A 230,686-nucleotide genomic window follows, 5' to 3' on the forward strand; every position below is an offset into this window, starting at 1 on the left:
TCCACTCGGTATTATCCTAACCGAAGAAGCAATCATCACAACATGCTTAGAGAAGTTGCCTCTTTTGGATATTTTTATCAATCGTCGCTTACGTAACTTCTATACCTTTATGAGGTCACGCTTTATTTTTCAAATCCTCTACCGTAATGCCGAGCTATATCTGACAGCTTTGCGTTCCATTGATCGCAAAAGCGAACAGATTGAAAGTCAGCTTCACCAATCTACACGAAATGAAGAATTGATTGAACTTATGGAATTGGAAAAAACTATCGTCTACTTCAAGGCCTCTCTCAAAACAAATGAACGTGTGATTAAGAAATTGACCAGCGCAACCAGCAATATCAAAAAATATCTAGAAGATGAAGACTTACTAGAGGATACCTTGATTGAGACTCAGCAGGCTATTGAGATGGCAGATATATATGGTAACATTCTACGTGGTATGACAGATACCTTTGCTTCCATCATTTCTAACAACCAGAACAATATCATGAAGACTCTGGCTTTAGTGACTGTTGTCATGTCTATTCCTACCATGATTTTCTCGGCTTATGGAATGAACTTTAAAAATAACGACATCCCCCTCAATGGCGAGCCCCATGCCTTTTGGATTATCATGTTTATCGCTTTCGCTATCAGTGGCTCTCTCACTGTTTACCTCATGCATAAAAAATTATTTTAATTATTAGAAGGAAAGCTTATGTCACAAATATCTTTAGACAAACTCAGCAAAAAAAACCAAGAATTTATCCGCGTTGCAACCCATCAGCTCATTGAAGCTGGTAAATCTGACGAAGAAATCAAAAATCTTTTAGAAGAGATTATTCCTAATATCCTTGAAAACCAAGCCAAAGGCATTACTGCCCGAGGACTTTACGGCGCTCCTTCTACTTGGGTACATCAACTGACAGCCGCAGAACAAAAAGCTGCCGAAAATCCTGCACAAAACGAAGACCCACGTCTTATGATTTTAGATTCTGCACTTTTAATTTTGGGCTTATTATCGATCTTCCAAGGAGCAGTAAACTACTTCTCAAAAACAGCGAATCCATATGGTTTTACAACTCTAATCTTAGGAAGCTTAGCTGGTGGGGTTGTCTTCTACACTCTCTATCACTATGTTTACCGTTACTACGAGCCAGATCAAGCATATGGGACAAAACCTCCTTTTTGGAAATCTGCCCTGGTTATGGGAGGATCTGTCATACTTTGGCTAGTGGCTTTCACAGTGAGCGCCTTCTTACCAAGCTTCTTAAATCCACAACTTCCAAATCTTCTTGTGATTCTAATCGGAGGCCTGACTCTCGCTGGTCGCTGGTACCTTAAGAAAACATTTCACATCAAAAGCGCCATGGTCAATCCAAGACGCTACTAATCATTAAAAATCCTAAGCTGACTTGCTTAGGATTTTTTATTTTCTTTTTTTCGAAAAATAAAGTACTAGGTCATCACAATTTTCACAAGGAGCATATGGGGCAAGGGGTTCATTGTTAAACCAAAGTCCCGAACCATCTGGAATATAGCCTCTTTTAACATACAAGCGCTGTGCCGGCCCATATCCCTTATGTAATCCCACTCCCAAGGTTACCACATCTGAATATTTCAGGGCTTCTTGCTCTGCTTTTTCGATTAGAGCCGTGCCAATCCCCTGCCTTTGAAAGCTTTCAAAAACATTAAAATCAGTTAACTCAGGATAAAGGCCTGCAAAAGGACCGTGATTTGCTAATGGAATGACTGTTATATAACCTGCCAGAAATCTGCCAACAAGAGCCACCAAAACTTGGCGTTCTCCTACCTCTTGCTCATGAAAATATTTGTGCAGAATATCTTTTCGCTCAGGCCATCCCTGCTCAACAAAGGCATTTGATAATCCTTCAATATCCTCAAAAAGCATCTTTCTGACGATTCGCTCTTCACTCATATTAGACTCCTTATAACAGATTCTCATCTCATTTTAACACTTTAAAGAAAAATAAAAAACCCTGCAAAAAGCAGGGAATCAAATTAGTCTTCGTTTACGAAAGGCATCAAAGCCATTACGCGAGCGCGTTTGATAGCTGTTGTTACTTTACGTTGGTTTTTAGCTGAAGTTCCTGTTACACGACGAGGAAGGATTTTCCCACGTTCTGAAACGAAACGGCTAAGAAGCTCAGTATCTTTGTAATCAACATATTCAATTTTGTTCGCTGCGATGTAATCAACTTTTTTACGGCGTTTGAATCCGCCACGACGTTGTTGAGCCATGTGTTTTCTCCTTTATATTATAGTTCTAGTTTGTCCAATTAGAATGGCAGATCATCATCTGATATGTCCATTGGGTTTGAATTCCCAAATGGATTCTCATCACGAGAAAAGTTTGGTACTTGGTTAGACGAATCGACACCACCAAAGTTTGATGTCGTATTACCACCAAAGTTATTTGGAGCATACCCACCAGATTGGCCTTCACGACTCGCGCGACTTTCCAATAGTTGGAAATTGTCTGCAACCACCTCAGTAACATAGACACGCTGACCTTGCTGATTTTCGTAATTACGGGTCTGGATACGGCCTGTAATTCCAACTAGAGCTCCTTTTTTAGCCCAATTAGCAAGATTTTCAGCTTGCTGACGCCAGATAACAACATTAACAAAATCTGCTTCTCTTTCACCATTATGGTTTTTGAAATTACGATTAACAGCTAATGTAAACGTAGCAACTGCCTGATTTTGTGGAGTATAGCGAAGTTCAGCATCGCGGGTCATACGACCTACAAGTACAACGTTATTTATCATGAATCTACCTTCTTAATTAAGCGTCAAGTTTGACGATCATGTGGCGAAGAATGTCAGCGTTGATTTTTGAAAGACGGTCAAACTCTTTAAGAGCTGCATCATCGTTTGCTTCAACGTTAACGATATGGTAAAGACCTTCACGGAAATCTTTGATTTCATATGCAAGGCGACGTTTTTCCCAATCTTTTGATTCAACAACAGTCGCACCGTTGTCAGTCAAGATAGAGTCAAAGCGTGCTACCAAAGCGTTTTTAGCTTCTTCTTCAATGTTTGGACGAATAATATAAAGAATTTCGTATTTAGCCATTGATTTTTCCTCCTTTTGGTCTAATGACCCCATGCCTTTGCAAGGGGTAAGTGAGGTTTTCTCACAAATAACTATTATACTAGATTTTTCTCAAAATAGCAAGAAAATTCGTCCAAACTTTCAAACTTATTTGCCATCAATTTTCTCAACTATTTGACGACCTAAAGCCTTTCCGCTATAATAGGACTATGTTTGACCGATACTAACAAAGGGGATTATTTATGGCGGATATAGAAAAAGTACAGGAGACAATTTATCAACTACTACAACTATTAGGAGAAAATCCAGACCGTGAAGGCTTGCTAGACACACCTAAACGAGTGGCAAAAATGTATCAAGAAGTATTCTCCGGCTTGAATCAAGATCCAAAAGATGAATTTACCGCTGTTTTTTCTGAAGGGCATGAGGAAGTTGTCTTAGTTAAAGATATTCCATTTCATTCCATGTGTGAGCACCATCTCCTACCCTTTTATGGTGTTGCTCACGTTGCCTACCTGCCAAGCAAAGGCAAAGTAACAGGCCTGAGCAAGCTAGCTCGAGCTGTTGAAGTCGCTAGCAAACGACCACAGTTACAAGAACGTCTTACTGCTCAAATCGCTACAGCATTAGATGAAGCATTAGCTCCTAAAGGAGTATTTGTCATGGTGGAGGCTGAGCATATGTGTATGACCATTCGAGGAATTAAAAAGCCTGGGAGTAAAACGGTCACTACTGTTGCTAAAGGGATTTACAAAGAAGATGTCCACCAAAGACAAGAAATCTTATCTATGATTCACCACCACTAATATCCCTCATCATACCCAATCAAAATATTAGAAAGTTACTTATCTATGAAGAAAAAAACGATCTTTTTCCTATTTTTAGCACTCGTCTGTATCGGTATCGAATACGAAACTAAGACTTACACGTCTGGAGAGTTGCCTGGAAAAGCATACGGTATTGTTGGACTAGCTGCACTTCTGGCTCTGCTTTATATCATTCCAACCATCTTGTTCGTTCTACACTTACGAAAGAAGTGGCAGACGCCTTTTTTAAGCCTATCTATTGCTTTTCTCGGTGGTTTTTTCATTGCTGGATGGACTTCTGCTTTAGCGAATACCTATCTACATGACGGCATTTCAGCCTTATCGATTTCCTTTTTAAGTGATTTAGAGAGCGCTATTGTAGCTCCCCTTGTTGAAGAGCCCCTCAAACTTATTGGTGTCGCTTTTGCACTTTATTTCATTCCAGTAAAAAATTTGAAATCGATCCTACTTTTAGGAGTCGGAGCAGGGCTTGGTTTCCAAATCAGTGAAGATTTTTCCTATATCTTATCAGATATGCAAGAAGGTTTCTCTTTTGCTATTTCAGGAGTTTTAGGACGCACATTTGGTTCTATCGCATCACATTGGCTTTATACTGGCTTAACTGCATTTGGTATTATCTTAATGCTTCGCTATCGTAAAAATCATACTACTACTTTCAGAACAGGATTATTCTACTTCTTGGCTACATTTATCTTACATTTCCTATGGAACTCCCCTCTATCAGCTATCGAAACAGAGGTACCACTTGTTAAACCGATTCTATCGGCCTTAGCCATCTTTATCTTCTTCCAAGCATATCAAACAGCTTCTCGTTTGGATGATGAAACATTAAACTTAACAGCATAATCATAAAACTCCTGAGAACAAATTCTCAGGAGTTTTTATTTTCTAGCGTCCCACTCATCATAAAATTCTTCTAAATACGTTTCTAAAAAACGATGCCGTCCTTCTGCGAGCTCCCTTGCAGCGGTTGTATGCATCCCATCTTTTAGTTTGAGCAATTTTTCGTAAAAATGCATAATAGCAGAGCTTTTCTCATTACGGTATTCTTCTAAAGTCATCGTTTTTCTTGTCTTTAAACCTGGATCATGAATAGGTCGACCTGTATGTCCGGAATACACCATTGCTCGAGCTATACCAATAGCTCCAATCGCATCTAGTCGATCCGCATCTTGGACAATTTTCCCTTCTATACTAGAGACAGTGGCTTCAGATTTTCCACCTTTAAAGGACATCTTTGAAATGATATCCAAAATGTGGTTTCTGTCACTTTCGGAAACCTTGTGCGATATAAGCCACTGTTCAACCTTTTGTAGACCAGCTTTCTCGCTTTCATTTAACTTTCCATCAGCAATGTCATGAAGAAGCGCCGTCAACTCACAAATAAATAGATCCGCACCTTCTTTTTCTGCGATAGCTACAGCGTTATTAGCAACTCGAACGATATGCCACCAATCATGACCACTACTGTCGTCCTTCAATTCTCGATAGACAAAATCGCGCGCCTCTTGTAAAATACGTTTTTTTGTGTCAGACATTCTATTCTCCACCATTACTTTTTGGAGTTTAATCCAATAAGCTCCATTTGCTGCTGAATTTCCTTATAAACCTGATTCCAGTCCTCTGGATTTGAAATATCTAATTGATCCGTACTAATTTTCATTTTGGGACTATAATCATAATGATCATACCAATCCTGATAATGTTTATACAACAACTGGTAATAATCCAACAAGCCATTTTCTTCATTTGGTTGCTCATAAGAACGACCACGTTTTTTAATATTATTCATGATGTGATCAAAACTGCCGTCCAAGTAAATCAATAGGTCTGGCGCTTTCTTCGGCAATCCCTGAATTTCTTCCATCATATTATCTAGTAGCTCAAGATAAATATTATATTCTTGTTCACTGATACTACCCGTCAAGGTATTGATATAAGTAAAAAGTGCGTCCTCATAAATAGAACGATCTAGAATATTGTTATCATCATGATAAGCTTCTTTAATCATCTTAAATCGTTTATTCAAAAAGTAGATTTGCAACGCAAAACCGTATCGTTCTGGGTCTTCATAATATTTATCTAAAATAGGATTTTCTTCTACTGGCTCAAAAAAAGGCTGTGTTCCTAACTCTTCGGCTAAACGATAAGTATAGGTTGTTTTCCCTACACCAATCATACCTGCTAAAATAATCACTATAGCTCCGTACCTCCAAAACTACTTGTTACAAAAACACTATATATTGTATCTTTAAAAAGAATATCATACTATATTTTGTTCGTCAAGACAATTTATCTTATTATAAAAAGACACCTAATCAAAAGACTATCATCGTCTATTGATCAGGCATCTACATTTATTCTTCATGCACTACTGTAAATTTGATATGAGAATAATCTTTCTCCAAATCTTTTCCTAGCATAAAAGCTGTAGCTTCTTTCTTAACTTTCACAAGATCAATGCCTTGATCCTGAGCACCAAAGACACAACCGCAATAACATTGACGGTAAATATCATATTCCTCACACATCTCTACAGAGCGCTTATACCCTTGATTTTTCTTAAAATCACTCGGCAAATAATGAGTCGCATAGACTTTTTGCACCTCAATACCGACACTATTAATGGTCTGAGAATTTTTATGAGGACTAATCGTCAATGCACTTCCAAAGTAATCAAAACCTAGTTCTACCGCTACCTCAGCAGTTTTATCCAAACGATAGTCATAGCAGACTTTACAACGATCGCCACCTTCAGGTTCCTTCTCCAGACCACGCACCTTTTTGAAAAATTCCTGTGGTTCATAAGGCGCCTCTAAATATTGAACATTGTAGCCTGTATTTTCATTAAAATCACTAACGAACTTCTGAGTAACATAAGCTCTACGCTGATATTCTGATTTTGGATGAATATTGGAATTAGCAAAATAAATCGTTACATCAGCAAACTGGCTAAGATATTCCAAAGTATAAGTTGAACATGGGGCACAGCAGGTATGCATTAAAATTGTTGGACGTTTCTGTTCCTTCTCCCAGACCTGAACCATTTTTTGCATAACACGATCATAGTTAATCTTCTGATTGGGATTCATCTTGTTCAAAATTTCTTCTACATCAATCATAAGCCGCTCCTTTAGTTTCTCATTCTATTCTACCATAGAAAACTGACTCAAACAATCTTGATTAAAATGATTCTAGAATAAAAGAGAGTGGGACAGAAATCGGTAATTCGTTAGAATTCGATTTCGTCGTCCCACCTCCGCACAGTTGAGTAGGGCTGTAAAAGCTAATGAAATCAGCGTAATAGAGCCCACTCAACCACTGCGTCTTGCTCGACAATCCAAAGACAATTGAGAGGCTAGGACCTTTATCCCAGCCTCTCACTATCTTGCTGTATTACATCATACCGCCCATCATGCTTGGATCCATGGCTGGAGCTGGGCTAGCTGGTTCTGGTTGATTTGCTACTACTGCTTCGGTAGTCAAGATAAGACTAGCGACAGAAGCGGCATTTTGCAAGGCTGAACGAGTCACCTTGACTGGATCAATGATTCCAGCTTCAATCATGTTAACCCACTCGCCAGTTGCAGCATTAAATCCTGTACCAGCTTCAGAGTTTTTCAGACGGTCAATCACAATTGAGCCTTCATAACCTGCATTCAACGCAATTTGACGAACAGGCTCTTCCAAGGCACGAAGAACGATGTTGCGTCCTGTTGCTTCATCGCCTGTTAGCTCAAGAGCAGCTACTGCACCCAAAACATTCACAAAGGCAGTACCACCACCTGAGACGATACCTTCTTCTACGGCTGCACGAGTGGCGTTGAGAGCATCTTCGATACGAAGCTTCATTTCTTTAAGTTCGGTTTCAGTTGCAGCACCAACTTTGATAACTGCCACACCACCGGACAATTTAGCCAGACGTTCTTGTAACTTTTCACGGTCAAATTCTGATGTAGCACTTTCAATTTGGGATTTGATAACTCCTGTACGATTAGCGATAGCTTCTGGATTTCCAGAACCTTCGACAATCACAGTGCTATCTTTGTCAACTGTAACTTTCGATGCTTGTCCAAGCGCTTCAATCGTTGCATCCTTAAGCTCTAAACCAAGATCTTCCGTGATTACCGTACCTCCTGTCAGGATAGCAATATCTTCCAACATAGCTTTGCGACGATCACCAAAGCCAGGCGCCTTGACAGCTACAACATTAAAGGTTCCACGAATTTTGTTAAGGACCAATGTTGGTAGAGCCTCACCATCTACATCATCTGCAATAATGAGAAGCGGACGACTGCTTTGCAAAATACTTTCCAATAAAGGTAAAATTTCTTGGATGTTAGAGATTTTCTTATCTGTAATTAAGATATAAGGATTATCTAGCTCAGCAACCATTTTTTCATTGTCGGTTACCATGTACTGAGACAAGTAGCCGCGGTCAAACTGCATTCCTTCAACTACATCCAGCTCTGTTTCCATTCCTTTGGACTCTTCGATGGTAATAACACCGTCTTTACCAACTTTTTCCATAGCTTCAGAGATATACTCGCCTACCTTCTCGCTACGAGAAGAAACAGCAGCAACCTGAGCAATAGCTTCTTTGCTAGAAACCGGCACAGAGTTAGACTTCAAAGCTTCAACCGCTGTCGCAACAGCTGCTTCAATTCCACGACGGATGCCGATTGGGTTAGCACCAGCCGTCACATTTTTAATCCCTTCACGGACGATAGCCTGAGTCAAAACAGTTGCTGTTGTTGTTCCGTCACCAGCGATATCATTAGTTTTTGAAGCAACTTCTGACACCAGCTTAGCGCCCATGTTTTCAAAATGGTCTTCCAGTTCGATTTCCTTAGCAATGGTTACACCATCATTTGTGATAAGAGGTGAGCCAAATGATTTTTCCAAAACGACATTACGACCTTTAGGGCCCAAGGTTACCTTGACAGTATCTGCTAGAATATCGACTCCACGAACCATACTGCTTCTTGCATCTGCTGAAAATTTAATATCTTTTGCCATAATATTATTCCTCTTTTCTAATCTTATTCGACAACTGCCAGAATGTTGGCTTCACTAACCAAGAGATAAGCTTCTTCTCCGTCCTTAACCTCTACACCTGCATGGCTTTCAACAAGAACTGTATCTCCAGCTTTGATGGATGGTGATACTAATTCACCACTTAAAGTGCGGATGCCTTGTCCGACTGCGATGACTGTAGCTGTCTTAGTCGCAGCGTGGCTGTTTCCCGCGATAACAAAACCACCAACTTTTTCTTCTTTTTCTTCTACTTTCAAGACCACACGGTCTCCTAATGGTTTTAGCATAATTTTCCTCCAAAGATTAAATTTTAGCACTCTGAACTTTCGAGTGCTAATCTATAGTTATTATTTTATCACTTGGTCAGAATTAGTCAAGAAAAAAATACTCATTCATCTACAAAAATGACAAAAACTGACTGATAAAATTAGCCAGTTTCTTTTAATGATTAGCTTAAAACCAAGGCATCATCGTTTAGCCTATAACCGCTATTTTTATGGAAAAGATCCATCAGCTGGGATACCGTGAGTCTTCTCTTTTCCTCTCCCTTTACGTCCACAACAATCTTGCCCTGAAACAACATAATTAAACGATTTCCATACTCAATTGCATGCTCCATATTATGGGTCACCATTAATGTCGTCAACTTTTGTTCTTCTACGACTTTTCTAGTCAAATTCATTACCATATCGCTCGTTTTAGGATCAAGTGCAGCAGTATGTTCATCCAGCAAGAGAACTTTGGGGCGAACCAAGGTAGCCATAGCCAACGTAAGAGCTTGACGCTGACCTCCCGATAGGAAATTAGCATCTGTCTTCATCCGATTTTCTAATCCTAATCCCAAATGTTTTAACTCCTTTTTGAATAAATCTCGCTCTTCTTCTGTAATAGATCTTTTAAAAAAGCTGCGCTTCTTACCTCGGCGATAAGCAATAGCCATGTTTTCTTCAATGCTCAAATTTGTAGCAGTTCCCATGCGTGGATCTTGAAAGACACGGCTAATATCTTTTGAACGATCTGATACAGAAGCTTTCTTGATAGACTCTCCATCTAAAAGAATATCTCCATCATCAATTTCTACAACGCCTGCAATCGAGTTCATGAGCGTTGACTTTCCAGCTCCATTTCCTCCGATCACGGAGATAAAGTCTCCCTGCTCAATTTCTAGATCTAAGCCACGGAGCACTGGATTTTCATTTATGCTACCTTTTTCAAAGGTCTTATATAGATTGTTTAATGTTAATAAAGCCATTATGCATCACCTCCAGATATTAAGGTCTTATTGGGTTTAATCTTTAATTTATTACGAATTTCTGGCACATAAAGGATAAGAGCTAGAAGAATAGCAGAAGCTAATTTGAGCATCTGAGCATCCACATTCATAGCAAGAATCATAACGAGTACCAAACGATACAAGATGGAGCCCAAAACAATGGACCAGAGACGTTTTCCTAGGGGAAGATATTTTACAATGACCTCTGCCAAGATAATGGAAGCAAGACCATTTACAATCGTTCCTGTGCCCATATTCATATCAGCGTAGCCATTATTTTGTGCCAAAAGCGAGCCCGCCAGAGCGATGAATCCATTTGAAATCATATAACCAAAAATCTTGATGCGATCCACCTTTATACCGTTAGCCTCTCCCATAGCTAGATTATCACCTGTAGCTCTCAAGGCTAATCCAAGCTGAGTATTAAGAAGGAGAATCAGCAAGAAAATAACCAAACTCACAAAACCAATTCCCAATAAAATAACTGTATAAGTTTTAGGCCAATGAAGTAGCTCCATCAATCCACTCACCAATGTTGCCTGACCTGAAAGAGAGACATTAGAGCTTCCTAAAACGAGAAGATTGACAGAGTATAAGGCTGTAAGAGTGATAATCCCCGTCAAAAGGGCTGGAATTTTCATCTTGGTATGAAGGAAACCAGATACTGCACCTGCAATCATTCCTGATACAAATCCAGCAATCGTTGCTAAAAGTGGACTGACTCCTTTGACGATTAGGAGAGCTGTCGTTGCTGCGCCAAGCGGAAAAGATCCCTCAGCAGTCAAATCAGCTATATCTAAGATACGAAACGTTATAAAAACACCAATAGCCATAATAGACCAGAGCAAGCCCTGTGATAAAGCCGAAAGTATAATATCTAAGAAACTATTCGAAGAATGCGCTGAACCTGATTTTTTCATAGTAGAAGCTTTCGAATCATTCGTTTTTTTCGTAGTAGTAGTTTTATTAGTCTGCTTAGCGGACTGGCTAGCTTTTTGTTCTTCAAGAATAGGAGTAATGTCAATATTCAAAGATTTAGCCATTTCTTCATTCACAACAACATTTAAAACTTCTGGCTGTTCGGCAGGAATATCACCAACCTTTTCACCGTTCATAATCCGAATAGCTAGTTTAGCTGTTTGGCGTCCAAGCGCTTCAAAGTCAGCACCGTAGGTAAATAGGACTCCATCATCAACCACATCAACAGCTCCCCCTACTACAGGAACTTTCATTTCTTTCGATAAATCTGTTACCAAATTAATAGCCGATACAATCGTATTATCCGCTGGTATAAACAAGACCTCTGCCTGACTCATCAAGCTTCTAGTTGTATCTTGCACATCATTGGTAGATGAGATTCCTTTGGTTATGGTCTCAATTCCTGCAGCTTTAAAGACTGCTTCAGCCTCTTCCACCTGAACTTCTGAATTACGTTCATTCGTCGTATACATGATTCCGACTTTTTTCAGATTGGGTAGGACTTTTTTTAACAATTCCACCTGCTTTTTAACAGGTGATCGGTCACTCGTCCCTGTCGCTAAACCACCAACATGCTCCATCGAAGCTACCAATTTTGCGGAAACAGGATCCGTAACTGCTGTAAACAAAATTGGAGTTTTGGTAGATAAGTTTGCCAATGCTTGAGCCGCTGGAGTCGCAATACCTAATACAAGATCATTTTTGGATAAGAGCTTTTCAGCGATTGTTTGTAAATTGGACTGTTCCCCTTGCGCATTTTGATAGTCAATCCGAATATTTTTACCATCTGCATAGCCTTGCTCTTCTAGCTCAGCGATAAACCCTTTTCGAGCCCCAGATAGAGCATCATGCTCCACATACTGTAAAATTCCGATACGAACCTGCTCTTTGCTATCGTTTGACGTAGCACATCCGACCAAAGCAAGCATTGCCACCATCAAACTTACAAAAGATATGATTATTTTTTTCATCCCATTCTCCTCTTAAAAATTTTTCAAAAACAAAAAGCCAATTAGACTGTATTCTAATTGACTTTTAAGTATTCATATATACGAAATATCTGTACTTTATATCCAGTCAATTAGAATAGGTATCTAATCAGCTGGACTCAACATAAAATGCTTTAGCTTCTTAGATACAAACGGGGTGACGTTTGTATCCTATCGGCTACAAACGTCTATCTAAAGAAACTAAAGTAAAAGTAGGTATTTAATTTCATTGCCAATGATGACGTCTGTTTAACCATTTTACATCTCCTTGTTTGTGATTGTTTAATACTATACCCTTAATTTTAAACAATGTCAATACTTTTTGTGAAATTTCTGAAAATTTTTGAAACAATACGTTCATTCTTTCCTTGCTTTTAATTGAAAAACAGCTCCTATTCCTAAAAGGGTGAGCTGCTTTCGTGTTGTATAGTTTTAGTTATTAATACTGTTTAATCAAATCAACTGTCGAGCGATCCAAGCGCTTCACCAGTGCTTGTAGGAAAGCTTGTGCTTGCAAGAAGTCATCCATAGCATAAAGCGTCTGATGAGAGTGAATATAGCGTGCGCATACCCCGATGGTCGTAGACGGTACCCCTCCATTTTGTAAATGAGCTGCGCCAGCATCTGTTCCACCTTGGGCACAATAATACTGATATTTTATGCCAGCTTCTTCTGCTGTGGTTAGCAAGAAATCCTTCATATTGGGTAACATAAGGTGACCTGGATCATAAAAACGCAGCAACGTTCCTTCACCAATCGCGCCTTGCCCACCATAGATATCTCCTGCAGGAGAGCAATCAACCGCAAAGAAAAGTTCTGGAGCAAACTTTGTCGTTGAAGCATGTGCACCACGCAAGCCAACCTCTTCTTGGACATTTGCACCAACATAAAGTTCGTTGTCAAGTTTTTGAGCAGATAAAGCCTGTACCAACTCACTAACCATAAGGACACCATAGCGATTATCCCAAGCCTTGGAAATGACATTTTTCCCATTGGCCGTCAGGATCGCAGAGCTATCTGGGACAATAGCATCACCAGGACGGATTCCAAAACTTTCTGCTTCTTCTTTGCTTGAGAAACCACCGTCAAAGACAATATCACTAACTTGTGGCAAGGTTGGAGAGCCACCTGCGCCACGCAAAAAGTGGGGAGGCACTGAACCTGAAATCACAGGAATCTCTTGTCCTTCTCGTGTAAACAGCTTAAAACGCTGGCTACTCACTACAAGAGGATTCCAGCCACCAATTTCCACCACACGAAAAGTTCCATCTGGCTTGATCTCACTAACCATAAAGCCAACTTCATCCATGTGTGCTGCTACTAGTACGCGCGGAGCATTTGCTTCTTCTAAATGCTTGACACCAAAAAGACCACCAAGGCCATCTACTAGCATCTCATCCACATGAGGCGCCATTTTTTCACGCAAGTAGGTCCGTACCGGGCCTTCGTAAGCTGAAATTGCAGGAATCTCTGTTACCTCTTTAATCTTTGAAAACAAATCTGACATATTTACCTTCTTTCTGTCCTTTATTTTATCACTTTTTAGAGAGGATGGATAGGAAAAATAAGTTCAAAATGAAGCAATAATCCTTTTTCACTTTTATCTAAGACAATGACATTCAAACTCCCATTCATCACCTCGGCTAACTGACGAGCAACTGCTAATCCAAGACCAGTTCCCACTTGGTGACGGGAAGAGTCCTTCATGTAAAATTCTTCGAAAAGATAAGGAACATCCTCTTCTTGTAGTGTTTGGCTATTATTTTGGAAAGATATGCAAACTTGCTGTTTCTGAATAGATAGACGGATATTTAAAAAAGTATCTGCATAGCGGCCTGCATTTTGTAAGAGATTATTAAAAATACGCTCTAAACTATTTTCATCTGCCGAAACATAAACTGCGGAGTCCGGAATATCTATATCAACCGATAGCTGCGCCGCCTCCAGAAGCTGGTAATGTCCAAGCAAACTTTCTTTTAAAACACGAGCAAGATCCACTTTTTTCAGATGAATCTGGTAATCTGACGATCGAAGGCGAGCATAGTCATAAAATTGCTCTACTAGAGATTTCATGCTTTCTGCCTTATTTGTCAGAACGGCGAGATTTTTTACCAACTCCTCATCTACAGCTTGCTCTTGCTCATTTGCTTGCATCCACTTCAAGTAACCAACTATCACTGTTAAAGGAGTTCGCAAATCATGACTAATATTTTCAATCTGCTTTTGAAAGCGTAGCTCTCTTTTCTTAGAATAAAGGACATGTTGCTCCACTTGGGCCAGGTAGTGATTTAAAGATATTAGAAAGTCGGCCAAATATTTATCTGGCATAGAAAGTTTCAGTGTCTGAGGCTGTCCCAAACTATCTTCCATCATCTTTAGCTCAGTAGAAAGCCTCTTCAAGCCGGCGGTTAAACTATAGTAGCGGAAGCCAAAGTATACAGCTATGAAAGAGGCAAGTAAAGAAAGAAAATAGAGCATGATCTCTCCTTTAATGATACAAATCAAAAATAAGTTTCTCCCACAATCATTTGATTTGAAGAAGAAAATTGTATTTCAATAAAACTGGTCTTATCGTGAATCTTTTGGTGCCAGAAAAATCAAGGCACCCCCTATCAGAAGCAGACTAATACCAAAACCTGAACTCAACAACTTCAAAATACCGTCAGATCGATTCCAAATAAACTCAAAAATAGGCGTCTGATTCGGATTACTAAAGTCAACACCTCCAAAACGCAAGAAAACAAGAGGCATCCAAGAAGAAATAACTTTCAACAAAGAATTCTGATATCCAAACATCTCTAAAATGGAAGGAATAAGAAGCCATAGACCCGCCCAAGCTAGAACAGTCAGTATTATTTTTTGTGTCCATTCAAGGAAGAAGAGAATGGTAGCTACGCTAGCCATTATCAGAGGTATCAGTAAAGGAAGTTCCCAGATTAACTCAGCTAAGCTAGTAACCTGCGGTTCCGAATCCGGCTTTAGAATTATTGGTACCAATAAGAGATAGACGCTACTCACCCAAACACTAGCAATGAAACTAAAAATAGAAGCGGTGAACCATTTTCCTAATATAATTTTTAAAGGTGAAATCCCAAATGACAAAGTTGGCAACTGCGCTCTTGCCTTGTAACTTTCTTCGTACAAAAAGAGCGTCATACCAGCAGAAAGACCCAAAAACCAAAAGGCTTGATTGGCTAGAGTATTATATGCATCATGAAATTCATTATGATACAATACCAAGTGTAGATTAGGTCTGTTCGGAATCCAGTATAGCATTTCTAATTGAAGAAATGCCAAAACAAGTAGTAAAATAGCCACCAGCCATATGGATTTTTTATGAGATAGTCGATACCATTCACTTTTTATAAAATTTAACATCGTAAAACCTCCACACAAGCTAAGGATAAACTAGCCGATATCTTTCTTCCTCAGATAACTGAAAGCTAGTAGAATAAAACAAACACTCCAGAAAATACCAGCAATCACACATTTAGCAAATCCAGCTCCAGCTCCCCATAAAGTTTGACTATTTTGAGTATTAACAATCGCCTCTGTAGAAAAGAAATTCTGTGGTAACCAATTAGCAAATTCAATTAGCACTTTCCAACGAAAACCTAAGCCAATATTAAGTAAAAAACTTGGTATCAATCCCCAAAACAGTAAAAGACAGATAAAAACTATCGAGGTTTTTTCAAAAAAACTGGAGAAAAAAATTGTTGAAAGGATAGCCGCTACAGCTAGCAAAAAAACAGCTGGAACTTCTATAATAATATCAATCAGTGACACTGGCCCACTATGCTTTAATAAAACAAGAGCACTTCCTATATATACAGATAAGACTGTCAGCATAGACAAAGTAGCTCCAGTGGTCACAACGATTGTCTTCCCAAAAAATATTTTTATAAAAGAAATACCGTAAGCTAGTGGATTTTTCAAAGTGCCTAACTTTTGCTCTCCTTCGTAACATAGCATGGTAAAAAGCATAGCCATAAAAAGAAAAAGCATCGGATTTGCCACTAGATTAGACAAGGAGAAAGACAGAGTATTGTATTGAAAATGTGAATCAGACCCCATCATACATAAAAGAATATTTATAAGCAAACCACTTAGACTCAACACAAAGGTGAACAAATAAATCATTTTACTATGGAAAAGGCGGTAAAACTCACTTTTTATATAATTTCTCATTATTTTCGCCCTTCTTTCAAACTCATATAATAGTCTTCTAGCTTCATTTCTAACGTCCGTAGACTACTAATATAAATCTGATGTTCCGCAGCAAGTTTGCTGTAAAACTCTGGACGATGTCGTGGATGATAAATGACTAATCGCTGATTTGCAAAGACCGTGAATTGCTCATCAGCATCCCTTTGCTCTAAAAGAAATGTATAACTAGCTAAATCAGAAAGCGTCATCTCAATGCTATTAGAACACTTTTGGTGAAGAGCTTCCGCACTAATTGACTCCAATAACTCTCCCTTACTAATAAAAGCATAGTGAGTGGCAATTTGCTGTAGTTCCGATAGAATATGGCTAGAAATTAGAATCGTTATATTTCTTTCTTGATTCAATCGATGGAGCAGCTGACGAAACTCAATAATACCACTCGGATCGAGACCATTGATCGGCTCATCCAGTACTAACACCTGTGGATCGCCTAATAAAGCAATGGCTAAACCCAGACGTTGCTTTTGTCCCAAAGAAAGGGCGCTAGCTTTCTCTTTTCGTTTCTCTGATAGCCCCACCGTCTCTAACAACGTTACTGCTTGCTTATCTTGAGGAATACCTTTTTGAATGGCATAGTAACGCATATTTTGTTCAACAGTCATGTTTGGGAAAAAGACAGGCTTCTCAATTAAAAATCCCATTCGGCTACGAGCTATGGACAATTCCTTTCCGGTTTGCCCCAAGAGAAAGACATTTCCTTTACTAGGGAAATGCTGTCCAGCTAGGATACGAAATAAGGTTGTTTTCCCCGCGCCATTATCTCCTATTAAACCATAGATACTACCTTGAGGAACTGCCAGCGAAATATCACGAAGCGCTTCAAAAGCTCCATAACGCTTACTCAAATGCTCAGTTGCAATGATTGATTTATTCATGGTTTCTCCTTTTATCCTATTTGATAATATCATTGTAACGAATAGGTTTTTAATAAGTCATAAAGAAAAAATAAAGAAGTCGTAAAGATTTAAACTAATTTAAAACCAATCCCATAGATAGTCTGAATAACTTCGTCAGGTAACTGTTCTTTTAATTTCTTACGAATGTTGCTGATGTGAACATTTACTGTATTATTCTCACCATAATAACCGTCCTTCCATACAGCCTGATAAAGTTGCTCACGCGAAAACACCTTATCAGGCTGACTCATCAATAATTGCAAAATATCAAACTCATGAGCGGTTAGTATAACTTCCTTATCATCGACCAACAATTGGCGAGAGTCTGGATAGAGAGTGAGACGTTTATATTCAAGCACAGTTTTTGTTATGTTAACTTGCCCTCTCCTCAAATTGGCCTGCACACGTGCCAGCACCTCCATCGGCTCAAAAGGTTTGGTAATATAATCATCTGCCCCAAGAGAAAAAAGGTAGACTTTATCGCCCAAAAACTTTTAGCAGATAAAATCAGAATAGGGCAGGTAAGCTGATAAACCTGACGAAGTTGATTTAACACCTCTTCTCCCGAAATCCCCGGCAACATTAAATCTAGCAATACAAGATCAACCATTTCTTGTTGAGCCAACAAAAGGGCCTCCGTACCTGAAAAAGCTTGGATAGTTTGATAACCTGCCTGTTTCATCATCTTGGCCAACAGTTGGTTGATATCAGTATCGTCTTCGACAATTAAAATACGAATCATCATCGTCGCCTCCTTGATGTTATTATAAGGAAAAACACAGTAAAAAACAACGAAATATAAGACCAAAGTATTGCAAGTTCGTTTCTTTCCATTTCAAATCAAGGTGTCTTGTTATTTTGTCTATTAGAGAAATTTACTATCCTTGATTTCTATCTTTGTCATTGTTCCTCCTTCTTTTTTGTGTTAAAATATTGTCATGAAAGCTAAAAAAATCATTTTAACAACTGCTGCTCTTTTAGGAGCAGGTGCACTTGCTTTTGGAGCTAGAAAAATAGTACAAGAACAAGAGCAAACTAAAAAACGAGAAGAAATTGTTGAACTCGTTCGTAACTTCTTTGCAAGCCAGGGAAAGATTGCAACAGTCTATGTCCAGCTTTATGAATCAAACAATGATCGTTTGGTAGGAGGAGTCGTTCTAGAAGACGACCGACACTTTACTTTTGTCTATGAAATGGGGCAACTTAGCTACGAGGAGGAAGCATGATTATTCCTGAAAGCATAGAAGAGCTAGCAACTTATATCCACTCAGAAAATAAAGTCGTGTTCTTCTTCACGGCAGATTGGTGTGGAGATTGCCTCTTTATCCAGCCTGCTCTAGCAGATATTGAAGCAGAAAATCCGAGTTTCACCTTTGTCCAAGTAGATCGTGATGCTTATTTAGAGGTAGCAAAAAGCTGGGATATTTATGGAATCCCTAGCTTAGTCGTGCTAGAAAAAGGACAGGAAATCGGTCGCCTGGTCAATCGAAATCGAAAAACGAAAATGGAAATTAATGATTTTTTAGCAACCTTATTATAAAAAATGGAGAGAGAAATGATTTTTACTTATAACAAAGAATTTGTTGGGGATGTTTTGATGGTCATTGTCGCTGACAATGAGGGAGCAAAAGTGACTTTTGAACGCAAAGGAAATGTTACACGTATCTTCCGAGAAGATACACAACAAACGATTGCTTGGAATATTTTTCAAGTATCTGAATACTTAGACATCAACCAAGTTGGTCAAGTGACTCTAACCGACCAAGATGTGGCAAAACTCAATCAAGAGTTACAAAAAGAAGGTTTCGCTGAGGAACTTATCAATGACCATAAACCAAAATTTGTTGTCGGAGAAATTGTTGAAATGGTGGCACATCCAGATAGCGATCATCTCAATATCTGCCAAGTACAAGTTGCTGCAGACAAAACTGTTCAAATCGTTGCTGGCGCTCCTAATGCTCGAGTAGGACTAAAGACCATCGTCGCCCTACCTGGAGCCATGATGCCAAAAGGTAATCTTATCTTCCCTGGTGAGTTGCGTGGTGAAAAAAGCTTCGGTATGATGTGTAGCCCACGTGAGCTACAACTACCAAATGCCCCTCAAAAACGTGGCATTATCGAACTTTCTGATACAGAGACTGTCGGTACCGCTTTTGATCCAGCCAGACATTGGCAGGGATAAAAATATAAAATCGTGAATGGTGAAATCCCTCAATCGTTAGATATTCTATCTAATTTTTTGAGTTGAATACAATTTTTCACGATTTTTTTATTTCTCTTACGAATAAATAGGTAGGAGGAAAATAAATGTACAATAAAGTTATTATCATTGGTCGTTTGACGGCCACACCAGAATTGCATAAAACAAACAACGAAAAGTCAGTTACACGAGCAACTGTAGCCGTAAATCGCCGCTACAAAGATCAAAATGGTGAACGTGAAGCCGACTTTATTAATATCGTTTTTTGGGGCAAACTTGCTGAAACACTGGCTAGTTACGCTAGTAAGGGTAGTCTCATCTCTCTTGATGGAGAATTGCGTACACGTCGATATGAAAAAGATGGCGTCACGCATTATGTCACAGAAGTGCTTGGGCATGGTTTTCAACTTTTAGAAAGTCGTGCCCAACGAGCTATTCGTGAGAATAATACTGGAGCCGACTTGGCAGATCTAGTCCTTGAAGAAGAGGATCTTCCTTTCTAAGTCACTGTATTTCAAGGAAGTAATGTAAACTCTCCTACAGGTGCCGAACCAAAACTACTCAGTTATTTTAAAATTTATACTTCTATAATTAGATTGAAATTCCATAAAACATTAAGCTGCGACACTCTTGTCCAGCTTTTGTACTTCTTCATAAAAATATGCCATATATTCGCTCTTTGTAAAGCATTTTATATTCTTAGTCGCTTCTATTCCCAAAATTTGATTATTTTTGTTATAATGCTTAGCAGAGGTGAAAATATACATGAAAAAAATTGCTTTTGATTCAGAACAATACTTAAACTTACAGCGCGACCATATCTTGGAGCGCATTAATCAATTTGAGGGCAAACTTTACATGGAATTTGGTGGCAAAATGCTGGAAGATTTCCATGCTGCCCGCGTCCTGCCAGGTTATGAGCCGGACAATAAAATCAGACTTCTTAAAGAACTCAAAGACCAAGTAGAGATTGTCATTGCGATTAATGCCAATAACATCGAACACTCTAAAGCACGTGGTGATTTAGGCATTTCCTATGATCAGGAAGTGCTGCGGTTAATCGATACCTTTAACGAGCTGGATATTTTTGTCGGCTCCGTAGTCATCACCCAATATTCTGGTCAGCCAGCCGCTGATCTCTTCCGTAGCCAATTAGAAAAAAATGGTATTGATTCTTACATCCACTACCCAATCAAGGGCTATCCGACTGACATGGATCATATCATCTCACCTGAAGGTATGGGGAAAAATGACTACATCAAGACTAGCCGTAATCTGGTAGTCGTTACAGCACCTGGACCTGGCTCTGGTAAATTGGCTACTTGCTTGTCCAACATGTACCACGACCAAATCAATGGCATCAAATCAGGCTACGCCAAGTTTGAGACTTTCCCTGTTTGGAACCTGCCATTGCATCATCCAGTAAATCTAGCTTACGAGGCAGCAACAGCAGACCTCGATGATGTCAACATGATTGATCCTTTCCACCTGCAAACCTACGGTAAGACTACTGTCAACTACAACCGTGATATTGAAATCTTCCCAGTCCTCAAGCGTATGCTGGAACGTATCCTTGGAAAATCACCTTATGCTTCTCCAACGGATATGGGGGTCAATATGGTCGGTTTTGCTATCGTGGATAACGATGCAGCAATCGAAGCTTCTCAACAAGAAATTATTCGTCGATATTATCAAACCGTCGTTGATTTCAAAGCCGAACGTGTTTCTGAATCAGCTGTTAAAAAAATCGAACTTTTGATGAACGATTTAGGTATCACGCCTCTTGATCGTAAAGTAACCATCGCTGCGCGTGCTAAAGCTGAATTAACAGGAGATCCTGCCCTTGCCCTTGAATTACTAAGTGGTGAAATCGTAACAGGTAAAACATCTGAGCTTTTTGGTCCTACCGCTGCTGTATTGATTAACGCTATTAAAAAGTTAGCCAATATCGCTAAGGAGACCAAGTTGATCGAACCTGAGTATGTCAAACCAATTCAAGGCTTGAAAATCAATCATTTAGGTAGTCGTAACCCTCGTCTACATTCAAATGAAATCTTAATGGCTCTAGCTATCACAGCCATGGAAAATCAGGATGCTGCCCGTGCTATGCAACAACTTGGCAATCTCAAAGGCAGTGAAGTGCATTCTACAGTTACTTTAACCGACGAAGATAAAAATGTTTTACGTAGATTGGGCATCAACGTCACTTTTGATCCTGTTTATCAGTATGACAGACTATATAGAAAATAAAAACAAGCTCTGTTAAAAGCTTGTTGAGAGGAGAGTGGGACAGAAATCGGTAATTCGTTAGAATTCGATTTCGTCGTCCCACCTCCGCACAGTTGAGTAGGGCTGTAAAAGTTGATGAAATCAGCGTAGTAGAGCCCACTCAACCACTGCGTCTTGATCGACAATCCAAAGACAATTGAGAGGCTAGGACTTTTGTCCCAGCCTCTTTTTTGTTAATAACGCTTGGACAGGAGAAGACGCAAGAGATAGTAAAGTCCCAAAACTAGGATAACGGTCAAGGTCAGAAACTGATTGAGACTTAAGATGATTGGGAAAATCATAGATAAAACGCTCAAGCACGCTGCCAGCAGCAAAAGGATATTAAAAAGCAGAGTACGAGTCTTTTCTTCAATCATGCGATTGCGCTCATCAGTCACCTGAATGTAGAGATTCTCAAAATTTTCCTCCCGTCTTAGGGCCAGATTATACCGAATAGTCATCAAAGAAAGCCCCAACAGTATGCCGACCAAGACTCCTTCCTGCTGATCATCCAGAGAATGAAAGTGACTCCAGGCCAGTCCTACCAAGATGATAAAGGTTAAGATACGTCCCACGATAACTTTCCTTTGAAGTTTTTTCCTAAATTCTTGTTTAGTTAATATTTCCATGTCGGCCTCCTATTTTTCATATGCTTGAAACATTTTCAAGATCGCCACAATCAGGAATATTCCCACAAAAGGCAGAATTTCCTTAGGGATAAAATTGGCTTGCAAATGGAGATAAGATAAGCCAACTACCACCAAAATAGCCAATATCCATTTACACAAATAAGTACATTTCATGATTCATCCTCCTCAAAGAGAAACACTTCTTCAATTCTTAAACTGAAAAAGGATGCAATTTTATGAGCCAAAAGGAGCGAAGCATTGTAGCGGCCCTTTTCCAAAGAAATAACCGTTTGTCTCGTAACCTCTAGCTTCTCAGCCAGCTCCTCCTGGCTGAGCTTTTTTCTTTTTCGTAATTCTTGAATTCGATTTTCCAAGGCTGCCTCCTTCTTGAAATGTAAAACAAGCTTTACTTTTCAAATATAGTATAGTCTCCTTTACATCTTTTGTCAAGAAGAACGCGGCAAAAAAAGGACTGAAAATTTAAATATTTCAGTCCTTTTAGCATCTTGATTGATTTCCTTTGTTATTTGCCTTTTAAGGCTACAGTCAACTCAACGCAAGCTCCTCCTTGGTCTGGATTGAACAGGGTCAGACGACCACCATGCAAGAGAGCGACCTGCTTAGAAAAGGCTAAGCCGATACCATGATGGGGATTTTCAGAATTGCGACTTTGGTCACTCTGGTAAAAGAGCTGTTCCGCTCCCCGCAATACCTCCTCTGAAAATGCTGGGCCGTTGTTCCAGATAGTAAAAACCAACTGGTCCTGTTGTAATGATACCGTCAGCTTCACTTCTTTTTGGTCTTGGTCAGCATGTTCAAGCGCATTCAGTAAAATATTGAGCAAAGCCCGCTTGAGATAGTCCAAATGAATGGACAAAATCAGACTAAGATCACAATCTTCTTGAAGGTAGAAACGATAGCTTTCCTGTTTGCTGAACAGTGCCCAGTCGTCCTGTAGAGAAGCCAAAAAGTCCTCCAAGGAGAGCTGACTGAACTGATTAGAATCAATCTGAAAGGTCTTAGCGTAATCAATCAAAGAACCACAATACTCTTCCATCTTGTGACTAGCCTGCAAAATCTCAGTAGTATAGTCTGCAAGTGGTTGGCTCAACTGCGCCAATTCCAAGAGCTCAGCATTCCCCTTAATCACAGTTAGTGGCGTTTTCAAATCGTGCGATGTCGCTGATAGCTGGAGAATCAACTCCTGATTATGCTGCTGCTCTTTTTCTAGAAGACAAGCATTTTCTTGGTGGCTACTCCGCAAATCGCCATAGACCTCTAGCATCTCCTCAATCCGAAATAGTTTGCTTTGATTTTCTTCTAAAAGCTTCTCGCTTGTTAGCATTTTTATTTCCCGATTGATTTTTCGGAGCAATTTTAAAATATGATAAAAAGTAATCAGGAGCAAGCTTCCTGCCCAAAAGAACAAGGTAAAAAGAACTTGCTTGCCACCTTGAGAAAATTCATAGCCTATCAATACAAAAATCAAAACATGAAAAAAGACGATTTTCAAACTGGTTGTCCAGACTAAGCTTTTGAAATTTCGGGTCCTAATTGCCATCTATAGCCTACTCCTCTCACTGTCGCGATTGCTTGTAGCCCTTCTTGTTTGCATTTTTGACGAATCTGATAGACGTACTCTGAGATGGAGCGAAGCTGTGTTTCTGAGCTTTCTGGGTAAAGTAAAGTATGCAAGCGTTCAGCTGAAAAGGTCTGCTTGGGATTGCTAGCTAGTAAATGCAGCAATTTAAACTCTCGCTCTGAGAATTTCAAGACTTTACCAAAACAGGCAATTTCATAGCGCTCTGGATAAAATTGACAAGAAGAAATTTCAGAATAGCGCTCCTCACGTCTTTCCTCCCGCCGAAGATGCGCTCTGACACGCGCCAGCAATTCTTTGGTTCCAAAAGGTTTGACAATATAGTCATCTGCACCACGAAAGAGCCCTTCCACCTTGTCCGCCTCCAACTCCTTAGCCGTCAGAAAGATGATGGGGCACGAAAGATGAGGACGAATGTAGGAACATAGCTCAAAACCATTAACAGGCTCCATCATCACATCCAGAAGAATCAAGTCATATCCGACAAAATCCGTCAGCTCTAGCTCTTCTATCCGATCAAGCGTCATCACGTCATAAGCATCGATCTCTAGGACACTTTTCACCAGCTTTAAAATGCTCCGGTCATCATCAACCACCAAAATACGATACTGTCTCATAATCTCCATTATAGCATACCTCTAGCGAACATCTCGTTTCAAGGTTAAGAATATAGCAGAGCTCCAAACCAAGCCTAACCAGATCAACTGTATTCCCAGCCCAGATAGATCTATTGAATGCTGAAGACCTTCATATTCAAAAAGATTTAGCGTAGCCAGATCGGGCAGGTATTTTGCTTCTTTGATGAAGGTTGCCAATAAACGACTGAGACCAATCAAGAGAGGAAAGAGTACCGACACCGGCACAACCCAAGATTGAAAGAACAAAGCGAGTCCAGCAGCTAACAGAGCCAGAAAAAGATTGCTGAGAAGACCAAAAGAGCTGTAATAGAGGAATTTCCCCAGTAAGGACCAGCTAAAGTCTAGGTCAAATCGAGCCAGCATAACAAAGAAACAGCTACTTATAATGACACTATAGAGAACCAAGAGCAACAAGCTCAAAAATGAGATTTTCCCAGCCAACCAAGCCCTTCTATTTGATACGGTTAGAAAATTCGTTCGCATCCCTGACTTGACAAACTCTTGTGCAAAATAGAGCGAAGTAAAGATAACGACAACAGGCTGTGCCAGATAGAGGGCATGCAAAGCCTCACTCAGAGCCTTTGCCTGGCCAACTGCTGTCTGACTGTAGTCAAGATTCATCAGAAAAAATGGAACAGCTACTAGAGCTACCAAGGCTGCACCAAGAGCAAGATAGTAAGAACGAAACTTAATCCATTCACTTCTAAGCAAAGCTTTTATCATCAGTAGCGTCCTCCTAAATCCGTCTTCAAAAAGCGCAGAGAGGTCGCTCCACCAATGACTAGCAACCATACGCTTAGTATCAAGAGTCCTTGCAAGGGATTATTAGCATATTGAGAAGTCGGCGTTGCAACAAATAACTCTCCTGCGGGCTGTGGCAAATAAGCTCCCCAACTCGTGTGGGTAGCTAGGTAGTTTCCCAAATTATAGATCTGGGGAACAAGAAAGAGTAAGGGAAGCAACATTGTCCGCCCAAGCAATCCCAATAAAAATGACAGGAGACCCAACAATGCAGTAGCTAGTGCCTTCCATAACAGATGACTCCAGGCAGCTTGATTAAGTAAAATTGGATGTAGCCCTTCTTTTCCTAAAGCCAAGTGCATGACAATATAGCTCAAATAAATGGATAACAAGCTAATGATGAGTGAAAACAAACCAAAGGTCAATATTTTACCCACGAGTAGCTTCAAACGGTTATTACAAGCCAATAGACTGGTTCGCAAGCTGTGAGACTGAAATTCCATTGCTCCCATAATTCCAGCTAAAATGACTAAAACCATTCCCCCCATAGATGCGCCATTAAGACCTAGATATTCCAGTGGATCAATAGCTTCTGCCAGACCAGGAACCGTCTCAGGGGTCGCATCTAAACCGATAGACAGATACTGGCGTCCCTCTAGCCAGGATACGGCAGGTACCAATAACAGCATGAAGACCATGCTTACCCTGAAAGCCTTGGTTGATTGGATTTTCAACCACTCTGAATGCAATAAGGACATCGTTTCTTTCATCTTAAACCTCCTCTGTTAAGTCGAAGAAGAGCTCTTCTAAACTATCTGTTCCTTGTAATACATCTTCTAGCGTTCCCTGTTCGATAATTTGCCCATGATGAATCAAGACTACATCGTCTGTTACCATTTGTACCTCAGACAGGATATGAGAGGATAGAAGGACGGTTTTCCCTAAATCAGCCTGCTGGCGAATGAACTTTCTAAACCACTTAATCCCACTTGGATCCAGTCCATTGGTCGGCTCATCTAATATTAGAAACTGGGGATCACCTAGTAAAGCTACTGCCAACCCCAGACGCTGTCCCTCTCCTAGAGATAGGCTTGATAAGAAATCCTTTTTCTTATGAGTGATTCCAGTCATCTCCAATACCTCATCAATCCGAAACTTTGGAATGGCATTACTTGCAGCAATAATATGCAAATGGTCATAAACCTTTCGATTTGGCAGACCACCAATACCGTCAAACGCTGCACCTACCGTTTTGAGCGGATAAATCATTGACTGATAGGTTTGTCCATCAAAAGTCGCAGTCCCAGAGGTCGCTCGATCTAATCCCAAAAGGATCCTCAAAGTCGAGCTTTTCCCTGCACCATTATGCCCTAGAAAAGCCGTAATGCGACCACTCCTAGCTGTAAAAGAAATATCCTTTAAAATTTGCTTGTCTCCATATTTTTTAGAAACACGATCAATTTTTACAATATGTTCCATACTGAACTCCTTTTCTTTATTTGACTTCATTTTACAATGGCAAGTTCAGAAGAAAATCAGACAAGAAAAAAACTTGCCTTAAATGACAAGTTTTTGAGTTTATTTTTCCACTTCACTCCAGAGCTTGCGGATACTTTTTTTCTGAACGGGATCTACAAAATGCGGAGCGATTTCCAACAAAGACTGCAAAACAAACGCTCGCTCAGCCACATAAGGATGCGGAACAATCAAGTCCGGACTGAATATTTCCTGTTTTCCTATGTAAAGAATGTCCAAGTCAATCACACGCGGTCCCCATTTGATCTCCCGCACACGCCCTAAATCTTCTTCAATAGCCAAGAGCGTTTGCATTAATTCCTCAGGATTGAGCCAGGTTTCAACTTCAACAACTTGATTGAGAAACGGATCCTGCTCAACTCCCCCCCAAGGCTCTGTCTCGATACAGCTTGATGCCTGCAAAACTCTTATATTTTGCTCTGCCATTTTTTCTAATGCTGCACTCAAATTCGCTGACTTATCTCCCTGATTGCTACCTAGACCGATAAAAGCGGTATATTTCTCACGCTGCAGGCGAACGGAGCATGTATCCAAAGGGAGAGGAACAGGTGCCCAGGGCTTCTTGACTTCCAAACTGATCTTCCGCACCAAAGGATAGGCCAAGAAGATTCGATCGATTAGCTTATAAGCCAAGGTTTCAATCAGGTCTTCTTTACTTTCCTGACTCCATTTGACCAACTCCTGAGCTAATTCACCATAGTGAACAGAAGCTGTCAAGTCACCTGATTTCGCAGCTCGCGTCATATCATATTCCAAGATAAGGTCTAAGACAAAACGTTGCCCCAACTCTTTTTCAGCTGCAAAAACGCCATGGTAAGCATAGACTTCCAAATCTTTAATCCGTAGCTGATCCATTCATTTCCTCTTTCTTTTTTGAGATATAAGCTCTGACCTGTGCTAGAAAATACAGCGAACCAGTGATCAGAAGCACTTCTTTATCTGTATGTTGCTCCTGTAAATATGTGTCTAGATACTCCTGCCATGCTTGATATGAAAATCCTGTCTGTCTAGCTTGCCTCCTCATATCTGACTCTGATACTGCACGATCATCATCAAAGGATGTCAATGTGACAGATACATCTGCTTGAGTAAACAACTGCAACATCTCATCTAGTGCTTTGGTCCGAATACAGGTAAATAAAACCTGCTTATCATATGAAGAAAAACGCTCTCGAAAAGAATGTAACACAGGCCTTAAGGCATGCGGATTATGAGCTCCATCTAGAAAAATTAACGGAGTATCAGCTATTTTTTCCATTCTTGCTGGCCAAACGATGGCTTTAAGCGCATCATCAATCTCTTCCTTACTCAATAGAGCTAGACCTTTTTGTTTACAATACAAATCACAAATTGTAATCGCTAAGGCTGCATTTTCTACTTGATAATAACCTAAAAGAGGAGTTTGATAAATGTGAAGGGGACGTTGCTCTGTCTGTAGTGAGAACTCCTCACTCATTGTTTCACTTTTTTTCCAGTCAACTTGATAAGCCGATCCGTATAGATAAAGAGGAGCATTCTTATCCTCTGCAATTCGGCAAATGACTTCTAGCGCTTCTGCTTCAATCTTTCCTGTCACAACTGGTACATTGGGCTTTATAATCCCTGCTTTTTGCTCTGCTATTTCCCCAAGAGTTGATCCTAAAAGTGCAACATGGTCCAGGCCAACCGTTGTAATGGCTGTTATATCTGGATGACAAACATTCGTTGAGTCTAAAAGACCACCCATTCCCACTTCTATAATAGCAACATCCACCGCTTGATGAGCAAAATAATCATAAGCCAACGCTGTCATAATCTCAAACTCTGTCACACCTTGCAGAGAGTCATTTTGGCTCTGTTGAGAAAATAGATCTTGGTAAACCTGCAAATGATGATTCAACTCTTGAGTTGAAATGGCTTGACCATCGATAGCAATTTGCTCATTATAAGAAGTAATATAGGGTGATGTAAAGGTCCCTACACGCAATCCTCTAACTCGCAAAAGCTCTCTAAGTGTGGCAATTGTTGAGCCTTTACCATTTGTACCAGCAATATGAATGATCGAAAGCTTTTTATGGGGATTTCCACGAAGAGCTAACAAGGTGTTCATTCTCTCCAGACCAAAGTTCGGTTGTTCCGTTCGATAATGGGCAATCCAACTTAAATCTGGTTTCTCATTTGTCATTTTCATCTTATTTGTACTGCCTCAAAGTTAAATCTTCTGCTCCTTGAGCTAAGCGAATGGCATCGCCAATCTCTGTTGCCATTTTGTGATAAGAAATATCATGCACCCGTAACATCTCTACTCCAAGACTTGCTGCAATACTGGTCAGATGGCTAGAAGCAATATCTCGATTTTGATAGCCCAAATCTGTCTCTGGATCCACCTCAATACCTGCATCTTCTAAGATATTTACCACGAAACGCTTACGTGAAACTCCAAGAAAAATTGGAAAACCTGCTTGATGAATCTCGTGAAGATGCTGTAGCAAAATCAGATTTTCTCGCTTAGTTAAGCCAAATCCAATGCCAGGATCCAGCATAATCTGACTACGCTCAATGCCTGCCTCTTTCGCTTTTGCTAAAGATTTGTCAAGAAAAGCCCACATTAAATCTACAATATCAAAGGTAGCAAAGCGAGTCAATTCTTCTGCTGAAAAAACATCTTGAAAGCCAAACTTAGGAAAAATCGTTGCGCTTGTATGATGAGGTCTAGCCATAACTGGATTAAACATCAGAATAGCACCAGCAGAAGCTTCTGCTACTACTTGAGCCATTTCCTCATCTCCTAGTAATCCTGTAATATCATTAACAATATCTGCACCAGCCTTTAAAGCTGCTTGAGCGACTGATGCCTTCCAAGTGTCCACCGATATTACAATATCACTTTCTTTTCGAATCGCTTCAATAACCGGCACTACCCGCTGAATTTCCTCTTCTACTTCAACATAATGGCTACCCGGTCGAGTTGATTCCCCACCAATATCAAGCATATTGGCACCTTGAGCAATTAGATGGCGCGCCTGAGCTACAGCTGTTTCAATCGTATTATATCTCCCACCATCCGAAAAGGAATCTGGCGTAACATTGATAATCCCGCACAGGCCTGTTTTTCCATCTGGAGTTAGCGATTTTAGATACAATCTATTCTTTGTCATCTCTATTCTCTCATCAAATGTATTTACTTACATTTTATCACATTTTTCATAGAAAAAAGAGAGCAAACCAAGCTTTGAGAAATTTGGTTCGATCTCTCTCGTGTTTTATATTCAAACAAAAAATAGCATAGAGGCATGCTCGTTTGACTGCGCCGCTTTTTACTACATTAAAAATAACATAAGAACAACAGCTATTCCATTTCGTAGCATGTGAGCGAGAATGGACATCTCCAAGCGATCTGTCTTATGAGCCACATAGGCAAACACTGCTCCCATTCCTCCATAAAGAATAAAACTACCAATGTTCGTCGGACCATGGAAAAATCCAAATAGGACCGCACCTACAACATAGCCCACGACCTGATGCTGTGCAAATAGTTTCTTTGGAATCAACCCACGAAAAATAATCTCTTCCATAATGGGAGCCCCGATAACAATGCTGATAACACTGATAATTTTAGGAATCTGCTGCGTAATTTCGGTCACCCTTTCCTGATTTTGAGGAATAATAGGTGCACCTTCCAGCTGCATGACAATCGCTGCTAAAATCCCAATCGCAAAACTCGCAAAATAAGATAACACTAGTAGCTTAACTGATGAGCCATTAAAGAAACTAAAATCAAAAGTAAGCAGATTTTCTTTTTTTGCAACATACAAAAACAAAGAGATGATTAACCCGTAAACAGCAATCACGATCAGTGTATTGAGCAAGGATTGCTTATTATCCATTGATAAAATGACTAGAAACGGAACCTGAGTCAAGACAACTGCAAGCCCAATCATAACAATATATTTTAATTTTTCTAAAAAGAATTTCATCTAATCTCCTATCTGTAAAAAAAGGGCTTATTTTCTAGCCCTTTATTCTTACTTTTTAAAACGTTCTACATCACGCGCAATCACTAGCTCTTCGTCTGTTGGGATAACCAAAACTCTGACTTTTGCATCTGGTGTTGAGATGTCTCCATACTGACCAAAGACGTTTTTTTCTGGATCAATATCACAACCAAACCAAGAGATCCCATTGATTACTAAATCACGAATCGTCACTGAGTTTTCCCCGATACCTGCTGTAAAGATAATCGCGTCTGCACCATTTAAAACAGCCAAGTACTGACCAATGTATTTTTGAATGCGATCAACAAAAATATCGTTAGCTAATTTCGCTTTTTCATCGCCCATCCGCATGGCTTCATGGATATCACGCATATCGCTTGATTTTTCTGAAACCCCTAATAAACCTGACTCACGATTCAAAATGCGACTGATGTCTTCTGGAGTATTGAAATCATCTGTATACTGCATGAGATAAGGAATAATGGCTGGGTCAATATCACCTGTTCGTGTCCCCATCATCACACCACCAAGTGGAGTGAAGCCCATAGAAGTATCAACAGATAAGCCTTTATCAACAGCAGTAATGGATGCTCCATTTCCGATATGACAAGTGATGAGCTTCAATTCTTCAAGTGGTTTTCCTAAAAGTTTTGCAGCTTCATGAGCGACATACTCATGACTAGTACCATGAGCACCGTACTTACGTACCTTATTTTCTGTATAATATTTCGTTGGTAATGGATAGCGATAAGCTTTTTCTGGCATCGTCGTATGGAAGGATGTATCAAAAACAACCACACTTGTAATATCTGGTAGTAACTCTTTAAAAGCACGGATCCCTGCAGCGTTTGCCGGGTTATGAAGCGGTGCTAAGAGAGACAATTCTTCAACTTCCTGAATGACTTCTTCATCCACCAAAGCAGAATCCTTAAAGTACTCACCACCAGCCACGACACGATGTCCAACACCTGTAATTTCATCGTAAGATGCAATGATGTCAAAGCGCATCAAGTCGTCCAACAAAATTTTTACAGCCTGTGTATGGTCTGTAATATCTAGCACTTGCTTTTCTTCACGACCATCAAATTTTACCGTTGAAATAGAATCTTTAAGACCAATCCGCTCAATCAAGCCTTTGGCCAAAACTTTCTCTTCTGGCATTAGGTAGAGCTGCCATTTCAAACTAGAACTTCCTGCATTTATTGCGATTGTTTTAGACATATTTCACCTCGTTTAAGCGTTTTCAGGTTTATTATACCAGAAATTCACTTAATTTTCACTATCTTTACACCATTTTTGAAAAGTTTTACTAAAGCGTATGATTTCTTCATGGTTCTGTAAATCAGACAAAGCATAAACAAATGTTTCCCTATCTGTGGCTTGTTGCTTTTGTAAGACAAAGATCGTCTTAGCTTGAGTTACAGAAGCAAAGAGATTTTCAGGCAAAGTAATCATCGCCACTAGTTGGGCTGAATGCTTGAGCCACTCCTTAAATAAATCACTCTGTGGACTTGTTAAAAGATTATTGGGAGCCAAAAAAATTGCATAACCATCAGCCTTTACATATTTTAGCCCCTTCTCTATCAAAAGATGGTGGGCATAGGTATGTTCTGTCTGACTAGCTAGCTGGTAACGACTAGCAATCTGGTCATCTGGATAGTAACCGATAGGTAAATCACTGATCATTACATCGCTTTCTTTCAAGACTTGCGGACGCACCGCATCTCCTTGAGCAAAATGTGCTTCTGACTTCATTACATCCGCTATACTAGCAGATAAATCTATCAGCAAATCATCGATTTCAATTCCCAAATAATCAATTTGTTTCTGACTATTATTTAAGAGAGTTTCTGCCAGATTTCCCGTTCCGCTACCTAGCTCAAGAACAGTTATTTCAGACGCTTCTATTAATTGATCCATTAGAAATATCAATAAAAAGCCAATTGAATCTGGGGTGAATTGATGGTTAGCTTGTAAAGGCTCCGTTTGCGCTGCCTTCATCAATATAAATTGATAAGCCCGTCGCCACTCTTCCTTACTCAGTTCTAAAGCCTTTAGAGCCTGATTATTTTGCGTAACCTCTGCCAAATCTGTTTGCCCATCCAGATACATTCCATTCTGCTCAATTAGAGCATCATAAAAATTAGTTGACAAACTATTTTGAATCAGTTGGGTATTCTCCAAAAGGAGCGTGTAGGCTTCTTCGATTTTTTCAAAATTCATGATTTCCTCCGCTCCCTATCTTATCAAAATTTAGTCTTTTTTTCCATCATCCCTTACTTCTTGACTGGTCTCTTTCTTTTTTAGCTTTTTACTCTTTGTTTCATCCTCATTTGCCTGGCTTTTAGCATCATTTTTATCCTTGTCCTTTATAGAAAAGTTAAAATCATAAGTCCGATCTGAAACCTCTACTGCAACTAATAGATTTCCATTCTCTTTCTGATAACGGCTTTTCCCTTTGTTAAAAGACAATTCACCACTATCTTTCGTCAGATCATTTTGTGTCAATAGAGCTATAGCATAAGCTGTTTGTCTTTCTTGTAAGAGCAGGAAATTGCGCTGATTTGCAGTTTGGCGATTAAGATAAAACTGTAACAATAAGCTGAACACAGCTGCCATTAGTAAAGCATACATCATCACTCCTGCTTTAATTTTCTTTTTCCACACGATAGATGTACTCTCTTTCTAAGCCGTCTTTAAATTGCAAAACCAAATGAACTATTTTAGACTCTTGATAAATTTGGGCATCTTTTAAACCATAGACCATCGGCTGATAGCCACGTCCTGTAGCATCTGTCTTTCTAAAATCATCGCTTTTAGATTTACCAAAAGCTATTGACTTTCCATCTTGCTTAACATATAACTTATTTTGCTCGACTTTTTCAAAATGACTACGCGATAATTCGACATCTAGCTGGTCTGCAAATAAAAGCCATTCCTTTATCTTGCTTTGTTCTTGATAGCGTATTTCGCTTGCCAATAACTTTGTCATAGCTTGAAATACCAAGAGTCCCCCACTAATAACCATAAGGGCAACAAGTGCTTCTAACAAGGTAAAAGCAGCTATTTTAGCGTTTCTCAACGTGAATCAACTCCTCTCCCTGGTAGAACACTCGAATCTGATCCTTGTTCCGCTGAACCTGAACCTGTATACCATTTAACTGAAGCTGGTCCTGCCCTGTCTGGAGGGCCATCTGAGCCACCCGCAAGACCTCTTCTTTTTGCAAAATCGCTAGCGTTTCTCTGCGAGAATAAGAAATTTGATGAAGTAATAAACTAGCAATAATAGAGAAAATGCCTAAAGCTAACAGTGCTTCTAATAAAATCGTTGCCTTAATTTGTTGTTTTTTAAATTTCCCATTTCCAATATAAAGCTGATAAGTCACTCGTCCTTCCTTGGTTTGAAATTGAATCTTGCTAAGTGAAGAATTCCCCCCTACTTTATCAAATTGAATCTGCTCTTCCTCCAATAACTGAACACTTTTTGGAATCTTTAGCTGAGCATAGCCATTTGAAATTCCCTGTTTTGAAATTTGTAAGACTAGCTTACCCTGAGAAGAGGTACTAAGCTTCTGACTTTCTTGATAAAAATGTTCAAATTCTAAAAAGAATATTTTTGACTGAATTTGCTCAAAAGAGGCTTGAACAGAGGTTGATAAAGCTATCAAGATGAAGCTACTAATCATTAAAACCAAAAGGCTTTCCAATACCGTAAAGGCCTTAATTGGCAACTGCCTGAGTTTCTCTATTGTTTTTTCCATAGTAGGCCTTATAAGAATCTGCTTGCTTTTGACTGATATTTCCAGCAGCAACTAGTTTACTAAGCGTTGCTTGCTCTCCTGTATTTTTAAGCTCATATAACTCTGCTTGGCTCTCTACTACTTTGACAACCGCAGCATTTCCAGTATCTGAAACGGCCTCTTTTTGCTTGGTTAGATTAGGGACAAACAAGAGCATCAAAACACTGATGATCAGAAGCACAATTAACATTTCCACTAAAGTAAAGGCTTTAACGCGTAATTTTTTTAATTTGTTCATAGATGAACCTCCATATTTTGATAAAGGGGCAAAAGCATTGCCGCATACAATAAAACAATCATTAATGCCACAAAAACAAAGACTAAGGGTTGAATCAAGTTCATAGATCTATTGACCCGACTAAAAAATTCCTCCCAGGTCTTAAAGGCATAAATTTCTAATTCACTTCCTAGCTTAGATTTGACTTCCCCATATTCGATGATTAGGGACAATTCCTTTTTGAAAAAAGGATAAGAAGAAATCTTTTGTGAGAATTCCTGACCATTCTGTAAAGCTAAACTTAAGTCTTGGCCAATTTCTTGAAATAGAGCTGATTTCTGGCTCTGCATGATTTGAAAAATTTGACTAAGCTCTAAGCCTTGTCCAATCATATTTCCCCACTCACGTGCGTAATAGGCTGTTAGATAAATCTTTACAAACGATCCGATAAAAGGGATGCGAGCCAAAAGTGAATAGATTACAATTTTTTTCCGACGCTTAAAGGCTAAGTATGTACCACCGACTAAGCCAACCAGAGTCAAGATGCTTATCAAAAAAATACTCGGCAACTGGCTGATAATCTGAGTAGCAAGGTTTTGACTAGTTAACTGAGGCAAAAGATAATTTCTCAACCCCATCATAATCATCACCAAAAAGCCAAGAAGCATCATAGGGTAAGTTGCTACTTCTATTAATTTCTTTTTGACTTTGCTTACATTATCCAAGTATTCCTCGATTTTCAGCAAAGCGAGAGATAGGTTACCATGTAACTCCGCCAACGATAATTGAGTTGACACTGCATGTGAAAATCCCATCCCAGCCATAATCTCTGAAAATGTCTGGCCACTCGCCAAGCCTTGACGCATCTGTTGGACATAGGCTGATTCTAAAAGAGCGCTTCGCCCTAAAAAGTCTACAATCTCTGCTAAGTGAAAACCACTAGAAAACAAATTATTAAATAGCTCGATAATCTTTTTTTGCTTAGCAGTTCCTAATCTTTTCTGCCTGTTCTTGCTCAGGATGGATATGTCCCGCTGCAAGAAGCTGATCAATCTGTTGATTCCAGTTGGTTGGTTTGTGCTCTTGGTAGTTGCTGTTGGCAAAGTCTATCACACCTCCTCCCCCAATCAAGCGCTGGTAACAAACACCCTGTAAAACAATCTTTAGCTCTTCCTCGCTGACACCCAACTCCAACAAGCGCTCATACACACCTGGAATACTTTTAGCATGAATCGTCGAAAAGACTGTAGCTCCTGTCAAGCTAGCTCGAACCACAGCTCTCGCTGTTTCACTATCTCGAATTTCCCCAATAATCAACAAGTCCGGACGGTGGCGCAGGGAAAGTTTAATCAGACTCTCATAGGTCAGACCAATCGTTTCATTCAACTGTAGCTGAAGCATTTCTTCTTGTTTTATTTCAACAGGATCTTCAATGGACATGACCTGTTGACCCTTAAATTTTAGCTGAGCTAATTGATACATGAGAGTGGTTTTACCACTCCCTACTGGTCCCGAAAAAAGATAGAGTCCCCTATCTTTAAATTTTTCTCTCAATTCAGGAAAGTGAGTAAACCAAAATTTTAGCTCTGTCTCTTCATCATGTAAAAGTCGAATAACCAGGCTTTCAAAACCACGATAGTCTCCTACTGTAGATAAGCGAATTGACGTTTCCTTATCATCATAACGATAATCACAGGACCCCAGCTGACTACGACGCTTTTCACCCACATTCATCCCAGCTAAAAACTTAAAATGGCTGATGACAGCTGCTAATTGATCAAATTCATAGGTTTGAATAAAACGCCGCTCATCGCCAATGCGCATATACAGCTCGTAACATCCTTCCTTCGGTACAAAATAGATATCTTGTGCCTGCTCTTTCTTAGCTTGCCGAACAATAGCTTGAGCAATTTCTTGAACCATAAATCCTCCTAAAAAGAAATACAAGACACTTTCACGCCTTGCCTAATTACTTATTCGCAAACAAATCAAAAAAGCCGATAAAAATATCAGCTTTCTTCTTTTTTATCTCTCATTCGGCAAGTACGGTGCTTCTCTATACCAGCTTGCTTAGCATATCCTGGCCGAATTTTACTATTTGGAATCACTTTTTCATTCTCTAGGAGCAGGATAGATCGATATTGTTGCACATAGTCATCACACTCTTCACACCATCTCACATCATCCTCAATCCAAAAAACCGTCATTAAATCACTCCGGCTCTTATATAGTTTAAACTCTTTCTCAAGCTCCAACCATCTAGTTTTATAGAATTTTAGAGCATCATAATAATTCTCAAATTTTTGTTCTTGAACAATATCTTTTTCCCAGCCATCCAAGAACCACCAGGGTTCATAGTCCCCATACATCTCTATTACACAATACATATTTTCTTCCTTTGTACCGTATATTATATAAGAATTCCTTTGAGATTAAAATTATTTTGCTTATTTTTTTGATAAATAAAAATATACACCAGCCACTAACTCTCTGTAAATCATTCTATACACTGATTTTGTATCCAGATTTCTTAGATGTATTTTACTTCTGGATAAAAAGAGGCTGGGACAAAAGTCCTAGCCTCTCAATTGTCTTTGGCTTGTCGAGCAAGACGCAGTGGTTGAGTGGGCTCTACTACGCTGATTTCATCAGCTTTTACAGCCCTACTCAACTGTGCGGAGGTGGGACGATGAAATCGAATTCTAACGAATTACCGATTTCTGTCCCACTCTCACTAATGTTATTCTGTTACAACTGATTCAGTTGTTTCAACTCCTTCAGGGTTCACCACAACCTCATCAATGATTTCAACTTCATTAATGGCCTGTGGTTCTAAGTTACGGTAACGAGCCATACCTGTACCAGCTGGAATAATCTTACCGATGATAACATTTTCCTTAAGGCCAAGGAGATGGTCTTTCTTACCACGGATAGCAGCATCTGTCAGGACACGAGTTGTTTCCTGGAAGGAAGCTGCAGACAAGAAGCTGTTTGTCTCAAGGGAAGCCTTGGTGATTCCCATAAGGACTGGACGAGCTGTCGCAGGTACTCCACCTGAGATAACCACATCACGGTTAGCATCTGTAAAGTCTGTAATATCCATAAGAGTTCCCATGAGAAGATCTGTATCACCTGGATCCATGACACGTACTTTACGGATCATTTGACGAACCATTACTTCGATGTGTTTGTCGCCGATTTCTACCCCTTGGCTGCGGTAAACTTTCTGTACCTCAGCAAGTAGGTAAGTTTCAACGGACAAGACATCACGAACAGCTAGCAAATGCTTAGGCTGGATAGAACCTTCGGTCAAAGCTGCACCACGAGACACTTGGTCACCCACTTCAACTTTCATACGAGCTGTAAATGGCACCACATACTCGCCTTCGCCAGTTTGTCCCTTGACAAAGACCTTCTTGGTACGAGTAGAAGCATCTTCTTCGATGGCTGTAACCTCACCTTTAACTTCAGTGATGACCGCTTCCCCTTTCGGATTACGGGCTTCAAAGATTTCTTGGATACGAGGAAGACCTTGCGTGATATCTGAGCTTGAAGCAACACCACCCGTGTGGAAGGTACGCATGGTCAACTGTGTACCAGGTTCACCGATCGATTGAGCAGCGATTGTTCCGACTGCTTCACCCACTTCAACTGCATCACCAGTTGCCAAGTTGATTCCATAACAGTGACGGCAGACACCGTGACGAGTATTACATGTTAGAACACTGCGAATGGTTACTTCCGTCACGCCAGCATTAACAACTTGACGTGCCATATCCTCTGTTACAAGAACATTAGCAGGAACTAAGACCTCTCCAGTCTCAGGATGTTTGATGGATTTCTTAGTATAGCGACCTACCAAACGCTCTTCAAGAGGTTCGATCATTTCCTTACCATCTGTGATAGAAGTGATAAGAAGTCCACGATCTGTTCCACAGTCATCTTCACGGATGATAACGTCTTGAGCCACGTCAACCAAACGACGTGTCAAGTAACCAGAGTCGGCTGTTTTAAGGGCCGTATCCGTCATACCTTTACGAGCACCGTGAGTTGAGAAGAACATTTCGAGTACTGACAAACCTTCACGGAAGTTAGACAAGATTGGCAATTCCATGATACGTCCATTTGGCGCAGCCATCAAACCACGCATACCAGCAAGTTGTGAGAAGTTTGAGATGTTACCACGTGCTCCGGAATCCATCATCATAACAATTGGATTTTTCGGATCTTGACTAGCCGTTAAACGTTTTTCAAGTTTCTCACGTGCAGCACGCCATTCGTCAGTAACCGCATTGTAGCGTTCATCATCCGTAATCATACCACGGCGGAATTGCTTCGTGATTTGATCTACACGTTGGTGAGATTCTTCGATAATTTCTGCCTTATCTTCTACAACTGGGATATCCGCAATACCAACCGTCAGACCAGCCAATGTAGAATGGTGGTAACCTAAGTCTTTCAAGCGGTCAAGAAGAGCAGATGTTTCTGTTGTACGGAAGCGTTTGAAGATCTCAGCGATGATATTACCAAGATTTTTCTTCTTAAATGGAACATTTAATTCCAGTTCTTGGATCGCTTCTTTGATATCTTTTCCTGGTTCTAAGAAGTATTTATCTGGAACGCCTTCAGTCAAGTTAGCATTGGTTGGCTCTTGCAGATACGGTAATTCCTCAGGCATAATTGCATTAAATAGAATTTTACCGACTGTTGTCATTAAAATCTTATGTTTTTGTGATGCTGTCCATGGTTTTTTGAGACTATCAGTAGCAATACCGACACGAGTATGCAAATGAACGTAGCCATTACGAAGTGCCATAACAGCTTCATCCATATCCTTAAAGACCATTCCTTCGCCTTCACGGCCAGCTTCTTCCATGGTTAGGTAATAGTTACCCAAGACCATATCCTGAGACGGCGTTACAACTGGTTTACCATCTTTAGGGTTCAAGATGTGCTCAGCAGCCAGCATCAAGATGCGTGCTTCAGCCTGTGCTTCTTCAGATAATGGTACGTGGATAGCCATTTGGTCACCATCAAAGTCGGCATTGTAGGCTTCACAGACCAGTGGGTGCAGGCGCAAAGCTTTACCATCAATCAAAACGGGCTCAAAGGCCTGAATTCCCAAACGGTGGAGGGTCGGTGCGCGATTAAGAAGCACTGGGTGTTCTTTAATCACTTCTTCTAAAATATCCCAGATGCGCTCATCTCCACGCTCTACCAGACGTTTAGCTGCTTTTACGTTTTGCACGATGTCACGCGCAACGATTTCACGCATTACAAAAGGTTTGAAGAGCTCGATCGCCATTTCACGTGGCACGCCACATTGGTACATCTTAAGAGTTGGACCAACGGCGATAACGGAACGACCTGAGAAGTCAACCCGTTTACCAAGCAAGTTTTGACGGAAGCGTCCTTGTTTCCCTTTGAGCATGTGACTCAATGATTTAAGCGGACGGCTACCTGGACCTGTAATTGGACGACCACGACGACCGTTATCAATCAAAGCATCCACCGCTTCTTGAAGCATACGCTTCTCATTTTGAACGATGATACCTGGCGCATTCAACTCAAGCAAGCGAGCCAAACGGTTGTTCCGGTTGATAACACGGCGATAGAGATCATTGAGGTCAGAAGCCGCAAAACGACCACCATCCAGCTGAACCATCGGACGCAAATCTGGCGGAATAACCGGCAGGATATTGAGAACCATCCATTCTGGTTTATTGCCAGACTTGTAGAAGGCGTCCAAAACGTCCAAGCGACGAACTGCCTTCACACGTTTTTGACCAGTTGCAGTTTTTAATTCCTCTTTAAGGGCCGTAATTTCAGCTTTTAAGTCCACTTGTTTCAAGAGATCTTGAATAGCCTCAGCCCCCATTTTAGCTACAAACGAACCCGCACCATACTCACGCAAACGCTCACGGTACTCACGTTCCGTCATAATAGACTTGTGCTCAAGCGGTGTATCCTTAGGATCAATCACCACATAAGCTGCAAAGTAGATGACTTCTTCAAGAGCACGAGGACTCATATCCAAAGTAAGTCCCATACGACTTGGAATTCCTTTAAAGTACCAAATATGTGAGACTGGCGCTTTCAATTCGATGTGTCCCATACGTTCACGACGAACTTTGGCACGAGTGACTTCAACACCACAGCGGTCACAAATAATTCCCTTGTAACGAATCCGTTTGTACTTACCACAGGCACATTCCCAGTCCTTAGTTGGACCAAAGATCACTTCATCAAAAAGTCCTTCGCGTTCTGGTTTCAATGTACGGTAATTGATTGTTTCAGGTTTCTTCACTTCCCCATAAGACCATGAACGGACCTTATTGGGAGAAGCTAGGGTGATTTGCATACTTTTAAAACGATTTACATCAACCACTATTTCTTACCTTTCTTCATTTTCTAGTCAGTGTGAAGAATTATTCTTCTGTTCCTTCAGCATCAAAAGCTGCCTTAGCTTCTTGAGCTGCCTTTTCACGTGCTTTTTCAAGGTCATCAACGTGAATCACATCATCATCTTCACCTTCATCTAAGTCACGCAATTCTACTTCATTATCATCTTCATCAAGAACGCGCATGTCCAGACCAAGAGATTGCAATTCTTTAACAAGAACGCGGAAGGATTCTGGCACACCTGGTTTTGGAATTGGTTTTCCTTTGGTAATAGCTTCATAAGCCTTCAGACGTCCATTGACATCATCTGACTTGTAAGTCAAGATTTCTTGGAGAACATTAGAAGCACCATACGCTTCCAAAGCCCAAACTTCCATCTCACCAAAACGTTGTCCACCAAACTGAGCTTTACCTCCAAGTGGCTGTTGGGTAACCATTGAGTATGGACCTACTGAGCGCGCGTGGAGTTTATCATCAACCATGTGGTGGAGCTTGATCATGTACATGACACCAACAGATACACGGTTGTCAAACGGCTCACCGGTACGTCCATCATAGAGAATAGTCTTGGCATCGCTGTCCATACCAGCTTCGCGGACCGTATCCCAGAGGTCTTCTGAGCTTGCTCCATCAAAGACTGGTGTCGCAATATGGATGCCCAAGTTACGTGCTGCCATACCAAGGTGAAGCTCCATAACCTGACCAATGTTCATACGAGATGGTACCCCGAGTGGGTTCAACATGATATCAACTGGTGTTCCATCTGGCAAGTAAGGCATATCTTCCACAGGAACGATACGGGATACAACCCCTTTGTTTCCGTGACGACCGGCCATCTTATCTCCGACCTTAATCTTACGTTTTTGAGCAATGTAGACACGAACCAGCATATTAACACCAGATTGCAACTCATCACCATTTGCACGGGTAAAGATCTTCACATCACGAACCACTCCATCAGCACCATGTGGTACACGCAGAGAAGTATCACGAACTTCACGAGACTTGTCACCAAAGATGGCATGAAGCAGGCGCTCTTCAGCAGAAAGGTCTTTTTCACCCTTCGGAGTGACTTTCCCGACTAGGATGTCTCCTTCCTTGACTTCCGCCCCAATGCGGATAATACCCATTTCATCTAGGTTGCGCAGGGCATCTTCCCCTACGTTTGGAATTTCACGGGTAATTTCTTCTGGGCCAAGCTTGGTGTCACGTGTTTCTGATTCGTATTCTTCCAAGTGAACAGAGGTGTAGACATCGTCTTTGACCAGACGCTCACTCATGATAACCGCATCCTCGAAGTTATAACCTTCCCATGTCATGTAGGCAACGATTGGGTTTTGTCCCAGAGCCATTTCTCCATTTTCCATAGAAGGTCCGTCAGCGATAAAGTCGCCTTTTTCGACAACATCGCCAACTTTTACAAGGGTGCGTTGGTTGTAAGCAGTTCCTGAGTTAGAACGGCGGAATTTTTGAATTTGGTAAACATCAAGAGAACCATCTTCACGGCGGACTTCAACCTTGTCTGCATCCGCATAGGTAACCTTACCATCATGCTGGGCAATGACTGCCGCTCCAGAGTCGTGGGCAGCTTGGTATTCCATACCAGTACCGACATACGGCGCTTTTGGATCAATCAAAGGCACAGCCTGACGCTGCATGTTGGCACCCATGAGGGCACGGTTGGAGTCGTCATTTTCCAAGAAAGGAATACATGCTGTCGCTACAGCAACTACCTGCTTAGGTGATACATCCATATAGTCTACTTGGTCTGATGGGAATTCTTGGTTATTACCTTGGTGGCGTCCCATAACGATAGGCTCCGCAAAACCACCTTCTTCATTAAGCTTAGAATTGGCCTGCGCTACGATAAACTCATCTTCCTCATCAGCTGTCAACCAAACGATTTCGTTGGTTACCACGCCAGCTTCACGATCTACCTTACGGTAAGGCGTTTGAATAAATCCATATTTGTTAAGATGTCCATAAGAAGACAGATTATTGATCAAACCGATGTTTGGTCCTTCAGGCGTTTCAATCGGACACATACGACCATAGTGAGTATAGTGCACGTCCCGCACTTCATAACCAGCGCGGTCACGGGTCAAACCACCAGGTCCTAAGGCAGACAGACGACGCTTGTGAGAAAGTTCAGACAGCGGATTGTGTTGGTCCATGAACTGTGACAACTGTGAAGAACCAAAGAATTCTTTAATAGCTGCAGTCACAGGACGGATGTTGATGATTTGCTGTGGAGTTAGTACTTCGTTATCTTGTACACTCATCCGTTCGCGAACATTACGCTCCATTCGAGAAAGTCCGAGGCGAACCTGGTTAGCCAAAAGCTCACCAACTGCACGAATACGACGGTTCCCCAAGTGGTCAATATCATCCACACGGCCGATACCTTCAGCCAAGTTGAGAAAATAACTCATCTCAGCCAAGATGTCAGCTGGTGTTACAGTCCGAACTTTGTCAGAAGGATTTGCATTACCAATAATAGTCACAACACGGTCTGGATCCGTCGGAGCTACAACTTTGAACTTCTGCAATTCTACAGGCTCTGTCAAGACAGCTGAATCGTTTGGAATATAAGTGATTTTGTTCAAACCATTGTCCAGCTGCTCTGCAATGCTGTCAATGACACTGCGGGTCATAACTGTACCAGCTTCAACCAAGATTTCTCCCGTTTCAGCATCAACAAGTGGCTCAGCAATGGTTTGATTTAGCAAGCGTGTCTTGATGTTGAGCTTCTTATTAATCTTATAACGTCCAACCGCTGCCAAGTCATAACGATGCGGATCAAAGAAACGTGCTACCAAAAGAGAGCGAGAGCTTTCTGCTGTCTTAGGCTCACCCGGACGAAGACGCTCATAAATTTCTTTCAGAGCTTCATCCGTACGAGAGTCCATAGGATTTTTATGAATATCTTTTTCAATGGTATTGCGTACCAAGTCGCTATCGCCAAAAATGTCAAAAATCTCATCATCACCTGAGAAACCAAGCGCACGAACTAAAGTCGTAAACGGAATTTTACGAGTTCGGTCAATACGAGTGTAGGCGATATCTTTTGAGTCTGTTTCCAGCTCTAGCCAAGCTCCACGGTTAGGAATAATAGTTGAACCGTAGCCGACTTTACCATTTTTATCAACTTTATCATTAAAATAGACACCAGGAGAGCGCACCAATTGAGATACGATAATACGCTCACCACCGTTGATGATGAAAGTTCCCATTTCAGTCATGATTGGGAAATCACCAAAGAAGACTTCCTGAGTCTTGATTTCACCAGTTTCCTTGTTAATCAGGCGGAAGGTTACAAAGATCGGCGCTGAATAGCTAGCGTCATGAATGCGCGCTTCTTCCAGCGTATATTTTGGTTCACGGATTTCATATCCTACAAATTCCAATTCCATGGTATCCGTAAAGTTTGAAATAGGAAGTACATCTTCAAAGACTTCCTTCAGACCATGATCCAAAAAATCTTTAAAAGAATCTGTTTGAATCTCAATCAGGTTAGGTAAATCAAGAACTTCCTTAATTCTTGAGAAGCTACGACGGGTACGATGTTTCCCGTATTGAACGTCATGTCCTGCCAAGTTTTTACTCCTTTATGATAAGATACTAAGGGACGATTCGACTTATCGAAATTTCTATAGAAAAGCGAAAGTCTACTGTGCCTTTTAAACACAGAAACTAATCACTTTCTCTAAGAAAGTAGTCCCGAGTTCAAGTGACCAAGATACTCTGGCCGTAAAAAGCGAGGTAAAAATAGGAAATGAGCAAAGTATTCAATGAACACTAGACAATCTATTTCTTACGAAGCTTTAGGCCAAGTTCAATTAAGACGGAGAGCGTTACAAATCGAAAAAATAGGAAAGCAATGCAATATTTAATAAACGCAAAGCAATTTATCTTTTTTCGAGTTTTGGCTCAAGTTTTATTCCACACCTCTAAAGAGGGGTATCTGCCATTTCACAGCATCGTAAAACAGCTACAATTAGTCCTTTTCGGGTAATTTTCAGAATTATTAAAAATTGATTACAAAAAACAATTTTTTCTAAAAATAGGCACAAAAAGAGCAGCTAAATCTGACTTATGAAAGTTTGATTTAACTGCTGTTAGCTTTTTTGGACAATATTTCAAAAAAACAAACGACAAATTATTAATATTATTTTACCCTATTTCGCTTAAAAATGCAAGATTATCAGCGTTATGAAAGCCTTTTTATTTTAATTTGTTCGACTTTGGCTAGAATTTTTATCCCTAGAAGAATCCTCTTGATTTTTATTAGAGTCCTTTTCTTCTTTTTCATTTTTCTTTTCGTTGGACTTTTCTTTGTCTTTGTCTTTCTTCTCAGTCTCTTGGCTGCCTATCATCGAAGCCCATGCCTGCTGTAAATCTCCATCTGTACCGCCGATAGCAAAACGATAAGAAAGTGCTGGAGCTCCATTTTTAGCCCAGTAACTTTTCACAGTCGGACCAGTAACTGTCACGTCACGACCATTTACATTAACACGTCCGCCCTTGGTTCCTGTAGCTTTCAAGACATCCGAACCAATCACACTTGGATCTAGATTAAAACGATCGCCAACACCAAAAACATTTGGATCAGCTTGGTGGATAGCATTCACAAGGTTTGCCATATAACTAGCATTATTATTATATCCTGTTAATGCAGCCATTGAGGTATTATCATCATGACCAATCCATCCGCCCAAAGTCACTTTTGGAGTAGAGAGCATCAGCCACATATCCCCATTAACATTGGTTGTACCTGTTTTCCCAATCCAGTCAGCACTTAACAAGTCACCATTGACTTGTGACAAACGTGACTTGAAGGTTGTAGTTGTTCCAGAGTCTAAAACTCCTCTCATTAAGCTCTGCATAATCGTTGCTGACGCAGGACTATAAACTTGTACAGGCTCTGCTTTATGCTCATAGACAACCTGACCTAAGCGATTCGTGATTTTTTCAATCATATAGCGCTCCTGATAGGCACCGTTATTAGCTAATGTCTGAAAGCCATTGGTATGCTGAGCGACTGATACTTCAATCCCTCCTCCCAATGGTAGGCTTTCAACCGTGTAATCTGAGATAGAATACCCCATTTTATCCATGTAGCCCTTGACATTGACACCTTTTTCGCGCAACAGCTTATAAGTCCAGTAAGCCGGAATATTCCATGACGCATTCAACGCTTCAGGTAGATCGATCATAGCAGTTCCACGACTATCAGCATGCATGATTGGATCACCACTTGAGAAGTTTGTTGGATAATTAGACAATATGCTCGCACTTCCCATTAAGCCTTGATCAATTGCTATTCCATAAGCTAAAATAGGCTTAATCGTCGAACCTGGAGAACGCTCTGTATCAAAAGCATGGTTATTTTGATTCTCTGCATAATTTCGACCACCGATAAATCCTAAAACCGCTCCTGTCTGATTATTAAGCAAGACATTCCCTACTTGTACCTGCCCAGTGCCATCATCTAGGATCTCACCGTAAGTTGCGACCGCATTCTGCATCGCATCGTGAACAGCCTTATTGATCGTTGTTGTGATTGTATAGCCACCTTCACTTAATTCTTTTTTCGCCAACTCTTTATAAGACTTAACAGTCGCCGTATTTTTCAAGTCTTGCTGAGAAACATTATCTCGTTTGATAAGATAATTATACATGGCTTTCTCTGCTTCAGACATAACTGTATAGTATAGGTAGCCACGCGCAACTCGCTCAACAGTACCAGAAGGCAAAAAATCTTTCGTCAAATCATAGTCTTTATATAAATTGTACTCATCCTGGCTCAAAGCGCCCGTACGATACATATTATAGAGAACATCTTTGGCCCTATTAAGTCCATAAGCCATATTTTCCGGTGTCTTAAGGCTACCATTTGAGGCATATGGAGAATATACAATCGGACTTTGCGGCAAGCCTGCTATGAATGCTGCCTGTGGAATCGTCAATTGACTTGCACTAACTCCAAAAATTCCTTGAGCTGCTTCTTCTACGCCTGCAATATTTTGTCCCTTATTATTTCTACCAAAAGGTGACACATTTAGGTACGTCGTAAGAATTTCATCCTTGGTCATATAACGCTCTAAAGCCAGAGCATCAACAATCTCCGTAGCTTTACGTGTAAAGGTTGGTGCATCTCCGACAACCTGTTGCTTGATAATTTGCTGGGTAATTGTCGAGCCGCCGCTGGCAGATCCAATCCCTACTACAGATCCTAAAGTAGCTCGCAAGACTGCTTTAGGCACGACCCCATTATGTGTCATGAAATTCTCATCCTCAGTAGCGATAACAGCTTTTTTAACATTCTCAGAAATAGCAGAACTATCAACCGTCACTCGTATCAAATCACTATCTATGGATGAAATCACACTACCGTCCGCATAGGTCAACTCTGATACAGCTGATATATTTTGCACCTGGCGAATCAAAGCATCCTTTTCAGGTACGGTGACTTTATTAAATAGATTAAGTGCATAACCCGTCGCAACACCAGCTCCAAATAGTCCTCCTAAAAAAAGAAAGACAAAAAGGGCATTTGACAATAGCTTGATGCTACGCAAAGTAATCGCACCAACATCGGCAGGAGACAACGGTTCTCCCTCTTTTGTGTTATGTGGTTTCTTACTTATTCTGCTTAACAAAGTACGAAACTTTTTATTGACTTGTTTCAACATATTCTATCCTCGTAATGCTTATTATATCAAAATCTTTGTACTTGTGACAACAAGAGATCCAATCGCTATTTTTTGTGAAACTTTTTCTCATTTTTTTGCTATTTTATTACACTCTTTTCATGGTTTATGGTAAAATGAGAGAATACATTTAAAACTAAAAAGGAGAGACAGACATGCACATTTTTGATGAGCTAAAAGAACGTGGGTTGATTTTCCAAACAACTGATGAAGAAGCCTTACGACACGCACTAGAAGAAGGTCAGGTCTCTTATTATACTGGATATGATCCAACAGCAGACAGCCTGCATCTTGGACACCTTGTGGCTATCTTGACTAGCCGTCGATTACAGCTAGCTGGACACAAACCTTATGCGCTCGTTGGCGGTGCTACAGGTCTCATTGGCGATCCCTCTTTTAAAGATGCTGAGCGCAGTTTGCAGACAAAAGAGACAGTTGAAGGTTGGGTAAAAAGTATTCAAGGACAGCTCGCCGGATTGCTCGACTTTGAAAATGGTCAAAATAAAGCAGAAATGGTCAACAATTATGACTGGTTCTCAGATATTAGTTTCATTGACTTTCTACGTGATGTTGGAAAATACTTTACAGTCAACTACATGATGAGCAAAGAATCCGTCAAAAAACGGATCGAAACAGGTATTTCCTATACAGAATTTGCATACCAAATCATGCAAGGCTATGACTTTTTCATCTTAAATCAAAAGTTTGGTGTGACTTTGCAAATCGGAGGTTCTGATCAGTGGGGAAATATGACTGCGGGAACGGAATTACTTCGTCGTAAAGCTGATAAAACAGGACATGTTATCACTGTCCCACTCATCACTGACGCTACCGGTAAAAAATTTGGCAAGTCAGAAGGAAATGCCGTTTGGCTTAATGCCGACAAAACAAGTCCTTACGAAATGTATCAATTCTGGATGAATATCATGGATGACGATGCAGTTCGATTCTTGAAGATTTTCACTTTCCTAAGCTTAGATGAAATCGAGACAATTCGTCAACAATTTGAAGCTGCTCCGCATGAACGACTCGCCCAAAAAATCCTAGCACGTGAGGTCGTATCCTTGGTGCATGGTGAAAAAGCCTACCAAGAAGCACTAAACATCACTGAACAACTCTTTGCTGGTAATATTAAAAATTTATCTGTGAAAGAATTAAAACAAGGACTTCGTGGTGTGCCTAATTATCAAGTTAAAGAAGAAGATAGCCTCAACATTGTCGATTTATTAGTCGTTGCAGGCGTTGTAAATTCTAAACGCCAAGCACGCGAAGATGTCCAAAACGGTGCCATCTACTTAAATGGCGATCGTATTCAAGATTTAGACTACACGCTAAGCGATACTGATAAGTTAGAAAACGGGTTAACTGTCATCCGACGTGGTAAGAAGAAATACTTTGTATTAACGTATTAACCCCAAAGGAAACCTGATGATGAATAGGTTTCCTTTTCCATATCAAACAATCATAAGCAGGATTTACATGAAACCAAGACTTGTTCGCTTTGCTACAGCCACTGCCTTCGCCTGCCCTCTCTGTAAAGAATCACTCACCTTACATGAAAATTGCTTTAAATGTGATCATCGTCATTCTTTTGATTTGGCAAAATTTGGCTATATAAACCTAGCTCCCCAAATCAAACAATCTAAAGAATACGATAAAGATAACTTTATTTATCGCCAAAACATTTTAGAATCTGGCTTTTATCAACATATTTTGCAAGAAATAGAACATATTTTACAAGATCTACCAGATAAGCACATCATTTTGGATGCAGGATGTGGCGAGGGTTACTATAGCAGAAAATTACAAAACATTTTCCCTACTAAAAGCTACTATGCTTTCGATATTTCAAAAGACTCTATACTGCTAGCCAGCAAAAATGATACCAGTCACGCTATCAAATGGTTTGTCGGCGACTTGGCTAATCTCCCCATTAAAAATGAAAGTATTGATCTAATTTTAGATATCTTTTCTCCCGCAAATTACCAAGAATTCCAACGAGTTCTAACTGATAACGGATTGTTGATAAAGGTAATCCCAACCAAACAACATGTCAAGGAAATCCGCAATAAAGTTGCCAAGCAACTCACAAATCAAGATTATTCCAACCAAGAAATATTAAAGCATTTTGAAAAATATTTTGATATCCTTGAACAAAGAGAAGTTTGCGCAACCTATTCTATTAATGAGGATCAAAAAGAGGCACTCATTCGTATGACTCCTCTTCTCTTTCATATTAGACACCAAGCTATCGATTGGTCTGACTTAAAAGAAATTACCATTGCGGCAACTATATTAGTCGGAAAAGCAAAAAAGTAGAACGATCCAAATAATCACTTTGTGCCTTCCTACTTCCAAAACTAAGTATTCTGTATGTATAAATCATTTTGAGGCTGGAACTTGTTTGTCCCAGCCTCTTTTTCATATTTAAATCTGATTATTTAAGACGATAATAAAAACTACCTTGCTCTCCAAACGATTGGATTCCAACTCCTGCCCAGAGACGATCACGATTCCTATCTGATGTATCTTTAAAGCTTTCGGTATCTGTCAACTTAACACCACTTGGAATAAATTCTAGTAAAAAACCACCAGTCTCTCCACCGTAAACACCGCCAGAAGCAGTCCCATAATCTGTCAAAGATGCTCCGCCAAATTCATAGGTAGTAGAAACCAAACCTTTTTCATCAAAGGTAAGTTGCTCTCCCTTGTCATTTTGCCATGTTCCTTTAACACTTGAAAAATTGCCATTAGTCAATTCTGTGATATTCATCTTTGTCTCAAGTGTCTGATTAGAAATACTAGAACTTTCAGAGGTTTTACTAGATTCTGAACTCACCGAACTAGTTGAAGCAACAACTTGACTAGAAGTAGAAGAGCTTTCCTGTGTTCCCCCTTTTGTGGAACAGCTAGACAATACCAAACCGCTACCTCCAAATGCTAAGAACAATAGAGTCAATGAAATTATACGTCTCTTCATGTTTTTCCTCCAGGAATCAAGCTCGAATTTTCAAGCTCTCTTTCGTATTTTTGCTATAGACTTTATTGTATCTTTTTTCTATCTTTTTAGCAACTAATCACTGAGAAACACGATAATAGGCTGATGCTGCAACATCTCCAGGCAAACTTTGCCCTGCAAAAATACGGTCTTGATTAGTATCAGAAGTATCGCCTTCTGGTGCGATGGTATTCCCCTTTATCACAAACCATATAGCATAGCCTGTATAACCTGATTGGACATTGACTATCAGATTACCTGCAGCATCATAATTAAAAGAAGTGATATTGTCAGTATCGTTTACCAGGCCTTTTTCATTGAAAATAATTTTTTCGCCTGCTGCATTTTGCCAGACTCCTTTTACACTGCTATAATTCCCATGCGTCATAGCATTGAAATCGAAACTTGTTGATCGTGTTTTAGTTTGCTCTTTTCCCTCAGCTTGATCGCTAGGTTTTCCAGTTTCAGTTGCATTATCATCTGATGTCGAAACAGTCTCCTTGCTACTTGTCGTAGTAGTACTTGAATCCTGCTTTGATGAACTCTTCATAGAGACACTAGAGGAAGCCTGTGAAGATTTTGAAATAGTTTTATGATTCATGGGAGCAGATAGTTTGAAATAAACAATCACACTAATTCCTATGATAAATAATAGACTAACAATGCCCAACAGCCATTTCTTGTTCATATCAATTCCCCTCAGCTCTTATTTCACTTTTATTGTAATAAAATTGTAACATAAAGTCAATATATTTTACAAAAATATTACAAAAACATCAGATAATCGATTTGAGTTTCACTAAGTACTATTATTGAACAGCTAACACCTTATAAATCGTTTTAGCTAAAGCTGCTTCATAATCAGATACACTATAAAGTTTATCCGTTGTCACTTGAGCTATCTGCTTTTCTAAGTCCACAACCACATCTGACACTCCCTCCATAGATAGGAAATGCTGGGTGACGTGTTTGACACAGTTTTGACAAGATAAGTTTTCTAATTGGACATTTTGTTTCATAGATTCATTCCTCCGTATATTTCTTCATTTTAAAGCGTCCTAGACGCAGAGCATTGACGACAACTGATACTGAGCTCAAGCTCATGGCCAGACCAGCCAGCATCGGATTGAGCAAGGGACCGCCAAAAAGATGCAATAGGCCCATTGCAATCGGGATGCCTAGTGTATTGTAGGCAAAGGCCCAGAAAAGATTTTCCTTGATATTACGAATGGTCGCCTGGCTAAGCTTGACGGCCTTGACTACATCCTGCAAATCACTATGCATGAGCACTACATCTGCTGACTCAATAGCCACATCAGCGCCAGAGCCAATGGCAATTCCCACATCTGCCTGGACCAGAGCTGGTGCATCATTGATACCGTCCCCTACCATAGCCAGTTTTTTCCCAGCTTCCTGTAAGTTCTTGATAGCAGTGGACTTACCATCTGGCAATACACCTGCGATGACTTTTTGGATGCCAGCTTTTTGGGCAATAGCTGTCGCTGTTTCCTCACGATCCCCTGTCAGCATGATGACTTCTAGTCCCATAGACTGGAGCTCCTGCACCGCCTTCAGACTGCTAGACTTCATCTCATCGGCTACCGCTAGAATACCCGCTAGCTGTCCATCTATTGCGACAAACATAGCTGTCTTCCCTTCCTTGGACAGCTCTAACAACTGTTCTTGAAAGGCACTGCTGTCGATGTTCTTTTCTTTCATCAAGCTTTCATTTCCGACCAGAAGATGCTTACCTTCAACCTGAGCAGCCAACCCTCGGCCAACAATAGCCTCAAAATGACTGACAGGTAGCAAGTCAAGTCCCTCCTCTTCAGCAGCTTCCAAGATAGCCTGAGCCAAGGGATGCTCGGAATGCTGCTCAGCACTGGCTATTAGCTGCAACAAGTCAGACCGATTCAAATCCCCTAAGGGTAGCAGATCTGTCAGACTAGGCTTACCAACCGTAATTGTCCCCGTCTTATCAAGAACTATGGTGTCCAGCTGATAAGCAGCTTCCAAAGCTTGTCCAGACTTAATCAGAATTCCATTTTCGGCCCCTTTGCCAGTCCCAACCATAATAGCTGTTGGAGTGGCTAAACCTAGCGCACAAGGACAGGCAATGACCAAAACTGCGATAAAGATTGACAGAGAAAAGCTAAGACTCTCACCAGCCAGAAAATACCAGCCAAGAGCGGACAAAGTAGCCAAGCTTAGCACAATCGGGACAAAATAAAGCGAAATCTTATCGGCCAAAGCCGCTATCGGTGCCTTAGACCCCTGTGCTTCCTCCACCAATCTAACAATCTGGGCTAAGGTCGTATCCGAACCAACCCTAGTTGCTTGATAGTCAATACTACCATTTTGATTGATCGTTGCACTGGTAATGGTGTCGCCGACCTTCTTTTCAATCGGGACACTTTCACCAGTCATCATGGACTCATCCACAAAGGTCTGTCCCTCTGTCACAAGGCCATCTACCGGCATACGCTCTCCTGGCTTGATACGGATAATGTCTCCAACTCGGATATCATTCGTATCAATGGTCACAGCCTCACCATAGCGAATCACTGTCGCCTGACTAGGCACTAACTCAAGTAGAGACTGAATGGCTTGAGATGTTCTCCCCTTAGCTGAACTTTCCAGATATTTACCCAGAAGAACCAAGGTAATAATCACTGCAACAGACTCAAAATAAAGTTGATGAACAAAGGGATGATAACCTAGAAAAACCTGACTGACAGAGTAGAGACTATAGAAAAATGCTGCACTAGTCCCCACCGCAATCAAACTATCCATATTAGGATGGCGCTTGATAAGATTGCGAAATCCTCTCTGATAAAAGCCACGACCAATCCACACAGGAGGTAGAGTCAAAAGCAGTTGTGACAGAACGAAAACCAAGGGATGCGCCATATGGTTCAAGAAGCTGGGCGAAGGAAGACCAATCATACTTCCCATAGAAATATAAAGTAAGGGCAGTGTCGTAACCAAAAGAATCAGTAGTTCTTGTTTCTTTTTTCGCAATTCCTGCGCTTTAATTGCAACCTCTTCGTTCACATCGGACGGTCTATCTTTTCCTTTTTCTTCAGCCTGATAACCGGCCTCGGCTACAGCATCCAGCACTTGCTGACTATCAAATCCCTCCTTAGGGACTAAACTGAGACGTTCTGTTGCCAGGTTAACATTCACATCTTCGACAGTCTCTAAATCTTTGACCGCCATCTCCACCGTCATGGCACAAGCCGCACAAGTCATACCTGAAAGCTTGTATTCTTTTTTTCCATCACAATTTCCTCATCTGTGACCACAACGACACTGTCCTTGTGAGCAGTGGCACTCAATTTCTAGCGGGGCAGAAACTCTTTTTTATCAATGGCCTGACCAAGCAACTGCAAATCCCCCTGACTGAACTGGCTTCTCTCAACCATCGAAATCAACAGTTCTCCATGCTTGGTGTTACAGATATTGTCAAAGAGAGCCTGTAAAGTACTTTCCAGATGGTCTGCTTCTAAAATCCTCGCATCATAGTAAAACTTGCCCTCTATTTTTTCCATAGCGATAAATTCTTTGGCTTTGAGTCGATTCAACAGTGTTTTGATCGTAGCAGGCTTCCACGAGAAGTCTGCTTCCAAACGCGCCACAATCTCTGTACTCCGACTATGAGGATAAGCCCACAACACACGCATGACTTGCCATTCAGCTTGGCTAATATTTTGCTGTTCCATTGTTTAACACTTCCTTATTATTTACATTTGTAATTCAATACTTTATTAGTTTACATTTGTAATCGTAATTTGTCAAGTATTTTTATCGCTACTTTTCAAAACGTAAAAAAGAAGGCGGGATAATCCCGTCTTCTCAAGTTTATTCATATTAGTGCGCCAACATTTCTTGGGCAATTTCTTGACCAGTCAATTTACTTGGATAGTAAGTCGGCCAATTTTCCAACTCATTAAAGAGTACTTCCTGACTCTCACCACCATAGAAGATATGGAAATGAGCTGCCTTGGTTGGTGCAATATTATGATCGCTAAACTGAACATATTTGTACTGACCAGCATCTTTATCTGTCGCTTCAAACATAAATCGTACTCCACGATTTCCCTTAGAGTAGGTCAGAGTATGCTTACCAACGTATTTATAAGTATATTTCTTGGATTTTCCATTTACAACAAATTCCATTGTTTTGTCTGTGATATTGATATTGGATACATCTGTCTTGTAGCCTTTATCATAGTAGTCCTTGTATTCAGCTGCTGTCATTTTTCCAGTCAGCTTCGCTTTATAGTCAAAGACTTGGTCCAAGGTCCCATCTTTCAGATAAGGGTAAACAGACTGCCACTCGCCAGCATAATCTGACAAGGTCCGATCCTTGACGGCACTATCTTCAAAGTAGCCATTTTGAACAGTCTTAGTATCCTCTTCTTTCTCGGTTGCAATCTCTGCTCCCTCTTGGTCTGTCGTTTTCTTAAGAGCTTTTAGATTAGCCTGCATGATTGAAATATAGTTTGCCCCATCCTTGGTTTGTTCTTCAGTCAAGCTTTCCAGCGGATTCAAGACATCTAATTCTACTCCTGTTTCCTTAGCCAAAGTGGAAGCCAATGCTTGAGAAGCATTCTCTTCAAAGTAGATATACTTGATTTTATTTTTCTTGATGTACTCAGTCAATTCAGCCAAGCGTGAAGCCGATGGCTCACTGTCTGGTGAAAGCCCAGAAATTGGGACCTGCTTCAAACCATAGTCCAATGCCAGATAGTTAAAGGCAGCGTGTTGAGTAACAAAGCTCTTTTGCTTGGCGTTAGCTAAACCAGCTTCATATTCTTTGTCCAAAGCTTCCAGCTTCTTGATATAAGCTGCAGCATTTTTCTCAAAAGCAGCTTTCTTTTCAGGATAAGCTTTGTTCAAGCTATCTCGGATGTGCTCCACCATTTGAATAGCCCGCTTTGGAGACAGCCAAACATGGGGATCATATTCATGATGGTGTCCCTCTTCCCCATGATCATGGTCTTCTTCCTCTTCTCCTCCAGGAAGTAAGAGCATCTTTCCAGTCGCCTTGATTACTGTTTCCTTCTTATTCTTCAATGTCTTGAGCAAATCTGGGACCCAAGTCTCCATATTTTCATTTTCATAGACAAAGGCATCTGCATCCTGAATCGTCGCAACTGCTTTTGCAGAAGGTTCATAATCATGTGGCTCTGTTCCAGCACCAATTAGAAGTTCAACATTGGCTTCATCCCCAGCCACCTGCTTGGTAAACTCATAAACAGGATAAAAAGTCGTGACAATATTGAGCTTGCCATCTGCTTTTTTCTGATTAGAACAAGCGACTAAGAAAATACTCAGTATACCTGCTAATAGTAAGCTAATTTTTTTCATTTTCTACTCCTATTTCACAAATTTTTTGATCAAATTGACCAGTAAAAACAAACTGACGAAAATAATTGTTATACTAGCACTAGCTGGCGTCTCTGCATAGTATGAAATATACAATCCAGCAAGCATACCAAAGAAGCCAATGGCATTTGCTAGCAAAATAACCGATTTAAAGTTTTTCCCAATCCGCAGAGCAATACTGGCCGGTAAGACCATAATGGTCGAAACCAGCAAAGCTCCCGCAGCCGGAATCATGAGAGCGATCGCAACACCCGTCACGATATTAAAGAGAATAGACATGGTCCGTACCGGTAGCCCATCCACGAAAGCCGTATCCTCATCAAAGGTCAAGATGTACATCGGTCGAATAAAGAGGAAGGTCAAGACGAGTACCACAGCAGCAATGACAAACAGAGAAATCACCTGCTCCGTACTAATCGTCACAATTGAGCCAAATAGATACTGATCCAGACTCATCGAGCTAGAACTCTTGCCCTTACTCATAACAATCAAGGAAATAGCTAAGCCCGTAGACATGAGAATGGCTGTCCCGATTTCCATGAAATTCTTATAAATAGTCCGCAAGTACTCTAAAAAGATTGCCGCTATAACGACCATAATCACCGTTGTGAGAGTCGGTGACAAGCCAAGAACCAAGCCAAAAGCAACACCTGCTAGTGAAACGTGGCTAAGTGTATCACTCATAAGACTCTGTCGACGTAAAATTAAGAAGGTCCCTAATACTGGAGAGAAAAGGCTCATGGCGATAACAGCCAAAAAGGCTCGTTGCATAAAATCATAAGAAAATAGATTAAGCATGACTCACCTCCTGTCCATTGTCGCTTTCATGTACATTGAAACAGCGCCAAGGTGAATCCTGATTCCGAACCAAATGAATATTACGGTCAGCATATTTACGAACTTCTTCTGGATCATGCGTAATCATCAGAACTGCTTTCCCATGCTTATGAGCACTATGGTGCATGAGCTTGTAAAACTCATCTTTACTGCCTGCATCCATCCCTGTTGTCGGCTCATCTAGGACAAAAATATCCGGATCCGAAGCAAACATCCGAGCAATCACAGCTCTCTGCTTTTGCCCGCCAGAAAGAGAACCAATCCGCTTGTCCCGATGTTCCCACATCCCTACAGATTCAAGACTTACCTTGATGTGTTCCTCATCGTGCTCATTCAAACGACGAAACCAGCCTTTACGCGGATAACGACCTGATTTGACGAACTCATATACCGTACTAGGAAAACCTGCATTAAAACTAGCAATCTGCTGAGGTAGATAAGCAATCCGCAGCTTCTTTCCTTGAGCATTTGTCTTAGAAATCTTAACCTCCCCATTCTTAGGTCGTAAAATTCCCAAACTAGCCTTGATAAGTGTCGTCTTAGCAGCACCATTCTCCCCTGTCAGCGTAACAAACTCTCCACTATCCAAAAAATAATGAATATGCTCCAAAACAGGTTCTTTATCATAGTAGAAAGATAAATTTTCCACTGTTATATATCTCATTTCCCAATTTCTCCCACTAAGGCCTCCAAAAATTTTTCAATCGCTTGCTGTTCATCTTGAGAAAATCTATCCAATAAACTTTGATAAGTTTCCAAGGTATGAACATGGTGATGCTCATGTTCATCAGCAATTGGCTGTGCTAATTCAGTTAAGCGATAAAAAGTTACTCTAGCATCCTTCTTATCTTTAAAAGTCTCCAACATCCCTTGATTTATTAATGACTTAACAGCCTTCGTCACAGCGGCCTGACTTACATTCAATTTTTTAGCTAAATCAGAGTTGGTCAACATCTCCTCAGCTAACAACATCAAAATATGCTCTTGCGTATTGGTTAAAGCAACATTACTAGTGCATGAACCAACGAGAATCTCATGTTGATTCTCAGCCTTCAAAATAATCTCATTTAAAAAAGAATCAATTTTATAAGCTAACTGTGACATGATTTCCCTCCTCTTTTTACTTAACTGGTTAATGTTTCACTGGTTAATTATAACACAATTAAAAAAAGAATCAAATGAAAAGTTCAAACTAGAATCAAAAAATTAATACAAACTGAATCATTTACTTTAAAATCAACAAAATAAGCACTATAAGCTCAACCAAATTTGAACAATACCGACAGCGAAGTCACATCGGAACGTCCGTGAGGATACTGGATTTTAAGTCCTATTCTTGCTAAGTAGCACCATGTTGATTTAATAGACTTTTAGAACATTTGGTTTCGACTTTTTCATAGCAAGTCATTTGTCTATTTTAAATAATAACCTCTATACAAATCAGACAATGAGGAAGTAGGGCACACTAAATCAAACGTAATTTAATAAATTTTTTGTACTAAAAAAGGACTTAGCACTTTGCAATACAGAACTAAACCCTTTACTTAAATTAGTTGTCCAACATAATGCAATTATGACAAAATCAATCTTTTCTTAGTTCAATGACTTGATCATATCGACTTTCATTATCAATATGGTGAGCAATTTCTAACACCATCATCGGTAGTGAGAAAATCAAGTCTCGGACCATCTGGCTATTTTCTGCGTCAAGAGCTGCGGTTACCTCATCTGCTAATAAAATATCCTTTTTACGAAGAAGGAAGCGGGCTAGTTCAATCCGGACTCGTTGTCCGCCTGAAATATTTTCTCCGTTATTAGTGATGACAAAATCAAGCCCATCAGTTAGTTCATGGTCGAGTTTGACTTGCCTTAAAACAGTCTCTAATTCTTGATCTGAAAACTCTTGTCCCAAACTGAGATTGTAGCGAATAGCATCATTAAATAGGAAAGGATGCTGGCTGATAATACCTACCTGACGAACAAAGTGACTTGTTTTAACTCCATCCCTTGTTCGACAAGTAATCATTCCGGCATCCGGCTTTTCTTCTCCTGTGATCATTCGAAAGAGGGTTGATTTTCCACAGCCACTTGGCCCTTTGATAAGGACTTTCTCGCCTTGTCGAATAGATAGATTGAGATCGCAAATAATCTCTCTACCCTTATAAGATTTACTTAAATGAGAAATTTCCAAATTTTCTACTTGGAAGATTGAATAATTGCTCGATTCACTATCATCTACTTGGTTTAAAATTCCAAAAATCTTATCTGCTGTTGTTTTGGCTCCTTGCACTTCCGCCACATCATACATGATCTTTTGGATAGGTCCCACCAGCTGAGCGGCGGCAATATACATAGCAACTAGACTTGGAACTGAAACATGATGACCATGCATAGCAAGGAAGAATCCTAATACCAAAGGTAGCACTTGGCTAAGAAACACCATAAAACCATTACAGAAGAAAACAATATTATGGGTAAAAACAAACTTTTGAATAGCCCGTTGATAACGAAAATTGATATTCCAGACACGCTGAGAATTTTCGGATAAGGCCTGATTCATCCGCAAGGTCTGAGCACCTCGAATACTATCAGAGATTTGATTATGAACAGCTGTTCTTCCCTGAGACATTTCATTCCCTGAATTCTTCAGCTTATTATTCATCAAAAATTGCGGAATGGGACGTAAAATCGTAAAGAAAACAAAAATAGAACCCAATAAAACATTTTGAGCAATGATATAAATCGCAGTAATCAGCGCACCAAATCCCCAACATAAAATGGACATATAGCGGTCAAAAAAGTTATCGCCCAAAAATTCCATATCCTGTGTCAGCATGGTAATCTTTTCATCTTCACCATATTCTCTGTCTTCTATCAACTTCTCAAACAGTGCCGTCCGAATATTCATGTGAATCTCACGTCGAAAGACATTATTTGCATGATTACAAAATAACATCAGACTATACAAGACAAAATAGACTGAAAAACCAAAGAGGGCGAATTTCCAAATTGAAGAATAGGTTAGACTATTTTGATCTATGGATAATGCTTTAGCAACAATCAAGGGTTGCCCCAATGCGAGCCCCCCATTTGCCAGCGCTCCAATAATAGTTAGGTATTTTGTTTTTTTATCAAGATATTTAAAGATATGAATCATAAAGCACCCCTCAGAAATAGCCTCTCTATAATTAAAAAACATCAGTTGCAATTATTTACTACAATATCGGATTTTCTATTATCTCCTTCCCTAACTGTAACTGAATCACGTTTATACACATTGCATACCGTACTAATTGGATATTAAACCCCTTGTTCTTTGTGAAATATTTTACATAATCATTATACAACCATAGATAAGTTTTAGTCAATAAATATTGAAAGAATTTAACCTGTAAATAAAAAAGAGTCGCATTGTAAAATGAAGTGTAAAAAAAAAGATAAGTTCGTCTGATATACTAAAGTCGACAAACAAAGTATAAAGGAAAGATGAGCATGCCCACTAACTATTCTACCGCAAAACAGTCCTATCACCACCTTTCTGAAGTAGAAGGCGAGAAAATTGAAGCTTATGTCTCAGAAGGGTTGAAACCAGCTGAAATTGTGAGGATTTTGGGTAGAACTTTCTCGTGAGCTCAAATGTGGAACTGTTAAATAAGTCAAACTGGTCAATGGAAAAAAGTTTACTATGAATGGTATTTCTCAGAAACCTCTCAAATTCGGTATTCTAGGGACGGAAAAGGGATTTTATTATCTGAAGCTTGAGAAAGTGTCAGAAGCTTTCTTATCTTATTGCCATTTACTAAAGCGATGAAGGCTAAACCTAGAATCCATAGTATAGATATCCATTTCGAACATGCTTACTCATTCTACGAGCTCGGAACCAATGAGAACTTTAACGGCTTGCTCAGAGAATTTGTGCCTAAAGGTATATCACTACATGAACTAACTCAAAAAGAATACTCAAGCCATCAATAATAGACTAAGAAGAATACACAACTATACTATCAATCTGATAAAAAACTGTTTGAGCTAGTTCAAACAGCATAAGAACTACTGACTTACTCAGATGGATACTTTGTTGCACTCAACTTAACAAGTGGGGAAGTCAAAAAAGAGTATGGTACGCGGTAGAAGTTTTTAGAATGGACAATTCCAATATTCATGAAGAGAAACAGAGTCGAGAATAGAACGAAAAAAGACTGAACCATTTTTTTGCTCAGTCTTGACATATGATTCCTGATGATCCTGATCTTCCATCTCTAACTCTATATTGCTTTCTTGTTCTAGCGCTAAGTGCATAAGGTTGATCAATGTATATACAAACCTTATCACGGTTATATTCTGTAATTAAATCTGAAGCTGGTCGACATTCAAGTTGTACCTATTTTAATCGCAAAACTACCTTCTGAATAATACCGAGTAATTCATTCCAATACTTAACCGCAGGAGCTTCTCTCGCACGTTCACATCACGCTTCCAGCCAGATGTTTCAAAATTACGGAAATCATGAGAAATCACATAATGAAAAAGCGACAAAAACATCATTAGAAGGGCTCTTATGGAAAAATTACATTTTATCACAAACCTACTGGGAATTAAAGACTAGAACATCACTATCTTGATGCTGGAACGCGTAAAGAAATTATTACTAGGCTTAATTATCCTGCGTCTAAACTCCTTTACTGCACGGGACAAGTGATTAAATTTAACCTCCCGAAAGAATCAAAAATAACTTCCCTAGAATGTTTGGCCTCATTGGAGATCCTATTTCTTGTGTAAATCCTATCTTTCTAACTGTTTTTAATATATTTTTAAAAGATAAGGACAAGATCATGAATGCACTGTAACTGCCCTACTCAAATGCAAAACTAGAAATTACTAACAACCTCATCAAAGTCATCAAGAGAAATGCTTTTGGCTTCCGGAAATTTGAAAACTCTAAAACTAAAATCCTCATTGCTTTGAACATCAAAAAAGAGAGAACCAATTTGGTCCTCCCCAGCTTATAGCATTTCATTAACTCACTACAGTTGATAAAGAGTCCTTTTCTTCAATCTGAAATATGTTTATTCTAGCGTTTTTTACCATTAGCATCAACATAGTATTGGCCAATCCATTTGTTCATCGCCATTATCCCATTTCTTTCAAGATAATAGTCACCAATCCACTCATTCCTTGCATATTTACCATCGGCCTTCAAATAGAAATAACCATTATATTTCTTATCAAAAATCCACTCTTTTTGCGCTCTGATTCCGTTAGCCTTCAGATAATAATCGCCACTCCACTCATTCCTTGCATATTTACCATCTGTCTTCAAATAGAAATAACCATTATATTTCTTGTCAAAAATCCACTCTTTTTGCGCTCTGATTCCATTAGCTTTCAGATAATAATCGCCACTCCACTCATTTCTTGCATATTTACCATCTGTCTTCAAATAGAAATAACTATTATATTTCTTGTCAAAAATCCACTCTTTTTGGGCCATTTGGCCACCTTGTTTTAGATAGTAATCTCCATGCCATTGGTTTTCAATGTACTCACCTTTTGCATTTAGATAAAACCAACTGCCATATTTTTTATCAAAGAGCCACTTAGATTTGACTAACTCACCATTTGCATCATAATAGTTTTTACCAACCCATTTGTCTCGGTGAATAGGAGTCGGATTGCGTTTAATACTATTTCCTTTTTCCACAACAGTAAAAGTAGCATCAGTAAGATCAAAAATAATTTTATCAAGGGTAAAAAAGTATTTTTCTACTGTATAAGTACCAATAGGTAAATCCCAAGTAGGTACATGGAAAATATAATTTCCGTTACTATCTAAAGTAGCCGCTGAAATATCTCTTGAAAAAGAAGATTGTGTGTTTTTTAAGCTTAGTATAGAGAGCCCCCTTCTTTTGTATGGTGTAACAGTGTAAGTCAGCATATCACCTCGCTTAATCTGACTATGATCGGCAAACACTCCCACTTGTGTGTTCGCAGCCATCCTTGGCTGAACCATTTTCTCAGGCTTGGTGCCATTGACAGTGACAACTGTCCGCTTGTCCAAGGGATACAGGATTTCCCTATCTATAGTAATAGATTTGCCAGCTTTATCTTCATATTCAATATTTTTCAAGTAATAGACAGCCGCATCTTCCGAAACGGTATAATAAATGATAGCATTCCCATTGTCATCAAAATGCTTAGGATATGAAGAAAGGAGCGTTTCTACAGCCCCATTCATAAGACGTAGGTACCTAATCCCACTAATATTCTTATCTGCAATCTTTAACGTATATTTAACAATATCCCCTTTTTTAACATTTCTTTTATTAACCGCAACATCCACTTTTTGGCCGGTATTTATTACTGGATTTTGTTCTATTTCACGACTAGCGCCCTTATTTAACACACCAACTCGTTGATCAAGCAAGTCCCGTCTTGTAAGTTTGACTGACTCGTTATTTATGTCGTAAAAATACAAGGAATACGGTCTCCAATCCCCTGCATTCGAACCAACAAAAATGACTTCAAAAGTTCTATTATTAATTTTTTTGATATTTGCTTTTGAAGAAACTTCATCAACCGCACCTGTATGAGCATCGAATGCTTGTGCTGAAGTTAAACGAGACATCTCTGTCTTCGTCTTTATTGTGTAAACGACATTACCAAACTTGTTCATGCCGGTAATAGATTCTATATATTTAATCGCCTTCTTTGTTCGTGTAACAACTTCAGATGGCTTAGTTTTTGTATCAGAAGAAGAGCCCGGATTAAACTGTCTATCAGCTTCTATCATAGAAGCTTTTCTTCTAATACTAACCCCTTTCTCTACAATACGAACACTTGCATCACTCAATTCAAAATCTTCATCCTTTGTTCGCCAACCAATCTCAGGAGAATCAATCGTATAGGTCCCAGTAGGAAGATCTGCTGTAGAAATATGAAATAGTGGATTGCCGTTGCTATCAACACTTGTTTGACTAAATCTTTTTTTCAAACCTGACTGGCTGTTTTTTAGATGCAAGAAATAAGAAACTTCACCCTTATTAACTTTGGCTGTGTAGATGATGGGGGTGCCTCTCAGAGCCTGAATATAGTTTACATAGTATCCAATTTTCTTAGTCCCGAGTTTTGGTTCAACAGTCGGCTCAGGCTTGGCACCACCGATAGCAAATGAGGTCTTATTATCTTGGTATGAAAAGTTGGGGTATTTAACACTTTGAGTTTCCCCTCCTTTCTTATACCATATTCCATGCAATCGATAATTTCCATGATCTAATTTGGTTGTATCTACTTTATAGTAAATGACTGTATTCCCATTATCATCTAGAGAACGAGTTCCATAGCCGGGTGTATAGCTATGAATCTTCCCAGTTCGATCATTTATTAGTTCGATCGTAAAAACATCTGAATAAGTTTCTCCCGCAACCTTTATGGTGTATTTAATAATATCAGTATTAATTGCAGAGCTTTTATTCATTGCAACGATAATCTGTTTTCCATTTTTTAGAGTAAGATTTTGATCTACTTCTCTTGTTGCACCTTTGATCAATATGCTAACTCTTTGATCTAACAAATCTTTTCTATTTAATTTTACAATTCCATCCTCCGTAGCCAATTGCATAGAAAATGGACGCCAATCCCCTTTTAAGGGAGATAACAATCGAGCTTCAAAGGTTCGGTTATTAATTTTTTCAATAGATTTTGATTCATGAATATCACCTGTAGAAGCATTAAAGGCCTCAAAAGAAAGCTCGGTAACATCTTCCTTAGTACGGATAGTATAAACAGCGTTATTATATTTATATTCTCCTTTAATGGACTCAATATATTGTTTAGATTTTTCTGTACGAGGCACTGCAGTCGCTGTTGTTCCAACTGATCGAAGCGCTCGAACTTTTGGCTTTTCCTCAGAAATGGTAGCTTCTAAATGTTTTTTACTATCAGTTGTCACAGCCGAAGAATCTGAAACTTGTTCTTCTATTTTTTATGTTCATTCACTTCATCAGAAGCTGGACTACTTTCTGCTTGAACTGATGTTTTTTCTAGAGTAGCCGCTTCACCACTCTGCGCAACCTTCGACTCATTATTAGATATACTGTCTTCAACAGTTGAGTTTGTTGTCGTTGAAAAAATCAATTCACTATTTCCCATAGATGTAATCTGAACTTCATCTGCCCATACTTTTTGAGCCAAGAAAGTACTGCAGAGAAGTATACTTGTAATGCTGACACCTGAAATTACCAATAATTTTCTATTCATAACAAAGTGGACCTCCGATAATTTCTTAAAAAGAATTGTCGCAATATTAGCTTTATTCTTGTAGTTTTAATTTTGAGAATCATATATCTACTCATATAACCATAACTTATAGCTATAAAAATTATGTTAACAATACTTAAAAAATTATATAATATGTTTAGTGCAAACTAACCTCTTCTTGGGGAGACATAAATATTTTATGCTACAGTATGAAATTTTATGCGTTTTGCTTAAGATATGCAACAATAAAAAATCAAATAATTATAACTGTTTGTTTTGAAACAAAGAAATTATCAAAAGAAGTTTTTGCACTAGGAAATAGTTCCCCGCTAGTATTGTCATTAATCTTTAATTGATTAACACCTACATCTTGCAATTGTTTTTTAGGGACTTCTACACTAGCAATATAGTCGCCCGCTACGATTGGTAGACTGGCTTTAGAATTCCCGTTGGAGAATGTTTGAGCTACAGTGTTGAAGTTATCTAGTTTATTGTAAAAAGATGCTAACGCAGTATGAGTAAAATCGGGATTAATAATGCTTTGATAGTGACCAATTTGCCCGTGGCTTTGTCCATTTTTAGCGCGAATAAAGTCAGCTTTTTCTGAATAAAATTGTTCAATCCCCATTAAGATCCCATTTGAATGGTTCCAAGCAAGGTTCTCTCCATAGCTTGTTCCGAGGTTCATATTATCTATTGGCTTCCCTTGAGCAATTGCCTCTGCTAAACGCTTCTGATCTTCTTTCATTTTTTGTTCTTGAAATTCTTTTAATGCTCGAGTATCAAAAGTACTTTTTCCATTTGGTCTGCTGTGGCTCATGAATATACTTGCTTCAACAGCCCTGAGTTGAGAGTTTTGTTCAAGACCTGTTGACCATTGGAGAGGAACATACCGATTAACCAGTCCCTCCCTATAAGCCTCTCTGCGAATCTCATTTAATCTATTGAGAATTTTCTCTTGACCTTCATTATAGAAGTTACCATATACTCCAACATAAACATTTCCTGTATTCGGATTAGAATATTCTTTTGAAGTTATTTTGATGGCATTAGAGTCGGAGAAATTCTTTATCCACTTACCATCATTACCTACATAGTATTTACCAATCCATTTATTGGTTGCCATTTTCCCATCTGCTTCAAGATAATAATCCCCTTGCCAAGTATTTCTAGCATATTTTCCGTCTGTCTTTAGATAAAAATAACTGCTGTATTTTTTATCAAAAATCCACTCTTTTTTCGCCATGGCGCCATTAGATTTTAGATAATAGTCCCCCCTCCATTCATTTCTCGCATAGACTCCATTTTCTTTAAGATAAAAATAACTATTATATTTTTTGTCAAAAATCCACTCTTTTTTCGCCATCGTTCCGTTAGCTTTGAGATAATAGTCGCCTTTCCATTCATTTTTAGTATATTCTCCATTTATTTTCAGATAGAAATAACTATTAATATTTTTGTCAAAAATCCACTCATTCTTAGCCATATAACCACCGCTTTTGAGGTAGTAATTCCCTTGCCACTTGTTTTCCACATACCTCCCTTCTTTATCAAGATAAAACCAGCTATTATATTGCTTATCAAAAATCCATTTAGATTTTACCATCTCGCCATTGGCATCGTAATAATTTCTGCCAACCCATCTTGAATAACCAGCAGTTTGGACAGGTACAGAAGATGTTGATTGTGAAAGACCTGTTTTCATCATATTTATCTCAGGAACGGTGGTATTTTGAAAAGAATTAAAAAAAGACTTAGTTGAAAAAGTTGTTTTAGAAGTAGGGACAATCATTTCTTCCTTCTTGTTAGAAACTTCAACTATTTTATAATCTTGCGAATCGCCTAACAAATTACTCTCTCTCTCCTGAACGGTGCCATCAGAAAGTGAAGTAATTGAAACAGAATCATTTTTTGAAGGAGTCTCATTTACCTTTACTTCCTGTGTAGTATTGTCAGAGAAAGACTTAGTTGAAAGCGTCCCATCTGTCGAAATCGCCTCATTTACCTCTTCTTTTTGTACAGTATTATCAGAAAGTAGCATAATTGAAAAAGACTCATCTGTTGAAATAGTCTCGTCCGCCTTTACTCTCTGTATAAAAGACATACTACAAAACAGTACGCTCACAATACTAACACTTGAGATGATAAAAGATTTTTTATTCATAATAAATTGAACCTCCAATAGTTTGTTGAAAAGAATTGTTACAAAGTTAGCTTTTGTTAATCTTTTAAGAAAACAGCTGAAAAAGAGTCTATTTTTTTTAATATCATTATTTAGATTATAATAGTATTCCTCTTTCAAGATAATTTTTGACCTTCATATTTATTGTCATATAAACTGAGCATTATACATGTGTACTAAATATACTTTTCTATCAACGCAGAAAAGACAAGAATCTCGTCAATTCCCTTACTATCTCGGAAAAGACTCTACATTTATTGTAAATTAAAAAAACGAGAAATCAACTAAATCCCGCCTTTTTAAAGTTTTTGTTCGCCTTTTAATTAGGCTTATGTTTCAATGCCTTGTATAAATATTGTAAATCTTCTAAGCTGTCTATTTCATAAACAGCATTTGCTGGGATATCTTGACGTATGATTTTCAACTTTGACAGTTGCTCTAAAACAATATTATCCCAGTATATTTCGCCATAATTTCCTTTTTCAAATCGCTTCTCAATCGCCTGCTGCAATAATTGACCATCCTCAGTATTCCAGTAGGATACGCCACATAAAATTGAACCTTCTCCATCTTCAATAGTTATATCAGTAACAACTTGATTTTTATCCGTATGAAGAACCCATTCTTGTTTAAAATGTGTCTTATAGGCAGAAAAATAAGTAGAATTCTCCAGATGATTTAATAAAAAATTATCATTAAAATAATTATCAGCATCAATAACATATGTATCTGCTAAATAATGCCTTGCAAGAAACATCGTATAGAAATTATTGTAAATATTATACTTATCGTTATATATAAGCGTCACTTGATATTTTTTTTTAAAAACTCAAATTTTTCTGCTAGATACCCCGTAATAACAATAATTTCTTCTACACCTCTCTCCCGTAAAAATCGGATCTGCCTTTCAATTAATGTTTCTTCCTCGATTTTAATCAATGATTTAGGAGTGTTTAAGGTGATAGGCTGAAGTCGCGTTCCCATACCAGCAGCTAAGATAATAGCTCTCATAATAACCTGCTTTCTATATTTATCTTATTTTCTTGAAATCAAAAAGGTCCCAATCACAATCATTATGCTACATACAATTAATTTAGTATCCCAATGTCCTTTGAGTAAGAAAATACTAAAAATAATAGCCCAAACAGAATAGGTCACATTCATTCCAGTTGCTTTTACGGGACCAATTGTGTCAATTGCTTGATAATAATACAAATAAGATGCTGTGCCAATCAGCGCTAGAACCACAATAATTAAAACAATGGGGCGGCTTATAACATTATAAATGTTAAACCAGCCGTGTCCGCTACAAATAATAAGAGCTAAATAAGCGATGCTGGAAGTAAACTGACGGATAAGTAATGCTTCATTAGGCTTAATAAGGTCATCTTTCATCCCATAAGCACAAATAACACTCTCTGCAGCCCAGCCGCTTGCACAAATACAAGCAGCTACAAATCCCCAAACCACTTGATTCTGTGGAGATTGTAGCTGCGAATATCCTAGAATAATGATAGCCAAAACAGATAACAGCAAGCCCAACCATCCCTTTAGAGTTAAATAATCTTTTAGAAAGAGGCTTCCTAATGTTGCAGCAACAACAGGATATAAGGCAGAAATACTAGCTGTATAACCTGCTCCGATTGTATCAATAGCAAATAGATATGCCTGCATACCAATTGGTCCTCCAAATAATGCGGCAAGTACGATAACTCCAGCGCTTCTTGTATAAATTTTTGATAAAGTAATTCGCAAATCACCTGTGATAATTTGCATCAATATTAGCCATAGTGTTGAAAAGAAATCATGAAAAAAAGCTAATAGTAATGAAGCAATAACAAGGCGTTTATCAATCAAGGAAAAGGGGACTGCCAGAAGAACCCAACCATTTATAGCTGTATCTGCCCCCCATAATACTCCCGATAATAAGCCGCTAAAAAGGCCTTTATAATAAGATTTCATAATCAGTTCCTCTTATTTCTTGGTATGCAGCCATATTTTGTTTGGCTCGCTCTAAACGATCTCTGCCATAAGTACCAAAATTGTCCCCTCTACTTTCTTTAAAAATCGTCCAAATGGTCCAGACAAAGTCAGAGCAAATTTTATAAGCAAGCATTTTCAATTCCAAAAAAGGAGGGTAGCTTTCTTCAAAGCGGTAATAAGTTTCTAATAAACGTTGTTCTTGCTCTTTTGAAAAATTACATTCAATACTATGATCAGCTAGATCCCAAACAGGATCATTCATTCCAGAATATTCCCAATCTATTAAAAAAAAGGTCCCTTGATTGTTTTTTACAAAATTCTCAGGTACAGTATCAATGTGACAAGGCTTTCTCTCAACACCCATTTTGATTAAATCTTTCTCTAAAGAGAAAACCAGCGGACGCAAAGTTTGGTAACCCTCATAATAAGCCGCACCTACTTCATTTGCAAGCTGTTCATATTTTTCAATTTCTCGAAAAACGTTAAATTCGTTGGCAAATTCTAAACCAGAAGTATGGAGTTTTCGTAAAAAATTAGTTGTGAATTCCATATTTTTGGGATAAGCAGCAGTAACTGAATTAAGAGTTTCTGCTTTTTCTATAAATTGACTAATTTTTGCCCCTGTAGTAGCATCAAAATAGAGTGTTTCAACATTGAGTCCCAAAATTTGAGCAATCGTGCTATTTTCTTTTTCTAATGCGCGATTAATAAAACGCTCCGTTCCATTCCCAGGCATACGAATAATAAAAGAACTCCCGCCGAAAACAACCTTATAATTCTTATTTGTCATGCCACCAGCGCTTTCAAGTAGCTCAATATCTTCATCTTGAATATTCAGATTCTTTTTAATGAATGTGCGTACGGATTCTAATTCTAATTGTTTTTCTTTTTGAATAATACGCGGGTATATTATTTCAGTGATAGACTTTATCTGTGCCTTTTCATCAACCTCCCCCCAAAGGAAATCATCTACCCAAACATATCCTAGACGATAATCTCTGGCAACATCCATCATAATATACTCATAATTGACAAACAGATTTTCATTTGTAGAAAAAATTTCCAACATTTTTTGAAAAAAAGGAAATGAAATTTTAGATAAACCAATAATTTCACCATCAATACGATTAAATTGGTGAATGTCTTTGCTCATTTTATAAATATAACCATCATGGATTTCCACCATGGCTTCATCATAAGTTTCACGAACGCTAGTGATTAAGACACTGCTACTGTCTTCAGATAGAATAAGCTGCTTTAGTCCACGTTCTTCAAAGAGTAAATCACCTTCTATGAGTAAAAAATCACCTTTTATCCAAGGTTTTGCAGTTGCTAAAGATGCCATTGTTCCTGTATGCTTATATTGCTCGTTTACAACAATATGTACTTGAGGATACTGAATTTCAATCGGTGCAAGTAATTCTTTAGCAAATCCCGTAACAAGAATAATATTAGTAATATCAGCTGAAATCAGTAGCTGAATGCTTCGCTCCAAGATCGTTGTTTCATTATCTAATTTGAGTAAGCCTACAGGTATTTCAATTTGTCTGGCTTCCCCAGCTAGTAAAACAACAGCACTAGTAGGCTTTTTCTTATCATCGCTCAACAAAATCTTTTTTTGTTGTTCTTCTTTCAAAGAATCCACAAGGAGCTGTAATCCTGCTTCCGTTAAATGGTAAGAATTTTTCTGGCTCTTTTCAATGACTAAATAGTTCTCTGCTTCTAATAGTTTAATGATATTATTAATCTTCCCTAAAGAAAGCTTAGTTTTTTCAGCAATTTCTCTTTGTGATAAATATCTATTTTGATTAAATTCATATAAGACCGCCAGAATATCATGCATATATTTTACTCCTTTAGTTCATTTTTTGAACAAAAATATTGTACACAATTTTCTCAGCTTTGTCAATGACGATATGTTGATAGAATTTTCAGGTATTACCTCAATATAATAAACTTTAGAGCATATTTCACATCCATTTGTCATTTGATGTCGAACCGCTTATTGTGATTATAATTTTTATGGATCTTTTTTGATTTTTCTATCTGAAGAAGTCCGATTTTAATCGCTAAAATAATGGAAATCAGTAAAAATAGCTTGAATTTCAGATTTAAGTTCTTTATCAACCCTACCCAGTTGTTTCAGCTGATAATAGTAAGTTGAGCGAGCTAAACGTGCCGTTTCAAGAAGTAAATCTAGTAGAAATCCTCCTGAAACCATTTCTCTAACTGTCTCTGCCTTTCTCGCTGTAAGGCTTCGTCCCTTTCCTCTAACTTTTTTAAGTAGACCACCTCGGTACGTAGACGCTTATTCACCTCTTGAAGCCGCTCTAGTTCTGTCATTTCTTCTAGTTTTTTCTTTGGTTTACGTCCCACTTTAGCTGGCCTCCCTCTTGTTTTCTCAACAATAGTATACCCGTTTTTCTTGTATAGTGCTAGCCAATTAGGAAGAATCTCACAATTTGGGAGAGCATATTCGAGAGAAACTCTATCTTAAGAACGGCCTTCACGTAGGACTTTTTCAATGATTTCTTGTTTTAATTTTGGAGAATAGTATCGATTCTTTTCTTTTTTGTGATTTCTATTCCTCATGTAGCTAAGATTAGAAATGTTTATCCCAAATTTATTTGAGAGTTGATTTGAGCAATATCCTTGTTTTCTTAGTTCGTAGATCTGAACTTTATCCTCATAAGTTAATTTCATAATAAAACACCCCAAAAGTTAGACAGAAAAAATCTAACTTTTGGGGTGCAGGTCAGTGTCTCCAGTCTTTTTCTATTTATCAATCTCTTCTGAATAAATCTCTGGTATAAACTTTTTCTCTAACATCATCCAAAAATGAATCAAATCGGTTAGCAATAATGACTCGACTTTGCTCTTTGAATACCTGTAGATTATTGACAATTTTATTCCCAAAGAAAGTAACTCCATCTTCAAGCGTTGGTTCATAAATTATAATCGTCGCTCCTCTCGCCCTCAAACGTTTCATAACGCCCTGGATAGAAGATTGTCTGAAATTATCCGAATCGCTCTTCATCGTCAAACGATAAACACCTATAATAACTTCATTTTCCTTCGTAGGATCATAGGAATCATTTTCTGTATATGACCCAGCAAGTTCCAAAATCCTCTCAGCAATATAATCTTTTCTAGTTCGATTGCTTTTCACTATAGCGGTCATCATATCCTGTGGCACATCAGAATAGTTAGCCAACAGTTGCTTGGTATCTTTAGGAAGACAGTACCCTCCATATCCAAAAGATGGATTATTATAATGGGTACCTATCCGCGGATCGAGTCCAATACCATTAATAATCGCTTGAGTATCTAGTCCTTTTATTTCAGAATAGGTATCTAACTCATTAAAGTATGACACTCGTAAAGCGAGATAAGTATTAGCAAATAACTTAACCGCCTCAGCCTCTGTAAATCCCATATAAAGCGTGTCAATATCTTCCTTTAAAGCGCCTTCTTGAAGTAAACCAGCAAATTTCTCTGCTGCAACTACTAAGCGCTCATCATCCAAGTCTGTTCCCAAAATAATTCGGCTTGGATAAAGATTGTCATACAAGGCTTTTGATTCACGCAAAAATTCAGGACTAAACAAAATATTCTGGCTTTGAAACTTTTCACGTACAGATTCTGTATAGCCAACCGGAACCGTGCTTTTAATGACCATAATAGCTTGTGGATTACAGCTCAGCACTTGCTCAATGACCGACTCTACAGCAGAGGTATCAAAAAAGTTCTTCTTTGGATCATAATTAGTCGGTGCAGCAATCACAACAAAATCTGCCGTTTGATAAGCATATATGCCATCCAAAGTCGCTGTCAAATTTAGCTCTTTTTCTGCTAAATAACGCTCAATATACTCATCTTGAATCGGAGATTTTCTTTGATTAATCGCTTCTACTTTCTCAGGTAAGATATCTACCGCTACAACCTCATGGTGTTGTGCTAATAATACAGCAATAGATAAACCTACGTATCCTGTACCTGCTACTGCTATTCTCATGTTATTTTCCTTTAAATTCTCTTAAACTCAAAACACTTGTTATGCCATTTCAATCAAATAAATTGAAAAAATTTTTTATCTTACTTGCTATTCTCAATAAAATATTAGATATGCAATGAGACAGCTAAAATGCGATGTTAAAATTTCCATATTATATTTTCAACAACTCTCCATTTTAAAATACTTTAAGATTACATGGAATTACGATCTAGTCTTATTTATTATTTTTAGTTCTACAGGATTAACTACAGTACTTCCCGCTGGAACATCATGCAAAATCATAGCTCCTGCTCCTATCTTAGAATTAGCTCCGATTTCTACATTCCCTAGAATAAATGCGTGAGCCCCTATAAAGCAATTCTCATGTATAATAATTCGATCATCGGCATTTTTAATTCCCAATGTTACATGGTGTTGTATCGTTACATTATCTTCAATTATAGCATTGCTGCTTACTACAGTCCCTAAGCCTCGATGCTCAAAAGTTACATTTTCTCCAATTTTGGCTTTACGTGGACACTCAAAACCATATAAAACCCTAAGCAGGAAAACACCACCTTTAAATTTTCTACTCCAATTATAGATGAAATAAAATAATCTCATAAGCGCCTCTTTTCTGTATAGTAAATACACCCAAACATATTTATTTAGAATTTGCGTCATCCCAACAACCCTACTTTTGTTCGTGCATATCCTTATTTTTTATAAGCTTTAAAATAATGGTGACCCACCCTATCCTTTTCAGGAGGTAAAGTCATATAATCTCCATATTCATGTTTCAGGATTTTATCAAATTCCTTTGGAATTCTAAACTCATATTTCTCAAAAGGAACTAATATCGTCTCATCAAACCATTCACGAGGGAAGATATCTTTTTCTCCCCACGATAGCCAAATGACACAGCCAATAAATTTACTGTTGTTATAATCTTTAATACGAGCTAATTTCTCTAATTGATTTTGAAAATAGTCTTTTCCAATCAGTTTTGAGAACAGATAAAATGGATATTTGATGCACTTCCTAAAAACTGATGTGGTCGTTTCAATTGCGAAATATTTCCTAGTCGCTTGGTAGCAAAATGAGGATAATCGATCGCCTTTCATTCCAAATGAAATAGCTTCTTGCTTCGTATCTCCCAGACCATCATAAGGATAGATATCAATAAAGATGCCTAGCCCAAATGGTTCTTCATTTTCCATCTCAATACTATATCGCTGATCACTAATTCTAGTAATCATGTATGGATAATCTGGACACTCTTCACGATTAAATACTTTTAGGTGGGGATAATCAGCTAAATTTTCTTTTAGATATTGCAAAAGGGCATCGTAATCTGGACGCGGCATCATAATATCTACATCATCATCCCAAGGAATATAACCTTTGTGCCTTACTGCTCCAATCAAAGTCCCATAAATCAAAGCATAACGGAAATGTTGTTTTTCACAAATATTAGCGATTATGTGTAAAATTTCCAACGATACTTCTTGCATCTCTCGAGTAGTTAATTCTTTCATTTTGCTTCTTTCCTATAAAATCTCAATAACATTCTATTCTTGATAATAATTCTAAATCAGTGATGATTATCAAAATAGTTTTTTATAATAAGTGTTTGGTATTCTTGATTTTTCCTCTTCAAATTTATAAGTTAACTTGTGAAACGGTGTTTGGTTAACAATAGCCCGATAAATTTTCTCATCATATTCCTCAAACAGACGCAATTGTAAAATATGAGGAGTAGAGTTATTAAAGGGAATCACTTTATTCCAGCACTCAGGAAACTCTTCAATTGCTAATTGGAAGAAGTGATGAAAAATAAAATAATCAATGGCGCTATTATGTTTTCTCCAATAATCATAAAGCAAATCTTTTGTCATATTCAAGAGAGGATGGTTAGAATAGCTAGCAGTAATGAACCAATTAGAGATTGCTAAGACTTGACCATCTAGACCGGGTTTTAAATTTTGAAAAAGAAACAAATCAGAATCAAACATATATGAAGGAATGTCTGAACTCGAACAAAACACTGTCCCATCAATCCATGTACCTCCATATTTAGTAAGCAATTCTAACCTTAGTAAATCTGAAAAGTGCGCATTTGAAATAGACCCCTGCCTTGCTTTTTGTTTGATATAGTTTGGGAAAGTTATATATTGGTGATAATTTTCGTCTGTTAAAACTATAATTTCTCTATCTGAGAGATGTTCCTGCATCGATGCAATACACTTCTTAACTATATGAGGTGCAGAATCTAAACCTTGGAACCAGCAAATCCATACTTTATTTGAAGCTTCTTCATGCTGCTGATTATAGTTGAGTAGATACTGTTTCTCTTGCTCTAATTTTTTAATGGTCTTTTTATATTTTCTTCTCAATCTAGAAAGGATTACTTTGCTATTATTTAAACGAACAATCTCCAATGATTTTTTTGAAAAACCAACCAAAGGGAGAAGGACTAGCGTTCTAAAAAGTACCCTTGATTTAACTAGGTCTTTTAGAATATCTCTACCTTTTGTCTTTATCAATTTTGCAAAAACACTCATAAAACAATTCCTTTCCACAATGAAGATCAACAACCTTTTCTAGCAAGCAAAAATATTAACAGCTTCTTGTAAAATAGATTTTTCTCAGTAAGCACTTGGGCTATTCCTATTTTTTCCTAAAACTATTTTTAATTTTGTCTTCATCAAAATTCTCTCACATACGAATAGTGAGATTATTGCAGCTACAAAAGTAAAGAACAAAACCAATTGTGAAGACAGGCCTAATTTATTAAAAATTGCTTTATAAACATTTATAAATACTTCATTTAAGCAGAGATAAACGATAGAACCTTCTCCTATCTGTTTTACTAGCTTTATCACAAGTGTTTGATTCAAAAAACTATTGCTTAATTTGTACGCAAATACAATTACAGTCGTTCCAAATAGGAAAGCACTGAAAATAAACAGAAAAATATTGTGAAAAGTTCCTGTACGCATACTAACCAAGCCGTTGGTCAATATTAATGGTACAGCTAAGCAGCAAAGCAAAAGCAAAGACCAGCTATATTTATCAGATAAAAACTGTAAATAATGTTTTAATAGATAGCCATAAAAATAGAACAGCAGACCTATACTTGAAATTCCAAAAGCCCAAGGTAAAAAACCTTTATAATGAACCTCCATAAAGAAGCCAAACACCACAAAAGCCATCACTTGAATGGTAATTACATACAATTTTTTATTTTTCTGATGAATAGTTGCAAAGAGGAGACTACACCACAATAATGATGGCAAAAACCATAATGCACCTGCAATAGGCATATTATTCGTATTGTCCCATATAGCAGCAACTAATGGCTTTATAGCATGATTGAATGTTTTGGGTTTTAATTCTATAAACCACAAGATATAAGCTGGCACAAAGAAAACAGCATAAGGAATTAAAAATTTTTGAAATTTCCTTTTAACAGAAGTGAATGTTAATGGATTATTCTCCGATTTCACTAACAAGCCTGACAAAATAAAAAATAAGGGCATATGAAAAGAATAAATCAAAATCATTGGGATTTTGTCCACTGGGATGTGACCTAAAATCATTAAAATGATACCAAAGCCTTTGCAAATATCTATATAATCTAATCTAAAGGTTTGATTTTTTGTAGAAATATCACTCACTTCCATTAACAGTCCTCTTAACTTTTTAAAAATCTTTTCCTTACCTTTTCAATAAGGTTCCTAATATACTGGTTTTGAGTTTTCTGAAAATAACACAAGGAACAAACAGAGTAAACAACAGCCCCAATGCTAATCTGCACCAATAAGCTAACTGCTCTATTTGGGATATATTCTCCTACCACAAAAACAATAGTTGCCATAAACAAACCAAAAGTACAGAATAGGAGCGTTTTTGAAATATATTGCTTAATATCTAACTGTTTTCTAACATAGAATGCCTGAACAGCACATACAGTAAATTCTGCAACAGCAGTTCCTATAGCAGCTCCTAATGCTGCAAATTTGCTAATTAATAGAGCATTTGTTATTAAATTAATCACCGCTCCTGCAAAAATAGAAATAATATAGGGCACATCCAATCTCTTGGGAATCAGATATTGCATCCTAATAATATTAGCGAAAGCCACAAAGATAATAGATATCGATAGAGTCTGAATGAGACTGCCTGAAGCTATGAACTCATCCCCCCAGAATATAACCGCAAAATTATGAGCAACTGCAAATATTCCAAAAGACATGGCGCTGGTAAGCCACATTATGAATTCCATGGAAAGACCTATATAGTGTCTCTCGCGTTCCGTATCTCCTTTAATGGCAAGATTAGACATTTTCGGAAGCATTACAGTCCCAAAAGAAGCTATTATACTAATTGGAATGTTGATTGCACGTTCAGCATTTTCAAAGAAACCAACTTGTACTTTTGTAGTCAGCATTCCCAACATAATCTTATCCATATACTTATACAAACTAACTGCTATTGCTGGAATAAACAGGGTCAGTAATGGTGTAATGTGATTCTGCATACCTTTCCATGTCACAAGTTTAAAATTGACATATTGCTTGATATATGGCCATAAGATAAGTTGACTAATTAGGGAACCTGCAGCCATAATGAGGCAATACAGCCATGTATCCTGAGGTTGCTGAACAAAAATAAAAACACTTACTGTAGTTACAACCTTGATAATTAAATTAATTGTCACTGTCAGTTTAAATTTTTCTAATCCAAAAAAGAACCAACTGACATCAAAGAATGATGCCAATACCCATATCCCTTGGATAAAAGCTGGTAGAAAATCTTCTTTTACAAAAAAAGAAAATAAACATAATAAGCCACAACAGCAACAAAGGCGATAACACAATGAACTGATAATAACTCTGAAAATGTTTTAGTTAATTTTTGTTTATTATCACGAACCCCCGCTATTACTCGATTACCGTGATTAGCAATTCCAAGTAACGCGACTAATGAAAAATAGTAGGCAATAGCATAAGTATAAGAGTAAACTCCTATCCCCTTTGCTCCTAAAACACGAGCTACGTACGGGGAAGTAACCAAAGGAAGGATAATGTTTGCAACTTGATATATACTTTGGTAGGCAAAATTTTTCTTAACACTCGCCATTAATTAGTTATTTCCTTTCAATGTCTAGTAGCTTGCAGTATAAATGATAAATTTCCTTTGCATTTTTGTCCGAAGTGAAATTCTGCATCGCAAACTCTTGACCATTTTTTGCTTTCTCTTTCATTAAAGATTGATTTTCAATAATATAGTTCAGTTTTTCAGCCAAATCCACTTCGTCATTTGGATGAAAAGTCAATCCTGTATCTGCTGTTAGAATTTCTGCCGTCCCACCACTATTGCTACCGAGCACTATACAACCTGCTAACATTGCCTCTATGGTAACTCTGCCGAAGGCCTCGCATTTTGAAGCCATACAGAACACATCGTTCTTTCTATATACTTCATTCATATCATCGCATTGACCTAAAAGATTCACATGCTTTTCGATTCCGTAAGAACGAGCAAGATCTATCATCTGATTATATTGAGATGCTTGATAAGAGCCTGCTAAATTTAGTGTAATAAACTGATTGTACTCTGTTTTTAAACGAGCAGTCGCTCTGATAAGTAATCCTTGCCCTTTACCTGGACTAATACGACCAACACACAGGACACTAATGGGTCTTGATTTAAAAAGCTCTCTATCTGTATTTATAAACTTCTCAACATCTATACCATTGTAAATCAAGCTAAACTTGCTATTATCTATCTCACATTTATATTTATCATAGACAGCCTGCGAAATTGCAACAACAGCATCTGACTTATTTATCAATCGTAAGTACGCTGCTTTCCTCCAAAATCTCCGATTGAAATCTTCCTCCATGAATTCCCTGATATGCCAAACATGCTTCACTTTGGCATATTTAGCAGCGTACATGCCTATATAACTAACGGAAGTATTATCATGAACTATATCTATATGATTATCTTTCACGTATTTTGCAATTTTTCTGGCAGAAAATTTTAATACAAAATCTTTTACAGGCATTTTAATTTGCTCTATGAAACTTGGTTCTGCTAACATCATTCTGGAGTAAGCACAGCTTTGCAACTGAATAAAAGGAATCTGATTCTCCTCTAACAAAGAAACCCCATCTGCTGTTTTGGGTAGAGCCACATGGGCTTCAACGCCATACTTTCTCAACATAACAGCGAGGGAAACCAGACTCCTAAAAGCTCCTGCTGTCTTGTGTCCTGCATTTTCAATAAATAATACTTTCATTTCTCTCCTAAATAGCATCCAACTTATAATCTTTTTTATAGGCAAAAAAACTTATAAATATAATAGCTAATACAAATCTACTATCTGAAAATTGGAAGCGAACAAAAGAATATAATACTGAATATAATATGAGACAAAATACACTAAGCATTCTGGGATTATTAGTTCTTATGGCATTCCAGAAACTTTGCGCAGAAATGGTTCCATATAAGAAACTACCGACTAAGATACCTTCATAACGGAAATCCGTATATAAATTCCAAAACATAGAAACATAGGCATTTGCCGTAATTTTCGGACCAGGCCAAACCCATTGGACGTCCGTCAATTGAATCATATTATAAACAGCGTTTATATTGGTCGCATCCCATATTTTCAATACATTATTAAAAATATACTTAACAGGAAAAAGAAATCCCATAAAGGAAGTTTCACCATATCCCTGCAACCCTGCTTCTTGAACTTTCTTACTCCAAATTTCAAACATTCTAGGTGGAATAGCTAAATTTAAATAGATATTGGTTGACAAATCAACTCCGCGTGAAATAGTTGTGATGACAAGAACCAAACCAGCTACGATTATGATGCCAAACAACAAATATTTATACCTTTTCAACAATCTATTATTTTTGAAATTCGAAAAATGTTTGTTTCTGATAAATATCAAGCCAGCTATCAATATATATATAAACAACAGCAAGAAGCCGCTTCTGTTAGCTGTGGACATCATTTTAAACAGCAACATCAGAACTGTTATTATTATTAAGCGCTTATTTTTGGCCCCATAAAAAATATCTACTGCACAAATAGCTGGTAATGCAAAAGAAATCGGCTGTATAAATAATAAATTTATTGCATTTTCAATTGGGCTACTCATAACAGTGTAGTCGCCTGAGCGTAAAAACTGTTGTATATATCGTAAATTAAAACTTCCACCGTTTAAGAAAACTAGTATCAAATCTTTTAAGAAAAACAACATGCACATAATGGCGCAAAATATCAATACTTTATATCTAGGAACGACTACTTGATCTCTTAATGAAGTCCACTTTCCAAAGGTAAAGCGAATTTTAGAGCTCCGTTGAAAAATGTATCCTAAAGCATATGCAGCAACACCTATTACAATCCATTCTATCGTCTCATTCTGCGGATAATCCAACCTAGTTGTATTTGTGGAGAAAAACAAAACTACCATCCAAACAAAACAAAAAACAGAAAGAGGGTTAATAACCGTTCTCTCTTTCCTCATCGCTACTAGAGCAACAATAAAACAGAAGGCGATTCCTATCTGCACTAGTGACATCTATTTATCTCCATTATCTATATTTATAATCTTCCCAATAGCACAGCCAATCTAAAACTAATTTCTTGATTTAGTCGTCCAAAACTTAATCCCTTGTAAAAAGCCAGTTTAAATCGGTTTGTGAAACTTTTTTTATAATCTTTGGCTAAATTCAGTAAAACTTTCGAATCTTTGTCTAGGGATGATTGGTTCAAATTTATAAGTTCTTGACTAAATCTCTGCAAGTCAAAGAAGTCATTTGTTTGGAACATTGTATTTAAATTTCTTTTCACTTTTCCTAAAAAAGATGTATCAATTCCAAAAACATTATTTCCGTGTTGCCTATACTTCATATGACTATTAGAATCATAAAAGATTTTTCCACCAACTGCTAAACATACTGCGGAAACATAATAATCGTGCATTGGAATGTAATTGGGGATTGCTTTATGTTCAAAATAATTAGCAAACTCACTATTCAAAACTATGGTAGCTCCTTGAATCTGGCCAGCAATTAGTACTCTACTAAAAGTGAAGTTAGGAACATGTTTATACAAATGCTCTTCACTGTCTTCTAACTTTTCATTAACCAACATAGAGTTACTGCAGTAGAGAGCCGGACCAGCTTCTTGCTCAAGCATTCCAATGGCTACACTGAGTTTGTCTACATCCCACACATCATCTTGATCTGCGAACGCATAATAATCGTAAATTTTTTCACAATGGATTAATAAATGCATAAATGATTTTGCAGACCTCAAATTTTCTCCTGTATACCAGGAGACTCGAGAATCTTGACTGCTATATTTGTCCAATATTTTAATAGTTTCATCCTTGGAACCATCATCTCTTATCAACAAGTGAACGTCACAGTTTTCTTGATTTAAAATGCTATCAACTTGTTCTTGTAGAAACTTCTCGCCATTATAAGTTGACATCATTACAAGCACTGTTGCCATCTCTTCTCCTTTATGAATACCCTCTCATAGTCTTCAACTATCTTCTCCCACGTAAATGCATTCGCAATGCGCTGATTTGATTTTCTATCCAACTCTTCAATTTCTTCTGGGGACAACTCCTCTGCTTTTTCAAGCATACGAGCTAGTTCATCTTTTTCCCAGTATATAGCACTATCCTGACCTACTTCACGGTTAAAGCCGACATTCAATAAGAGATTTAACTTGGTAGATGCCAAAGCCTCCAAAAGAGATGGATTCGTCCCACCAACTTCGTGACCATGAAGATAGCCAAATGCATTTTCCCGAATGTACTTGAGCAATTCTTGGTCATAAACTGTCCCAACAAACTTAATCCTTGAATCTTTATCAAACTCTGTGTCTTTGAGCAACTGATTATAAAACTTGTTTTCTTCAACATTGGTAATCAGGACAAAATCTTTTTTAGAATGTGAGGCCATAAAACCCTTTATCATAGCTTCATAGTTGTTTTCTGGCACAAAGCGTCCAACAACTAAATAATACTCATTCTCAGCAATGCCTTTTTCCTTGTTCCATGATAGAACTTTATCATCGTTAGCAGACAGCTCAGACTTGCTTGTATCTGTTCCATAGGCAATATAAATTGTCTTTGGAGCATATTTCGTATAATTTTCTTTTATGTAAGATTCGATATTCTCGCTATCACAAACCAAAAGATCTGCATGCTTAACCATCAAAGCTTCAGAAATTTTCCAATACTTGCGTACCGGCAAACTCCACTTGGCTCGTAGCCATTCATGACCATCGGGATTGACAAGGAGTTTGCCCCCCAACTCTTTGATTTTCTTTTTGATAGTTCCGATAAAGGGTCCAATTCTACAGGCTAGAACGTAGAAAATTGGCTCACAATCTTGATTTTTATTTGCCAGCTCGATAGCCTTATTCAATGCAATAATATCGTAAATGATTGCTCGAGCCGGTCCAACATTAGGCACATCTATATTGTAACAGATAGCTCCATTATATTCAAAAACATCTTCTACAAAACCGGATTTAGCAGAATTTTCTCGCATACACGCAACGTAATATTGAATACTATTATCTCGTTGATAAGCGGTTAATTTATCAACAAAAGTTTCAAAACCACCATATTTTGCTGGGATCCCTTTTGAACCTATGATATAAACCGACTTCTTCATCTGTCTCCTAGCACCCGAATTCTATCTACCATCTCTCACTTCGCTCCATCTCTCATAAATACGACTTTAAATGTCTTTAATAATATCTTGATATCAGACCAAATTGTCCAACCATCAATATATGCAACATCTAGTTTTACTACATCATTAAAATCCGTAATTTGACTTCTACCACTAACCTGCCATAAGCCAGTGATACCCGGTTTAAAACTTAATCGTTTCTTTTGTTCAGGAGTATATTGCTTATACTCGTCAACCGTTGGCGGTCGTGTACCTACCAAACTCATATCACCCTTTAAAACATTGTAGAATTGTGGAAGTTCATCCAAACTCGTTTTTCGAATGAAACGACCAATTGGAGTAATACGTGGATCATCATCCAGTTTGAACATCCCACCTGTCATAGTATTTTGAGCCAAAAGATCTTTTTTACGTTCTTCCGCATCAATATACATTGATCTAAATTTATAAAATTTAAAAATTCGACCATTTTTCCCAACACGCTTTTGTGCAAAAATGACTGGTCCACCGTCTCTTTTTATGAATGGAATTAAGAATATCCCTATAACACCACAAATTATCAAACCGATACAAGAACCCACAATATCCATAACACGCTTGATTAAAACATGATAATAGTTGTAAAATTTCGTAGAAAAAGTAACGACATTAAAATCAGCTATTGTCCGAATCCTTTTTTCCCCACTTGTTGGGAAATCTAAAATATTTATACTTACATTCACAACTATTCCCATTTGTTCAAATTGAGAAATAAGGCTATCAACTTTATAGAACTCGCTGGGAATATTAATAAACACTTCATCAATGACGGATTTAGTGGTATACTGAATGATTTCTTTCTCTGGGACAACTTCAAAATCCGAATGCTGGAAAGTCGCATCATCAACGAGAGTCACTGCAACTAACTTTCCACCTAATGATTGAGAGTTTTTCAATCTTTCTAATACATAACTCGCTCGAGACTTCGCTGTAATTAAAAATATTCTCTTGCTATTTTTAGAATTAGGGTAAATAATCGAATAATATCTCTTAATAAACGTATTTGTAGTATAAATAACCAAACCATTTATTAAAATAAAATAAATCAATCCTCTACGAGAAATCGGGAAATGATCTTCCATTATAAACGATGCAAAAGTGACTATAAGAGTATATAATATGCTGTATTTCAGAGTTTGTAGTAATTCTACTAAATAGCCACGCTGAAAGAATTGGTCATAATAATCACTAACATAAAATACAAGTAAATGAAGGAGAGATAATATGAAAATGCTCGTTCGATTTAAATCTGAATCTGAAATAAAACTCACCAAAACCGCAATCAAAATAACAACAATCAGTTGCAAGCTTGCTATTTCTGCTTTCTGTAATTCCTTTTGCTTTTCAAACATATCTCTTACCTTATTACTTTTTAATGTTTCTTTCCGTAGTTCCCATAGTTTCCATAAGCGCCATAGGCTCCATAGCGATCGTTAGATACATCGTATTTATTTAGTATAACTCCTAAAAATGGTGTGCTTGTTTGCTCTAATTGCTCTTTTGCTTTTTGCAAGGCTTTTCGTTTGACAGAACCAGACTCAGCCACTAAGATACTAGCATCACATTTCTGAGAAATGATAGCAGCATCAATTACTAAGCCAACAGGAGGCGTATCAACAATGACATAGTCATAATAGCGGCGCAAAATATTCATCATAATATCAAAATTCTTGCTTTGTAAAAGAGCTATTGGATTAGGGGAAGACTGACCCGACTCAATGACAAATAAATTCTTAACATCTGTTTCACACAATCCTTGTGATAGATCCGTCTTTCCTGACAAGTAGTCTGTCAATCCTGTGATTTTTGCTGAAGACTTAAATACACCCGACATGACTGAATTTCGAATATCTGCATCAATCAAAAGCGTCTTATAACCCGCTCTTGCAAAAGCAATGGCAAGATTCGTAGATGTTGTTGACTTCCCTTCATTGGGGTGAACAGAAGTAAGGGAAACAATTTTAATATTTTCTCCACTTAGCTGAATATTGGTGCGAAGAGCATTATAATACTCTTCCGTTCTTTGGATAGAGTTTTTCTTTTTAGTTGATAATTCTAATACTGGCATAGGAACTCCTTATTTCAACTTTCTCATGTCAGGTACGATACCAAGTAAAGACATACCCATTACTTCTTCAATGTCCTCTGGTTTTTTCACCCGATCGTCTAAGACTTCAACAATCAATACTAAGACAACCATCGCCACAGCGCCACCGACAAATCCAATCATTACATTACGGCGAATATTTGGAGAAGAAGGACTTTTAGGGGCTTCTGCCTCTTCCAAGGTTGTGACATCAGATACCTTTGTCACAGCAATGATTTTCTCTGCAGCTACTTCACGTAAAGTATTTGCAATGCGACTCGCTTGATTTGGATCGCCATTTGTCACAGTGATTGAGACAATACGAGTATCTGTGGGAACAGAGACGGCTACTTTCCCAGCTAAATCAGCTGTTGTACTTGATAATTTCAACTCCGAAATAACAGTTGATAACACGTCTTGTGACAAAATAATTTCTTTATAGTCCTTAACTAGATAAGCGCCTGCCTGAAGATCCTGATTTGTCAACGCGTTATTATCTGACTGTTGACGACTGACCACATAGATTCTAGTAGTACTTTGATATGATGGCTTTGCTATAAAAACGCTATAGCCCAGCGCTAAAATTGCTGTCATTAAAGCTGTCAAAACAATAAAAAATTTTCTCTGCCATATAATCTTTAACAACGACACTATGTCAATTTCCACCATTTGGTTTTCTTGATTCATTTTTCTCTTTCTCCTTGTTAAAAATGAAAGTTAAATATACTCATTTCTCAACAAAATTTCTTGGTTTTTTCTAAATAATTGTTCTGCGTAAGCAACGCCATATTTTTTAGATATAATCTGGTAAGCTTCTTCCATGTATGGTGGCCGATCATCTAAATTATGCATATCACTAGCCACAAAGTGAACCAAATCCTTCTCTAAAAAGAAGCGAGCTCGCTTTTTCATAAATTTATATTTGTCTCCAAATAATTTTGGCTTCAGTACACTTGAGCTATTAATTTGCATGTAGCATCCCATATCAATCAGATCACGAACCTTTTTTTCGTCATTTTCTAAGCAGTGATAACGTTCAATATGCGCTACCACAGGTGTGATCCCTAGACGTAAAACATTGCTCAAAGCTGTGTGAATTTCCTTATAAGGAGTTGTCATACTAAATTCAATTAAAGCATATCTCGTATCTGCTAAACTAGGGATTATTTTTTTCTCTAACTTATCTAGCACATCACTGGTGTAGTAAATCTCTGCACCATAAAGTACCGTCAAGTCATCTGAAATTTCTTTTGCTATTTCCTGTACTAGCTTAAAATGTTCTGCAATTTTATTTTCTGGTGTTTCAAACATCCCTTTTCGACGGTGGGAAGTGGAAATAATTGTCCGAACTCCTTGCCTATAGCTTTCTTCAAGCAGAGCACGACTATCTGCCAAATTTCTAGGCCCATCGTCAACATCAAAAACAATATGTGAATGAATGTCAATCATGCCTTACTTTCCTTCCATCACTGCTTGGATAGCAGCTTTCATTGCGGCCAAACTATTTTGATCAATTTCCATCATATAAAGATTGGCATCTGGCATAGCATGCGATGGCAAGCCCATTGTTCCATTACCAGTCAAGGCTTGTGAAGTCACTGCATAACTGCCACCCGTTTCTAATTGAGTGTTGATAAGGTTCATCATAGTCTCCAAGCTCATATTGGTTTGAACAGAATCTTGTAAGCCAGAAATAATGTTATTATAATTCTTCAAAGCATCTGTAGAGGTGAGTTTCTTAATAATGGCTGCGATAACTTTTTCCTGATTTTTACCACGATCGCCATCCCCTCCGTTAAGAGAATAACGTTCTCTTACGAAACCTAACGCCTGTTCCGAATTTAAATGAACCTCTCCTATAGCAAAATGATAATTCCCGTGAAGACTAGTGAACTCTTGCTCGTTATAAACATCTACACCACCTAAAAGATCAATTAATTTCAAGAACGAAGTGAAATTAAGACGGACATAATATGGAATGTCAATACCATAAAGTGTCTCAAGCGTATGGACTGAAGCATCAACGCCATAAATCCCAGCATGAGTCAATTTATCTGGTTGATCCTCACCGCCATCTGCAATTGGTACATAACTATCTCGCGGTGTTGTTGTCAAAAGAACTCTCTTAGTCTTACGATTAACTGTCATAATGATATTCACATCCGAACGTGAAACAGACGATATGCTACCATAAGTATCAATTCCACTAACATAAATATTGAACACATCCGCATTAGCATTTTGTTTTTGATTAGCAATTTCAACTTTTTTGGTCATCTTAAAGCTATATAACTTTTTAATTTTGGATGCATAATCTGGATCTTCACTACGCAGGGTATCCTCAAAAACACTATTGAGGACGATAGCCTTTGTTTCACCCGCTATCAGAGATTTATAAGCTCCTAGATATGAACTAGCCGAATCAACTGTCACATTTATATTTTTCGATTTAGCAAGTTCATCTGTCAATGCTGTAATATTAGCTGCATCATTCTTTGTTGGAGCCAGGACATTAGTAATTTTGGTGATGTCTTTAATGTCGCTATCGGCTGCTACCACAATACTCATTTCATATTCAGAAAAGCTTGATGTAGAATTTACACCTGTTGATAAATCAAGCACCTCTTTAACAGCATACATTGCACCAGCTCCAGCTAACAATGATAGAGATAATAATACTGCGGTGAACACACGCGCTTTATTCTTCCAAATAAGTAGAATCGCCAAAACTGCTACTGCTAGCATAATAGCAACAACGATTATATTCAAATACCGAAATGCTAAAATATTATATTTGAAAATAGCAAATATCAACAAGGCAGCCAGCAAACTATAGATTACTAACAAGCCAACATTAACAATTCTTAATCGATTTTTTGCTCGAGCGAATCCGCCACTTCTTTTTCGGGACATGATAAACCACTTTCTATGTAAAATACTCTATTCTATTATAGCATAAAAATAGAGAATTCTTTACTAATACTGGAAAAATTAACAAGAAAAGCGTCGAAGTGTTAACATATAGCAGCTAAACAATGATTTGATTTAATATAAAAATGCACTAAGATAGCTGAAAAATCATCCCCACTTCAATGACTAATCAAAAAAAGAAGAGCAGCATTTAACTTTTTTGGTATGTACTGCTACTCATCGATTTAGCAAGCGTATACTATACTTCTCTTCATTTTTACCGTTCTACTCCCTATCAAAAACTTCTAAGGTCCTTGCAGATGTTACAAATTATCAGACTCTACGGTTGGTACTTCTGTACGTTAACCTCCTTTGCTGAAAGCCCACCCTTTTACCACTGCAATCTAGCCACACTTGCCCTGCTGTGCATACCAAATAGATCCATCTATAAAAGATATTTTGCTTTATTAGACATTGCCAGGTCAATCTGTTCAACGATTTACTTAGAGAACCCAAATTTTCTAAAACGCAGGGCCACTCATGATATTCAAGAAACTCTTTATCTAACTGGATATCATGAACAGACTGGCACACCTATAACCGTTTAAAATGTATCTTGATTCACTTGTTATGCGAACTTTAAATCTGTAACACCGCACCTAAATATAATATATTTACTATATAAATAAATTTCCTACATAAAAAAGCAGGCTTACAAGCTTTTTATAAAATATTTTCAAAATGACTTTTTTTCTTGACAAGAAAAAATCAAAGTTGTATATTTAGGTTAGTTGGTTGAGTAACTAACCAACAATCCTTTGGCCAAGGAGAACCCAATGAAATTAGATTACAATGGTTCTGTTCCGCTGTTTAAGCAGATTGCAGACCAACTAGAAAATGAGATTTTCAATGAGACTTTCAAAGAAAATGAGCAGGTTCCTTCAACGACTGAAATCTCGCAGCTCTATCAAATCAATCCTGCAACCGTTTTAAAAGGCATGAATCTTTTGGTTGAACAGAAAATCTTAGAAAAACGCCGCGGTATTGGTATGTTTGTGACAAGTGGTGCTCTGGCTTTGATTGAAGCAAAAAGACGTAATGAGTTTCTTGCTCAACACGTGGAAAGATTTGTCAAAGAAGCAAAGGCGTTGCATATCAGTTACGAAGAGCTCATTGTTCTCATTAGAGGAGGTTATGACAGATGACGCTTGTCTTAAATCGTATTCGTAAGCAGTATGGGAATCAAATGATTCTGCACGATATTTCTTTAACCTTTAAACCAAAGACGATTTATGGTTTATTAGGACGCAATGGAGCTGGCAAATCCACCCTATTAAAAATTATCAGCCACCGAATTAACAAGGATAGCGGTGAATTACGCTTCAATCAAGCTCCCCTTTGGGAAAATCAAGATAATATGTCCCGCATTTATCTGATGAATGATGATAATTGGTTCAACAATAATATGAAGATGTATGAAATCTTCCATTTTGTCGATGATGTAACGGGTGATTTTGATTGGGAATTTGCTCAAAATCTAACCCGTGCCTTCGCTCTTGATCCAAATAAAAGATTCAAATCACTATCTACCGGCTACAAGACCATTGCCAAAATCATCATCGCTTTTTGTGTGCCGGCCGATTATGTTTTTCTTGATGAACCCGCTCTGGGACTGGATGCCAATCACCGGCAGCTCTTTAATAAAAAATTACTGGAAGCCTATGATCGCAGACCGCGCTCTTTCATTATTTCAACACATATTATTGAGGAAATTGCTTTTTTGTTACAGGAAGTCATTATCATTCAAGATGGCGTGATTATGGAGGAAGCCGATATCGAAAGTCTCTTAAGCATCGGGCATACGATTTCTGGACAGGCTAATCTGGTTGATGAATACACCGCTGGCTGTAATATCATTGCTCAGGAAGATCTCGGTCCTTTCAAGCAGGTCGTTGTCTTAGGAGATATTCCTAACGATATTCCTGATGAGATTACTATTGGACCGCTTGGTTTACAAGAATACTTTGTCCACATCACCAGAAAGGAGAATGAAGTCTGATGTTACAACGCGCTTATCTATATGAAACCAAAAACTTGTTGCTGGTTCTCGCAAAAGGAATTGCGGGCGTCATAGCTGCCACCCTTCTTTTGCTGACGATTCTGCTCCTTTCAGGCAATACAACTGTCAATGCTAACTTTAACTTTCCCATCTTAGCTGGCATCTTTATATTAGTTCTCGGCATTTATTACACACCGCACTTCTTTCGGATGTTTAACCAGCTGGGATTAACACGGAAAAATCAATATTTAGCAGAAATCATTAGCTCTGCTTTAGTGGCTCTGATTTCTTCTTTGAGCATTATTTTAGTTGGTTTTTTATTTAATAGCTTCGCCCAATTCTTTCATCTGAACTTGTCTGGCTTCAGTTTTCAAAACTGGACCCTGCTGAGCTCATTTTATTGGCTAACCTTGCTGACTGGTATTCTACTGGGCATCAAATTTATCGGCAACTGTATCGGCATGTTTTTCGATAAGTTCGCTGGAAAAATTGGCTTGATTTGGCTGATTGGTCTCATCTGGATTCTACCAGGAATCTTGACCATTTTGCTGACGGTTCTGGTCACAAGCTTATCCACTATTTTACCACAAGCTATTGTACAGGCTTGTATGCAATTTGTCCGTGAATTTGTCATTGCTTTTCTGTCTGGACAAATATCACTCAGTGTTCTGGCTGTTTTAGGTAGTCTGCTCTTACTGTTGATGTGGGTTCAATGGAGACTGTTTCAACATCATCAAAGCAGCATTGGAGGATGAAAGAACTTTCATTCTGCAAAAGAACATGCGCCATTTGAACGCATGTTCTTTCTTTTCCAGCTATTTGAAACCAGCCAACAGCAAACATAATTGAATCAGGAAATACTATGGCCGATTTTTTCTCTAATCAAAAAACAGAAGCACCTCATTTAACTCCTTTTTGGTATGTGCTGCTCCTCATCGGTTTAGCAAGTGTATACTACACCTCTCTTCGCTTTTACCACTCTACTCCCTACAGAAAACTTCTGAAGTACCTACAAATTTTACAAATTATTGGGCTCTACGGCTGGTACCTCTGTACGTTAACACCTTCCGCTGAAAGTCTGCCCTTTTATCACTGCAGTTTAGCTGCACTTGCCCTGCTGTGCCTGCCAGATCAATCCATCTATAAAAGTTATTTTGCCTTATTAGGTATTATTGGGCCAATCTGTTCCACGATTTATCCTATCTTTGATCCTTTTCGGCTGCCCCATATCACGTTTATATCCTACATCATTGGTCACTATGCATTGATTGGAAATTCCCTCGTTTACCTAACCCTTCACAAAAAGCCCTTATCTAGCAAACGGATTATTTATTTTACTTTTCAACTCAATCTCATCATCGTAGGCATCAACTTGCTGACAGATGGGAATTACGGATTTTTAAGCCAGCCGCCTATTATTGGCAACCATGGAATCTTATTTAATTATCTTTTTATCTCTTGCCTCTTGTCAGCTGTGCTCATTTTTGAAAATAAAATCTACCAAAAAATAAAGGAATAATGGACTCCTCTACTAGAGCTCATTATTCCTTTTCTATATGTCTAGTTTGTCTGTTAGCTTACCTTGCTTCAACAGCTTAGGAGACTGTTGAAGCAAGGTAAGCTAAACTTGTGTCGTCTGTACTTCCGTACAATCTGTAGCTCGCTGTCTCGTACTAAAAAAGATTCTATAATTACTTGACTACTTAAATATTCACGTACAGAATACTGTAAAGGAAGTTAGTACTCAGGTCGCTGGTTTCTAGCTTTTTGTATTCGCTCAAACAAGCAGCAAGATCCTTCTCTGTTAGTTTATCAGTCAGTAAGCGAAAAAAGATGGAGCTAGTCCTCGCTATGAAAAACCTTAGATAAGTTTATCACGATCCACCTGTTCAAAACTCTCTTTTCCATCATTCAGTTTATCCCAGATGACTATCTGGCCTGACTGAAGGGACTTCTGTACATCGATGATTCGCTGATTAGAAGAGCCGCGGAACTGCAACATGAGATTCTTCTTGGTAATATCAAAACGGCCGTCCACTAGGATGTCAATCAAACTTAGCAACTCCAGCTTATCCTCCGTTTCCAGCATCATCTCCTCCCAGGTGTAGCCCGTCCAGGACCAGATATCCTTGTCCGGCAGCTCTCTTCGAATCCGCTTGACCAAGGGCAGGAGAATGCCTGTATTGAGAAAAGGCTCGCCACCTAGGAGGGTCAGCCCCTGTACATAAGGTTCCGCCAAGTCTTTCATAATCTGCTCCTCCAACTCTTGCGTATAAGGAATGCCAGCGTTGAAAGACCAAGTTGCTGCATTATAGCAGCCCTCACAGTGAAACATACAGCCACTGACATAGAGGGAGTTACGGACACCTTCGCCATCCACAAAGTTAAAGGCCTTATAGTCAATGATTCGTCCCTTACTCAGCTCCTCACTTTTCCATTCTTGAGGTTTGGGATTGTTCATCTTCATCCTCCAAATCAATCCAGTAACGCTGACTTCTGTCGATTGTATTTTCGTAAACACCGCCAGCAGAGAGAATGGTGCGGCGGCTGGCTTCGTTGTCTTCATCGCAGGTAATCAGCACTCGTTCTAGTCCTTGCTTGCGAGCCTCTGCTAGTCCTAGCTCTAGCTGCAACTTGGCCAAGCCTTTTCTACGTTGACTGGGGCGGATAGAATAGCCGATATGCCCACCCTCCACAAATAATTTGTCGTTTAAGGACAAGCGCAGAGCTAAAAAGCCCAGAGGCAAGCCAGTCTCATCAAAGGATAGAAATTGGATGGCGTGAACCCAACCTGCTGGCAAGTTTGCCACATCTTCCTGTCGTCTTACCATTTGTAACCAATCCTCATAATCCTTTGCTCGTTTCCAAGTGGAGCCCATGCCACCGTGCATATAGGATTTTGCTGCATCGAACTCCGCAATCATCTCTAATATCGCGTCTTTATCTTCCAAAGTTGGTCGTCTTAGCTCCATGTTCCCTCCTTAATCTAACTCTATCCAGTAGCGCTGACTTCTGTCGATTGTATTTTCATAAACACCGCCAGTGGAGAGAATCGTGCGGCGGCTGGCTTCGTTGTCTTCATCGCAGGTAATCAGCACTCGTTCTAATCCTTGCTTTCGAGCCTCTGCCAGCCCTAACTCTAGCTGCAACTTGCCCAAGCCCTTTCTGCGTTGACTGGGCCGAATAGAATAGCCAATATGTCCACCCTCCACAAATAATTTGTCATTTAAGGACAAGCGCAGAGCTAAAAAGCCCAGAGGCAAGCCGGTCTCATCAAAGGATAAAAATTTGATTGCGGGAACCCAGCCTGCTGGCAAATTGGCGGCATCCTCCTGCTGCTCTACAATCTTTAACCAATCTTCATAATCCTTTGCTTGCTTCCAAGCGGAGCCCATGCCACCATGCATATAGGATTTTGCAGCATCGAACTCCGCAATCATCTCCAAAATCGCGTCTTTATCTTCCAAAGTTGGTCGTCGTAATTTCATAGACTCTCCTCAATCTATATCAATCCAATAGCGCTCTTTTCCGCATCGAATATCCTCTAAAGCCCCACCATTAGCCAGAATCACTCCTCGACTGGCAGCATTATCACAATCACAAGTCACTAAAGCACGTTTGATATTTTTACTTTTAGCTACTTGCAAGCCTTGTCGCAGCTGCTCTTTTGCCAATCCTTTCCCACGCGCAGCGGGACGGATACTATAACCGATATGCCCGCCTTCTTGGAGCAAATGGTCATTGAGCCGCAAGCGCAGATTGAGAAAACCCACAGCCTGACCGTCTGTAGCAAAAGCGACCAGTTGGATATAAGGCACAAAACCTTGTGGCAAGCCGATACCTGCCTCAGCTAATTGAATGGTCTCCAGCCAGTCCTCATAGATAAAATCTTCTCCACCAAAAAAGCCATCGTGTCGACCCCCAGACGCTTTAAAGTCAGCTAACATTTCTAAAATGGCTGTCTTATCTGCCAATTTAGGCTTTCGTAATTCTAAATCCACTTTTCTATTTATCCCCTATTTTTTCTTGTTTAACTTAGTAAGGAACTGTTCCCGTAGACTGGCTACTCGATCCTTCTTATTACTAGCTCCTGTTGAATGTTTTTCATGAAAGCGCCGCACCTGAGCTTTTCCTTTATCATCTAATTGATACTTTCCCACGTTCATATCTCCTTATTACGTTTTGATAAAAAAGAGCGATACATCGCATGATGTTCTGTATCACTCCCGCTTATTTAGATCATTAACATCAGATCTCATTTCCTGAAAATTTAATAGTTGATCCATTCATATGTTTAACTCGAGCGGATATCTCCTTATGCCGGCCATTGACCATCGGGCGTGCCTGTGGATTTCCCAAATAACCACAAGTCCGCTTGACAACGTCTACAGTCTTAGGATCACTATTCCCGCAGTTTGGACAGGTAAAACCACGCTCTGTCGGCGTAAAATCCCCTTCAAAGTCACACTTATAGCAGTGATCGATTGGTGTATTGGTTCCCAGATAGCCGACACGATCGTAAGCATAATCCCAGACAGCTTCCAAAGCCTTTGGATTTTGCTGCAACACTGGGTATTCACAATAGTGGATAAAGCCCCCGGCAGCCCCAACTTCAGGATAAACTTTCTCAAAATCTAACTTTTCAAAAGGTGTTGGATTCTTACGCACATCGTAGTGGAAGGAGTTAGTGTAGTACTCCTTGTCTGTAATATCTGGAACGATACCAAACTTCTCTGTATCCAAGCGACAGAAACGATCCGTCAAACTCTCTGAAGGAGTAGAGTAAACTGAGAAGTGATAGTCGTACTCATCTGACCACTCTTCAACCCGGCGCTTCATATCTTTTACAATAGCAACCGTAAATTCCTTGGCTTCTGGATTGCCTTCCCATTCCCCACCATAAAAGACCGTCGCCACCTCATAAAGGCCGATATAACCAAGAGAGACCGTTGCTCTGCGGTGAGTAAAAAGCTGGTCAACTTGATCATATTTTCCTAGGCGTTTGCCAAAGGCACCATATTGATAAAGAATTGGTGCATTTGCTGGAGTTGCTTCCTTCGTCCTTTCCACTCGGTAGACCAAAGCATCCTTGGCAATGTTCATTCGCTCATCAAACAATGCCCAAAACTTTTCCTTGTCCCCTTCCGACTCTAGTGCAATGCGAGGCAGATTGACAGTGACAACTCCCAAGTTCATCCGGCCAGAATTGACCTCTACGCCATTCTCATTCTTCCAACCTTGGAGGAAAGAACGGCATCCCATTGGAACCTTGAAGGATCCCGTTAAATCAATGATTTTATCATATGAGAGCACATCTGGATACATTCGCTTCGTCGCACATTCTAAAGCCAATTGTTTAATGTCATAATTAGGCGTTCCTGGCTCGAGATTAAGCCCACGCTTCAGTGTAAAAATCAGCTTAGGAAAAATCGCTGTACGATGCTCACTACCAAGCCCCTTGATACGAATATTCAGAATAGCCTTTTGGATTTCCCTCTCAAAACGATTGGTTCCCAATCCAAAGCCCAGTGAAGTAAAAGGAGTTTGACCATTAGAAGTAAAGAGGGTATTGATCTCATACTCCAATGACTGCATCGCATCATAGATATCTTTTTTAGTCTTTTCCCAGGCATAATCTGCTCGTTTATCCGCTAAAACCCAATCCTTAGCATCTTTCAAATGCTTTTCATAATTAAGCTCTGCATAAGGCGCCAAAACTTCATCAATCCGATCAGCTGAACACCCCCCATATTGACTAGATGCAACATTAGCAATGATTTGTGAAATTTGGGCTGTTGCAGTCTGGATAGACTTAGGACTCTCTACTTCCGCATTTCCGATTTTAAATCCATTTTTCAACATACCTTCAAAATCGATCAAACAGCAGTTGGTCATTGGCGTATAAGGACTATAGTCCAAGTCATGATAATGAATATCCCCTTTTTGATGGGCATTGGCTACGTGAGGAGGCAGCATTTTAAGCCCAATTGACTTGCCAACAATTCCCGCAGTCAAATCGCGTTGTGTGTTAAAAACATCGCTATCCTTATTAGCATTTTCGTTGACAACAGTCTGATCTTTATTAAGTAATTTATCGATCGTAAAATTAATATCTGTTGCCTGTGAACGGTCAAAATCACGTTGCGTTCGATAAGAGATATAAGCTTTAGCAATGGCATATTCATTGGCATTCAACAACTCGTGTTCGACAATGTTCTGGATCTCATAGATCTTAATATCTTGTGCAAAACGATTTGCAATCTCTGCTACAACCTGTTCTGTAATCCCCTCAAGCTTCACTTCAAGCAAAGGAGACATAGGAGCTACCTCACAAGCTGCCTTAACTAAGGCCTTATAAATCTTGTCCACGTCAAAATTTACACGGCGACCATCACGTTTTACCACATAAATATTTGGAATACAAGTCTGCGTTTCTTCTCTTAAAGCAATCATAGCATGTCCTCCGTTCGTTCAAGAATCATTATATCACTAAAAAATAAAAAATCAATATGTTGTGTCAAAAAAATATTTTTTTGATTTATACACAACATATTGATTTTTTATTTTAGTTCATAAAGCTTGAAGTGGCTCGTTTTTACATCAATTTTTTTATAACTAGAAGACAATAATTTTTTAACATTTGGTAAAAGAGGTACTTTCTCATTCACTGCAATATAACGAGGCAGAGAAGCATCCAGTTGATTTTCAAGACGAATCTTATTTTCCGCTGTATCAACGTATAACTTTGGACTTAAAATAGAGGAAGCTGACAGACGGCTTGTGGAAAGATAAAGACTGGCCGTATTATCCCAGGCATAAATTTTATCATCAGTCTTTGACTCATCACGAATATAGCCACTAATCACTTCACGCTCTGCCGTTTCAGCTCCTGACAAAGCATAGCGCTGGGCAAACGGCATGACTACTAGAAAGGCTATAGCAAGCACTGGCAAAAAGAAATTCCCAGCAACATAATTTTTCCAAACCGATGGCGTTCTCTTGCTTCTGATATGACGCCCTTCTGTAAATCTTCCACTAAACCAAGTAGCAAAAAGAATCATAGCAAAAGGGATTGCAGGTAGCAACTGAAAAGCTCCTTGTATTGGTGAAAAGATGCTCAACACAAGTATTACTAAAAGTCCTAAAGAACCTAAAAGACGGAAAGGCCACTCGTCTTTCTCTGCAGAGGAAGACACCCCCATAATGAGTGCCGTTACGAACCCTAGCCCTAAGAATAAACCACCATAAAGCATCAGGTTTTCCAACACACCCGAATGGACACCTATGCTCTCAAACAGATAAGTTACCTGACTAATCGCTAAACCAAAAGTCCCATTCCATACAGTGTAGTATCCTATCGGATAAAAGAGCAAGGAAAACCTAAAAGGCTAGCTAATAACTGATAAAATCCCCTAGTTGCCCGCTTACGAACAAAGTGGAAAATTGTCCAAACGAGAAAAACTAGGCCATAAAAAATGATACTCGTAAAAGGATCGATCAAAAAAGCCAATGCACCAATCGCACCAAATAAAATAAAACCATTATCGCTTATTTGACCATTCATATAACGGGCTAAGAAGTTCAAGCTCCACATCGTAAACGGAAGCACAAAAATACTGGCGTATAAACCACCAAATCCTACCGTTAAGACGAAAAGATAAAATAGAGAAAGCAGTTGCTGAGCTAACTCTTTTTTTCTGGTTAATTGATACACAAATTGAAATAGATAATTCCCTGCTACAAACAAGGCTAAAAACTGTACAAAAGCAAATAAAAGGCTTCCCAATACACTACTGCCTAGCCAGTTTAACAAATAGTACAGCACTCCACCTGTACCGTAAATATCTCCATAAGCTAGCTTTCCTTGAGTCATCGCCCAGCCAGCATACAGATTCTGGGTCTGTAAGTTATTAGCAAGCGAAGAAAAAAGTGGATTAGCCACGCTACAAAGACTGATCAGCGCACTCCAGAAAAATAAATTACCAGAAGGAGCATTCGCGACCTTTAAACGAGGAAGTTCTTTCGTTTCTCTATCTTCTTTTTCCTCGGTATTTTCCGTCAACTGCACTTCCAGATAATCCTTTTCTTCATGCGTTTCAAATTCATCAAACATAATACTTCTCCTTGATATAGTCCTTACTAGTATATCAAAAAGTCTACTTTCTGTCAGTTTTTCCTGGCACTCTTAATTTTCCTTTGCTTTAGAGACAAACTTTACAAATTTCTCTCGCTCAGATATTTGTAATTTTGCAATGAGCTCCAACTCTCTAAAACTTCTATAAACCCGAGATTTGTTTTTCCCCTGATAAACACCGTCTAATTTCATCAAAAATTCCTTTTTACTTTTTTATTCGTAAAAATAAAAAGCAAGATAGCTGATTCAACTAAATAAGTCGAGTCAGCACCTTACTCTTTATAACATCGGTGCAAAAAGTTGAACAATCTCTTTTAACAAGCTTTGGTACCAAGTACTCTTGAAAACACCATCATACACCTCTTTTGAAACCTTAAAAATCTCTTCAAAATCAGCTTTTATATCTGATAAAATAGGTGTTTTGTACAACAGCACCGCATTTTCATAATGATGAACTAAGCTACGATAGTCAAAATTAATCGTCCCCACAACAGCCAACTCATCATCAGCTATAACATTCTTACTATGTATAAAACCCGGTGTGTATTCATAAATTCGTACACCAGCCGCCAGTAATTCTCTATAAGAACCACGAGTAATGGGTTGAATTAACTTTTTGTCAGTCACATAAGGCGTGACAATGCGAACATCAACTCCACGCATAGCGGCATTTTTTATATCTTCAGTCAAATCATAATCAATAATCAGATAAGGAGTTGTAATGTAGACATAATCCGTCGCCTGGCTAATTATATTTTGATAAACATTTTTGCCGACTTGAGACTTATACATCGGCTTAGGGCCACTTCCATATGGAATATAGAGTCCTGCTCCCTCAACTGCTTGATTCTCTAAATGATACTTATCAAAATCCGTAATTTCCCCACGATTAATATACCAGTTCAGCAAAAAAAGTCTAGTCAATGCCTTTACAGCCCGACCATCCAAACGAATACCACCATCTTTCCAATGACCAAAACGCTCTACATGGTTGATGTATTCATCTGCTAAATTAATCCCACCTGTATAGCCTACTTGACCATCTACAACCAGTATCTTTCGATGATCTCGATTGTTATAAGCCACTGTCATACGGGGAATTACTTTGTTAAATTTATAAGCATAGATGCCGTAAGATCGCAAAATCTGTGTGTAGTCTCCAGGTAAAGTCGCCATACAGCCAATATCATCATAGAGCACCTTGACCTCTACACCTTGAGCTGCCTTTTCTTTGAGAATCTCTAGAATACTCCCCCACATTTTTCCTTCTTCGATAATGTAGTATTCTAAGAAAATAAATTTCTTTGCCTCTCTTAAATCCTCTAACATCGCAAGGTACATATCCTCACCTGAAGAAAAATAACGAGAAGCCGTACCATCATAAACATCAGCATTATGATCCATACTTAGCAAAGATTTAATAATTCCAAAAGCTGATTTATTTGTCTTTTTCAAGGCAAGCCTTAACTCATAGCTGTTATCCTCACGAAATTTCATCGAATCCATATTTCTCAGTTGTTTCAATTCTTTCCGAGAAAGTCGTCGTTCTCCAAACATGAGGTAGATTAAAGCTCCCACAACGGGAATAAATGTGATTAACAGCCAGGTCACCTTGCTTTCAGGAGTCATCGAACGATTCACGATTGAAAAAATCGTTCCAATCGTCAGTAAAGTTACCACAAGAATCCACAAATCCTGATTGATGTCACCTAGATAAAAGAAAAGCCAAAAAACGAATAAAAGCTCTAGTAACATAACAATCATACTAAAACCATATTTCGACATTAATAAGCGAAATTTTCTCACACACCTACTCCTTATTTTCTTAATACCTAGTATAGCGAGGCTACTTTAATAAATCAAGCAAAAAAGAACAAGGCTAGTTAAACCAACCTTGTTATAGTTTTCATTGCTTCGTAAAGACAATCGTATCATCTTGATCCACTTCTTGATCAATATCCTCTACAGTCAACTGATTGCCATTCACATAGTATCGATGTACATCATCACCAATTGTCATTTTTTGGTTCGTCGTATCAATCTCTACTTGCTCGATTTCTTGATCACCATCTCGCTCTACTTTCGTCAAAGTCCCTTTGCCAGATACAAGCTTCAAGGTTAATTGGTCTCCTTCATGAATAGCAGTATAAGTACCGTCTAATTCTGTACTAACTACAGTAGTTTGAGATGAGGATGACGTAGAATTTGCTGAGCTACTCACACTTGAAGAAGTAGAACTAGCAGATGATACTTGAGAGCTAGTTGAGCTCGTTGTTTGAGAAGATTGCGTTTGGTTGCTCCCATTTCCACAAGCCACCAGAACTAAAATCGTCATAATTACAAAATTCGAGAGCATTATTTTCTTTGAAAGTTTCATATTCTTTCCTCCTTTACGCATCCGTGAGCAAATCAAAAGAAACTCCCTTACGTTTCTAATTTAGCTCTACTTTTAGTATAGCAGATAGATTTTCTAAACGTCAATCTATCTGCTCTTCAGAAACTGTCGCACCTCTGCAACAAAATAAAGCGAGCCAGTTATAAATAATAATTGCTGCTCATCTTTTTTTAACAGATGTTCATCTATAAATGTTTGATAATCGCTAATATAGGCTACCTCTTCTGCCTCTTTCTCGCTTACTGACTCTCCATACGAAAAACTAGTTAAGAATAAGTCTGCTTGAGGCAACTCTCTTTGCAGATAAGATATCATAGCAGAATAATCTTTTCGCTTTAAAGCTCCAAACAAAATAACAATTTTTCTATCTTCTTGTAGTTTGACAAATTCCACCAGACGCTCAACCGCTGGCAAATTGTGTGCTCCGTCAAGATACACCCCGTCACAAATTCGTTCCAAACGACCTGCCCATCTAGTTTGAGCTAGCGCCTCTCTTACAAGATAAAGATCAACTAACCAAGATTGCTGCTCCATAAACAAGAAAAAAACTTCCAAGGCTATCCCAGCATTCTCTTCTTGAAAAGTTCCAACTAAACCAAGCTCTATATCTGATAAATGAATACGCCCAGACTGGAAAGTTTTATTGTTAAAAGAAAACTCTTTTCCATATTCATGTAAATCAATCCCTAAACTCTCGGCATGTTCTCGGCAAATCAACAGCGCAGCATTTGGCAGAGGACCGACAACTGCTGTTCTTCCTGACTTAAAGATACCTGCTTTTTGCTCTGCAATTTCCTCAATCGTATCCCCTAAGGTTTCCTGATGATCCAAACCAAGCGAAGTAATCACTGAAACTGTTCCTTTTATCACATTGGTCGTATCTAACAAACCACCAATTCCTACCTCAATCAACGCAACATCAACCTCTTGCTCGGAAAAATAGATGAACGCCATCAATGTGAGAATTTCAAAATAGGACAAAAAACCATGTTCTTCAAGTAGGTTTTTCTCCATTTCTCGTACCTGCTCACCTATCCGAGTAAAATCCGCTTGAGGTATGGGAATCCCATTCAAACAAATTCTATCATGAACAGTTTCCATATGAGGCGATATGAAACTCCCTACTTTTTTCCCATGTCGCTCAAACAAATTTCTCAAAAAAGCAATCGTTGAGCCCTTGCCATTCGTCCCAGTCACATGGATTGTCGGATAAGATCTCTCTGGATGATCCAAAATATCAATAGCTTGCTCCATTCGTCCCAAACCTGAACGAAAGTTCAAACCAATGCGGCTATTCAGCCAACTCTCTATTTTTTGCACACTTACTCCTAGCAAAAAGAGAGCGGAGTGAATAATCAATCTGCTCTCTTCTTAATTTTAATAATATAGTTTACGTTTGAGACTCCGAGTTAACAATAAACTATCTGTTTAACAATTTTTACTAATCCCTGCTCTTTGATAAAAGCAGAAATGATTCACCCTTGAGTATTCATTCTTCTTCAAAATAAGAAGTTAATAACCCAAAGGATAGATACACTGACTTGATCAAGTCTAAGTGTCAATTTCGATTGATCGGTCAGTTTTTCTTACTCTTCCATGAAGCTATTGAAGACTTCTTCAATCATGTTCCATTCTTCTTCAGAATCTTCTGGAATTGGTTGAAGATCTCCCTCTGTACCATCTTCATTTTCTGTAAATGAGTAAGCTTGAATTTCAATCTCGCCATTCTCATCCTCTTCTGCATTAGCAGGTACAAGAAGGACATAGTTTTTACCAAATTCTTCCATACCATCAATGGTCAAAAGAATTTCAAACAACGTTTCATTCCCTTGCTCATCAACTAAGGTAATCATTTCACGCTCTTCATGCTCGTGGTCATGGTTGTGATCATGTGCCATATTCACTATTCCTCAATTCTTTTTTAATAATTTCGATCCAAATAATTTTGTAGAATTAGTTGTGCAGCCAATTTATCAATCACTTTTTTGCGCTTACTACGGCTGACATCCGCTTGTTCAATCAGCATACGCTCAGCAGCTACTGTCGTCAAACGCTCATCCTGATAATCAACTGGCAACCCAAATAACTCAGCAACTTTCTCGCCATAGGCTTGACTAGCCTCCACACGTGGACCACTAGTATTATTCATATTCTTAGGAAGTCCTATGACAAATTTATCTACTTTGTATTCTGAGACTAATGCACCAAGGCGCTCAAAACCAAACTGTCCTTGTTCTTCGTCAATCTGAATAATCTCTAAGCCTTGTGCTGTAAATCCAAGAGGATCACTAATCGCAACCCCAACTGTCTTAGAGCCTACATCTAACCCCATAATTCTCATTAAAGATCGATGCCTTGCCCTTTCAAGTAATAACGAACCAATTCTTCAACAATTTCATCACGCTCATATTTTCGGATTTGATTACGCGCATTGTTGTAACGGGGTACATACGCAGGATCTCCACTGAGAACATACCCGACGATTTGATTGATTGGATTGTAGCCTTTTTCATTGAGTGAAGTATAGACATCAGTCAATGTCTCGCTAATCTCTTTTTTATTTGAGTCGTCGAGATTAAAACGTACTGTTTCATCTGTAAATCCCACAATTACACCCTCTTTCATTGGAATACTTCTATTGTAGCATATTTCAGAACTTTTCACAAATGTTACAAATCAATATCAAAGCGAAAATTTCTGCTTATTTTTCTTCTGTCGCCCCATTAACGATTTGATTATCAATATACTGAGCTGGCTTGATCTTCAATAATTCTTTTAGTTTCAAACCCTTTAAATACTCTGTATTAGACGCTTTATCAACATCTAAAGTCTGAAAATCAAGAGTAGTTACGCGCTTCAATTCATTTTCATTTAAGATCTGTAATGAGGTACTAAAGCCTGGTAAGTCTTTCACCTGTTGGTAATTCGCATCTTCTTCTAAAGACTTATTTAGCAAATTCTGGGCTTCCTCTATGCCATATTGTGCTATGGCTTGCTTCAGGTCATCTGCATTCGGAGAGATTTGCTCCAAAGTCAAACCCAAAAATTGATCTCCCTTATAAGTAACGATTTGTTTTTGTTGAGAACCATCTTCATTTTTTGGAAAAACTAACGTCCTCGTCATAACAGTATTTTTTTCAGCATTTGCGATAATTGGTAAAGTTGTGTCTATTTTATCTTTTGAACTAGCTGTTCCTGAATTTGATTTTTTTGAGCCACAACCAGTCAATACTAACAAGGCGACTCCTAATAATAGCACTGTTTTTTTCATCATTCTAGCCTCCTATCCTTATTGTACCATATCAACTACTTCTGTCAATGTTATGACCAATTTATGAGAGCAAAAAAGCACGGTCAGTCTCCACTAAACAAGTAAAGCAGATCTTTCCCATGCCTTTTTATATATTATAGCGCAGCTCTTAAACGCGCCTCTGCATTTTCAACATTGCGAACAGAACGTGGTAGAAAGGCACGTATGTCATCTTCTTTATAACCAACTTGCAGGCGTTTGTCATCGACTAAGATTGGACTTTTGAGAATACGTGGCGTCTCCATGATAATATCAATGACTTCGCTCACACTCAAATCCTCAATGTCAACTCCCAAACCTTTGGCATAACGATTTTTGGAAGAAACAATACTTGCGATACCATTTTCAGTTTTGGTCAAAATATCTAAAATTTCTTTTTTTGTGATTCCCTCTTTGCCGAGGTTTTGTTCTTTGTAAGTTAATTGATGGGAATTAAGCCAGGTCTTTGCTTTCTTACAGCTTGTACAACTTGAAACTGTGTAAATTGTAATCATGTAAGGACTCCTTTCAGTACCCGATATTACTATCGTAGTCTATTATACCACAAAAACCATCGGTCTTGCGACCTATTTTAGAAAATTTATTCCTCTATTTCGATAGCATCATCTAACTCAAGCGTCACTTCTTCTATATTTTCAGTGATTTTTCCTGTTTTTTCTGGTGTTATTGCTTCCGCTTCCTCATCTGCATCAATAAGTCCAAAACGAACACGGACTTTCTGATCGATTTCCTCAAAAACTTCTGGATGATCCGCTAAATATTTTTTAGCATTTTCAGATCCTTGACCAATTTTTTCATCGTTGTAAGAATACCAAGCACCCGCTTTTTTGATGATATCTAAGTCAGTTGCAATCTTAATCAGCTCCCCTGTCTTAGAAATACCTTCTCCATACATGATTTCCACAAAAGCTTCCTTGAATGGCGGAGCTACTTTATTTTTTACAACTTTAATTTTGGTTTCTTTACCAACATTTGTATCTTTCGCATCACCAGTCCCCTTGATTTGAGTATTTCCACGAACGTCCAAACGGACAGAAGCATAGAATTTCAAGGCACGACCACCTGGTGTTGTTTCAGGATTCCCAAACATCACACCGACTTTTTCGCGCAACTGGTTAATGAAAATCGCAATCGTCTTAGTTTTGTTGATGGATGCAGATAGTTTACGCATCGCCTGGCTCATCATACGAGCCTGCAAGCCGACATGGCTATCTCCAATATCCCCATCGATTTCCGCACGTGGAACCAAGGCAGCAACTGAGTCAATAACTACCAAGTCAACTGCACCTGAATCAATCAATTTCCCAGCAATTTCTAAACCTTGTTCCCCAGAATCAGGCTGAGACAGCAAGAGCTCATCGATATTCACACCCAATGCTGCTGCATAAGACGGGTCCAAAGCATGTTCGGCATCGATAAAGGCTGCGATTCCGCCTTCTTTTTGTGCTTGTGCTACTGCATGAAGAGCCACTGTTGTCTTACCAGAAGATTCTGGGCCGTAGATTTCAATGATTCTTCCCTTAGGATAACCACCAGCACCAAGAGCGATATCCAAGGCCAAAGAACCTGAGCTCATAACTTGAACTTTTTGCTCTGCTCGCTCGCCCAGACGCATCACTGCACCCTTACCAAAATCTTTCTCAATATTTTTCAAAGCGTTGTCTAAAGCCTTTTGACGTTCATCGCCAAATTTCTTTGTAATATCATCTAAATTCTTTTGTTTCTTTGCCATTTATTTCTCCTATTTGTTCTAAAATATCTTTTCTTCTAGCTGTTTGTTCATTATATCAAAAATTATTTGTTTAATAAAGCCTTGTGTACTAGATTGAAGGCATGCAAAACAGCAATTTCCCTCACATCATGTCGACTGCGTCCTGCAATATTGACCTTAATAATTTTTGTTGCATCAGCACTAGCTAAGCCAATAAAAACCGTCCCAGATGGATGACCTTCCAGTGAATCTGGGCCTGCCACGCCTGTCAGACTGACAGCTAGATCACTCTGGGTCAGCTTTCTAGCCTGCTCTGCCATTTTCCCAGCCGTAAAAGCTGAAACGACACCGTGCTGCTCCAAGTCTCTCAATGGAATATCCAGCATCCGGCTCTTTTCCTCCATGCTGTAGGTGACAAAGCCACCTGAAAAAATAGCTGAAGCACCAGCAAAATCCGCCAAGGTCGCTTGAAAAAGACCCGCCGTCAGACTCTCTGCCGCTGAAATCGTCTTGCCTTGGCTCTTCAGCAAATCAAAAGCCACCCGAGCCAAGGAATTGTCATCTCCATAGCCATAAAAAATCTCGGACAAAGCTTGTCCTTCAAAAGTTTTATGTGCCAAAATTGACTGTTCAACAACTGCAAGCTTTTGGTCTGCTTCATCCTGGCTAAATGCTTTCGTAGATAGCCGCAAGGTCACCTCCCCCGTCTTAGCATAAGGAGCAATGGTGGGGTCACTCTGCTGCTCAATCATCTCTGACAAAATAGTCACTAGCTGACTCTCGCCAATACCAAAGAAGCGCAACACTCGTGAATACAATTTCTGACCTGTGGACAAGAGGGGAACCAGCTCATTATTGACCATTGGCTTGAGCTCGCTAGGCGGGCCGGGCAGGACTACATAGGTCACTCCGTCTGCTTCTAACAATCCTCCGACAGCTAATCCGGTCGCATTTGGTAACGGCGTCGAACCTTCGACCAGCTGGGCCTGACGCTCATTATTGGGTGTTCGAGCGTAATCTGGTCGGCTAGCAAAAAAGCAATCTAGCTTTTCCACAGCATCAGGATTAAAACTCAACTCTCGATCCAAAAATTTAGCCAAGGTCTGCTTGGTCAAATCATCCTCTGTTGGCCCCAAGCCTCCTGTCAGGATAATCAGATTACTGCGTCCTTGAGCAATTCTTAAAACCGAGAGAAGTCGACTTTCATTGTCACCCACCGCTGTATGAAAATAAACATCGATCCCCAGACTCGCCAGTTTTTCAGATAAAAATTGGGCATTGGTATTGACAATCTGACCTGTCAGAATCTCGGTGCCCACAGCAATAATTTCTGCTTTCATAGAACCTCCTACCTTACTATTCGGAATTGGCTTTATTTTATCACAAAAAATCTTAAAAAAGTTGATTTTCATTTCAGGAAATAAAGAGAGCTGTCAAGTTCCTTGACAAACTTGTCAATATGCTGTGGAAAACTTTTTAAAACGACTAGTGTTATGCAGAATAACCAGATTGTTAGGGAAATGCTATTGGCAAATGGTTTGATTCTTTCTATAATGAAGATGAAAAAAGAAATCAGCTAAATATTTTTATTTGAAGAAAGGAGATCATTATGAAAATTTCACAAATGCTCAAGAACATTCGTCAACAACATCAACTCACTCAGGAAGCCTTGGCTGAAAGACTCAAGGTTTCCCGCTCTGCCATTGCCCGCTGGGAAAGTGGAAAAGGGATCCCTGATATTGGCAATCTCATCGCCATTAGCCGCGAGTTTGATATCAGTCTAGACACACTCATCAAGGAGGATGAGCGCTTGGAGAAAAAGGTTATCGAAGACAGCAAGGCCAAGAAATGGCATTATTTAGTCATCCTCTACCTTTTTTCCATCTTGGTTTATATTGGTGTCTTTGCTTACTTGCACCATATCTTTATGGCCGGCTTCCTCATCTCCACCCTCTTTATGCTCTTCTATGAACTGCGCATCTTTATCAAGGAAAAGATTTGGAGGCAGAAGGATAACTAAACGAAATTCCTTGGATGTTAGAAAACCAAGGAATTTTTTCTATGAAACAAGGAATATAGTCGCACTATTATGAAAGAGAACAGACAAGCAAAGAAAAAAGAGGAAAGTAAAACTGCAGCTACCTTTGACAAATGAGCTGAATCAAGATTAGATTTGTGTAACATCAATAATAATATCAACTTGTTTAAACACATTGGGATCATGAGTGGCAAAAATTACAACCGTATCTGGTGCAACCAGACTTAACAATAACTCTATAATAGCCTGGCCGGTCTGCCGATCAAGCGCTCCTGTCGGCTCATCAGCCAAAATAATCTTGGCTTTTTTGAGCAAGAGTCGGGCAACAGAAACACGCTGAGCTTGACCACCTGAAAGTTCATAAATTTTAGAGTTAAGGAATGACTCGTCCAGTCCTACTTTCATTAAAGTAGCAGTCACTTCTGCTTTACCTGCTAACATTTTTAGATTATCCCAGACTGTCTCCTCTTCCACCAAAGCATAGTTTTGAAAAACATAGCCCAGATAGTTTTTAAATTAATCTCTTTCTTTCATAGCCCAAATATCTTGATTATTCAGTAAGACTTTGCCATTATTAGGCTTTTCTAGACGGGCGATTGCATTTAATAACGTTGTTTTTCCTGAACCTGACGGCCCAATCAGAGCATAAGATTTATTCGCTTCAAAAACTAGATTTACTTGAGAATAGATCCTTTTATTACCATAATTTTTGCTTAAATTTTCTAACTGAATCATACTATTTCAAAGTCTCCTTTTATAATCTGAACCCGGTGTTTCTTGACTTGTAGGAAAGCAAAACCAGACATGGCGGATATCTCAATGATATACAGAAACCCAACTAGGATAGTAACAACAAAATCCCCTCTCATCAAGATAGTAAGCAAACTGACAAAGAAGATTCCTAGTATCAGGGGCAGTAAAGATTGAAAGATTTCCATACCACTACTTGTCCCCAGCAAGCTCTGCAGGGAGATTTTTTTAGCTTTCTGCTTCATACGGGTCGAAATGTACTCATAGATAATAAAGAATTGTGCTAAAACCAACATAGCAAGAGCAATGACTGTTCCAGTCAACTGACTGATAATGGTTTCTCGAGCTAATAAGAGTTGCTCTGAGACTTTTGTCATGCTGGAAAAGTTCGTCAAGCCAGCTTGATCAATTTTTTCTTTTATTAAATCTTGTTTAAAGATTCCATTAACTGCAAACACATCATATTTCCCATCAAAAGCGGCATCTTCTGGCAAGTTTTGAAAATTAATTTGCACTAAAACAGCATCAATCACTTCTTGCTTAGCAAAAAGCTCATCCTGTTCTCCTTTATGATTAAAAAGGAAAGTCTTCTGTCCATCCGGAACTTCTACTATTTCAAAATCTTCAGCTTTAAAGCTACTATACTGGAAATATTCGTAGTCTATCAGCTTTCGAATTCCCTCAATATTGACCATCTGACTGCTAGGAATATAGAGCACACCAACTCCATCAGCGTTTGGCTGTCCATATTGATTTTGAGAATTCAGTTCCTTGTTCTTATCCACCAAACCTGTATTCACATAGAACAACTTTTCTGCAAGTTTTGTATCTACTCCATTATTTGTTAGCTCTTGTTTAAATTCTTGAGGAGCATACTCTACCCTTTCTGGGCTAAGACTTGAACTCTCAGAATAGAGCCAATTATCTGCACCAAAAGATTGGATAAAAGTACGTTGTTTAGCTGAACTCTCTTTCATAAAATCCGCGTCTAACTGATGATTTTCATCTGTGTGGGCAGCAGTATTTTCAAACCAAGTGATTGTATTATAATCCTGCGCTACTTTCCAATTTCCTAAAACAGCGATTTCTTGAGCAGATTTAGAAATAGTCTTTACGCTCTCTGAAACTGTTATACCAAAGATAAAACAGGATAACAAAATGCCAAAAAGCCAGATATAAAGAACCAGGGGATTTGATTTTTTATTCTTCAAAACTGCCACCGCACTCATCAGACGAAGATTTAGCGCAAAAAGAACATTTACAAGCAAACTGAGAAAAATTAGAATTTGTATTTCAAAAATTTATTGGAACTTTTGTCTTTATGCGTTTGTCGTGTCATCATAAATTATTTTTTAAACGCTTCGTATAGTTTTTTATAGAACTCTTTCTTTTCTTTTTTTGATTATTAAACTCTTTTTTGCCGTAATCAAAATTCGCTACTGAAAATCCCTTGCCATCATCAGAAAAAGTGAAGAATTCTATCCCAATCAATTTATTATTTTTAGCATCTACTACAGTAGTTCCTAAATTATTGTTAAATTGTTTAACTTCTTCTTCACTAACTCCAAACCCCATAGCAGTGCCATCTGCAATAATATTTGAAAACACTTCTTCTGAAGATGCTACTTCTTTGACAGATATTAGATAGACAGCATCTTCTGTTTCTACTTGCCTTACCTTATCCCATCTTTCGGTATCATTCGAAGAGATTGTATAGACTGTTAAATCCACCGAAGGTTTATTGGAATTTTCTTTTTTAATCACTTGTTTGCCAATTAAGACGATTGCGAGTATTCCAATGACTAGTAGCAAACTAATATAAATTTTCTTTTTCATGCCTGACTTCCTATATCTTTTATGTCAATGATAACATCAACTTTACTATATACAGCTGGATCATGTGTTGCTATAATAACATAATTGTTCTTGGCTGCTTCACTCAATAATAAGTTGATGATTTCATTCCCAATCTCACTATCCAAGGCTCCTGTAGGTTCATCCGCTAAAATAATTTTACGCGGTTTCATTAACATTCTTGCAATAGCTACACGCTGAGCTTGTCCCCCAGACAATTCATATATTTTATGTTTTAAATAGTCCCTAGAAAGGCCTACTTTTTCAAGTATCTCAGATATAATCTTTTTGTCTTTATTGAGGAGTTTTAAATTATCATATACTGTTTTGTTTTCTATCAAAGAATAATTTTGGAATACATACCCAATAGTATTTTTAAAATAGGTTCTTTCTTTGGTTTTCCAAATATCCTGTTTATCAACTAACACTTTTCCACTGTCAATTTTTTCTAGCCTTCCTATAATGTTTAGCAAGGTACTTTTACCTGAACCCGAACCGCCAATCAAGGCGTAGCTTTTCCCAGCTTCAAAGGTTAAATTTAAATCTGTAAATATTTCTTTTGAGCCATATTTTTTTGTAACATTCACAATTTCAATTGTCATTAGTCATCCCCTTTTAGAATTTGAGTGTATCTATCAGATAATTTTCTGAAACTTATTATCATTGACATCATTAAAACCGTTAAAGAAGCAAGACCAATATACAATAACTCTATTTGTCCTGTCATGATAAATGTCAATAAGATAACCATTATAATCGTTATCATAAAATATTTTAGACTTGAAATGGCCATACCTGTTTTCGATAGGCCTAAAATGATTTTTTTGACATAGTCATTCTGTTTTAAGGCAACAAACATTTGAGCATATTGATAAATGAGTAGAAATACAATTCCGCAAATAACTATTTGCAGTATTTTTGAAAGGAGAATTTGGTGCTCTAAAGATTGAATATTAAGTTTCACAGTTTGGTAAACCTCGACTGGATTGATTGAAAAATTCAAACTAGCACTCAAATCGTTGATGTCCTTAATTGCTTCTGGACTAAAAAGTGAGTTATATATGATATTGCTTGCCAAAATAAAATCGTTAGTTTCTACCATTTTATCAGTATCTAATACAACCACTATATTACTCTTACTATTTGTCACACTTTCCAAAGGTAGATTATCTTTATTTTCAGGGACACTACTGCCATTTTCATTGAAATAGAAAAATTCTTGCCCATCAGGAATGACTTGCACCGTAAGATCATCTTTTGTATAGTTTGTACCAGTAAATTGTTCTGCTACAACCGTATTCTCGATTGATGCCTTATTCTCTTTAAATTTATTAGGAATATAGATGGTTGCTATTTTATTATCTAAAATACGATAGTTTGTTCCATTAACTTTATTTTGTACCTTAGCACCTGTTTGATTGATATAAACCAGCTCTTTATTAACCTCTGTATTCGTTATCCCATCACTTTTTAATTGCTTAGAAAAATCTTCTGTAACATGAGAAGTTTTCATAAAATCTGGAACATAGGCTGAAGATGATTTGATATATATAAAATCCAGTTTTTTTAAGGCTTTAGCAATCTCTATATACTTAGCTCCTGAGTCATTTGCTTCTTCTCCATTAGTAACAGATTCATTTTCAATACCCAAAAACTCTAGTCTTTTCCAATCTTTTACTGCACTCCATGGTTCTAAATGCTTTATCTGTATATTTATCTTTGATTGACTAGCCTTTGTTTCCCGTAAAAAGACTCCTGAAACAACTATTATGCTAGAAATAACCGCAAGCCATACGATAAAAATGAGGCTGTTTTTGGCCTTATTTTTTATAATTTCAATAGGCTTTTCAACCTGAATCGTCAGCCAAAATAAAACAAAGGTGATGAGATCAATGATTTGAAAAATTATAAAATTGGTTAGAAGTAGAGAGAAGAATAACTTGGAACTATAGGTGAAGAGACCACTCCCCAGAAAAGAGCCATAGAAAACCATCAATAAAGCAACTAAAATCAGCTCAAAAGTAACAGAAATTAAATAATCCTTTTTTAGGTTATACACAGGTAATCCTAAAGAACGTCTTATCATCCCTTCTTTAATCTTTCTCGCTCTAACAACAAATAAAACAACTAATAAGGTTAAGTAAATTGAAATCATTAACAAAAATCTTAAAGAGCCAGTAAATTGTATCATTCCTCCCATATACCAAGGGTAAGCCATATATACTACTTGCAGACCTGTAGACGTAAGTTTTTTTAAATCATTTGAATCTATTTCCCCTAGAGTATAGTACATCCCTGTTATCGGTACAGACTTTAATTGTTCATAGCTGGCATCATCAAGATTTATATAAGTCAACTGCCCTGAATTCTGAACCACCGGCTTGTATATTTTAACTTTTTTTCTTCTGATAGGCCACTAATCATTTGATACACTTCTTCATTAGAAAGATTGCTTTTCCCTTGAATGGAGAAGGCACCATCAATTGGTAAAGGTATTGGTTTTTGAGTATCACTAATACTAACCAGACCAATGGCAGCAATTAAGCAAAAAAAGAGTCCTATAACACCTAATTTTAATTTCATAAGCTCCTACCTATATTATAAAAGACCCTATAATATTATTGGGTCTTCCAACTTTCATAAACTATTGTTAAAATTTAAAGTAGTTCCAATGTGCATTTAATCGAACATCATTCCAACTTTTTGTTGAACTTGACATTGCCCATCCATATTTTTGAGAATCAGATGACTTAACAGTTCCCCAAAGATTAGTTATCGAAGATTTTGAACCAATATTATTCGGAGATTTAACATAGTAATTAGAATAACCATAGTTACCATTCACACCATAATTCCATTCATCAATAATCGGATATGGGGCTGGATATGCTACTTCTGCACTAACGATACTAGTCATAGTAGTTAGCCCAAAACCTAAAGAAACTGTAGCTAATAAAGCTAATGTTTTATTTTTAATTCTTATTTTCATAACTACACTCCTATATTGAATATTTTATAGTTTTTTGAGAATATTTTACCTTTCCAATTTATAGCTTAGCTAGTCACAATCAACGACCCCACTGGTCTCACCTCCTTTAATTTTATAGATTCTAATTTTTAAATATATATATATTTAATCTTTGCCTACTTTTTTGAAATATTTAGAACATTGAACTCACTCCCCTTCTATCCTATCCACCTTATCTCCACAGCCACCACCATGGAAACACACTTGTAGTAACTATTAACGCTACTGCCAGTAAAATTAAATTGTACATTATTTTTTTCATTCTTGCCCTCCTTTTTATTTCATGATATACTATTTTAAAATATTTTTTTCAAAACGTAGCTTTTAGTAACATTTTAAAAAGGAGTTCTTATGCGCTGGGATTATGGAAAAATCTATAAAGAAATTAGGAAATCAAAAGGGTTGACTCAAGAAGAAATTTGTGGAGATTTTTTAGCTCGCTCAACTTTGGCACGAATTGAAAGCGGGCAAGTCGTGCCAAAGTTCGATACCATGATTTTTTTACTTCGCCAGATAGATATGACACTAGAAGAATTTAAATATATTTGTGATTATTATCAACCTAGTCAACGGCAGAAAATTTTAAATTCTCTGTATAACCAAGGTGAGACTATTGTAGGGACGAAAAGCTTGTTACAACTAAAGAGAGAATGCGAGGCATATCTATGTAAACATTCCGATATTCCGATTAAACATGCTTTAGATAGCATCAATATTACTATTCATCTGAGACAAAATGGAATTTCTGAGACAAAAGAAATTAATGCTGCTACCAATAAAATTTGGGCGTATTTAGAAAAACAGGACACTTGGTATGAAAGTGATTTTCGACTTCTTTCTACTATCCTTTATTTCTTCCCGTTAGAAAATATCAAACAATTTACCCAAAAGATTTTAAATAGCATAAAAAAATACCAATCATTTCGCAATGGGAATAATCTACAAATCGGACTCTTAGTCAACCTTTCTACCATCTATCTTTATAATGGATTAAAGAGAGAATGCGCTGAAATTACTACGTACGTTTACGATTTGTCAAAAAAAGAAAAACGTTATGATTCCCTCGGGCTTTCACAGATTCGACTTGGAATTTGCAAAAATGATAACGAATTAATAAAAAAGGGATTGCCCTACTACAACTTGCCGATGAAAAAGAGCTAGTAAAATCGCTAAAAGAAGAAATTGAAAAATACCATTGAGAGTCTTTCTCAAACGGTATTTTTATGTGGATTGAAATCACAATCATTTTCATGGTCATTGATAAGGCCAGCTGCTTCTAGGAATGAATAGACGCAAACAGGACCGACAAATTTGAAGCCTTGCTTTTTCAGTGCCTTGGATATGCTTTCTGATAGCTCTGTTTTTGTTGGGGCTTCCTTGTAGTTCATAATTTGATTGTCAATCGTTTTGAAATCTATAAAGGACCAGATATAGTCATTAAAAGAGCCAAACTGCTTTTGAACAGCCAAAAAAGCTTGGGCATTAGCCCTGGTCGCATAAATTTTCATCTTGTTACGGATAATATCAGGATTGCCTAACAAACCATCTAGATCTGTATCTGTCATCTGAGCAATTTTCTGGGCATCATAGAAATGAATAGCTTCCCGAAAAGCCTGACGTTTATTGAGAATGGTCTCCCAAGAAAGTCCAGCCTGATAGGTCTCCATGCAGAGCAATTCAAATAATTTCTGATCATCATGGAGGGGTTTGCCCCACTCCTCATCATGATAGGCCACATACAAGGGGTTGTTCATTTTTACCCAGCCGCAGCGTTTGGTCATATTTGATCTCCTATTTCACCAACATCTTGAGGGCTGACTTGATATAGTTTTCAGCTGTGTCCGTTGTGCCCTCAAAGAATTTCTTGATTTTCTTGAGTTCAGCAGCCTTGTAGCCCAGAGCCAGCATGGCTTCCATGGCTTCTTCCAGCTCCTGATTATCCGCAGTCTGGATGGGTGCTTTACTTTCTGCCGGACCATCTGCCGCAACTACCTTGCCTTCTAAGTCCAGCACCATCTGCTGGGCTGTTTTCTTACCAATCTTAGGAAACTTGGTCAGGTAGGTGATGTTTTTCTGCTCAATGGCTTGCACTAAGCCAGCATTATCATCCGCCGCAATAATAGCCAGAGCAGACACTGGGCCAATGCCTGAGACTGAAATCAAGCTGAGAAAGAGTTGCTTCTCCTCCTCGGTCGCAAAACCATATAAGAGCTCCGCATCTTCTCTCACCACCTGGTGAACATAGACCTTGGCTTCCTGATGAAGATGTCCTGAGTAAGCATAGGGGTTGGCCACATGAAGAATATAGCCGATAGAGTTGACTTCCAATACAATGTACTTGGCTGTGATTTTACTGATGATTCCTTTAAAATATTCGTACATAATCTTCCTTCTTTTTGTATCATTTTGCCTATCTAGTATATCATATTTTCTGTTTGGATACTGCAAATAGAAGTGCAACCAGTGGTTGACAAAATGTACAGGAAGCTGTATTCTCAAGATAAAGAAAAGCTGTTAGGATAGAGTTAGCAAAGAAAAGGAGGCTGCGATGATGAAACTCGCTGATACATTATTTGAACTAAGAAAAGAAAAAGGCTGGTCACAAGAAAAACTGGCTGAACAAATCAATGTCTCTCGCCAGAGCATTTCCAAGTGGGAGTCTGGCCAAGCGCTGCCAGAGCTGGAAAAAATTGTAGAACTGAGCAAGATTTTCCAAGTGACGACGGATTATTTGCTTATAGAAGAAAGCGAAAAGCCTGAGATAAAATCCATCCTATCAGAAAACGAAAAAGAGCGCTATTATAAGGAAGTGAAATCTTATGGCTTCTGGCAGGTTCTGTCTATTTTTGTATCAGCCTTGGCTATCTTTCTCTTTTTCGCAGGTTCTAGCTTTCCAGCAAAATTCACTGCCCTGGTCTGGTTAACCTTCTTCCTCTTAATCGCATCCGCAATGGCTATTAACAAGGCACTAAAAATCAAGAAAAAGTATCTGGACAAGGTTATCGGCCTTGATGAGGATTCTGGGAAAAAAGATACTAAAGATGATGCTAAAAACTGACAATCCCATACCTGTCAAAACTCGTCTGAAAGAGCTGATTTGCTGGCTGGAACACAAGCTCAAACATTAAAAAACAGCTCTAGTTCTATGACTAGGGCTGTTTGATCTTCTATAGAGTTTAATATTTCCCCAACTCCCGTAGGCTAGTGTGATTTTCCTGAATGCGGCGGAACATTTTTTCCATATCTGACTTGGTAAAGTTGACCAAGACCGGCCGGCCGTGTGGGCAGTTGTAAGGATTGTCACACTGGGACAACTGAATGAGCAAGTCACGCGCAGAGTAGTCATCTAGACTGTGATTGGCCTTGATAGAGCGTTTACAGCTCATCATAATAGCTAGCTCTGCTCGATATTTCTTGATAGAAACTTCCTTGGTCAGGAGAAGCATATCACACATCTCATAGATGCCTGCCTCAATCTCCTCTTCCTTGAACCAAATCGGATGCTCGCGGAGGATAAACTGGTTGGCTCCGTACTCTTCTAAAAAGATGCTAGCATCTTCTAACAACTCCATCCGCTGCTTGATTCGCAACATATCATCTGCTGGAAATTCAAAGATATAGGGCACTAAAAGCTGCTGCTGGCTATTGTCCACATCCCCAATCTTCTCTCGATAATACTCATACTTGACCCGCTCTTGGGCAGCATGCTGGTCAATAATGTAAAGACCGCCCTTGCCCTGAGCAAACAGATAGGTACCATGCATCTGGCCGAAATATTCTAACTCTGGGAAGCTTGACTTCTCTTCCTGTTCCAACTTATCTACAGCCCGCTCCAGACTGGCTTGGTCTAGTTCTGGATGATCTAGCTGGTCATAGCTGGCTGGCTTTCTCTCTGCAAATTTGACCGAAGTTGATTGTGGCGGTTCTGCTTTTTCATCTGTCGCTTCATGAACAGATTCTGCTGATTCTTCAAAGGATAGCTGCTGCTCTGCCACTTGTGGCTTGAGGAAGAAGTCATTCTGCTCCTTATCGTAGTAGAGGCGATTTTCTTTAAGAGGAAGGCTGGTCTGCTCAGGCTTATTAGCACGCTTAACAGTTGATTTGGCTAGATTTTCCAAAGCATCCGGGATAAGGTCTTGCTCCTTGAGACTGGTCGCAATGGCTTGCGAAATCAAGGTCATGAGTTCCCGTTCTTTAGAAATCCGCACCTCTTGCTTGGTCGGATGGACATTGACATCGGCCAGATAGGGGTCAATCTGAATATTGATGACCGCGAGTGGAAAGCGGCCTACCATCAGCTTGCTGCCGTAGCCGTCCAAAATAGCGCGATTGAGCAGGAAATTCTTGATATAGCGGCCGTTAATGAGAATCGTAATATAATTCCGATTTGCACGAGTCAGCTCAGGCAGACTGACATAGCCGCTCACCTCAAAGTCCAGATCCGAAGCAGAGATTTCAACCATTTTCTTAGCTGTTGCCAGACCATAGATGCCTGCAATAGCTTGCCGAAGATTGCCACTGCCAGCAGTCCGTGTCAGTTCTCGACCGTCGCTGATAAGGGTGAAAGCCACTTCTGGATGGGCCAGACTGAGCCGATTAATCACATCAACGATATGGGACAGCTCAGCCTGTTGGCTCTTCATATACTTGAGCCGGGCTGGAGTATTGAAAAATAGGTCTTCTACCTTTATTTTAGTCCCAACTGGACTACTAGCAGGCTCATGCTTTTCAATTTCCCCTCCCTGAGCAACTAGCAAAGTCCCGTGTTGCCCACTCTCGGTTGCAGTCTCAATGGTAAAATGCGAGACGGAGGCAATGGAAGGAATAGCCTCACCACGAAAACCCAGTGTCCGAATCCGAAAGAGATCTGCCTGCTTCTTGATTTTACTGGTAGCATGGCGTCGAAGAGCCAGAGGAACATCTTCGTGATCTATGCCCTCACCATTATCCGTTACCTGAATGCTCTTGAGTCCAGCTTCTTCGATTTCGATGGTAATCTGACTGGCACCTGCATCAATTGAATTTTCCACTAGCTCCTTGACCACGCTACTAGGCCGCTCAATGACTTCACCGGCCGCAATCTGATTGGCTAGAATTTCTGGAAGTTCGATAATTTTTGACATTTTCTTCTCCGTATTTGTACTAATTCCTATTATAGCACATTGACTTTTTTCTATCAGAAGTTGACTGCCATTTCCTTTCTTTGACGAGACAATTCATCAAATCCTACTAATGCATCAAGAAATCTACTCCAAGTTACATTTTTTGTTATAATAAAATAAAATTTATTTGTTTTTGACTTTTTTTGGTTAGAATTTGACTTTCAGGAGAAGAAATGGAAGATACGCTTTATTTGCTAAAACAACCCGAAAAAAACTATAAAGATTGCTACTTTTCTTTTTGTGGCTTTTCTAAGACTGAAGCCGGGCACAGTTTTGGTCCGGCAGTTAAAGATTGTTTTTTAGTTCATATTATTTTAGAGGGAGAGGGATCCTATTCTATCAAAGATCAGACCTACTCACTCAAAGCAGGACAAGGATTCATCATTCCGCCTGGTGTATCAAGTTTCTATCAGGCAGATCAGCATTTTCCTTGGACCTATCTTTGGATGGGGATCGGTGGGGAAAAAGTGCAAGAATACTTTCAGCAGATGGGGATTGGGGGAGAGCATTTCTCCTTCCATGTTCAATCTCCATATAACTTTAAAGCGTTGGTTTTCGAGTGCTTTGCATATGATGATGACACGCTTGTCAACGAACTAAATTTACAAAAAAAGGCTTACGACTTCCTACAGTTGTTAGCAAAATCCATCTCCCCGTATCAATACATCACGTCAAGTCAAAAAATGAATCCCTATGTCCAAAAAGCCCTCCAAATCATTAATCAAGAAGGTGGGCAGGGATTATCGATTACGAATCTTGCCAAACGCTTAGCAGTTCACCCTAGCTATCTATCCAGGCTGTTTAAAGCAAATCTGGGTCTGTCGACCAAAGATTATATCTATCAAATTCGTATCAACATGGCTAGCGATCTTTTAGCAACGACTAGTTATTCTATTGAAAAGATTAGTCAGTTAACAGGATTTTCTAGTATCCAAAACTTTTCAAAAGCCTTTAAAAAAATCAAAAAAGTCACTCCATCTGCCTACCGAAAAAAACAGGTTGGATTCAAAGGGAAACGTCCGGAAGAATAAGTCAGATTTTAACAAAGAATCGTCTAAAAAAATGCTTACTTTATCAGTGGGTGTTTTTTATAATGGAAGTAATCTTAGTTATGGAAAATCCAATACATAAAAAGGAGATCATATGGCTGCTTCCATCCACTTTTTAGAATCTGCTCGGCAGTTTCATCTTAGAAATGATCAAATCAGTTATATCTTTTCGGTCAGCGAAGATGGTAAACTTCTGCATCTCTACTACGGAAAAGCTCTTCCTGAAAGAGATTATAGTCACTTAATAGAGATGTGCTCTCGTCCAATGACAACCTATCGAAAGGAAGGAGATTTTCTCTATTCTTTAGAACATTTAAAACAAGAATTCCCCGAATATGGAACCAGTGATTTTAGACATCCTGCAATCATGATTCGGCAAGAAAATGGTTCAAAAATAAGCGATTTTCGTTACATGAAACATCATATTTTCAAAGGAAAACCAACTTTAGATGGGCTGCCAGCCACTTATGTAGAAGATGAAAACGAGAGCCAAACTATTGTGGTCACTTTAAGAGATGAGCTTATAAAAGTAGAAATAGATCTACACTATACTATTTTTAGTGATCTACCCGTCATTAGTCGCCACATTGAGGTCCGTAATCTTAGTTTAGACACTCATTATATCCAACAAATTGCTAGTTTAAACTTAGATCTACCTGACGCAAACTATGAGTGGCTTCAACTTTCTGGAGCTTGGGCAAGAGAACGTTACATAAAGACTCGTACACTATCTCAAGGAATCCAATCCATCGAATCAACACGTGGCATTTCCAGTCCCCATCACAATCCTTTTGTAGCATTAAAACGAAAGGAAACAACTGAGCATCAAGGCGAGGTTATCGGAGTTACTTTTGTTTATTCTGGTAATTTTCTCATTCAAGCTGAAGTGGACACTTGGGATACTACACGCCTCCAAGTTGGTATCAATACTTTCCACTTTGAATGGAAATTAGCTCCAAATGACCAATTCATCAGTCCAGAAGCCTTGTTAGTCTTTTCTGATAAAGGACTTAACGGCATGAGTCAAAGCTTTCACCAGCTCTTCCGTACTAGATTAGCTCGCGGATTTTGGAAAGAGAAAAAACGCCCTGTTCTCATTAATAATTGGGAGGCAACCTACTTTGATTTTACCGAAGAAAAGCTTTTAACGATTGCTCGAACAGCCAAACAAGTAGGGGTAGAGCTCTTTGTACTAGATGACGGTTGGTTTGGTGAGCGGATCAATGATCGAGCAGGCTTAGGAGACTGGTATGTAAATCCTGACCGCCTGCCAGAAGGTATTGGCCATCTAGCAAAACAAATCCGAGAAATTGGCCTCCAATTTGGTCTCTGGTTTGAACCTGAAATGGTCAACAAAGATAGCCAGCTCTTTCGGGAACATCCGGATTGGCATATCCATACACCGAATCGTCCAGTTTGCCACGGACGTAATCAATATGTCTTAAATTTCACATCTGATCAAGTCATTGAACACATTTTCCAAAAAATGTCCGCCATCATCGAAGAAGCCAAGCTTGACTATATCAAGTGGGACATGAACCGTACACTGACAGAGGTCTATTCTTGTGAATTACCTGCGGATCAGCAAGGAGAAGTTTTCCACCGTTACGTACTCGGTGTCTACAAACTATATGAGCGACTCACCAGCACTTATCCAAATATCCTATTTGAGTCTTGTTCTTCAGGGGGTGGACGCTTTGATCCTGGCTTGCTTTTCTACGCGCCTCAAGCATGGACTAGTGACGATTCAGATGCGATTGAGCGCTTGAAAATCCAATACGGAACCAGTCTCCTCTATCCCGTTTCTTCTATGGGGGCACATGTATCTATCGTACCAAATCACCAATTAAACAGGATAACACCACTAAAAACTAGAGCCAATGTGGCTTACTTTGGAGCCTTTGGCTATGAGCTCGACCTTAACCAACTCGATCCCCAAGAGCTAGAAGAGGTCTCCCAGCAAATTTCTTTTTACAAACAGTATCGAGAATTACTTCATAGTGGTAGCTTTTATCGACTTTTGTCACCATTTGAATCACAGGAAACTGCTTGGATGGTGGTCAGCAAGGACAAAAAAATAGCTATTCTAGCTCACTATAAAATGCTGAACCAAGTCAACCATCCATTCCGTCGCTTGAAATTGCAAGGACTAAATCCCAACGCTATCTACCAGATTGACCAACATGATTATAGTGGTGCGGAGCTGATGCAGGCTGGCTTTAGCATTACGGATGCATCTAGTGGCGAGCATAATAACCAGTCTCCACTTCCACCAACCTATGACTTTGACTCTAGAATTTGGGTTATTCAGCAAAAATAAAAGAAAAATCGCATGGACCTTTAAAAATGGTGGTCCTGCGATTTTTATAATTTTTTCTTCATTTCCGAAACAGCTGCCATCACTTCTAGAGGGGTCATATTGTAAATATCTAGATTTCTTAGTTCTTCTAGCACTGGGCTACTTTGCGGTGCTTCAAATAGAGATATTTGCTCTGCGGTCGCTTTTTGTTGTGAAACAACCTGCTTATCTTGACTCTCCAAATGTGTCAAGATTGAATCCGCCCGCTCTAATAAATCAACAGGTAATCCAGCAATCTTAGCCACATGAATCCCATAGGATTTATCCGCTGGACCTTCCTCTATCTTGTGCAAGAAAGTCACCTGACCATCTTTTTCTAAAGTTGCTACATGAAGATTTTCGAGGCGTGGCAAGCTAGTTGACAACTCTGTCAACTCATGATAATGAGTTGCAAATAAAGTCTTAGCTTTCGTCCGATCATGAATATACTCAATAATGGCTTGGGCTAACGCCATCCCATCATAAGTAGCCGTACCTCGACCCAATTCATCAAATAGAATCAAAGAATGTTCACTAGCTTGACGAATAGCTCGATTGGCTTCCATCATTTCCACCATGAAGGTCGACTGCCCAGAAACCAAATCATCCGCCGCACCAATTCGAGTAAATATGGCATCAAAAATTGGAAGTACCGCCAGCTCTGCAGGTACATAAGAGCCCATCTGAGCCATAATGACAATGATAGCTAATTGCCGCATATATGTTGATTTTCCGCTCATATTTGGGCCAGTAATCAACTGGATATCTGTATCTGCATCCATGACAACACTATTTGGAATATAACTTTGCGCTCCCATGACCTTTTCAACAACAGCATGGCGACCTTTTTCGATTTTCAAGGTCCTGTTAGCTGTAAAGCTAGGTCGAACCAGATGTTGGTTTTCAGCTACAACCGCAAAACTTTGCAAAACATCAATAGTAGCTAAGGTTTGAGCTAGAGCTTGTAAACGCTTGATATATTTCCCTGCTTCTTCACGGATGCGCATAAAGATTTCATACTCCAAATTAGCAGACTTTTCACGTGCCTCTAGCATTTCTCCTTCAATACGTGCCAGCTCCTCTGTTCCATAGCGCTCAGAATTTTTCAAAGTGGCTTTCCGGAAAAAGTGACTTGGAACATGACCCAACTGCGAATTGGTGACATGGAAATAATAGCCGTCCTTTTTGTTGTAATCAATCTTCAAATTAGAAATTCCACTTGTCGCTCGCTCTTTGGCTTCAATATCTGCAATCCAACTGGTTCCTTCTCGCATGACAAGTCGATATTTATCTAAGGTCTCATCAAAACCTGACTGGATGATATTCCCTTCAGTGATAACTTGAGAAGCGTCTGGGGAAATGGCAGAGCTAATAAGATTTTCTAGCTCAGGAATAGCATCCAACTTAGAGACTAGAGTTTCTAGAGCTGGACTGGCTATATTTTCTAAAATCGCTCGAATCTGCGGAACATGACTCAAAGTTGATGCTAGCTGCAAAAGATCTTTAGGATTGGTCTTACCAAAGGAGACACGACTAGCTAAGCGTTCGATATCATATACTCCCCTCAAACTATCCGATAAGTCACTGCGTTCAAAGAAAGAGTCTAGAAAAACTTGAACCACATCCTGACGCTTGGTGATTCGATCTTTATCAATCAAAGGGTGTTGAATCCATGAACGTAGCAAGCGACCTCCCATAGCGGTCTTTGCCTCATCCATGAGCCAAAAAAGACTGCCATGTTTTTTCCCAGTTCGTGCATTTTCAATCAAGTCTAAACTAGTTTTTGTCGCATAATCCATCTGCAAAAAGTCTTTAATCTCATAATGATGCACTTTTTTAAGATGGCTGAGCTCCCGCATTTGTGTCTGAAAAACGTAGTGTAATAGCTTACCTGCCACCCTCTTCTCTAAAGGTGACAACTCATCTCCCAGTAGCTGAACATCCTCTAGGACATCTTCAACTCTGGATAAAAGAAGATTCATCTGATTTGATAAAACTTTCTCTTCAGATTCTGGCAAAGCATAACCAACGACCACTTCTCGAGCTTGTAAATTTCTAATCTCTCCACAAGCTTGATCAAAATCAGCCAGCGTGGTTACCTGAAACTCTCCTGTCGCAAGGTCCATATAAGCCAATCCATACTGACCTTCCTCGCGATCCAAAGAAACCAAAAAGTTATTTTCTCCACTTGACTTACTAGAGTCCACTACGGTCCCTGGTGTAATCACTTGGACAACTTCACGTTTTACAACACCTACAGCCTGTTTCGGGTCTTCCATCTGCTCTGCAATAGCTACTTTATAACCAGATTCAACCAAGGTATCAATGTATTGCTGAGCAGAATGATAAGGAACTCCTGCCATCGGAATCGGATTTTCTGAGTTTTTATTTCGACTTGTAATAGCAATCTCAAGAATTTGAGCAGCATTCACTGCGTCCTCATAAAACAACTCATAAAAATCTCCCATCCGAAAAAGCAAAAAAGCATCCTGATAGTCTTTTTTAATATCCAGATACTGTTGCATACCTGGCGATAATTTTTCTGTTGCCATACGTTCCTCTCTTACTGTAAACTCAGAAAGTCCATCTTAAGTATTTGTTCCTTGTACATCTTTTGAGCTTCTAATCATCTCAAAATGACTCCATGATTGTCATACCTGATTTTACCATAAATTGAAAAAGGTTGAAACTTTTGTCTCAGCCTTTGATTGTTTTATATCTCATTTCTACATGCGCTCTAAAATCTGATCTTCAATTTCTTTAGCAGACTCCTGATTGCAACAAATCAACAAAAGCGTATCTGCACCCGCTAAACTACCAAGAATGCGCTCATCAGCATTTTCATCAATGATATTAGCCAAAGCAGAAGCCTCCCCTAGACGAGTATGTAGTACCAAGGTAAACTCTGCTCTTGCAACCCCTCTAAGATGATATGACAGAAGCTCGATCAAATCAATCCGCTTCGTTTCCTGTGCCAATACATAATACAATTGGTCATTTTTCTTGACCTTAATCAAACCAATCTCACGCAAATCACGAGACAGAGTCGTCTGAGTTACATAAATTCCCGCTGCTTCTAATCGAGTCTGGATATCCTTCTGAGTCCCTAGTTTCTCATCTGTAATCATTTTTTTAATCAAATCGTGACGTGCTTTTTTTTTCATAATTTCCTCAATATTTGTATATTTATACCTTAAATTATACCAAAAATTTATTATAATCCCTAAAAAAATTCAAGATTCTTTTAAAAATATGATAAAATAGTACTATTAAAAGACTCAAAGGAGTAGCTATGGATAACAAACAAATCATTGCCAGCGAATTGGCCAAGGTGATTGACAGCCTAGACCAAGACGCTATTTTAAATTTACTCGAACAGCCAAAAAGTTCTGATTTAGGAGATATTGCTTTTCCGGCCTTTTCTTTAGCAAAAGTTGAGCGCAAAGCTCCTCAAGCCATTGCAACTGACCTTGCAGAAAAAATTGATACTACTCACTTTGAAAAAGTTGTAGCAACTGGTCCTTATGTCAATTTCTTTCTAAATAAATCTGAAATTTCTAGCCAAGTAATCAAAGAAGTGATCAAAGAAGGGGCTGATTACGGACAGCAAAATGAAGGCAAGGGCGAAAATGTTACTATTGACCTTTCTAGTCCAAATATTGCCAAACCTTTCTCAGTTGGCCACCTGCGTTCTACTGTTATCGGGGATGCTTTGTCCAATATCTTCCGTAAGATGGGCTACAATACAATCAAGATCAATCACTTGGGTGACTGGGGCAAACAGTTTGGTCTTTTGATGGTGGCCTATAAAAAATGGGGTAGCAAGGAAGCTGTTGAAGCCAATCCAATTGATGAACTGCTCAAACTCTATGTACGAATCAATGCTGAAATCGAAACAGACCCAGCCCTTGATGAAGAAGGTCGCCTTTGGTTCAAAAAATTGGAAGATGGTGATCCAGAAGCAACTGAGCTCTGGCAGTGGTTCCGTGATGAAAGCTTGGTAGAATTCAACCGCATTTATAAACTTCTCGGAGTGGAGTTTGACAGCCTAAATGGGGAAGCCTTCTACAACGATAAGATGGAAGAAGGAATCAAAATCCTCGAAGAAAAAGGTCTCTTGGAAGAATCAAAAGGAGCAAGCATTGTCAATCTTGATGATGTCAACCTTCCTCCAGCTATGATTAAAAAATCAGATGGAGCAACTCTCTACATCACTCGCGATATAGCGACTGCTATGTACCGGGCTCGTACTTATAACTTTGTGAAAAGTATCTATGTCGTCGGACAAGAACAGTCTAACCACTTCCGCCAGCTCAAAGCTGTCCTTAAGAAGATGGGATTTGACTGGAGCGATGATATGACTCACGTAGATTTCGGGCTAGTTACTAAGAATCGCCAAAAACTGTCTACTCGTAAAGGAAATATCATTCTTCTTGAGCCAACCTTGCAAGAGGCCATCAGCCGTGCAAAATCTCAAATTGAAGACAAGAATCCAGAACTTGAAAACAAAGAAGCGGTTGCCCATGCAGTTGGTGTCGGTGCGGTTAAATTCTACGATTTGAAGACAGACCGTCGGAATGGTTATGACTTTGATCTTGAAGCTATGGTATCTTTTGAAGGCGAAACTGGTCCATACATCCAGTATGCCTACGCTCGTATTCAATCAATCTTGCGTAAAGTGAATTTTACACCAGATGTGAATGCTAGCTACAACTTAAATGATGCCGAAAGCTGGGAAATTATCAAACTTCTTCAAGACTTTTCTCGCATTATCAAGCGTGCGTCAGACAATTACGATCCGTCACTGATTGCTAAATATGCTATTAGCTTAGCACAAGCATTCAACAAATACTATGCACACACACGCATCTTGGACGAAAGCCCTGAGCGTGACAGCCGTCTCGCTCTCAGCTACTCTACAGCTGTGGTACTCAAAGAATCGCTTCGCCTACTAGGTGTTGAAGCACCAGAGAAAATGTAAAAATATCAGAACATGACATAAACGTCATGTTCTTTTTTATTAAAAAAAGTTATACTAAACTTGTAAGTAGAACAGAGACGTTATGATAGCTCTAGTATGATCATGAATATTCGCATGTTTTCTTGCAAAAAGACATAAACAGATTTATAATTTAGAAAACGGATACAAATCAATGAAATAGTGGAGGTAGACGCCATGATTGAATTTCATTTTAATAAAGACTTCCGGTTTGAAGGACGCTTTTATATTTTGCTGTTGATGCTGTTCTTGGGCGTGATTGAGCCACATGCAGGTCTGAATGTCCCAAATCTTATCTATTTTGGATGTGTATTGTTTTTACTGATCCTGCAAATTTTTGTTCCAATTATACACCATAAAAATTATCCAGTGGGCAGCTACCATTTTCACTGGGGATTCTATAATGATCCAAAAATCTATTTCGCTCTCTTTCTAGCACGAAGTTTTTTCTTTGGATTTCAAGATATTTCTAATCCTTTTTACTGGATTCTTGCACTCCTCATTGCCAGTTCTTTCGTTCGCTCTTTTATCACGAAAGAGAAAGAAGCAAAGTAAGCAATTTTTCAAACACAAAAAGCTAATTTAAGAAAAATAAATAAGGCTGAGACAAAATGTCTCAGCCTTATTTTACCCTCTTATGATGAGGAGAGAAGCTATCTATATTAAACTGAATTGTCACTTTTAGCTCTTTACTCTTCTACAAAGCGCCCTAAAATATGGACATTCTCTGCTACAGATACAAAGGCTTGAGGGTCTGATTTTCGGATGATGTGCTGGAATTCATTGTACTCAGCACGGGTAATGACCGTTATTAAAACCACTTTTTCCTGATGGTTATAAGTTCCTTCAGCTCCGTTAATCATCGTCGCACCTCGATGGAGGCGATTATGAATCTTCTCAATGACTTTCTCAGGATGACTCGTGATAATCATGGCTTGCATCTTCTTTTGCTTAGTAAATACAGCATCTGTCACTCGACTAGACACAAAGATTGTAATCATGGAGTAGAGAGCATAGGTCCAACCAAAAGTTACACCGGCAATTAACATAATCACTCCATTCACCATAAAAGAGACACTTCCAACATTACGTCCCGTTCGCTTGCGCACTGTCAAACTGACAATATCTGTCCCACCACTTGAGATATTGTTTTTTAAGGCAAAGCCAACACCTGTCCCCATTACAACCCCACCAAACAGTGCATTGATAATCGGATCCTTAGTCAACACAACTTCTGGTACAATTTGGATGAAAAAAGAGCTCATGCTAACTGTTATAAAGGTAAATACCGTAAATTTATGTCCTATTTGATACCAAGCTAAAATCATCAATGGGATATTAATCAGGTAAAAAGCCAATGATACTGGAATTGTCGTGCCAATCAATCGATGGCTCAATGCAGATAGAATCTGTGATAATCCTGTTGCGCCACTAGAATAGACGTGCCCTGGCTGAAAAAAGAAATTCACTGCTACTGCTGACAAAATACCGTAAACAATCGAAGCCGATATTTTCTCATCATACTTTTCCTTTGAGATGCTCTTAAGAACCTTTAGCAATCGGAAATTATAGGCCATCCGGCGGATATAATAGCGTAAAAGCTTGTTAAACTTAGTCTTTTTCATTTATTTCTACTTGTAGATTTAACTCATCTAGTTGTTTCGTAGCAACGAGACTTGGAGCTTGTGTCATCGGATCTGTTGCTTTATTGTTTTTTGGAAAGGCGATGACTTCGCGAATATTTTCTTCTCCAGCAAGCAACATAACAAACCGATCCAATCCCAATGCCAGACCACCATGTGGTGGAAAACCATAATCCATCGCTTCTAGTAAGAAGCCAAATTGATCTTCTGCCTCATCTTTTGAAAATCCAAGAGCCTTAAACATGCGCTCTTGTAAATCTCTACGATTAATCCGCAAACTTCCTCCGCCGAGTTCATAACCATTTAACACGATATCGTAGGCAATAGCACGAACTTTGCTGAGATCTCCTTCTAGTTCATGTGTAGAATTTTCTTGTGGAAGAGTGAAGGGATGATGAGCACTCATATAACGTCCTTCTTCTTCTGACCATTCAAACATCGGCCAATCGACCACCCAAAGGAAGTTAAACTTGCTTTGATCAATTAAATCAAGATCCTTCGCAATGCGATTACGAAGAGCTCCCAGCACTGCATTTGCAACTTCTAAAGAATCTGCTACAAAGAGAACCAGATCATTTTCTTGAAGTTGTAAAGCATCTGTCAACTTACTTGTCAATTCTGTCAAGAACTTAGCAACTGGACCAGCCAACTCTCCTTGGGAGAATTTAAGCCAAGCTAAACCTTTTGCTCCATACTGTTTTGCTTGTTCAGTCAATTTATCAATATCTTTGCGAGAATACTTATCTGCTGCATTTTTTACAACAATCGCTTTTACTGCTGGTGCCTCAGAAAAGACTTTGAAGTCAACCTCCTTGACAAGCTCTGTCAAGTCTTGAAGCAACATCTCAAAGCGAGTGTCTGGTTTATCACAGCCATATAGAGCCATTGCATCGTCATACTTCATCCGTGGGAATGGCAGCGAAACCTCCATTCCTTTGGTTTCTTTCATAACTCGAGCAATCAATCCTTCTGTAATATCCTGAATTTCCTGCTCTGTTAAGAAGGATGTTTCTAAATCGACCTGTGTAAACTCAGGTTGACGATCGCCACGTAGATCCTCATCTCGGAAACATTTTACAATCTGGTAATAGCGGTCAAACCCTGCATTCATCAGCAATTGCTTAGTAATTTGTGGACTTTGCGGTAAAGCATAAAAATGTCCTTTATTGACACGACTAGGAACGAGATAATCACGCGCTCCTTCAGGAGTAGATTTGCTGAGAAACGGTGTTTCCACATCGATAAACTCCAGCTCATCTAAATAGTTGCGAATAGAATGTGTCACTTTCGCACGCAATTTAAGATTCTCCAGCATTTTTGGTCGACGAAGGTCTAAATAACGGTAACGCAAGCGTGTATCGTCATTGGCTTCAATACCATCTTTGATTTCAAATGGAGTTGTTTTAGCTGTATTCAGCACTACAAGACTATCCACATGGAGCTCGACTTCGCCTGTTGCTAGCTTATCATTAGCTTGCTCTCTAGCTGCTACTTGTCCTGTCACTTCAATGACAAACTCACTTCTCAAGCCCTCAGCAGTAGTCATCACATCATGTGATACAGTCTCTGGATTGATGACCAGTTGCATAATACCTTCGCGATCACGCAAATCAATGAAAATCAACCCTCCTAAATCACGTCTTCGAGCGACCCAACCTTTTAAGGTGATTTCTTGACCTACGTGCTCTGTGCGAACACGTCCAGCATACATCGAACGTTTCATTCTTCTTCTCCAAACTTTTAATTCTTGTTCTATTTTACCATAAAGACGCTTATAAATATGTCTTTCTAGGATTTTTTAGCTTAAAGCTCTATTTTCATCTCTCATATGCGTATTAAAAAGAGAGAAAATGACTTTATCATTTTTTCTTCTTGTCTTCAAATAGATCCGGAGCCAATGCTAGGCTCACCATCGCTGTAACAGAGCGTAACAACCCCGCTGCAAAACCAAAAATAGGTGCTAAACTGCGGAAAAAGAAGTCTCCTCGAATAAATAGACAGAGAAGACCTGTCAGGATAAATATAGCTACTGCCTGTATGAAAGATAGGACGATTATCTTCTTCATCATGGATTCCTTCTAAATTTTTTCTAAAAAGACAAAAGGTTTTATTACCTATTACTAGACTTTCCCTAACCCAATTTGTTCGAGAACAGCCTGGAAGTTTGTTTTAACTTCTTCAAGTGAAACCGTCACTTCTTGACGAGTTTGATTATTTTTGACTGTGACTTGCTGGCACTCTAATTCACTCTCTCCCAAGGTAATGATGATCTTAGCTTGAAAAGTATCTGCTGATTTGAACTGGGCCTTGATCTTACGATCCAAATAATCACGCTCTGCAACAAAACCTTGACTACGAAGAGCCTGAACCAACTCCAAAGCTCCGCTATTTGCTTTAGCGCCTAAAACAGCGATATACGCATCCAGTTGAGTCTCTAAAGGCAACGAAACTCCTTGACTTTCAAGCACTAGAAGAATTCGCTCCATTCCCATACCAAAGCCAAAGCCAGGTGTTTCAGGTCCTCCAAAGTAAGAAACGAGACCATCATAGCGACCACCAGCACAAATCGTCAATTCACTGCCAGCAATTTCTGTGACGAACTCGAAAATCGTGTGGTTATAATAGTCTAAACCACGTACCATATTCGTATCAATCACATAAGCAATATCGAGGCTATCTAACATCTGACGAACTGCATCAAAATGTGCCTGACTTTCTTCATCCAAGTAATCTAAAATAGAAGGTGCATTTTCAACTGCTTCTTTATCTTCCTTTTCCTTACTATCTAGGACGCGGAGCGGATTTTCCTCTAAACGGCGCTGGCTATCGGCAGATAATTTATCCTTGAGAGGAATCAAATAATCAATTAAGGCTGTTCGATAAGCTGATCGACTCGCTGAACTTCCTAGCGTATTGAGGTGAAGGGTTACATTGCGAATGCCTAGCTCTTTTAAAAAGTGATCAGCCATCGCAATTGTTTCAACATCTGTAGCTGGATTGGCAGAGCCAAAGCACTCAACCCCAATTTGATGAAATTCTCTCAAACGACCTGCCTGAGGACGTTCATAACGGAACATAGAACCCATGTAATAGAGTTTCACAGGCTTTTGTATCTCTGGTGCAAAAAGCTTATTTTCTACATAAGATCGTACGACTGGTGCTGTCCCTTCTGGACGTAGCGTGATGTGACGATCTCCTTTGTCATAAAAATCATACATTTCTTTTGTGACGATATCTGTCGTATCTCCAACAGATCGGCTAATGACTTCATAATGCTCAAACATAGGAGTACGAATCTCTGCATAATTGTATTTTTTAAATGTCTCACGAGCAAATTCTTCAACATATTGCCATTTAGCAGAATCCTGAGGAAGAATATCCTGTGTACCTTTTGGCTTTTGTAATTTCATAATGACTCCTTCGTTCTTTTGTTAGTAATATTCTACCATAAGCATAGCCTTTTTTCTTCCTTTTAGAGGAATTTTCTCTGTGAGGCCTTACTATTTTTTTAAGAAAAAAATCTGTCAAGTAACTTTACTTTACAAAAAAGTTTTGATATACTATTAAAGTTGATGAAAATCAGTAGATTGAATCGAATTTAAATACCTAAAGGAGAAAAAGAAAATGGCAGTACCTGCACGTCGCACTTCAAAAGCGAAGAAAAACAAACGTCGTACACACTACAAAGTAACAGCTCCATCTGTAACTTTTGACGAAACTACTGGAGATTACTCACGTTCTCACCGTGTATCACTTAAAGGATACTACAAAGGACGTAAGATCGCTAAAGCTGCTGCAGCTGAATAATAGAAGGGAGATACCATGCGCGTAAATATTACACTTGAACACAAAGAATCTGGTGAACGCTTGTACCTTACTTCTAAAAACAAACGTAACACTCCAGACCGTCTTCAATTGAAGAAATACTCACCAAAACTTCGCAAACACGTTGTGTTTACAGAAGTAAAATAATTGAGATAAAGAAAGCCTATGAAATCAACATTTCAAAGGCTTTTTTTGTTTTTACCTAAAACCATGTAATAATAGGTTTAAATTATTTTATTTTTGTTTTGGATTTTATCGAATTATAAACATTACTTTTTCAATACTTATTATCACTTTTAATTTGACAAGAAAAAGTAGACAATGTATACTAAAGATAGATAAGTAGACAGCGTATACTTTTGGAGGAGATGAATGAAACGTAATACTGCCCAGCTGAAAGAACAGCTCATCCAAACAGGGATTGACGAAATCGGAAAACATGGAATTGAACAGCTTTCACTCAGGACTGTTGCCAGGGCCTGCGGTGTAACTCATGGCAGCCCTTACCGCCATTTTGAGAGCAAAGAAGGCTACCTCAAGGTGGTTTTGACCCAGCTTTCGCTGTTTCTCAATCAGGAAATCAATGAAAATATTGATGCGACAGGTTCTGCGCGTGATCAGCTGACCCGGCTTGGACTTAATTTCATTATTTTTGCCAAGACCTACCCTCATTTTTTCGAAGCTCTCTTTATCAAATTTCCTTTTAAATATATGAAGGTTACCCAGGACACCATTCTCTTAGAGTCTGACCTGCCTGGATTTGATAAATTTAAGGAGCTTGTTTTAAAGCTTCGCAAGGAGGAAAATTTTAGCAATAGCGAAGCAGAAAGCCTTTTTCACTTTTGGAGCTTTATCACAGGTCTAGCCGTTCTGACCAACAGTCCTATCGGACAAGACCTAGATCCTCAAGCTATCCAAAGCACGATCGAGCACATGCTCGACATTTATATCAAAGGAGAACGATCATGAAAACCTTGATTATTTACACCTACCCCAACCCAACTGGCTTCAATGCTGCTATTCTCAAAGAAGTTCAAAGCAACCTTTCTAAGAAGCACGAGTTGAAAACCTTAGACTTGTATGCCGAAAATTTTGACCCGATTTTGCGCTTTGATCAAGAACACAGACGCCGTGACCTGCATAAAGACCCTGAAATGGCCAAATATCGAGATTTAATCACTTGGGCAGACCATCTGATTTTCATTTTCCCTATCTGGTGGAGCGGTATGCCGGCCATTCTCAAAGGCTTTATCGACCGTGTCTTTGCGGCTGACTTTGCCTACTCTTATAAGAAAGTCGGACTCCAAGGCCACCTGCAAGGGAAATCCGGCTGGATTATCGTCAGCCATAATACACCAGGTTTTGCCCTGCCTTTCGTCCAAGACTATGGCAAGGTACTTAAAAATCAAATCCTGAAACCTTGCGGTATTTCTCCAGTCAAACTGACTGAACTCAACAGTGTAGAACGCAAAACAGATCAACAACGCCAAGAAATGCTCAAGAAAATCAGGCAGCTGGCCAGTCAAATTTAAGAACAAGCAAATAGGCACTTCCTAAGAAGCGCCTATTTTTATATTTAATCTAAGCCCACGCGCTTGAAGATTTCATCTACGCGCTTGGTGTAATAAGTTGGATTGAAGATTTCATCAATCTCCTCTTGAGTCAGACGGGAAGTGACTTCTGGGTCCGCTTCGAGCAGAGGCTTGAAGTCTACTTGATTGTCCCAAGATTGGGCAGTCTTTGGCTGCACCAAGTCATAAGCCTGCTCCCGCGTCATTCCTTTTTCAATCAGGGTCAACATAGCCCGCTGGCTGAAAATAAGACCAAAGGTTGAGTTCATGTTGCGCTTCATGTTTTCTGGGAAGACGGTCAAGTTCTTGACGATATTACCGAAGCGGTTGAGCATGTAGTCAATGAGAATGGTCGTGTCCGGAGCGATGATCCGCTCAGCAGATGAGTGGGAAATGTCGCGCTCATGCCAGAGAGAGACATTCTCAAAGGCTGTCACCATGTGGCCACGAATGACACGCGCCAGACCAGTCATATTTTCAGAGCCGATTGGATTGCGTTTGTGAGGCATAGCAGATGAACCCTTTTGCCCCTTGGCAAAGAACTCTTCGACCTCGCGCTGCTCAGACTTTTGCAGACCGCGAATTTCAGTCGCCATACGCTCGATAGATGTCGCAATCAAGGCTAGAGCTGAGAAGTATTCAGCATGGAGGTCACGTGGCAGGACTTGAGTCGATATCTCCTGCGGACGGATGCCTAATTTCTCACAGACATAACTTTCCACAAATGGCGGAATGTTGGCAAAGTTCCCAACCGCACCAGAGATTTTCCCGGCTTCCACACCCGCAGCCGCAATCTCGAAACGTTCAATATTGCGCTTCATTTCGCTGTACCAAGTCGCGAGCTTAAGACCGAAAGTCGTCGGCTCCGCATGCACCCCGTGGGTCCGACCCATCATGATGGTAAACTTGTGCTCCCGCGCCCGCTCTGCAATGATGTCAGTGAAGCGACGTAGATCCTCACGAATGATGTCATTGGCCTGCTTGTAGAGGTAGCCGTAGGCTGTATCCACCACGTCGGTCGAAGTCAGGCCATAGTGGACCCACTTGCGCTCTTCACCAAGAGTCTCAGAAACCGCCCGCGTGAAGGCCACCACATCGTGGCGCGTCTCCTGCTCAATCTCCAAGATGCGGTCAATATCAAAGCCAGCCTTTTCACGAATCAAGGCCACATCTTCCTTGGGAATCTCACCCAGTTCAGCCCAGGCCTCATCAGCCAGAATCTCTACCTCCAGCCAAGCCTTGTACTTATTTTCCTCAGTCCAAATGTTCGCCATTTCAGGGCGAGAGTAACGGTTGATCATTGTTGTTTTTCTCCTGTTCCACATATTTATCTTTAAGTTCTAAGATTTAAATTCGTCTAATGATAGATTCATTTACATCTTCACCCAATCTCATCACATGTTTCATTTTACGTTTGTCATTTATTCACCGCCCACTCCGCTGCTTTCTGTGCATGGATCACTGTTGTGTCGTAGAGTGGCAGGTCAGTGTCGGATTGCTTGACGAGGAGACCAATCTCGGTACAACCCAAGATAACAGCTTCTGCGCCAGCTTTTTTCAAATCATCTATAATGGTAAGATAAGTCTGCTTTGAGCTTTCTTTGATATCCCCTAGACAGAGTTCGTCATAAATGATCCGATTGACCTCTGTAATACCAGCTTGGTTTGGAATCAGCACTTCTAACCCAGACTCTATTAATTTCTCCTTGTAAAAATCTTGGGTCATGGTGTACTTAGTCCCTAGGAGACCGACTTTTTGAATACCGTCAGCCAACAAGGCCTGCGCAGTTGCCTGTGCAATATGCAAGATTGGAATCGTAATCTTTTCTTGTATCTGCGGAGCAACCTTGTGCATGGTGTTGGTGCAAATAACAATGAAATCTGCACCTGCTTGCTCCAAGCGCTTAGCAACATCTGCCAAAAGTTGACCGCTTTTCTCCCAGTCTCCGACTGCCTGATAATGCTCAATCTCTGCAAAATCAACACTATAAAGTAGAATCTTAGCAGAATGCAGGCCACCCAGCTCTTTTTTGATGGTTTCATTAATAATTTGGTAGTAAGATGTGGTGCTTTCCCAACTCATGCCACCAATCAGACCGATAGTTTTCATAGGCTAATCAAACTCCTCCTTGCTTATCGCCACCGACGGATAGTGCGGCAAGCTACTCAGATCTGTATCCAATGGTAAATTATAGATAGCCAGATAATTGTCTGGATATTGAATCTTTAATTCCTGATATTTGGCTTTTACTTTTTCATGGTCGACACTAGCAAAGAGCACTTCCACAACGGCAGTTTCTTTGTCTTCTTCCACAAAAGCATTAACGATGATTTGAATCATAGAAACCTCCTATATCACAATTCAACATCTAATTTTAAAATGTCTCCCTTTTCTCCATAATGGAGAAGCCGCAGATATTCTCCCCAAACTCTGGACTTACCAATGTCTGTATTCATCCAGCTATCCCGACCAATCTCAACATCCTTGTAAAAGGCATTGAAGGTATATGGGATGTAGCGAAGATGCTTTGGTAAGTGCTGAGCCAAGGTCCGCCATTGCCTACCAGTCGCATGGCTTTTACAAATGAACATAACGGTCTCAACAGTGTTAAAATCAAAAATTTCTTTGGCAAACAGTACGTTTTCTAAAGTATTGCTAGAGGAGCTTTCAGATTTAATCGTTTCTTCAGGAATGCCTGTAGCCAGTAGATGCTGGATAATAACCTCTGCCTCTGTATGGCCATTCCAATCTGGATGAGGCGTTCCCGTCAAACTTCGGCCACCGGTCACAATGATTCGTCTTACATAGCCTTTTTGATATGCCTCAATAGCTCTTTCCCAGTGGCCTGGGTGAGTCCCGCTGAAAACAAATAAAACATCACACGGCTGAGGTTCGATTATTTCCCCGAAAACACTCTTAGTTAAAAAGGAGATTTCTTTATCAGAGAACTCTTTCGGAACTTCTGGACTTTTCGGGATAATTGGTCTCATCTATAACATTTCCTCCACAGAGTTTTCTTAAAAATCAATCTCTTCTAACAGTGGTTGACTGACTTCTCTTGCTGACTTTATCAGCTGCGACAAGCCTAGTCAACTTTGCAGGGGTAAGACGACGGACCTTATAACTGGGGTCCTGTCTTACTCCCCAAACTCAACCACACTATCCGGCACATCACTAAACAAAGTCACATGTCCCATTTTGCGGTTGTGCTTCGCTTCTATTTTACCATACAGGTGGAGGTGGGCGCTTGGATTTTCTGTGACATATTTTTCAGCAGTCTCGACATGCTGGCCGAGTACGTTGAGCATGACAACTGGCGCATGCAGGTGGATAGCTGACAATGGTGCTCCCAGAACACCGAGAATATGAGTATCGAATTGCGAGAAGTCGCAGGCTTCGATAGAGTAGTGCCCAGAGTTGTGTGGCCGTGGGGCAATCTCATTGACGATGATATCATCAGCCGTCGCAAACATTTCTACGCAGAGGGTTCCAGATAGCTTGAGCTGGTCTGCAATTCGCACCGCCATTGCTTGGGCTTTTTCAGCTAGACTTTCTGAAATGCGGGCTGGCACAATCGTTTTAGAGAGAATGTTGTTGCGGTGGATATTTTCCTGAACTGGGAAAACCGTGACGTCCTTGCCATTTCCTGACACGATGACCGAAATTTCAAGGTCAAAATTGACAAATTCTTCCAAAACGCAGTCTGCTGAGTCAGCTAGGGCATAGGCTTCTGCCAAGTCTGCTTCTGAACGAATGACCTTCTGACCATGTCCATCATAGCCACCTGTTGCAGTCTTGAGGACATAGTTTTTCGGCAGGTCAATATCTGCCAAGTCTTGGCTAGAAGTCACGACCTTGTAGGGTGCAACGGCAACTTGGGCCTTGTTTGCGAGAAAGTCCTTTTCAAAGATCCGATTTTGAGAAATGCGGAGCAGGTCCGTCCCTTGAGGGAGCTGACCATCCTTGATAACGGCATCCAAACCGTCGGCATCAACATTCTCAAACTCATAGGTCAGGACATCGCAACGTTCCGCCAACTGACGCAGGGCATCCACGTCATTATAAGGCGACACGATAATCTCTGCCACGCGAGAGGCTGGACAGTCCGCCACAGGATCCAGCGCGATGACCTTGTGCCCCATGTAGATGGCAGAAATGGCCATCATCTGACCCAGCTGACCGCCACCGATGATTCCGATTGTTTTAGATGAGCTCATTGCTTGACTCCTCAGCGATTTTTCCTTGTTCTTCAGCAAAATCAGCTAGCGCTGCTGCCAGGTCTTGATCTTCAATGGACAAGATCCGCAGGGCAGTCAAAGCAGCGTTTGTCGCTCCCGCTTCCCCAATAGCCATAGTTGCCACTGGCACACCACCCGGCATCTGTACGATAGAGTAGAGCGAATCCAGACCACTAAGAGCGCGTGATTTGACCGGTACACCGATAACAGGCAAGGTGGTTTTAGCTGCTACCATTCCTGGTAGGTGAGCTGCTCCACCAGCACCTGCGATGATGACCTTGATGCCACGACTACGAGCTTCTTCGGCATGCTGAAACATGAGGTCGGGCGTGCGATGGGCAGAGACGACTTTCTTTTCGTAGGCTACACCGAAGCGGTCTAAAATTTCAGCTGTTTTTTGCATGGTTGCCCAGTCGGATTTGGAGCCCATGATGATGGAAATAATTGGTTTCATATTTTCTCCTCTGAATAAACTAATTCTTTTGCTCAATATTTTTTACAGTAGCTGATTCAACACTATAATGTTGAACAGTCTGATTAACCAGATTTTCAACGCTCTTAGGTTTTAGCAATAAACGAAGTATAATTGTCACAAGAGGTATAATGCTCGGCAAATCCTTCCAGACAGGTGTCAACACTTCTTCACTATCACGTCTTAAAAGCCAGTACTTTATTGTCTGCAATATTTTTCTTCTACTTTTCGTCTTCTCAGCTGTTCCAATAATCAAAGCCATCAGACTATGCGTCTCAACGCCTGCTTGACCAAGAATGACCTCAGATTTAGCGTAGCTGTGACTGGCTAGTTCTATCATGATTTTTGGAAAATTAACTCCTGCTTTATAGGCGTTAGCAGGCTCTACCATTCTAGGGTTACACTCTATATAGTAAAATTGGTCTCCCCTACGTATAAAATCTAGGGTTAGGCAACCATGCCATTGTATATATTGTCCTAATTTTTCAACATGCTCTCTCGTTCTTTTAGATTCTATGCTTAATCTTGCCGCAGCCGAACCACCCGCGCCAGAACCTACTTTTACGCTAGAATGCACTGCGAGTAATTCTCCATGATCAAACACTGCTTGAACCTGACCATAGTCTCCAACTATGTCTTGCTGAACCATCCATTCCTCATCACTCGCTGTTAATTTGCTCGTCACTTCAGCCAAATCTTTCTTACTTGAAATCTTATAAACCGATCGACCGGCAGTACCATAATCTGCTTTCAGCCAATAAGGATAGTCTAGCAGGATAGAGTCTGCATCTTTCACGTACTCCCACTTAGGTGTGGGAAGTCCTAATAAATCCGCAGTTTCAGCAAAAGCAATCTTTCCAGCCAACTTTTTAAACTGCTCTTTATCAGCAAGGGCGATTGGTAGCGATTGAAGCAAAAATTGCTTTCCATTTGCTAATAACCAGCCTTCCTCATGTGTTGGCAAAATGGCCTTATAATTGGTTTTACAAAGCAACTGACTAACCTGTCTCAGATAATCTACAGGAAAACGATTCACATCAACTATCGGAACTCTATGGGTTAGACGGCTAAAGTGTGCAATGGAAAATCTTCCAGGAGATAATACATCAATTTTATAGCTTTCTTTCAACAAAACTGTCAAAGTTTCTCGTGAGGTCAAGCTTGAACCTTCTAAAAATAGCAACCTATTTTTCATTTTTCAAACACCTGAATTCTATATTTAAGTCTCACGGCTAAAAAGTTTCATAGATTTGATTTACAAAGCCTTGCTTCCGATATCCGTACGGTAAAAGAGACCTGTGGTGTCTTGTTTTTTTAGTTGGTCGTAGATTTTTTCTTGCGCAGCTGAGACGGTATCTGCTGTGGTGACCAGCATGTAGACGCGGCCGCCGTTTGACAAGAGTAGCTGGCTATTGCCATCAAACTTAGCCCCTGCATAGTAGGTGATGATGTCGCCGTCTGTCTTCTCCGGCAGAGGCAGGCCTTTCTCATAGTCCAGCGGGTAGCCCTCTGAAGCGACAACTACGCCAAGTGTCACCCCCTCATCCAGCCAGGTGATAGCAGGCTCTTTCTTGTCCAAAATGTCCGTGATGTTCTGCGCAAAGTCAGACGTCAAGCGAGGCAGGATAATCTGGGTCTCTGGATCGCCAAAGCGCGAGTTGAACTCTATGACCTTAGGACCCTCTGCTGCCAAAATCAAGCCTGCATAAAGCACGCCCAGATAAGGTCGGCCCTCAGCTATCATGCCTTTGAGAACCGGCTTGACAATCGTCTCAACTGACTGGTCCACCACGCTTTGTGGCAGATGAGGCACTGGCGCATAAGCTCCCATGCCGCCTGTATTGGGTCCCTTGTCCCCATCGTAGGCCCTCTTGTGATCCTGAGCCGTCGGCAGGATGTAAAACTTGTCGCCATTGACAAAGGCAAAGAGGGAGAACTCCTCGCCATCCAGGAACTCCTCGATAACCACGCGCGCACCTGAGTTGCCGAACTTATTATCCAAGAGCATATCGTGAGCGGCCTCGACCGCCTGCTCCACAGTCTCTGCGACGACCACTCCCTTACCCAGAGCCAAGCCGTCCGCCTTGACCACGATAGGCGCTCCCTGCTTTTCGATGTAGGCTTTAGCTTCCTCAAAGTCGGAAAATGTGCCATAGGCTGCTGTCGGCACGCCGTATTTGACCATGATTTCCTTGGCAAAATCCTTGGACCACTCCAACTCCGCTGCTAAACGAGATGGACCAAAAGCCTTGAGTCCAGCTTGGTTAAAATCATCTACAATTCCAGCAGCCAGGGCATCATCCGGACCGATAAAGGACCAAGCAACATCATTCTCCTTGGCAAATTCTATCAGTTTGGAATGTTCGGAAATTCCAATGTTTACTAAATCCAACCCATCCAAGGTCATGCCATCATTTCCAGGTGCGACAAACACCTGCTCCACACCCTGAGACTCCAATAACTTCTTGGCAATCGCATGCTCGCGACCACCTGAACCAACAACTAAAAGCTTCATAGCCAAGATACCTCAATATCCAATATCACAGGCGCTTACGCACCAAGCTTACACATTACGTAAAAACCAGTGCAATTTTTACGAATTATTTATCTAAATTATATCACAATCGTTCGCTTTATTCCATTTGAAATGAAAGAAATATGGTAGAAGAAGCTTGATAATTTCTAAACTTTGATTTTTCCAATAAATTTCCCGAATAATATAAGTGGAGTTTTCCAAAAAAAATATTGTAAAGGAGATGTATGAAAAAATACAAAAATTTCTTACTGCTTTCAGCAACCTTGTTGACCTCACTATCCGCTCCCTTAGCTATAGCGAATGAACAGTTTAGCCCATCCCAGCTGACAGCTATGACCAGCGAAGTTTCCGTTCAGCTTGAAGGACAAACGGCGATTGTTCAGTACCAACCAACCGCTGCGCAAGAAGCTTATACCATCCAACATGCCGTCTGGTCTGAGGAGGGTGGCCAAGACGATATTATCTGGTATAAAGCCGACACACCTTCAACTAAAGTCAACTTAAATCAGCACAAAGGTCAAGGAACTTTTCGCATCGAAACCTACCTAGATGCAAATGGAATTAAATATCACCTCAGTAGTAAAACCGTCTTTCTCAATAAGTCAGAATCCCCAGCAAATAAAGCTAGACCAGAGCAGGCGGAAAATCAAACCAAGTCAGTCTCAGTAAAAGATGCTCCATCACCAATCAAGCCATCGACTTCATCTAGCAACAAACGAATCGATAATCCTCGCAACCCCTACTCAAAACCAGACAATCAAACAAAACAAGCACCATCTCGCCAACCAGCAAGTGTCTCAAAAAATGATTCACACTCCAAACCAAGTGCTTCTACCCAAGTAAACAAGGAAAAGAAGGTTGAACCAGCCCACGATAGTAAGCCTCAAATCAGTATTACTAACATTGATCAAACAAAGGGAACTTATACTGTCCGTATACAAGAGACTTCCTATTCAAAACGAATCAAATCTGTTAGAGTTCCCATTTGGAGCACTCCAAATCAAAGTAATCTAAAATGGTACGAAGCGATTCCAACGGGAAATGGTAGTTTTACTGTTCAATTTGACATTCAAAATCACCAACGGATCTATGGTAACTACATCAACCACATTTATATCACCTATGAAGATGGTAGCCATGTAGGCTATGTGGCTGAAAATATATCACTCCCTCAACCCGCACAACCAGTAGCAAATCCTATTCTCCAAGTTACTCACAAAGATCAAGCTCTCTATCAAATCACCTTGCAAAACAGTTTTGGCGATGGAAATATCCTCTTTCCAATCTGGTCCGATATAAATGGACAAGATGATCTCCGTTGGTACACCGCAAATTCTCTCGGAAATGGCCGCTATTCGTTAGATTTTAACGCCAATCATCATATCGGTGATGGTCTCTATCATGTCCATGTTTATCGACAATCTGGCGGAAAGGTAACCGGAATCATGTCTTCTACTTTTCAAGTGACACCTCCTAAAGCACCATTGAAACAGACACGTACGATTGACCCAACCAATACTTATCCTATCGGAGAGTGTACTTGGGGCGCTAAAGTCTTAGCTCCTTGGGCTGGAAATTGGTGGGGAAATGGCGGAGATTGGGCGGCCAGTGCCAAGCAAGCTGGATTCCATGTCGGAACTACTCCTCAAGTGGGCGCTATTGCATGCTGGACTGATGGTGGGTACGGACATGTCGGTGTCGTGACTCATGTAGACTCGCGCACACGCATTCAGATCCAGGAAGCAAACTATGCTGGTCAACGATACATCGCAAACTTCCGAGGCTGGTTTGACCCAACTATCGCCCAAGGCACTGTTTCCTACATCTATCCCTACTAGATACGACTGGCACCTTCTTAGTCACAGAAGGTGCTTTTGAGCATACAAAAAGACTTTCTAGTCACAGAAAGCCTGTATATCATCACTTGTTGTCTGCGGAGTGATTTTTAGCACTTTTTCCTGCTGCCCTCCTTTAAAATAGCCAAAATAAGGTACATACTTAATGTTGTAAAATTTACGAAAACGACTAAGAGGCTCCGTCTTATTTTCACTATCTATGTAGTAAAAATCTGCTTTTACCTTTTTTAACTGCTGTACAAAATGGCGACAGTATGGGCAAGTCCCTCGACCAATATACAAGTAAAAATCCTGCCCTGCTTCTTGCTTGGCCATCAGCTCATCTGGTGTAACCTTTCGAAACCATTGCACAACATCTCTATATTCTGTCAATCCATCCCGTCGCTCGGCCACCTCTGTCTGTATCGGATGAGTAAGACCAAAGAGTACAATTCCTAGAAGCAACAAACCAACTAAATACCATTTCTTCTGCTTCATGCTACATATCACATTCCTTATTTTACTTTATTATAGCAAAATAATAAAAAACAGGACGATTTGCCCTGCACATTTTATGTTTCATGCGAAACAATACAACTTTGACTAGTTTAGATGAAATAATTTCTCCATGTAATAGTCAAAATAAGTCTTTAGGCCTGTCACCATGATGAATTTACCTTCTAATCCATAGCGAAGCTTTTTAGCCTGTTCTTGATTGACACTTGTTTCAGACTCTACCCTAAAAAAGTTGCCCTGCTTAGTCTGAGTTGCATTGGCATCAATACTCGAAATCTTAGATTCTAATACTAGCTGCTTATTCGCATCATCTGCTGTTATAAAGCGAATTTTATCTCCGATTTTAACAGTAGAAATATCCTTTGAAGAGATATAGGTAACCAAAGTAACCTTTTTTTCACTCATAATTTTAGGATAAATGTGTGCCAATACGGTCCCTTCTGCTACAAGGTTTGAACCCTTCAATTCGGAATTAAGATGGAGTACTCCATCCATCTGAGCCAAGACGCGTCTTTTATTGGTCACGCCTTCTTGAAGCTTGAGATTGCTCTCCACTTCTAAAATCTGTTGTGTCAGACTAGTCATTTCTTGTCCAACCTTAACTAAATGCTGAGCTTTCAAAGAAGCTAATTGACTAGATAGATTTCCTGCATAAGCTTGCTGGGCACCTGCGCCAGCATACTGGATGCGATAGCCCGTAGTTGCCGACTCTAGCTGAGAAATTTGATCATCAAGCTGCGCTACTATTTGATTTGTTGTAGCAGTTTTGTTCTCCGTCTGAGACAGCTGTGTATTGTAAGACTGATACAAGGTGTAAAGTGGATTTTCCTCATCTACACTACTACCTGTTTGAATGGCACTTTTTAGCTGACGATAATCATGCAACTTACCATCCATATCACTGATAACATTCCCCAGCTCCGCCTGTGATAGGCTTGCTGCAGTATTTTGCGAAGCTATTGTACTATTTTGCTGATTGACCGAGCTGGTCATACTTGTGACTTGATTTTGATAATCTTTAAAACTTTGCTCATATCCATAGCTATCTGGCTCAGAAAATTGATTTTTTCCACTCTCCAGACTAGATCGCAACGTTTCAAGTTTTCCTTTTTGATCCTTGAGTAAGCCTAGCTGACTAGAAAATTTCTGCTCTTGCGCTAACTCACCATCCATGGTGTACTGAATGAGTAGATCTCCTTTTTTGACTTCTTTATTTTCTGCCAAGTGATTTGCAATGATTGCTTGATTACTTGTTGACTGAACCTGCGACAGCACTCGGCTAGCTTCTACAGAAGCTCTGCTGGAAATCGAAATTTCCTTTTTGGCTAGTAGAGCAAAACCCACTAAAAACACTAGCAAAATGAGACTGGGCACAATCAAATAGCTCGCAAAATTGTGATAGCGTTTCTGATAAAACTCTGCACTTTCTAAAAACTGTTCGTTCATAATCTCTCCCTAACTATTGACTAGATGGTAGTAAAAACCTTCTTTTTCTAAAAGTTCCTGATGGCTTCCGCTCTCGACAATACGCCCCTGATCCAAAACAACAACTTTCTCCGAGCGCTCTGCAATGGTCAAACGATGAGCAATAAAGATAATCGTTTTGTCCAACTGCATGAGATTATCAATAATCCGCTTCTCCGTCAAAATATCTAAACTGCTCGTTGCTTCATCTAATATCAAGACTGGCGCATCCGTTAAGAGAGCTCGTGCCAAAGCAATGCGCTGGCGTTGGCCACCCGAGATTCCTGCTCCATCTGCCGTCAGCTCTGTCTGGTAATTGAGGGGCATCCGCTCAATATCCGCTCGAATCTCTGCTAACTCGACTGCTCGCAAAATATCCTCTTGACTTGTGCCCTCACGCGCACCTAAAAGTAGATTCTCCAAAATCGTACCGTTAAACACATAAGGTTGTTGAGGGAGATAGTTAATATACTGACGCAAAGCTTTTTTATCAAGTTGATTGAGATTCACTCCTCCCAGACAAATTTCACCTTGGTTTGGATCGTAAAAATTGACCAGCATCTTAGCTAAGGTCGTCTTTCCTGATCCTGATATACCAACAAAGCTTGTCTTGCTCCCAGCAGGAATACTAAATTCAATATCTGATAAAACATTTTTGCCATAGCCGTATTTGTAGCTAACTCCACGAAACTCAATATTTGCTTGCAGCAGACTCAAATCTTGGATCAGTTTTTCTTCTTCAAACTCTGATTGAACCAGGTATACTTCATTCAGGCGCTCATTGGCTACTCGAGCCGCCTGCAATTTGGTTTGGAGATTGATGATATTTTCCAAAGGATTAGTAAAGTAAACCAAAAGCGTATTATAGGTGATGAGCTGACCTAGGCTGATTTTCTGATCCATGACTAATGTAGCACCAACCCATAAAATCAATACATTCAAAATCAAGCGAGCTGCAGCTTTCAAGACTTTCTGCAAACTCTCAGAACGACTGTAGGCAAAAGACTTCTTTAAATAAGTAACAAACTCTTTGTCAATTTTCTGATAGCGTTGCTTTTCACTCGTCAAAGACTTGATGGTCTCAATTCCGTTTATGTCTTCGATAATAGAAGAAGACAGCACACTATTTGCTTCCATCGTCTCATGGTTCATCTTTTCAAAAGGCTTCATAAAAAGAAAAATAATCAGAGCATAAACAGGAATACCTAGTAAAGTCAGAAAGAAAAGACTGGCATTTTGTGAAAAAAGCACTACTGCTATAACTGAGACAATTGATACATCCAAAAATATAGATAAAATCGTACTCGCCAAGGCATCAATGATCCGATTGGCATCTGTAAAGCGAGAGATGATCTCCCCTGTTCGTCGTGTCGCAAAAAAAGACATCGGAAGCTGAAAAACATGTTTGATATAAGACAAGATAACATCAATTGACAAACGTTGTCCTAAAATCAAGAGTAAGTACTCCTGAGCGTATGATAAAAACTGTTGCAAGATATAGACAATGATTAATCCGACAGAAATCATTCCCAACGTCGTCTTCAACTGATCAGGTACATAAGTATCAATAATGGACTGAAGATAGTAAGAACCGACAATATTAATCACTGTCACTAATAAGGTTGCAAGGACAATATTGGTAATCAAACCTTTTTGCTTGGTCAATAGCGGAATAAAATCTAAAAGGCCATTTTTCTTTTCTTGACTGGGTTTATAAGCTGGGCTAGGAGCCAAAAAGATTGTAATACCTGTCCATTCCTGCGCAAAGCGTTCTCGTGGTATCTTTGTCATCTTGACCTGAGGATCTGGATCTGCCACATGAATCGTATGCTTATCATAGCCGGTCACCACATAATAATGTAAAAGTTTCCCATCCTTAAGCACATGAGCGATGAAAGGATAAGATACTTCTTCCATCCCAAACACAGTCATGTCCGCCTTAAGAGCTCGTGTCTCAAATCCAAGCTCCTCAGCCACCTTGACCAAACCAAGAGCTGTCGTGCCATCATTTGTCGTCTTTGCTTTCTCTCTCAAAGTTGCCAGCGAAACATATGAGCCATAATATCCCAAAACCATCGCCAAAGCCGCCACGCCACAATCTCTTGTATCTACCTGTGCACGGTAGTGTCGTTTCCTAAACTTCATAAAAATCTTTCTCCATATGTATCTGTACTTGATAGCATTATGATAATAAAAAAACTTGTCTGAACGACAAGATTTTGGCAACTTGCCAAGCTTCTTTTCTCAAATGTTTCTAATTTTTCAGTCCACTTTCTTAAAATGCTACATAATTCTTTTCAAATGTAGATTCATTATTTTAGTATCATGTTTTCTTATCCTATACTTAATTTGCAGAATTCCCATACCACCAGAAAAAGCAAGAAGCCCTAATATCTGCAACAATAAGGGAGAGATTTCTCCTGTAGTCGGTAACATTCTGTTCCAATGGGTGGAATGCATAGAGACATTTGATACAGTTAGAAGCGACTCTGGTTTGGGAGCTTGTTTGATGGGAATATACGTTGAAGGTAACGTACTTTGTCTTTCTTCTGGATTGGGAAGAGCAACTAATTCAACTTGGTGTTGAGCGTTGGCAACTTCGCTAATTTCTTGAGTTCGTACCTGTTGGTCTTCTGAGAGAACATCAGACTCTTGACCTGCTTCTTCTGATTTTATTTCTGATTGAGTCGGCGGTTCTTTCTTGTACAGTGCCTTATACAACTCTTGTACAGAAATGCCTCCGCCTACGAAAGCTCCGATTGGTTTGCCTTCTTTCATGTGGATCAAAGTTGGAGTCCCTGGCACTCCCAGAGTTTGGAAAATAAACTCCCGTGCCTTTTCATCAAAATCGTCTCCATCTACATTATAATAGGATAGTTTTCCATCAATCAGCTGGTTCAATTCTTTTAAAGTCGAAGAAAATTGCCGACAATGCCTACAAGTCGGACGACCAATATAAAGTACAGTCTCTCCTTTAGTATCTGGTTGAAAAATCTCCATCAACTGCTCAATACCGATTTTTCTAAAGTTTGCGACATTTTTTTCATAATCTTCTATCGTTACTTCTTTAGATTCATCTGATGTTTCTTCCTTATGCTCTTTATCCTTATGCGATATAGATTCTTGTTGCGTCTCGTTCAGTAAATCCGGCGTCTTGTCCTCTTTGTTTTGTAAATCTTTTTCAACTTGACCATCAACTTTTGTTTCCGTACGATTGATCTCTTTATTTACTACCTGTACCTCAGAAGTGCTAGCAGTTATAGATTCATCTGCCAATATCACTTCTGTTGAATAAAATAATAAAAGGGTTATTGTTAATAACATATACTTTTTCATAATAATCTCTGTCCTGCTATTCTATTAAATCTTATGCGTGACTAACAAAGCGTTCTCACATCTTTCTAATGATATAAATAATCTTATAACCAGTAGAGTAAGAAAGTGACCCCATTTCGAAGTGCGTGCGCTAGAATTGACATTTCCAATCGTTTACTACTATAAGCCACCCAAGCCAAGATTGCCCCCATCCCCGCGTAAAAGATAAAGCTGGATAGATTGTTCGGTGAATGAAAGAGACCAAAAAGAACAGTTCCTATTGCCATTCCAATTATTTGGTGCTTAGGAAATAGCTTTTGCGGAATTAAGCCTCTAAAAACAATCTCTTCCAAAACAGGCGCTACTAAAATAACTCCAAACAAGATCAAAAGCATCGGCATATGCTTAAATAGCTCTTCCAGAGCAGCCTGATTAGACGTTACCTTTGGAGCCCCTTCAACTCTTTTTACCGCTAACACTATTATTCCCAATGGTAGAGATAAAAAATAAGAAATAGCAAGCTTTCCTACTGCTCCCCAGTTAAAAAATGAAAAATCAAGTGATAAAAGGCCTTCTTTCTTAGCCATTCTCAAACTATAAAAAACAATCAATAAGCAAATAAAAGCATCAACAATCGTCGTCCTGGCACTAAATCCCTTACCACTAATAATCAGCTTCTCATAAATAAATGGTACCTGGCTGAGAAAGACTACAAATAATGTCAGAAGGACATATTCCGCTTTCTTAAAAAATGTTTTCATAAATTTATCTCCGTTTTTGAGTTTCTATCAAACCAGAATAAAACTGCAACTGGAGAGAAAGAATTAGTCGATTTCTCGCCAGTTGCTTTTTTACATTTCTAGTACATTTTCCCTAAATAGGAAGATAATATACAAACTCTTTCTGCTTATACTACCTCTTATATATTCATAAAATAAATTATTCCAATATTGGGTTTTACGGGCAAGGAACCGGTGGAACTGGATTCCAAGAACTTTTAGGAATGCAAGCTTCTGGATGGGGAGCACTAGGACCAAATGTTCCTATTACACTTTTGAATACTCCCCAACTCCAACACCCTACATCAAAAATAGAACAATAAGTTCCACCGGTAACTGATGCTAATTCTTCTTCTTTTAAATATTGCATTGCAAAATACTCCTCTCTCACTACACTTTTACACAAAACCATTGTCTTGGATTTCTTCGACAACTAGCTGTACTTTCAGAAACTGCTTCATCAATCATTTTACTAACAAAGTAAGCTCCTATGGGAATCCAAGAAAAACCCCCAATAACACATTCTAGCTCTTCCTTTTTTAATTCTCTCATTGACACTTGCATACTGTGAAACCTTTCCTTATCTTTTTTATACTTAAATATAATGAAATACAAAGAAACGAAAATAATAATAGATAATATTAAACTCATCATACTTTCTCTTCCAAAATATTCTTTTACAGGATAATAGACAAAAAGATATAAGAGCAATAATTTTATTACATTCTTCATAAAGCACTCCTATAAAGACAGCAGACAAATACTTTTAGACTTGGATACAAAACCACTGTCTATGATTTTTACGACAACTATTTGTACTATAGTCGCCAAAAGCATCTACAAACTTATCTGCTATATAATCAATAACTATCTTAGACCAGTCTCCCCCTACAACAGTAGCCATCTCTTCTGTTGATAGTGTCATATATTTACTTTCTAATGAGTTCATATTTCACTCCTTTTCATTTTACAGGTTTGCGGAGTTACCTGTACCTCATTCTCTTAAAGAAGGCGCTTTCTTTAACTACTGTTAGTATAAACCTTATTTTTCTTTTGTAATATTTTTCCCTAAAAAGTCCATTTTGTGCCTAAAATGATTTAAAAATCTATGTTGAATGGTTCGTTCAAGAACAAAATTGCTTGTTCTACGCACAAAAGTAAGATTCCAATATTCTTCCGAATAAATTATAAAAAGAGAGTGGGACAGAAATCGGTAATTCGTTAGAATTCGATTTCGTCGTCCCACCTCCGCACAGTTGAGTAGGGCTGTAAAAGCTGATGGAATCAGCGTAGTAGAGCCCACTCAACCACTGCGTCATGCTCGACAATCCAAAGAAAATTGAGAGGCTAGGACTTTTGTCCCAGCCTCGTTTTTGAACAATTTATAAGCTCTACAATGACTCCAGATCCTATTTTTGATCATTATCCCCTTTTGCCACTAATAACTTTTCAACCATTCTTAGCCTTTTTGGAGGCAAAGGATAAGTTGAACCATCAAAAAAGATTAGCTCCCTCGCCCGCTTATTAACACTTGTAATATTATCAACATTGATCAGCGTTGAACGATCGACTTTATACAATCGTTGTTGCACATCTATTTCCATAATTTCTGAAATTGTCCCATAAAATTCCATACGAAAATTCCGTGCTTGAACCAGTAACTTATGAGAAATAGGTGTTGTTTCGATATAAAAAACATCCTCAAAAGGCACTTTTAACTCGAGCTTCCCCCTGTAGCTATAGCATAAAATATCTTCTGGTCGCTCCATGCTCTCAGCAACATTGAACTGCCGCCAAGCGTATTCCATACAATCTCGAACTTTTTGATCAAAGTTTTTCAAGTCTTTTCGAATAAAATCTAGAGCAGATATATGATATTCAAACGCCAATGGAGCACTTTCAAACATAGTTGTTACAAAGACAATAATCGCAAAAGGATTCCGCTCGCGAACAATTTCTGCCATCTTAAAACCTTGTCTCTGGTCACCCTTTATATCCAAGTCTAGAAAATACAAATGATGGGCTCGATCCATCTTTACTGACTCCTGAAACTCTGCTACCTTTCCTGTCGTATGAACTCGCACGGAAATATGCAAGTCCTTAGCTATTGCTTTGATTACATTCTCAAGACGAATTGCATGTTCTAAGTTATCCTCTAAAATGGTAATGTTCATGACTCTCTCCTTTCTGTTTAAATTTTAATATTTGCGTAAAACTTTCACGCTCCACTCGAGTTTGGAGAGATACCAGCCTCTCATAGCTACGCACCAAATCTAGTAAATTTGCTAGCCCATCCCCTCGGCCGACTTCTTTGGTAGAATAGCCTCTTTGCCAAATTTTACTTTGATCAATAGGAGCATCTAAACGACTATTGCTCACAACAAAAGCTACTTGTTCATCGTCCATAAAAAGCGCTACCCTCACAAAAGGTTGACTAGTCTGTCTAGCAGCTTCAATAGCATTATTTAAAATAATATCTCCCATACGAATGACTTCAAGCATGGGAACAGCCACGACAGGTATGGACTCATGTACTTCTACACCGATAACTATCGATTCTCTTTCTGCTTGCAAAACTTTATTCGCAATGACGCTTCTAAGAGCTAGATCATCTATATTTTTTACATCAAAAGAGTAATAATCTACATTATGTAGTTGAATATCTAGCTTTACTAGGGCTTCCTCATAGATCTTTTCGATATGAGATAGATCTCCTGCTGCAATAGCTGGTCGCAGGCTAGCCACGACACCGCCTAAATCATGACGAATTCCACGGATTTCATCATATAGACTCCCAAGTTTATTAATAAACTGATTTAAGTCCCTGATTTGCTCCTCTTTTATAAGCAGGACTTGATTGATGCGATACTTTTCTTGCTGAGTCTTTACATAGACTAAAGATGCAATATAGCCGACTAACATAACCAAAGAAATCGTCGTATTAAAAGGTTTCTTAGCATCCGATATAAAAAATGACAGAGCCAAATTGGCAATACGTGCTAACAACAGACTAGCAAAAACAATATTAACCGATTTTAATGTTGCTGACATCGTCTTTTCTTCTAAGAGGGTAAAATCTATCTTAAATATACCAAGTAGCCACTTGTGAAGATAAAAGACTAGTATCGCCATACCCATGTAGTCCAAAATAAGCCACACTGTTTCCGTAGAGCTAGATAAGCTGTACAAGTATAAAACAAAAGAACTAATAAAATACCGAATAATGTGGTAAGTTAAAAGGATATAACTCCCATAAAAGAATGATACTTCCCAAGTCTTTTTAAAACGTCGGCGATACAAAAGCAAGAAAAAGAAAAAAGTAGCAAAAGTGGCAAATCGATTCGTAATGATTGCAAAAATTAACAACCAAAGTAATAAGTAAAACCAATCTTTCCAAAACGACTTTTTTTCCCATCCTTGAAAGCTTTCTTCAAGCTGTCCTGCAATCAATAAATAGGGAAGAGGGAGAATTAAAAAAAGTAACATCTTTATCAATCATCCCCTCTAAAAACACTCCACCACCATTGTCTGAGCAAATCTCCAAAATTATTTCCACCACTTACTTGCTGAAGCTCTTCCTCTGTCAATGGTGTCAAGTCTTCTAGCGATTCTTTTACTATTTGTTTCATATTTAACTCCTTTATACGATCAAAGATATGGCTCTACCCATTTCCGACTGACAAGTTGCCTACTGCTATTTTCCCCTATATAAAACATTATTTCTATTTTTATTATAACAAATTTGAAAGCCTTTGCACCTCTTGTTCCTAAAAAGTGGAGATTTGTGCCTAAAAAAACAAAAAATTTTCCAGTTTTTCACTTCTCTCATTTTTCCACAACAAAAATAAGGATAGGGCGCACATCCCCATCCTCATTTCTATATTTCCTTTTATCTCATCAATAAAAGTATAAGCGGAAAGCTATTATGCAGAATATGAAAAGCCATAGGTACCCAGAAATTATCTGTCAGCTTATAACTATAAGCAATCCCAAGTTCAGGTATAAAATACACTAAAAATGCCGAAAAAGAACTAACTCCATGCGAAAATGCGAAGATCCCTGTCGAAATCAAAATCCCTATTCTGCTATGATTGAAGCTACCCTTTTGCATAAAGCCTCTGTAGAAGATTTCTTCTAGCATAGGAGCGAGAATCACTGCTGTCGTTAAAAACGATACTGTGAAGCCTCTTGAAGCTATCTCCATAATATTTTGAGCCGACTCTGATGTCGCTATATCTACTGGAAAAAGGAATATTTCTACCCATTTCGTAAGATAGACAGCTACGACACCTAAAAGTAGAATTCCTAGCTCTTTCCAAGATGGCTTCTGCCAACGTACAATTTTGTATTTCTTTAAACAGTATAGGAGCGCTGTAATAATCATTATATTTAAGAGAATAAACGCTTCTTGATTTGTCCGAAAAAGCTGCTCTGGACTAGCAAAGAAAAGACTATAAGTAAATGCCATAATGACCAGATTTCCAATCAAACCTATCAAAAAATACATTATTTTTTCAAAAATCATCTGTTTTTCTCCACGAAATAGGATTTAAAATAAGAAGTAAAATATGATTATTAAAGTAAGAATGCTATAAAATTACGAAGTGCATGCGCTAGAATAGACATTTCTAATCTCTTACTACTATATGCAACCCAAGCAAGTATAGCCCCTGAACCTGTATAAAATATAAAACTCGAAATATTCGTTGGAAAGTGGAACAAACCAAACAAAACAACTCCTACCATTAATCCTTTCACTTGATTATGCGGAAAAATCTTCTGCGGAATCAAACCTCGAAAAGTAATTTCTTCTAAAACGGGCGCTTTTATAACCGAATCAATCAACATAAGAACCTTAGGTACATTTGAAAATAAAGAATTCAATGCTGCCTGATTAGAAGTAATCTGCGGTGCTCCTTCAATTTTTGCAACTATAGCCGTCAAAAATACTATTGGTATAAATATCAGAAATGATAAGAGCAACTTACTGATATCACTCCAATTAAAGACATGAAAATTAAAGGATAATAGTTTTTCCTGCTTTCCTATTCTTAAACTATAAAAAATAACTAAAAAATAAATGAGAAGACAGATGATCGTTGATCTCAGATCAAAACTTTTTCCGGATTGTATGGTTTTTCCCATATAGAAAAAACTAACCTGACTTAACAACAATACAAATAAACTTAAACAGATATATTCTGCCCTTTTTTAAAATTTTTCATAACAAACTACCGATAACTTATAGCACTACACTTGGACCATATAGCTTAAGAGCTGGTTTGACAGATTCAAAATGAAAGGCATCGTACACTCTCCAGGCTTGATAGGTCCTCTCATCTAATGCCAGAGTACTCAAACCTATTAAGAGACTACTTGATTGATAAAATTTTTCCAGTGCAATCAGCACATGATTGTCAAGCTGAGTACTAGTAGAGAGCTGATTTAAAATGCTCGTTAAATTCTCCTGAAATTTTATATCATCTATGGATGATCGCCTACACTTCTGAAAATTGATGTCAATCGCCTTAATATACTGACTAGCATGTTCTAATATTTGTTTATCTTCCATTTTTCATTCCTTTCATTTTTCCATAGAGTTCCATGCTTCCTATTTAAGTAGCACATTTTCTATCTATCCGTTTCTTCTCTTGCTACTAGACGTTTCTTCAGGGTTCGTTGACCAGTACGTGAAGCTGGGAAGCTCATCCCGTCTAAAAAAACAACCTCACCTTTCAAACATTCTTTAACATTATCAATGTTAACTAAAAGAAAACGGCTAGCATATTCTAACTGATGCTTCCTGTCCTGCTCCACGATCTCCGCCAAACTACCATAAAAGATCTTGCTTGAATTCGTACAATAAAGCTTCAACCGGTGAGAATCGCCAGTCGTCTCAATTGCCAATAAATCTCGATAAGGAACACTAAAGCTCTGACGCCCATCGTGCATATAGGTAAATAAATTTCTTTCTTCTGTCAAATGATTATGATGTAGTACATGCTCCACACACGATCGAATTTGATCACGGTAAACTTCCTCATTATGATCTTTAACAATAAAATCCAGTGCAGATAAATGGTAACGAAAGGCTAGAGTAGCAGACTCAGATAAAGCCGAAACAAAGACTAAACTAGTATATGGATCGTGCTCTCTTATCTCCTTTGCAACCTTAAAGCCCATTTCACGATCATTGTCCACTTCCAAATCCAAAAAATAAAGTTGATAATGATCTAAAAAATTTTGATAAACCTGCAAATCCCTGTAAGATTTTGCAATATCAACATGCAACTTGATACGCATCGTTTTTGCAATATCCAATAAAGCTGTTTCGATTCGCCCTTGTTGCGCATCATCATCCTCCAATACTAGCACTCTCATTAGCTTCCTCCCTTACTACAAACGTCATCTTCTGCACAAACGTTTCTTCTCCAATTTCCGTTTCAATTCCTAAATGATAGCGAAGTACCAACTCTTGCAATACAGCAAGACCTATTCCTCGTTTCTCTGCCTTTGTCGAATAGCCACTTTCCCATAGCCTCCGCTGATCTAAAGGACCTGATTTCCGGGTATTTTCTACTACAAAAATGACAGATTCTTTTTCTCGAAACAGCGCTACACTTACTCGAGGCACTTTTGCACAAATTGCTGCTTCTAACGCATTGTTCAATAAAATAGACAGAATACGAACCGTCTCAAGCATCGGTACATGAACTCTTGGAACACAGCCAATCGTCTGCAAATCAAATTGAATCCCTTCATTCTCAGCCTGAACCATAATCTGAGCCAAAGCATTTCTAAAAGCAATATCTTCTATATTTTGTAAGTTGAACGCAGTATAATCTGCCTTTTTTAACTTATCGTTTGTCTTTAAAAATATTTTATAATAAATTTTCTCAATCTCTTTAATATCCTCTTTCTCAATAGCAGGCTCCATACTAGAAATAATTCCTGCAAAGTCATGCCGGAAACCACGAATTTCATCATATAAGCTTCCTAATTTTTCGACCATTCTGTGCATAGCTTGGTTCTCAGCCTCTTTCTGATGAACAATCTGCTCATGAACATAGTCTGCCAACTCCCCTTTTATATGCAAGGTCCACAACAAATAAATCATAAACAACAAAAGCGAGATTGTCGTATCAAAATGAGATGCCCAGCTGTTTTTTTGATTCAGCAAGACAACCAAAAAAATCCGAATCAAATATAAGAAGCCAAAAAAGAGCGTTGATTCCTTTAGTAAAGGTCGAAATGGCCTTGAAAATAGTAAATCTAAATTTAATTTTAAACCTCGCAATAGCAAGACAACCAAGCCTAAAACACCTATATTGATACCTGCTGAGATCAAACCTGAAATTCTGTCAGAAAGCTGCTCAGTAGTCACAAAATAACCGATCATTGCCGTAAAAAGCAAACGTACACCATGATAAGACAAAGCCAAATAAAAAGAGAGAAAGAGTGATTCAAGTTGCTTTTTCTTCGATATATAGTGCAAAATAACATAATAAAACACAAGAATAATTGGATTAATCAGTAAAAGTTCTATCTTCAAAAAAATCGTTGTTATAACAACTAAAATAAACCAATAACGTTTCTTTTTAAAAGCCGCATCCACTCGAATCCCTAAATAAATATAAGGAAAAAAGAAACAGACAATGAATAAAACAAAAAAGAATAGATCAATCATTTGCTCTAACATACTTTCACACTTTCTAAAACATTCCTTATAGTAAGTATAGCAAAAATATCTTAAAATGTTGATCTCTTCCTAAAAAGTCTATTTTTAATCACAAACGGTCATAAAATATCGAAATAACAAAAAGAATCTGAGAAAAATATTCTCAGATTCTTCAAATAGCAAATATAAATTAAAGCATTTTGTTGTAGAATTCAACGACAAGTGCTTCGTTGATTTCTGGGTTGATTTCGTCGCGTTCTGGAAGGCGAGTCAATGAACCTTCTAATTTTTCAGCATCAAATGATACGAATGCTGGACGTCCAAGAGTAGCTTCAACAGCTTCAAGGATTGCAGGCACTTTCAATGATTTTTCACGAACTGAGATCACTTGACCTGGAGTTACGCGGTATGATGGGATATCAACACGTTTTCCGTCAACAAGGATGTGACCGTGGTTTACGAATTGACGAGCTTGACGACGAGTAGTCGCAAGACCAAGACGGTAAACAACGTTATCCAAACGACGTTCCAAAAGAAGCATGAAGTTGAAACCAAGGATGCCTTCTTTGATCTTAGTAGCTTGAACGAACAAGTTACGGAATTGTTTTTCACCTACACCGTAAGTGAAACGAAGTTTTTGTTTTTCAGCTAATTGCAAACCATATTCTGACAATTTGCTACGGTTGTTTGGTCCATGTTGACCAGGTACATAGTTACGGCGAGCTAATTCTTTACCTGTACCAGTAAGAGAAAGACCCAAACGACGAGCTTGTTTCCAAGATGGTCCTGTATAACGTGACATAAAAATGTCCTCCTATAAAAAATATTTTCGAGGAAATAGTCACTTAGAAAGCCCTGATTCGTGCAGAACATTTTCGCCCAAACAGCTAAGGCTACTTTTATAGCTGATGTTCTGTTGACGAGCTCCATGCTCTCCTGCTGCTATTTCACACAAAGGTTATTGTACCACGAATACAGCCAAAAGTAAAGACTGTTCTATAAAAAAAATCAAGCCAAAAGGCTTGATTTAGGTTATGCTATTCAGACCAAAAGGCCAGTTCATTGCCAGCAGGGTCTTTAAATTGAAAACGACGCCCACCAGGAAAATGAAACAGTTCCTGAGTAATCTCTCCGCCAGCTTGTTTAACGGTTGCTAAAGCTTGCTCAATATTATCAGTATAGATGATAATTAAAGGGTGTTGGCGCTTATCAACAGTCAGACCACTGGCAACACCACTATTGCTTGTATCCAAATATTCAGGACCCCATTCCTGATATTGCCAGCCGAAGACTTGTTGATAAAATTTTCTACTTTCTTTCAGCGCTTCCCTATCTGGAAAAGGGAATTCGATATTATCAATTTGATTAGGGAGTTTGGTCATAGTTAAATTCCTTTCATTTAAGTGATAATTTTACTAAAACATTTTTTTAATGAAAATCAACTATTTATAAAGCTAGCTTCTCACACTCCTAAAATCCTCAAAATCTCCCGTTTATATCGTAGCTTCTGTAGTTCCTTTTCCTCACTGTCTGACCAAGTCAATTGGAAATCTGCAACAATTTGCCCAGGCCGATTTTTCAGAATATAGATGCGATCGCTGAGAGCCAGAGCCTCCTCAATGCTATGCGTGATGAGAAGAGTCGTCAGACCCAGCCTACGATGAATGTCCAGGTACCAAGCGTGCAGCTCAATCTTAGTCAGCTCATCCAAAGCACTAAAGGCCTCATCTAGAAGAAATAGCTTATGACCGAACATATAGGTCCGTAGCAGTGCCACGCGCTGCCGCATCCCCCCACTCAGCTCATGTGGATACTTGTCTGCCACATCAAAAAGCCCAAACTCCTTCAAGATCTCAGTCGCCTGCTCCGTCGCTTCCTTTTTGGATACCTTTCGGATTAAGAGGGGCAAGATGACATTCCCCAGCACCGTCTTGTGCTCCAACAGTAAGTCCTTCTGCAGCATATAACTCACCCGACCCTTGGGATTTTCCTGGCCATCTAGGATAATCCTGCCCGACTGAACCTCCAAAATCCCAGCAATGAGGTTAAAAAGAGTTGACTTCCCAACGCCACTAGGGCCCAAGATTGCCACTACTTGTCCAGCTTCTACCTTTAGGCTGATATCTTTCAAAATCTGCTGCTCATCATAAGCATAGCTTATATTTTCAAGTTTAATTTCTGTCATTATTTTATATAATCGTTGCTAAATCCCTTGTCACTCAAGTCATTTTTTACGAGATCGTTATCCTTGGCCCATTTGTAAAAGGCATTCCAACGGCTAGCCTCAAACTGACCCCACTTGCTCTTATCTGATGCATATTGCTCAGACAGATATTTTTGAGAAGCCAAAACAAAGTCACGTTTGTTTTTCAACTCTGGCGCATGCTTGATTAAAATATCTGCTGCTTCTTCAGGGTGCTCCATGGCATATTGGTAGCCTTTTTTAATAGCCTGCAAAACCTTTTTCGCCTCGTCCGGATTCTTCTTCAGATAGTCATTATTAGCAATGATGACTGGAGAATAATAGTCAAACTCCTTGACATAGTCCTTCATGTAAAAGAAATTCGTGTCCATGCCCTGAGACTGTGCCATGATGCCATCCCAGCCGTTGTAAATCCAGGCTGCATCAAACAAACCATTTTCAATCGGTGTAATTGAGTTAGAATCGTTATTTGGAACCTTCTCTACATCATCAAACTTACTACCTTGGCTTTCTACCAAGGTTTTCAGCATGCCCAACTCCACAGGGTCATTCCAGGTACCATATTTCTTCCCAGCTAGATCCTTGGGACTTGTAATACCTGCAGATTTCTTAGAAATGATACCTGAAGTATTGTGTTCTACAATAGCCGCAACAGCTGTGATTTCTGCGCCCTTATCCAGTTTTTTAGCCATAGAATCTTGGAAATAAATTCCAAAAGGTGCCTTGCCATTAATAATCAAGTCAGAAGTGCTATCTTCTGGCGGCAACTTAATATCAACATCCACACCTGCTTCCTTGAAATAGCCCTTTTCCTTAGCCACATAAAGTCCTGTATGATTGGTATTGGGTGACCAATCCAGAATAAAATCAATCTTTTTGTCCTTGCTCTCAGACGTAGATTTCGACTGACCGCAGGCCGCTAGACCAAAGAGTGATACTGCAGCCAAACCTGCAAGGAACAATTTACAACTTTTTTTCATCATAATCCTCTTTTCTTTTTTGGAAAATAGCAGAGCTAAGCTCCTATTTCCACTTGATGACAAATTTTTCACTAATAGCTACCAGTTTCATACCCAGAAGACTGATAACTGATACTAAAACGATAATGGCAAACATGGTGTCATACTGAAAAAGCTTCTTAGACTGGATCATATAGACACCCAGTCCTTCAAAACCGCCCAGCCATTCGGAAACTACGGTCGTGATAAAAGCATAGGAAACACTGACCCTCAGACCCGCATATAAATAAGGTAAACTAGCTGGAATCTTAAAATGCCAAAGAATCTGCCATCGATTGGCCTGCATGAGTCCAAAGAGAGTCAAGGTATCTCTATCGCAATGCCGAAAACCATCCAGAATACTGACGATAATCGGAAAAGTCGTCGTCAGAATAATGAGCACAATCTTGGGCAAAATTCCATACCCCAGCCAGAGAACCAGAATCGGCGCCAAAGCAATGGTCGGAATCGTCTGCACCACAACCATCATGGGATAAATCAAATCATTGAGCCAACTCAGACTATCCATGAGTACTGCTAACAAGCAAGCTATAATAACTCCTAGCAGCAAACCCAACAAGGCTACTTTTAAGGTCGCCCAACTGTGTATAGCCAACAATTCTGCATCCCTAACAAAAGCCTGACATATTTCCAGAGGTGTTGGTAGAATAAACTTAGGCAAGAGCTTGAGCCAGCCCATGACCTGCCAAACGGCAAGTAAACCCACCATCCCTAAAAGACTAATCTGCTGGCGCAGAATATTTTTCAAGTTTCTCATCAATAGACAAAATCTCTCCATAATTTATCTTAACGTTTGCAAATACATTATCTGCTTGGCTGCCAGCCAATTCAATCGCCTTTCCCAATATAGGAAACAAATCTTCCCATTCTCCTTCTAAAACTGTTTCAAAAGGAGTTACCAACTGCCTCACGGGCTGTTTCTGCAGATAATCAATTACTTTCTCTATGACTACCAACCGTTCTTTATCAGTTGACAAAGGCAAAATTTGCAAAGCAATGCTCGCTTTCATCTCTTCACCTCCCTACATTTAAACTCTATCTAAGAATGATGCATACAGATACGATTCCATTTGCTAACCAGACCGTTCTTTCCCTAATGAAAAAGATTACAAGCACTCTTTATAAAAACTTTGCACTTCATACAAAAACACCTTCTCCAATATGGAAAAGGTGTAGCATGCATCAGTATCCTAAAGATTGGCGAATAACTCGCCACTTTTAGTAAAACCACAAGGTTTTTACAAATACATTTCCCTACGCTGGCATTACCCAGATCAGGTGCGGTCGAAGCTTACACTTCCTCTCAGACTGTACACAGACTCCCATATATAGTCCTATGATAGCGCAATCATCTATCCCTGTCAAGATTTGAGCTTAATCCCACTGAACCAAACATCCCCTTAGAAAGTAATAAACAATCCAGCGCCTCAATATTTTCCAATTCGCTCTTGGCCAATATTGTCTCAAAGCCCATTTCCCTTGCCGTATCTAGATTGACCTGAATGTCGTCCATAAAGACCGACTCTTCTGGTTTAAGATTATATTTCTCAAGGAGTTCCTGGTATATTTTTTTGTAAGGTTTTACTACTTTAACTTCTGAAGAGAGAATATAACCTGACAAAAGAGGAAAAATTGGCAATAATCCTGCCTGTTCAATCCTATAAAATATCTCACAGGTTGTTGATAAAATGTAAATATGATAGCCTAACTTTGACCATTGCTCTATTTTTTCTTGCAAATTTTGGTAGACATCCACAGCCTCATACCAGTGAAAAAATATTTTTTCAACTACAGCTTCAAAAGATGGATCTAGATTCTGTTGAACTAATTTGCAAGCTTCCGCCAAAGACAAAGACCCCCAATCCGTTTGGTGCCATAAGTGTGAATCAAAAATCGCTTCTCTCAGGAATTGTCGTCGCATTTCATCTGCTTCAAAATGCCTGAATATCTTATCTGGATTCCACTCAATCAAAACATTTCCTAAATCAAAAACCAAATTTTTAATCATAGTGTCCACCTCTGATCCCATTATAACATGTTTAAAAAATATAAAAAAGGCGAAAATAAATTCCGCCTCTTTAATAGACTATCTAGTAGGAGTATATGTCAATTCTGACCCATGTTTCGCAAGAAAATCACTCATTTCAGAATCAGGAATTTGACGTAAGTAAAGGTTAGAACGAATCGTTTCATCCTCTTCACGACAAGTTGACAATACTAAATATTTATCACTTGCTTTTACCTTAATATCCTTATTCTTTGTCCTAGACGCTTCATAGATACTGCTCAGCTGATCTGTAAAATCCTTATCATCCGTAAAAGTAGTACGATAGAATGCTGTCTCTTCTGGTACAATAACCAAGCCCATAGCTTCATAGTAAAACTTACGTTCCGGTGTTTCAATAACAACATACTTGTGCTGATCAAAGTACTCTTGCTTATCGTAGAAGTTGACATCATTAAACATCCGATTATCAGCTACTTTACTTCCACGCGCATGCCCAAATAACCATGTCAAACGATCACTAAAATCTTTTTTATTATCCGTATCCATAAAAACTGTTCCAAGATAAGGTTCATTACCTCCCTCAAACGTTTTATCTCCTTTTTCTTTTTAAAAAATTATTCGTAACTCAGAATTATTATCTATGTTATATAGATTCCCTATTTCTTTGTCAACACTTTTTTTCATTTTTTTAAAATTCATTATCTAGTAGAAATCCTTTCATTTCAATAAAAAATCCCCCTTATCTTGTGTTTCAGAAAGGAGGATCTGTTAAATATCTAATTTTAATTTTTTAAAATGTTAGTTTTTCCCAATTTCAAACAAAGGAGAAAGAGGGCGTTTTTCATGAATGCGAATAATTGCTTCGGAAAGTAATTCAGCAATAGAGATTTGTTCAATTTTATCAATAAGGTGCTCTTCAGGAAGATAAATTGTATCTAAAACGATTAATTTTTTGATAGCAGATTTTTGAATGTTATCCATTGCAGGACCAGATAAAACAGGATGGGTACAACTAGCATAAACTTCAACCGCTCCAGCTTCTGCCAACGCATCAGCCGCATGGCATATTGTACCAGCCGTATCAATCATATCATCAATCAAAATGCAAGTTTTCCCTTTTACATTTCCGATGATATTCATCACCTCGCTGGTATTCATTTTATCAACACTACGACGCTTATCAATAATAGCAATTGGGGTTTTCAAAAATTCTGCCAGTTTTCGAGCACGAGTTACACCACCATGATCCGGACTAACTACGACATAGTCGCTTCCAACCATTCCTCTACGCTCAAAATAGTCCGCAATAAGAGGAGCTCCCATCAAATGATCTACCGGAATATCAAAGAAACCTTGAATCTGTGCAGCATGTAAATCAATTGTCAGCAAACGGTCAACCCCTGCAATCTCAAGCATATTGGCTACCAATTTTGAAGTAATTGGCTCACGTGCACGAGCTTTACGATCTTGTCTAGCATATCCATAATAAGGCATGACCACATTAATCGATTCAGCACTTGCCCTTTTCAAAGCATCCACCATAATTAAAATCTCCATGAGATTATCGTTAACAGGCGAGCTCGTAGACTGTAGGATAAAAACATGTTTCCCACGAATAGACTCTTCAATATTAACTTGAATTTCTCCATCCGAAAATTGGCGTACTGTTGACTTACCAAGCTCCATTCCAATTCCTTTTGCTACCTGCTTGGCTAATTCTTGGTTAGAAGAAAGTGCAAAGAGCTTTAAATCCGAAAATGACATGATTTCCTCCGAAAATTTATTCCATTAACATTTTAACGCTTTTTAGCGAATATTTCAAATTAGAGTAAAGCGTTTTATATAAAATTTGATACTATTTGTAAAAAAAGGTCGGAACTTTGTTTCCGACCACTATATGATTAATTTGGATAAATGTAACTAACTGTACCTTGTGCAGTCGTTGGATCAAACCAGCCACGGTAGTTACCGATACTACGATTCCCAAGATAGTTAGACTCTGACACTTGGATGCTATTTGCAGACTGAACTGCTGTTACGACAGCAACGTGACCATAGCCACCATCATTCCAACATGCAATAGCTCCAACTTGTGGTTGTGAACCTACACGGAAACCTGCTGCTGCTGCACTCGCTGCCCATTGGCCACCGTTACCCCAATAGTTTCCAGCCCAAGGAGCTAGGATTTTTGCTCCCCAAGTACATTCACCAACAGGATAACTTGAAGCATCTGTTGAATAAGATACGTTTACAGTTGGAGTTGATGCTCCCCCATTAGCAGCCTGTACCTGAGCAGCAAAGTTAGTATTTCCAGAAGCTTGCACTGCTTGAAGCTGTGATGTTTGTTGCGTACGGTATGCTGCCTCTGCTGCTGCCGCTGCCTCTGCTGCTTTTTGCGCTGCCGCTTTTTGTTCCAAGAGAGCACTCTTTTCACCTTCAGCTGTAGCTTTTTCTGCTGCGAGATTCAATTGGGCAACTTTTAACTCAGCTTGTTTTGTTGTCAATGTTTGAGCATCATCAGCAAGTGTTTGTTGGTTCGCAATAACCGTATTGATTGCATTATTATTAGCAACTTGTTTTTCAGCAATCGCTTTTTTATCTGCTTTTTGTTGCTCTAACATTTTCTTATTAGCAGATACAATCTCACTCATTGCTGTAACACGTGAAATCGCTTCAGTAATAGAGCTTGAATTTACAATTGTATTGATATAGCTTGTCACAGACCCACTCGTTTGAGCACTACGAGCTTGATTTGCCAATGATTCATTACGAGCAACGATGTTTTTTGATAACTCATCAATTTCAGCCGAAAGTTTTGCTGATTCTTCTGTCAAACGAGTATTTTCAGCCTGAAGTTTATCCTGTTGCGACTGAATCGCTGAGACTTGACCTTGAATTTGGTCTACTTGAGTCTGAGCAGCTTTTTGTTGAGCTGTTAAATTATTAATTTTACTATTTTGTGCTGCGATTTTATCATCTGTAGTATCTGCATGCACATTTACTAGAGTTGCACCTTGAGTAAAAAGCAAGGTGCTCAATAACATTGAAGTGATAATTTTTTTCTTCATAGACTATATTTACTCCTATCCAATAAGACAATTATAAGTATAGCAAAAAAAGGCGCATAATATGTTACGCCTTTATTACATTTTTATGTCTTCTTTTTTATCATAAATAAACTTTTTCCAAAAGTGGTTGTAATAGTATTAATAACAAGCCATTTAGTAACATAGAAGGTGCTAAACTATAAACAATAAAGACATTCATTTCCATACTTGTTAAATTAACTAAATGGGCTAGTAAAAATGAGATAAATTCAAACAAGAAAACTAAAATTAAAACAGATAGAAACCGCGTTCCTCTATTTTCCATCATTGTAGCATTATATTTATTAACCAATAAACTTAGCAATGGCAATATCAAAGTAGCAATTCCAATAATATGGAAGTAGTAAGCGTCGTAGAGAATTCCAATAATTAAGAAAATAATAAAAGTTGCCACATCTGAAATTTCTACAGAAACAAACAAAAGGAATATCAAAAGCAAGTGACACACCAAATGCAAGTTTACTGGAAATATTGTCGCCATAAAGGTAGAGAGTTGTCCATCCAATAACATTAAAAAGATTAAAATTAGTGGTATTCCTATATTTTGTCTAAAAAATCGCATATTAATTCCCTACCAAAGTCACAACTCGAATATCTGAAAAATCAGCACTAGGTTTCACATAGACTTCCTTTGATAAATGATCACTACTTTCTATCACAGAAAGAACTTTACCAACTGGAATATTTGCTACTGTATAGCTTCCAAGACCACTTGTAAATACTTTTGAACCCTCTTTAAGATTAACAGTCTCATTTAATTGGCTAATTATAAACGCTTCTTTTTTCTCATCATACCCAGTAATGATTCCATAAATCACTTTGGATCCATTTTGAATACTAACCGATATCTTTTCAGTATTTCTTTTATTTGTTAATAAATTAATTCTACTAGACTGCTTCCCGACCTCACTAACACTACCAATCAAACCACCACTACTGATAGCAAGCATTGAAGACTGAACATTACTATCTAAGCCAACATTTACAGTCAACTCGTTTTTCCAAGATGCTGGTGTTCGCGCTATCACATCCGCAGAAACTTTTAATTGACTAGAAAATGAATCCTGCATATTAAGAAGCTTACGTAGCTGAGCATTTTCCTCTTTTAGGCTATCAGACTCGATTGCTTTCATTTCCTTTTCATATAGACTAGACTTTAATTCTTCATTTTCCCGATAAGTATGCACCAAGTTCGTTAAATCATTCTTTATATCTTCTAAGGCCTGAAAAGGTTTTGATACAATATTGTCAATTAAAGCAATTGTATTTGAAGTCCCTTTCACAAACCAATTTGAACGAGTCGTTAATAATAAAGCCGATGCAGTCAAAATCAATACAATAATCATTACCAATAATCTAGATTTCTTCATATTTTAAACCCATAATATCCAACAAAGTATAAGAAAAGGAGATAGCAGAAAGCTAAACTCCCTATTAACGGAGAATGGGGGATTCGAACCCCCGCGTCAGTTACCCGACCTAACGATTTAGCAAACCGTCCTCTTCAGCCTCTTGAGTAATTCTCCAACTATAAAATGGGCACGAGTGGACTCGAACCACCGACCTCACGCTTATCAGGCGTGCGCTCTAACCACCTGAGCTACGCGCCCAAGTCCTAAAAACTTGGTATGAACTAAAAATTGTTCAAAGCGGGTGACGAGAATCGAACTCGCGACAACAGCTTGGAAGGCTGTAGTTTTACCACTAAACTACACCCGCTCACTAGAACAATGGCGCGAGACGGAATCGAACCGCCGACACATGGAGCTTCAATCCATTGCTCTACCAACTGAGCTACCGAGCCTTATTGCGGGAGCAGGATTTGAACCTACGACCTTCGGGTTATGAGCCCGACGAGCTACCTAGCTGCTCCATCCCGCGATAGTATTATATTCTCTAAAGGAGGATGTGGGATTCGAACCCACGCACGCTTTTACACGCCTGACGGTTTTCAAGACCGTTCCCTTCAGCCGGACTTGGGTAATCCTCCAATATATAAATAACATGGACCTTGTAGGACTCGAACCTACGACCACTCGGTTATGAGCCGAGAGCTCTAACCAGCTGAGCTAAAGGTCCAATAAGCTCATTATAGCGGCGAAGGGAATCGAACCCCCGACCTCCCGGGTATGAACCGGACGCTCTAGCCAGCTGAGCTACACCGCCATACAATCGGGAAGACAGGATTCGAACCTGCGACACCTTGGTCCCAAACCAAGTACTCTACCAAGCTGAGCTACTTCCCGTCGTGATCGAATACATCCTATCACTATATGCACCCTAGAGGAGTCGAACCTCTAACCGCCTGATTCGTAGTCAGGTACTCTATCCAGTTGAGCTAAGGGTGCTCTATTTATTCTATTATGCCGAGGACCGGAATCGAACCGGTACGATTGTTACCAATCGCAGGATTTTAAGTCCTGTGCGTCTGCCAGTTCCGCCACCCCGGCCTCTAAGCGAACGACGGGATTCGAACCCGCGACCCCCACCTTGGCAAGGTGATGTTCTACCACTGAACTACGTTCGCATTCATGCTCTTCTTCTCTCTAATGCCGGCTACATGACTTGAACACGCGACCCTCTGATTACAAATCAGATGCTCTACCAACTGAGCTAAGCCGGCCTATTTTTATGCGGGTTAAGGGACTTGAACCCCCACGCCGTTAAGCGCCAGATCCTAAATCTGGTGCGTCTGCCAATTCCGCCAAACCCGCGCTTATGACCCGTACTGGGCTCGAACCAGTGACCCTTTGATTAAAAGTCAAATGCTCTACCATCTGAGCTAACGAGTCTTATGTTGAAATTGCTATCCTTCTCAATCTCAACGGTCCCGACGGGAATCGAACCCGCGATCTTCGCCGTGACAGGGCGACGTGATAACCGCTACACTACGGGACCTTTATGGGAGTTAACGGGATCGAACCGCTGACCCTCTGCTTGTAAGGCAGATGCTCTCCCAGCTGAGCTAAACTCCCAAAAAGGAAGTTAATCCTAACTTCCTATCCTTGCTAAGCAACTACCATATCTCACAGGGGGCAACCCCCAACTACTTCCGGCGTTCTAGGGCTTAACTTCTGTGTTCGGCATGGGTACAGGTGTATCTCCTAGGCTATCGTCACTTAACTATGAGTATCTAATCTACTCAAAATTGAATAACTATTCATTTCTAACAAGACTTATTGAACGCTGCACTCAATGAAAATTGGATAAGTCCTCGAGCTATTAGTATTAGTCCGCTCCATGTGTCGCCACACTTCCACTCCTAACCTATCAACCTGATCTTCTCTCAGGGCTCTTACTAACTTGCGTTATGGGAAATCTCATCTTGAGGTGGGTTTCACACTTAGATGCTTTCAGCGTTTATCCCTTCCCTACATAGCTACCCAGCGATGCCTCTGGCGAGACAACTGGTACACCAGCGGTAAGTCCACTCTGGTCCTCTCGTACTAGGAGCAGATCCTCTCAAATTTCCTACGCCCGCGACGGATAGGGACCGAACTGTCTCACGACGTTCTGAACCCAGCTCGCGTGCCGCTTTAATGGGCGAACAGCCCAACCCTTGGGACCGACTACAGCCCCAGGATGCGACGAGCCGACATCGAGGTGCCAAACCTCCCCGTCGATGTGAACTCTTGGGGGAGATAAGCCTGTTATCCCCAGGGTAGCTTTTATCCGTTGAGCGATGGCCCTTCCATGCGGAACCACCGGATCACTAAGCCCGACTTTCGTCCCTGCTCGAGTTGTTGCTCTCGCAGTCAAGCTCCCTTATACCTTTACACTCTGCGACTGATTTCCAACCAGTCTGAGGGAACCTTTGGGCGCCTCCGTTACCTTTTAGGAGGCGACCGCCCCAGTCAAACTGCCCGTCAGACACTGTCTCCGTAGATGATAAACCTACCGGGTTAGAGTGGCCATAACACAAGGGTAGTATCCCAACAACGCCTCCATCGAAACTGGCGTCCCGATCTCGTAGGCTCCTACCTATCCTGTACATGTGGCACAGAAACTCAATATCAAACTGCAGTAAAGCTCCATGGGGTCTTTCCGTCCTGTCGCGGGTAACCTGCATCTTCACAGGTACTAAAATTTCACCGAGTCTCTCGTTGAGACAGTGCCCAAATCATTACGCCTTTCGTGCGGGTCGGAACTTACCCGACAAGGAATTTCGCTACCTTAGGACCGTTATAGTTACGGCCGCCGTTTACTGGGGCTTCAATTCATACCTTCGCGTTACCGCTAAGCACTCCTCTTAACCTTCCAGCACCGGGCAGGCGTCACCCCCTATACATCATCTTACGATTTAGCAGAGAGCTGTGTTTTTGATAAACAGTTGCTTGGGCCTATTCACTGCGGCTGACTAAAGTCAGCACCCCTTCTCCCGAAGTTACGGGGTCATTTTGCCGAGTTCCTTAACGAGAGTTCTCTCGCTCACCTGAGGCTACTCGCCTCGACTACCTGTGTCGGTTTGCGGTACGGGTAGAGTATGATACATCGCTAGAAGCTTTTCTTGGCAGTGTGACATCACTAACTTCGCTACTAATCTTCGCTCCCCATCACAGCTCAACGTTATAGGTATAAGCATTTGACTCATACCACGCCTCACTGCTTAGACAGACTCTTCCAGTCGTCTGCTTTAGTTAGCCTACTGCGTCCCTCCATCACTTCATACTCTAGTACAGGAATATCAACCTGTTGGCCATCGGATACACCCTTCGGTCTCTCCTTAGGTCCCGACTAACCCAGGGCGGACGAGCCTTCCCCTGGAAACCTTAGTCTTACGGTGGACAGGATTCTCACCTGTCTTTCGCTACTCATACCGGCATTCTCACTTCTATGCGTTCCAGCGCTCCTCACGGTACACCTTCGCCACGCATAGAACGCTCTCCTACCATCCCCTAAGGGATCCACAGCTTCGGTAAATTGTTTTAGCCCCGGTACATTTTCGGCGCAGGGTCACTCGACTAGTGAGCTATTACGCACTCTTTGAATGAATAGCTGCTTCTAAGCTAACATCCTAGTTGTCTGTGCAACCCCACATCCTTTTCCACTTAACAATTATTTTGGGACCTTAGCTGGTGGTCTGGGCTGTTTCCCTTTCGACTACGGATCTTAGCACTCGCAGTCTGACTGCCGACCATAATTCGTTGGCATTCGGAGTTTATCTGAGATTGGTAATCCGGGATGGACCCCTCACCCAAACAGTGCTCTACCTCCAAGAATCTTTATGTCGACGCTAGCCCTAAAGCTATTTCGGAGAGAACCAGCTATCTCCAAGTTCGTTTGGAATTTCTCCGCTACCCACAAGTCATCCAAGCACTTTTCAACGTGCCCTGGTTCGGTCCTCCAGTGCGTTTTACCGCACCTTCAACCTGCTCATGGGTAGGTCACATGGTTTCGGGTCTACGTCATGATACTATTTCGCCCTATTCAGACTCGGTTTCCCTATGGCTCCGTCTCTTCAACTTAACCTCGCATCATAACGTAACTCGCCGGTTCATTCTACAAAAGGCACGCTCTCACCCATTAACGGGCTCGAACTTGTTGTAGGCACACGGTTTCAGGTTCTATTTCACTCCCCTCCCGGGGTGCTTTTCACCTTTCCCTCACGGTACTGGTTCACTATCGGTCACTAGGGAGTATTTAGGGTTGGGAGATGGTCCTCCCAGATTCCGACGGGATTTCTCGTGTCCCGCCGTACTCAGGATACTGCTAGGTACAGAGTCTATTTAAAATACGAGGCTCTTACTCTCTTTGGCTGACTTTCCCAAGTCATTCTTCTATAAACTCTGAGTCCATATTGCAGTCCTACAACCCCGAAGAGTAAACTCTTCGGTTTGCCCTCCTGCCTCTTCGCTCGCCGCTACTAAGGCAATCGCTTTTGCTTTCTCTTCCTGCAGCTACTTAGATGTTTCAGTTCACTGCGTCTTCCTCCTCATATCCTTAACAGATATGGGTAACAGGCATCAACCTGTTGGGTTCCCCCATTCGGACATCCACGGATCGTCGCTTACTTACAGCTCCCCGAGGCATTTCGTCGTTTGTCACGTCCTTCTTCGGCTCCTAGTGCCAAGGCATCCACCGTGCGCCCTTACTAACTTAACCTTATTCTTGACCTTTCAGTCTTAAACTCATTAATATTCACAGCGTTTCGGTTTATTTCTTGTTACTATTTGATATAGTTATTCAATTTTCAATGGACTAGTCTTGGAACTTCCGTTCCAATGGAGCCTAGCGGGATCGAACCGCTGACCTCCTGCGTGCAAAGCAGGCGCTCTCCCAGCTGAGCTAAGGCCCCACAAGATCTCTCAAAACTAAACAAGACTCAATGTGCATTCCGTTTTCCTTAGAAAGGAGGTGATCCAGCCGCACCTTCCGATACGGCTACCTTGTTACGACTTCACCCCAATCATCTATCCCTTAGGCGGCTGGCTCCTAAAAGGTTACCTCACCGACTTCGGGTGTTACAAACTCTCGTGGTGTGACGGGCGGTGTGTACAAGGCCCGGGAACGTATTCACCGCGGCGTGCTGATCCGCGATTACTAGCGATTCCGACTTCATGTAGGCGAGTTGCAGCCTACAATCCGAACTGAGACTGGCTTTAAGAGATTAGCTTGTCGTCACCGACTTGCGACTCGTTGTACCAGCCATTGTAGCACGTGTGTAGCCCCAGGTCATAAGGGGCATGATGATTTGACGTCATCCCCACCTTCCTCCGGTTTATTACCGGCAGTCTCGCTAGAGTGCCCAACTTAATGATGGCAACTAACAATAGGGGTTGCGCTCGTTGCGGGACTTAACCCAACATCTCACGACACGAGCTGACGACAACCATGCACCACCTTTCATCGGTGTTACGGAAGTAAAACTTTTTCATTTTGAGCGGGCATCGGGAGGTCAGGCCCTGGTAAGGTCTTCGTCGTTGCTTGAATTAAAACCACATGATCCACCGCTTGTGTGGGCCCCAGTCAATTCCTTTCGAGTTCAACCTTGCGGTCGTACTCCCCAGGCGGAGTGCTTAATGCGTTAGCTCCGGCACTAAGCCCCGGAAAGGGCCTAACACCTAGCACTCATCGTTTACGGCGTGGACTACCAGGGTATCTAATCCTGTTCGCTCCCCACGCTTTCGAGCCTCAGCGTCAGTTACAGACCAGAGAGCCGCTTTCGCCACCGGTGTTCCTCCATATATCTACGCATTTCACCGCTACACATGGAATTCCACTCTCCCCTTCTGCACTCAAGTTAAACAGTTTCCAAAGCGTACTATGGTTAAGCCACAGCCTTTAACTTCAGACTTATCTAACCGCCTGCGCTCGCTTTACGCCCAATAAATCCGGACAACGCTCGGGACCTACGTATTACCGCGGCTGCTGGCACGTAGTTAGCCGTCCCTTTCTGGTAAGATACCGTCACAGTGTGAACTTTCCACTCTCACACTCGTTCTTCTCTTACAACAGAGCTTTACGATCCGAAAACCTTCTTCACTCACGCGGCGTTGCTCGGTCAGGGTTGCCCCCATTGCCGAAGATTCCCTACTGCTGCCTCCCGTAGGAGTCTGGGCCGTGTCTCAGTCCCAGTGTGGCCGATCACCCTCTCAGGTCGGCTATGTATCGTCGCCTAGGTGAGCCGTTACCTCACCTACTAGCTAATACAACGCAGGTCCATCTGGTAGTGATGCAATTGCATCTTTTAATCAATTATCATGCGATTTTCAATCTTATGCGGTATTAGCTATCGTTTCCAATAGTTATCCCCCGCTACCAGGCAGGTTACCTACGCGTTACTCACCCGTTCGCAACTCTTCCAGAAGAGCAAGCTCCTCCTTCAGCGTTCTACTTGCATGTATTAGGCACGCCGCCAGCGTTCGTCCTGAGCCAGGATCAAACTCTCATTTAATGTTCGTTTGTCTTCTTGCTCATTCTGTCACTGACAGATTTATTGCTTTTTTATGTTTGACGGACTGTCTCTCTTGACAGTCGCCTGCACATTGGTTCGTCTTGTTCAGTTTTCAAAGGTCTTTACTGCCTCTGGCGAGACAACTATCTTAGTATATCATCTACTAACTAAACTGTCAACTACTTTTCTTATCTTTTTTACTTTTTTCTTTTTGACTGTCGATTCTGCACTTCTAACTTTTATAAATAGAAAGGAGAGTCATTGCCTCCCCCTTCCTATTAGTCTAATCGTGGATTGAAATCTCGTAGATGTTCTGATAAATCACGAAGCATGGCTTTGCGTCCTTTGAATCTTTCATCAGCCATTAGACGCTCGTATTGTTTGTATTCTTCTGGACCGAGTCCGCTTCTGTACTCTGCCATGGCACTGCGAAAAGCTACTAGCTCATCTAGGTACATCTCCTTCATCCTTAACTTGTGCCCTATCTCACTCACTTCTTCATATGGTGCCTTGTCCAATTTCCGCTTCTGACTCTCCTGGCGGCGTATCTTGTCGTGGATTCTGTTCCGAAACTTGGTCTTAAAACAGCGGTATAACATCGTCTTGTCCTGCAATAGTTCCGGGCGTGACTTTACCAACTCATACAAGGCCATCATCCCTTCTTGTTCCCAGTCGCTGTATTCCCATAAATGTAAATAGTAGTCTTTATAACACCTCCTGACTATGCCTTGTACGTTTCTATATAATTCTTGAAAGTCCATGTCCTTCCTCCTTGTTTTCTTCTGGGGTAAAACCCTCCTCTAATTTATCATCTTACCTTCTCTTTGTCCCTCTAACTTACTATCCTGTTGCTCAAACGAACTATCATGTGCTTGAGGAAAATAACCTTTTAGCTGATATGAAAGTTTATAAAAATAAAAGGCAAAATTGAACTGCACCTCAAAAGTTAGACAAATAATTTAAGTAAAGGATTTAGTTCTGTATTGCACAGGACTAAGTCCTTTTCTACCATTTGTCAAGTATATCAAGGTATTTGATGAAAAATAGTTTGAGTTCCATAGTCAAACTAAGGGAATTGTCTTTTTTTGAACTAAAGTTTAGTATAAAAAGTGTACACTAAACCAACACCTCATCTGGTGATTTTTTTGATAAGGCGTTACAATAATATGGCATAAACAATTTTACCGATTTTGGGTAGAAGTATGATCGTAAAGTTTGTTATGCGTTATGAGGTAATACATTGTTCTAATGAGACGATGTATAGAGGCAATCGTGTGTGGTTTGGTTGAAGTCACTTGCGATTGTCTTTTCCGTTTCTCATAGAAGTCTGCGATATAACAAGGATTGGTGTGGCTAGCTAAAGCTATGTTATGAATGCACTTAAAGAGAATCTTTCTGGTATAGGGATTCCCACGTTTGGTGATATGTTCCTTGGCTAGAAAGTTTCCAGATTCATAGTGTCTGAGGTCAATGCCGATAAAAGCATTGATTTGATTGGCAGAGTGAAATCGACGAATGTCACCAAGTTCGCCAATAATACTTGTCGCTGTGGTTTCAGCTATTCCAGGAATAGAGAGAAGAATCTCATATTCTGGCAAAGATTGAGCCCATGCTACCATCTCCTCTAAAACACCTTGTCTGTGTTCAGAAAGCCCAAGTAACTCCCCTGCATAGTATTTGACCTTTTCTATCACTGGAGAAGTTTTCTTGACCGCACAATAAGACTGATTAGCCAGTTTTGTAAGCTTATCTACTAAGTAAGTCACACGTTTTTCAGAGATACGTTTTGCCGTAGACTGACGGATGATAGCTGTTAATGTGGCGTCGTCTGACTCCAGTACAAAACTATTACATGGAAAAGTCATGACCAAGTTCCAATATTGTTCCCCAGTTGGTGCCGACAAGATGTTTTCCAATTCAGGAAAAGTGACCTGTAAAACCTTGTGCAGACGGTTTTTAGAGCAGACGACATCCTCAGTAAGATTCTGATAGAAACGGCTGAGATCGCATAATTCTTGATAAAGCGCTTCTTGGACATAGCTTGGTTTACGATTGAGGATGAGCTGAGACGCAGCTAGTTTTTCAGCGTCTATCTTATCATTTTTACGTACTCTTAAGCTATCTAGTTGTTTTTTGGATTCTAAGGGATTGAGCCGTGTATAAGCGTAACTATTATCCTCAAAGAAGGCCTGAAGACGACGAGAATAGACACCAGTCGCCTCGAAGACAATCTCTGGCTCGTGAACAGTCTTCAAGTCCCCAAGTAGTCGATTAAATCCGATGGCATCATTGGGTATGGTATAGCCATGTACTTTTTCTCCACTGACCAAGATGGCCACTTCTGAACTTGCTTTACTCACGTCAATCCCAAAAACTACTCGCATGATATTACCTCTTTGTCTTGAATGATTCCTTGCTTTAGTGATGTCATTTTCAATACTCGACGTTTTTCGTCCCACATACTTTGATAACATTCTTCCTAAAACAGGTGTCTTGTCAGTTTTAGTTACGACGTCTAGCGCCAAAGGACTTATCGACTTAACAAGACACCTCTACTTTAACATAACGAAAAAGTAGTGAGTACTTTCTCCCGCCGGAGATTTCCTCACTACTAATCTTAGTATGTTTTAATTTGGCTTTTATTCGCTTGTTGTTATAGTAATCAATATAGTTTACAATAGCTTGTTCCAATTGATTAAGTGGTAAAAGTAAATTGAACGAGCAAGCTTAATAATCTTTAGAAAAATATCCAAAGAAAACTCAATTACCATTTCTTGAACAATTCCGTTTTTCTTCCCTCAATCGGAGTTCTCTCAACTTTTTAGGATAGCATTCTCCGCTCTCAAGTACTCATTTTCAGCTTGAAGATGTTCTAGTTCTATCATCTCTTCTAGTTTTTTCTTTGGTTTTCGTCCCACTTTAGCTGGCCTCCCTCTTGTTTTCTCAACAATAGTATACCCATTTTTCTTGTATTGTGCCAGCCAATTTGGAAGTAATCCGCTACTTGGAAGAGCACATTCGAGAGAAACTCTAACTTGAGAACGGTCTTCAATCAAAGCCTTATTAATGATTTTGTGTTTTAATTCTGGAGAGTAATAATGGTTTATCTCTTTTTTGACACTTTCTATTCCGTAGCGATCAATCAATCGGATTAAGTACCTAAGATTTGAAAGGTTAATCCCATATTTATCAGAAAGACGCTTGAAGCTGATTCCTTGTTTTCTTAGTCCATAGATTCGAACTTTATCCTCATAAGTTAATTTCATAATCATAACCACCCGTTAGACGGGTGGTTTTTCCCAGGGCTATAAGCCCATATCACCAGCCAGCGCCTAAAGACGCTGGCTTTCACTTTGTTCAAGCCTCATTGCTCTTGACTCGTCACAAACCTCTCAAAGAGGTATTTGCATTACTTACCACTATCCCTAAAGGGATCCTCATATTCTTTTACACTCAATTTATCCAACGCTATATCATGCTTTTCCTGATCTTGGATATATTTCTTAATTGTGGCTTCATTAAGTCCTACTGTACTCACGTAATAACCTTCCGCCCAGAAATGTCGGTTCCCAAATTTATACTTGAGATTGGCGTGTTTATCAAACATCATAAGTGCACTTTTACCTTTTAAATAACCCATGAAACTTGCAACGCTGATTCTTGGCGGAATACTCACCAACATATGTACATGATCCGGCATCAAGTGACCCTCGATAATTTCAACACCTTTATAACTACATAATCGGTGGAAGATTTCACCCAAACTGTTTCGATATTGATTATAGATAGCTTTTCGTCTATACTTAGGTGTAAACACAATGTGATAGAACACATCCACTTTGTGTGTGATAAACTATGTGCCTTTTGCGCCATATTTTTCTCCTTTCGCTTTACAATCGGCTTGAACACTTTTATTGTATCGCGTTTGGAGTTTTTTTGGTATAACCTTTGATGCGCACCCGCATAGCGGGTGGTTTATTTGTCTCGCACCTTACGGAGCCAGACAGACTAAAAGTCACAAAAAATAAAACACCCCAAAAGTTAGATTTTTCTGTCTAACTTTTGGGGTGCAGGTCAATTTGAGATTCTTTTTTATATTTTATTCATCTGAGTTATTTTCTTCCATCTTTGATTTAATCTCATCATAAGAAAGAGCATGAGAATCTTCGTCTTCATCGAAATGTTCTTCAGATATCTTCCCTGTTTCATAAATTGACTTAATTTGGTTACTATCTAGTGTTTCGTATTTCAGGAGTGCCTCTGCAATTAATTTGTGTGTTTCCCTATTCGCCTGAATAATCTCCGCCGCTTTATTGCGAGCTTCATTTAAGATATCTCTAACTTCAGCATCAATTTCATATGCAGTTTGCTCAGAAATAGCTTTTGGAGGATTATAGGCACCAGAAATAATTGCATGATTTCCCTCATATTGAACAGGACCTAATTTTTCACTCATTCCATACTCTGTAACCATGCTACGTGCCATCTGCGTTGCTTGCTCAAAGTCATTGGATGCACCTGTTGTCTGAACATTAAAGATGATTTCTTCTGCAACACGACCACCCATTAAACCAGCTAATTGTTCTTTCATATCTTCTTTAGATAGAAGCATTTGATCTTCCTTAGGCAAGGCAATCATATATCCTCCAGCACGACCACGAGGTACGATGGTTACCTTGTGTACGACACGCGCATTTGAAAGAACTAAACCAACAATTGTATGACCTGCTTCATGATACGCAACGATCTGGCGGTCACGTTCTGAAACAGTCTTGTCTTTTTTAGACGGTCCAGCGATAACTCTATCTTCAGCTTCATCGATATCAGAAGCATCAATTACTTTCTTATTTCGACGAGCCGCTACCAAGGCTGCTTCGTTTAGGACATTCTCAAGATCTGCACCAACAAAGCCTGGTGTTTGTTGTGCTACTAATTTCAAATCAACATCTTCTGCTAAAGGTTTGTTTTTTGCGTGAACTCGTAAAATAGCCTCACGTCCTTTAACATCAGGACGACCGACTAGGACTTTTCTATCAAAACGTCCAGGACGAAGAAGAGCAGGATCCAGTACATCTGAACGGTTTGTTGCAGCAATAACAATAATACCTTCATTTCCTTCAAAACCATCCATCTCAATAAGAAGTTGGTTTAAAGTTTGCTCACGTTCATCATTTCCTCCGCCAAGTCCAACGCCACGTTGGCGACCGACCGCATCAATTTCATCAATAAAGATAATTGCTGGTGCCGCCTTTTTTGCATCTTCAAATAATGAACGAACTCGACTAGCACCAACACCAACAAACATTTCAACAAAATCTGAACCAGAAATACTAAAGAATGGTACCCCCGCCTCTCCTGCAACTGCTTTGGCTAAAAGGGTTTTACCTGTCCCTGGAGGTCCTTCAAGAAGAACGCCTGCAGGAATACGAGCTCCCAATTTAGTATAGCGTTTAGGATCCTTCAAAAATTCAACAACTTCAACTAGCTCTTGCTTTTCTTCTTCAGCGCCTGCAACATCTGAAAAGCGGACTTTAATGTCTTCTTTATTAGTGGCTCTAGCTTTATTGCGTCCAAAGTTCATTGCTCCGCGTGCGCCGTTACCCCCACCTTGATTCATCATTGAAAAAAAGAGGAAACCAACAAAAACAAGTGGTAAAATAGAAATGATAAGGTTCAACCACATTCCGTTTGAACTTTCATGTTTAACGCTAATTTCTGTTTTATTTTTAGAAGCCAATTGTTGTAATTCAGAAATGGTAGAATCTGATGGCAAAATGATACTGGTAAATTTATTAATGGTTAATACAGGGGTAAAAAACTGTATACTTGTTTTATTTTTATTTTTTAGATTTTTTATAGGTACCAGAAACTTCAAGAACACTGCCATTTGGCTGATAACTAATTTCTTTAACATTTCCATTTTCGATTTCTTTAACTAATTCTGTATAATTGATTGGTTGGTTTTGATTCGCAGAATTTCCAGCCATTAAATATTGGAAACCTGTTACAAGTGCAACTACAACCAAAACATACAGTAGCGGATTTTTTACGAATCCATTATTTTGTTTATTTTTCATTTATATATAGTAATTCCTTATTTTGTATATACTTCTTCTTTCAACACACCGACATATGGGATATTCCGATAATTTTCATTGTAGTCCAAGCCATAACCGACTACAAACTCATTAGGGATGGTGAAACATGTATAATCTGCTTCAATTTCTACAACACGACCCTCAGGTTTATCCAATAATGTTGCGATTTTCACAGATGCGACATTCCTATCTTTAAACATATCACGAAGATTTTTTAATGTTTGACCTGTATCAATAATGTCTTCGATAAACAGAACATGACGGCCAGAAACATCTTGATCCACATCTTTTTTTATGTTAATCACTCCACTGCTAGAAGTTCCACCATGATAGCTAGAAACAACCATAAAATCTAATTCTACATGTGTATCAATATGTTTGATCAATTCAGCCATAAAAGGAACTGAACCTTTTAAAACACCTACCAAAATAGGGTTTTTATCTTGATAATCCTTTGTTAGTTGAGCACCTAACTTTTTAGCTGCGTCAACTATTTCATCGTGTGAAATCATCACTTTTTTTATGTCTTTTTCTAGCATAATGTCACCTGTCTATTTTTTTAATATAAAGAACATCTTTCATTATATCATGTTTCAAATACTTACTCAAATCACTAGTTACGATTCCTGCGATTGCTAAAATTTCATCTTTTTGTTCTACAATAATAGCTTGTTTTCTTTCCCGTAGTGAATATTTATTATCAATAAAATAGCGACGTATTTTCTTATGATGACCATTTAACAACATTTTATCGCCAGCTTGCCTATACCGAAGCAAAATATCTGTTTCTCGTGAAACGATAATTTCTTGATCAGCTCCATTTGGAATTTTTTTCCCAAATGAAAAATAATAATTTCCAAATTCAAGAACTTCTCCAAATTGTAACAAAATAGTATCAGATTTTAAATCAGACTTGGGACTGATTTTCTGAATTTTAAAGGTTTGGTAATCCTGAATAAGCTCATATTGATTTTTAAGATAATAATGATGGTTCACTTTTGTATTTAAAATATGTAATACTTCATCAAATTGAATCTTACTGAGTTGCAAATCAGAAAACTGAGAAAGATATTGTTGCAACAAAAAATTCTGAACAAAAGGGCTCTGCTTTCTAAAAATTTGTATATTTGTAGTATCTATATCTCTTGTTAATTCAAAAAGCGCTTTTTGAAGTTGATCTATTTCCGAGCCTAGACTGATCAACGCTTGATTTAATTGTGGATTTTCCTTTTTTAAAAGAGGGAGATAGTTATTTCTTACACGATTTCTAAAATAGATGCTTTCTTGATTTGTGACATCTTCAAAATGAAAAATATTAGGGAAGTCTGATTTTGAAAAGGGTAATAATGGCCTTATTAATTCTCCACTACCAAACGGTTGTCTGTCTTGAATACCAGATACATATCGCAAACGACTACCTCGAAGAATACGCATAAAAATTGTTTCTGCTTGGTCATCTGCATGGTGGGCAGTCACAAGGGCTGAACAATTTTCTTCTTGCATTATTTTTCTAAAAAATTGATAACGAAAATCACGAGCTGCTTTTTCAGAAAATACTCCAGAAAAACTTGATGTAACAATCTTTACACCAAGTTTTTTAGCAATTTTTTCCAATTCTTTTTCTTCATATTCAGATTCTAAACGCTGTTTGTGATTAACATGGGCTAAAACAAGCTCTATCTGTAGCTCACTTTGACTATCATATAGTAAATCTAATAAGGTCATAGAATCAAGGCCACCAGAAATGGCTAGTAATACTTTTTTGTGATTTTGAAAATAGCCTTGTTCTTTACAGTGCTTTAGAAATTGCTGTTTCATCATTTCAGCACCTCGTAAATATCATTGGCAATTTTTGAAATAGTTTCATAATCAGAATGATTCGTAAATATAGATAATATGAATGGAGAATTCGCATATACGATTGCAACATCATGTTTAAAATCGTACGCATCCCCAATTTTATGGGCGACTTTCACAGGAATATCTTTTGAAATACGCTGATTATCAAAATTAGTCTGTGACAAGGAATCAATGATAGCTCCATTTTGTTGGTAGATTGCTTCCATGACATTCCCAGCCATTTTAGCAGAAGCATTTCTTTCTTCAACATCCCATTTTTCACCTGCAATGTTAGCAATCTTAGAACGATAAGTTTTATTTGATTTTCCGGTAATATAATACCCTAAAATATTGGTCGCAGCATTGTCAGACTCTTGAGAGATATGATTGATAAGATCCTGAACACTATATTCTTTATTATCAGCTTCTTTAGGTAAGGTGCCGCTACCCTCCGTATCATATGCTCCAGAATAATCATTGACATCTTGAATATATTTTAGACCTTGAGATAAAGAAAATTTTCCTTTATTTATCTGTTCCTGTGCATAATAAAGGAGTGGCAATTTTGTAATACTTGCGGAATACATCTTCAAATTAGGGTTTATTCCAGCAGTTTGCCCTGTATTTAATTGTTTAACATAGATAGAATAATCTGTTTGATTATATCGATCATTCAGTATCTCTTGTACTTTTTCCATTCGATTATCCTTATCAAATAAATAATCTACTTGGACCCAACCATTATTTTCAATTTTGGCGTATCGAGCTTTTGGAGTTGTTGCAATCTGGGTAATTTTCACAGGAGAAAAAGCTGATAAATTTGAACTTTGTTTTTTTACGCTATTTACATAAGCCTTTTCATAGATGGAAAATCCTGGTTTCAACCAAACAGTTTGATTAGTATCTTCTGTATATAAAACCGAATCTTCATATATTGTACGTTTATCAGCGACTACAAATTGGCCATTTGCCAATTTAAACAGAGGAAGTCCTTTGTCGTTGATAACTATTTCTGAAATTTCAAATGGCTGATTCGGCGATAATTTTCCTGCAACCTTGTCTAAATTCCTAGTAGAAAAAGTAAGAGTCTCCTCATAAACATTTGGATTGGTAGGAATAATGTGATAATAATTGCCATAATTTGTATCAACCAGCTCATATAGCTGATCTGATGTCAACAATATGTCCCGTTCTGTACTAATAACAATGCTACTACAGAAAAAAGCTGGCAGTAACAACAAGGCTAGTATTTTTCGCATTAATCCTTCCTTTCTATATTTTTTTCCTGTCTTAGAGCTTGATTTTTTTGTAAAAGCTCTTCTAATTTCTCATCCGAGAAAGCTAAAAATTTCTCAACTGTTTTTACAATATTCTCCATAATTATTGTGGTAACAAATCCGGGATATTATAGATTGTCTCTCCTTCTTTCGCGTAAAAATACTTAGAACGAGCATACTTAGCGGCGTAATCATCATCTTTTAGGCGCTTAGCCAAATTAGCTTGATAATCTCTTTCTTTACTCAATTCATCGTATTTTTTTTGAAGTTCAACTAGTTTTTCACGTCGTTCTAGTAAGGTTTGGTAGGACTGTACCAGATTATACGTTGGCAAAATGAATAATAGAATGACTAAAATCAAAACCCATCCCATAAAACGATTTTTTTTGCGACGTTCTGCTTCCAAGTAGCGACGACGTTGTGCTTCATCTTGAATATATTGATTATTTAATTGAACAATATTTCTAGGCATCTTCTTTTATCCTTGTCTCACTAACAATTTCATACATCTGTGCAGCGTCTTCTTTCTTTGTGCTATCCTTCATTTCTAAAACTTTAACAGTTAATAATTTATTCCCAAAACGGATTTCCACAAGATCATCTACCTTTAAGTCTGTTGAGCTCTTTGCTAAAATTCCATTTACCTTAATTCTTCCTTTGTCGGCAACTTCTTTTGCTACTGTTCGTCTCTTTATAATTCGTGAAACTTTTAAATATTTATCTAATCGCAAATTTACCACCTCAATTCTCTAATATTCTACCATGTTTTAATAAAAATGAAAAAGTAAATTTTCTTTAATTATCCTTTCTCTGTTTTATTTCAACGAGCTTTTCTCCAAATTGAATCAGATTTTCCAAAATTTCATAGTCTTTTTTCTGGCGAACATCGAAAATAACTTCAATAAATCCATCACTTTCACCAATACGGGCTCTCAAATTCGTAGCTGATAATGCTTCAAAATAATCTTGAGTCAAAAAGATCTGTTTAGATATGGTTTCAAATCTAATAACAACCATCTGTTGCTTGCGTTCCACTAATGATACAAAAGCTTTGTCAAAATAAGATTTTGCTAAACCGATTTCTAATAAATAAGCTACAACACCAGGGTATTCGCCAAAACGATCTATTAACTCTTCCTGTAAATCTTCATAGTTTACACGACTGTCAATCTCTCGGATTCGTTTGTAAATTTCAATTTTTTGCCTTTCATCTGAAATATAGTCTCCCGGTAAATAAGCATCTATTTGTAAATTAATTTCTGCATTGCTTTTTTGACGCTTTTGTTCTTTACCCTGCTTCTTCAAAATCGCCTCTTCCAATAGTTGAGAATACATCTCAAAACCTACCGAATCTATAAAACCTGATTGAGAAGCTCCAAGTATATCACCTGCACCGCGAATAGATAAATCTCGCATTGCAATTTTAAAACCTGATCCTAACTCTGTAAAACCTTTGATTGCTTCTAAACGTTTTTCGGCTACTTCCGTTAAGATTTTTTCAGGACGATACATAAAATAAGCATATGCTACTCTATTACTGCGTCCAACACGCCCACGAAGTTGATACAGAGTTGACAAGCCCATATGATCAGCATTTTCTATAAATAAAGTATTTGCATTTGGAATATCTACTCCTGTTTCGATAATTGTCGTTGTTACCAAAACATCATATTCTCCATTAATAAAATCAATTAAAGTATTCTCCAAACGGATTTCACTCATTTGGCCATGCACGAAACCAATATTTGCTTCTGGAATTAACTCTCTTAACTCTGATACCTTTTCCTCAATTGTGTCAACTTTGTTGTAAAGATGGTAAACTTGTCCTCCACGATCCAATTCTCGTAAAACAGCATCTCGGATTATCATTTGGTTTGTTTCTAAAACATAAGTTTGCACTGGATAACGATTTGTTGGAGGCGTTTCAATAACTGATAAATCTCGAATACCGAGCATGGACATATGTAGAGTCCTCGGAATAGGAGTAGCTGTCAATGTCAGTACATCAACTTTCTTTTTAAGCTCCTTCAACTTTTCCTTATGTTTGACACCAAAACGCTGTTCCTCATCGATCACAAGTAGCCCCAAATCAGAAAAAACTACATCTGCTGATAAAAGGCGGTGGGTCCCGATGATAATATCAATCTGTCCTTTTTCCAACTTTTCAAGCGTTTCTTTTTGCTCCGCTTTAGTCCTAAAACGACTTAAAACATCAACATTAACAGCAAAATTAGTAAATCGTTCTTTAAAGTTTGTGTAATGTTGTTGAGCTAGAACTGTTGTTGGAACTAAAATTGCTACCTGTTTATTATCGTTGACAGCTTTAAAAGCTGCTCGCATGGCTACCTCAGTCTTGCCAAAACCGACATCTCCCACCAACAGCCGATCCATCGGTTTTTGACTTTCCATATCTTTTTTTATTTCTGTGATACTTCTTAGTTGATCATCAGTTTCTACATAAGGAAAGTCATTATCAAATTCAGCTTGGTGCTCATCATCATTTGAAAATGCGAAGCCTTTTAATTGACTTCTTTCTGCATACAATTTGATCAAATCATCTGCAATATCTTCAACTTGATGTTGAACTTTTTGTTTTACCTTTTGAAAACGGCCATCATTTAATTTACTTATCTTTGGAATTTTACCATCACTAGCTACATATTTTGATAGAAGTTGAATTTGATCAACAGGTATAGATACTCGATCTGAATTTTGATATTGAATCGTTATATAATCTCTATGAATTCCTGAAATTTCGATTGTTTCAATACCTAAATATCGCCCAATACCATGAATATGATGAACAACATAGTCGCCTTTTTCTAACTCATTATAATCTTTCAAACGTTCAGCATTCGAAATATTTTGACGTCTTACTCGTCTTTTCACTTTCTTTTGAAAAATCTCATATTCTGTAATCAGCACGAGCTTTTCATCGACAAAATTGAATCCTTGGTTTAAATTTCCTTGAATGAGTTGAGTAACATTTTTATGAATATTTTTATCATTTACATAGTCTATTTGAATATCATATTCTTGTAAATTTTTATGTAAAGCTTGTAAACTTGATAATGATGAGGCCTGTAGAACAATTGTTGCTCCAGCTTTTTTATATCGTTCAATTTCATCTTTTAGTAAAGAAAATTGACTAAAAAATTCCTGCATAGGGTATTGATTAAATTGATATATATAATCAAATTTTAAATTCCCTAAACCTTTATGAAAGTTAGAAAAGAAAGTTGCCGGCTTGTAATTTCTAAAATTTTGATAAGAACTAACAAAATAATGTTGATTTGAAAAAGCTTTACTATTTTGTAAACCTTCTGTCAAAATAGCTGCTGTTTCTAAATCAAATTGAGCATTCCGCTCCATTATTTTTTGAAAATCATCAAAGAAAATAGGAGTATGTTTTGGAAGATAATCTAAAATAGTCCACTCTTTTTCATAAAAACAAGACAAAAATTTGCGAATATCTGGATGAAGTTGGCGATTTTTTATATCTACTAAAATCTCTTCTAAATAAGCTTTTAAAATGCTATCCTGATTTACTTTTATAATTTCTTCTATATTGTGTTGAGCTCTTAGATAATCTGCTTCATTTAATAATATATCACTTGCAGGTTTAACAAGGATACGTTCAAGATTTTCAATAGACATCTGAGTTTCTGTATCAAAAATACGAATTCCATCAATTTCATCTCCAAAAAATTCCAATCGATACGGATAATCAGCATCTTTATCAAAAACATCTAGAATATCTCCTCTTAAACTGAATTCCCCTTGACTTAGAACTTGAGATTCTTTTTTATATCCAAGTCTCATTAATACGTTTACAACATTGTCAATATTATATTCGTTTCCTATTTTCAATTCTAAAATTGAGTTTTTAAAATTTTTAGGTTCAGGTAAAAAAAGACGACTAGCTGATAAATTCGATACAAGAATACCAGAAGCATGCTCATTCAAAAGAAAGCTTAAAGCTTCAAGTCGTGTATAAATTTTTTCTTGAGAAGAAAATAAGAACTCTGCCATAGGGGCATCATCAGCTAAAAAACTATAAACCTTTTCTTCTCCCATGAGTGAAATTAAATCACTTGATAATTTTTCTGCCTCACTATAACTTGACGTTATGATAAGAATTTTTTGATGTTCTTCAGAAGCTGAGGATATAGAAAGTGCTTTGGTAGAACCAGACAATCCCATCAATAATTGTCGAGTTTCTTTATTTAAATTCTTTTTCCAATCAGCTATTTGTTTATTTTCGCTAAATAAATGTATCATGTTTATTTTTCTATCCATTATACTGTTGCATTGTTTGTTCAAAATTTCTATACTGTAAATAATGATTGACAGATTTGTCAACTTTATCAATCGTATTTAAAATCGTTATATAGTCATCTTTCTCAAATTTACCCAAAACATGATGTACTACTGTTTTTCCATTTCTGGGTCTTCCTATTCCAATTTTAATTCTCTTAAATTCTTGCGTTCCAATATGTTTAATGATGGACTTTATCCCATTATGGCCGCCTGCTGAACCTTTTGCACGTAAACGAATCTTACCAACTTCCATATCTAAATCATCATAGATAACTAAAAGATCTTCTACATCTAACCCATAGTATGTTAGAAGAGCATGTACTGCTTTACCACTTTCGTTCATAAAAGTACTAGGTTTGACAAAGTAAACTTTTTCTCCGCTTATAAAGGTTGAAGCGACTTCAGCTTGAAATATCTTATCAGTTGTAAACTTTAAGTTTAAATCTTTACAAATTTTGTCAATCAACATAAAACCAACATTATGCTTCGTTTCAAAATATTTATCACCAGGATTTCCTAATCCTACTATTAGTTTTGTCATTTTTCCCCTTTCAAAACTCAAAAGGGTTGGAAATGTTTTTCCAACCTACTATCTATTCAGTTCATAGCTTTTTATACATTAAATCTGAATTCCATAATATCGCCATCTTGAACGACATATTCTTTACCTTCTTCGCGCAAACGACCGGCTTCCTTAACTGCTTTCTCACTACCATAATGAACCAGATCATCATAAGACATGGTCACCGCACGAATGAAGCCTTTTTCAAAATCTGAGTGGATAATACCTGCCGCTTGAGGGGCTTTCATTCCACGCTTAAAAGTCCAAGCACGAACTTCTTTTTCACCAGCTGTAAAGTAGGTTCCAAGTCCTAAGAGATGATAGGCTGCTCTAGTCAATTTATCCACACCAGATTCTGTCAAGCCGATAGCTTCCAAAAATTCTGATTTATCTTCATCATCCAATTCAGATATTTCTTCTTCAGCACGCGCTGAAATGACAACAACTTCAGCATTTTCTGTAGCAGCAAAAGTACGAATCTGTTTCACATAGTCAATATTATCAGGATCTGCCACTTCGTCTTCACCAACATTAGCCACATAGAGAACTGGCTTAGTAGTTAAAAGAAAGAGTCCTTTGACGATTTTTTGCTCTTCTTCTGTGAATTCAATCGTACGAGCTGATAGACCATCTTCCAAAACTGGCTTGATTTTCTGTAACACATTAAATTCCGCTACTGAATCCTTATCTTTTTGGGTTCTTGCCATCTTCTCTACACGTGCATAGCGTTTATTGATACTTTCTAAGTCAGCTAAGATTAATTCTAGATTAATGGTCTCAATATCTGCCATTGGATCTACAAAATCTGATTCACGCCCCTGTTCTCTCATAACATTTTCATCATCAAAAGCACGAACAACATGTACGATAGCATCCACTTCACGGATATTGGCTAAGAATTTATTTCCCAGACCTTCTCCTCTTGATGCACCTTTAACAATCCCTGCTATATCTGTAAATTCAAAAGTTGTTGGAACTTTTTTCTGTGGTTTGATGAGTTCTGTTAATTTATCTAAACGTTCATCTGGAACTTCTACTCGTCCAACATTTGGATCGATTGTCGCAAAAGGATAATTAGCAGCTTCTGCTCCTGCTTTTGTAATTGCATTAAATAAAGTTGATTTGCCGACATTAGGTAAACCGACAATTCCTGCTGTTAAAGCCATTTAGCTCTTCCTTTCATCTTTTCAATTCAAACCATTATACCATAAAAAATCTTAGTCTGTAGAGGTAAACATACAAAAAAACACTCAATCAAGTTGAGTGTTACGACTCCGGCAGTAGGACTCGAACCTACGACATCATGATTAACAGTCATGCGCTACTACCAACTGAGCTATGCCGGATTATATAGTCCGTACGGGATTCGAACCCGTGTTACCGCCGTGAAAAGGCGGTGTCTTAACCCCTTGACCAACGGACCATATATGCCTCACAAGAAGACATATTTTATTATACCAGTTTATTTCACTTTGTCAATAGTTTTCTTTGTTTTATTAATACCTATTTTGAGAGAAAATTCTTTTTAGATTACAAATCTATTAGGAGTCATTTCAAGATGAATAATCTGAACTTGAAATTTGTCCTTCTTGTTTTTTCTTCTCCTTATTTTTAGTTTTTAAAATTTCTTTCAAATAGCGGACACGTAAGCGAGAAATAGGTGAACGATGTCCATCATAATATAAGACTTCCTTCGTTTTTTTATCATAGCCGTTGATATTTCTAATATTTGATAAATAAGATTTATGAGGCGAAAAGAAATTCCCATGCTCCAAATCTTGCTCTTGAATTTCTGCAATTGTACCATAGAACTCTTTGAGAAAATTTTTTCCAACGATTCTTAATTTATAAGGTCCTCCCGCTGTTTCAATATATAAAATATCTCTAAAAGGAATTCGAATATCACTTCCTCTAAAACTATATTCAAAAAAGTCTACAATTTCTGTATTTTCAATTAAGTTGTTTCGTGTGTAGTGAATACAATCCTTAACTCTTTTTTTGAAAGATGTATCATTTATATCTTTATCTATAAAATCTAAAGCAGATACTTTATATTTAAATGTTAGTGTAGCAAATTCTGAGTGACTTGTTACAAAAACAATAATCGCATAAGGATTGTGTTGGCGAATGAATTGCGCCATTTCTAAACCTTTTTGTTCTTCTCCTTTGATATCAATATCTAAAAAATAGAGTTGATTCACTTCATCAGATTCTACATATTCCTTAAATTCACTAATTTTGCCAGTTACCTTGGCTTTGATTTCAATATTCATTTCCTTTGAAATCTCATCCAATGTATTTTCCATTCGTACTTGATGTTCAATGGTATCTTCTAATACTAAGACTCTCATAATATTTCCTTTCGTTTAAATATCAAAACTTGTGTAAAACTATTCGATGTGATATCAGTTTCAAGAATGATATCCTCATATTTACTAATAATTTCCTTAACATTACTTAAACCTAATCCACGGTTTTTCCCTTTTGTTGAAAATCCCATTTCATAAATTTCTTCTATGTTCATATGGCGACTTTGACGAGAATTTTGAATCACAAAAATAATTTCGTTTTCTAAGTTGACTAATGATATATTTATTGATTTTGATGTACTTTCAGCAGCACCTTCTACTGCATTATTAAGCAAAACGCTAGCTACTCGCACGAGATCTAAAAGATTCATTGGTAATCTTTCAATTTCATCTTTTACCTCAAATAAAATCTCTATTTCATGTTCACGTGCTTTAAAAATAGTTTGAATCATCACGCTTCTTAAGGCAGTATCTTTAACATTATTCAATTCAAAAAAAGTATAATCATCTGATCGTAGTGATAGATTAGCTTTTTTGAGAACATTATGAAAAATATTCTCAACTTCTTTCATATCACCAGTATTAATTCCTGTTTGTAAACTAATCAACATACTAGCATAATCATGCCGAAAACCTCGAATTTCATTATAAAGCTGTACAATTTCGTCTGTATAAAGCTGTAATTGACGCTGCTCTTTTTCTTTTTGCTTAATTTCTTTTATTTTTTCATATCGTTCCCTAACGGACTTTAAATAAAAGAGACTTGATAAAAATAAAATAAAACAAATAGTCGCAATCATACTAGCAAAGCTATTTAAATGTGCAACTTCGCTTAGAATATGAGAAATATTCAATAAAATATGGATTATTATATAAGATTTTGTAATTGAATTTATTTCTCTTATAAAATAGATTTTTTTAAAATAATTAAATTGAAATTCAAAGAAATCAATATACTTTAAGGTAATAAATAAAGACAAACTGTTTATTACTACATAATATGATCCCCAATATTGATCAACAAAATTATTTCCTGTTACAGAGGAAATAATAACAGAAAAAAAGGTTTCAGATGATAATATAGAAAGATATATAAAAAACGCTAAAAACATGCATAAAAATTTATCATATAACCGTTTTTTATAAAAGAAGATATATAATATAATTGGTTGTAAGAAGAGTAATAGATAATGAAAAGCATGATTTAAAATATAGCCATAACTTGGTAAAAAAAGATAAAATTGTACTGGCAATAAATTTATAAATACTATTCCTAAAAAATAAAAATAAATATTATTTTTATCTTTTTCACATTACAAATCTTTTTATATACAACAATAAACGAAATAACTCTTACTATTAAAGCTATTAGAGCAAATAATCTCTCTAAATTCATCATTCTAATTTTCTATCTCCCAAATAGTTTCCAGAACCAACTTACTGTTTCTCCTCTTCTAGTTGCATAAAATGTTTTGTGATTCCCCCCAACAACTTTCTGGAGTTCATTTTCTTTAAGAACTTGATACTTTTTAAATTCTTGAGGCAATACATTTTGTTGGTTTTTCTTTTTCATAAATAAAATCTCCTAATAAATAATAATTTTCGTAAGTTGAACTTACAAGAATTATTATACTGGAGTATCTACAAAACTGTTAAAAGAATTTTCTTATGCAAATAAATATAACTGAAATGTCATTTTGATCACGTATTTATGAAAAAAGGATGCGCTTTAGCACACCCAAAATGTTTATATGATCCCAGCAAGATTCGAACTTGCGACCGTTCGCTTAGAAGGCGAATGCTCTATCCAGCTGAGCTATGGGACCATACTTTATTATTGTAACAAAAAGACCGTATAGCGTCAAGATTCATTTATGATAAGGACTACCCTGCTGAATCATAAAGGCACGATAAATTTGTTCTATTAAAACCAATCTCATTAATTGATGAGGTAAAGTTAATTTCCCAAAACTCATTAAAATATTTGCTCTCTCTTTTACCTGAGATGACAAGCCAAGACTTCCTCCAATGATAAAAGTAATGTTTGAAAATCCTTTAATAGAGGCATCTTCTATTACCAGACTAAATTTCTCTGAAGGAAATTGCTGGCCTTCGATAGCTAAAGCAATCACAAATTCACGATCAGCTACTTTAGATAAAATTCGCTCACCTTCTTTTGCTAAAATTTGTTGATTTTCTAATTGACTAGCTTTATCTGGCGTTTTTTCATCTGCCAGTTCGATTATTTCAACTTTGGTAAAGCGACTGAGTCTTTTTGAATATTCTGCTATGCCTTCTTTAAGGTATTTCTCTTTCAATTTTCCAATAGTTACAAGTTTTATTTTCATAGTCTAATTGTACCACATTCACTTCTTATCCACATCGCTTTAAGGTATAATAGTTTTTGTTATCTATTTATTTTCTAATAGAAATAAACATTTTTTATAAGTTTTCCACAAACTGTGGAAAACTTTTTTTATTTAAGATATAATTAAGTTAGCAAATTTATACTTTCAGTAATTTGAAAATTAGGAGGAAGATATGAAAAATTCTTCAAATTTCGTTAAAAAAACGTTGCAACTTTTCATTATATTATTAGTTGGTTTTATTGGTGGAGTAGTAGGAACATGGGCTTTTTCTCATGCTCAAAAATCTCCTTCTACAGCAAATAGCAATCAAAAGACAACGACTGTAAGCACTTCATATAAAAATAGCAATTCTACTACAAAGGCTGTTGATAAAGTAAAAGATGCTGTTGTGTCTGTAATTACTTATTCTGAATCTATTTCAGATGCTGTATTTGACAATAATAATTCAAACAATGAGAATGATCAAATAGCAAGTGAAGGTTCAGGAGTTATTTATAAGAAAGATAAGAATTATGCTTATTTAGTTACGAATACTCACGTTATCAACGGTGCAAAAAAAGTTGATATTCGTCTTGCTGATGGTAACAAGGTACCTGGTGAAATTATCGGTTCAGATACGTATTCAGATATTTCTGTTGTTAGAATTCCTGCAGATAAAGTCAAAAACGTAGCAGAATTTGGAGATTCTAGTAAATTAACGGTAGGTGAAACAGCTATTGCTATCGGAAGTCCACTTGGTTCTGACTATGCAAACACAGTTACACAAGGAATTGTATCTAGTTTAAGTCGTAATGTCTCTTCAAAATCAGAAGATGGTCAAACAATTGCTACACAAGCTATTCAAACAGACGCAGCCATTAACCCTGGAAACTCAGGTGGACCACTTGTAAATATCCAAGGACAAGTTATTGGTATTACCTCAAGTAAAATTGCAAATACAAATAATGGTAGTACAGCGATTGAAGGAATGGGATTCGCTATCCCATCCAATGATGTTGTCAATATTATTGAACAATTAGAAAAAAATGGAAAAGTTACTCGTCCAGCCTTAGGTATTCAAATGTTGAATCTAAGCAATTTATCTTCAGATAGTGTTGCAAAATTAAAACTACCTGAAAATGTAAAAAATGGAGTTGTCGTTCGTTCTACACAATCTGGAATGCCAGCTGATGGTAAATTAGAAAAATATGATGTTATCACAAAAATTGATGACACTGAGATATCATCTGTAAGTGATATTCAATCTGCCTTATATAAACATACTCTCAACGAAGAAATTAAAGTAACTTACTACCGTGATGGGAAAGAGCAAACAACTACTATAAAATTAACGAAATCATCTGCTGATTTGAGTTCCAACTAATCATTATTTACAATCCTGTAAACACACCTTTACACAATCGTAAAGGTGTGTTATTCTATATACAAATGGAAAATTATCAATATATTGCAATTGAAGATATTCAAACAAACCCTTACCAACCAAGAAAACATTTTTCATCTCAAAAATTAAATGAATTAGCAAATTCAATTAGAGAAAATGGATTGATCCAACCAATTATTGTCAGAAAATCATCCATCATTGGCTATGAAATTTTAGCAGGTGAACGAAGATTTCGTGCAGCAAAATTAGCGGGTTTAACACAAATTCCAGCTATAGTTAAATCACTGAGCGATGAAGAAATGATGATGCAAGCAATTATCGAGAATCTTCAACGAGAAAATCTTAATCCAATCGAAGAAGCTGAATCTTATCAACATCTTATTGATCGAGGATTGACACACGACGAAATTGCTAAATTTATGGGGAAATCTAGACCTTATATTAGTAATCTTATCCGATTATTGCAGTTACCTGAATTTATGATCCAAGCAGTGAAAAAAGGAGACATTTCCCAAGCACATGCTCGATTACTTCTAAAATATTCAGAAAAAGAGCAAAAAGACTGGCTTCAAAAAATTACTTCTTTAGATATATCGGTTAGAAAATTAGAGGAACTTTTAAAAATTCCTTCCAATAAAAAGAAATCTAATAAGAATTATCAAAAAGTATTTATTGCCGAGGAAGAAGAAAAATTAAAGCAAGCATTAGGAGTAAATGTTAACATTACTCTTTCTAAAAAACAAACTGGAAAAATTATCATTTCTTTTTCTAGTCAGGAAGAATATGAAAGAATTACTAACAGTCTGAAATAAGGCTGTTAGTTTTATTTTTTAAATCCACAAATCTTTCCACAAAAATAAAATAAGGAAAATCTAAGCAAATCACCAAAAATCGATCATATCCACAAGTTGTGGAAAACTTCCATAAACAATGTGAATTTTAATCCACAAGTTGTGGAAAACTTTTATAATTTATGATAAAATAAAAGATATTTAAGATAGAAAGGGGAGATGTAATGGCTCATGATAAAGAATTTTGGGCGCGTGTTTTGGAGTTAGCTCAAACTCAGCTAAAGAAGACAACTTTTGATTTTTTCGTTGCAGAAGCCAAACTTATTAAAATTGAAAATAATCAAGCAACTATCCATTTAGATAGCCCTGTAAAAAACTATTTTGGGAACAAAATTTAGCTGATATTATTTTAACTGCAGGATTTGAGATCTATAACACTCAGATAACTGCATTATATGTTTTCGAAAACGAAGATAATAAAATAGAAAATCATTCTGCTACTACTTCTCATCAACCTGAGCCTACAGAAAAAAAGACACCCCCTCCGCTATCTACAGGTTTAAAACAAAAATATACTTTTGAAAACTTTGTACAAGGTGATGGTAATCAATGGGCGAAAGCTGCTGCTCTTGCTGTAGCAGACAATTTAGGGGGAATATACAATCCTTTATTTATATACGGTGGACCAGGTCTAGGGAAAACCCATTTACTAAATGCTATTGGAAATGAGGTACTAGAAAATATTCCTGATGCTCGTATCAAATATGTACCCGCAGAAACTTTCATTAATGATTTCCTAGAACATCTCCGATTAGGTGAAATGGATAGCTTTAAAAAAATCTATCGCAGTTTAGATTTGCTATTGATCGATGATATTCAAGCGCTTAGTAAAAAGGTTTCTACGCAGGAAGAATTTTTCAATACATTCAATGCTTTACACGGCGAAAACAAACAGATTGTGTTGACGAGTGACCGTAGTCCAGATTATTTAGAAAATCTAGAAGAACGTCTTGTCACGCGCTTTAAATGGGGATTAACAAGTGATATCACTCCTCCGAATTTTGAAACTCGTATTGCAATTTTGCGTAATAAAATTGAAGAATTTGATCTTACATTTCAAAATGAAACGATTGAATATCTAGCTGGACAATTTGATTCAAATGTTCGCGATCTTGAAGGTGCGTTGAAAGATATCAATTTACTTGCAAGTATGCGAAATATTAAGGATATTACCATTGATCTTGCAGCAGAAGCTATTCGCTCTCGTAAGCAAGCAGGAAGCCAACTATTAGTCATACCAATTGATCGTATACAGACTGAAGTTGGTAACTTTTATGGAGTCAGTGTTAAGGAAATGAAGGGGACAAGGCGAGTTCAAAATATTGTATTAGCTCGTCAGGTAGCTATGTACCTAGCACGAGAATTAACGGATAATAGCTTACCAAAAATTGGCCGTGAATTTGGTGGTAAAGATCATACAACTGTGATCCACGCACATGGAAAAATTAAAAGTATGTTAGAAGAAGATGATAATCTTCGTCTGGAAATTGAAACTATAAAAAATAAAATCAAATAATTGTGGATAACTTTATAAAATTTTAAATTTTTTTCCACAATTTGTGCACAAGTTCAAAAGCTTGTCCTTATTTGGATTGAAGTATTTTTCCACAATATTCACATAGCCTACTATTACTATTAACCTTATAATCATAAATAATAAAAGGAGTTTCTATGATTAACTTTTCAATTAATAAAAATTTATTTTTACAAGCTTTAAATACAACAAAGCGAGCTATTAGCCATAAAAATGCTATTCCAATTCTTTCAACTGTAAAAATTGACGTTAGCAATGAAGGAATAACATTAATTGGATCGAATGGTCAAATTTCAATTGAAAACTTTATATCTATAAAAAATGAAAATGCTGGCTTATTAATTAACTCTCTAGGTTCTATTCTTCTTGAAGCAAATTTCTTTATAAACGTTGTATCTAGTATGCCTGATATAACACTTGATTTTAAAGAAATTGAACAAAAGCAGGTTGTATTAACTAGTGGTAAGTCAGAAATTACTCTAAAAGGAAAAGATGCTGCTCAATATCCACGTATTCAGGAAGTACCAACAACAAATCCTTTACTTCTTGAAACTAAACTTCTAAAAAATTTAATTAATGAAACAGCTTTTGCAGCTAGTTTACAAGAAAGTCGTCCTATATTGACAGGTGTGCATTTCGTTTTAACAGATCATAAGCACCTTAAAACAGTTGCAACAGATTCTCATAGACTAAGCCAAAAGAAAATTACTTTGGAAAAAAATAGTGATAACTTTGATGTCGTTATTCCAAGTCGCTCTCTACGTGAATTTACAGCCGTATTTAGCGATGAAATTGAAACAGTAGAAGTTTTCTTTGCTAATCATCAAATTTTGTTTAGAAGTGAAAATATCAGCTTCTATACTCGTCTTTTAGAAGGAAATTACCCTGATACAGATCGACTAATTCCAACAGATTTTTCAACAGTTGTTACCTTTGAAACTTCTAGCTTACGAGCAACTATGGAGCGTTCACGTTTACTATCAAATGCTACACAAAATGGAACGGTAAAACTAGAGATTACTGGCGGTGTCGTCAGTGCCCATGTTAATTCTCCAGAAGTAGGACGAGTAAATGAAGAAATAGATGTGGAAAATGTATCAGGTGAAGATTTAACCATTAGTTTTAATCCAACTTATTTAATTGAAGCTTTAAAAGCTGTGGATAGTGAAAAAGTAACGATTAGTTTTATTTCAGCAGTTCGTCCATTTACCCTTATTCCTAGTGAAAAGGAAGAAGATTTTATTCAATTGATTACTCCAGTGAGAACAAACTAATGTACGATAAGGGGAGTTTTGTTGAGATGAAAAAACCTCATGCCTGTACTATCAAGTCAACAGGCAAGAAGGCGAATCGTTGGGAAATTACACGGATTGGAGCAGACATTAAGATTCGTTGCACTAATTGTGATCATGTCGTTATGATGAGTCGTTATGATTTTGAAAGAAAAATAAAAAAGTCTTAGATAATTAATATCTAAGACTTTTTATTATTTATTTAACTTTTCAAATTTTCCATTTTCTATTTTCTTGTAGCCATTTTTTTCTAGCATATCTCCACTTAATTTCATACTAATACGCTTCGTATTTTTTCCACTGGACATTCCCATACCTGGTAGTTTAGAAAGTTCTTCAATGTTAGCTTTGTCATAATCTATCTCAACGGTTTCCTTGATTCCTTTTTCATCAAAAACTAATTTTTCTTTTACACCTTTTACTTTTTGATATTCCTGAGATAGTGCTGTTACCTTTGCTTGTGCAGCTTTTTTCTGATCTTCAGCGTTTTCTTTTCCTTCAGTAATTCCTAAAGACTTATAAGAAATATAATTTTCAGTGTTTTGTTTAGTAACAGTATCGCCTGTATAATAATAAGTCAAACGAATATCATATTGATTAGTTTGATCAATTCGTTGATAATAAGCTACTCCGTCTTTCTTAGTGGTACATGACGATAAAATAACGGATACAAATACTGTCAATAACGTAAGAAAAAGTTTTAGTGAATAATTTTTTTCATTTTAATTTCCTCCTGTAGTTACTAATATTATAAAATTTTTTTAGATAAAAACAAATTATTTTTTGGTACGACATTTCGTTTTATGTTGATAGATTGTAAAAATAATTATTCCTAAGATAAAGCAAAGTATCCCTTCCTTTAATCCATTAGGGAAAAATTTTAATATCACTTTTCCTCTTCCTTTTTTGACATCAACTTTCATAAAACCTTCTTGTGCTTTATGGATTGACACTGGTTGTCCATCTTGTGTAGCGCTCCATCCTTTATCATAAGGCAAGGTGAAAAATAAAGAACTATCTTGTTTCGCTTCATAATTCACAGTAATTTGACTATTTTGAGTAGTAACAGTGACATTTTGATAATGGATTTTATCCATCGCTTCTTGGAAGTGTTTGGTATTTACTTTGTAAAATTCTGGTTTATCAAAGGAAACTTGCGAATTATCTGGAAAAGTAAAACGAATAGTAACTATTTGTTCTTCTTTAAAATAACCAATGTTAAAAAAAGTGAAGACATTATTTGTTGTAAAACGTCTCTTTTCTTTACCGATTGAAACTTCTACAACTTTTTGATCATCATTTGAAAAATTGATATTCGGTAAGCTAGCATATACCTGACTATTTGCTGGAATGTTTACAGTATATGTCATACTTGCAAAGCTTTCTTTACTTTCTTTGTCAACATTAACTGTAAAAGTTTTATTATTTTCTATGATATTATGAGCACTGATAGGCTCCATTCTTTGGAAATACTTATAATTTAGACCGGATAAATTATTTAGGAATTTTGACTGATTATCAAGTGTTAAATTATTAAACTTTACATCTTTGTAAACTTCATTTGTTAAAAAAGCTAAGGAAGTGGAATTTTTATTTTGATATAAAGAGAGATTACTTTCTGTTTTTATAGGAGTAAATCCATATTTTTTAGGATTGGTTTCAGCAATATTATAGGCTACTGAAAAAATAGCATCCATTAAAATACTGTTATTTTGATAACGTAGATTAAGATTAGTCCCAGATGATTTAAACCCAAGTTTATCTAATGTAGAGCTAGTCATTGTGTTTCGAACAGAAGAAAACTGAGAAATACCATTATAGTTATATTTCATACTATCATTTCCTGTTTGAGGATCTAAAGATTCTGTACGGAAAAATTCTTTATTTTCTTTTTTTGCATAATCAACAAGTTTATCAATTGTTTTTAAATTTTTTGCATATGAAGAACGACTTGCAAATACCCATTCTTTGGCAATACCATCAACTTGATAAAAAGCATTTAAAGAAACCTCAAAAGAAACGAAAGTTAAAATAGAAACAAGAAAGATCTTTTTTGAAATATAAGATTGAGTAAATGTTCCAAAAATTAATAAGTAAGCTAATAAAAACTCCAAAGTTAAAATAAAGTTTACAGGATCTAAAAAATCATAATGTTTTCTAAAAATAAAAACTAAGGTGAATCCAATAGATAAAAATGTGAAAGCTATAATTATATTTTTAAATTTGATTTGTTTGAGGCGTTGTAAAGTTTCGGCCGCTATAAAGATAATGAAAAGAGAAAACAGCCAAGAATAGCGATGTAAAAACATATTCGGCGCGTGCATACCTTGCCAAAATAGATCTAATCTTTCAAGAGAAAAACTAGCCATAAATAATAGAATTAGTAAAAAATAAGAAAGTTTCACGTGAAACTTGATTGATTTTAAAGTAAAAAATAAGATAGCGAGCAATAGTGGAACTATTCCAACATAAACCATTGGAATTGATCCGTATTTTGTTGTATCAAAGCTTCCAATAAAATTTTTAGCGAATATATCTAAATACCAAGTTTTTTCTGTAAAAATCTTGTCAATAGAAGTTAGTTTTTCACCATGAGTTTTTAAATCCAGAAATGTAGGTAAAATCATTATTAAACTAGTGAAGCCAGATAATATTGACACTATTGTAAAGTCAAAAAAAGTTTTAATTCTATTTTTAAAATCCCAAGAAGTCTGAACTAAAAACCAAAATACTAAAAATAATGCCATCATATATCCAAAATAGTAGTTTTGGATAAAAAGAATTGTCAGACTTGTAAAGTATAATATTTTACCTTGACCTATCATTAATAGGTGTAAACCATAAAGAATTAATGGAGCAAGAATGAAAACATCAAGCCAAGTTTTAATTTCAATTTGACTGGTTGCAAAGCTCATAAGAGAATAGCAAGTTGACAACGTTAAAATAAGTAAGGTTGGTATTTTTTTAAATATTCCTTTTAAACTAATAGTAGCTGTCAATCCAATTAATCCAAATTTTATGAGGGTAAAGAGGTAGACAGCATCTGACATATTTTCTAGATTGAAAAAATAAACAAATGGAGATAGAAAACTTCCTAAATAGTAACTTGTCAGAGCATAGAAGTTTAATCCCAATCCACTTGTAAATGTATAAAAAAGACTATCGCTACCGTGAAGAATATTTCTGAGTGTGGTATCAAAGATAACATACTGATGAAAACCATCTCCTAATAAAGGTGAAGTGTCACTATTCCAGTAAATCCCCTGAGAAAGGTACACAGTTACCATAATAAAAAAGGAATTAAGAATGCCACTAGGTAGAGCCAATATTTTTTAAGATAATTCTTTATTTTTTTCATAAAACATATAGTTAAAAAGCGAATGAATATTCGCTTTTTAATCTTTCCATAATTCTTTTACTTTTTGCTGAACTTCTTGATTTTCTAAGAATTCATCATAGGTTTCATCAATACGGTCAATCACACCGTTTTTAGATAATACAATAATATGATTTGCTAATGTTTGAATAAATTCATGGTCATGGCTAGCAAAAATAATGGATTCTTTAAAGTTTTTAAGTCCATCATTTAAGCTTGAAATTGATTCCAAATCTAAGTGATTTGTTGGATCATCCAATATTAGAACATTTGATTTAAGTAACATCAATTTAGAAAGCATAACCCGAACTTTTTCTCCACCTGACAAGACGTTTACAGGCTTGTTAACTTCATCTCCAGAGAACAGCATGCGTCCAAGGAAACCACGGAGGAAAGTATTGTCATCTTCTTCTTTACTCGCAAATTGACGAAGCCAATCTAGTATTGACTCACCACCAGCAAAATCACGAGAGTTATCTTTAGGTAAGTAAGATTGACTAGTTGTTACACCCCACTTGACAGTTCCTTCGTATTCAATATCTCCCATTAAAGCACGGATTAAGGCAGTTGTTTGAATGTCGTTTTGACCAATCAAAGCTGTCTTGTCACCTGGACGTAAGATAAAACTAATATTATCAAGTATAGTTTCACCATCAATCTTGACAGAAAGGTTTTCTACTGTCAAGAGGTCATTACCAATTTCACGCTCTGCTTTAAAGCTGATAAATGGATATTTACGACTAGATGGGACAATTTCTTCTAACTCAATCTTGTCAAGCATCTTTTTACGGGAAGTTGCTTGTTTTGATTTGGAAGCATTGGCAGAGAAACGAGCAACAAATTCTTGAAGTTGTTTAATTTTTTCTTCTGCTTTGGCATTTCGGTCAGCGAGTAGTTTAGCTGCTAATTCACTTGATTCTTTCCAGAAATCATAGTTTCCAACATAGAGCTTGATTTTTCCAAAGTCAAGGTCAGCCATGTGAGTGCAGACTTTATTTAAAAAGTGACGGTCGTGGGATACGACAATGACTGTATTTTCAAAATCAATAAGAAAATCTTCTAACCAAGTAATCGACTGAATATCCAAACCGTTAGTTGGCTCGTCCAGAAGCAAGACATCAGGTTTACCAAAAAGGGCTTTAGCTAAGAGTACTTTGACCTTGTCTCCGTTAGAAAGTTCACTCATATTTTGGTAGTGTAAATCTTCTGGGATATTGAGGTTTTGCAAGAGTTGAGAAGCTTCACTTTCGGCTTCCCAGCCACCTAGTTCAGCAAACTCTCCCTCAAGTTCAGCCGCACGAACACCATCTTCATCTGAAAAATCGGGCTTCATATAGATAGCATCTTTTTCTTTCATAATGTTGTAAAGTAGGTCATTTCCCATAATAACAACATCAATAACTCTTTCATCCTCGTAGTCAAAGTGATTTTGACGAAGGACTGAAAGACGTTCATTAGGGCCTAAAGAAATATGACCAGTCGTTGGTTCAATATCTCCAGCTAATATTTTTAAAAATGTTGATTTTCCAGCACCATTGGCACCAATTAAACCATAGGTATTACCAGCTGTAAATTTGATGTTAACTTCATCAAATAATTTGCGGTCACTGAAACGTAATGAAACATCAGATACTGTAAGCAATATAATTCTCCTCTTTAATATAACTATTACTATTTTACTAGAAAATGAAACTTATTTCAAATGATTCTAGGTTAAAGTTTATTTTTAACTATCAATTTATTGTCAATTATATTTACAATAAGTTGACAATCTTGTAAAGAATCTTTTATCTGAGAAATTATACTAATCTTCTTTCTCATTTCTATTGAAAATGATATAATAAATTCAACATAAATTGAGGAGTAATAAATGACAAAACCTATTATTTTAACAGGAGATCGGCCAACTGGAAAATTACATATTGGTCATTATGTAGGAAGTTTACGGAATCGAGTACTTTTACAAAATGAAGGAAAATATGATTTATTTGTATTTTTAGCTGATCAGCAAGCCTTGACAGATCATGCCAAGGACCCACAAACAATCATTGAATCAATTGGAAATGTAGCTTTGGATTATTTAGCTGCTGGGTTGGATCCAGAAAAGGTTACTATTTTTATTCAGAGTCAAATTCCTGAGCTGGCTGAATTAACAATGTATTATATGAATCTAGTTTCCTTAGCCCGTTTGGAAAGAAATCCAACTGTTAAGACAGAGATTGCGCAAAAGGGGTTTGGTCAAAGTATTCCTACAGGATTTTTGGTTTATCCAATTTCCCAGGCGGCTGATATTACAGCTTTTAAAGCCAATTTTGTACCAGTAGGAACTGATCAAAAACCAATGATTGAGCAAACCAGAGAAATTGTACGTTCTTTTAATCATGCTTATCAACGAGATGTTTTAGTTGAACCAGAGGGGATTTATCCTGAAAATGAAGCAGCAGGTCGTTTACCTGGTCTTGATGGCAATGCTAAGATGTCTAAATCATTAAATAATGGAATTTACCTTGCTGATAACATGGATACACTTAAGAAAAAAGTGATGGGAATGTACACAGACCCTGACCATATCAAAGTGGAAGATCCAGGTAAAATTGAAGGAAATATGGTTTTCCATTATTTGGATGTTTTTGGTCGTCCAGAAGATGCTGATGAAATTGCGGCTTTGAAAGAACATTATCAACGTGGCGGTCTAGGAGATGTAAAGACTAAGCGTTATTTATTAGAAATTTTAGAAAGAGAATTAAGCCCTATTCGTGAGCGTCGTGTGGAGTTTGCTAAAGATATGGGACAAGTTTATGATATGTTACAAAAAGGCAGTGAAAAAGCTCGTCAAGTAGCCAGTCAAACTCTTTCTGAAGTGAAATCAGCTATGGGGATTAATTATTTTTAAGAGATGATTGACAAATCATAATAGAGTGGTATTATATTATAAATTAAGTCGGTCTGGAACATCGTTCTAATGGTATATAAAAATAGAGAAGAGGAATTTGTGAATGTCAAACTGGGACACTAAGTTTTTAAAAAAGGTTTTACTTTTGATGATGTATTGTTAATTCCGGCTGAAAGCCATGTGTTGCCAAATGATGCGGATTTGAGAACAAAGTTAGCGGATAATCTTACATTAAATATTCCTATTATAACAGCAGCTATGGATACAGTCACAGAAAGTAAAATGGCCATCGCTATTGCTCGTGCAGGAGGTCTCGGTGTTATTCACAAAAATATGTCAATTGAACAGCAGGCTGATGAAGTTCGGAAAGTAAAACGTTCAGAAAATGGTGTTATTATTGATCCATTCTTCTTGACTCCGAGCCATACAATCGCTGAAGCAGACGAACTGATGGGACGTTATCGTATCAGTGGTGTTCCTGTCGTGGAAACCTTAGAAAATCGTAAATTAGTTGGTATTTTAACAAATCGTGATTTGCGCTTTATTTCAGATTACAACCAACCTATTTCTAACCATATGACTAGTGAAAATCTAGTAACTGCTCCTGTGGGAACAGATTTAGAAACCGCTGAGCGTATCCTTCAAGAACATCGTATTGAAAAACTTCCTCTAGTTGATGAAAATGGTCGTTTATCAGGCTTAATTACAATTAAAGATATTGAAAAAGTTATTGAATTTCCAAATGCAGCTAAAGACGAATTTGGTCGTCTTTTAGTTGCTGGTGCAGTTGGTGTTACTTCAGATACTTTTGAGCGTGCGGAAGCTTTATTTGAAGCGGGTGCAGATGCTATTGTAATTGATACAGCTCACGGTCATTCAGCTGGAGTTTTACGTAAGATTGCTGAGATTCGTGCTCACTTCCCAAATCGTACTCTCATTGCTGGAAATATTGCAACTGCTGAGGGTGCGCGTGCACTTTTTGATGCAGGTGTTGATGTTGTCAAGGTAGGAATTGGTCCAGGCTCTATCTGTACAACTCGTGTTATTGCTGGTGTTGGAGTTCCTCAAGTAACGGCTATTTATGATGCTGCAGCAGTTGCGCGTGAATATGGAAAAACAATTATCGCTGATGGTGGAATCAAATATTCTGGTGATATTGTTAAAGCTTTGGCAGCAGGTGGAAATGCTGTTATGTTGGGTTCTATGTTTGCAGGAACAGATGAAGCTCCTGGAGAAACAGAAATTTTCCAAGGACGTAAGTTTAAAACCTATCGTGGGATGGGGTCTATTGCAGCAATGAAAAAAGGATCTAGTGATCGCTATTTCCAAGGTTCTGTTAATGAAGCTAATAAACTTGTTCCAGAAGGTATTGAAGGTCGTGTAGCTTATAAGGGAGCGGCAGCTGATATTGTCTTTCAAATGTTAGGCGGTATTCGTTCTGGTATGGGATATGTCGGCGCTGCAAATCTACAAGAATTACATGAAAATGCTCAATTTATCGAAATGAGTGGTGCAGGATTAAAAGAAAGTCATCCGCATGATGTACAAATTACAAATGAAGCACCAAATTACTCTGTACAATAATAAAATAACAGGCTGGTACTTCCAGTCTTTTATTTTATTTGTAAAGTTGATTTACATAATAGTAAATTTATTTTACAACTCCGTTTACAATATTAAATATTTTAATATCTTCTGGAAGATGTTGAAGATGGTCTAGTGTTGTTGTCGTAATGAAAGTTTGTATATTTTGAGAAATTGTTTCAAGTAATTTTAGTTGACGGTCATTGTCAAGTTCACTCATAACATCGTCAAGTAGTAAAATAGGAATTTCTTTGGTTATGTTCTCAATTAATTTAATCTCAGCTAATTTTAAAGATAATACGACACTTCTGTGTTGCCCTTGACTACCATAATTAGCATCCATTTTGTTGATAAAAAAGCTAATATCATCCCTATGAGGACCAACACCAGTATTTTGTTTAAACAAGTCTCTTTTTCGACTTTTATCTAAAGCTAATCTAAAACTTTCTTGAATGTTGTCAACTTGTTGTAAAGGAATTGATGATTGGTATTCAATGGTTAAGATTTCTTTTTTCTGTGAGATTTCTAGATGCTTTTCTTGAGCAAATTTTTCCAGTTTTTGTAGGAAATCTAAGCGATGCTGAATGACGCGACAACCATATTCAACTAACTGCTCGTCTAAAACAGAGAGAAAATTTTCATCAATCTGTTGGTTGTTTTTTAAATAAGAATTCCTTTGCTTTAGTATATGGTTGTAATTTGATAAATCTGATAAGTATAATGGTTTAATTTGTCCTAATTCAATATCTATAAATTTTCTTCTTAGGCTTGGAGATCCTTTGATGAGTTGTAAATCTTCAGGTGCAAACAAGACAACAATCATTGTTCCTATGTAATCTGATAGTCTACTTTGTTTGAGATGATTGATTTTAGTAATGCGTCCTTTAGTTGTCAACTCAATATCAAGAGGAATAGTACTGGTGCTTTTTTCAATAATACCAGATACTCTTAATTCTTTTTCTTGGAAATGAACTAGATCCTTGTCAGATCTAGTCCGATGGCTACGGGTTAAGGCTAAAAAATAAATCGATTCTAGTATATTCGTTTTTCCTTGTGCATTTTGTCCAAGAAAGATATTTAAACCAGGATGAAAATGAATATCTGCTTCCTCATAATTACGAAAATGTTTAAGTTTAAGTGATTTAAGCCACATATTACGTTCCTGGAAAACGGACAGGGGATTTTTTATTTACACCTGTTTGTTTTTTATTTTTTTAGTTGATACGATATTTGTTTTTTTGAGATTTCTATTCATTTCCTTTACCATATTTGCAACTCGTGTTTTTTCAGCTTGTTCTTCCTGATGTTGCTGTTTTTCGTCAAGACTTGGCTCTAAAATGGTTAGAGTGAATTCTTGTGCTGGAATACTTATCACATCTCCAACTCGGATTTTTTTTCCTCGTCTATTTTCTAATTCATCATTGAAATAAACTTGATTTTCAGCTAAAAATGCTTTAATAGCACCACCACTTTGTATAATTCCAACTTCTTTTAGAAGAGCCTGAAGCGTGATATAATCATCAAATAATTTATAATCCATATTTCACCTCGATCCCTGATATTATACCATATTTTAGAATTTAGAGCTGGGTAAGAAAACGTTTTAATCGATTGCAGAGAAAAACAAATTTAGTCTATTTCGTGATATAATAGAGTTTATATTAGGAAGTGCGAGGAAGTTTATGAAATTAGCACAGGGAATGAATCTTCATTTTATTCAATCAACTAAATTTAAGACAAATAAAATTAAAATTCGTTTTTCAGCTCCTATGAGTGCGGATACAATTGCTGAGCGAGTAATCGTTTCTAGTCTTTTAGAGACTGCTAATGCTGTTTATCCAACTTCACAACTATTTCGTGAACATTTGGCAAGTTTATATGGTTCAAATTATTCAACTAGTGTTTCAAGAAGAGGCTTGATTCATTATGTTGATGTCAATGTTTCTTTTGTACGAGACTCATTTTTAAGTAGAAAAAATACTCTCACAACTAAAATAATAGAATTTATTAAAGCTAGTTTATTATCTCCGCTAGCTCATGATGGAGCGTTTGATTCATCTATTTTTGATATTGAAAAGAAAAACCTTATCCACGAACTAGAATCTGAGGTTGAAAATCATTTTTATCACGCGCACTTGGAGTTGAATCAATTGTTTTACATAAGCCGAGAAATGCAAATTCCTCGTGTTTCAACAGTTGAATTAATGCGACAAGTAACGCCGAAGACTAGCTTTTCCGTTTTTCAAAAGATGTTAAAAGAAGATCAAATTGACATCTTCTTTATAGGTGATTTTAATGAGTTAGCGATGCAGGAACAGTTTGAGCTATTCAAATTTTCAGATCGAAAGCAGATTTTAAGTTTAAACTATCAACAAAATTTTTCGAAGATTTTACGAGAAGGAATTGAGCAGAAGGAAGCACATCAATCTATTTTAGAAATGGGGTATCATTTTCCTATTCAGTACGGAGAAGATAGTCATATTCCTTTGCTTGTCTTGAATGGTTTATTAGGTAGCTATGCACATTCTAAATTATTCGTAGAAGTGCGTGAAAAGGCAAGTCTGGCTTATACCGTTTCTAGTAGTATGGATATTTTTTCAGGAATGTTGCGAGTATATGCTGGAATTGATAGACAAAATCGTAATAAAGCAATAACGTTGATAAATCGGCAAGTTACTGATTTAAAGAGAGGGAATTTCTCAGAAGAAGAACTTCAGCAAACGAAGAAAATGCTGAGAAATAGTGCACTTTTATCTCAAGATCGTCAAAACTCATTACTTGAAATGGCGTATTTATCATCAATTTTAGGAGAAAAATTTCTTGCTATTGATGAGTGGTTGATAGCTTTGGAGAATGTTCAAAAAGAGGATGTTGTCTCGGCAGCAAATAACCTAAAGCTTCAAGCAATGTACTTTATGGAAGGAAAATAATGCCTGATCTAGCTATAAAAAAAATAGAATATCCGTCTATTGGAGAAAGTCTTTATCGATTGATTTTACCTAATGGATTACGAGTTTTTCTGCTTCCTAAAATGAATTTTCGTGAGACCTATGGTATTATGACAGTTCATTTTGGATCAGTGGATACTCATTTTATACCACGAGGATTGAAACAAGCTCGTCATTACCCAGCTGGAATTGCTCATTTTTTAGAACATAAATTATTTGAAGATGAAGATGGAGAAGATCTGCTTCAGAAATTTGTCGATTTAGGCGCAGAAAGTAATGCTTTTACAAGTTTTACGAAAACTAGCTATTTATTTTCTACAACTGATAATGTGTTAGAGTGTTTAGAATTATTACAGAATCTAATTGGGGAGGCTTATTTCACAGAAGATTCTATCCAGCGTGAACAAGGGATCATCCAACAAGAAATCGAAATGTATCAGGATGATTCAGATTATCAATTATTTTTTAATGCTTTAGCAAATCTTTATCCTGATACACCTTTAGCGCAGGATATAGCTGGTAATCATGAGACTATTTCAGACATCACTGTAGAAGATTTAGATGAAAATTTTGAAACATTTTACCATCCATCAAACATGAGCCTGTTTTTGGTTGGAAATTTTGATGTAGATCATGTGGCTGCTTCTATTGATCGACAACAATATCTTCTGTATGAAATAGATGATGAGAAAACAACAATTAGACGACGTAGCTTGAAATTATCTCCTGTCATACCGACAGCCAGTACAAGAATGAAAGTTAGTCGTCCTAAATTAGCTATTGCTCTGAGAGGAACAGATAAAATTCTTAAAAAGAAGTTATTCCGTTATAAAGTTATATTAAAGTTATTATTTGATATGATGTTCGGGTGGACTTCAAAGCGCTATCAGGAGTTGTATGAGGCAGGAAGAATAGATGCTTCTCTAACTTTAGAAGTTGAAGTAGAGGATCGTTTCCACTTTGTTATCTTAACGATGGATACGCAGGAGCCTGTAGCATTATCTCATCAGATTCGAAAGGCTATCCAAGGTTTTGCTCAGGACTTAGATGTCACAGAGGAGCATTTAGATATTGTAAAAAGTGAGATGTATGGCGATTTATTACATGGACTAAACTCATTAGAATATATAGCAACCCAGTATGATACACTTTTGAGTGGGGAAAATTTGTTTGATTTACCAAAAATTTTACAGGATATTCATTTAGAAGATATTTTAGAAGTAGGCCACCAGTTTATTGATAACTGTGACATGATAGATTTTACGATTTTTCCAAAATAATCCCAACAAAAAGATAAAAAATTTGATACAATAGTCTATAAAAATGAAGAAGTAAAACTTCTGAAATGAGGAGTTATTCTCTATTTTTAATTTTACAATATAATGTTTGAAGCTGGGGTCTATTTATTTGCCTTCAAGCTGTTTCTAGATAGTATTTTTAAAAGGAAATTGAACGTATGAGAAAAAAAACAATAGGTGAGGTCCTACGATTAGCTCGGGTAAATCAAGGACTCAGTCTAGAAGATTTACAACAAAAAACAGATATTCAACTCGATTTATTAGAGGCTTTGGAAGCGAATGATTTTGATAAATTACCAAGCGCTTTTTATGCTAGATCTTTTCTCCGTAAATATGCCTGGGCAGTTGATCTCGATGATAAAATCATTTTAGATGCTTATGAGTCTGGTAGTATGGTGACTTACGATGAGATAGATATTGATGAGGAAAATGCGGGCAGGAGACGTAGTAGTCGACAGAGAGCATCGTACCTACCATTGTTTTACTTTGCTCTCATTTCAATAGCGATAATTGCCTTTGTGACTTATTATGTTTGGCAATATGTCAGTCGTAATCAAACAGTGGATACTGCATCTACTAGCTATAGTGTCGTTCAAAGCGAAAAATCTTCGGAGACTTCATCAAATCCTTCTAGTCAGAAGGATTCGTCGTCAAGTAGCTCCTCAAATAATGCTTTAACAGTTTCTGGTAGTGGGCAGAGCTTAACAGCTTCGTACTCAGGGGCAAAGGGTCCTGTTACTATTAAAATATCTGTTACTACTGTAACAAGCTGGATTAGTGTATCAGGGACAGATTTGGCTAATGGAGTAGTATTATCTCCAGAAAATACAAGTGTGACTACGACCTTATCACCTGGTTCTTCAACTATTATTACTTTGGGAGTTGTAGAAGGAACTACAGTTACAGTCAATAATCAGGTACTCAATACCTCTGCTATCAATACTCAAATGGGAACCATTACATTAACAATCAATAATTAAGGATGCTATGAAAAAAGAAAATATTCCAAATGCTTTAACACTTTTACGTATTGCCTTGATACCAGTTTTTATCTTGCTATTAACCGTTGGCTCTTCTAGAGGAGTACATGTGACTGCTGCGATTATTTTTGCAGTAGCCAGTATTACAGATTATTTAGATGGGTATTTAGCTCGGAAATGGCAAGTTGTTACAAATTTTGGTAAGTTTGCTGATCCGATGGCAGATAAGCTTTTAGTGATGTCAGCTTTCATTATGTTGATTGAAATGAATATGGCTCCCGCTTGGGTAGTTGCTGTGATTATTTGCCGAGAGCTAGCTGTGACTGGATTACGCCTTCTTTTAGTAGAAACTGGAGGAACCGTCTTAGCTGCTGCTATGCCAGGTAAAATTAAGACTTTTACACAGATGTTTGCTATTATTTTCTTACTTCTTCATTGGACGATTTTAGGTCAAATACTCCTGTATATTGCTTTAATTTTTACTATCTATTCTGGATATGACTATTTCAAAGGGAGCGCTTATCTTTTTAAAGATACCTTTAAATAATGATGAAAAATATTATCGAAGTACGTAATCTTAAATATAAGTATGAAAACGAATCAGAACAGTATATCTTGAATGATGTAACGTTTCACGTGAAACAAGGGGAGTGGCTGTCTATCGTTGGTCATAACGGAAGCGGAAAATCAACCACAGTTCGTTTAATTGATGGCCTTTTGGAAGCAGAAAGTGGTGAAATTTTTATTGCAGGAGATCGTCTAACTGCTGAAAATGTCTGGGAGAAACGTCGCCATATTGGAATGGTTTTTCAAAATCCAGATAATCAGTTTGTCGGCGCAACCGTTGAAGATGATGTCGCCTTTGGTTTGGAAAATCAGGGAATAGATCATGCAACTATGGTGAGTCGTGTAACAGAAGCTCTAGAAATCGTTGGAATGAAAGAGTTTAAAGATCGTGAACCTGCTCGGCTGTCTGGAGGACAAAAGCAACGTGTTGCTATTGCTGGTGTTGTGGCGCTTCGGCCGGATATTATAATTCTTGATGAAGCTACTAGCATGCTAGATCCAGAAGGTCGACTAGACTTGATTCAAACAGTCAAAAGGATCAAGGATAGCCATAATATGACTGTTATTTCCATTACACATGATTTAGATGAGGTGGCTCTAAGTGATCGTGTTTTGGTCATGAAAAAAGGAAGAGTAGAGTCGAGTAGTACGGCTAAGGAACTCTTTTCAAGATCAGATTTAGAAGAATTAGGCCTTGATCAGCCTTTTTCAAATCAAGTAAAAGTTAGTTTGGCTGAAGATTTTGACTTACCGACTGGCTATTTAACAGAAAAAGAATTGCAGGAATCTTTATGGGAATCACTTTAAAGAATGTCAGTTATACTTATCAAGCAGGCACTCCATTTGAGGGACCTGCCCTTTTTGATGTGAATTTAGAAGTAAAAACGGGATCATATACCGCTTTAATTGGTCACACTGGTAGTGGAAAGTCTACTATTCTACAGCTATTAAATGGTTTATTGACCCCTTCTTCAGGAAGCGTGTTGGTTGATGATATAGAAATTACGGCAGCTTCTATCAATAAAGATATTAAGCAAGTGAGAAAGAAAGTCGGTTTAGTTTTTCAATTTGCTGAAAGCCAAGTATTTGCAGAAACAGTTTTGGAAGATGTGGCTTTTGGACCACAAAATTTTGGTGTTTCAAAAGAAGAGGCAGAGCGCGTGGCGAGAGAAAAATTACTGTTGGTAGGGATTTCTGAAGATTTATTTGTAAGGAGTCCTTTTGAACTATCAGGAGGGCAAATGAGGCGGGTAGCTATCGCAGGAATCTTAGCGATGGAACCAGAAGTTTTAGTATTAGATGAGCCAACAGCTGGTTTAGATCCATTAGGTAGAAAAGAATTAATGGAGCTTTTTAGTCATTTACATAATGACGGTATGACGATTGTACTAGTGACTCATTTAATGGATGACGTTGCGAATTTTGCTGATACTGTTTATATTATGGAGAAAGGTCGCCTAATCAGAAGTGGAAATCCTAAAGATATTTTTCAAGATGTAGATTTCATGGAAAATATTCAACTAGGAGTTCCTAAGATTACAAAATTTGCTCAAAATATGGTTCAAAAAGGCTTGAGATTGCCTAGCTTACCCATTACAATTACAGAATTTAAGGAGATGCTACATGGATAAAATGATTTTAGGACGCTATATTCCAGGTAATTCTGTTATTCATCGTCTTGATCCTAGAAGTAAGCTATTAGCCATGTTGTTATTTATCCTAATTATTTTCTGGGCAAATAATTTAATAACGAATTTATTGCTATTTTCTTTTACTTTATTCTTGGTATTTTTATCTAGAATTCCAATAGGATTCTTTGTAAAAGGTCTGAAATCTATGCTTTTCTTAGTTGCATTCACGACAATTTTTCAACTTGTATTCACAACTGCAGGGACGCCTATTTTTCAGTTTTCATTTATTCATATTACAGATATTGGGCTAGGTCAAGCAGGTATTATTTTTAGTCGATTTATTTTGATCATATTTTTTTCTACTTTACTAAGTTTAACGACTATGCCCCTTAGTTTGGCAGATGCTGTAGAATCGCTTTTAAAACCTTTTCGAATCTTTAAACTGCCTGTTCATGAAATTGGATTGATGCTATCAATGAGCTTGCGTTTTGTACCTACTTTGATGGATGATACTGTTCGTATTATGAATGCTCAAAGAGCGCGTGGAGTTGATTTTGGTGAAGGAAATATGATGCAAAAGGTAAAATCAATTATTCCTATTCTAATTCCTTTATTTGCCTCCAGTTTTAAAAGAGCAGATGCCTTAGCTATTGCTATGGAAGCACGTGGTTATCAAGGTGGAGATAATCGGAGTCGCTATAGACAACTAAGATGGAAAACAGCAGATTCTATCGCCATTCTTAGTTTATTCCTTTTGGGTGCTATATTATTTTTACTTAAAAATTAATGTCAAGTATCTATTTTGTGTAAATTTCACATATATATTTTAAATAATAAGATAAAACCTTGATTTAAAGCGTTTTTGCTTTTTAAATAAAATAAATCTGTAATTTTTGTAACTTAATTTTAAAAAAACTGTAACATTCAAAGTATATGATGGTAGTATCACGAAAAGGAGAAACTAAAGTAATAATGAAATTACAATCAATGAAAGGCTCAGTTGCAACTCTTGCAACAGCAGCTACTTTATTTATCTCAGGAGTTGTTGCTAACGCAGATACATATACTGTCAAAGCCGAAGATACTTTATCAGAAATTGCAAAAGATAAGTCAACAACAGTTGAAAAATTAGTTGAATTGAATCATATTCAAAATCCAGATTTGATTTTTGTGGATCAAGTTTTAGAACTTGGTGATGTTAAAGCAAACCAAGCCTCAAAAGCAGCTACTAAACCGTCAGCGGCTCCTACTGCACAATCAAATTCTGTTGTACCAGCTACACCAGCGCCAGCAACAGATGTTGCCACACCGAACTATTCAAATTATAGCTCAGGAGTTGTTCTTGAGAATGGAAATACTCCAGGTGAAATTGGTTCTTACGCTGCAGCACGTATGGCTGAGTTAACAGGCGTATCTGCGACAACCTGGGAAACAATTATTGCACGTGAATCAAATGGACAAGTAGATGCTTACAATCCTTCTGGAGCTAGCGGTCTTTTCCAAACAATGCCTTTCTGGGGTTCAACAGCTACCGTTGAAGACCAGATTCAAACAGCTTATAGAGCTTATACAGAACAAGGCCTAGCTGCTTGGGGATTTTAGAATAAAAAAACGGCACATGCCGTTTTTTTATGTTTACAATATTGTCAATTACATTTACTCTCCAAATATTTCTTTTGATAATCTTCTGCCTGTAGGAGTTGCTGCTAATCCTCCTTCTGCGGTTTCTCTGAAAGCAGTAGGAAGACTCGATCCAACTTGATACATAGCGTCAATGACTTCGTCAACAGGAATTTTGGACTCAATACCTGCCAGTGCCATATCGGCTGCAATAAAGGCGTAGCTCGCTCCCATAGCATTTCGCTTTACACATGGAACTTCTACTAATCCAGCTACAGGGTCGCAAATTAAGCCAAGCATGTTTTTAATCACAAAGCAAATAGCTTGGCTTGCCTGAAAAGGAGAACCTCCAGCGGCCAGTACTAAGGCAGCTGCGCTCATAGCAGAAGCAGAACCAACCTCAGCTTGACAGCCTCCTTCAGCACCTGAAATAGAAGCATTATTGGCAATGACTAAGCCAAATGCACCAGCAGATAAAAGGAAATTTAACTGTTGTTCTTCTGTAAGGTTTAATTTTTCAATTGCTGATGTCAGAACAGCTGGTAAACAGCCTGCACTACCAGCTGTAGGAGTAGCACAGACTAGTCCCATTTTGGCGTTGTGCTCATTTACTGCAATAGCATTTTTTGCAGCTGTTAATACAGTATAGTCTGACAATGCTTTTCCTGATGCGATATATTGGTTAAGTTTTGCTGCATCTCCACCTGTCAGCCCACTACGAGATTTACTTTCGTCCAGTCCAAGAAGGACAGAAGCCTTCATCACTTCGAGATTTCGAGTCATCAGGCGTAGAACCTCGTCTCTTTCTCTTCCAGTCAATTCATACTCAGTAGCAATCATCAATTCTGCAACATTACCATTGAAATCTAAATCAGCTTGTTCAACTAATTCTTTGATGGAATAAAACATATTTTCTCCTATTTAAAGAAATTCACATTGTGCAGATGAGGAATTTTGCGAATCTCATTGATAGCTTCCTCGCAACTACGACTATCCACTTCAATAATCATTATTGCTTTTTCTCCAGCTTTTTCACGGGTAACATTCATCTGAGCAATATTGATATTGTAACGAGATAGAGCTTCTGTGACATGAGCAATCATGCCTGGAACATCCTGATGGACGATAATGATTGTCGGCGTGTTCATGCTAAGAGAGACAGAAAAACCATTCAGTTCCGTTACCTGAATGTTTCCTCCACCGATAGATACACCTGTTACACTAATTGTTTTGCGGTCGTTTTTGACCGTTATTTTTGTTGTGTTAGGATGGGGAGCATTGCTGTCTTTCTGAATTGTCCAGACAATTTTGATGCTGCGTTTATGGGCAATTTCAAGGCTATTAGGAATTTCAGGATCATCTGTATCCATGCCTAGTATCCCCGCTACAAGAGCTAAGTCAGTTCCGTGACCACGGTATGTTTTAGCAAAAGAGTTAAAAAGTTGAAATTCAACCTCAGTTGGTTCATCATTAAAAATAGAAGCAACAATTTTCCCGATACGAACAGCACCAGCTGTATGACTGCTTGATGGACCAATCATTACCGGTCCTATAATGTCAAAAACGGATTGAAATCTTAATGAAGACATAGTTTCTCCTTGCGTACATTTCTACTTTTATTATAACAAAGTTAAGGATTTTCCGCTGATTTTTAGATGAGAAATACTTTATGATAAAGGCTATTTTTTTAAAAATATACTTAGATAAATAAAGGGAAATTCCTTTATTTAAGACTTATATTAGCTTTCTTATTGTAATTTCAATAATTTTGTAATATTTATCATCTATTTTCAAAGTCAGAGTAATATAGTACTTGTATGATAGATGTATAGCGAAACGACTTAGTAAATAGAAAAAATATAGTTTCTAATATTCGCTAATTGTAAGAAAAGGAGTAAAAAATGCATATACAGACATTTTTCAAAAACAAAAAAACAGTAAAGGCGAGTTTTATAAGTCTCGCAGCGATCGTTTTATTTTTACCAGTGGTGGCCAATGCAGATAGCTATACAGTAAAATCGGGTGATACCTTATCTGCTATTGCATCGCAAAAGAATACTACAGTAGAGAAATTAGCAGAGTTAAATCATATTTCAAATGTAGATCTTATTCATACTGGTCAAGTGCTGGAATTGGGAAATACAAATAAATCTCAATCAACTAGTAAAACATCTTCAACTTCTGCGAAAGCAACTAGCATTCCATCAGTTGGCTTGAATACAGAAGAATCAGAAGCAAAAGAGTTTATTGCGCAAAAAGAATCAAGTGGTAGTTATACTGCTCAGAATGGTCAATATTATGGACGCTATCAATTAACGATTACTTATTTGAATGGTGATTTATCACCTGAAAATCAAGAAAAAGTGGCCAATGCGTATGTTACAAATCGCTATGGTTCATGGGTAGCTGCCAAATCTTTCTGGTTGGCAAATGGTTGGTATTAGACATAAGACTGGACAAAAGGTCCAGTCTTTTAAATTTATATAAAAAATGTAAAGTGGTTGATTGACCTCATTGTAGTTTTTTAAGTCTCCATGATGTCAATCAACTTTGTAGGGTGGAACAAGGAACAGTTTCAAGATGTCTGATATTTTTTCCGATTAGATTGACAATGGTGTAAATCTATAGACTATTGTTGAAATAATTAAATAATGTTATAATAAAGCTGCTCAAGCGACCTTCAATCGTTTAAAGCATAACACGACCTTCAATCGTGAATAACGAAAAGATGGGAGAATTTTATGAGTGATAACTCTAAGATTCGTGTCGTCGTCGGTATGAGTGGAGGTGTTGATTCATCTGTAACTGCTTTGCTCTTGAAAGAGCAGGGGTATGATGTAATTGGCATTTTCATGAAAAACTGGGATGACACAGATGAATTTGGGGTCTGCACAGCAACAGAAGACTATAGGGACGTAGCAGCTGTGGCAGATCAAATTGGTATTCCTTACTACTCTGTCAACTTTGAAAAAGAGTACTGGGATCGCGTTTTTGAATATTTCTTAGCAGAATATCGGGCAGGTCGTACCCCTAATCCAGATGTAATGTGTAATAAGGAAATTAAGTTTAAAGCTTTTCTTGACTATGCATTGACACTGGGAGCAGACTATGTAGCCACAGGCCACTATGCTCAAGTAGTGCGTGATAAGGATGGGACCATTCATATGTTACGCGGAAAAGATAATAATAAAGATCAGACTTATTTTTTGAGTCAACTTTCACAAGAACAACTACAGAAAACAATGTTTCCGCTGGGTCACTTAGAAAAATCAGAAGTACGAGCGATAGCTGAGCGTGCAGGACTGGCAACAGCTAAGAAGAAAGATTCGACTGGAATTTGTTTTATTGGCGAAAAGAACTTTAAAGAATTTTTGAGTCAATATTTACCTGCTCAACCAGGCCGTATGATGACATTGGAAGGCAGAGATATGGGACAACATGCAGGTTTAATGTACTATACCATTGGGCAGAGAGGTGGACTCGGCATTGGTGGTCAACATGGTGGAGATAATGAACCTTGGTTTGTTGTTGGAAAAGATTTAAGACAAAATATCCTCTATGTAGGCCAAGGATTTTATCATGACAATTTAATGTCAACTAGCTTGACAGCAAGTCAAATTCACTTTACAAGAAAGATGCCAGATGAGTTTACCTTAGAGTGTACAGCTAAGTTTCGTTATCGACAACCAGATACTAAAGTTACAGTTTTTGTAAAGGGTGACAAAGCAACTGTCGACTTTGACCAACCACAAAGAGCAATCACCCCTGGCCAGGCAGTCGTTTTCTACGATGGCGAAGAATGTTTAGGTGGCGGCTTAATTGACAATGCATATATGAATAATCAGGTAAGACAATATATTTAGGTTAAGGTAATAGCCATGAAAAAGAATAGAAGATATACTGTAACGGATTCTGAAATGAGCTTCTTTTATCATGAAATTGTTGACAAAATCTTGACAGAATTTGATATGAAAAAGGAAGAAAAGTATGTGAAAATATATTGGTGGATAGGATTGCCTACTTTCTATGTATTTTTGATTTCTCTATTCTTTATTATTAATGATCTCATATTGCAAAGTTGGGATGAAATTGTCTTCTATATCTGCTTGATTTTTCTCTTATTATCTTTATTTATTTGGTTCTTGCTTTATAAAATTGTTCTCAAGAAAATTTGGGAGGCCAATGGCTGGAGAACTGACAAATATTTATATTATAAAAAGTTAGTCAACATTAAACAATACGTTGCTGGTTTATCAGACAACGATGTGTATGATAACTTACAGCAAATTTTACTAGAAGTTAAATCTAGAGAATCCAAAAAACGGTTTTTCTCGGATGCAAGGTTTACAGTTGAATTACACATCATTTCAATATTAGCAATTATTCCGATTACGACTATTTTAATGCAATCTTTTATAATCTATTCTAAAATATTTCCTGTTAGTCTGATTTTGGGGTTTATTATTGTAGCAACAATTGCTTTAACAATTTTAGAATTTGCCTTTTTCTTTGTTAGCCAGCCGATGTATGGTGAAAATTTAAGAAATCGTAATATTAAGAGATATCTGAAGGATATTTTATATTATAGAGAAAAATTGGATCAATTTTACGAGAAAAAGGAAGTTGACAGCATGTTGACAGAATCTGACACGTCCTTACTTGAGCAGAAATCCGAAACGCTTCCTTTGAATGAGTGGCCTGATCAGTTTAAGCAGAAATCAAATGCCCTTAATGAACAATTTTCAACCACAGATGATTATGAATCATTATTTGAAAAATTTTCGGATTATCAAGGACAACTCAAAAACAGTAAGTCTCAAAAAGTTGGTCATAAGGCGAAAACATCAGCAGAACAATGGATTCAAGATATGAAAGCCATTATGTCAAAAGATTAGCAATGATCTTTATTGACAAATCTCTTCAATTTGCTACAATAAGATAAGCAATACCTATGATGGTCAAAGCTCATGGATGTTGCAGGCTTTTTGTCCTGCACTTCTAGAGATTTGGCCTTTTTTGGTGAAAAAAATGAAGGAAAAAGAAATGTCACACAATTTTACTGAAAGTTATGATATTATCGTGATTGGAGCAGGACATGCTGGGGTTGAAGCATCGCTTGCTGCCAGTCGCATGGGATGTAAAGTTTTGCTAGCAACCATCAATATTGAGATGCTGGCTTTTATGCCATGCAATCCCTCGATCGGAGGATCTGCAAAAGGCATTGTCGTTCGTGAAGTAGATGCTTTGGGCGGGGAGATGGCCAAGAATATCGATAAGAGCTATATCCAGATGAAAATGCTCAATACTGGCAAAGGACCTGCAGTTCGTGCTCTTAGAGCGCAAGCGGATAAAGAGCTTTATTCCAAAGAAATGCGTAAGACTGTTGAAAATCAAGAAAATTTGACTTTGCGACAAACCATGATTAATGAAATCTTGGTTGAAGATGGTAAAGTAATTGGTGTTAAAACGGCGACGCAACAGGAATATGCAGCTAAAGCTGTCATTGTTACCACTGGAACAGCCTTGAGGGGAGAAATCATCATTGGTGATCTCAAGTATTCATCTGGTCCAAACCATAGCTTGGCAGCCATTCCTTTAGCAGATAACCTGCGGGATCTAGGTTTTGAAATTGGTCGTTTTAAAACCGGAACGCCTCCGCGTGTCAAGGCGTCATCTATCAATTATGATGTGACTGAAATCCAGCCAGGTGATAAAAAGGCCAATCATTTCTCTTACACATCTCGTGATGAGGACTATGTGAAAGATCAGGTGCCTTGCTGGTTGACCTATACCAATGCGGAAAGTCATGAAATTATCCAAAATAACCTACACCGGGCTCCTATGTTTTCAGGCATCGTTAAGGGAGTGGGGCCACGCTATTGCCCGTCTATCGAGGATAAGATTGTCCGTTTTGCGGACAAGGAACGACACCAGCTTTTCTTAGAGCCTGAGGGCCGTGATACAGAAGAAGTTTATGTGCAGGGGCTGTCAACTAGTTTGCCAGAAGATGTACAAAAAGAATTGGTTCACTCTATCAAGGGTCTAGAAAATGCAGAGATGATGCGGACAGGCTATGCTATTGAGTATGATATGATCATGCCTCACCAGTTGCGGGCAACCTTGGAAACCAAGAAAATTTCAGGTCTCTTTACAGCAGGTCAGACAAATGGGACTTCTGGCTATGAAGAAGCTGCAGGTCAAGGGATTATCGCTGGGATTAATGCGGCCTTGAAAATCCAAGGTAAGCCGGAGTTAATCTTGAAGCGTAGTGATGGATACATTGGAGTCATGATTGATGATTTGGTCACCAAGGGAACCGTAGAACCTTATCGACTTTTGACTAGCCGAGCTGAGTACCGTTTGATTCTCCGCCATGACAATGCCGATATGCGTTTAACAGAGATGGGGCGAGAAATTGGTCTGGTAGATGATGAGCGCTGGGCTCGTTTCGAAATTAAAAAGAATCAATTTGACAATGAAATGAAGCGTTTGGAATCCATCAAGCTAAAACCTGTCAAGGAAACCAATGCTAAGGTAGAAGAGCTTGGCTTTAAGCCTCTGACAGATGCAGTAACTGCCAAAGAATTTATGCGACGTCCGGAAGTGTCTTACCAGGATGTGGTTCAGTTCATTGGTCCGGCGGCAGAGGAGCTTGATGAAAAGATTATCGAGCTAATTGAAACAGAGATTAAGTACGAAGGCTATATTTCTAAAGCCCTTGATCAGGTTGAGAAGATGAAACGCATGGAAGAGAAGCGCATTCCAGCTAATATCGACTGGGATGATATTGACTCAATTGCGACAGAAGCACGACAGAAGTTTAAGAAAATCAATCCGGAAACAATTGGTCAGGCTAGTCGCATTTCTGGTGTCAACCCAGCTGATATTTCTATTTTGATGGTTTATTTGGAAGGAAAAGCACGGAGTATTTCAAAAAATAAAGACAAGCAAAAACACGTTTGATTTTGTACTGACCCCCAAAAGTTAGACAATTAATTTAAGCAAAGGATTTAGTTCTATATTATACAGGACTAAGTCCTTTTAATTTTACTTTGATTCGTTTGTTGTTGTAATAATCAATATAGTCGACGATTGCCCCCTCAAGTTCCTTTATAGACTTAAAAGTCTTCTCATAGCCGTAAAACATCTCTGATTTAAGAATGCCAAAGAACGATTCGATCATACCATTGTCAGTACTATTCCCCTTGCGAGACATAGATGGCTGAATTCCCTTATCTTCTAAAAAATTATGATATAACTCATGCTGGTATTGCCATCCCTGATCACTGTGGAGAATAGTCTTCTCATATTGTTCTTCTCTAAATGCTTGTTCTAACATATCTTTTATTTGGTTTAAATTCGGTGAAGACGATAGAGTATAGGCTATAATTTCGCTGTTATAACCATCTAAAATTGGTGATAGATATAGTTTTTGGTTACTTGTTGGAATAGAAAACTCTGTAATGTCTGTATAGCACTTTTCCAATGGTTTTAAAGCTTTGAATTGGCGTTGAATAATATTCTCAGCTTTCTTTCCAACTTCTCCATGATAAGAAGAATACTTACGTTTTCGACGAATACGAGCAGTTAGCCCCAACAGTTTCATCAGACGTTGTACCTTCTTATGGTTTACGATGAACCCACGGTTTCTAAGCTCAAGAGTAATACGACGGTATCCATAATTTCCTTTATGGTCGTTATAAATGGTTTGTATTTCGTTTTTTACGTCCTGATTCTTATCTTCTTGGTTTAGCTGCTTTAAGTGATAATAGTAAGTTGAACGGGCAAGTTTGATAATCTTTAAAAGAATATCTAAAGGAAACTCTGACACTAACTCTCTGACAATCTGCGTCTTTCTTCTTTCTCTTTTTCCTCCTTCAAGCGGAGTTCTCTCAACTTTTTTAGAATGGCATTCTCCGCTCTTAAATACTCATTTTCAGCCTGAAGGCGTTCTAGTTCTGTCATCTCTTCCGTTTTTTCTTTGGCTTACGTCCCATTTTAGGTACTCTCCCTCTTGTTTTCTCAACAATAGTATACCCATTTTTCTTGTATTGTGCTATCCAATTTTTCAATAGCGAAGGATCGGGTAAAGCATAATCTAAAGATACACTTCTTAGTGAACGACCTTTAAGCAGAACTTTATTAATTATTTCTTCCTTTAATTCGGGAGAATAGTAACGATTCTTTCCTTTTTTTGCGATTTCTGTCCCATAACGATCAATCAATTTAATCATATACTGAAGATTAGAAATGTTTATCTCAAATTGATTTGAAAGTCGTCTAAAGCTCTCTCCTTGCTTTCTCAATTCATATATTTGAACTTTATCTTTATAAGTTAATTTCATAATAAAACACCCCAAAAGTTAGATTTTTTCTGTCTAACTTTTGGGGTGCAGTTCATTTCTCAAGCGTGTTTTTATAGCGATAGATTGACATAGGTGTAAACAAATTGTCAATTCAAGATTGACAACGTAATGAATATTTTTAGAGTGAAAACGATAAGTTTATAGACAAAGATAGAAATAGGATATAAAAAGGGTAATAGGCATTATTATCTCGGACCTTCGGTTAATATTTCTTTCATAGAGCTTAGTTAGATTAGGAGGATAAAGCTGGAGGGCGGGAAGTAGTAAAAAGTAATCAAGTAAAGTGAAGACGGTAAATGGAGTGTGAAATGGCAAAGAGTATTGTTTTATGCAAACGATAGGTCTTGTCAACAAAATTTACAAAATTGACAATGAATGAGTAAATAAAAGCAAGAAAATGAGTAGAATATGACATAAAATGAATATGAAATATAACTCCTTTTAAGAGTAAGTATAATTGTCATATTTCAGTCTTTTTTACTAATAAAAGAGCAAAGGAAAACTCGCTTTTTTCCTTAATTTATGGTAAAATGGCGGATAAGAGGTTTGTGATGAAAAAATTTCATTTTGCTCCAGTTCACTTTGTCATGCTGGGGGTTATTTCTTTTGGAATCTTAGCCATTTTGTTGCGGGTATTCGGTGAGGGAACACTTGCCTTGCTTGCAGCCTTTTTTGTGGTAGCTTTTTTCACTCTTGTCTTGATTTACCAACAAAAAATGTTTGAAGCAGATGAGTTTGAGCAGATTCAATATGTTAATCATCATGCAGAAAATAGTCTGACTTCCTTATTGGATCAAATGCCTGTTGGAGTTATTAAAATCAAGAAAGAAACAGGGGAAGTTGAATGGTTTAACCCTTATGCAGAATTACTTTGCACAACGGAAGATGGCGAGTTTGATACAGAAGTGCTACAACGGATGATGGACGCTTCACTTGAGGGATCTGGTCGCTATTTGACGGTTGGCGATAAAAAATACTCTATTTATTTGGATCGCTCATCTAATGTTTTTTACTTTTTTGATGCTTCTAGCGAGTATGAGGCGACTGCTGAACTGGTTACTACAAGACCAGTTATCGGAATTATTTCTGTTGATAATTATGATGATTTGGAAGATGTTGTGTCAGACTCAGACATCAGTCAGATTAATAGCTTTGTTGCAAATTATGTTGCAGAATTTGCTGATCGTTACCACATGTTTTACCGTCGTGTAGGAACAGATCGTTTTTATCTTTTTACAGACTTTACAGTTTTAGATCAGTTAATGCAGGATAAGTTTTCTGTTATTGACCAATTTCGATTAGAAGCCAAAAATCGTGAAATTCCTTTGACTTTGAGTATGGGATTTGCTTATGGAGATGGAGATCACGACCAAATTGGTAAAACAGCTCTGCTAAATCTAAACTTAGCGGAAGTTCGAGGCGGTGACCAGGCTGTCGTAAAGGAAAATGATGAAAGCAAAAATCCAATCTTCTTTGGTGGAGGAACGGCCTCGGCTGTTAAGCGCACTCGTACTCGTACTCGGGCAATGATGACAGCCATTTCTGACAAGATTCGAAGTGTGGACCAAGTTTTGGTTATGGGACATAAAAACTTAGATATGGACGCATTAGGTTCTGCTGTTGGTATGCAACTCTTTGCAAGTAATCTAATCGATAAGAGTTATGTTGTCTATGATCCATATCAAATGGCGGCAGATATTGAACGTGCAGTAAATAGACTTCAAGAAGAAGGCCAGACTCAGTTCATTACGGTAGCAAAAGCTATGACGATGGTGAGTGGAAATTCTTTATTGATTATGGTTGATCATTCAAAGATTGAGTTGACCTTGTCGAAAGAACTTTACGAACAGTTTTATCAAACGATTGTCATTGACCATCACCGACGAGATGATGATTTTCCTGAAAATGCTGTGATTACCTATATTGAGAGCGGTGCTAGTAGTGCAAGTGAACTTGTTACTGAGTTGCTCCAATTCCAAAATTCTAAGAAAAATAGACTCGGTAAAATGCAAGCTAGTGTTTTGATGGCGGGCATGATGCTGGATACGAAGAATTTCACATCACGAGTTACGAGTAGAACATTTGATGTAGCAAGTTACTTACGGACACGTGGTAGTGATAGTGTGGCCATTCAAGATATTTCAGCGACAGATTTTGACGAGTATCGGTCTGTCAATGAGTTAATTCTGAGAGGAAGCAAGATTCTACCAAATGTCATTGTAGCAAGTGGTGCAGAGGACACTAGCTATCCAACAGTGGTTATCAGTAAGGCGGCAGACACAATGCTTGCCATGTCTGGCATTGAAGCAACTTTTGTGGTAAGTAAGAATACGCAAGGATATGTTTCTATTTCCGCACGTAGTCGAAGTAAAATTAATGTTCAACGGATTATGGAAAAAATGGGCGGTGGCGGACACTTCAATCTGGCAGCTGCACAAATGAAAGATATAACGGTTGCAGAGGCAACGCGTAAGTTGAATCAAGAAATTTTGGATGAAACAATCAAAAAAGAAGAGGAGAAGATAGAATGAAAGTTATTTTTTTAGCAGATGTAAAAGGCAAAGGAAAAAAGGGGAAATCAAAGAAGTCCCTACAGGATATGCTCAGAATTTTTTGATTAAGAAGAATCTAGCAAAAGAAGCGACTGCTCAAGCTGTTGGAGAATTGCGTGGAAAACAAAAATCAGAGGAAAAAGCTCATGCAGAATTGGTTGCTGAAGCTCAAGCAATTAAGGCTAAGTTAGCCGAAGAAACGACTGTAGTCGAATTTACTGAAAAAGTTGGTCCAGATGGCTGGACATTTGGGTCTATCACTAGTAAGAAAATTGCAGAAGAGTTAGAGAAACAATTCGGAATTAAATTAGATAAACGAAACATCAAGGTAGAGTCACCGATTCGTTCAATCGGCTTGATTGATGTACAAGTCAAAATTTACCAAGACATTACAGGTATCATCAATCTGCGTGTCAAGGAAGGATAAGGTAATAGGAGAGAGGAGTTCTTTATGGCAGAGATTGATGAATTACGAGCGCAGCCTCAAGATATTTTAGCAGAGCAGTCTGTTCTAGGAGCTATTTTTCTTGATGAGAGCAAGCTCGTTTTCGTTCGCGAGTATATCGAGCCAGCAGACTTCTTTAAGTATGCCAACCGCTTGATTTTCAAGGCTATGATTGATTTGGCTGATCGCGGAGATGCTATTGATGCAACGACAGTTCGTAATATTTTAGATAGCCAGGATGATTTGCAAAATATTGGTGGTCTGAGTTATTTAGTTGAGGTTATTAACTCGGTTCCAACTTCTGCAAATGCGGAATATTATGCAAAAATTGTTGCTGAAAAAGCAATATTGCGCCGCTTGATCACACGTCTGACAGATTCTATCAACCAAGCTTATGATGGGGCAAGTCCAGCAGACGAAATCATTGCTGGGGCAGAGAAAGCTTTGATTGATGTCAGCGAAAATGCCAATCGTAGTGGTTTTAAGAATATCAAGGATATTCTGAATATTAACTTTGAAAATTTAGAGGTTAGATCACAGCAAACATCACATATTACGGGAATTGCAACTGGTTATCCCGAACTGGATAGGATGACTACAGGCTTGCATGAGGAAGAGCTAATCATTTTGGCTGCTCGTCCTGCGGTCGGAAAAACTGCTTTTGCTCTTAATATTGCCCAGAATATTGGTACAAAGTTAGATAAGACTGTAGCTATCTTCTCTTTGGAAATGGGAGCAGAAAGCTTGGTAGACCGGATGTTGGCCTCTGAAGGAGTGATTAATTCTCACTCGATTCGTACAGGACAACTTAGCGATGAGGAATGGCGAAAGGTGACCATTGCACAAGCCAATTTGGCTCAGGCTAGTATTTATATTGATGATACGCCAGGGATTCGGATTACAGAGATTCGTTCAAGGGCTAGGAAGTTGGCCCAAGAGACGGGGAATCTTGGCTTGATTTTGATTGACTATCTGCAACTGATTACAGGGACGGGGCGTGAAAATCGCCAACAAGAGGTTTCAGAAATCTCTCGTCAACTGAAGATTTTAGCAAAAGAGTTAAAAGTACCAGTGATCGCCCTGAGTCAGCTTTCTCGTGGAGTAGAGCAACGGCAAGATAAACGTCCGGTATTATCAGATATTCGTGAGTCTGGATCAATTGAGCAGGACGCGGATATTGTGGCCTTTTTATACCGTGATGATTACTATGATCGAGCTGGTGAAGAGGAAGAAGGCATTCCAAATAATAAGGTTGAGGTTATTATCGAAAAGAACCGGAGCGGTGCGCGTGGTACTGTAGAGTTGATTTTCCAAAAAGAATACAATAAATTTTCAAGTATTTCTAAGAGGGAGGAAGTATAAAAATGAGTGATGCATTTACAGATGTTGCAAAGATGAAAAAAATAAAGGAAGATATCAAAGCTCATGAGGGGCAGATGGTCGAGATGACTTTGGAAAATGGTCGGAAACGTCAAAAAGATAAAAAAGGCCGTTTAATTGAAGTTTACCCTTCTTTATTTATCGTAGAGTACATCAATGACAAGGTTCCTGAGGAGGATTCTGCTCGAACTTATGTTGAGTCTTATACGTATTCAGATATCTTGACAGAAAAGAATTTGATTCGCTATTTTGATGAAGAAGTAGAAGAGAATTAAAAGTTAAGAAATGAGATTGGACTTGGTCACAATCTTTTTCCTTTTAGGTAGATAGTCAGATTTTGCGACAGATTTTTATTTGTAGTATAATGTTTGAAAAGATGTGGGGGAAAGAATGATGGATTTAATGAAACGCTTTAATAAGCATTTAGATAAGATTGCAGTATCTATGATTCGCCAGTTTGATCAGTCCATATCTGACATTCCGGGAGTTTTGCGCTTAACTTTGGGAGAGCCAGATTTTACAACTCCAGATCATATTAAAGAGGCGGCTAAAGCTGCAATTGATGCCAATCAAAGCCACTATACTGGTATGAGTGGTTTGTTAGAGCTTCGTCAAGCTGCTAGTAGTTTTGTTAAAGAAAAATATCATCTAGATTACAACCCAGAATCAGAGGTCTTAGTGACAATCGGTGCAACAGAAGCATTGTCAGCGACCTTAACAGCCATTTTGGAAGAAGGCGATATTGTACTACTTCCGGCACCTGCTTATCCTGGTTATGAGCCACTTGTTAATCTCATGGGTGCTGAGATTGTCGAGATTGATACGACAGAAAATGATTTTGTTTTAACACCAGAAATGCTGGAAAAAGCCATTTTAGAGCAAGGCGAAAAAGTCAAAGCTGTCATTCTGAATTACCCAGCAAATCCGACTGGTGTGACTTATTCGCGTCAGCAAATTCAGGAGTTTGCGGCCGTTTTACAAAAATATGAAGTCTTTGTGATCTGTGATGAAGTTTATTCTGAGTTGACCTATACAGGAGAGACGCATGTTTCTTTGGGGCAATACTTGAGAAATCAGACGGTTGTTATCAATGGACTTTCAAAATCTCATGCGATGACTGGTTGGAGATTGGGATTTGTATTTGCTCCGGCAGTATTTACGGCTCAAATTATTAAGAGTCATCAGTATTTGGTGACAGCGGCTACTACTATGGCCCAGTTTGCTGGTGCTGAAGCGTTATTGGATGGGAAAAATGATGCAGAGCCGATGAAAAAGGAATATCTCAAACGTCGAGATTACATCCTAGAAAAAATGACCAGTCTGGGTTTTAAAATTATTAAACCAGATGGCGCATTTTATATTTTTGCGAAGATTCCAGATGGATACAATCAAGATTCATTTGCATTTCTGAAAGATTTTGCTGAGAAAAAAGCGGTAGCTTTTATACCAGGTGCTGCTTTTGGACAATACGGAGAAGGGTACATCCGACTTTCTTATGCAGCGAGCATGGAGGTTATTCAGGAGGCGATGAAACGCCTGAAGGAGTATATGGAAGAGTATGATGCAGTCCATCACGAGTAAGGCCTTGATTCTCTACAATCGTAATTTTAGAGAGGATGACAAGCTGGTTAAAATTTTTACAGAGCAAGCCGGGAAAAGGATGTTTTTTGTAAAACATGCTGTTAATTCTAAATTAAGTCCAGTCATTCAGCCTTTGACAATTGCTAATTTGCTGATGAAAATTAGCGATGAAGGTCTTAGTTATATTCAAGATTATCAGGATGTTCAGTCTTTTAATAGAATAAATAATGATTTATTTATCATGGCTTATGCGACTTATGTAGCGGCCTTAGCTGATGCTAGTATTCATGATAATCAGCCGGACGCCGCTCTCTTTGCTTTTTTGGAAAAGACTTTAGAGCTAATGAATCAAGGGTTAGATTATGAAATTTTGACGAACATTTTTGAAATCCAGATTCTATCACGTTTTGGAGTTTCTCTAAACTTTCACGAATGCGTATTTTGTCATCGAACGGGCATGCCTTTTGATTTTTCATTTAAATGGAATGGCCTATTGTGTCCAGAACACTACTATCAAGATGAGAGACGTAGCCATCTCCATCCAAATATCCCTTTTTTACTAAATCAATTTCAATCTGTTGAGTTTGAAACCTTGGAAACCATTTCATTGAATAAGGAAATCAAACAGCAATTACGGAACATTATAGATCAATTATATGATGAGTATGTTGGGATTCATCTAAAATCAAAAAAATTTATTGACTCTCTGGGCGACTGGGGAAATATTTTACAAGATAATCAGGATAAGGAGTCTACATGAAGAAAATAGCTATTGATGCGATGGGTGGGGATTTTGCACCTCAAGCTTTGGTCGAAGGAGCGAATCAAGCTTTAAGGGAATTCTCAGATATTGAATTGATTTTATATGGAGATGAAGCAAAAATCAAACAATATTTGACAGCTACTGAACGTGTCACTATTGTACATACGGACGAAAAAATTGAATCGGATGATGAGCCAACGAAAGCTATTAGGCAAAAAAAGAACGCAAGCATGATTTTAGCGGCTAAAGCTGTAAAGGCGGGAGAAGCAGATGCTGTCCTTTCCGCTGGCAATACAGGTGCTCTTTTAGCTGCAGGCTTCTTTATTGTAGGGCGAATAAAAAATATTGACCGTCCTGGTTTATTATCAACTCTTCCAACTATTAATGGTAAAGGATTTGATATGCTGGACTTAGGTGCTAATGCAGAAAATACGGCTCATCATTTGTATCAATACGCAAAGCTTGGCTCTTTCTATGCAGAAAGTGTAAGAGGAATCAAAAGACCTCGTGTAGGCCTCTTAAATAATGGTACAGAAAGTAGTAAAGGAGATCCTTTGCGCAAGGAGACATACGAGTTGCTTGCTGCAGATTCTACGATTCATTTCATTGGAAATGTTGAAGCGCGTGAATTAATGAATGATGTAGCAGATGTAGTGGTGACAGATGGTTTCACGGGAAACGCTGTTTTGAAGTCTATTGAAGGAACTGCTCTAAGCATCATGGGACAACTGAAAAAGAGCATCCTAGGTGGCGGTCTAAAAGCAAAATTAGGAGCTTTACTTTTAAAAGATAGTTTAAGAGAGCTGAAATCTAGCTTGGATTATTCGGAAGCTGGTGGAGCAGTATTATTTGGACTTAAGGCTCCAGTAGTCAAAACACATGGTTCAAGTGATGCTAAGACTGTTTGCAGTACGATTCGTCAAATCCGTACGATGTTGGATACAAATGTAGTAGGCAAGTCAGTTGCTGAATTTTCAAAGGAGGCAGAATAAAATGACACAAGAAGAGATTTATCAAAAAGTTGTTGCCATTATCCAAGAACGTCAAGGAACGGATTTTGTCGTAACTCCTAAACTGGGGCTTAAAGATAATTTAGGAGCAGACTCTGTAGATTTGATGGAATTTATTTTAACTTTAGAAGATGAATTTGGAATTGATATCTCTGATGAAGACATTGACCAACTGAAAAATGTTTCGGATGTTGTCTCATATGTAGAAAAGAAAGTAAAGTAGGCCTTTAGCCTACTTTTTTCTATGTTTTTATTCAGGAAAATTTATTAAGTAGTCTTATGGGTAGCAAATACTAAATAAAAAACAATGGCATCCATTTTATTGTGCGGATTTTACTTGTAAAAACAGATTTTATGTGGTAGTATTAAGATAACAAAAACACGAAAGGCGAATATTAAAATGTCCATTAATTTATTATATTCGGGAAAAGCAAAAGATATTTTTTCAACAAAAGATGAAGATGTGATTATAGCTCATTATAAGGACCAAGCAAC

The 230,686-nt window shown here is 38.2% G+C and carries 212 protein-coding genes, 21 tRNA genes, 3 rRNA genes, 19 pseudogenes and 1 riboswitch (2 of these 256 cut by a window edge); of the genes and pseudogenes, 58 read left to right on the top strand and 197 right to left on the bottom strand.

Annotated features, from left to right (window positions below; genetic code table 11):
* Positions 1-682 carry the 3' portion of a magnesium transporter CorA family protein gene (locus HMPREF9182_RS04820; protein ID WP_009443320.1) on the top strand. Its footprint begins 263 nt before the window's first position, so only the last 682 of its 945 coding nucleotides appear in the window; its start codon lies off the left edge, out of view; it ends in the stop codon at positions 680-682.
* Positions 683-700: 18 nt separating this feature from the next.
* On the top strand, positions 701-1,375 hold the full coding sequence (locus HMPREF9182_RS04825; RefSeq protein WP_009755108.1) for a DUF1129 domain-containing protein: 675 nt from the start codon (positions 701-703) through the stop codon (positions 1,373-1,375).
* Between the two features lie 36 nt (positions 1,376-1,411).
* Here HMPREF9182_RS04825 and HMPREF9182_RS04830 read toward each other — a convergent pair whose 3' ends face one another.
* From HMPREF9182_RS04830 to rpsF, 4 genes are all read right to left on the bottom strand, one after another.
* The gene (locus HMPREF9182_RS04830; protein ID WP_009443103.1) at positions 1,412-1,921 is read right to left on the bottom strand and encodes a GNAT family N-acetyltransferase; all 510 of its coding nucleotides are present in this window, start codon (positions 1,919-1,921) and stop codon (positions 1,412-1,414) included.
* Positions 1,922-2,004: 83 nt separating this feature from the next.
* Complete coding sequence (rpsR, locus tag HMPREF9182_RS04835; protein WP_000068664.1) at positions 2,005-2,244, bottom strand: 30S ribosomal protein S18; 240 nt, start codon at positions 2,242-2,244, stop codon at positions 2,005-2,007.
* Positions 2,245-2,282: 38 nt separating this feature from the next.
* A complete protein-coding gene (locus tag HMPREF9182_RS04840) occupies positions 2,283-2,774 on the bottom strand; it encodes a single-stranded DNA-binding protein (RefSeq protein ID WP_009443701.1) in 492 nt (163 codons plus the stop codon).
* A gap of 16 nt (positions 2,775-2,790) precedes the next feature.
* Positions 2,791-3,081 (bottom strand): 30S ribosomal protein S6, encoded by a 291-nt coding sequence (gene rpsF, locus HMPREF9182_RS04845; RefSeq protein WP_009443599.1) that lies wholly within the window; start codon positions 3,079-3,081, stop codon positions 2,791-2,793.
* A 221-nt stretch (positions 3,082-3,302) separates the two neighbouring features.
* Between rpsF and folE the strand changes: the two genes are divergently transcribed.
* Together folE and HMPREF9182_RS04855 are read left to right on the top strand one after the other, a co-directional pair.
* Positions 3,303-3,866, top strand: a complete 564-nt coding sequence (gene folE, locus HMPREF9182_RS04850) for a GTP cyclohydrolase I FolE (protein ID WP_009443178.1) — start codon at positions 3,303-3,305, stop codon at positions 3,864-3,866.
* A 45-nt stretch (positions 3,867-3,911) separates the two neighbouring features.
* The gene (locus tag HMPREF9182_RS04855) at positions 3,912-4,733 is read left to right on the top strand and encodes a PrsW family glutamic-type intramembrane protease (RefSeq protein ID WP_009754931.1); all 822 of its coding nucleotides are present in this window, start codon (positions 3,912-3,914) and stop codon (positions 4,731-4,733) included.
* Between the two features lie 35 nt (positions 4,734-4,768).
* Here HMPREF9182_RS04855 and HMPREF9182_RS04860 read toward each other — a convergent pair whose 3' ends face one another.
* The 14 genes from HMPREF9182_RS04860 to HMPREF9182_RS10810 form a co-directional block, all read right to left on the bottom strand.
* Complete coding sequence (locus HMPREF9182_RS04860) at positions 4,769-5,440, bottom strand: HD domain-containing protein (protein WP_037602721.1); 672 nt, start codon at positions 5,438-5,440, stop codon at positions 4,769-4,771.
* On the bottom strand, positions 5,440-6,084 hold the full coding sequence (locus HMPREF9182_RS04865; RefSeq protein WP_009443180.1) for a deoxynucleoside kinase: 645 nt from the start codon (positions 6,082-6,084) through the stop codon (positions 5,440-5,442). The genes HMPREF9182_RS04860 and HMPREF9182_RS04865 overlap by 1 nt, the downstream gene beginning before the upstream one ends.
* Positions 6,085-6,244: 160 nt before the next feature.
* Entirely contained in the window at positions 6,245-7,009 is a 765-nt protein-coding gene (locus HMPREF9182_RS04870; RefSeq protein WP_009443723.1) for an epoxyqueuosine reductase QueH, read from the bottom strand.
* Positions 7,010-7,283: 274 nt separating this feature from the next.
* Positions 7,284-8,906 (bottom strand): chaperonin GroEL, encoded by a 1,623-nt coding sequence (gene groL, locus HMPREF9182_RS04875; RefSeq protein ID WP_009755059.1) that lies wholly within the window; start codon positions 8,904-8,906, stop codon positions 7,284-7,286.
* 23 nt (positions 8,907-8,929) lie between these two features.
* Positions 8,930-9,211: a co-chaperone GroES gene (gene groES / locus HMPREF9182_RS04880; protein WP_009754877.1), complete on the bottom strand. Its 282-nt coding sequence runs from the start codon at positions 9,209-9,211 to the stop codon at positions 8,930-8,932.
* A 161-nt stretch (positions 9,212-9,372) separates the two neighbouring features.
* Positions 9,373-10,176, bottom strand: coding sequence for an ABC transporter ATP-binding protein (locus HMPREF9182_RS04885; protein WP_009443917.1), 804 nt, complete (start codon positions 10,174-10,176; stop codon positions 9,373-9,375).
* A complete protein-coding gene (locus HMPREF9182_RS04890) occupies positions 10,176-12,146 on the bottom strand; it encodes an ABC transporter substrate binding protein (RefSeq protein ID WP_009754666.1) in 1,971 nt (656 codons plus the stop codon). Before HMPREF9182_RS04890 ends, HMPREF9182_RS04885 begins: the two co-directional genes overlap by 1 nt.
* Before the next feature lie 457 nt (positions 12,147-12,603).
* The gene (gene pepA / locus HMPREF9182_RS04895) at positions 12,604-13,671 is read right to left on the bottom strand and encodes a glutamyl aminopeptidase (RefSeq protein ID WP_009443389.1); all 1,068 of its coding nucleotides are present in this window, start codon (positions 13,669-13,671) and stop codon (positions 12,604-12,606) included.
* Positions 13,672-13,706: 35 nt separating this feature from the next.
* On the bottom strand, positions 13,707-14,642 hold the full coding sequence (locus HMPREF9182_RS04900) for a sensor histidine kinase (RefSeq protein ID WP_009443144.1): 936 nt from the start codon (positions 14,640-14,642) through the stop codon (positions 13,707-13,709).
* Between the two features lie 90 nt (positions 14,643-14,732).
* The gene (locus HMPREF9182_RS04905) at positions 14,733-15,542 is read right to left on the bottom strand and encodes a membrane protein (RefSeq protein ID WP_009754657.1); all 810 of its coding nucleotides are present in this window, start codon (positions 15,540-15,542) and stop codon (positions 14,733-14,735) included.
* A gap of 30 nt (positions 15,543-15,572) precedes the next feature.
* Positions 15,573-16,352 carry an ABC transporter permease gene (locus HMPREF9182_RS04910; RefSeq protein ID WP_009443957.1) on the bottom strand — a complete coding sequence of 260 codons (780 nt, stop codon included), beginning with the start codon at positions 16,350-16,352 and terminating at the stop codon, positions 15,573-15,575.
* On the bottom strand, positions 16,352-17,266 hold the full coding sequence (locus tag HMPREF9182_RS04915; RefSeq protein ID WP_009754982.1) for an ABC transporter ATP-binding protein: 915 nt from the start codon (positions 17,264-17,266) through the stop codon (positions 16,352-16,354). Before HMPREF9182_RS04915 ends, HMPREF9182_RS04910 begins: the two co-directional genes overlap by 1 nt.
* Before the next feature lie 89 nt (positions 17,267-17,355).
* The gene (locus HMPREF9182_RS10805) at positions 17,356-17,646 is read right to left on the bottom strand and encodes a winged helix-turn-helix domain-containing protein (RefSeq protein WP_218015422.1); all 291 of its coding nucleotides are present in this window, start codon (positions 17,644-17,646) and stop codon (positions 17,356-17,358) included.
* A 29-nt stretch (positions 17,647-17,675) separates the two neighbouring features.
* Positions 17,676-18,032, bottom strand: a complete 357-nt coding sequence (locus HMPREF9182_RS10810) for a response regulator transcription factor (protein WP_009443408.1) — start codon at positions 18,030-18,032, stop codon at positions 17,676-17,678.
* A 193-nt stretch (positions 18,033-18,225) separates the two neighbouring features.
* Here HMPREF9182_RS10810 and HMPREF9182_RS04925 point away from each other — a divergent pair, with 193 nt between their 5' ends.
* The 5 genes from HMPREF9182_RS04925 to HMPREF9182_RS04945 all read left to right on the top strand — a co-directional run bounded on the left by HMPREF9182_RS04925 (position 18,226) and on the right by HMPREF9182_RS04945 (position 21,737).
* Positions 18,226-18,513 carry a DUF4651 domain-containing protein gene (locus HMPREF9182_RS04925; RefSeq protein ID WP_009754634.1) on the top strand — a complete coding sequence of 96 codons (288 nt, stop codon included), beginning with the start codon at positions 18,226-18,228 and terminating at the stop codon, positions 18,511-18,513.
* A complete protein-coding gene (locus tag HMPREF9182_RS04930) occupies positions 18,510-18,827 on the top strand; it encodes a thioredoxin family protein (protein WP_009443106.1) in 318 nt (105 codons plus the stop codon). Before HMPREF9182_RS04925 ends, HMPREF9182_RS04930 begins: the two co-directional genes overlap by 4 nt.
* 15 nt (positions 18,828-18,842) lie before the next feature.
* Entirely contained in the window at positions 18,843-19,469 is a 627-nt protein-coding gene (gene ytpR / locus HMPREF9182_RS04935; protein ID WP_009754370.1) for a YtpR family tRNA-binding protein, read from the top strand.
* A 125-nt stretch (positions 19,470-19,594) separates the two neighbouring features.
* Positions 19,595-19,990, top strand: a complete 396-nt coding sequence (locus HMPREF9182_RS04940) for a single-stranded DNA-binding protein (RefSeq protein WP_009443998.1) — start codon at positions 19,595-19,597, stop codon at positions 19,988-19,990.
* 262 nt (positions 19,991-20,252) lie between these two features.
* The gene (locus HMPREF9182_RS04945; protein WP_009443585.1) at positions 20,253-21,737 is read left to right on the top strand and encodes a DUF1846 domain-containing protein; all 1,485 of its coding nucleotides are present in this window, start codon (positions 20,253-20,255) and stop codon (positions 21,735-21,737) included.
* A gap of 212 nt (positions 21,738-21,949) precedes the next feature.
* Here HMPREF9182_RS04945 and HMPREF9182_RS04950 read toward each other — a convergent pair whose 3' ends face one another.
* The 24 genes from HMPREF9182_RS04950 to pbp1b all read right to left on the bottom strand — a co-directional run bounded on the left by HMPREF9182_RS04950 (position 21,950) and on the right by pbp1b (position 47,987).
* Complete coding sequence (locus HMPREF9182_RS04950; RefSeq protein ID WP_009754920.1) at positions 21,950-22,384, bottom strand: hypothetical protein; 435 nt, start codon at positions 22,382-22,384, stop codon at positions 21,950-21,952.
* 9 nt (positions 22,385-22,393) lie between these two features.
* Positions 22,394-22,558, bottom strand: a complete 165-nt coding sequence (locus HMPREF9182_RS10485) for a hypothetical protein (RefSeq protein ID WP_009443631.1) — start codon at positions 22,556-22,558, stop codon at positions 22,394-22,396.
* Positions 22,555-22,758: a helix-turn-helix transcriptional regulator gene (locus HMPREF9182_RS04955; protein WP_009754627.1), complete on the bottom strand. Its 204-nt coding sequence runs from the start codon at positions 22,756-22,758 to the stop codon at positions 22,555-22,557. Before HMPREF9182_RS04955 ends, HMPREF9182_RS10485 begins: the two co-directional genes overlap by 4 nt.
* 149 nt (positions 22,759-22,907) lie before the next feature.
* On the bottom strand, positions 22,908-23,945 hold the full coding sequence (locus tag HMPREF9182_RS04960) for a sensor histidine kinase (RefSeq protein WP_009754857.1): 1,038 nt from the start codon (positions 23,943-23,945) through the stop codon (positions 22,908-22,910).
* Complete coding sequence (locus HMPREF9182_RS04965) at positions 23,912-24,610, bottom strand: response regulator transcription factor (RefSeq protein ID WP_009443821.1); 699 nt, start codon at positions 24,608-24,610, stop codon at positions 23,912-23,914. Before HMPREF9182_RS04965 ends, HMPREF9182_RS04960 begins: the two co-directional genes overlap by 34 nt.
* 12 nt (positions 24,611-24,622) lie before the next feature.
* Positions 24,623-25,345: a lantibiotic ABC transporter permease gene (locus HMPREF9182_RS04970; protein ID WP_009755072.1), complete on the bottom strand. Its 723-nt coding sequence runs from the start codon at positions 25,343-25,345 to the stop codon at positions 24,623-24,625.
* A complete protein-coding gene (locus HMPREF9182_RS04975) occupies positions 25,345-26,133 on the bottom strand; it encodes a lantibiotic ABC transporter permease (RefSeq protein ID WP_009754379.1) in 789 nt (262 codons plus the stop codon). Before HMPREF9182_RS04975 ends, HMPREF9182_RS04970 begins: the two co-directional genes overlap by 1 nt.
* Before the next feature lies 1 nt (position 26,134).
* Positions 26,135-26,842: an ABC transporter ATP-binding protein gene (locus HMPREF9182_RS04980; protein WP_009443399.1), complete on the bottom strand. Its 708-nt coding sequence runs from the start codon at positions 26,840-26,842 to the stop codon at positions 26,135-26,137.
* A 99-nt stretch (positions 26,843-26,941) separates the two neighbouring features.
* Positions 26,942-27,754 (bottom strand): 2-amino-4-hydroxy-6-hydroxymethyldihydropteridine diphosphokinase, encoded by an 813-nt coding sequence (gene folK / locus HMPREF9182_RS04985; RefSeq protein ID WP_009754596.1) that lies wholly within the window; start codon positions 27,752-27,754, stop codon positions 26,942-26,944.
* Complete coding sequence (locus tag HMPREF9182_RS04990) at positions 27,735-29,069, bottom strand: bifunctional folylpolyglutamate synthase/dihydrofolate synthase (RefSeq protein WP_009443326.1); 1,335 nt, start codon at positions 29,067-29,069, stop codon at positions 27,735-27,737. Before HMPREF9182_RS04990 ends, folK begins: the two co-directional genes overlap by 20 nt.
* A gap of 1 nt (position 29,070) precedes the next feature.
* On the bottom strand, positions 29,071-30,036 hold the full coding sequence (gene folP / locus HMPREF9182_RS04995; protein ID WP_009754516.1) for a dihydropteroate synthase: 966 nt from the start codon (positions 30,034-30,036) through the stop codon (positions 29,071-29,073).
* 162 nt (positions 30,037-30,198) lie between these two features.
* Entirely contained in the window at positions 30,199-30,855 is a 657-nt protein-coding gene (locus HMPREF9182_RS05000; protein ID WP_009755125.1) for a CPBP family intramembrane glutamic endopeptidase, read from the bottom strand.
* A 48-nt stretch (positions 30,856-30,903) separates the two neighbouring features.
* A complete protein-coding gene (locus HMPREF9182_RS05005) occupies positions 30,904-32,094 on the bottom strand; it encodes an acetate kinase (protein WP_009754281.1) in 1,191 nt (396 codons plus the stop codon).
* A gap of 48 nt (positions 32,095-32,142) precedes the next feature.
* Positions 32,143-33,096 (bottom strand): class I SAM-dependent methyltransferase, encoded by a 954-nt coding sequence (locus HMPREF9182_RS05010; protein ID WP_009443788.1) that lies wholly within the window; start codon positions 33,094-33,096, stop codon positions 32,143-32,145.
* 30 nt (positions 33,097-33,126) lie between these two features.
* On the bottom strand, positions 33,127-33,540 hold the full coding sequence (gene comGG, locus HMPREF9182_RS05015; RefSeq protein ID WP_037602726.1) for a competence type IV pilus minor pilin ComGG: 414 nt from the start codon (positions 33,538-33,540) through the stop codon (positions 33,127-33,129).
* Positions 33,521-33,901: a competence type IV pilus minor pilin ComGF gene (gene comGF, locus HMPREF9182_RS05020; protein WP_050792380.1), complete on the bottom strand. Its 381-nt coding sequence runs from the start codon at positions 33,899-33,901 to the stop codon at positions 33,521-33,523. Before comGF ends, comGG begins: the two co-directional genes overlap by 20 nt.
* Before the next feature lie 40 nt (positions 33,902-33,941).
* The gene (gene comGD, locus HMPREF9182_RS11150; protein ID WP_083819048.1) at positions 33,942-34,634 is read right to left on the bottom strand and encodes a competence type IV pilus minor pilin ComGD; all 693 of its coding nucleotides are present in this window, start codon (positions 34,632-34,634) and stop codon (positions 33,942-33,944) included.
* Positions 34,594-34,911: a competence type IV pilus major pilin ComGC gene (comGC, locus tag HMPREF9182_RS05030; RefSeq protein ID WP_009754251.1), complete on the bottom strand. Its 318-nt coding sequence runs from the start codon at positions 34,909-34,911 to the stop codon at positions 34,594-34,596. The genes comGD and comGC overlap by 41 nt, the downstream gene beginning before the upstream one ends.
* A complete protein-coding gene (gene comGB / locus HMPREF9182_RS05035) occupies positions 34,908-35,942 on the bottom strand; it encodes a competence type IV pilus assembly protein ComGB (protein ID WP_083819049.1) in 1,035 nt (344 codons plus the stop codon). The genes comGC and comGB overlap by 4 nt, the downstream gene beginning before the upstream one ends.
* Positions 35,872-36,813, bottom strand: a complete 942-nt coding sequence (comGA, locus tag HMPREF9182_RS05040; RefSeq protein ID WP_009754464.1) for a competence type IV pilus ATPase ComGA — start codon at positions 36,811-36,813, stop codon at positions 35,872-35,874. Before comGA ends, comGB begins: the two co-directional genes overlap by 71 nt.
* 86 nt (positions 36,814-36,899) lie before the next feature.
* Positions 36,900-37,277, bottom strand: coding sequence for a DUF1033 family protein (locus tag HMPREF9182_RS05045; RefSeq protein WP_009754585.1), 378 nt, complete (start codon positions 37,275-37,277; stop codon positions 36,900-36,902).
* 353 nt (positions 37,278-37,630) lie between these two features.
* The gene (gene rpoC, locus HMPREF9182_RS05050; protein ID WP_009443709.1) at positions 37,631-41,278 is read right to left on the bottom strand and encodes a DNA-directed RNA polymerase subunit beta'; all 3,648 of its coding nucleotides are present in this window, start codon (positions 41,276-41,278) and stop codon (positions 37,631-37,633) included.
* Between the two features lie 40 nt (positions 41,279-41,318).
* Entirely contained in the window at positions 41,319-44,888 is a 3,570-nt protein-coding gene (rpoB, locus tag HMPREF9182_RS05055; RefSeq protein ID WP_009754699.1) for a DNA-directed RNA polymerase subunit beta, read from the bottom strand.
* A 633-nt stretch (positions 44,889-45,521) separates the two neighbouring features.
* Positions 45,522-47,987, bottom strand: a complete 2,466-nt coding sequence (pbp1b, locus tag HMPREF9182_RS05060; RefSeq protein ID WP_009443979.1) for a penicillin-binding protein PBP1B — start codon at positions 47,985-47,987, stop codon at positions 45,522-45,524.
* 173 nt (positions 47,988-48,160) lie between these two features.
* Here pbp1b and tyrS point away from each other — a divergent pair, with 173 nt between their 5' ends.
* Positions 48,161-49,417, top strand: a complete 1,257-nt coding sequence (gene tyrS, locus HMPREF9182_RS05065; protein ID WP_009754380.1) for a tyrosine--tRNA ligase — start codon at positions 48,161-48,163, stop codon at positions 49,415-49,417.
* A 67-nt stretch (positions 49,418-49,484) separates the two neighbouring features.
* The gene (locus HMPREF9182_RS05070) at positions 49,485-50,324 is read left to right on the top strand and encodes a putative RNA methyltransferase (RefSeq protein WP_009754751.1); all 840 of its coding nucleotides are present in this window, start codon (positions 49,485-49,487) and stop codon (positions 50,322-50,324) included.
* Positions 50,325-50,442: 118 nt separating this feature from the next.
* On the opposite strand, the gene HMPREF9182_RS05075 is transcribed toward HMPREF9182_RS05070, so the two are convergent.
* The 10 genes and pseudogenes from HMPREF9182_RS05075 to HMPREF9182_RS05120 all read right to left on the bottom strand — a co-directional run bounded on the left by HMPREF9182_RS05075 (position 50,443) and on the right by HMPREF9182_RS05120 (position 60,388).
* Positions 50,443-50,985: a DUF6287 domain-containing protein gene (locus HMPREF9182_RS05075; protein WP_009443484.1), complete on the bottom strand. Its 543-nt coding sequence runs from the start codon at positions 50,983-50,985 to the stop codon at positions 50,443-50,445.
* A 97-nt stretch (positions 50,986-51,082) separates the two neighbouring features.
* Positions 51,083-51,691 (bottom strand): DUF6287 domain-containing protein, encoded by a 609-nt coding sequence (locus tag HMPREF9182_RS05080; RefSeq protein WP_009754755.1) that lies wholly within the window; start codon positions 51,689-51,691, stop codon positions 51,083-51,085.
* Positions 51,692-51,812: 121 nt separating this feature from the next.
* On the bottom strand, positions 51,813-52,022 hold the full coding sequence (locus tag HMPREF9182_RS05085) for a heavy-metal-associated domain-containing protein (protein ID WP_009443754.1): 210 nt from the start codon (positions 52,020-52,022) through the stop codon (positions 51,813-51,815).
* 4 nt (positions 52,023-52,026) lie between these two features.
* Positions 52,027-54,255: a heavy metal translocating P-type ATPase gene (locus tag HMPREF9182_RS05090; protein WP_009754440.1), complete on the bottom strand. Its 2,229-nt coding sequence runs from the start codon at positions 54,253-54,255 to the stop codon at positions 52,027-52,029.
* A 39-nt stretch (positions 54,256-54,294) separates the two neighbouring features.
* Positions 54,295-54,725: pseudogene (locus tag HMPREF9182_RS05095) on the bottom strand (CopY/TcrY family copper transport repressor).
* Between the two features lie 148 nt (positions 54,726-54,873).
* Positions 54,874-56,376 carry a zinc ABC transporter substrate-binding protein AdcA gene (locus HMPREF9182_RS05100; RefSeq protein WP_009754252.1) on the bottom strand — a complete coding sequence of 501 codons (1,503 nt, stop codon included), beginning with the start codon at positions 56,374-56,376 and terminating at the stop codon, positions 54,874-54,876.
* Positions 56,377-56,385: 9 nt separating this feature from the next.
* A complete protein-coding gene (locus HMPREF9182_RS05105; RefSeq protein WP_009443412.1) occupies positions 56,386-57,192 on the bottom strand; it encodes a metal ABC transporter permease in 807 nt (268 codons plus the stop codon).
* Positions 57,185-57,895 carry a metal ABC transporter ATP-binding protein gene (locus HMPREF9182_RS05110; protein WP_009443467.1) on the bottom strand — a complete coding sequence of 237 codons (711 nt, stop codon included), beginning with the start codon at positions 57,893-57,895 and terminating at the stop codon, positions 57,185-57,187. Before HMPREF9182_RS05110 ends, HMPREF9182_RS05105 begins: the two co-directional genes overlap by 8 nt.
* Positions 57,892-58,335: a zinc-dependent MarR family transcriptional regulator gene (locus tag HMPREF9182_RS05115; protein ID WP_009754487.1), complete on the bottom strand. Its 444-nt coding sequence runs from the start codon at positions 58,333-58,335 to the stop codon at positions 57,892-57,894. The genes HMPREF9182_RS05110 and HMPREF9182_RS05115 overlap by 4 nt, the downstream gene beginning before the upstream one ends.
* Positions 58,336-58,813: 478 nt before the next feature.
* Positions 58,814-60,388, bottom strand: a complete 1,575-nt coding sequence (locus HMPREF9182_RS05120; protein ID WP_009443696.1) for an ATP-binding cassette domain-containing protein — start codon at positions 60,386-60,388, stop codon at positions 58,814-58,816.
* A gap of 686 nt (positions 60,389-61,074) precedes the next feature.
* Here HMPREF9182_RS05120 and HMPREF9182_RS11155 point away from each other — a divergent pair.
* The 3 pseudogenes from HMPREF9182_RS11155 to HMPREF9182_RS09980 form a co-directional block, all read left to right on the top strand.
* Positions 61,075-61,278: pseudogene (locus HMPREF9182_RS11155) on the top strand (IS30 family transposase); the annotation flags it as partial.
* 511 nt (positions 61,279-61,789) lie between these two features.
* Positions 61,790-61,977: pseudogene (locus tag HMPREF9182_RS11160) on the top strand (ISL3 family transposase); the annotation flags it as partial.
* Positions 61,977-62,240 (top strand): annotated as a pseudogene (locus HMPREF9182_RS09980) (transposase); the annotation flags it as partial. The pseudogenes HMPREF9182_RS11160 and HMPREF9182_RS09980, both read left to right, overlap by 1 nt.
* A 62-nt stretch (positions 62,241-62,302) precedes the next feature.
* Here HMPREF9182_RS09980 and HMPREF9182_RS09605 read toward each other — a convergent pair.
* The 24 genes and pseudogenes from HMPREF9182_RS09605 to cpsA form a co-directional block, all read right to left on the bottom strand.
* Positions 62,303-65,179: a hypothetical protein gene (locus HMPREF9182_RS09605; RefSeq protein WP_009443248.1), complete on the bottom strand. Its 2,877-nt coding sequence runs from the start codon at positions 65,177-65,179 to the stop codon at positions 62,303-62,305.
* A 26-nt stretch (positions 65,180-65,205) separates the two neighbouring features.
* Entirely contained in the window at positions 65,206-65,487 is a 282-nt protein-coding gene (locus HMPREF9182_RS05135) for a hypothetical protein (RefSeq protein WP_009754594.1), read from the bottom strand.
* A gap of 253 nt (positions 65,488-65,740) precedes the next feature.
* Positions 65,741-67,651: a CAP domain-containing protein gene (locus tag HMPREF9182_RS09610; RefSeq protein ID WP_009443338.1), complete on the bottom strand. Its 1,911-nt coding sequence runs from the start codon at positions 67,649-67,651 to the stop codon at positions 65,741-65,743.
* A 337-nt stretch (positions 67,652-67,988) separates the two neighbouring features.
* Positions 67,989-68,426 carry a hypothetical protein gene (locus HMPREF9182_RS10935; protein WP_255263263.1) on the bottom strand — a complete coding sequence of 146 codons (438 nt, stop codon included), beginning with the start codon at positions 68,424-68,426 and terminating at the stop codon, positions 67,989-67,991.
* A 47-nt stretch (positions 68,427-68,473) separates the two neighbouring features.
* Entirely contained in the window at positions 68,474-68,680 is a 207-nt protein-coding gene (locus HMPREF9182_RS10940; protein WP_009443521.1) for a sugar phosphate nucleotidyltransferase, read from the bottom strand.
* Positions 68,681-68,704: 24 nt separating this feature from the next.
* Positions 68,705-69,631 (bottom strand): DMT family transporter, encoded by a 927-nt coding sequence (locus tag HMPREF9182_RS05150; RefSeq protein WP_009443962.1) that lies wholly within the window; start codon positions 69,629-69,631, stop codon positions 68,705-68,707.
* Positions 69,615-71,495 (bottom strand): phosphocholine cytidylyltransferase/choline kinase family protein, encoded by a 1,881-nt coding sequence (locus HMPREF9182_RS05155; protein ID WP_009754960.1) that lies wholly within the window; start codon positions 71,493-71,495, stop codon positions 69,615-69,617. Before HMPREF9182_RS05155 ends, HMPREF9182_RS05150 begins: the two co-directional genes overlap by 17 nt.
* Before the next feature lie 240 nt (positions 71,496-71,735).
* Positions 71,736-72,355: pseudogene (locus HMPREF9182_RS10505) on the bottom strand (IS3 family transposase); the annotation flags it as partial.
* Positions 72,356-72,434: 79 nt separating this feature from the next.
* A complete protein-coding gene (locus HMPREF9182_RS05165) occupies positions 72,435-73,667 on the bottom strand; it encodes a nucleotide sugar dehydrogenase (RefSeq protein ID WP_009754588.1) in 1,233 nt (410 codons plus the stop codon).
* Positions 73,668-73,868: 201 nt separating this feature from the next.
* On the bottom strand, positions 73,869-74,270 hold the full coding sequence (locus tag HMPREF9182_RS05170; protein WP_009754961.1) for a serine O-acetyltransferase: 402 nt from the start codon (positions 74,268-74,270) through the stop codon (positions 73,869-73,871).
* Positions 74,271-74,362: 92 nt separating this feature from the next.
* On the bottom strand, positions 74,363-75,184 hold the full coding sequence (locus tag HMPREF9182_RS05175; RefSeq protein WP_009443928.1) for a LicD family protein: 822 nt from the start codon (positions 75,182-75,184) through the stop codon (positions 74,363-74,365).
* Between the two features lie 69 nt (positions 75,185-75,253).
* The gene (locus HMPREF9182_RS05180; protein WP_009754235.1) at positions 75,254-76,210 is read right to left on the bottom strand and encodes a capsular polysaccharide synthesis protein; all 957 of its coding nucleotides are present in this window, start codon (positions 76,208-76,210) and stop codon (positions 75,254-75,256) included.
* 84 nt (positions 76,211-76,294) lie between these two features.
* Positions 76,295-77,332: an acyltransferase family protein gene (locus HMPREF9182_RS05185; protein ID WP_009443239.1), complete on the bottom strand. Its 1,038-nt coding sequence runs from the start codon at positions 77,330-77,332 to the stop codon at positions 76,295-76,297.
* Positions 77,333-77,343: 11 nt separating this feature from the next.
* Positions 77,344-78,429, bottom strand: a complete 1,086-nt coding sequence (locus tag HMPREF9182_RS05190; RefSeq protein WP_009443520.1) for an oligosaccharide flippase family protein — start codon at positions 78,427-78,429, stop codon at positions 77,344-77,346.
* 41 nt (positions 78,430-78,470) lie between these two features.
* Positions 78,471-78,791, bottom strand: coding sequence for an oligosaccharide flippase family protein (locus HMPREF9182_RS10815; protein ID WP_009754341.1), 321 nt, complete (start codon positions 78,789-78,791; stop codon positions 78,471-78,473).
* Between the two features lie 7 nt (positions 78,792-78,798).
* Positions 78,799-79,956, bottom strand: a complete 1,158-nt coding sequence (locus tag HMPREF9182_RS05200) for a glycosyltransferase family 4 protein (protein WP_009443769.1) — start codon at positions 79,954-79,956, stop codon at positions 78,799-78,801.
* Positions 79,957-79,963: 7 nt separating this feature from the next.
* Positions 79,964-81,259, bottom strand: a complete 1,296-nt coding sequence (locus HMPREF9182_RS05205) for an O-antigen polymerase (protein WP_009754476.1) — start codon at positions 81,257-81,259, stop codon at positions 79,964-79,966.
* 23 nt (positions 81,260-81,282) lie between these two features.
* Positions 81,283-82,197, bottom strand: a complete 915-nt coding sequence (locus HMPREF9182_RS05210) for a glycosyltransferase (protein WP_009755047.1) — start codon at positions 82,195-82,197, stop codon at positions 81,283-81,285.
* Entirely contained in the window at positions 82,179-83,375 is a 1,197-nt protein-coding gene (gene cps2T / locus HMPREF9182_RS05215) for a beta 1-4 rhamnosyltransferase Cps2T (RefSeq protein ID WP_009754401.1), read from the bottom strand. Before cps2T ends, HMPREF9182_RS05210 begins: the two co-directional genes overlap by 19 nt.
* Before the next feature lie 35 nt (positions 83,376-83,410).
* Positions 83,411-84,787 (bottom strand): sugar transferase, encoded by a 1,377-nt coding sequence (locus tag HMPREF9182_RS05220; RefSeq protein WP_009443541.1) that lies wholly within the window; start codon positions 84,785-84,787, stop codon positions 83,411-83,413.
* Between the two features lie 20 nt (positions 84,788-84,807).
* A complete protein-coding gene (locus tag HMPREF9182_RS05225; RefSeq protein WP_009754847.1) occupies positions 84,808-85,503 on the bottom strand; it encodes a tyrosine-protein kinase in 696 nt (231 codons plus the stop codon).
* A 9-nt stretch (positions 85,504-85,512) separates the two neighbouring features.
* The gene (locus HMPREF9182_RS05230; RefSeq protein ID WP_009754448.1) at positions 85,513-86,208 is read right to left on the bottom strand and encodes a Wzz/FepE/Etk N-terminal domain-containing protein; all 696 of its coding nucleotides are present in this window, start codon (positions 86,206-86,208) and stop codon (positions 85,513-85,515) included.
* A gap of 30 nt (positions 86,209-86,238) precedes the next feature.
* The gene (gene cps4B / locus HMPREF9182_RS05235; RefSeq protein ID WP_009443519.1) at positions 86,239-86,970 is read right to left on the bottom strand and encodes a capsular polysaccharide biosynthesis protein Cps4B; all 732 of its coding nucleotides are present in this window, start codon (positions 86,968-86,970) and stop codon (positions 86,239-86,241) included.
* A 3-nt stretch (positions 86,971-86,973) separates the two neighbouring features.
* Positions 86,974-88,434, bottom strand: coding sequence for an LCP family glycopolymer transferase CpsA (gene cpsA / locus HMPREF9182_RS05240; protein ID WP_009754313.1), 1,461 nt, complete (start codon positions 88,432-88,434; stop codon positions 86,974-86,976).
* Positions 88,435-89,267: 833 nt separating this feature from the next.
* On the opposite strand from cpsA, the gene HMPREF9182_RS05245 reads away from it, so the two are divergent.
* From HMPREF9182_RS05245 to HMPREF9182_RS05260, 4 genes are all read left to right on the top strand, one after another.
* The gene (locus tag HMPREF9182_RS05245; protein ID WP_009443173.1) at positions 89,268-89,636 is read left to right on the top strand and encodes a GntR family transcriptional regulator; all 369 of its coding nucleotides are present in this window, start codon (positions 89,268-89,270) and stop codon (positions 89,634-89,636) included.
* Entirely contained in the window at positions 89,633-90,490 is an 858-nt protein-coding gene (locus HMPREF9182_RS05250) for an ATP-binding cassette domain-containing protein (protein ID WP_009754890.1), read from the top strand. The genes HMPREF9182_RS05245 and HMPREF9182_RS05250 overlap by 4 nt, the downstream gene beginning before the upstream one ends.
* Positions 90,490-91,245 carry a hypothetical protein gene (locus tag HMPREF9182_RS05255; protein WP_009443656.1) on the top strand — a complete coding sequence of 252 codons (756 nt, stop codon included), beginning with the start codon at positions 90,490-90,492 and terminating at the stop codon, positions 91,243-91,245. Before HMPREF9182_RS05250 ends, HMPREF9182_RS05255 begins: the two co-directional genes overlap by 1 nt.
* A gap of 107 nt (positions 91,246-91,352) precedes the next feature.
* On the top strand, positions 91,353-92,009 hold the full coding sequence (locus HMPREF9182_RS05260; protein WP_009754988.1) for a YwaF family protein: 657 nt from the start codon (positions 91,353-91,355) through the stop codon (positions 92,007-92,009).
* A 342-nt stretch (positions 92,010-92,351) separates the two neighbouring features.
* Here HMPREF9182_RS05260 and nrdG read toward each other — a convergent pair whose 3' ends face one another.
* The 19 genes from nrdG to HMPREF9182_RS05340 form a co-directional block, all read right to left on the bottom strand.
* Positions 92,352-92,951, bottom strand: a complete 600-nt coding sequence (gene nrdG, locus HMPREF9182_RS05265) for an anaerobic ribonucleoside-triphosphate reductase activating protein (RefSeq protein ID WP_009444015.1) — start codon at positions 92,949-92,951, stop codon at positions 92,352-92,354.
* Positions 92,917-93,462, bottom strand: coding sequence for a GNAT family N-acetyltransferase (locus tag HMPREF9182_RS05270; RefSeq protein WP_009754496.1), 546 nt, complete (start codon positions 93,460-93,462; stop codon positions 92,917-92,919). The genes nrdG and HMPREF9182_RS05270 overlap by 35 nt, the downstream gene beginning before the upstream one ends.
* A gap of 9 nt (positions 93,463-93,471) precedes the next feature.
* Positions 93,472-93,978 carry a GNAT family N-acetyltransferase gene (locus tag HMPREF9182_RS05275; protein WP_009443330.1) on the bottom strand — a complete coding sequence of 169 codons (507 nt, stop codon included), beginning with the start codon at positions 93,976-93,978 and terminating at the stop codon, positions 93,472-93,474.
* Positions 93,979-93,987: 9 nt separating this feature from the next.
* Positions 93,988-94,491: a GNAT family N-acetyltransferase gene (locus HMPREF9182_RS05280; protein ID WP_009754611.1), complete on the bottom strand. Its 504-nt coding sequence runs from the start codon at positions 94,489-94,491 to the stop codon at positions 93,988-93,990.
* Positions 94,492-94,506: 15 nt separating this feature from the next.
* Positions 94,507-94,650, bottom strand: coding sequence for a hypothetical protein (locus HMPREF9182_RS10765; RefSeq protein WP_009443746.1), 144 nt, complete (start codon positions 94,648-94,650; stop codon positions 94,507-94,509).
* Between the two features lie 88 nt (positions 94,651-94,738).
* Complete coding sequence (gene nrdD / locus HMPREF9182_RS05285) at positions 94,739-96,943, bottom strand: anaerobic ribonucleoside-triphosphate reductase (RefSeq protein WP_009754410.1); 2,205 nt, start codon at positions 96,941-96,943, stop codon at positions 94,739-94,741.
* Positions 96,944-97,050: 107 nt separating this feature from the next.
* Positions 97,051-97,863, bottom strand: coding sequence for a hypothetical protein (locus tag HMPREF9182_RS10945; protein ID WP_255263264.1), 813 nt, complete (start codon positions 97,861-97,863; stop codon positions 97,051-97,053).
* Positions 97,845-98,603 (bottom strand): hypothetical protein, encoded by a 759-nt coding sequence (locus HMPREF9182_RS10950; RefSeq protein ID WP_009443689.1) that lies wholly within the window; start codon positions 98,601-98,603, stop codon positions 97,845-97,847. The genes HMPREF9182_RS10945 and HMPREF9182_RS10950 overlap by 19 nt, the downstream gene beginning before the upstream one ends.
* Before the next feature lie 72 nt (positions 98,604-98,675).
* Positions 98,676-98,816, bottom strand: a complete 141-nt coding sequence (locus HMPREF9182_RS10770; protein WP_009754764.1) for a hypothetical protein — start codon at positions 98,814-98,816, stop codon at positions 98,676-98,678.
* Positions 98,817-98,903: 87 nt separating this feature from the next.
* On the bottom strand, positions 98,904-100,409 hold the full coding sequence (cls, locus tag HMPREF9182_RS05295) for a cardiolipin synthase (RefSeq protein WP_037602728.1): 1,506 nt from the start codon (positions 100,407-100,409) through the stop codon (positions 98,904-98,906).
* Positions 100,410-100,530: 121 nt separating this feature from the next.
* On the bottom strand, positions 100,531-101,001 hold the full coding sequence (locus HMPREF9182_RS05300; RefSeq protein WP_009443820.1) for an SP_0198 family lipoprotein: 471 nt from the start codon (positions 100,999-101,001) through the stop codon (positions 100,531-100,533).
* Between the two features lie 105 nt (positions 101,002-101,106).
* Complete coding sequence (locus HMPREF9182_RS05305) at positions 101,107-102,339, bottom strand: bifunctional folylpolyglutamate synthase/dihydrofolate synthase (protein WP_009443733.1); 1,233 nt, start codon at positions 102,337-102,339, stop codon at positions 101,107-101,109.
* Between the two features lie 266 nt (positions 102,340-102,605).
* Positions 102,606-102,917: a DUF1292 domain-containing protein gene (locus tag HMPREF9182_RS05310; RefSeq protein ID WP_009754776.1), complete on the bottom strand. Its 312-nt coding sequence runs from the start codon at positions 102,915-102,917 to the stop codon at positions 102,606-102,608.
* Positions 102,918-102,940: 23 nt separating this feature from the next.
* Positions 102,941-103,360 carry a Holliday junction resolvase RuvX gene (gene ruvX / locus HMPREF9182_RS05315; protein ID WP_009443414.1) on the bottom strand — a complete coding sequence of 140 codons (420 nt, stop codon included), beginning with the start codon at positions 103,358-103,360 and terminating at the stop codon, positions 102,941-102,943.
* Positions 103,360-103,626: an IreB family regulatory phosphoprotein gene (locus HMPREF9182_RS05320; RefSeq protein ID WP_008809968.1), complete on the bottom strand. Its 267-nt coding sequence runs from the start codon at positions 103,624-103,626 to the stop codon at positions 103,360-103,362. The genes ruvX and HMPREF9182_RS05320 overlap by 1 nt, the downstream gene beginning before the upstream one ends.
* Positions 103,627-103,720: 94 nt before the next feature.
* The gene (locus HMPREF9182_RS05325; protein WP_009443290.1) at positions 103,721-104,293 is read right to left on the bottom strand and encodes an SP0191 family lipoprotein; all 573 of its coding nucleotides are present in this window, start codon (positions 104,291-104,293) and stop codon (positions 103,721-103,723) included.
* Positions 104,294-104,424: 131 nt separating this feature from the next.
* Complete coding sequence (gene spx, locus HMPREF9182_RS05330) at positions 104,425-104,823, bottom strand: transcriptional regulator Spx (RefSeq protein ID WP_009754315.1); 399 nt, start codon at positions 104,821-104,823, stop codon at positions 104,425-104,427.
* 86 nt (positions 104,824-104,909) lie between these two features.
* Entirely contained in the window at positions 104,910-106,061 is a 1,152-nt protein-coding gene (gene recA / locus HMPREF9182_RS05335; protein ID WP_009443423.1) for a recombinase RecA, read from the bottom strand.
* 62 nt (positions 106,062-106,123) lie between these two features.
* Positions 106,124-107,380, bottom strand: coding sequence for a competence/damage-inducible protein A (locus HMPREF9182_RS05340; RefSeq protein WP_009754457.1), 1,257 nt, complete (start codon positions 107,378-107,380; stop codon positions 106,124-106,126).
* Between the two features lie 269 nt (positions 107,381-107,649).
* Between HMPREF9182_RS05340 and HMPREF9182_RS05345 the strand changes: the two genes are divergently transcribed.
* A complete protein-coding gene (locus tag HMPREF9182_RS05345) occupies positions 107,650-108,060 on the top strand; it encodes a helix-turn-helix domain-containing protein (RefSeq protein WP_009754228.1) in 411 nt (136 codons plus the stop codon).
* Positions 108,061-108,207: 147 nt separating this feature from the next.
* On the opposite strand, the pseudogene HMPREF9182_RS05350 reads toward HMPREF9182_RS05345, so the two are convergent.
* The 6 genes and pseudogenes from HMPREF9182_RS05350 to HMPREF9182_RS05375 form a co-directional block, all read right to left on the bottom strand.
* Positions 108,208-108,813 (bottom strand): annotated as a pseudogene (locus HMPREF9182_RS05350) (ATP-binding cassette domain-containing protein).
* Entirely contained in the window at positions 108,810-110,039 is a 1,230-nt protein-coding gene (locus tag HMPREF9182_RS05355) for a hypothetical protein (RefSeq protein WP_128080242.1), read from the bottom strand. Before HMPREF9182_RS05355 ends, HMPREF9182_RS05350 begins: the two are co-directional and overlap by 4 nt.
* A 134-nt stretch (positions 110,040-110,173) precedes the next feature.
* A pseudogene (locus HMPREF9182_RS05360) lies at positions 110,174-110,664 on the bottom strand (hypothetical protein).
* Complete coding sequence (locus tag HMPREF9182_RS05365; RefSeq protein ID WP_009754418.1) at positions 110,661-111,284, bottom strand: ATP-binding cassette domain-containing protein; 624 nt, start codon at positions 111,282-111,284, stop codon at positions 110,661-110,663. Before HMPREF9182_RS05365 ends, HMPREF9182_RS05360 begins: the two are co-directional and overlap by 4 nt.
* A pseudogene (locus tag HMPREF9182_RS05370) lies at positions 111,284-113,265 on the bottom strand (ABC transporter permease). Before HMPREF9182_RS05370 ends, HMPREF9182_RS05365 begins: the two are co-directional and overlap by 1 nt.
* Positions 113,266-113,332: 67 nt before the next feature.
* Positions 113,333-113,671, bottom strand: coding sequence for a hypothetical protein (locus tag HMPREF9182_RS05375; protein ID WP_009443448.1), 339 nt, complete (start codon positions 113,669-113,671; stop codon positions 113,333-113,335).
* A gap of 390 nt (positions 113,672-114,061) precedes the next feature.
* Between HMPREF9182_RS05375 and HMPREF9182_RS05380 the strand changes: the two are divergent.
* Positions 114,062-114,909: pseudogene (locus HMPREF9182_RS05380) on the top strand (Rgg family transcriptional regulator).
* Positions 114,910-114,918: 9 nt separating this feature from the next.
* Here the strand turns inward: HMPREF9182_RS05380 and HMPREF9182_RS05385 are convergent.
* Together HMPREF9182_RS05385 and ruvA are read right to left on the bottom strand one after the other, a co-directional pair.
* Positions 114,919-115,491: a DNA-3-methyladenine glycosylase I gene (locus HMPREF9182_RS05385; protein WP_009754676.1), complete on the bottom strand. Its 573-nt coding sequence runs from the start codon at positions 115,489-115,491 to the stop codon at positions 114,919-114,921.
* A gap of 10 nt (positions 115,492-115,501) precedes the next feature.
* Positions 115,502-116,092 carry a Holliday junction branch migration protein RuvA gene (ruvA, locus tag HMPREF9182_RS05390; RefSeq protein ID WP_009755106.1) on the bottom strand — a complete coding sequence of 197 codons (591 nt, stop codon included), beginning with the start codon at positions 116,090-116,092 and terminating at the stop codon, positions 115,502-115,504.
* 169 nt (positions 116,093-116,261) lie between these two features.
* On the opposite strand from ruvA, the gene HMPREF9182_RS05395 reads away from it, so the two are divergent.
* Positions 116,262-116,768 (top strand): helix-turn-helix domain-containing protein, encoded by a 507-nt coding sequence (locus tag HMPREF9182_RS05395; protein WP_037603033.1) that lies wholly within the window; start codon positions 116,262-116,264, stop codon positions 116,766-116,768.
* 118 nt (positions 116,769-116,886) lie between these two features.
* Here HMPREF9182_RS05395 and mutL read toward each other — a convergent pair whose 3' ends face one another.
* Positions 116,887-118,833 carry a DNA mismatch repair endonuclease MutL gene (gene mutL, locus HMPREF9182_RS05400; protein WP_009443753.1) on the bottom strand — a complete coding sequence of 649 codons (1,947 nt, stop codon included), beginning with the start codon at positions 118,831-118,833 and terminating at the stop codon, positions 116,887-116,889.
* A 212-nt stretch (positions 118,834-119,045) separates the two neighbouring features.
* Here mutL and HMPREF9182_RS05405 point away from each other — a divergent pair, with 212 nt between their 5' ends.
* Positions 119,046-119,903: an AraC family transcriptional regulator gene (locus tag HMPREF9182_RS05405; RefSeq protein ID WP_009754744.1), complete on the top strand. Its 858-nt coding sequence runs from the start codon at positions 119,046-119,048 to the stop codon at positions 119,901-119,903.
* Positions 119,904-120,015: 112 nt separating this feature from the next.
* Entirely contained in the window at positions 120,016-122,241 is a 2,226-nt protein-coding gene (locus tag HMPREF9182_RS05410; RefSeq protein ID WP_009443783.1) for an alpha-galactosidase, read from the top strand.
* 44 nt (positions 122,242-122,285) lie between these two features.
* Here the strand turns inward: HMPREF9182_RS05410 and mutS are convergent, their stop codons facing one another.
* Positions 122,286-124,811: a DNA mismatch repair protein MutS gene (gene mutS / locus HMPREF9182_RS05415; protein WP_009443388.1), complete on the bottom strand. Its 2,526-nt coding sequence runs from the start codon at positions 124,809-124,811 to the stop codon at positions 122,286-122,288.
* A gap of 174 nt (positions 124,812-124,985) precedes the next feature.
* Positions 124,986-125,423, bottom strand: coding sequence for an arginine repressor (argR, locus tag HMPREF9182_RS05420; RefSeq protein WP_009443285.1), 438 nt, complete (start codon positions 125,421-125,423; stop codon positions 124,986-124,988).
* Between the two features lie 128 nt (positions 125,424-125,551).
* Here argR and argS point away from each other — a divergent pair, with 128 nt between their 5' ends.
* Both argS and HMPREF9182_RS05430 read left to right on the top strand, forming a co-directional pair.
* Complete coding sequence (argS, locus tag HMPREF9182_RS05425) at positions 125,552-127,240, top strand: arginine--tRNA ligase (RefSeq protein WP_009754271.1); 1,689 nt, start codon at positions 125,552-125,554, stop codon at positions 127,238-127,240.
* Between the two features lie 195 nt (positions 127,241-127,435).
* Entirely contained in the window at positions 127,436-127,813 is a 378-nt protein-coding gene (locus HMPREF9182_RS05430) for a hypothetical protein (RefSeq protein ID WP_009443845.1), read from the top strand.
* 134 nt (positions 127,814-127,947) lie between these two features.
* Here HMPREF9182_RS05430 and HMPREF9182_RS05435 read toward each other — a convergent pair whose 3' ends face one another.
* The 4 genes from HMPREF9182_RS05435 to hisS all read right to left on the bottom strand — a co-directional run bounded on the left by HMPREF9182_RS05435 (position 127,948) and on the right by hisS (position 132,311).
* Positions 127,948-128,883, bottom strand: coding sequence for a YitT family protein (locus HMPREF9182_RS05435; protein ID WP_009754834.1), 936 nt, complete (start codon positions 128,881-128,883; stop codon positions 127,948-127,950).
* Complete coding sequence (gene aspS, locus HMPREF9182_RS05440) at positions 128,870-130,624, bottom strand: aspartate--tRNA ligase (RefSeq protein WP_009443938.1); 1,755 nt, start codon at positions 130,622-130,624, stop codon at positions 128,870-128,872. Before aspS ends, HMPREF9182_RS05435 begins: the two co-directional genes overlap by 14 nt.
* A gap of 136 nt (positions 130,625-130,760) precedes the next feature.
* The gene (locus HMPREF9182_RS05445) at positions 130,761-130,970 is read right to left on the bottom strand and encodes a hypothetical protein (protein WP_009443676.1); all 210 of its coding nucleotides are present in this window, start codon (positions 130,968-130,970) and stop codon (positions 130,761-130,763) included.
* A gap of 51 nt (positions 130,971-131,021) precedes the next feature.
* On the bottom strand, positions 131,022-132,311 hold the full coding sequence (gene hisS, locus HMPREF9182_RS05450) for a histidine--tRNA ligase (protein WP_009754711.1): 1,290 nt from the start codon (positions 132,309-132,311) through the stop codon (positions 131,022-131,024).
* Positions 132,312-132,525: 214 nt separating this feature from the next.
* On the opposite strand from hisS, the gene rpmF reads away from it, so the two are divergent.
* From rpmF to HMPREF9182_RS05470, 4 genes are all read left to right on the top strand, one after another.
* A complete protein-coding gene (gene rpmF / locus HMPREF9182_RS05455) occupies positions 132,526-132,708 on the top strand; it encodes a 50S ribosomal protein L32 (protein ID WP_008809991.1) in 183 nt (60 codons plus the stop codon).
* A 15-nt stretch (positions 132,709-132,723) separates the two neighbouring features.
* Positions 132,724-132,873 (top strand): 50S ribosomal protein L33, encoded by a 150-nt coding sequence (rpmG, locus tag HMPREF9182_RS05460; RefSeq protein ID WP_001265622.1) that lies wholly within the window; start codon positions 132,724-132,726, stop codon positions 132,871-132,873.
* A gap of 225 nt (positions 132,874-133,098) precedes the next feature.
* On the top strand, positions 133,099-133,695 hold the full coding sequence (locus tag HMPREF9182_RS05465) for a TetR/AcrR family transcriptional regulator (RefSeq protein WP_009754916.1): 597 nt from the start codon (positions 133,099-133,101) through the stop codon (positions 133,693-133,695).
* On the top strand, positions 133,692-134,258 hold the full coding sequence (locus HMPREF9182_RS05470; RefSeq protein ID WP_009754325.1) for an NAD(P)H-dependent oxidoreductase: 567 nt from the start codon (positions 133,692-133,694) through the stop codon (positions 134,256-134,258). Before HMPREF9182_RS05465 ends, HMPREF9182_RS05470 begins: the two co-directional genes overlap by 4 nt.
* Before the next feature lie 44 nt (positions 134,259-134,302).
* On the opposite strand, the gene purB is transcribed toward HMPREF9182_RS05470, so the two are convergent.
* The 8 genes from purB to purD all read right to left on the bottom strand — a co-directional run bounded on the left by purB (position 134,303) and on the right by purD (position 141,523).
* On the bottom strand, positions 134,303-135,598 hold the full coding sequence (gene purB, locus HMPREF9182_RS05475) for an adenylosuccinate lyase (protein ID WP_009443505.1): 1,296 nt from the start codon (positions 135,596-135,598) through the stop codon (positions 134,303-134,305).
* 116 nt (positions 135,599-135,714) lie between these two features.
* A complete protein-coding gene (locus HMPREF9182_RS05480; RefSeq protein ID WP_009754590.1) occupies positions 135,715-136,407 on the bottom strand; it encodes an aspartate/glutamate racemase family protein in 693 nt (230 codons plus the stop codon).
* Positions 136,408-136,410: 3 nt separating this feature from the next.
* Positions 136,411-136,638, bottom strand: coding sequence for a hypothetical protein (locus tag HMPREF9182_RS05485; RefSeq protein WP_009443775.1), 228 nt, complete (start codon positions 136,636-136,638; stop codon positions 136,411-136,413).
* 14 nt (positions 136,639-136,652) lie between these two features.
* The gene (locus tag HMPREF9182_RS05490) at positions 136,653-137,288 is read right to left on the bottom strand and encodes a YdcF family protein (RefSeq protein ID WP_009754760.1); all 636 of its coding nucleotides are present in this window, start codon (positions 137,286-137,288) and stop codon (positions 136,653-136,655) included.
* Between the two features lie 147 nt (positions 137,289-137,435).
* Positions 137,436-138,515: a 5-(carboxyamino)imidazole ribonucleotide synthase gene (gene purK, locus HMPREF9182_RS05495; RefSeq protein WP_009754881.1), complete on the bottom strand. Its 1,080-nt coding sequence runs from the start codon at positions 138,513-138,515 to the stop codon at positions 137,436-137,438.
* Positions 138,502-138,990, bottom strand: coding sequence for a 5-(carboxyamino)imidazole ribonucleotide mutase (gene purE / locus HMPREF9182_RS05500; RefSeq protein ID WP_009443647.1), 489 nt, complete (start codon positions 138,988-138,990; stop codon positions 138,502-138,504). The genes purK and purE overlap by 14 nt, the downstream gene beginning before the upstream one ends.
* A 19-nt stretch (positions 138,991-139,009) precedes the next feature.
* Entirely contained in the window at positions 139,010-140,203 is a 1,194-nt protein-coding gene (locus HMPREF9182_RS05505) for an ATP-grasp domain-containing protein (RefSeq protein WP_009754411.1), read from the bottom strand.
* A gap of 60 nt (positions 140,204-140,263) precedes the next feature.
* Entirely contained in the window at positions 140,264-141,523 is a 1,260-nt protein-coding gene (gene purD / locus HMPREF9182_RS05510; protein ID WP_009443906.1) for a phosphoribosylamine--glycine ligase, read from the bottom strand.
* 245 nt (positions 141,524-141,768) lie between these two features.
* Between purD and HMPREF9182_RS05515 the strand changes: the two genes are divergently transcribed.
* Positions 141,769-143,382 (top strand): GBS Bsp-like repeat-containing protein, encoded by a 1,614-nt coding sequence (locus HMPREF9182_RS05515; RefSeq protein ID WP_009754650.1) that lies wholly within the window; start codon positions 141,769-141,771, stop codon positions 143,380-143,382.
* Between the two features lie 57 nt (positions 143,383-143,439).
* Here the strand turns inward: HMPREF9182_RS05515 and HMPREF9182_RS05520 are convergent, their stop codons facing one another.
* From HMPREF9182_RS05520 to rlmH, 71 genes and pseudogenes are all read right to left on the bottom strand, one after another.
* Entirely contained in the window at positions 143,440-143,877 is a 438-nt protein-coding gene (locus HMPREF9182_RS05520) for a thiol reductase thioredoxin (protein WP_009443155.1), read from the bottom strand.
* A 105-nt stretch (positions 143,878-143,982) separates the two neighbouring features.
* Entirely contained in the window at positions 143,983-145,341 is a 1,359-nt protein-coding gene (comB, locus tag HMPREF9182_RS05525; RefSeq protein WP_009754435.1) for a competence pheromone export protein ComB, read from the bottom strand.
* A gap of 9 nt (positions 145,342-145,350) precedes the next feature.
* Complete coding sequence (gene comA, locus HMPREF9182_RS05530; RefSeq protein ID WP_009443219.1) at positions 145,351-147,504, bottom strand: peptide cleavage/export ABC transporter ComA; 2,154 nt, start codon at positions 147,502-147,504, stop codon at positions 145,351-145,353.
* A 138-nt stretch (positions 147,505-147,642) separates the two neighbouring features.
* Positions 147,643-148,683, bottom strand: a complete 1,041-nt coding sequence (locus tag HMPREF9182_RS05535) for a thioredoxin domain-containing protein (protein WP_176605747.1) — start codon at positions 148,681-148,683, stop codon at positions 147,643-147,645.
* Between the two features lie 95 nt (positions 148,684-148,778).
* The gene (locus HMPREF9182_RS05540) at positions 148,779-149,435 is read right to left on the bottom strand and encodes a CPBP family intramembrane glutamic endopeptidase (protein WP_009443444.1); all 657 of its coding nucleotides are present in this window, start codon (positions 149,433-149,435) and stop codon (positions 148,779-148,781) included.
* Between the two features lie 196 nt (positions 149,436-149,631).
* Positions 149,632-149,823, bottom strand: coding sequence for a hypothetical protein (locus HMPREF9182_RS05545; protein ID WP_009443511.1), 192 nt, complete (start codon positions 149,821-149,823; stop codon positions 149,632-149,634).
* Positions 149,824-149,843: 20 nt separating this feature from the next.
* Positions 149,844-150,185 (bottom strand): hypothetical protein, encoded by a 342-nt coding sequence (locus HMPREF9182_RS05550; protein ID WP_009754576.1) that lies wholly within the window; start codon positions 150,183-150,185, stop codon positions 149,844-149,846.
* Between the two features lie 34 nt (positions 150,186-150,219).
* Positions 150,220-150,402, bottom strand: a complete 183-nt coding sequence (locus HMPREF9182_RS05555; RefSeq protein ID WP_009443076.1) for a hypothetical protein — start codon at positions 150,400-150,402, stop codon at positions 150,220-150,222.
* A gap of 460 nt (positions 150,403-150,862) precedes the next feature.
* A complete protein-coding gene (locus HMPREF9182_RS05560; RefSeq protein ID WP_009754551.1) occupies positions 150,863-151,627 on the bottom strand; it encodes a LytTR family transcriptional regulator DNA-binding domain-containing protein in 765 nt (254 codons plus the stop codon).
* Positions 151,602-152,504 (bottom strand): GHKL domain-containing protein, encoded by a 903-nt coding sequence (locus HMPREF9182_RS05565; RefSeq protein ID WP_176605748.1) that lies wholly within the window; start codon positions 152,502-152,504, stop codon positions 151,602-151,604. Before HMPREF9182_RS05565 ends, HMPREF9182_RS05560 begins: the two co-directional genes overlap by 26 nt.
* Positions 152,505-152,944: 440 nt before the next feature.
* Positions 152,945-153,082 (bottom strand): bacteriocin, encoded by a 138-nt coding sequence (locus tag HMPREF9182_RS10000; RefSeq protein ID WP_009443386.1) that lies wholly within the window; start codon positions 153,080-153,082, stop codon positions 152,945-152,947.
* A 260-nt stretch (positions 153,083-153,342) separates the two neighbouring features.
* Positions 153,343-153,978 (bottom strand): CPBP family intramembrane glutamic endopeptidase, encoded by a 636-nt coding sequence (locus HMPREF9182_RS05570; RefSeq protein ID WP_009755127.1) that lies wholly within the window; start codon positions 153,976-153,978, stop codon positions 153,343-153,345.
* Positions 153,979-154,028: 50 nt separating this feature from the next.
* A complete protein-coding gene (locus HMPREF9182_RS05575) occupies positions 154,029-154,598 on the bottom strand; it encodes a CPBP family intramembrane glutamic endopeptidase (protein ID WP_009443107.1) in 570 nt (189 codons plus the stop codon).
* Positions 154,599-154,695: 97 nt separating this feature from the next.
* Positions 154,696-155,025, bottom strand: a complete 330-nt coding sequence (locus HMPREF9182_RS05580; RefSeq protein WP_037602735.1) for a hypothetical protein — start codon at positions 155,023-155,025, stop codon at positions 154,696-154,698.
* 59 nt (positions 155,026-155,084) lie between these two features.
* The gene (locus tag HMPREF9182_RS05585) at positions 155,085-155,834 is read right to left on the bottom strand and encodes a LytTR family transcriptional regulator DNA-binding domain-containing protein (protein ID WP_009755032.1); all 750 of its coding nucleotides are present in this window, start codon (positions 155,832-155,834) and stop codon (positions 155,085-155,087) included.
* On the bottom strand, positions 155,809-157,152 hold the full coding sequence (locus tag HMPREF9182_RS10820) for a GHKL domain-containing protein (RefSeq protein WP_009754525.1): 1,344 nt from the start codon (positions 157,150-157,152) through the stop codon (positions 155,809-155,811). The genes HMPREF9182_RS05585 and HMPREF9182_RS10820 overlap by 26 nt, the downstream gene beginning before the upstream one ends.
* Positions 157,153-157,321: 169 nt before the next feature.
* On the bottom strand, positions 157,322-157,933 hold the full coding sequence (rpsD, locus tag HMPREF9182_RS05595) for a 30S ribosomal protein S4 (RefSeq protein ID WP_008810013.1): 612 nt from the start codon (positions 157,931-157,933) through the stop codon (positions 157,322-157,324).
* A 235-nt stretch (positions 157,934-158,168) separates the two neighbouring features.
* Complete coding sequence (locus tag HMPREF9182_RS05600; protein WP_009443435.1) at positions 158,169-158,513, bottom strand: VOC family protein; 345 nt, start codon at positions 158,511-158,513, stop codon at positions 158,169-158,171.
* A gap of 80 nt (positions 158,514-158,593) precedes the next feature.
* The gene (locus HMPREF9182_RS05605) at positions 158,594-159,316 is read right to left on the bottom strand and encodes an ABC transporter ATP-binding protein (protein ID WP_009443766.1); all 723 of its coding nucleotides are present in this window, start codon (positions 159,314-159,316) and stop codon (positions 158,594-158,596) included.
* A complete protein-coding gene (locus HMPREF9182_RS05610) occupies positions 159,316-160,317 on the bottom strand; it encodes an ABC transporter substrate-binding protein (protein WP_009754789.1) in 1,002 nt (333 codons plus the stop codon). Before HMPREF9182_RS05610 ends, HMPREF9182_RS05605 begins: the two co-directional genes overlap by 1 nt.
* 40 nt (positions 160,318-160,357) lie before the next feature.
* The gene (locus HMPREF9182_RS05615; RefSeq protein ID WP_037602743.1) at positions 160,358-161,110 is read right to left on the bottom strand and encodes an ABC transporter permease; all 753 of its coding nucleotides are present in this window, start codon (positions 161,108-161,110) and stop codon (positions 160,358-160,360) included.
* Positions 161,073-161,363, bottom strand: coding sequence for a thiamine-binding protein (locus HMPREF9182_RS05620; protein ID WP_009443658.1), 291 nt, complete (start codon positions 161,361-161,363; stop codon positions 161,073-161,075). Before HMPREF9182_RS05620 ends, HMPREF9182_RS05615 begins: the two co-directional genes overlap by 38 nt.
* A gap of 223 nt (positions 161,364-161,586) precedes the next feature.
* Positions 161,587-161,689, bottom strand: a riboswitch (TPP riboswitch).
* 12 nt (positions 161,690-161,701) lie between these two features.
* Complete coding sequence (locus HMPREF9182_RS05625) at positions 161,702-162,361, bottom strand: HAD family hydrolase (RefSeq protein WP_009754850.1); 660 nt, start codon at positions 162,359-162,361, stop codon at positions 161,702-161,704.
* Between the two features lie 78 nt (positions 162,362-162,439).
* Positions 162,440-162,952 (bottom strand): annotated as a pseudogene (gene srtB / locus HMPREF9182_RS05630) (class B sortase, LPKTxAVK-specific); the annotation flags it as partial.
* Between the two features lie 207 nt (positions 162,953-163,159).
* Positions 163,160-164,125 carry a ribose-phosphate diphosphokinase gene (locus HMPREF9182_RS05635; RefSeq protein WP_009754540.1) on the bottom strand — a complete coding sequence of 322 codons (966 nt, stop codon included), beginning with the start codon at positions 164,123-164,125 and terminating at the stop codon, positions 163,160-163,162.
* Positions 164,126-164,262: 137 nt separating this feature from the next.
* Positions 164,263-165,429: a peptidoglycan hydrolase PcsB gene (gene pcsB / locus HMPREF9182_RS05640; protein WP_009754569.1), complete on the bottom strand. Its 1,167-nt coding sequence runs from the start codon at positions 165,427-165,429 to the stop codon at positions 164,263-164,265.
* A 100-nt stretch (positions 165,430-165,529) separates the two neighbouring features.
* Complete coding sequence (gene mreD / locus HMPREF9182_RS05645) at positions 165,530-166,030, bottom strand: rod shape-determining protein MreD (protein ID WP_009754687.1); 501 nt, start codon at positions 166,028-166,030, stop codon at positions 165,530-165,532.
* Between the two features lies 1 nt (position 166,031).
* On the bottom strand, positions 166,032-166,838 hold the full coding sequence (mreC, locus tag HMPREF9182_RS05650; protein WP_009443237.1) for a rod shape-determining protein MreC: 807 nt from the start codon (positions 166,836-166,838) through the stop codon (positions 166,032-166,034).
* A gap of 68 nt (positions 166,839-166,906) precedes the next feature.
* Positions 166,907-166,994, bottom strand: a tRNA-Ser gene (locus HMPREF9182_RS05655).
* A 10-nt stretch (positions 166,995-167,004) separates the two neighbouring features.
* Positions 167,005-167,078: transfer RNA gene (locus HMPREF9182_RS05660), tRNA-Ile, on the bottom strand.
* A gap of 38 nt (positions 167,079-167,116) precedes the next feature.
* Positions 167,117-167,187, bottom strand: a tRNA-Gly gene (locus tag HMPREF9182_RS05665).
* Between the two features lie 12 nt (positions 167,188-167,199).
* Positions 167,200-167,272 (bottom strand) — tRNA-Phe (locus HMPREF9182_RS05670).
* 3 nt (positions 167,273-167,275) lie between these two features.
* A tRNA-Met gene (locus tag HMPREF9182_RS05675) sits at positions 167,276-167,349 on the bottom strand.
* A gap of 19 nt (positions 167,350-167,368) precedes the next feature.
* Positions 167,369-167,458: transfer RNA gene (locus HMPREF9182_RS05680), tRNA-Ser, on the bottom strand.
* 15 nt (positions 167,459-167,473) lie between these two features.
* Positions 167,474-167,547, bottom strand: a tRNA-Ile gene (locus HMPREF9182_RS05685).
* Between the two features lie 13 nt (positions 167,548-167,560).
* A tRNA-Met gene (locus tag HMPREF9182_RS05690) sits at positions 167,561-167,634 on the bottom strand.
* Between the two features lie 6 nt (positions 167,635-167,640).
* Positions 167,641-167,714: transfer RNA gene (locus HMPREF9182_RS05695), tRNA-Pro, on the bottom strand.
* 28 nt (positions 167,715-167,742) lie between these two features.
* Positions 167,743-167,816, bottom strand: a tRNA-Arg gene (locus tag HMPREF9182_RS05700).
* Positions 167,817-167,832: 16 nt separating this feature from the next.
* A tRNA-Leu gene (locus HMPREF9182_RS05705) sits at positions 167,833-167,918 on the bottom strand.
* A gap of 5 nt (positions 167,919-167,923) precedes the next feature.
* Positions 167,924-167,995, bottom strand: a tRNA-Gly gene (locus HMPREF9182_RS05710).
* A 23-nt stretch (positions 167,996-168,018) separates the two neighbouring features.
* Positions 168,019-168,091: transfer RNA gene (locus HMPREF9182_RS05715), tRNA-Thr, on the bottom strand.
* Between the two features lie 9 nt (positions 168,092-168,100).
* A tRNA-Leu gene (locus tag HMPREF9182_RS05720) sits at positions 168,101-168,182 on the bottom strand.
* A gap of 5 nt (positions 168,183-168,187) precedes the next feature.
* A tRNA-Lys gene (locus tag HMPREF9182_RS05725) sits at positions 168,188-168,260 on the bottom strand.
* Between the two features lie 33 nt (positions 168,261-168,293).
* Positions 168,294-168,366 (bottom strand) — tRNA-Asp (locus tag HMPREF9182_RS05730).
* A gap of 4 nt (positions 168,367-168,370) precedes the next feature.
* Positions 168,371-168,443, bottom strand: a tRNA-Val gene (locus HMPREF9182_RS05735).
* A 32-nt stretch (positions 168,444-168,475) separates the two neighbouring features.
* Positions 168,476-168,591 (bottom strand): 5S ribosomal RNA (rrf, locus tag HMPREF9182_RS05740).
* Between the two features lie 79 nt (positions 168,592-168,670).
* A 23S ribosomal RNA gene (locus HMPREF9182_RS05745) occupies positions 168,671-171,570 on the bottom strand.
* A gap of 120 nt (positions 171,571-171,690) precedes the next feature.
* Positions 171,691-171,763: transfer RNA gene (locus HMPREF9182_RS05750), tRNA-Ala, on the bottom strand.
* Between the two features lie 52 nt (positions 171,764-171,815).
* Positions 171,816-173,362 (bottom strand): 16S ribosomal RNA (locus HMPREF9182_RS05755).
* Together the 16S, 23S and 5S rRNA genes with 18 tRNA genes alongside form the textbook arrangement of a ribosomal RNA operon.
* Positions 173,363-173,640: 278 nt before the next feature.
* Positions 173,641-174,123, bottom strand: coding sequence for a sigma-70 family RNA polymerase sigma factor (locus HMPREF9182_RS05760; protein ID WP_009443860.1), 483 nt, complete (start codon positions 174,121-174,123; stop codon positions 173,641-173,643).
* A 420-nt stretch (positions 174,124-174,543) separates the two neighbouring features.
* The gene (locus HMPREF9182_RS05765; protein ID WP_009754275.1) at positions 174,544-175,746 is read right to left on the bottom strand and encodes an IS110 family transposase; all 1,203 of its coding nucleotides are present in this window, start codon (positions 175,744-175,746) and stop codon (positions 174,544-174,546) included.
* Positions 175,747-175,900: 154 nt separating this feature from the next.
* On the bottom strand, positions 175,901-176,053 hold the full coding sequence (locus HMPREF9182_RS10005) for an IS3 family transposase (RefSeq protein WP_083819052.1): 153 nt from the start codon (positions 176,051-176,053) through the stop codon (positions 175,901-175,903).
* Between the two features lie 5 nt (positions 176,054-176,058).
* Positions 176,059-176,628, bottom strand: a pseudogene (locus HMPREF9182_RS10520) (transposase); the annotation flags it as partial.
* 143 nt (positions 176,629-176,771) lie between these two features.
* Positions 176,772-177,235 (bottom strand): annotated as a pseudogene (tnpA, locus tag HMPREF9182_RS05775) (IS200/IS605 family transposase).
* 226 nt (positions 177,236-177,461) lie between these two features.
* Positions 177,462-179,439: pseudogene (gene ftsH / locus HMPREF9182_RS05785) on the bottom strand (ATP-dependent zinc metalloprotease FtsH).
* Between the two features lie 17 nt (positions 179,440-179,456).
* A complete protein-coding gene (hpt, locus tag HMPREF9182_RS05790) occupies positions 179,457-179,999 on the bottom strand; it encodes a hypoxanthine phosphoribosyltransferase (RefSeq protein WP_009443458.1) in 543 nt (180 codons plus the stop codon).
* Between the two features lie 4 nt (positions 180,000-180,003).
* On the bottom strand, positions 180,004-181,281 hold the full coding sequence (tilS, locus tag HMPREF9182_RS05795) for a tRNA lysidine(34) synthetase TilS (RefSeq protein ID WP_009754673.1): 1,278 nt from the start codon (positions 181,279-181,281) through the stop codon (positions 180,004-180,006).
* Positions 181,278-182,558, bottom strand: coding sequence for a serine hydrolase (locus HMPREF9182_RS05800; protein ID WP_009754492.1), 1,281 nt, complete (start codon positions 182,556-182,558; stop codon positions 181,278-181,280). The genes tilS and HMPREF9182_RS05800 overlap by 4 nt, the downstream gene beginning before the upstream one ends.
* Positions 182,558-182,677: an SP_0009 family protein gene (locus tag HMPREF9182_RS05805; protein ID WP_009443491.1), complete on the bottom strand. Its 120-nt coding sequence runs from the start codon at positions 182,675-182,677 to the stop codon at positions 182,558-182,560. Before HMPREF9182_RS05805 ends, HMPREF9182_RS05800 begins: the two co-directional genes overlap by 1 nt.
* A gap of 2 nt (positions 182,678-182,679) precedes the next feature.
* Complete coding sequence (locus HMPREF9182_RS05810; RefSeq protein WP_009443968.1) at positions 182,680-183,048, bottom strand: septum formation initiator family protein; 369 nt, start codon at positions 183,046-183,048, stop codon at positions 182,680-182,682.
* Positions 183,041-183,307 (bottom strand): RNA-binding S4 domain-containing protein, encoded by a 267-nt coding sequence (locus tag HMPREF9182_RS05815; protein ID WP_009443206.1) that lies wholly within the window; start codon positions 183,305-183,307, stop codon positions 183,041-183,043. The genes HMPREF9182_RS05810 and HMPREF9182_RS05815 overlap by 8 nt, the downstream gene beginning before the upstream one ends.
* 64 nt (positions 183,308-183,371) lie before the next feature.
* Positions 183,372-186,875 (bottom strand): transcription-repair coupling factor, encoded by a 3,504-nt coding sequence (gene mfd, locus HMPREF9182_RS05820; protein WP_037602745.1) that lies wholly within the window; start codon positions 186,873-186,875, stop codon positions 183,372-183,374.
* Positions 186,868-187,437, bottom strand: a complete 570-nt coding sequence (gene pth / locus HMPREF9182_RS05825; RefSeq protein WP_009443637.1) for an aminoacyl-tRNA hydrolase — start codon at positions 187,435-187,437, stop codon at positions 186,868-186,870. The genes mfd and pth overlap by 8 nt, the downstream gene beginning before the upstream one ends.
* Positions 187,438-187,508: 71 nt before the next feature.
* Positions 187,509-188,624, bottom strand: a complete 1,116-nt coding sequence (gene ychF / locus HMPREF9182_RS05830; protein WP_009443096.1) for a redox-regulated ATPase YchF — start codon at positions 188,622-188,624, stop codon at positions 187,509-187,511.
* Between the two features lie 106 nt (positions 188,625-188,730).
* A tRNA-Asn gene (locus HMPREF9182_RS05835) sits at positions 188,731-188,804 on the bottom strand.
* A 5-nt stretch (positions 188,805-188,809) separates the two neighbouring features.
* Positions 188,810-188,881 (bottom strand) — tRNA-Glu (locus tag HMPREF9182_RS05840).
* 130 nt (positions 188,882-189,011) lie between these two features.
* Positions 189,012-189,809, bottom strand: a complete 798-nt coding sequence (comE, locus tag HMPREF9182_RS05845) for a competence system response regulator transcription factor ComE (protein ID WP_009443967.1) — start codon at positions 189,807-189,809, stop codon at positions 189,012-189,014.
* Positions 189,806-191,163: pseudogene (gene comD / locus HMPREF9182_RS05850) on the bottom strand (competence system sensor histidine kinase ComD). The gene comE and the pseudogene comD overlap by 4 nt, the downstream one beginning before the upstream one ends.
* Before the next feature lie 12 nt (positions 191,164-191,175).
* Positions 191,176-191,340, bottom strand: a complete 165-nt coding sequence (locus tag HMPREF9182_RS10775; protein WP_009754772.1) for a COMC family protein — start codon at positions 191,338-191,340, stop codon at positions 191,176-191,178.
* Positions 191,341-191,519: 179 nt separating this feature from the next.
* Positions 191,520-191,593: transfer RNA gene (locus HMPREF9182_RS05855), tRNA-Arg, on the bottom strand.
* A 42-nt stretch (positions 191,594-191,635) separates the two neighbouring features.
* Entirely contained in the window at positions 191,636-192,115 is a 480-nt protein-coding gene (gene rlmH, locus HMPREF9182_RS05860) for a 23S rRNA (pseudouridine(1915)-N(3))-methyltransferase RlmH (RefSeq protein WP_009443782.1), read from the bottom strand.
* Between the two features lie 193 nt (positions 192,116-192,308).
* Here rlmH and HMPREF9182_RS05865 point away from each other — a divergent pair, with 193 nt between their 5' ends.
* From HMPREF9182_RS05865 to HMPREF9182_RS05885, 5 genes and pseudogenes are all read left to right on the top strand, one after another.
* Positions 192,309-193,499 carry a S1C family serine protease gene (locus HMPREF9182_RS05865; RefSeq protein ID WP_009754980.1) on the top strand — a complete coding sequence of 397 codons (1,191 nt, stop codon included), beginning with the start codon at positions 192,309-192,311 and terminating at the stop codon, positions 193,497-193,499.
* 65 nt (positions 193,500-193,564) lie between these two features.
* Positions 193,565-194,332, top strand: a complete 768-nt coding sequence (locus HMPREF9182_RS05870; RefSeq protein WP_009443934.1) for a ParB/RepB/Spo0J family partition protein — start codon at positions 193,565-193,567, stop codon at positions 194,330-194,332.
* A 203-nt stretch (positions 194,333-194,535) separates the two neighbouring features.
* Positions 194,536-195,887: pseudogene (gene dnaA / locus HMPREF9182_RS05875) on the top strand (chromosomal replication initiator protein DnaA).
* A gap of 155 nt (positions 195,888-196,042) precedes the next feature.
* On the top strand, positions 196,043-197,179 hold the full coding sequence (gene dnaN, locus HMPREF9182_RS05880) for a DNA polymerase III subunit beta (RefSeq protein WP_009754433.1): 1,137 nt from the start codon (positions 196,043-196,045) through the stop codon (positions 197,177-197,179).
* Positions 197,179-197,367: a DUF951 domain-containing protein gene (locus tag HMPREF9182_RS05885; protein WP_009443347.1), complete on the top strand. Its 189-nt coding sequence runs from the start codon at positions 197,179-197,181 to the stop codon at positions 197,365-197,367. The genes dnaN and HMPREF9182_RS05885 overlap by 1 nt, the downstream gene beginning before the upstream one ends.
* A gap of 24 nt (positions 197,368-197,391) precedes the next feature.
* Here HMPREF9182_RS05885 and HMPREF9182_RS05890 read toward each other — a convergent pair whose 3' ends face one another.
* The 3 genes and pseudogenes from HMPREF9182_RS05890 to HMPREF9182_RS05900 all read right to left on the bottom strand — a co-directional run bounded on the left by HMPREF9182_RS05890 (position 197,392) and on the right by HMPREF9182_RS05900 (position 202,215).
* On the bottom strand, positions 197,392-197,880 hold the full coding sequence (locus HMPREF9182_RS05890; protein WP_009443149.1) for a DUF1307 domain-containing protein: 489 nt from the start codon (positions 197,878-197,880) through the stop codon (positions 197,392-197,394).
* 93 nt (positions 197,881-197,973) lie between these two features.
* Positions 197,974-200,555: pseudogene (locus HMPREF9182_RS05895) on the bottom strand (YfhO family protein).
* A gap of 37 nt (positions 200,556-200,592) precedes the next feature.
* Positions 200,593-202,215: an ATP-binding cassette domain-containing protein gene (locus HMPREF9182_RS05900; protein WP_009755007.1), complete on the bottom strand. Its 1,623-nt coding sequence runs from the start codon at positions 202,213-202,215 to the stop codon at positions 200,593-200,595.
* 228 nt (positions 202,216-202,443) lie between these two features.
* On the opposite strand from HMPREF9182_RS05900, the gene trpS reads away from it, so the two are divergent.
* Positions 202,444-203,466: a tryptophan--tRNA ligase gene (gene trpS, locus HMPREF9182_RS05905; protein WP_009443267.1), complete on the top strand. Its 1,023-nt coding sequence runs from the start codon at positions 202,444-202,446 to the stop codon at positions 203,464-203,466.
* A 103-nt stretch (positions 203,467-203,569) separates the two neighbouring features.
* Positions 203,570-205,050, top strand: a pseudogene (guaB, locus tag HMPREF9182_RS05910) (IMP dehydrogenase).
* Between the two features lie 67 nt (positions 205,051-205,117).
* Here guaB and recF read toward each other — a convergent pair.
* Both recF and yaaA read right to left on the bottom strand, forming a co-directional pair.
* Positions 205,118-206,203 (bottom strand): DNA replication/repair protein RecF, encoded by a 1,086-nt coding sequence (recF, locus tag HMPREF9182_RS05915; RefSeq protein WP_009443474.1) that lies wholly within the window; start codon positions 206,201-206,203, stop codon positions 205,118-205,120.
* A gap of 36 nt (positions 206,204-206,239) precedes the next feature.
* Complete coding sequence (gene yaaA, locus HMPREF9182_RS05920; protein WP_009443949.1) at positions 206,240-206,590, bottom strand: S4 domain-containing protein YaaA; 351 nt, start codon at positions 206,588-206,590, stop codon at positions 206,240-206,242.
* Between the two features lie 142 nt (positions 206,591-206,732).
* Here yaaA and yfmF point away from each other — a divergent pair, with 142 nt between their 5' ends.
* The 8 genes from yfmF (at position 206,733) to HMPREF9182_RS05960 (ending at position 214,076) form a co-directional block, all read left to right on the top strand.
* Entirely contained in the window at positions 206,733-207,980 is a 1,248-nt protein-coding gene (gene yfmF / locus HMPREF9182_RS05925) for an EF-P 5-aminopentanol modification-associated protein YfmF (RefSeq protein WP_009754737.1), read from the top strand.
* On the top strand, positions 207,980-209,278 hold the full coding sequence (yfmH, locus tag HMPREF9182_RS05930) for an EF-P 5-aminopentanol modification-associated protein YfmH (RefSeq protein ID WP_009443233.1): 1,299 nt from the start codon (positions 207,980-207,982) through the stop codon (positions 209,276-209,278). The genes yfmF and yfmH overlap by 1 nt, the downstream gene beginning before the upstream one ends.
* A gap of 176 nt (positions 209,279-209,454) precedes the next feature.
* On the top strand, positions 209,455-210,276 hold the full coding sequence (gene rodZ, locus HMPREF9182_RS05935) for a cytoskeleton protein RodZ (protein WP_009754519.1): 822 nt from the start codon (positions 209,455-209,457) through the stop codon (positions 210,274-210,276).
* Positions 210,277-210,283: 7 nt separating this feature from the next.
* Positions 210,284-210,823, top strand: coding sequence for a CDP-diacylglycerol--glycerol-3-phosphate 3-phosphatidyltransferase (gene pgsA / locus HMPREF9182_RS05940; RefSeq protein WP_009443552.1), 540 nt, complete (start codon positions 210,284-210,286; stop codon positions 210,821-210,823).
* Positions 210,824-210,825: 2 nt separating this feature from the next.
* Positions 210,826-211,650 carry an energy-coupling factor transporter ATPase gene (locus HMPREF9182_RS05945; protein WP_037603047.1) on the top strand — a complete coding sequence of 275 codons (825 nt, stop codon included), beginning with the start codon at positions 210,826-210,828 and terminating at the stop codon, positions 211,648-211,650.
* Complete coding sequence (locus HMPREF9182_RS05950; RefSeq protein WP_009443786.1) at positions 211,635-212,474, top strand: energy-coupling factor transporter ATPase; 840 nt, start codon at positions 211,635-211,637, stop codon at positions 212,472-212,474. The genes HMPREF9182_RS05945 and HMPREF9182_RS05950 overlap by 16 nt, the downstream gene beginning before the upstream one ends.
* The gene (locus HMPREF9182_RS05955; protein WP_009754730.1) at positions 212,467-213,261 is read left to right on the top strand and encodes an energy-coupling factor transporter transmembrane component T family protein; all 795 of its coding nucleotides are present in this window, start codon (positions 212,467-212,469) and stop codon (positions 213,259-213,261) included. The genes HMPREF9182_RS05950 and HMPREF9182_RS05955 overlap by 8 nt, the downstream gene beginning before the upstream one ends.
* Positions 213,262-213,446: 185 nt before the next feature.
* On the top strand, positions 213,447-214,076 hold the full coding sequence (locus HMPREF9182_RS05960) for a LysM peptidoglycan-binding domain-containing protein (protein WP_009444023.1): 630 nt from the start codon (positions 213,447-213,449) through the stop codon (positions 214,074-214,076).
* A 54-nt stretch (positions 214,077-214,130) separates the two neighbouring features.
* On the opposite strand, the gene sdaAA is transcribed toward HMPREF9182_RS05960, so the two are convergent.
* Both sdaAA and sdaAB read right to left on the bottom strand, forming a co-directional pair.
* Positions 214,131-215,003 (bottom strand): L-serine ammonia-lyase, iron-sulfur-dependent, subunit alpha, encoded by an 873-nt coding sequence (gene sdaAA, locus HMPREF9182_RS05965; protein ID WP_009754999.1) that lies wholly within the window; start codon positions 215,001-215,003, stop codon positions 214,131-214,133.
* Between the two features lie 8 nt (positions 215,004-215,011).
* On the bottom strand, positions 215,012-215,683 hold the full coding sequence (sdaAB, locus tag HMPREF9182_RS05970; protein ID WP_009754292.1) for an L-serine ammonia-lyase, iron-sulfur-dependent subunit beta: 672 nt from the start codon (positions 215,681-215,683) through the stop codon (positions 215,012-215,014).
* Positions 215,684-215,995: 312 nt separating this feature from the next.
* Here sdaAB and HMPREF9182_RS05975 point away from each other — a divergent pair, with 312 nt between their 5' ends.
* The 4 genes from HMPREF9182_RS05975 (at position 215,996) to mnmG (ending at position 221,057) form a co-directional block, all read left to right on the top strand.
* The gene (locus HMPREF9182_RS05975; RefSeq protein WP_009443114.1) at positions 215,996-216,538 is read left to right on the top strand and encodes a LysM peptidoglycan-binding domain-containing protein; all 543 of its coding nucleotides are present in this window, start codon (positions 215,996-215,998) and stop codon (positions 216,536-216,538) included.
* A gap of 297 nt (positions 216,539-216,835) precedes the next feature.
* The gene (mnmA, locus tag HMPREF9182_RS05980) at positions 216,836-217,957 is read left to right on the top strand and encodes a tRNA 2-thiouridine(34) synthase MnmA (protein WP_009754388.1); all 1,122 of its coding nucleotides are present in this window, start codon (positions 216,836-216,838) and stop codon (positions 217,955-217,957) included.
* Between the two features lie 15 nt (positions 217,958-217,972).
* Positions 217,973-218,989 carry a hypothetical protein gene (locus HMPREF9182_RS05985; RefSeq protein ID WP_009443393.1) on the top strand — a complete coding sequence of 339 codons (1,017 nt, stop codon included), beginning with the start codon at positions 217,973-217,975 and terminating at the stop codon, positions 218,987-218,989.
* Positions 218,990-219,137: 148 nt separating this feature from the next.
* The gene (mnmG, locus tag HMPREF9182_RS05990) at positions 219,138-221,057 is read left to right on the top strand and encodes a tRNA uridine-5-carboxymethylaminomethyl(34) synthesis enzyme MnmG (protein ID WP_037603050.1); all 1,920 of its coding nucleotides are present in this window, start codon (positions 219,138-219,140) and stop codon (positions 221,055-221,057) included.
* 58 nt (positions 221,058-221,115) lie between these two features.
* On the opposite strand, the pseudogene HMPREF9182_RS10015 reads toward mnmG, so the two are convergent.
* Positions 221,116-222,439, bottom strand: a pseudogene (locus HMPREF9182_RS10015) (IS3 family transposase).
* A 572-nt stretch (positions 222,440-223,011) separates the two neighbouring features.
* Between HMPREF9182_RS10015 and HMPREF9182_RS06005 the strand changes: the two are divergent.
* The 9 genes and pseudogenes from HMPREF9182_RS06005 to purC all read left to right on the top strand — a co-directional run.
* Entirely contained in the window at positions 223,012-224,991 is a 1,980-nt protein-coding gene (locus HMPREF9182_RS06005; protein WP_009754605.1) for a DHH family phosphoesterase, read from the top strand.
* Positions 224,988-225,439, top strand: a pseudogene (gene rplI, locus HMPREF9182_RS06010) (50S ribosomal protein L9). Before HMPREF9182_RS06005 ends, rplI begins: the two are co-directional and overlap by 4 nt.
* Before the next feature lie 24 nt (positions 225,440-225,463).
* Positions 225,464-226,819, top strand: coding sequence for a replicative DNA helicase (dnaB, locus tag HMPREF9182_RS06015; RefSeq protein WP_009443674.1), 1,356 nt, complete (start codon positions 225,464-225,466; stop codon positions 226,817-226,819).
* A 2-nt stretch (positions 226,820-226,821) separates the two neighbouring features.
* On the top strand, positions 226,822-227,112 hold the full coding sequence (locus tag HMPREF9182_RS06020; protein WP_009443342.1) for a Veg family protein: 291 nt from the start codon (positions 226,822-226,824) through the stop codon (positions 227,110-227,112).
* A 118-nt stretch (positions 227,113-227,230) separates the two neighbouring features.
* Positions 227,231-228,418: a pyridoxal phosphate-dependent aminotransferase gene (locus HMPREF9182_RS06025; protein WP_009755009.1), complete on the top strand. Its 1,188-nt coding sequence runs from the start codon at positions 227,231-227,233 to the stop codon at positions 228,416-228,418.
* Positions 228,396-229,178 (top strand): DNA repair protein RecO, encoded by a 783-nt coding sequence (gene recO / locus HMPREF9182_RS06030; RefSeq protein WP_037602755.1) that lies wholly within the window; start codon positions 228,396-228,398, stop codon positions 229,176-229,178. The genes HMPREF9182_RS06025 and recO overlap by 23 nt, the downstream gene beginning before the upstream one ends.
* Entirely contained in the window at positions 229,175-230,173 is a 999-nt protein-coding gene (plsX, locus tag HMPREF9182_RS06035; protein ID WP_009443424.1) for a phosphate acyltransferase PlsX, read from the top strand. The genes recO and plsX overlap by 4 nt, the downstream gene beginning before the upstream one ends.
* Before the next feature lies 1 nt (position 230,174).
* A complete protein-coding gene (locus HMPREF9182_RS06040; RefSeq protein WP_009755084.1) occupies positions 230,175-230,414 on the top strand; it encodes an acyl carrier protein in 240 nt (79 codons plus the stop codon).
* A 177-nt stretch (positions 230,415-230,591) separates the two neighbouring features.
* Positions 230,592-230,686 carry the start of a phosphoribosylaminoimidazolesuccinocarboxamide synthase gene (gene purC / locus HMPREF9182_RS06045; RefSeq protein WP_009754326.1) on the top strand. It continues 613 nt past the right edge of the window, so 95 of the gene's 708 nt are visible here — the first part of the coding sequence; its start codon is at positions 230,592-230,594; the stop codon falls past the right edge of the window.

The sequence above is a fragment of the Streptococcus sp. oral taxon 056 str. F0418 genome (assembly GCF_000220065.1).
GTDB lineage: Bacteria > Bacillota > Bacilli > Lactobacillales > Streptococcaceae > Streptococcus.

Coding starts and splice junctions, on each gene's coding strand:
- HMPREF9182_RS04825 (WP_009755108.1), top strand. CDS start 701: ATGTCACAAATATCTTTAGACAAACTCAGCAAAAAAAACCAAGAATTT.
- HMPREF9182_RS04830 (WP_009443103.1), bottom strand. CDS start 1,921: ATGAGTGAAGAGCGAATCGTCAGAAAGATGCTTTTTGAGGATATTGAA.
- rpsR (WP_000068664.1), bottom strand. CDS start 2,244: ATGGCTCAACAACGTCGTGGCGGATTCAAACGCCGTAAAAAAGTTGAT.
- HMPREF9182_RS04840 (WP_009443701.1), bottom strand. CDS start 2,774: ATGATAAATAACGTTGTACTTGTAGGTCGTATGACCCGCGATGCTGAA.
- rpsF (WP_009443599.1), bottom strand. CDS start 3,081: ATGGCTAAATACGAAATTCTTTATATTATTCGTCCAAACATTGAAGAA.
- folE (WP_009443178.1), top strand. CDS start 3,303: ATGGCGGATATAGAAAAAGTACAGGAGACAATTTATCAACTACTACAA.
- HMPREF9182_RS04855 (WP_009754931.1), top strand. CDS start 3,912: ATGAAGAAAAAAACGATCTTTTTCCTATTTTTAGCACTCGTCTGTATC.
- HMPREF9182_RS04860 (WP_037602721.1), bottom strand. CDS start 5,440: ATGGTGGAGAATAGAATGTCTGACACAAAAAAACGTATTTTACAAGAG.
- HMPREF9182_RS04870 (WP_009443723.1), bottom strand. CDS start 7,009: ATGATTGATGTAGAAGAAATTTTGAACAAGATGAATCCCAATCAGAAG.
- groL (WP_009755059.1), bottom strand. CDS start 8,906: ATGGCAAAAGATATTAAATTTTCAGCAGATGCAAGAAGCAGTATGGTT.
- groES (WP_009754877.1), bottom strand. CDS start 9,211: ATGCTAAAACCATTAGGAGACCGTGTGGTCTTGAAAGTAGAAGAAAAA.
- HMPREF9182_RS04885 (WP_009443917.1), bottom strand. CDS start 10,176: ATGGCTTTATTAACATTAAACAATCTATATAAGACCTTTGAAAAAGGT.
- HMPREF9182_RS04890 (WP_009754666.1), bottom strand. CDS start 12,146: ATGAAAAAAATAATCATATCTTTTGTAAGTTTGATGGTGGCAATGCTT.
- pepA (WP_009443389.1), bottom strand. CDS start 13,671: ATGTCAGATTTGTTTTCAAAGATTAAAGAGGTAACAGAGATTCCTGCA.
- HMPREF9182_RS04900 (WP_009443144.1), bottom strand. CDS start 14,642: ATGCTCTATTTTCTTTCTTTACTTGCCTCTTTCATAGCTGTATACTTT.
- HMPREF9182_RS04905 (WP_009754657.1), bottom strand. CDS start 15,542: ATGTTAAATTTTATAAAAAGTGAATGGTATCGACTATCTCATAAAAAA.
- HMPREF9182_RS04910 (WP_009443957.1), bottom strand. CDS start 16,352: ATGAGAAATTATATAAAAAGTGAGTTTTACCGCCTTTTCCATAGTAAA.
- HMPREF9182_RS04915 (WP_009754982.1), bottom strand. CDS start 17,266: ATGAATAAATCAATCATTGCAACTGAGCATTTGAGTAAGCGTTATGGA.
- HMPREF9182_RS10810 (WP_009443408.1), bottom strand. CDS start 18,032: ATGATGATTCGTATTTTAATTGTCGAAGACGATACTGATATCAACCAA.
- HMPREF9182_RS04925 (WP_009754634.1), top strand. CDS start 18,226: ATGAAAGCTAAAAAAATCATTTTAACAACTGCTGCTCTTTTAGGAGCA.
- HMPREF9182_RS04930 (WP_009443106.1), top strand. CDS start 18,510: ATGATTATTCCTGAAAGCATAGAAGAGCTAGCAACTTATATCCACTCA.
- ytpR (WP_009754370.1), top strand. CDS start 18,843: ATGATTTTTACTTATAACAAAGAATTTGTTGGGGATGTTTTGATGGTC.
- HMPREF9182_RS04940 (WP_009443998.1), top strand. CDS start 19,595: ATGTACAATAAAGTTATTATCATTGGTCGTTTGACGGCCACACCAGAA.
- HMPREF9182_RS04945 (WP_009443585.1), top strand. CDS start 20,253: ATGAAAAAAATTGCTTTTGATTCAGAACAATACTTAAACTTACAGCGC.
- HMPREF9182_RS04950 (WP_009754920.1), bottom strand. CDS start 22,384: ATGGAAATATTAACTAAACAAGAATTTAGGAAAAAACTTCAAAGGAAA.
- HMPREF9182_RS10485 (WP_009443631.1), bottom strand. CDS start 22,558: ATGAAATGTACTTATTTGTGTAAATGGATATTGGCTATTTTGGTGGTA.
- HMPREF9182_RS04960 (WP_009754857.1), bottom strand. CDS start 23,945: ATGGCAATTAGGACCCGAAATTTCAAAAGCTTAGTCTGGACAACCAGT.
- HMPREF9182_RS04965 (WP_009443821.1), bottom strand. CDS start 24,610: ATGGAGATTATGAGACAGTATCGTATTTTGGTGGTTGATGATGACCGG.
- HMPREF9182_RS04970 (WP_009755072.1), bottom strand. CDS start 25,345: ATGATAAAAGCTTTGCTTAGAAGTGAATGGATTAAGTTTCGTTCTTAC.
- HMPREF9182_RS04975 (WP_009754379.1), bottom strand. CDS start 26,133: ATGAAAGAAACGATGTCCTTATTGCATTCAGAGTGGTTGAAAATCCAA.
- HMPREF9182_RS04980 (WP_009443399.1), bottom strand. CDS start 26,842: ATGGAACATATTGTAAAAATTGATCGTGTTTCTAAAAAATATGGAGAC.
- folK (WP_009754596.1), bottom strand. CDS start 27,754: ATGGATCAGCTACGGATTAAAGATTTGGAAGTCTATGCTTACCATGGC.
- HMPREF9182_RS04990 (WP_009443326.1), bottom strand. CDS start 29,069: ATGAAAATGACAAATGAGAAACCAGATTTAAGTTGGATTGCCCATTAT.
- folP (WP_009754516.1), bottom strand. CDS start 30,036: ATGACAAAGAATAGATTGTATCTAAAATCGCTAACTCCAGATGGAAAA.
- HMPREF9182_RS05000 (WP_009755125.1), bottom strand. CDS start 30,855: ATGAAATTCTTTTTAGAAAAATTAAAATATATTGTTATGATTGGGCTT.
- HMPREF9182_RS05005 (WP_009754281.1), bottom strand. CDS start 32,094: ATGTCTAAAACAATCGCAATAAATGCAGGAAGTTCTAGTTTGAAATGG.
- HMPREF9182_RS05010 (WP_009443788.1), bottom strand. CDS start 33,096: ATGAATTTTGAAAAAATCGAAGAAGCCTACACGCTCCTTTTGGAGAAT.
- comGF (WP_050792380.1), bottom strand. CDS start 33,901: ATGGTTATTAGTGGGGGACTCTTGGTATTTCAAGCTATGACAAAGTTA.
- comGD (WP_083819048.1), bottom strand. CDS start 34,634: ATGGAAAAAACAATAGAGAAACTCAGGCAGTTGCCAATTAAGGCCTTT.
- comGC (WP_009754251.1), bottom strand. CDS start 34,911: ATGAACAAATTAAAAAAATTACGCGTTAAAGCCTTTACTTTAGTGGAA.
- comGA (WP_009754464.1), bottom strand. CDS start 36,813: ATGGTTCAAGAAATTGCTCAAGCTATTGTTCGGCAAGCTAAGAAAGAG.
- HMPREF9182_RS05045 (WP_009754585.1), bottom strand. CDS start 37,277: ATGTATTGTGTAATAGAGATGTATGGGGACTATGAACCCTGGTGGTTC.
- pbp1b (WP_009443979.1), bottom strand. CDS start 47,987: ATGTTGAAACAAGTCAATAAAAAGTTTCGTACTTTGTTAAGCAGAATA.
- tyrS (WP_009754380.1), top strand. CDS start 48,161: ATGCACATTTTTGATGAGCTAAAAGAACGTGGGTTGATTTTCCAAACA.
- HMPREF9182_RS05070 (WP_009754751.1), top strand. CDS start 49,485: ATGAAACCAAGACTTGTTCGCTTTGCTACAGCCACTGCCTTCGCCTGC.
- HMPREF9182_RS05075 (WP_009443484.1), bottom strand. CDS start 50,985: ATGAAGAGACGTATAATTTCATTGACTCTATTGTTCTTAGCATTTGGA.
- HMPREF9182_RS05080 (WP_009754755.1), bottom strand. CDS start 51,691: ATGAACAAGAAATGGCTGTTGGGCATTGTTAGTCTATTATTTATCATA.
- HMPREF9182_RS05085 (WP_009443754.1), bottom strand. CDS start 52,022: ATGAAACAAAATGTCCAATTAGAAAACTTATCTTGTCAAAACTGTGTC.
- HMPREF9182_RS05090 (WP_009754440.1), bottom strand. CDS start 54,255: ATGACTTGTGCGGCTTGTGCCATGACGGTGGAGATGGCGGTCAAAGAT.
- HMPREF9182_RS05100 (WP_009754252.1), bottom strand. CDS start 56,376: ATGAAAAAAATTAGCTTACTATTAGCAGGTATACTGAGTATTTTCTTA.
- HMPREF9182_RS05105 (WP_009443412.1), bottom strand. CDS start 57,192: ATGCTTAATCTATTTTCTTATGATTTTATGCAACGAGCCTTTTTGGCT.
- HMPREF9182_RS05110 (WP_009443467.1), bottom strand. CDS start 57,895: ATGAGATATATAACAGTGGAAAATTTATCTTTCTACTATGATAAAGAA.
- HMPREF9182_RS05115 (WP_009754487.1), bottom strand. CDS start 58,335: ATGTCACAGTTAGCTTATAAAATTGATTCTTTTTTAAATGAGATTATT.
- HMPREF9182_RS05120 (WP_009443696.1), bottom strand. CDS start 60,388: ATGATTCATATCTTTAAATATCTTGATAAAAAAACAAAATACCTAACT.
- HMPREF9182_RS05135 (WP_009754594.1), bottom strand. CDS start 65,487: ATGAATAGAAAATTATTGGTAATTTCAGGTGTCAGCATTACAAGTATA.
- HMPREF9182_RS09610 (WP_009443338.1), bottom strand. CDS start 67,651: ATGAATAAAAAATCTTTTATCATCTCAAGTGTTAGTATTGTGAGCGTA.
- HMPREF9182_RS10935 (WP_255263263.1), bottom strand. CDS start 68,426: ATGTTTCTTGCAAGGCATTATTTAGCAGATACATATGTTATTGATGCT.
- HMPREF9182_RS10940 (WP_009443521.1), bottom strand. CDS start 68,680: ATGAGAGCTATTATCTTAGCTGCTGGTATGGGAACGCGACTTCAGCCT.
- HMPREF9182_RS05150 (WP_009443962.1), bottom strand. CDS start 69,631: ATGAAATCTTATTATAAAGGCCTTTTTAGCGGCTTATTATCGGGAGTA.
- HMPREF9182_RS05155 (WP_009754960.1), bottom strand. CDS start 71,495: ATGCATGATATTCTGGCGGTCTTATATGAATTTAATCAAAATAGATAT.
- HMPREF9182_RS05165 (WP_009754588.1), bottom strand. CDS start 73,667: ATGAGAATAGCAGTAGCAGGTACAGGATACGTAGGTTTATCTATTGCT.
- HMPREF9182_RS05170 (WP_009754961.1), bottom strand. CDS start 74,270: ATGAGATTATTTTATTTCATCTATAATTGGAGTAGAAAATTTAAAGGT.
- HMPREF9182_RS05175 (WP_009443928.1), bottom strand. CDS start 75,184: ATGAAAGAATTAACTACTCGAGAGATGCAAGAAGTATCGTTGGAAATT.
- HMPREF9182_RS05180 (WP_009754235.1), bottom strand. CDS start 76,210: ATGAGTGTTTTTGCAAAATTGATAAAGACAAAAGGTAGAGATATTCTA.
- HMPREF9182_RS05185 (WP_009443239.1), bottom strand. CDS start 77,332: ATGGAAGTGAGTGATATTTCTACAAAAAATCAAACCTTTAGATTAGAT.
- HMPREF9182_RS10815 (WP_009754341.1), bottom strand. CDS start 78,791: ATGGCGAGTGTTAAGAAAAATTTTGCCTACCAAAGTATATATCAAGTT.
- HMPREF9182_RS05200 (WP_009443769.1), bottom strand. CDS start 79,956: ATGAAAGTATTATTTATTGAAAATGCAGGACACAAGACAGCAGGAGCT.
- HMPREF9182_RS05205 (WP_009754476.1), bottom strand. CDS start 81,259: ATGTCACTAGTGCAGATAGGAATCGCCTTCTGTTTTATTGTTGCTCTA.
- HMPREF9182_RS05210 (WP_009755047.1), bottom strand. CDS start 82,197: ATGGCAACAGTGCTTGTAATGATGTCAACTTATAATGGCGAGAAGTTT.
- cps2T (WP_009754401.1), bottom strand. CDS start 83,375: ATGAAGAAGTCGGTTTATATCATAGGTTCAAAAGGGATCCCAGCAAAA.
- HMPREF9182_RS05220 (WP_009443541.1), bottom strand. CDS start 84,787: ATGTTTGAAAAGCAAAAGGAATTACAGAAAGCAGAAATAGCAAGCTTG.
- HMPREF9182_RS05225 (WP_009754847.1), bottom strand. CDS start 85,503: ATGCCAGTATTAGAATTATCAACTAAAAAGAAAAACTCTATCCAAAGA.
- HMPREF9182_RS05230 (WP_009754448.1), bottom strand. CDS start 86,208: ATGAATCAAGAAAACCAAATGGTGGAAATTGACATAGTGTCGTTGTTA.
- cps4B (WP_009443519.1), bottom strand. CDS start 86,970: ATGATTGACATTCATTCACATATTGTTTTTGATGTTGACGATGGGCCT.
- cpsA (WP_009754313.1), bottom strand. CDS start 88,434: ATGTCCCGAAAAAGAAGTGGCGGATTCGCTCGAGCAAAAAATCGATTA.
- HMPREF9182_RS05245 (WP_009443173.1), top strand. CDS start 89,268: ATGAAATTAGATTACAATGGTTCTGTTCCGCTGTTTAAGCAGATTGCA.
- HMPREF9182_RS05250 (WP_009754890.1), top strand. CDS start 89,633: ATGACGCTTGTCTTAAATCGTATTCGTAAGCAGTATGGGAATCAAATG.
- HMPREF9182_RS05255 (WP_009443656.1), top strand. CDS start 90,490: ATGTTACAACGCGCTTATCTATATGAAACCAAAAACTTGTTGCTGGTT.
- HMPREF9182_RS05260 (WP_009754988.1), top strand. CDS start 91,353: ATGGCCGATTTTTTCTCTAATCAAAAAACAGAAGCACCTCATTTAACT.
- nrdG (WP_009444015.1), bottom strand. CDS start 92,951: ATGAACAATCCCAAACCTCAAGAATGGAAAAGTGAGGAGCTGAGTAAG.
- HMPREF9182_RS05270 (WP_009754496.1), bottom strand. CDS start 93,462: ATGGAGCTAAGACGACCAACTTTGGAAGATAAAGACGCGATATTAGAG.
- HMPREF9182_RS05275 (WP_009443330.1), bottom strand. CDS start 93,978: ATGAAATTACGACGACCAACTTTGGAAGATAAAGACGCGATTTTGGAG.
- nrdD (WP_009754410.1), bottom strand. CDS start 96,943: ATGATTGCTTTAAGAGAAGAAACGCAGACTTGTATTCCAAATATTTAT.
- HMPREF9182_RS10950 (WP_009443689.1), bottom strand. CDS start 98,603: ATGTTTGATGAATTTGAAACGCATGAAGAAAAGGATTATCTGGAAGTG.
- HMPREF9182_RS10770 (WP_009754764.1), bottom strand. CDS start 98,816: ATGAAATTAGACGGTGTTTATCAGGGGAAAAACAAATCTCGGGTTTAT.
- cls (WP_037602728.1), bottom strand. CDS start 100,409: ATGTCGAAATATGGTTTTAGTATGATTGTTATGTTACTAGAGCTTTTA.
- HMPREF9182_RS05300 (WP_009443820.1), bottom strand. CDS start 101,001: ATGAAACTTTCAAAGAAAATAATGCTCTCGAATTTTGTAATTATGACG.
- HMPREF9182_RS05310 (WP_009754776.1), bottom strand. CDS start 102,917: ATGGCACATGATCACAACCATGACCACGAGCATGAAGAGCGTGAAATG.
- ruvX (WP_009443414.1), bottom strand. CDS start 103,360: ATGAGAATTATGGGGTTAGATGTAGGCTCTAAGACAGTTGGGGTTGCG.
- HMPREF9182_RS05325 (WP_009443290.1), bottom strand. CDS start 104,293: ATGATGAAAAAAACAGTGCTATTATTAGGAGTCGCCTTGTTAGTATTG.
- spx (WP_009754315.1), bottom strand. CDS start 104,823: ATGATTACAATTTACACAGTTTCAAGTTGTACAAGCTGTAAGAAAGCA.
- recA (WP_009443423.1), bottom strand. CDS start 106,061: ATGGCAAAGAAACAAAAGAATTTAGATGATATTACAAAGAAATTTGGC.
- HMPREF9182_RS05340 (WP_009754457.1), bottom strand. CDS start 107,380: ATGAAAGCAGAAATTATTGCTGTGGGCACCGAGATTCTGACAGGTCAG.
- HMPREF9182_RS05345 (WP_009754228.1), top strand. CDS start 107,650: ATGAAAATTTCACAAATGCTCAAGAACATTCGTCAACAACATCAACTC.
- HMPREF9182_RS05365 (WP_009754418.1), bottom strand. CDS start 111,284: ATGACAATTGAAATTGTGAATGTTACAAAAAAATATGGCTCAAAAGAA.
- HMPREF9182_RS05375 (WP_009443448.1), bottom strand. CDS start 113,671: ATGAAAATAAGAATTAAAAATAAAACATTAGCTTTATTAGCTACAGTT.
- HMPREF9182_RS05385 (WP_009754676.1), bottom strand. CDS start 115,491: ATGACCAAACGCTGCGGCTGGGTAAAAATGAACAACCCCTTGTATGTG.
- ruvA (WP_009755106.1), bottom strand. CDS start 116,092: ATGTACGAATATTTTAAAGGAATCATCAGTAAAATCACAGCCAAGTAC.
- HMPREF9182_RS05395 (WP_037603033.1), top strand. CDS start 116,262: ATGAAACTCGCTGATACATTATTTGAACTAAGAAAAGAAAAAGGCTGG.
- mutL (WP_009443753.1), bottom strand. CDS start 118,833: ATGTCAAAAATTATCGAACTTCCAGAAATTCTAGCCAATCAGATTGCG.
- HMPREF9182_RS05405 (WP_009754744.1), top strand. CDS start 119,046: ATGGAAGATACGCTTTATTTGCTAAAACAACCCGAAAAAAACTATAAA.
- HMPREF9182_RS05410 (WP_009443783.1), top strand. CDS start 120,016: ATGGCTGCTTCCATCCACTTTTTAGAATCTGCTCGGCAGTTTCATCTT.
- mutS (WP_009443388.1), bottom strand. CDS start 124,811: ATGGCAACAGAAAAATTATCGCCAGGTATGCAACAGTATCTGGATATT.
- argR (WP_009443285.1), bottom strand. CDS start 125,423: ATGAAAAAAAAAGCACGTCACGATTTGATTAAAAAAATGATTACAGAT.
- argS (WP_009754271.1), top strand. CDS start 125,552: ATGGATAACAAACAAATCATTGCCAGCGAATTGGCCAAGGTGATTGAC.
- HMPREF9182_RS05430 (WP_009443845.1), top strand. CDS start 127,436: ATGATTGAATTTCATTTTAATAAAGACTTCCGGTTTGAAGGACGCTTT.
- HMPREF9182_RS05435 (WP_009754834.1), bottom strand. CDS start 128,883: ATGAAAAAGACTAAGTTTAACAAGCTTTTACGCTATTATATCCGCCGG.
- aspS (WP_009443938.1), bottom strand. CDS start 130,624: ATGAAACGTTCGATGTATGCTGGACGTGTTCGCACAGAGCACGTAGGT.
- HMPREF9182_RS05445 (WP_009443676.1), bottom strand. CDS start 130,970: ATGATGAAGAAGATAATCGTCCTATCTTTCATACAGGCAGTAGCTATA.
- hisS (WP_009754711.1), bottom strand. CDS start 132,311: ATGAAATTACAAAAGCCAAAAGGTACACAGGATATTCTTCCTCAGGAT.
- rpmF (WP_008809991.1), top strand. CDS start 132,526: ATGGCAGTACCTGCACGTCGCACTTCAAAAGCGAAGAAAAACAAACGT.
- rpmG (WP_001265622.1), top strand. CDS start 132,724: ATGCGCGTAAATATTACACTTGAACACAAAGAATCTGGTGAACGCTTG.
- HMPREF9182_RS05465 (WP_009754916.1), top strand. CDS start 133,099: ATGAAACGTAATACTGCCCAGCTGAAAGAACAGCTCATCCAAACAGGG.
- HMPREF9182_RS05470 (WP_009754325.1), top strand. CDS start 133,692: ATGAAAACCTTGATTATTTACACCTACCCCAACCCAACTGGCTTCAAT.
- purB (WP_009443505.1), bottom strand. CDS start 135,598: ATGATCAACCGTTACTCTCGCCCTGAAATGGCGAACATTTGGACTGAG.
- HMPREF9182_RS05480 (WP_009754590.1), bottom strand. CDS start 136,407: ATGAAAACTATCGGTCTGATTGGTGGCATGAGTTGGGAAAGCACCACA.
- HMPREF9182_RS05485 (WP_009443775.1), bottom strand. CDS start 136,638: ATGATTCAAATCATCGTTAATGCTTTTGTGGAAGAAGACAAAGAAACT.
- HMPREF9182_RS05490 (WP_009754760.1), bottom strand. CDS start 137,288: ATGAGACCAATTATCCCGAAAAGTCCAGAAGTTCCGAAAGAGTTCTCT.
- purK (WP_009754881.1), bottom strand. CDS start 138,515: ATGAGCTCATCTAAAACAATCGGAATCATCGGTGGCGGTCAGCTGGGT.
- purE (WP_009443647.1), bottom strand. CDS start 138,990: ATGAAACCAATTATTTCCATCATCATGGGCTCCAAATCCGACTGGGCA.
- HMPREF9182_RS05505 (WP_009754411.1), bottom strand. CDS start 140,203: ATGAAAAATAGGTTGCTATTTTTAGAAGGTTCAAGCTTGACCTCACGA.
- purD (WP_009443906.1), bottom strand. CDS start 141,523: ATGAAGCTTTTAGTTGTTGGTTCAGGTGGTCGCGAGCATGCGATTGCC.
- HMPREF9182_RS05515 (WP_009754650.1), top strand. CDS start 141,769: ATGAAAAAATACAAAAATTTCTTACTGCTTTCAGCAACCTTGTTGACC.
- HMPREF9182_RS05520 (WP_009443155.1), bottom strand. CDS start 143,877: ATGAAGCAGAAGAAATGGTATTTAGTTGGTTTGTTGCTTCTAGGAATT.
- comB (WP_009754435.1), bottom strand. CDS start 145,341: ATGAACGAACAGTTTTTAGAAAGTGCAGAGTTTTATCAGAAACGCTAT.
- comA (WP_009443219.1), bottom strand. CDS start 147,504: ATGAAGTTTAGGAAACGACACTACCGTGCACAGGTAGATACAAGAGAT.
- HMPREF9182_RS05535 (WP_176605747.1), bottom strand. CDS start 148,683: ATGTTATTAACAATAACCCTTTTATTATTTTATTCAACAGAAGTGATA.
- HMPREF9182_RS05540 (WP_009443444.1), bottom strand. CDS start 149,435: ATGAAAACATTTTTTAAGAAAGCGGAATATGTCCTTCTGACATTATTT.
- HMPREF9182_RS05545 (WP_009443511.1), bottom strand. CDS start 149,823: ATGCAATATTTAAAAGAAGAAGAATTAGCATCAGTTACCGGTGGAACT.
- HMPREF9182_RS05550 (WP_009754576.1), bottom strand. CDS start 150,185: ATGAAGAATGTAATAAAATTATTGCTCTTATATCTTTTTGTCTATTAT.
- HMPREF9182_RS05555 (WP_009443076.1), bottom strand. CDS start 150,402: ATGAACTCATTAGAAAGTAAATATATGACACTATCAACAGAAGAGATG.
- HMPREF9182_RS05560 (WP_009754551.1), bottom strand. CDS start 151,627: ATGAACATTACCATTTTAGAGGATAACTTAGAACATGCAATTCGTCTT.
- HMPREF9182_RS05565 (WP_176605748.1), bottom strand. CDS start 152,504: ATGTCAGCAACATTAAAATCGGTTAATATTGTTTTTGCTAGTCTGTTG.
- HMPREF9182_RS10000 (WP_009443386.1), bottom strand. CDS start 153,082: ATGAAACAAATAGTAAAAGAATCGCTAGAAGACTTGACACCATTGACA.
- HMPREF9182_RS05570 (WP_009755127.1), bottom strand. CDS start 153,978: ATGATTTTTGAAAAAATAATGTATTTTTTGATAGGTTTGATTGGAAAT.
- HMPREF9182_RS05575 (WP_009443107.1), bottom strand. CDS start 154,598: ATGGGAAAAACCATACAATCCGGAAAAAGTTTTGATCTGAGATCAACG.
- HMPREF9182_RS05580 (WP_037602735.1), bottom strand. CDS start 155,025: ATGGAAGATAAACAAATATTAGAACATGCTAGTCAGTATATTAAGGCG.
- HMPREF9182_RS05585 (WP_009755032.1), bottom strand. CDS start 155,834: ATGAGAGTGCTAGTATTGGAGGATGATGATGCGCAACAAGGGCGAATC.
- HMPREF9182_RS10820 (WP_009754525.1), bottom strand. CDS start 157,152: ATGTTAGAGCAAATGATTGATCTATTCTTTTTTGTTTTATTCATTGTC.
- rpsD (WP_008810013.1), bottom strand. CDS start 157,933: ATGTCACGTTATACAGGACCATCTTGGAAACAAGCTCGTCGTTTGGGT.
- HMPREF9182_RS05600 (WP_009443435.1), bottom strand. CDS start 158,513: ATGACCAAACTCCCTAATCAAATTGATAATATCGAATTCCCTTTTCCA.
- HMPREF9182_RS05605 (WP_009443766.1), bottom strand. CDS start 159,316: ATGACAGAAATTAAACTTGAAAATATAAGCTATGCTTATGATGAGCAG.
- HMPREF9182_RS05610 (WP_009754789.1), bottom strand. CDS start 160,317: ATGATGAAAAAAAGTTGTAAATTGTTCCTTGCAGGTTTGGCTGCAGTA.
- HMPREF9182_RS05615 (WP_037602743.1), bottom strand. CDS start 161,110: ATGAGAAACTTGAAAAATATTCTGCGCCAGCAGATTAGTCTTTTAGGG.
- HMPREF9182_RS05620 (WP_009443658.1), bottom strand. CDS start 161,363: ATGAAAGCGAGCATTGCTTTGCAAATTTTGCCTTTGTCAACTGATAAA.
- HMPREF9182_RS05625 (WP_009754850.1), bottom strand. CDS start 162,361: ATGATTAAAAATTTGGTTTTTGATTTAGGAAATGTTTTGATTGAGTGG.
- HMPREF9182_RS05635 (WP_009754540.1), bottom strand. CDS start 164,125: ATGTCATTTTCGGATTTAAAGCTCTTTGCACTTTCTTCTAACCAAGAA.
- pcsB (WP_009754569.1), bottom strand. CDS start 165,429: ATGAAGAAAAAAATTATCACTTCAATGTTATTGAGCACCTTGCTTTTT.
- mreD (WP_009754687.1), bottom strand. CDS start 166,030: ATGCGATTTTTTAGACAAAATATAGGAATACCACTAATTTTAATCTTT.
- mreC (WP_009443237.1), bottom strand. CDS start 166,838: ATGAAGAAATCTAGATTATTGGTAATGATTATTGTATTGATTTTGACT.
- HMPREF9182_RS05760 (WP_009443860.1), bottom strand. CDS start 174,123: ATGGACTTTCAAGAATTATATAGAAACGTACAAGGCATAGTCAGGAGG.
- HMPREF9182_RS05765 (WP_009754275.1), bottom strand. CDS start 175,746: ATGCGAGTAGTTTTTGGGATTGACGTGAGTAAAGCAAGTTCAGAAGTG.
- hpt (WP_009443458.1), bottom strand. CDS start 179,999: ATGCTAGAAAAAGACATAAAAAAAGTGATGATTTCACACGATGAAATA.
- tilS (WP_009754673.1), bottom strand. CDS start 181,281: ATGATGAAACAGCAATTTCTAAAGCACTGTAAAGAACAAGGCTATTTT.
- HMPREF9182_RS05800 (WP_009754492.1), bottom strand. CDS start 182,558: ATGCGAAAAATACTAGCCTTGTTGTTACTGCCAGCTTTTTTCTGTAGT.
- HMPREF9182_RS05805 (WP_009443491.1), bottom strand. CDS start 182,677: ATGGAGAATATTGTAAAAACAGTTGAGAAATTTTTAGCTTTCTCGGAT.
- HMPREF9182_RS05810 (WP_009443968.1), bottom strand. CDS start 183,048: ATGCCTAGAAATATTGTTCAATTAAATAATCAATATATTCAAGATGAA.
- mfd (WP_037602745.1), bottom strand. CDS start 186,875: ATGGATAGAAAAATAAACATGATACATTTATTTAGCGAAAATAAACAA.
- pth (WP_009443637.1), bottom strand. CDS start 187,437: ATGACAAAACTAATAGTAGGATTAGGAAATCCTGGTGATAAATATTTT.
- ychF (WP_009443096.1), bottom strand. CDS start 188,624: ATGGCTTTAACAGCAGGAATTGTCGGTTTACCTAATGTCGGCAAATCA.
- comE (WP_009443967.1), bottom strand. CDS start 189,809: ATGAGAGTCTTAGTATTAGAAGATACCATTGAACATCAAGTACGAATG.
- HMPREF9182_RS10775 (WP_009754772.1), bottom strand. CDS start 191,340: ATGAAAAAGAAAAACCAACAAAATGTATTGCCTCAAGAATTTAAAAAG.
- rlmH (WP_009443782.1), bottom strand. CDS start 192,115: ATGAAAATAAAACTTGTAACTATTGGAAAATTGAAAGAGAAATACCTT.
- HMPREF9182_RS05865 (WP_009754980.1), top strand. CDS start 192,309: ATGAAAAATTCTTCAAATTTCGTTAAAAAAACGTTGCAACTTTTCATT.
- HMPREF9182_RS05870 (WP_009443934.1), top strand. CDS start 193,565: ATGGAAAATTATCAATATATTGCAATTGAAGATATTCAAACAAACCCT.
- dnaN (WP_009754433.1), top strand. CDS start 196,043: ATGATTAACTTTTCAATTAATAAAAATTTATTTTTACAAGCTTTAAAT.
- HMPREF9182_RS05885 (WP_009443347.1), top strand. CDS start 197,179: ATGTACGATAAGGGGAGTTTTGTTGAGATGAAAAAACCTCATGCCTGT.
- trpS (WP_009443267.1), top strand. CDS start 202,444: ATGACAAAACCTATTATTTTAACAGGAGATCGGCCAACTGGAAAATTA.
- recF (WP_009443474.1), bottom strand. CDS start 206,203: ATGTGGCTTAAATCACTTAAACTTAAACATTTTCGTAATTATGAGGAA.
- yaaA (WP_009443949.1), bottom strand. CDS start 206,590: ATGGATTATAAATTATTTGATGATTATATCACGCTTCAGGCTCTTCTA.
- yfmF (WP_009754737.1), top strand. CDS start 206,733: ATGAAATTAGCACAGGGAATGAATCTTCATTTTATTCAATCAACTAAA.
- yfmH (WP_009443233.1), top strand. CDS start 207,980: ATGCCTGATCTAGCTATAAAAAAAATAGAATATCCGTCTATTGGAGAA.
- rodZ (WP_009754519.1), top strand. CDS start 209,455: ATGAGAAAAAAAACAATAGGTGAGGTCCTACGATTAGCTCGGGTAAAT.
- pgsA (WP_009443552.1), top strand. CDS start 210,284: ATGAAAAAAGAAAATATTCCAAATGCTTTAACACTTTTACGTATTGCC.
- HMPREF9182_RS05945 (WP_037603047.1), top strand. CDS start 210,826: ATGAAAAATATTATCGAAGTACGTAATCTTAAATATAAGTATGAAAAC.
- HMPREF9182_RS05950 (WP_009443786.1), top strand. CDS start 211,635: ATGGGAATCACTTTAAAGAATGTCAGTTATACTTATCAAGCAGGCACT.
- HMPREF9182_RS05955 (WP_009754730.1), top strand. CDS start 212,467: ATGGATAAAATGATTTTAGGACGCTATATTCCAGGTAATTCTGTTATT.
- HMPREF9182_RS05960 (WP_009444023.1), top strand. CDS start 213,447: ATGAAATTACAATCAATGAAAGGCTCAGTTGCAACTCTTGCAACAGCA.
- sdaAA (WP_009754999.1), bottom strand. CDS start 215,003: ATGTTTTATTCCATCAAAGAATTAGTTGAACAAGCTGATTTAGATTTC.
- sdaAB (WP_009754292.1), bottom strand. CDS start 215,683: ATGTCTTCATTAAGATTTCAATCCGTTTTTGACATTATAGGACCGGTA.
- HMPREF9182_RS05975 (WP_009443114.1), top strand. CDS start 215,996: ATGCATATACAGACATTTTTCAAAAACAAAAAAACAGTAAAGGCGAGT.
- mnmA (WP_009754388.1), top strand. CDS start 216,836: ATGAGTGATAACTCTAAGATTCGTGTCGTCGTCGGTATGAGTGGAGGT.
- HMPREF9182_RS05985 (WP_009443393.1), top strand. CDS start 217,973: ATGAAAAAGAATAGAAGATATACTGTAACGGATTCTGAAATGAGCTTC.
- mnmG (WP_037603050.1), top strand. CDS start 219,138: ATGTCACACAATTTTACTGAAAGTTATGATATTATCGTGATTGGAGCA.
- HMPREF9182_RS06005 (WP_009754605.1), top strand. CDS start 223,012: ATGAAAAAATTTCATTTTGCTCCAGTTCACTTTGTCATGCTGGGGGTT.
- dnaB (WP_009443674.1), top strand. CDS start 225,464: ATGGCAGAGATTGATGAATTACGAGCGCAGCCTCAAGATATTTTAGCA.
- HMPREF9182_RS06020 (WP_009443342.1), top strand. CDS start 226,822: ATGAGTGATGCATTTACAGATGTTGCAAAGATGAAAAAAATAAAGGAA.
- HMPREF9182_RS06025 (WP_009755009.1), top strand. CDS start 227,231: ATGGATTTAATGAAACGCTTTAATAAGCATTTAGATAAGATTGCAGTA.
- recO (WP_037602755.1), top strand. CDS start 228,396: ATGATGCAGTCCATCACGAGTAAGGCCTTGATTCTCTACAATCGTAAT.
- plsX (WP_009443424.1), top strand. CDS start 229,175: ATGAAGAAAATAGCTATTGATGCGATGGGTGGGGATTTTGCACCTCAA.
- HMPREF9182_RS06040 (WP_009755084.1), top strand. CDS start 230,175: ATGACACAAGAAGAGATTTATCAAAAAGTTGTTGCCATTATCCAAGAA.